The organism is Mesorhizobium sp. U510 (assembly GCF_059180695.1).
The window spans coordinates 6810993-6975000 of the sequence record NZ_CP180532.1 but is presented as its reverse complement, the minus strand read 5'-3'; the positions used below and the strand labels follow the sequence as shown (position 1 = coordinate 6975000).

General features: G+C 63.7%; 161 protein-coding genes, 1 tRNA gene, 2 rRNA genes and 1 pseudogene (2 of these 165 only partly in view). 80 read left to right on the top strand and 85 right to left on the bottom strand.

Translation table 11 applies throughout. The features are described 5' to 3' along the window. The 3 genes from ACLGL5_RS35850 to ACLGL5_RS35840 form a co-directional block, all read left to right on the top strand. Window positions 1-1012 (top strand): 23S ribosomal RNA (locus ACLGL5_RS35850) (it extends 1788 nt beyond the left edge of the window). Between the two features lie 203 nt (window positions 1013-1215). Then, window positions 1216-1330, top strand: a 5S ribosomal RNA gene (rrf, locus tag ACLGL5_RS35845). Window positions 1331-1486: 156 nt separating this feature from the next. Continuing rightward, window positions 1487-1563, top strand: a tRNA-Met gene (locus ACLGL5_RS35840). Between the two features lie 261 nt (window positions 1564-1824). Here ACLGL5_RS35840 and ACLGL5_RS35835 read toward each other — a convergent pair. Beyond that, window positions 1825-2742, bottom strand: a complete 918-nt coding sequence (locus tag ACLGL5_RS35835) for a LysR family transcriptional regulator (protein ID WP_019861331.1) — start codon at window positions 2740-2742, stop codon at window positions 1825-1827. Window positions 2743-2881: 139 nt separating this feature from the next. Between ACLGL5_RS35835 and ACLGL5_RS35830 the strand changes: the two genes are divergently transcribed. Genes ACLGL5_RS35830 through ACLGL5_RS35820 form a run of 3 tightly spaced genes read left to right on the top strand, consistent with a single transcriptional unit; the run spans window position 2882 to window position 4164 of the window. Continuing rightward, window positions 2882-3082: a hypothetical protein gene (locus ACLGL5_RS35830; protein ID WP_245307242.1), complete on the top strand. Its 201-nt coding sequence runs from the start codon at window positions 2882-2884 to the stop codon at window positions 3080-3082. 56 nt (window positions 3083-3138) lie between these two features. Beyond that, window positions 3139-3516, top strand: a complete 378-nt coding sequence (locus tag ACLGL5_RS35825) for a hypothetical protein (RefSeq protein ID WP_245307240.1) — start codon at window positions 3139-3141, stop codon at window positions 3514-3516. Window positions 3517-3552: 36 nt separating this feature from the next. Further along, window positions 3553-4164 (top strand): NAD(P)-dependent oxidoreductase, encoded by a 612-nt coding sequence (locus ACLGL5_RS35820; protein WP_069093190.1) that lies wholly within the window; start codon window positions 3553-3555, stop codon window positions 4162-4164. Here ACLGL5_RS35820 and ACLGL5_RS35815 read toward each other — a convergent pair whose 3' ends face one another. Beyond that, window positions 4165-4347 (bottom strand): hypothetical protein, encoded by a 183-nt coding sequence (locus ACLGL5_RS35815; protein WP_019861327.1) that lies wholly within the window; start codon window positions 4345-4347, stop codon window positions 4165-4167. A 45-nt stretch (window positions 4348-4392) separates the two neighbouring features. Between ACLGL5_RS35815 and ACLGL5_RS35810 the strand changes: the two genes are divergently transcribed. Further along, window positions 4393-5175 carry a DeoR/GlpR family DNA-binding transcription regulator gene (locus ACLGL5_RS35810; protein ID WP_069093189.1) on the top strand — a complete coding sequence of 261 codons (783 nt, stop codon included), beginning with the start codon at window positions 4393-4395 and terminating at the stop codon, window positions 5173-5175. Between the two features lie 17 nt (window positions 5176-5192). On the opposite strand, the gene ACLGL5_RS35805 is transcribed toward ACLGL5_RS35810, so the two are convergent. Next, window positions 5193-6629, bottom strand: a complete 1437-nt coding sequence (locus ACLGL5_RS35805; protein WP_245307238.1) for an ROK family protein — start codon at window positions 6627-6629, stop codon at window positions 5193-5195. 84 nt (window positions 6630-6713) lie between these two features. Continuing rightward, complete coding sequence (locus ACLGL5_RS35800; RefSeq protein ID WP_069093187.1) at window positions 6714-7622, bottom strand: tagatose-bisphosphate aldolase; 909 nt, start codon at window positions 7620-7622, stop codon at window positions 6714-6716. Between the two features lie 276 nt (window positions 7623-7898). Between ACLGL5_RS35800 and ACLGL5_RS35795 the strand changes: the two genes are divergently transcribed. The 4 genes from ACLGL5_RS35795 (at window position 7899) to ACLGL5_RS35780 (ending at window position 12093) form a co-directional block, all read left to right on the top strand. Then, window positions 7899-8798, top strand: a complete 900-nt coding sequence (locus ACLGL5_RS35795) for a sugar-binding transcriptional regulator (protein WP_019861322.1) — start codon at window positions 7899-7901, stop codon at window positions 8796-8798. Window positions 8799-9210: 412 nt separating this feature from the next. Beyond that, window positions 9211-10188 carry an ABC transporter substrate-binding protein gene (locus ACLGL5_RS35790; RefSeq protein WP_027047417.1) on the top strand — a complete coding sequence of 326 codons (978 nt, stop codon included), beginning with the start codon at window positions 9211-9213 and terminating at the stop codon, window positions 10186-10188. Window positions 10189-10283: 95 nt separating this feature from the next. Further along, complete coding sequence (locus tag ACLGL5_RS35785; protein WP_019861320.1) at window positions 10284-11345, top strand: ABC transporter permease subunit; 1062 nt, start codon at window positions 10284-10286, stop codon at window positions 11343-11345. Then, window positions 11338-12093 (top strand): ATP-binding cassette domain-containing protein, encoded by a 756-nt coding sequence (locus ACLGL5_RS35780; RefSeq protein ID WP_069093186.1) that lies wholly within the window; start codon window positions 11338-11340, stop codon window positions 12091-12093. The genes ACLGL5_RS35785 and ACLGL5_RS35780 overlap by 8 nt, the downstream gene beginning before the upstream one ends. A 270-nt stretch (window positions 12094-12363) precedes the next feature. On the opposite strand, the pseudogene ACLGL5_RS35775 reads toward ACLGL5_RS35780, so the two are convergent. The 6 genes and pseudogenes from ACLGL5_RS35775 to ACLGL5_RS35750 all read right to left on the bottom strand — a co-directional run. Next, window positions 12364-12561: pseudogene (locus tag ACLGL5_RS35775) on the bottom strand (L-2-amino-thiazoline-4-carboxylic acid hydrolase); the annotation flags it as partial. 103 nt (window positions 12562-12664) lie between these two features. After that, window positions 12665-13450, bottom strand: coding sequence for an ATP-binding cassette domain-containing protein (locus tag ACLGL5_RS35770; protein WP_069093185.1), 786 nt, complete (start codon window positions 13448-13450; stop codon window positions 12665-12667). Beyond that, the gene (locus tag ACLGL5_RS35765) at window positions 13447-14244 is read right to left on the bottom strand and encodes an ABC transporter ATP-binding protein (RefSeq protein WP_019861317.1); all 798 of its coding nucleotides are present in this window, start codon (window positions 14242-14244) and stop codon (window positions 13447-13449) included. Before ACLGL5_RS35765 ends, ACLGL5_RS35770 begins: the two co-directional genes overlap by 4 nt. Further along, window positions 14241-15071 (bottom strand): ABC transporter permease, encoded by an 831-nt coding sequence (locus tag ACLGL5_RS35760; RefSeq protein WP_019861316.1) that lies wholly within the window; start codon window positions 15069-15071, stop codon window positions 14241-14243. Before ACLGL5_RS35760 ends, ACLGL5_RS35765 begins: the two co-directional genes overlap by 4 nt. Next, the gene (locus ACLGL5_RS35755) at window positions 15068-16054 is read right to left on the bottom strand and encodes an ABC transporter permease (protein WP_019861315.1); all 987 of its coding nucleotides are present in this window, start codon (window positions 16052-16054) and stop codon (window positions 15068-15070) included. The genes ACLGL5_RS35760 and ACLGL5_RS35755 overlap by 4 nt, the downstream gene beginning before the upstream one ends. A gap of 258 nt (window positions 16055-16312) precedes the next feature. Then, window positions 16313-17923: an ABC transporter substrate-binding protein gene (locus tag ACLGL5_RS35750; RefSeq protein ID WP_038649847.1), complete on the bottom strand. Its 1611-nt coding sequence runs from the start codon at window positions 17921-17923 to the stop codon at window positions 16313-16315. A 366-nt stretch (window positions 17924-18289) separates the two neighbouring features. Here ACLGL5_RS35750 and ACLGL5_RS35745 point away from each other — a divergent pair, with 366 nt between their 5' ends. Next, entirely contained in the window at window positions 18290-19480 is a 1191-nt protein-coding gene (locus ACLGL5_RS35745; protein ID WP_038649844.1) for a M24 family metallopeptidase, read from the top strand. 82 nt (window positions 19481-19562) lie between these two features. Here ACLGL5_RS35745 and ACLGL5_RS35740 read toward each other — a convergent pair whose 3' ends face one another. From ACLGL5_RS35740 to ACLGL5_RS35730, 3 genes are read right to left on the bottom strand one after another with little or no spacing between them, the layout of a single operon-like run. Then, a complete protein-coding gene (locus ACLGL5_RS35740) occupies window positions 19563-19982 on the bottom strand; it encodes a cupin domain-containing protein (RefSeq protein WP_019861312.1) in 420 nt (139 codons plus the stop codon). A gap of 4 nt (window positions 19983-19986) precedes the next feature. Beyond that, window positions 19987-20853, bottom strand: coding sequence for a phosphoenolpyruvate hydrolase family protein (locus ACLGL5_RS35735; protein WP_038649841.1), 867 nt, complete (start codon window positions 20851-20853; stop codon window positions 19987-19989). Window positions 20854-20863: 10 nt separating this feature from the next. Further along, window positions 20864-22060 (bottom strand): Tm-1-like ATP-binding domain-containing protein, encoded by a 1197-nt coding sequence (locus ACLGL5_RS35730; protein WP_069093184.1) that lies wholly within the window; start codon window positions 22058-22060, stop codon window positions 20864-20866. A gap of 52 nt (window positions 22061-22112) precedes the next feature. On the opposite strand from ACLGL5_RS35730, the gene ACLGL5_RS35725 reads away from it, so the two are divergent. The 8 genes from ACLGL5_RS35725 (at window position 22113) to ACLGL5_RS35690 (ending at window position 30285) form a co-directional block, all read left to right on the top strand. Continuing rightward, entirely contained in the window at window positions 22113-22772 is a 660-nt protein-coding gene (locus tag ACLGL5_RS35725; protein WP_019861309.1) for a TetR/AcrR family transcriptional regulator, read from the top strand. Window positions 22773-23210: 438 nt separating this feature from the next. Then, window positions 23211-24323: an ABC transporter ATP-binding protein gene (locus tag ACLGL5_RS35720; protein ID WP_019861308.1), complete on the top strand. Its 1113-nt coding sequence runs from the start codon at window positions 23211-23213 to the stop codon at window positions 24321-24323. Between the two features lie 46 nt (window positions 24324-24369). Further along, a complete protein-coding gene (locus ACLGL5_RS35715; RefSeq protein ID WP_069093183.1) occupies window positions 24370-25803 on the top strand; it encodes an ABC transporter substrate-binding protein in 1434 nt (477 codons plus the stop codon). A gap of 185 nt (window positions 25804-25988) precedes the next feature. Further along, complete coding sequence (locus ACLGL5_RS35710; protein ID WP_240564549.1) at window positions 25989-26945, top strand: carbohydrate ABC transporter permease; 957 nt, start codon at window positions 25989-25991, stop codon at window positions 26943-26945. Window positions 26946-26948: 3 nt separating this feature from the next. After that, on the top strand, window positions 26949-27887 hold the full coding sequence (locus ACLGL5_RS35705; RefSeq protein ID WP_020629045.1) for a carbohydrate ABC transporter permease: 939 nt from the start codon (window positions 26949-26951) through the stop codon (window positions 27885-27887). A 1-nt stretch (window position 27888) separates the two neighbouring features. Then, entirely contained in the window at window positions 27889-28977 is a 1089-nt protein-coding gene (locus tag ACLGL5_RS35700; protein ID WP_019861303.1) for an ABC transporter ATP-binding protein, read from the top strand. Continuing rightward, window positions 28974-29414 carry a hypothetical protein gene (locus ACLGL5_RS35695; protein ID WP_019861302.1) on the top strand — a complete coding sequence of 147 codons (441 nt, stop codon included), beginning with the start codon at window positions 28974-28976 and terminating at the stop codon, window positions 29412-29414. Before ACLGL5_RS35700 ends, ACLGL5_RS35695 begins: the two co-directional genes overlap by 4 nt. Window positions 29415-29421: 7 nt before the next feature. Then, window positions 29422-30285 (top strand): ABC transporter ATP-binding protein, encoded by an 864-nt coding sequence (locus tag ACLGL5_RS35690; RefSeq protein WP_494372963.1) that lies wholly within the window; start codon window positions 29422-29424, stop codon window positions 30283-30285. A 9-nt stretch (window positions 30286-30294) separates the two neighbouring features. On the opposite strand, the gene ACLGL5_RS35685 is transcribed toward ACLGL5_RS35690, so the two are convergent. From ACLGL5_RS35685 to ACLGL5_RS35675, 3 genes are all read right to left on the bottom strand, one after another. After that, window positions 30295-30726 (bottom strand): DUF4437 domain-containing protein, encoded by a 432-nt coding sequence (locus ACLGL5_RS35685; RefSeq protein WP_069093182.1) that lies wholly within the window; start codon window positions 30724-30726, stop codon window positions 30295-30297. A 134-nt stretch (window positions 30727-30860) separates the two neighbouring features. Further along, on the bottom strand, window positions 30861-31832 hold the full coding sequence (locus ACLGL5_RS35680; protein ID WP_019861299.1) for an AraC family transcriptional regulator: 972 nt from the start codon (window positions 31830-31832) through the stop codon (window positions 30861-30863). Window positions 31833-31879: 47 nt separating this feature from the next. Beyond that, the gene (locus tag ACLGL5_RS35675) at window positions 31880-32866 is read right to left on the bottom strand and encodes an AraC family transcriptional regulator (protein WP_069093181.1); all 987 of its coding nucleotides are present in this window, start codon (window positions 32864-32866) and stop codon (window positions 31880-31882) included. 183 nt (window positions 32867-33049) lie between these two features. Here ACLGL5_RS35675 and ACLGL5_RS35670 point away from each other — a divergent pair, with 183 nt between their 5' ends. Next, window positions 33050-34264 (top strand): MFS transporter, encoded by a 1215-nt coding sequence (locus ACLGL5_RS35670; protein ID WP_069093180.1) that lies wholly within the window; start codon window positions 33050-33052, stop codon window positions 34262-34264. Between the two features lie 37 nt (window positions 34265-34301). Here ACLGL5_RS35670 and ACLGL5_RS35665 read toward each other — a convergent pair whose 3' ends face one another. Further along, complete coding sequence (locus ACLGL5_RS35665) at window positions 34302-34880, bottom strand: TetR/AcrR family transcriptional regulator (protein WP_223217855.1); 579 nt, start codon at window positions 34878-34880, stop codon at window positions 34302-34304. Between the two features lie 98 nt (window positions 34881-34978). Between ACLGL5_RS35665 and ACLGL5_RS35660 the strand changes: the two genes are divergently transcribed. Continuing rightward, window positions 34979-35887 (top strand): SDR family oxidoreductase, encoded by a 909-nt coding sequence (locus tag ACLGL5_RS35660; protein ID WP_038649816.1) that lies wholly within the window; start codon window positions 34979-34981, stop codon window positions 35885-35887. Between the two features lie 17 nt (window positions 35888-35904). Here the strand turns inward: ACLGL5_RS35660 and ACLGL5_RS35655 are convergent, their stop codons facing one another. Next, on the bottom strand, window positions 35905-36252 hold the full coding sequence (locus ACLGL5_RS35655; RefSeq protein ID WP_019861292.1) for a GFA family protein: 348 nt from the start codon (window positions 36250-36252) through the stop codon (window positions 35905-35907). A gap of 116 nt (window positions 36253-36368) precedes the next feature. Here ACLGL5_RS35655 and ACLGL5_RS35650 point away from each other — a divergent pair, with 116 nt between their 5' ends. Continuing rightward, on the top strand, window positions 36369-37664 hold the full coding sequence (locus tag ACLGL5_RS35650; protein ID WP_069093179.1) for an amidase: 1296 nt from the start codon (window positions 36369-36371) through the stop codon (window positions 37662-37664). Between the two features lie 15 nt (window positions 37665-37679). Here ACLGL5_RS35650 and ACLGL5_RS35645 read toward each other — a convergent pair whose 3' ends face one another. Genes ACLGL5_RS35645 through ACLGL5_RS35625 form a run of 5 tightly spaced genes read right to left on the bottom strand, consistent with a single transcriptional unit; the run spans window position 37680 to window position 41944 of the window. Beyond that, window positions 37680-38069 carry a hypothetical protein gene (locus tag ACLGL5_RS35645; protein ID WP_069093178.1) on the bottom strand — a complete coding sequence of 130 codons (390 nt, stop codon included), beginning with the start codon at window positions 38067-38069 and terminating at the stop codon, window positions 37680-37682. Between the two features lie 40 nt (window positions 38070-38109). Then, the gene (locus ACLGL5_RS35640; protein ID WP_019861289.1) at window positions 38110-39102 is read right to left on the bottom strand and encodes a hydroxyacid dehydrogenase; all 993 of its coding nucleotides are present in this window, start codon (window positions 39100-39102) and stop codon (window positions 38110-38112) included. Between the two features lie 2 nt (window positions 39103-39104). Further along, window positions 39105-39824, bottom strand: a complete 720-nt coding sequence (locus ACLGL5_RS35635) for a FadR/GntR family transcriptional regulator (RefSeq protein ID WP_069093177.1) — start codon at window positions 39822-39824, stop codon at window positions 39105-39107. 2 nt (window positions 39825-39826) lie between these two features. Then, window positions 39827-40996 carry a mandelate racemase/muconate lactonizing enzyme family protein gene (locus ACLGL5_RS35630; protein WP_064980927.1) on the bottom strand — a complete coding sequence of 390 codons (1170 nt, stop codon included), beginning with the start codon at window positions 40994-40996 and terminating at the stop codon, window positions 39827-39829. Between the two features lie 60 nt (window positions 40997-41056). Beyond that, a complete protein-coding gene (locus ACLGL5_RS35625; RefSeq protein ID WP_069093536.1) occupies window positions 41057-41944 on the bottom strand; it encodes a sugar phosphate isomerase/epimerase family protein in 888 nt (295 codons plus the stop codon). A 402-nt stretch (window positions 41945-42346) separates the two neighbouring features. Here ACLGL5_RS35625 and ACLGL5_RS35620 point away from each other — a divergent pair, with 402 nt between their 5' ends. The 3 genes from ACLGL5_RS35620 to ACLGL5_RS35610 are packed head-to-tail and all read left to right on the top strand — an operon-like array spanning window position 42347 to window position 45538. Beyond that, entirely contained in the window at window positions 42347-43402 is a 1056-nt protein-coding gene (locus ACLGL5_RS35620; RefSeq protein WP_064981681.1) for a sugar phosphate isomerase/epimerase family protein, read from the top strand. A 54-nt stretch (window positions 43403-43456) separates the two neighbouring features. After that, on the top strand, window positions 43457-44644 hold the full coding sequence (locus ACLGL5_RS35615) for a Gfo/Idh/MocA family protein (RefSeq protein ID WP_019861283.1): 1188 nt from the start codon (window positions 43457-43459) through the stop codon (window positions 44642-44644). Between the two features lie 42 nt (window positions 44645-44686). Then, a complete protein-coding gene (locus ACLGL5_RS35610) occupies window positions 44687-45538 on the top strand; it encodes a sugar phosphate isomerase/epimerase family protein (RefSeq protein WP_038649802.1) in 852 nt (283 codons plus the stop codon). Between the two features lie 48 nt (window positions 45539-45586). Here ACLGL5_RS35610 and phnE (ACLGL5_RS35605) read toward each other — a convergent pair whose 3' ends face one another. From phnE (ACLGL5_RS35605) to phnG, 13 genes are all read right to left on the bottom strand, one after another. Then, window positions 45587-46954 (bottom strand): phosphonate ABC transporter, permease protein PhnE, encoded by a 1368-nt coding sequence (phnE, locus tag ACLGL5_RS35605; RefSeq protein WP_069093176.1) that lies wholly within the window; start codon window positions 46952-46954, stop codon window positions 45587-45589. Between the two features lie 3 nt (window positions 46955-46957). Continuing rightward, window positions 46958-47929, bottom strand: a complete 972-nt coding sequence (gene phnE / locus ACLGL5_RS35600; RefSeq protein ID WP_069093175.1) for a phosphonate ABC transporter, permease protein PhnE — start codon at window positions 47927-47929, stop codon at window positions 46958-46960. A 56-nt stretch (window positions 47930-47985) separates the two neighbouring features. Further along, a complete protein-coding gene (phnD, locus tag ACLGL5_RS35595; RefSeq protein WP_019861278.1) occupies window positions 47986-48894 on the bottom strand; it encodes a phosphonate ABC transporter substrate-binding protein in 909 nt (302 codons plus the stop codon). Between the two features lie 148 nt (window positions 48895-49042). Beyond that, on the bottom strand, window positions 49043-49900 hold the full coding sequence (gene phnC / locus ACLGL5_RS35590) for a phosphonate ABC transporter ATP-binding protein (RefSeq protein ID WP_069093174.1): 858 nt from the start codon (window positions 49898-49900) through the stop codon (window positions 49043-49045). Window positions 49901-50134: 234 nt separating this feature from the next. After that, the gene (locus ACLGL5_RS35585) at window positions 50135-50845 is read right to left on the bottom strand and encodes a DUF1868 domain-containing protein (RefSeq protein WP_069093173.1); all 711 of its coding nucleotides are present in this window, start codon (window positions 50843-50845) and stop codon (window positions 50135-50137) included. Window positions 50846-50930: 85 nt separating this feature from the next. Further along, complete coding sequence (locus tag ACLGL5_RS35580) at window positions 50931-51548, bottom strand: DapH/DapD/GlmU-related protein (RefSeq protein ID WP_069093172.1); 618 nt, start codon at window positions 51546-51548, stop codon at window positions 50931-50933. After that, entirely contained in the window at window positions 51545-52252 is a 708-nt protein-coding gene (gene phnL / locus ACLGL5_RS35575; RefSeq protein WP_038649790.1) for a phosphonate C-P lyase system protein PhnL, read from the bottom strand. Before phnL ends, ACLGL5_RS35580 begins: the two co-directional genes overlap by 4 nt. Before the next feature lie 2 nt (window positions 52253-52254). Beyond that, complete coding sequence (gene phnK, locus ACLGL5_RS35570; protein WP_069093171.1) at window positions 52255-53031, bottom strand: phosphonate C-P lyase system protein PhnK; 777 nt, start codon at window positions 53029-53031, stop codon at window positions 52255-52257. Continuing rightward, complete coding sequence (locus tag ACLGL5_RS35565) at window positions 53028-53927, bottom strand: alpha-D-ribose 1-methylphosphonate 5-phosphate C-P-lyase PhnJ (RefSeq protein WP_027047410.1); 900 nt, start codon at window positions 53925-53927, stop codon at window positions 53028-53030. The genes phnK and ACLGL5_RS35565 overlap by 4 nt, the downstream gene beginning before the upstream one ends. A 274-nt stretch (window positions 53928-54201) precedes the next feature. Next, entirely contained in the window at window positions 54202-54621 is a 420-nt protein-coding gene (gene fosX / locus ACLGL5_RS35560; RefSeq protein WP_069093170.1) for a FosX/FosE/FosI family fosfomycin resistance hydrolase, read from the bottom strand. Beyond that, the gene (locus tag ACLGL5_RS35555; RefSeq protein ID WP_069093169.1) at window positions 54618-55730 is read right to left on the bottom strand and encodes a carbon-phosphorus lyase complex subunit; all 1113 of its coding nucleotides are present in this window, start codon (window positions 55728-55730) and stop codon (window positions 54618-54620) included. The genes fosX and ACLGL5_RS35555 overlap by 4 nt, the downstream gene beginning before the upstream one ends. Window position 55731: 1 nt before the next feature. Further along, a complete protein-coding gene (gene phnH / locus ACLGL5_RS35550) occupies window positions 55732-56343 on the bottom strand; it encodes a phosphonate C-P lyase system protein PhnH (RefSeq protein ID WP_064980921.1) in 612 nt (203 codons plus the stop codon). Beyond that, a complete protein-coding gene (gene phnG / locus ACLGL5_RS35545; protein WP_069093168.1) occupies window positions 56343-56804 on the bottom strand; it encodes a phosphonate C-P lyase system protein PhnG in 462 nt (153 codons plus the stop codon). Before phnG ends, phnH begins: the two co-directional genes overlap by 1 nt. A 121-nt stretch (window positions 56805-56925) precedes the next feature. On the opposite strand from phnG, the gene phnF reads away from it, so the two are divergent. After that, on the top strand, window positions 56926-57675 hold the full coding sequence (phnF, locus tag ACLGL5_RS35540) for a phosphonate metabolism transcriptional regulator PhnF (RefSeq protein WP_494372850.1): 750 nt from the start codon (window positions 56926-56928) through the stop codon (window positions 57673-57675). Between the two features lie 15 nt (window positions 57676-57690). Here phnF and ACLGL5_RS35535 read toward each other — a convergent pair whose 3' ends face one another. The 6 genes from ACLGL5_RS35535 to ACLGL5_RS35510 form a co-directional block, all read right to left on the bottom strand. Beyond that, window positions 57691-58707 (bottom strand): zinc-binding alcohol dehydrogenase family protein, encoded by a 1017-nt coding sequence (locus tag ACLGL5_RS35535; protein WP_069093167.1) that lies wholly within the window; start codon window positions 58705-58707, stop codon window positions 57691-57693. A 64-nt stretch (window positions 58708-58771) separates the two neighbouring features. Continuing rightward, complete coding sequence (locus tag ACLGL5_RS35530) at window positions 58772-59740, bottom strand: ABC transporter permease (protein WP_019861267.1); 969 nt, start codon at window positions 59738-59740, stop codon at window positions 58772-58774. Continuing rightward, the gene (locus ACLGL5_RS35525; RefSeq protein ID WP_069093166.1) at window positions 59737-61290 is read right to left on the bottom strand and encodes a sugar ABC transporter ATP-binding protein; all 1554 of its coding nucleotides are present in this window, start codon (window positions 61288-61290) and stop codon (window positions 59737-59739) included. The genes ACLGL5_RS35530 and ACLGL5_RS35525 overlap by 4 nt, the downstream gene beginning before the upstream one ends. 151 nt (window positions 61291-61441) lie before the next feature. Further along, window positions 61442-62437: an ABC transporter substrate-binding protein gene (locus ACLGL5_RS35520; RefSeq protein WP_019861265.1), complete on the bottom strand. Its 996-nt coding sequence runs from the start codon at window positions 62435-62437 to the stop codon at window positions 61442-61444. A 331-nt stretch (window positions 62438-62768) separates the two neighbouring features. Further along, a complete protein-coding gene (locus ACLGL5_RS35515; protein WP_069093165.1) occupies window positions 62769-63767 on the bottom strand; it encodes an aldo/keto reductase in 999 nt (332 codons plus the stop codon). A gap of 62 nt (window positions 63768-63829) precedes the next feature. After that, window positions 63830-65335, bottom strand: a complete 1506-nt coding sequence (locus ACLGL5_RS35510) for a UxaA family hydrolase (RefSeq protein WP_019861263.1) — start codon at window positions 65333-65335, stop codon at window positions 63830-63832. 253 nt (window positions 65336-65588) lie between these two features. Here ACLGL5_RS35510 and ACLGL5_RS35505 point away from each other — a divergent pair, with 253 nt between their 5' ends. The 6 genes from ACLGL5_RS35505 (at window position 65589) to gnd (ending at window position 71434) form a co-directional block, all read left to right on the top strand. Continuing rightward, window positions 65589-66491: a GntR family transcriptional regulator gene (locus tag ACLGL5_RS35505; RefSeq protein ID WP_019861262.1), complete on the top strand. Its 903-nt coding sequence runs from the start codon at window positions 65589-65591 to the stop codon at window positions 66489-66491. A 122-nt stretch (window positions 66492-66613) separates the two neighbouring features. Then, window positions 66614-66970, top strand: a complete 357-nt coding sequence (locus ACLGL5_RS35500) for a DUF2946 family protein (RefSeq protein ID WP_038653373.1) — start codon at window positions 66614-66616, stop codon at window positions 66968-66970. Between the two features lie 97 nt (window positions 66971-67067). Then, on the top strand, window positions 67068-67607 hold the full coding sequence (locus ACLGL5_RS35495) for a copper chaperone PCu(A)C (protein WP_069093164.1): 540 nt from the start codon (window positions 67068-67070) through the stop codon (window positions 67605-67607). A 25-nt stretch (window positions 67608-67632) separates the two neighbouring features. Continuing rightward, complete coding sequence (locus tag ACLGL5_RS35490; RefSeq protein WP_038649761.1) at window positions 67633-68151, top strand: YcnI family copper-binding membrane protein; 519 nt, start codon at window positions 67633-67635, stop codon at window positions 68149-68151. A 55-nt stretch (window positions 68152-68206) separates the two neighbouring features. After that, complete coding sequence (locus tag ACLGL5_RS35485) at window positions 68207-69841, top strand: copper resistance CopC/CopD family protein (protein WP_083246890.1); 1635 nt, start codon at window positions 68207-68209, stop codon at window positions 69839-69841. Between the two features lie 165 nt (window positions 69842-70006). Further along, window positions 70007-71434 (top strand): NADP-dependent phosphogluconate dehydrogenase, encoded by a 1428-nt coding sequence (gene gnd, locus ACLGL5_RS35480; protein WP_019861257.1) that lies wholly within the window; start codon window positions 70007-70009, stop codon window positions 71432-71434. Window positions 71435-71485: 51 nt separating this feature from the next. Here gnd and ACLGL5_RS35475 read toward each other — a convergent pair whose 3' ends face one another. Beyond that, window positions 71486-72538, bottom strand: coding sequence for a LacI family transcriptional regulator (locus ACLGL5_RS35475; protein WP_038649755.1), 1053 nt, complete (start codon window positions 72536-72538; stop codon window positions 71486-71488). 407 nt (window positions 72539-72945) lie between these two features. On the opposite strand from ACLGL5_RS35475, the gene ACLGL5_RS35470 reads away from it, so the two are divergent. The 7 genes from ACLGL5_RS35470 (at window position 72946) to mgrA (ending at window position 80330) form a co-directional block, all read left to right on the top strand. After that, window positions 72946-74184: an ABC transporter substrate-binding protein gene (locus ACLGL5_RS35470; protein ID WP_069093162.1), complete on the top strand. Its 1239-nt coding sequence runs from the start codon at window positions 72946-72948 to the stop codon at window positions 74182-74184. A gap of 87 nt (window positions 74185-74271) precedes the next feature. Further along, entirely contained in the window at window positions 74272-75165 is an 894-nt protein-coding gene (locus tag ACLGL5_RS35465) for a carbohydrate ABC transporter permease (RefSeq protein ID WP_027047408.1), read from the top strand. Next, window positions 75158-76093: a carbohydrate ABC transporter permease gene (locus ACLGL5_RS35460; protein WP_069093161.1), complete on the top strand. Its 936-nt coding sequence runs from the start codon at window positions 75158-75160 to the stop codon at window positions 76091-76093. The genes ACLGL5_RS35465 and ACLGL5_RS35460 overlap by 8 nt, the downstream gene beginning before the upstream one ends. A 2-nt stretch (window positions 76094-76095) precedes the next feature. Then, window positions 76096-77199, top strand: a complete 1104-nt coding sequence (locus tag ACLGL5_RS35455) for an ABC transporter ATP-binding protein (protein ID WP_027047407.1) — start codon at window positions 76096-76098, stop codon at window positions 77197-77199. 54 nt (window positions 77200-77253) lie between these two features. Further along, on the top strand, window positions 77254-78000 hold the full coding sequence (locus tag ACLGL5_RS35450) for a sugar phosphate isomerase/epimerase family protein (RefSeq protein WP_019861249.1): 747 nt from the start codon (window positions 77254-77256) through the stop codon (window positions 77998-78000). An 11-nt stretch (window positions 78001-78011) separates the two neighbouring features. Then, window positions 78012-79151 (top strand): Gfo/Idh/MocA family protein, encoded by a 1140-nt coding sequence (locus ACLGL5_RS35445; RefSeq protein WP_069093160.1) that lies wholly within the window; start codon window positions 78012-78014, stop codon window positions 79149-79151. 132 nt (window positions 79152-79283) lie between these two features. Further along, entirely contained in the window at window positions 79284-80330 is a 1047-nt protein-coding gene (gene mgrA, locus ACLGL5_RS35440) for an L-glyceraldehyde 3-phosphate reductase (protein WP_019861247.1), read from the top strand. A gap of 89 nt (window positions 80331-80419) precedes the next feature. Here the strand turns inward: mgrA and ACLGL5_RS35435 are convergent, their stop codons facing one another. Then, on the bottom strand, window positions 80420-81517 hold the full coding sequence (locus ACLGL5_RS35435) for a S1 family serine peptidase (RefSeq protein WP_069093159.1): 1098 nt from the start codon (window positions 81515-81517) through the stop codon (window positions 80420-80422). A gap of 401 nt (window positions 81518-81918) precedes the next feature. Here ACLGL5_RS35435 and ACLGL5_RS35430 point away from each other — a divergent pair, with 401 nt between their 5' ends. Both ACLGL5_RS35430 and ACLGL5_RS35425 read left to right on the top strand, forming a co-directional pair. Further along, window positions 81919-83013: a trypsin-like serine peptidase gene (locus ACLGL5_RS35430; protein WP_069093158.1), complete on the top strand. Its 1095-nt coding sequence runs from the start codon at window positions 81919-81921 to the stop codon at window positions 83011-83013. A gap of 170 nt (window positions 83014-83183) precedes the next feature. Beyond that, window positions 83184-84992: an MORN repeat-containing protein gene (locus ACLGL5_RS35425; protein ID WP_223217856.1), complete on the top strand. Its 1809-nt coding sequence runs from the start codon at window positions 83184-83186 to the stop codon at window positions 84990-84992. 197 nt (window positions 84993-85189) lie between these two features. Here the strand turns inward: ACLGL5_RS35425 and amrB are convergent, their stop codons facing one another. From amrB to ACLGL5_RS35400, 5 genes are all read right to left on the bottom strand, one after another. Then, window positions 85190-86875 carry an AmmeMemoRadiSam system protein B gene (amrB, locus tag ACLGL5_RS35420; protein ID WP_069093157.1) on the bottom strand — a complete coding sequence of 562 codons (1686 nt, stop codon included), beginning with the start codon at window positions 86873-86875 and terminating at the stop codon, window positions 85190-85192. Continuing rightward, window positions 86872-89904, bottom strand: a complete 3033-nt coding sequence (locus ACLGL5_RS35415) for a caspase family protein (RefSeq protein WP_245307236.1) — start codon at window positions 89902-89904, stop codon at window positions 86872-86874. The genes amrB and ACLGL5_RS35415 overlap by 4 nt, the downstream gene beginning before the upstream one ends. Before the next feature lie 2 nt (window positions 89905-89906). Next, complete coding sequence (locus ACLGL5_RS35410; protein ID WP_019861242.1) at window positions 89907-90614, bottom strand: DUF4760 domain-containing protein; 708 nt, start codon at window positions 90612-90614, stop codon at window positions 89907-89909. Beyond that, window positions 90611-90991 carry a hypothetical protein gene (locus ACLGL5_RS35405; RefSeq protein WP_069093156.1) on the bottom strand — a complete coding sequence of 127 codons (381 nt, stop codon included), beginning with the start codon at window positions 90989-90991 and terminating at the stop codon, window positions 90611-90613. The genes ACLGL5_RS35410 and ACLGL5_RS35405 overlap by 4 nt, the downstream gene beginning before the upstream one ends. A gap of 119 nt (window positions 90992-91110) precedes the next feature. Next, the gene (locus ACLGL5_RS35400) at window positions 91111-93312 is read right to left on the bottom strand and encodes a caspase family protein (RefSeq protein WP_171903314.1); all 2202 of its coding nucleotides are present in this window, start codon (window positions 93310-93312) and stop codon (window positions 91111-91113) included. A 245-nt stretch (window positions 93313-93557) separates the two neighbouring features. Here ACLGL5_RS35400 and ACLGL5_RS35395 point away from each other — a divergent pair, with 245 nt between their 5' ends. Continuing rightward, window positions 93558-93962: a Fur family transcriptional regulator gene (locus tag ACLGL5_RS35395; protein WP_027047405.1), complete on the top strand. Its 405-nt coding sequence runs from the start codon at window positions 93558-93560 to the stop codon at window positions 93960-93962. Window positions 93963-93995: 33 nt separating this feature from the next. On the opposite strand, the gene polA is transcribed toward ACLGL5_RS35395, so the two are convergent. Further along, complete coding sequence (gene polA / locus ACLGL5_RS35390) at window positions 93996-96959, bottom strand: DNA polymerase I (RefSeq protein WP_069093534.1); 2964 nt, start codon at window positions 96957-96959, stop codon at window positions 93996-93998. 445 nt (window positions 96960-97404) lie between these two features. On the opposite strand from polA, the gene ACLGL5_RS35385 reads away from it, so the two are divergent. The 8 genes from ACLGL5_RS35385 (at window position 97405) to ACLGL5_RS35350 (ending at window position 104489) form a co-directional block, all read left to right on the top strand. After that, window positions 97405-98790 (top strand): M20/M25/M40 family metallo-hydrolase, encoded by a 1386-nt coding sequence (locus tag ACLGL5_RS35385; protein ID WP_069093154.1) that lies wholly within the window; start codon window positions 97405-97407, stop codon window positions 98788-98790. Between the two features lie 77 nt (window positions 98791-98867). Then, the gene (locus ACLGL5_RS35380) at window positions 98868-99488 is read left to right on the top strand and encodes a ribonuclease D (RefSeq protein ID WP_019861235.1); all 621 of its coding nucleotides are present in this window, start codon (window positions 98868-98870) and stop codon (window positions 99486-99488) included. 93 nt (window positions 99489-99581) lie between these two features. Further along, window positions 99582-99785: a hypothetical protein gene (locus tag ACLGL5_RS35375; protein WP_027047403.1), complete on the top strand. Its 204-nt coding sequence runs from the start codon at window positions 99582-99584 to the stop codon at window positions 99783-99785. Window positions 99786-99893: 108 nt separating this feature from the next. Continuing rightward, the gene (locus ACLGL5_RS35370) at window positions 99894-100148 is read left to right on the top strand and encodes a GlsB/YeaQ/YmgE family stress response membrane protein (RefSeq protein WP_019861233.1); all 255 of its coding nucleotides are present in this window, start codon (window positions 99894-99896) and stop codon (window positions 100146-100148) included. Window positions 100149-100173: 25 nt separating this feature from the next. Continuing rightward, entirely contained in the window at window positions 100174-100320 is a 147-nt protein-coding gene (locus ACLGL5_RS35365) for a hypothetical protein (RefSeq protein ID WP_019861232.1), read from the top strand. A 320-nt stretch (window positions 100321-100640) separates the two neighbouring features. After that, entirely contained in the window at window positions 100641-101021 is a 381-nt protein-coding gene (locus ACLGL5_RS35360) for a hypothetical protein (protein ID WP_019861231.1), read from the top strand. 355 nt (window positions 101022-101376) lie between these two features. Continuing rightward, the gene (locus ACLGL5_RS35355; RefSeq protein ID WP_069093153.1) at window positions 101377-103647 is read left to right on the top strand and encodes a transglycosylase domain-containing protein; all 2271 of its coding nucleotides are present in this window, start codon (window positions 101377-101379) and stop codon (window positions 103645-103647) included. Between the two features lie 89 nt (window positions 103648-103736). After that, entirely contained in the window at window positions 103737-104489 is a 753-nt protein-coding gene (locus ACLGL5_RS35350) for an SDR family NAD(P)-dependent oxidoreductase (protein WP_019861229.1), read from the top strand. Window positions 104490-104512: 23 nt separating this feature from the next. On the opposite strand, the gene ACLGL5_RS35345 is transcribed toward ACLGL5_RS35350, so the two are convergent. Next, on the bottom strand, window positions 104513-105433 hold the full coding sequence (locus ACLGL5_RS35345; protein WP_069093152.1) for a zinc-binding dehydrogenase: 921 nt from the start codon (window positions 105431-105433) through the stop codon (window positions 104513-104515). Between the two features lie 101 nt (window positions 105434-105534). Between ACLGL5_RS35345 and ACLGL5_RS35340 the strand changes: the two genes are divergently transcribed. Continuing rightward, complete coding sequence (locus ACLGL5_RS35340; protein ID WP_494372849.1) at window positions 105535-106341, top strand: AraC family transcriptional regulator; 807 nt, start codon at window positions 105535-105537, stop codon at window positions 106339-106341. Here ACLGL5_RS35340 and ACLGL5_RS35335 read toward each other — a convergent pair whose 3' ends face one another. Together ACLGL5_RS35335 and ACLGL5_RS35330 are read right to left on the bottom strand one after the other, a co-directional pair. Beyond that, on the bottom strand, window positions 106342-108126 hold the full coding sequence (locus ACLGL5_RS35335; protein ID WP_069093150.1) for a cation:proton antiporter domain-containing protein: 1785 nt from the start codon (window positions 108124-108126) through the stop codon (window positions 106342-106344). A gap of 213 nt (window positions 108127-108339) precedes the next feature. Next, complete coding sequence (locus ACLGL5_RS35330; protein ID WP_069093149.1) at window positions 108340-108789, bottom strand: baeRF12 domain-containing protein; 450 nt, start codon at window positions 108787-108789, stop codon at window positions 108340-108342. A gap of 384 nt (window positions 108790-109173) precedes the next feature. Between ACLGL5_RS35330 and cysG the strand changes: the two genes are divergently transcribed. From cysG to ACLGL5_RS35295, 7 genes are all read left to right on the top strand, one after another. Next, window positions 109174-110625, top strand: a complete 1452-nt coding sequence (cysG, locus tag ACLGL5_RS35325) for a siroheme synthase CysG (RefSeq protein ID WP_069093148.1) — start codon at window positions 109174-109176, stop codon at window positions 110623-110625. Next, the gene (locus ACLGL5_RS35320; protein WP_069093147.1) at window positions 110622-110915 is read left to right on the top strand and encodes a DUF2849 domain-containing protein; all 294 of its coding nucleotides are present in this window, start codon (window positions 110622-110624) and stop codon (window positions 110913-110915) included. Before cysG ends, ACLGL5_RS35320 begins: the two co-directional genes overlap by 4 nt. 45 nt (window positions 110916-110960) lie before the next feature. Further along, window positions 110961-112631 carry a nitrite/sulfite reductase gene (locus ACLGL5_RS35315; RefSeq protein ID WP_019861220.1) on the top strand — a complete coding sequence of 557 codons (1671 nt, stop codon included), beginning with the start codon at window positions 110961-110963 and terminating at the stop codon, window positions 112629-112631. Beyond that, window positions 112606-113370: a phosphoadenylyl-sulfate reductase gene (locus ACLGL5_RS35310; protein WP_064980892.1), complete on the top strand. Its 765-nt coding sequence runs from the start codon at window positions 112606-112608 to the stop codon at window positions 113368-113370. The genes ACLGL5_RS35315 and ACLGL5_RS35310 overlap by 26 nt, the downstream gene beginning before the upstream one ends. Before the next feature lie 170 nt (window positions 113371-113540). Beyond that, complete coding sequence (locus tag ACLGL5_RS35305) at window positions 113541-114071, top strand: DUF934 domain-containing protein (RefSeq protein WP_069093146.1); 531 nt, start codon at window positions 113541-113543, stop codon at window positions 114069-114071. Between the two features lie 96 nt (window positions 114072-114167). Continuing rightward, window positions 114168-115775: a GMC family oxidoreductase gene (locus tag ACLGL5_RS35300; protein ID WP_019861215.1), complete on the top strand. Its 1608-nt coding sequence runs from the start codon at window positions 114168-114170 to the stop codon at window positions 115773-115775. Window positions 115776-115959: 184 nt separating this feature from the next. Further along, the gene (locus ACLGL5_RS35295; protein WP_010911510.1) at window positions 115960-116580 is read left to right on the top strand and encodes a DJ-1/PfpI family protein; all 621 of its coding nucleotides are present in this window, start codon (window positions 115960-115962) and stop codon (window positions 116578-116580) included. Window positions 116581-116750: 170 nt separating this feature from the next. On the opposite strand, the gene ACLGL5_RS35290 is transcribed toward ACLGL5_RS35295, so the two are convergent. Both ACLGL5_RS35290 and ACLGL5_RS35285 read right to left on the bottom strand, forming a co-directional pair. Beyond that, a complete protein-coding gene (locus tag ACLGL5_RS35290) occupies window positions 116751-117773 on the bottom strand; it encodes a fatty acid desaturase (protein WP_027047402.1) in 1023 nt (340 codons plus the stop codon). Window positions 117774-117862: 89 nt separating this feature from the next. Continuing rightward, window positions 117863-118063: a hypothetical protein gene (locus ACLGL5_RS35285; protein WP_019861213.1), complete on the bottom strand. Its 201-nt coding sequence runs from the start codon at window positions 118061-118063 to the stop codon at window positions 117863-117865. Window positions 118064-118301: 238 nt separating this feature from the next. Between ACLGL5_RS35285 and grpE the strand changes: the two genes are divergently transcribed. Both grpE and ACLGL5_RS35275 read left to right on the top strand, forming a co-directional pair. Next, window positions 118302-118934 carry a nucleotide exchange factor GrpE gene (grpE, locus tag ACLGL5_RS35280; RefSeq protein WP_019861212.1) on the top strand — a complete coding sequence of 211 codons (633 nt, stop codon included), beginning with the start codon at window positions 118302-118304 and terminating at the stop codon, window positions 118932-118934. 125 nt (window positions 118935-119059) lie between these two features. Further along, window positions 119060-119692 carry a trimeric intracellular cation channel family protein gene (locus tag ACLGL5_RS35275; RefSeq protein WP_019861210.1) on the top strand — a complete coding sequence of 211 codons (633 nt, stop codon included), beginning with the start codon at window positions 119060-119062 and terminating at the stop codon, window positions 119690-119692. 71 nt (window positions 119693-119763) lie between these two features. Here ACLGL5_RS35275 and olsB read toward each other — a convergent pair whose 3' ends face one another. The 6 genes from olsB to ACLGL5_RS35245 all read right to left on the bottom strand — a co-directional run bounded on the left by olsB (window position 119764) and on the right by ACLGL5_RS35245 (window position 126845). Next, window positions 119764-120639, bottom strand: coding sequence for a l-ornithine N(alpha)-acyltransferase (gene olsB, locus ACLGL5_RS35270; protein WP_010911504.1), 876 nt, complete (start codon window positions 120637-120639; stop codon window positions 119764-119766). Between the two features lie 285 nt (window positions 120640-120924). Continuing rightward, window positions 120925-123213, bottom strand: a complete 2289-nt coding sequence (locus ACLGL5_RS35265) for an ATP-binding protein (protein ID WP_019861209.1) — start codon at window positions 123211-123213, stop codon at window positions 120925-120927. Between the two features lie 142 nt (window positions 123214-123355). Next, the gene (gene acuI, locus ACLGL5_RS35260) at window positions 123356-124345 is read right to left on the bottom strand and encodes an acrylyl-CoA reductase (NADPH) (protein ID WP_069093145.1); all 990 of its coding nucleotides are present in this window, start codon (window positions 124343-124345) and stop codon (window positions 123356-123358) included. Between the two features lie 57 nt (window positions 124346-124402). After that, window positions 124403-124894, bottom strand: a complete 492-nt coding sequence (gene lspA / locus ACLGL5_RS35255; protein ID WP_038649700.1) for a signal peptidase II — start codon at window positions 124892-124894, stop codon at window positions 124403-124405. A 13-nt stretch (window positions 124895-124907) separates the two neighbouring features. After that, on the bottom strand, window positions 124908-125765 hold the full coding sequence (locus tag ACLGL5_RS35250) for a TrmH family RNA methyltransferase (RefSeq protein WP_038649697.1): 858 nt from the start codon (window positions 125763-125765) through the stop codon (window positions 124908-124910). After that, entirely contained in the window at window positions 125766-126845 is a 1080-nt protein-coding gene (locus ACLGL5_RS35245) for an RsmD family RNA methyltransferase (protein WP_069093144.1), read from the bottom strand. Between the two features lie 135 nt (window positions 126846-126980). Between ACLGL5_RS35245 and ACLGL5_RS35240 the strand changes: the two genes are divergently transcribed. The 3 genes from ACLGL5_RS35240 (at window position 126981) to ACLGL5_RS35230 (ending at window position 128577) form a co-directional block, all read left to right on the top strand. Beyond that, window positions 126981-127670, top strand: a complete 690-nt coding sequence (locus tag ACLGL5_RS35240; RefSeq protein ID WP_038649691.1) for a helix-turn-helix transcriptional regulator — start codon at window positions 126981-126983, stop codon at window positions 127668-127670. 77 nt (window positions 127671-127747) lie between these two features. Further along, complete coding sequence (locus ACLGL5_RS35235; RefSeq protein ID WP_032921384.1) at window positions 127748-128143, top strand: VOC family protein; 396 nt, start codon at window positions 127748-127750, stop codon at window positions 128141-128143. After that, window positions 128140-128577 (top strand): EVE domain-containing protein, encoded by a 438-nt coding sequence (locus tag ACLGL5_RS35230; protein WP_069093143.1) that lies wholly within the window; start codon window positions 128140-128142, stop codon window positions 128575-128577. The genes ACLGL5_RS35235 and ACLGL5_RS35230 overlap by 4 nt, the downstream gene beginning before the upstream one ends. Here ACLGL5_RS35230 and lhpI read toward each other — a convergent pair. From lhpI to sppA, 4 genes are all read right to left on the bottom strand, one after another. Continuing rightward, window positions 128574-129539: a bifunctional Delta(1)-pyrroline-2-carboxylate/Delta(1)-piperideine-2-carboxylate reductase gene (gene lhpI, locus ACLGL5_RS35225; protein ID WP_069093142.1), complete on the bottom strand. Its 966-nt coding sequence runs from the start codon at window positions 129537-129539 to the stop codon at window positions 128574-128576. The genes ACLGL5_RS35230 and lhpI overlap by 4 nt on opposite strands. 37 nt (window positions 129540-129576) lie before the next feature. Beyond that, window positions 129577-129933, bottom strand: a complete 357-nt coding sequence (locus tag ACLGL5_RS35220; RefSeq protein ID WP_019861201.1) for a DUF1049 domain-containing protein — start codon at window positions 129931-129933, stop codon at window positions 129577-129579. Window positions 129934-129969: 36 nt separating this feature from the next. Continuing rightward, the gene (locus ACLGL5_RS35215) at window positions 129970-130254 is read right to left on the bottom strand and encodes an integration host factor subunit beta (RefSeq protein ID WP_006200394.1); all 285 of its coding nucleotides are present in this window, start codon (window positions 130252-130254) and stop codon (window positions 129970-129972) included. 80 nt (window positions 130255-130334) lie between these two features. After that, window positions 130335-131291: a signal peptide peptidase SppA gene (sppA, locus tag ACLGL5_RS35210; RefSeq protein WP_038653367.1), complete on the bottom strand. Its 957-nt coding sequence runs from the start codon at window positions 131289-131291 to the stop codon at window positions 130335-130337. A 358-nt stretch (window positions 131292-131649) separates the two neighbouring features. Between sppA and lptC the strand changes: the two genes are divergently transcribed. From lptC to ptsN, 6 genes are all read left to right on the top strand, one after another. Continuing rightward, window positions 131650-132363: an LPS export ABC transporter periplasmic protein LptC gene (gene lptC, locus ACLGL5_RS35205; RefSeq protein ID WP_019861199.1), complete on the top strand. Its 714-nt coding sequence runs from the start codon at window positions 131650-131652 to the stop codon at window positions 132361-132363. Next, window positions 132350-132946, top strand: a complete 597-nt coding sequence (locus tag ACLGL5_RS35200; protein ID WP_019861198.1) for an LptA/OstA family protein — start codon at window positions 132350-132352, stop codon at window positions 132944-132946. Before lptC ends, ACLGL5_RS35200 begins: the two co-directional genes overlap by 14 nt. Next, on the top strand, window positions 132946-133764 hold the full coding sequence (gene lptB, locus ACLGL5_RS35195) for an LPS export ABC transporter ATP-binding protein (protein ID WP_019861197.1): 819 nt from the start codon (window positions 132946-132948) through the stop codon (window positions 133762-133764). Before ACLGL5_RS35200 ends, lptB begins: the two co-directional genes overlap by 1 nt. Before the next feature lie 252 nt (window positions 133765-134016). Further along, window positions 134017-135543: an RNA polymerase factor sigma-54 gene (gene rpoN / locus ACLGL5_RS35190; RefSeq protein WP_069093141.1), complete on the top strand. Its 1527-nt coding sequence runs from the start codon at window positions 134017-134019 to the stop codon at window positions 135541-135543. Window positions 135544-135809: 266 nt separating this feature from the next. Further along, window positions 135810-136394: a ribosome hibernation-promoting factor, HPF/YfiA family gene (gene hpf / locus ACLGL5_RS35185; RefSeq protein ID WP_019861195.1), complete on the top strand. Its 585-nt coding sequence runs from the start codon at window positions 135810-135812 to the stop codon at window positions 136392-136394. 59 nt (window positions 136395-136453) lie between these two features. Next, a complete protein-coding gene (gene ptsN, locus ACLGL5_RS35180) occupies window positions 136454-136918 on the top strand; it encodes a PTS IIA-like nitrogen regulatory protein PtsN (protein WP_019861194.1) in 465 nt (154 codons plus the stop codon). Between the two features lie 71 nt (window positions 136919-136989). Here the strand turns inward: ptsN and ACLGL5_RS35175 are convergent, their stop codons facing one another. After that, on the bottom strand, window positions 136990-137247 hold the full coding sequence (locus tag ACLGL5_RS35175; RefSeq protein WP_032920755.1) for a BQ00720 family protein: 258 nt from the start codon (window positions 137245-137247) through the stop codon (window positions 136990-136992). Between the two features lie 64 nt (window positions 137248-137311). After that, complete coding sequence (locus ACLGL5_RS35170; RefSeq protein ID WP_013893014.1) at window positions 137312-137737, bottom strand: Hsp20 family protein; 426 nt, start codon at window positions 137735-137737, stop codon at window positions 137312-137314. A gap of 256 nt (window positions 137738-137993) precedes the next feature. Between ACLGL5_RS35170 and ACLGL5_RS35165 the strand changes: the two genes are divergently transcribed. Further along, on the top strand, window positions 137994-138935 hold the full coding sequence (locus ACLGL5_RS35165) for a nucleoside hydrolase (protein WP_069093140.1): 942 nt from the start codon (window positions 137994-137996) through the stop codon (window positions 138933-138935). A gap of 183 nt (window positions 138936-139118) precedes the next feature. Here the strand turns inward: ACLGL5_RS35165 and ACLGL5_RS35160 are convergent, their stop codons facing one another. The 8 genes from ACLGL5_RS35160 to ACLGL5_RS35125 all read right to left on the bottom strand — a co-directional run bounded on the left by ACLGL5_RS35160 (window position 139119) and on the right by ACLGL5_RS35125 (window position 145320). After that, the gene (locus ACLGL5_RS35160) at window positions 139119-139733 is read right to left on the bottom strand and encodes a LysE family translocator (protein WP_019861191.1); all 615 of its coding nucleotides are present in this window, start codon (window positions 139731-139733) and stop codon (window positions 139119-139121) included. Between the two features lie 107 nt (window positions 139734-139840). Further along, window positions 139841-141286, bottom strand: a complete 1446-nt coding sequence (locus ACLGL5_RS35155; RefSeq protein ID WP_069093139.1) for an amidase — start codon at window positions 141284-141286, stop codon at window positions 139841-139843. Between the two features lies 1 nt (window position 141287). Then, window positions 141288-142193 carry a ribokinase gene (locus ACLGL5_RS35150; protein ID WP_069093533.1) on the bottom strand — a complete coding sequence of 302 codons (906 nt, stop codon included), beginning with the start codon at window positions 142191-142193 and terminating at the stop codon, window positions 141288-141290. Window positions 142194-142397: 204 nt separating this feature from the next. Continuing rightward, window positions 142398-142880: a hypothetical protein gene (locus tag ACLGL5_RS35145; protein ID WP_019861188.1), complete on the bottom strand. Its 483-nt coding sequence runs from the start codon at window positions 142878-142880 to the stop codon at window positions 142398-142400. Next, window positions 142855-143376, bottom strand: coding sequence for a hypothetical protein (locus tag ACLGL5_RS35140; protein ID WP_069093138.1), 522 nt, complete (start codon window positions 143374-143376; stop codon window positions 142855-142857). The genes ACLGL5_RS35145 and ACLGL5_RS35140 overlap by 26 nt, the downstream gene beginning before the upstream one ends. Next, complete coding sequence (locus tag ACLGL5_RS35135; RefSeq protein ID WP_244748423.1) at window positions 143343-143663, bottom strand: hypothetical protein; 321 nt, start codon at window positions 143661-143663, stop codon at window positions 143343-143345. Before ACLGL5_RS35135 ends, ACLGL5_RS35140 begins: the two co-directional genes overlap by 34 nt. A gap of 89 nt (window positions 143664-143752) precedes the next feature. Then, window positions 143753-144223, bottom strand: coding sequence for a hypothetical protein (locus ACLGL5_RS35130; RefSeq protein WP_038649659.1), 471 nt, complete (start codon window positions 144221-144223; stop codon window positions 143753-143755). Between the two features lie 218 nt (window positions 144224-144441). Beyond that, window positions 144442-145320: a methylated-DNA--[protein]-cysteine S-methyltransferase gene (locus ACLGL5_RS35125; protein ID WP_038649656.1), complete on the bottom strand. Its 879-nt coding sequence runs from the start codon at window positions 145318-145320 to the stop codon at window positions 144442-144444. A gap of 215 nt (window positions 145321-145535) precedes the next feature. Between ACLGL5_RS35125 and ACLGL5_RS35120 the strand changes: the two genes are divergently transcribed. Beyond that, complete coding sequence (locus tag ACLGL5_RS35120) at window positions 145536-146351, top strand: class I SAM-dependent methyltransferase (protein WP_069093136.1); 816 nt, start codon at window positions 145536-145538, stop codon at window positions 146349-146351. 87 nt (window positions 146352-146438) lie between these two features. Here the strand turns inward: ACLGL5_RS35120 and ACLGL5_RS35115 are convergent, their stop codons facing one another. After that, entirely contained in the window at window positions 146439-146933 is a 495-nt protein-coding gene (locus ACLGL5_RS35115) for a DUF2244 domain-containing protein (protein WP_069093135.1), read from the bottom strand. Between the two features lie 22 nt (window positions 146934-146955). Here ACLGL5_RS35115 and nth point away from each other — a divergent pair, with 22 nt between their 5' ends. Further along, window positions 146956-147768, top strand: a complete 813-nt coding sequence (gene nth / locus ACLGL5_RS35110) for an endonuclease III (RefSeq protein WP_069093134.1) — start codon at window positions 146956-146958, stop codon at window positions 147766-147768. Window positions 147769-147780: 12 nt separating this feature from the next. On the opposite strand, the gene ACLGL5_RS35105 is transcribed toward nth, so the two are convergent. The 4 genes from ACLGL5_RS35105 to ACLGL5_RS35090 form a co-directional block, all read right to left on the bottom strand. Further along, window positions 147781-149289, bottom strand: coding sequence for a tripartite tricarboxylate transporter permease (locus tag ACLGL5_RS35105; RefSeq protein WP_038649644.1), 1509 nt, complete (start codon window positions 149287-149289; stop codon window positions 147781-147783). Window positions 149290-149298: 9 nt separating this feature from the next. Continuing rightward, window positions 149299-149772: a tripartite tricarboxylate transporter TctB family protein gene (locus ACLGL5_RS35100; protein WP_019861180.1), complete on the bottom strand. Its 474-nt coding sequence runs from the start codon at window positions 149770-149772 to the stop codon at window positions 149299-149301. 90 nt (window positions 149773-149862) lie between these two features. After that, the gene (locus tag ACLGL5_RS35095; protein ID WP_069093133.1) at window positions 149863-150840 is read right to left on the bottom strand and encodes a tripartite tricarboxylate transporter substrate-binding protein; all 978 of its coding nucleotides are present in this window, start codon (window positions 150838-150840) and stop codon (window positions 149863-149865) included. Between the two features lie 251 nt (window positions 150841-151091). Next, window positions 151092-151550 carry a DUF2214 family protein gene (locus tag ACLGL5_RS35090; RefSeq protein WP_038649635.1) on the bottom strand — a complete coding sequence of 153 codons (459 nt, stop codon included), beginning with the start codon at window positions 151548-151550 and terminating at the stop codon, window positions 151092-151094. A gap of 316 nt (window positions 151551-151866) precedes the next feature. Between ACLGL5_RS35090 and ACLGL5_RS35085 the strand changes: the two genes are divergently transcribed. After that, window positions 151867-152406: a GNAT family N-acetyltransferase gene (locus ACLGL5_RS35085; RefSeq protein ID WP_019861178.1), complete on the top strand. Its 540-nt coding sequence runs from the start codon at window positions 151867-151869 to the stop codon at window positions 152404-152406. A 22-nt stretch (window positions 152407-152428) separates the two neighbouring features. Here ACLGL5_RS35085 and ACLGL5_RS35080 read toward each other — a convergent pair whose 3' ends face one another. Beyond that, the gene (locus tag ACLGL5_RS35080; protein ID WP_069093132.1) at window positions 152429-154903 is read right to left on the bottom strand and encodes an EAL domain-containing protein; all 2475 of its coding nucleotides are present in this window, start codon (window positions 154901-154903) and stop codon (window positions 152429-152431) included. A 281-nt stretch (window positions 154904-155184) separates the two neighbouring features. Then, window positions 155185-155955 carry an IclR family transcriptional regulator gene (locus ACLGL5_RS35075; protein ID WP_069093131.1) on the bottom strand — a complete coding sequence of 257 codons (771 nt, stop codon included), beginning with the start codon at window positions 155953-155955 and terminating at the stop codon, window positions 155185-155187. Window positions 155956-156136: 181 nt separating this feature from the next. Between ACLGL5_RS35075 and ACLGL5_RS35070 the strand changes: the two genes are divergently transcribed. From ACLGL5_RS35070 to ACLGL5_RS35050, 5 genes are all read left to right on the top strand, one after another. After that, window positions 156137-157114: a Bug family tripartite tricarboxylate transporter substrate binding protein gene (locus ACLGL5_RS35070; RefSeq protein ID WP_069093130.1), complete on the top strand. Its 978-nt coding sequence runs from the start codon at window positions 156137-156139 to the stop codon at window positions 157112-157114. A gap of 137 nt (window positions 157115-157251) precedes the next feature. Beyond that, a complete protein-coding gene (locus ACLGL5_RS35065) occupies window positions 157252-157788 on the top strand; it encodes a tripartite tricarboxylate transporter TctB family protein (RefSeq protein ID WP_069093129.1) in 537 nt (178 codons plus the stop codon). Between the two features lie 4 nt (window positions 157789-157792). Then, window positions 157793-159316: a tripartite tricarboxylate transporter permease gene (locus ACLGL5_RS35060; protein WP_019861173.1), complete on the top strand. Its 1524-nt coding sequence runs from the start codon at window positions 157793-157795 to the stop codon at window positions 159314-159316. A gap of 15 nt (window positions 159317-159331) precedes the next feature. Beyond that, window positions 159332-160516 carry a CaiB/BaiF CoA transferase family protein gene (locus ACLGL5_RS35055; RefSeq protein WP_069093128.1) on the top strand — a complete coding sequence of 395 codons (1185 nt, stop codon included), beginning with the start codon at window positions 159332-159334 and terminating at the stop codon, window positions 160514-160516. After that, a complete protein-coding gene (locus tag ACLGL5_RS35050) occupies window positions 160513-161364 on the top strand; it encodes a citryl-CoA lyase (RefSeq protein ID WP_069093127.1) in 852 nt (283 codons plus the stop codon). The genes ACLGL5_RS35055 and ACLGL5_RS35050 overlap by 4 nt, the downstream gene beginning before the upstream one ends. A 90-nt stretch (window positions 161365-161454) precedes the next feature. Here ACLGL5_RS35050 and ACLGL5_RS35045 read toward each other — a convergent pair whose 3' ends face one another. Beyond that, the gene (locus ACLGL5_RS35045) at window positions 161455-161931 is read right to left on the bottom strand and encodes an NUDIX hydrolase (RefSeq protein WP_069093126.1); all 477 of its coding nucleotides are present in this window, start codon (window positions 161929-161931) and stop codon (window positions 161455-161457) included. A gap of 125 nt (window positions 161932-162056) precedes the next feature. Continuing rightward, window positions 162057-162395 (bottom strand): hypothetical protein, encoded by a 339-nt coding sequence (locus ACLGL5_RS35040; protein ID WP_069093125.1) that lies wholly within the window; start codon window positions 162393-162395, stop codon window positions 162057-162059. A gap of 444 nt (window positions 162396-162839) precedes the next feature. Here ACLGL5_RS35040 and ACLGL5_RS35035 point away from each other — a divergent pair, with 444 nt between their 5' ends. Then, the gene (locus ACLGL5_RS35035) at window positions 162840-163418 is read left to right on the top strand and encodes an invasion associated locus B family protein (protein ID WP_069093124.1); all 579 of its coding nucleotides are present in this window, start codon (window positions 162840-162842) and stop codon (window positions 163416-163418) included. A 115-nt stretch (window positions 163419-163533) separates the two neighbouring features. Here the strand turns inward: ACLGL5_RS35035 and coaBC are convergent, their stop codons facing one another. Then, on the bottom strand, window positions 163534-164008 hold the end of the coding sequence (coaBC, locus tag ACLGL5_RS35030; protein WP_069093123.1) for a bifunctional phosphopantothenoylcysteine decarboxylase/phosphopantothenate--cysteine ligase CoaBC. The gene runs 995 nt beyond the window's last position; the window shows 475 of its 1470 coding nt (coding positions 996-1470); the start codon falls outside the window, past its right edge; its stop codon occupies window positions 163534-163536.

The window sequence follows — 164008 nt, the reverse complement described above, 5'->3', positions numbered from 1 at the left end:
CAAGCTCTGAATCGAAGCCCCAGTAAACGGCGGCCGTAACTATAACGGTCCTAAGGTAGCGAAATTCCTTGTCGGGTAAGTTCCGACCTGCACGAATGGCGTAACGACTTCCCCGCTGTCTCCAGCATAGACTCAGTGAAATTGAATTCCCCGTGAAGATGCGGGGTTCCTGCGGTTAGACGGAAAGACCCCGTGCACCTTTACTATAGCTTTACATTGGCATTCGTAGTGGCATGTGTAGGATAGGTGGTAGGCTTTGAAACCTGGGCGCCAGCTCAGGTGGAGCCACCCTTGAAATACCACCCTTATTACTATGGATGTCTAACCGCGGCCCGTTATCCGGGTCCGGGACAATGTATGGTGGGTAGTTTGACTGGGGCGGTCGCCTCCTAAAGAGTAACGGAGGCGCGCGATGGTGGGCTCAGAACGGTCGGAAATCGTTCGCTGAGTGCAATGGCATAAGCCTGCCTGACTGCGAGACTGACAAGTCGAGCAGAGACGAAAGTCGGTCATAGTGATCCGGTGGTCCCGCGTGGAAGGGCCATCGCTCAACGGATAAAAGGTACGCCGGGGATAACAGGCTGATGACCCCCAAGAGTCCATATCGACGGGGTTGTTTGGCACCTCGATGTCGACTCATCGCATCCTGGGGCTGGAGCAGGTCCCAAGGGTATGGCTGTTCGCCATTTAAAGCGGTACGTGAGTTGGGTTCAGAACGTCGTGAGACAGTTCGGTCCCTATCTGCCGTGGGTGTAGGAATATTGAAAGGATCTGTCCCTAGTACGAGAGGACCGGGATGGACGGATCTCTGGTGGACCTGTTGTGGCGCCAGCCGCATAGCAGGGTAGCTATATCCGGACGGGATAACCGCTGAAGGCATCTAAGCGGGAAACCCACCTTAAAACGAGTATTCCCTGAGAACCGTGGAAGACGACCACGTTGATAGGCCGGGTGTGGAAGAGCGGCAACGCTTGAAGCTTACCGGTACTAATAGTTCGATCGGCTTGATCGTTCTCATTCCTTATGCTCATCTGACAAGGTCAGATGGTTTGTTCTCACTCACGCTTGTTCCGCCCTGCGGGCGGCGCTACGTGGGTGCGGTGCATCAGCGCCGACGGTCGGTCGACCTTGCGAAGCTTCGCTTCGAAAGGCGCCAAGATCAAAGAACGTCCAAGGCACAAAAAACAGCTTCTCGAACAACGTGCGTTTTGCCGACCTGGTGGTTATGGCGGAGCGGCTGCACCCGATCCCATTCCGAACTCGGCCGTGAAACGCTCCAGCGCTGATGGTACTTCGTCTCAAGACGCGGGAGAGTAGGTCGCTGCCAGGTCTGCTAAACGCACGTTGAACTCACATCCAATCGGATGTCAGTGAAATCTTCTCTCTACGAACAAGGCCCGCCAAGGGACCACGGGCCGCGTAAGCGGCCCTTTCATTTGGTGAGCCATCTACCTATTTGTAGGCTTGCGCTTACATCCAATGGTGACGCGGGGTGGAGCAGCCCGGTAGCTCGTCAGGCTCATAACCTGAAGGTCACAGGTTCAAATCCTGTCCCCGCAACCAAATACAAAAGAGCCCGCCCTCGTGCGGGCTCTTTTGTATTCAGCCGTGGTGCCCGGCGAGTTAACGCTCATCAGCCGTCCGCAACGAGGCCTTGCCGACGCCGCCGGTCAGAAACGCAAAGCCTCTCCCCAAAACCAAATCATAAACGGCCCGCCTGGCTCAAACCAGCGGGCCGTTTTGCGTTTGGGCACGATCGAAACACGGCTAAGGCCAAAGCGTTCCGATGTAAGCCTCCACTGACATTGCGTGCTGTGTGTGGAGTCACCCCCTGGCGACGCCGCGTGCTCGCTTTCGCTCGGCCGCGGCGAGCAATTCGACGAAGGCGCGCACCTTGGCGGGCCGGAAGCGGGCCGGCGGGAACACCGCGTGGATGCCGCCGGTCGGCAAGGTCCACTGCGCGAATATCCGCACAAGCCGACCCCCGACGATATCCTCATCGACCGCATAGTCAGGAAATATGCCCAGACCGATGCCGGCGAGCACGCAAGCATAGGCCGCCGGGCTTTTGTCGCAGACGACGACGGGATTGAGTTCGGTCAGCACCGTGTCGCCGTCCTTAGAGAACAACCATTGGCCGACGCCGCGCAGCTGGGCATTGCCGACCCAGGCCAGCGATCGCGCCTGGTTCGGGTTCGCATCCGCGGGCAGGTCTGCCGCAAAGGCTGGGCTCGCAACGACGATCTGTTGAATCGTGCCCAGTCGCCGCGCCTGGTTAGAGGAATCAGCAAGCCAGCCGACGCGGATGCCGAGATCGATCTGCTCGTCGACCAGATTGCTCACCGCGTCGTCGAAGATCGCTTCGACGCGCATCTGCGGATAGGCTTTCAGATATGCCGCCATGACCGGCGCCACCACTCTGGTGCCGTAGTCGAGCGGCGCGGTCAGCCTCAGCGTTCCGCTCGGCTCGACCGCTGCCTGCGAAATCTCGCCATAGGCCGACTCCGCCTCACGCAGGATGATCATCGCGCGATCATAAAAGAGGCGACCGTCTTCCGTCGGGGTGACGCGCCGCGTCGTGCGCTGCAGCAGCGTCGCGCCCAGTTCCTCTTCGAGCCTGCCGACTTGATGGCTGACCACGGCCTTGGCGACGCCAAGCCGGTCCGCAGCTGATGTGAACGAGCCGGTTTCCATAACGGTGGTGAAGTAGACGAGCCGATTGAGGTTCAGAAGGTCGGCCAAGGTGACTGCTTTTGTCTGATCAAATCAGACAGTTTGTATTATTGAGCGCTGTTTATAGCAAGACCTCCGCCTGCCACATACGGCCAAGACTTTTTGGCGGCCCGTCAGCCGACAGTCCGTACCAAGGAAGGCAGCGCTCGTGAGTAATTCAGACGTGACTTACCTTTTCGATCCGCTCTGCGGCTGGTGCTACGGCGCCACGCCGATGCTGGACAGGCTGTCGGCCAGCGGCGTGCGCATCGAGCCGCTGGCGACCGGGCTGTTCTCCGGCGCCGGTGCGCTGCCGATGGATAAAGGCTTTGCCGCACATGGGCGAACGACCAGCGCATCGAGCGTCTGACCGGACAGGCATTCACGCAGGCCTATCAGCGCAATGTCCTCGGCATCCGTGGCACTTTGCTCGACTCGCATGCGGCAACCCTCGGCATCAGCGCCGCCGGACTGGAAGATCCCAGCCGACGGCTCACAGCACTGAAGGCGATCCAGCGTGCGCGCTATGTCGACGGCCGAGATATCGTGACTGCCGAAGGCGTAGCCGCCGTGCTCGCCGATACCGGCATGGCCGATGCCGCCGCCATGCTGAGGAAGCCGGCCGAAACCGTGCTGACGGTTCATGCCGAACTGGTCGGCCGTGGCCGAGCGCTGTTCCAGCGCCTGCATGCCAACGGCGTGCCTTCGCTGGCAGTCATCCGCAACGATGCACCGCGGCTCATCGGTTCGAATGCGCTGTTTGGCAGCTTCGACAATCTCGTCGCCCATATCGCGGCGGCGTGATCCACAACTGACCTCCAACAAGGACTGGAAAAGGACATGGCAAAAGTCGCTCTCATCGGCGCATCGGGCGCTGTCGGTTCGCGCCTGCTCAAGGAACTCTCGGACCGTGGCCATACGGTCACCGGCATTGCCCGCCACCCCGAAAAAATCGCCGCACTGCCCCGTGTGACGGCCAGGAAGGGCGATGTCTTCGACAAGGAAGGTCTCGCCAGGCTGATCCAGGGGCATGATGTGGTGATCAGCGCCGTGCATTTCGTTGACAGCGACCCCGACACGCTGATCGCCGCAGTGCGTGCTTCCGGCGTCAAGCGCTATCTCATTGTCGGCGGCGCCGGCAGCCTTGAGGTCGCGCCCGGTAAAAGGCTGGTCGACACGCCCGAATTCCCTGCGATCTACAAGGCCGAGGCACAGAAGGGCGCCGACTTCCTCGACAAGCTGAAAACCGTCGGCGACCTCGATTGGACGTTCCTGTCGCCCTCCGCCATGTTCGTACCGGGCGAGCGCACCGGCAAATACCGTCTTGGCAAGGACACGCTACTGGCCTCGGACAAGGGCAGCAGCATCTCCTTCGAGGACTACGCCATCGTCATGGTCGACGAGATCGAGAAGCCGGCCCACATCAGGCAGCGTTTTACGGTCGGCTATTAATCAGACGGCAGCGGCCGTGTCTCGATCGGGACCGGCCGACGCCAGCCGCATCAGGGCTTCGCGGACGCCGACGCGCCGATAGGTTTCGGTGACGAGGCCGTCCTGTCTCAGCTCCTGGCGGCGGCGTTCGACGAAGGCGCGTTCCTCGGCGCTCAAATCGTGCTCGCGGGACTCCTTCCCCATCAACGTCGGTGCCGCTAATGTTCCAGACTTCGCGGAGGACAGATCATGGAGCAGAGCCGGCTGTCGAAGAAGGAGCGGCATGAGCTCATCCTGTCGGAAGTGCGCCGCTCGGCCTCGATCCGTGTTTCCAGGCTCGCTTTGCGCCTGGGTGTCGCCGGCGAAACGATCCGGCGCGACCTTATCGAGCTTGGCGATGCGGGGTTGCTCAACCGAACCTACGGCGGTGCGACGATCTCGCTGGCGACATCCGAGCCGGTGATCGCCGAGCGCAGCCAGACCATGATCGAGGAGCGTGCGCGGATCGGGCGCGGTGCGGCCGGACTGGTTGAGAAGGGCCAGATCGTGATGATCGATGGCGGCTCGACGACCTATGAGGTGGCGCGCGGTCTCTCGCAGCTGAGGCGGGAGCTGACGATCATCACCAACTCCATCGGCGTGGCCTCGGTGACCGGCGCCAATCCGAGCTTTCGGGTCATCCTGTGCCCCGGCACCTATGACAGCCGAGAAGCCAGCGTGGTCGGTGAGGATACGGTGGAATTCGTCAGGCGCTACAATGCCGACATTGCCATCATCGGAGCATCGAGCCTGTCCGCGGACGGGCCCAGCGACATGATCTCGGGGGCGGCGGCGGTCAAGCGGGCTATGATCTCTCGCGCGCTGTCCACAGCGCTTGTGGTGACCAACGACAAGTTCGGCCGCAACAGCCTCGAACGGATCTGCGCTCTCAGAGCGCTTTCCGACATCGTCACGGATCGTGAGCCGCAACCGGCGCTGCGCGCGGTCATCGAAGCGGCCGGAACGGAACTTCACGTCTGTAGCGGCGACTGAACGGGTCTTCCGACTGTCTATGCGCCGCCGGCCATCGTCGCCCGCAACCAGGCCGTGATGGCATCGAAGTCGATCGGCTTCGTCGTGTCGACGTCGAAGAGCGGTCCGCGCCGCAGCGGCTCGGCGCGCTTGGCGAGCTCGATCAGTTCGGGAATATAGGCGGCACCGGGATGGCCAGCGGGGCGCTGGTCGAGGCGGGCGCCATAGCGCTCGGCGAGCACCTTGCTGGGCGCGTGGCACCAGATTTCGAAAGTCTGCTCGACGCCGGCATTTCGCAGATGATCCTCGAGAACCTCGCGCGGCTGGAAGCCGAACCAGGCATCGACGATGAAGGTGGTGCCGGCCGGCGCTTCGCCGACCACCGACCAGATCGCCTGGTAGCTGCCGCGGCCCAGCGTGCGGTTGAACAGGCGGTCGCCGCCGCCGAGCACTTCGAGAAAGGGGTTCTTGATCGTGTCGAGCGCCAGCAGCGGCCAGCCCATGCGATGGGCGATGCCGCGCGAGACGGTGCTCTTGCCGCTGGCGGGGATGCCGTTGACGAGCACGGCGCGCCGCAGGCGGCTGGACTGGGTCGAGGGCGACGTGTGCTGGTCCCCCGCCAGTGCCTGGAGGCCGGCGCCGATCACGCCGGCGTCGTCGCCGAGTTGTGCTGCTTCGACCTGGCATTGGTACCAGGGTGCCAGCGCCGGCGCGCGGCCGAGTGCTGCGTGAGCCGCCCGGCCAAGGCCGCCGCCAAGCAGCACCAGATCGGGAGCGAGCATGGCAACGGTGGTGTCGATGGCGGCACGCAATGGTTTCGCCCAGGCATCAAGAATGCCGCGCGCCTGGGTGTCTCCCGCCGCATCGCGGGCAAAGAGCTGATCGACAGAAATGTCGGCGCCGAGCCCGGCGCGCGCAATATGACGGCCGAGCGCGGTGCCCGAACTGGTGGTCTCGACGCAGCCGCGACGGCCGCAGGCGCAGACCTCGCCATTGACGTCGACGGTGATGTGGCCGAGCTGGCCCGCCGTTGCCGAACCACGCGTGATCCGCCGATCCTGGGCGACGGCGCCGCCAATGCCGGTGCCGATGGTGAACATGACGATGTTGCCATGGCCGCGCCCGGCGCCGAGCGCCATCTCGGCGGCCAGCGCCATGTTGCAGTCATTGTCGATGACGACAGGCTTGCCTGTCATGTCTTCCAGGCGCTGGGCCAGCGCAACCGAGGCGAGGTTGACATAGCCGCCCGACAGGACCGCGCCGCGCCGCGCATCGACGCGGCCCGGAACGCCGACGCCGATGGCCTTCACGTCCGGCGTGTCGAGAAGGCGCACCATGTCTGCGATGCGGCCGAGCACCAGCTCCGGGTCGGGCGCGCTTTTTTCGGAAACGCGCTTGAGGATTTCACCGGTGCCGGAAATGCGGGCGGCACGCAGATTGGTGCCGCCGATATCTATTCCTATGCTCTGAGGCATGGCGTCCTGCATCTGTGTTCACGCAATTCCGGACGCAAAGCCGCTGCACACTTTCGCTGGAACAGCTCTCGTCCAACGCAGCTGTCAGGCAGCGGCTTTCTGCCGGTAGTGCCCGATCACGGCCTGGATTTCACGCAATCGCGGCACTGCGATGGTCTTAAGCCTTTCGCGCTGGATGTCACGGTCAAGCGAGATGCAATCCTTCCACAGCGAGCGGCCGGCGATGACGCCCGAGGCGCCATTCTGCATGGCGATCTCGACCTGGCCGAGAAAGGTCGCGTGGTTGACGCCGGCCGAAAGCACCGCCCACGGCACCTCGCCGGCCATTTTGGTGATGTTGGCGCAGGCTTCCGCCGTTCCGGGGTAGGGAAGCTTCAGCACCTTGGCGCCACACTCCAGCGAAATCCTGGTGCCTTCCTCGACAAGCCATGGCGTCTTGGCCGCATAGTCCTCGGGGCTTTCCCCGTCGAGCTGGTAGGTCAGGAACTCGACGACCAGCAGCAGGTCTTCCTGGCCGAAATCGGCGATGCACTGGCGCAGGATGGCGATGTTGTGGTCGTTGGCTTCAGGCTTGTCGGCCCGCAGATACACCATGATCTTGCCGCCGGTGCCGCCGAGTGCGCGGACGCGGCGCGCGTCGATGCCGGGAACGAGGCGCGACAGGCGGTAACCTTCGGGAGAGATATCGAAACCGGAAGCGTCGAGGCCGATGAGCAGCGCCGTATCGCGGTTCAAGACGCCTTCGTCGACAATGCGCGGCACCGCGCAGAGCGGGTCGAGCAGCACGCAGGACGCCGCACTGGCGAGGTAGCGCGTGATGTCGGCCTTGGTGTCGCCGAGCATGTCATTGGTGATCTTGGCCTGTTCGTCCGGGTCCGACGCCAGCAAGGTCCGCATGCCGCCGCGCTGGTCGCAGGCGATGGCCACCATGGCCCCGTCCTTGCCACATATCTGCTGGTAGCCGCGCAGTTCCGCGGTGGTCATCTTGGTCATGGTCTCAATCCGATGTTGGCGCTCTCTAGACGAAGGGCGCGGATCCCGTGGAAACAACGATGTTCAGTTCTGCCCGCCTGCCGGCAGGAAGCCGCGACGCGCCATCGCCTTCGAAGAAAGCGCCTCGCCGGGCTCGCGGCCCGCGAGCCGCCGCACGTTGCGAGTTGGCTGGATTTGCGCGATAACTCCCGTCGGCCTATGTGTATGTAACACGTTGCTGAAAGGAATTGCAAGCTGTCTTCCCCTCCCATCCAGGATGCGACCGCATCGCGGACGATGCTGCACACGGTGGCCAAGCTGCATTATGTGGAGGAGATGTCGCAGGTCGATATTGCTCGCCGGCTCGGCGTCTCCACCGCGACGATTTCGCGCTTGCTGCAGCGGGCGCGGGCCGAGGGCATTGTCCGCATCGAGGTTCTCGACCTGGCAACGCCGGAGGACATCACCAGGCAGCTGATCGACGGCTTGAAATTGCGCGATGCCGCTGTGGTCGAGACGCCGGCGGCGGGCACGCTTGCGGCGCTCGCCGCACCCCTTGGCGGGTTGCTCAGGCAGGCGCAGCTGGTGGCGGGCTCCGTCGTCGCCATCGGCTGGGGGCGCGCCGTGCGCGAAGTCATCCGGGCCGGCCTGCCGCGGATGCCTGGCGTGCTGACCGTGGCCGCCACCGGCGGCATGCAGCAGCAGGCGGCGCATTTTCAGGTCAATGAATTCGTGCGGCTTGCCGCCGAGGAGTTCGGCGGCACGCCGCATTTCATCCATGCCCCCTATCTGCCGTCCAGCGAATTGCGCGAGGTCTTCCTGCGCGACACCGCCATCCGCGATGCCGTCGCTTTGTGGGAGAGGACCGATGTCGCGATCGTCGGTATCGGCCTGCCGCATGCCATCAATGCCCCAGAGGCGAGCGCCGCCACGCCGAGCGAGCAGGCGCTGGTTCATGCCGCCGGTGACGTGCTTCGCCACTACTTCGATGCCGAGGGCACGCTGATTGCCTGGGAAGGGGAGAGCCGGATGATCGCCATGTCGCCGGCGCAGTTGCGCGCGGTGCCACTGGTCATCGGCCTTGCCGCGTCGCCGGAAAAGGCGACGGCAATTATTGCAGCCGTTCGCGCCGGTCTCATCAACACGTTGGTGACGGATACCAAGACGGCGCAGGCCATCCTCGCAGCGCTCGCGTAACGAATAGTCCAGGCAGGACGCCGTCACGAAAACCAGTTGTGCCGCCGAAAGCCCCGGGTGATAGTTGACCGGGGCTCTGCGGAGCAATCGGATGTCGTACGGTGTGAAAAGCCCGGCGCTACCAACTCGGAAAAACCGAGTTGCAATTTATTTCTGCAAAGTGTTACAAGTTCGAACGCCCGCCGGCAAGGCGAGGCGTGGGACACAGTTTGCCGGACCTCGCGGAGGCTAGGAACGAGGCTGTGGCCAGGTGCGCCGGCGACTGACCGGCCGACATATCGACTGGAGGGCGCTTGGGAGGAGCTGCCCGCAAAAGGCAAACAGGCGTTCCCGGCCGTCGGCATCCGAACGGATGACGGCCATTCCAATGTCACTTGCAAACGGCAGATCTGCCAACAATGAGGAGGATGTCATGAAGAAGATCGTTGCCGCGCTCGCGGCGCTCGCCGTCAGTGCCACGGTGCTGATTGCGCCCGCGCAGGCGCAGGACAAGAAATACACCATTGCGCTCATTCCCGGCCTGACCACCGACGGCTTCTACATCACCATGCGCAAGGGCGCCCAAGCGGCGGCCGACGCGCTTGGCGTCAACCTGGTCTTCCAGGGTGCGCCGGACTTCAACCCGGTCACCCAGGTGCCGGTGCTCGACGCGGTCATCGCCAAGAAGCCGGATGCAATCCTGATCGCGCCGACCGACAAGGTTCAGCTGGTCGAGCCGCTGCGCAAGGCCAATGACGCCGGCATTCCGGTCATCACGGTCGACACTTTCATCGGCAGCGGCGTCTACCAGACCGGCGCCGGCGATGCCGATTTCCCGCTGTCTTACATCGCGTCGGACAATGTACTGGGTGGCGAGATCGCGGCGCGGGCTCTGGCCACGTCCATTGGCGACAAGGGCAAGGTCTACGTCTCGAACGTCAAGCCCGGCATCTCGACCACTGACCAGCGCGAAGAAGGCTTCAAGAAGGAGATGGCCAAGCATCCGGGCATCACCGTGCTGGAAACCCAGTTCAATGACGACGACGCCAACAAGGCGGCTTCGCAACTGCAGGCGGTGTTCGCGCGCAATCCCGATCTGGTCGGTGTCTTCGGTGCCAATCTGTTCTCGGCGCTGGGTGCCGCCAACGGCGTCAAGCAGGCGGGACAGACCGGTACGGTCAAGGTCGTCGCCTTCGATGCGCCGACCAGCATCGTCGACAACATCAACACCGGCCTGGTCGACGTGGCGATCGCCCAGCATCCGGCCGAGATCGGCTATTACGGCGTTGTCTCGGCCTATGCCCACCTGACCGGCCATTCGATCCCAGTCACGATCGGCACCGGCTTCACGATCATGGACAAGTCCAACATCGCGGACCCGAACATCTCGAAGTATCTCTACTCCGAGTAAGTCCAGCACAGTCTGGCTCCTCCCGGTCCGCCGGGGGGAGCCTGCACCGGGTCCCTCGCCAAACGAGACCTGTCTGAAGGCGCCGCGGAGTATCCATGACCTCGACATCACCAGCCCAGCCTGCCGAGAAGCATGTCGCCCCTCAGGCCGATCATGGCGATCCGGCCCGAAGCCTGGTCGCACGCATCGCCGAAGGGCGCGCTTGGCTGTTCCTGGCCGGACTGCTCATCTGTTTCGAGGTCTGGTCGCGGCTCGCCTTCGGCGCGACCTTCGTCCTCAATCCATTCAACCTGCAGTCCATCGCCATCTTCGCCGTGGCGCCGCTGCTGCTGGCGACCGGGCAGACCTTCGTCATCATTTCCGGCGGCATCGACCTGTCGCTCGGCTTCATCATGGGGCTGGCCGCCGTCATCGCCGCGCATGCCACCAACATGGCGGGCGCCGCCATTCCCCTGCCGCTGGCCATGCTGGCGGGCATCCTTGCCTCGGTGATCGTTGCCGGCGTGCCGGGTGTTATCAACGGCCTGCTGATCTCGCGGCTCAAGGTGCCGCCCTTCATCGGTACGCTCGGCATGTTCGGCGTCGCGCGCGGCGCCGCCTTCCTGCTTGCCGGCGGCACCACCGTGCCGGTGCAGAATTCCTGGTTCGCGCTGCTCGGCAACGGCAAGTTCTATGGCGTGCCCTATCTGGTGCTGATCACCGCGGTCTTCGTCATCGTCATGCACTACCTGCTCAGCCAGACCCGGTTCGGCCAGCACAATTATGCCATCGGCGCCAATGTGCAGGCAGCGCGGCGGGCCGGCATCGACATCAGGGGCCACATATTGCGGCTCTACGTGCTGTCGGCGATGTGCGCCGGCCTCGGCGGCGCGCTCTATGCCGCGCGCTTCACGGCGGGCGCGGCGCAGGCGGGCGAGCCACTGCTGCTCGACAGCGTCGCGGCGGTGGTCATCGGCGGCGCCAGCCTGTTCGGCGGCTCCGGCACCATTTTCGGCACGGTCGCCGGCGCGCTGGTGATCGCGGTCATCCAGTACGGGCTAGTCTTCGTCAATGTCGAGCCGTTCTGGCAGTTCATCGCCGTCGGCGTCGTCATCATCATTTCCGTCCTTATCGACCAGGCGCAGCGCCGGTTCAGTGGAGCCCGTCAGGATGAATAGCACCAACCAGAACGCACCCCTGCTGGAAGTCCGGAATCTCTCCAAGCATTTCGGCGCCGTGCGTGCGCTCAACGACTTCTCCATGGCCGTGCGGCCGGGCGAAGTGGTGGCGCTGGCCGGTGACAACGGCGCCGGCAAGACGACGCTGATCAAGGCGATATCGGGCGTGTTCCAGCCGACTGGTGGCGAGATCCTGTTGCGGGGTCAGCCGGTGACGTTCGCGACGCCACAGGAGGCGCGCGAGAAGGGCATCGAGACGATCTACCAGGATCTGGCGCTCGCCGACAATCTGTCGATCGGCGCCAACATCTTCCTTGGCCGCGAACCGATTCGCAAGGCGTTCGGCTTCCTGCCGGTGCTCGACCGCAAGGCGATGGCCGAAGCGGCCAAGGCAACGATGGGACGGCTCGACTTCCATGTCAGCCGGCTCGAGGCCCCGGTCAGTAATTTCTCCGGCGGCCAGCGCCAGGCCGTCGCCATCGGCCGCGCCGTCTACTGGGATGCGCAGATCCTGATCATGGACGAGCCGACGGCCGCGCTTGGCGTGCCGGAGCAGCGCAAGGTGATCTCGCTGATCCACCAGCTCAAGGCGCAAGGGCGCGGCGTGATCTTCATCTCGCACAATCTGCAGGACATCTTTGCTGTGTCGGACCGTATCGTCGTGCTGCGGCGCGGCATCCAGGCCGGCGAGCGCAAGATCTCCGAGACCAACCATGACGAGGTCGTCAAGCTGATGGTCGGGGGCTAAGCTGTGTTGATGTTCTGCCGGCCTGCAGACGCTCGGCCTGACCTGAATCTCAACACACCTTAGATCGTCAATGCTTAGCCGGCATCGCGATCGGTCAGCGCGATGTGGCAGCAGCCGGAGCCGTGGCCGGGCGTCCAGGTGACGTTCTGGAAGCGCACGCCGGTCGCCTCGAACAGACCGCGGTCGAAGGCGCCGGCGATGCGGCAAAGCGTGCTTTTCGTCGCCGACGCCAGCCTCGACCCAGGCATCCTTCAACGGGCAGCGCTTGACCCTGAAGGCGATGCGGTCATCGCCGCGTTCGACATCGGTCGGATACATCAGGCCGCCATCCGGGCTGACCGCCAGGAAGGCCTCGCCGATCGCAGGCGCATCATTGGCGCCGAAGCTGGCGAAGGCGGCCGCCGCCACTTCCTTGCCGCGCTGCTCGATGGCGCGGATCATGATCGCCTCGGCCTTGTCAGAACCCAGCTCTCCGGTCAGTTCTTCGAGGAAAGGGGATAGAGATCGGCGCGATTGCGGAAGGCGGAATCGAGTTCACGCGACAGCTTTTCGGCTCTGCCTTCAGGGTCGGTCATGATGCGTCCTGTGTGGTTCTTTTGAGCCTTGGTGCTGCCGCCACCAACGCCTTGCCGATGGCTGACTGCGGGGCGTCGATGACGGCGCGGGCATCGCCGCTCTCGGCGATCCGGCCGGCATCGAGAAGGATGACGCGGTGGGCGACGGCGCGCACGACGCCGAGATCATGGGAAATAAAGAGATAGGCGATCCGTTCCTGCCTTTGCAGGTCGAGCAAAAGGTCGAGGATCTGTCCACGCACCGAGACGTCGAGTGCCGAGACCGCTTCATCGAGCACGATCAGCGATGGTTTTGTGGCGATGGCGCGGGCAATGGCGACGCGCTGTCGCTGGCCGCCGGAGATTTCGTGGATGGCGCGGGGCGCGAGATCGGCCGCCAGCCCGACACGCTCGAGCAAGGCGGCGATGCGGTGTGGGCGCTCGGAGCGGGAGGCGATGCCGTGGATGCGCAAGGGATCGTCGAGGACATGCGCCACCGTGGCGCGCGGGTTGAAGGCGGCCAACGGATCCTGGAACACCATTTGCAGACGCGCGCGGCGTGCGCGCAACGCAGCACCACTCAAGGCGAGGAAATCATTGTCCTCGAATTCAATGGCGCCGGCGTCCGGCTCGACCAGGCGCAGCACCAGCCGCGCGATCGTCGACTTGCCGCTGCCGGAAGGGCCGGCCAGCGCCAGTGTTTCGCCGGGCTCGATGTGAAAAGACACGTCGTCGACTGCAATGACGGTCTTGCCGCCGCGCCGGTAGTGTTTGGTGAGGTTGGACACTGCGAGCAGGCTCATGCGGGGAGCCCGGCTCGGTTCAGCAATGGTGCGGCGTCGAGGCCGATATGGGCGTCGAGCAAGGTGCGGGTGTAGGCTTGAGTTGGGGCGTCGACAATTTGTGCCGTCGCGCCAAGTTCGACGAGTTGGCCATGGCGGAACACGGCGATACGCTCGGCGAGTTCGGCCGCCAGCGCGATGTCATGGCTGATGAACAGCAGCGTCATGCCGTCCTCGGCCACCAGCCGCCGGATCAAGGCGACGATCTCTGCCTGCACGATGGTGTCGAGCGCGCTGGTCGCCTCGTCGGCGATCAGCAGTTTCGGCCCGGCCGCAATGGCCGCGGCAATCGCCACGCGCTGCTTCTGACCGCCGGAGAGCTGGTGCGGGAAGGCGTGCAGGGCCGAGTCCGGGTCGGGCAGGCGGACGCGTTCGAGCAAGGTTTTGGCCTTGGCGTATGCCTGGGACCAGGTGAGGCCGAGATGGGTGCGGGCGACTTCGGCGATCTGTTTGCCGATGGTCATCACGGGATCGAGGCTGGCGGAAGGGTCCTGGAAGACGAAGCCGATGTCGCGGCCAAGGAGGGGCGGGCGACCAAGGCCGGACCATTCAATTCTTCCGCCAACCGCTGAAGAAGCCGGCAGCAATCCCGCAATCGCCAGCGCCAGCGTGCTCTTGCCGGAGCCGCTTTCGCCGATGATGGCCAGGCGCTCGCCAGCCACGATGTCGAGGCTGATGTTCCTCAGCGCCGCCACTGCGTTGCCGTCGCGGCGATAGGTCACCGTCAGGTCGCGGATCGAAGCGAGCGCGCTCACGACAGACTTCGCCTGACCGCCGTCGTCTCGACAATGCCTTCACCGGCGAGATAGACGCCGAGCACGGTCAGCACCAGCGCAATACCTGGCACGATCGACAGGAAGGGCGCGGTACGCAGCACGGCGCGGCCTTCGGCGATCATGCCGCCCCAGGTGACGCGGTTGGGGTCGCCGAGGCCGAGGAAGGACAGCGCCGCTTCGGTGAGGATGGCGGCGGCGACGATCACCGAGGACATTGCCAGCACCGGCGGCAAGGCGTTGGGCAGCACTTCGCGAAAGGCGATTTCGAGCGAAGGCATGCCGATGGCACGCGCGCTGGCGACATAATCGCGTTCGCGAATGGAGAGGACTTCCGCGCGGGCGACACGGGCAGGCCCGGTCCAGGTGCCGAGCGCTATTGCCGCAACGACGATGCCGAGCGACGGGCCGACGACGCTGACGAAGGCCAGCGCCAGCAGGAAGCTCGGCACGGTCTGGAAGGCATCGGTGATGCGCATCAGCACCTCGTCGACGAGGCCGCCGGCAAAGCCGGCAAGCGTCCCGACCACCGCGCCGATGGCAAGTGCCGCCGCAGCAGCAGCAAGGCCGACAGCGAGCGAGGTGCGGGCGCCGTGGAAGAGTTCGGCCAGCACGTCGCGGCCGAGCCGATCGGTGCCGAGCGGCAGCGACCAATCCTGGAAAGGCGGCAGCAGCGCCGGGCCGGCGATGGCTTGCGGATCGCCGGGAAACAGCAGCGGTGCGATGAGCGCCATCGCAATCAATGCGGCCAGCAGGATGGCGCCAGCGACCGCCTCGGGCGTGCGCAGGAAACGGCGGAGCGGGCTCATGCGCCGGCCTCGCCGGCGCCGACGCGCGGATCGAGGAAAGCATAGGCGATGTCGACCAGCAGGTTGATGACGACGACCAGGACGGCGCTGGTGAGGATGATGCCGAGCAGCAGAGGCGTGTCGCGCGAAGCCACCGCTTCCTGCGCCAGCCGCCCAAGGCCGGGCACGGAAAACACGCTCTCGATGACGACGCTGCCGCCCAGCATCTGCGCCGATTGCAGGCCGAGCATGGTGACCAGCGGCAGCAGCGCATTGCGGGCGACGTGGGCGAGCACGACGCGGCGGCGCGACAGCCCCCTGGCGCGGGCGGCGAGGACAAAATCCTGCCGCCAGGCTTCGGCCATGCCGGCGCGCATCATGCGCAGGTAGAGCGCGAGGTAGATGAAGCCGAGTGCGGCCACCGGCAGGATGAGATGGATGGCGATGTCGGCGGCGCGGTCGAGGCCGGTCTTGTCCGAGGCGAGCGTCTCGATGCCGCCGATCGGCAGCCAGCGCAGGTCGACGGCGAAGACGGCGATCAGCACCAGGCCGAGCCAGAAACCCGGTACGGCATAGAGGGCCAGCGAGCCGATCGACAGGAAGCGATCGCGGGCGCTGCCGGGCCTTGCGCCGGCGTAGATGCCGAGGGCGGAACCCAGCCCGAAGGACAGCGCGGTGGCGCTGACCATCAGCAGCAGTGTGTTGGGCAACCGTTCGAGAATCACGTCGCGGATCGGCCTGGAGAAGGTCACCGACTGGCCGAGATCGAGATGCAGCAGCGCCCAGAGATAATTGGCGAGCCGCGTCAGTTCCGATTGGTCGAGGCCCCAGCGATGGCGCAGCATTTCGATCATGCCGGCGTCGCCGCCGGTCGACACGATATAGGCGTCAACGGCATCGCCGGGGGCGGCTTCGAGCAGCAGGAACGTGCCGATGACAACGATCAGCAGCACGAAGACGCTGCCGACGAGACGGCGGCGGAGAAGGATGAGGGCGCGGGTCATGTTGGCTTACCCTCCCCCTTGTGGGGAGGATCGCTCCGCAAAGCGGAGCGGGGTGGGGGTCTCTTTCAGGCCTGCGCCACACCCCCCACCCCGCCGACCGGCTGCCGCTTCGCGGCATCCACTCGTCGACCCTCCCCACAAGGGGGAGGGTGAAGCCGGCAGCCTTACCCGGCAAGATAGAGGGATGCGCGAAGGGACTCTCATCGCCGATGATGAGCACTCGCCCAAACGATGCGCAAGCATCCCGTGACGATCTTGCTAGCCCGCCAGATACGTGTCCGCCCAGTTCGACACCGCCCAGCGCGGATTGTTGGCGATGTTGCCCACCGTGTCGCGCGCGACGCTGATGAAACTCCATTCGGCGACGTTGATCAGCGGCAGGTCGGCGGCCACCTCCTTCTGGAACTCCTTGTAGAGGTCGGTGCGGGCCGTCGTGTCGAGCGTCTCGGACGCCTTGGCGATCAGCGCGTCCAGCGCGGCGTTCTTGTAGCCGCCCTGGTTGGAGAACGGCACACCGTCGGGAATCCCGCTCTGCACCAGGATGGTGGTCGAAATCGCCGGGTCGCCGCGGAACACAGGCGGGCCGACGGCGAGGTCGAAGGCGTGGTCGGTGTAGACGGCCTTGATGTGCGCGGCGGAGTCGTTGTTGACCAGTTGCGCGTCGATGCCGATGGCCGCGAGCGCCTGGCGCAGATAGTCGCCGAACTGCTTGGTCTCGTTGAAATAGGGCGCCGGCAAAAGTTTGAGCGAGAAGCGCTTGCCGTCAGCGCCCTTCTTGTAGCCGGCCTCGTCGAGCAGCGCGTTGGCCTTGGCGACGTCGAAGGCATAGGTCGGGACATCGGCGGTGTAGAACTGCGGATCGTTCTTCGGCACCGGGCCGGTGGCGGTCGCGGCATAGCCGAGGAACACCGTCTTGACGACGAAGTCCTTGTCGATCGCATGCGCGATCGCCTGGCGCACTTTCAAATCGGCCAGTTCCTTGCGGCGATGGTTGATCTCGACGACGAGCTGGTAGGTCAGCCCCTCATAGCCCTTGGTGATCACCTTCAGGCCCGGCACCTTGGAGATGCGGTCGAGGTCGGCCAGCGGCACGGCGGAGAAGGCGGCAAGCTGGATCTCCTCGGCTTCCAGCGCGCTTGCCGCGGACGTGCGGTCGGGCAGCACCTGGTAGATGATCTCGTCGAGATAGGGTTCGTCCTTGCCCCAATAATCGGTGTTCTTCGTCAGTCGGTAATACTGGCCGGCCTTGTACTCGCCGAACTTGAACGGGCCGGTGCCGATCGGCGCGGTGTTGGCCGGGTTGTCCTCGATCTTGCCGACCTCGTAGATGTGCTTGGGCACGACGCTCGACAGCGCCGGCAGCGCGTTGCGGATCAGCTGGAACGGCGTCGGCTTGGCGAATTTGAACACGGCGGTGAGATCGTCGGGCGTCTCGACGCTGGCCAGATCCTTGAACACGGTGCGGCCGAGATTCTGCAGCGGTTTCCAGATCTGCAGCGCCGAGAAGGCGACATCGGCCGAGGTGAACGGCTTGCCGTCATGCCATTTGACGCCGTCGCGCAGCTTGAACGTCGCCGACAACCCGTCGGCGGCACCTTCCCAGCTCAGCGCCAGGCGTGGCGCGAGCCCGTCCTTACCGTCGAAGGAGGCTTCGGCCAGCGTCTCGACGATCTTGCTGGAGATGAAGAAGACGCCGTTGGAGGCGACGATCGCCGGGTTGAGGTTGCGCGGCTCGGAATCGGCGGCGAGCACCAGCCGGCCGCCCTTCTTCGGCGTCTGCGCCAAGGCCAATTTCGGCATGGCCGTGGAGGCCAGCAGCATCGCCGAGCCGGCAAGCATCTTGCGTCTCGAGATCGTGAAACCTGACATGATCGAACTCCGTCCTCTGCGCGACCCGATCGGCGCGACAACACCCCTCGGATGCCGGCGCGTGCATCCTTGCGACAGTGATTATGAGCCTTGTCATGGGTTTCGCCAGAGACGGAATTGGCGCATCCTGGCTTGGCTTTGAAATTTTCGTCCGCTGGACCAGTTTAAGAGAACGGCTCAATTCGATCTATCTGGTAAGACCAGATTTGGCGAATACGCGACAGATGACGAGTTGGTGACCGTTTGGCTGCGCCGTTGGTAGATTTCTGGCTAGACCAGAGCGGGCAAAATGGTGCAGATTTGATCCACAGCCAAGGGATTGGGAGCGAAACAGCGCCGATCACAGGCAAATTCAGGGAGAGAGAGATGAACATTGCGCCGGGCAAGAATGCCGTCAGCAATATTCCGTTCGACCAGGCCAGGGTCGACCGGCTGATGGAGGAGGCCGGCATCGATGTGCTGCTCGCGACCTCCAAGCACAACACGCAGTATCTGCTGGGCGGTTACAAATTCATCTTCTTTGCCGCCATGGATGCGATCGGCCATAGCCGCTACCTGCCGATCGTCGTCTACGAAAAAGGTGGACCGGAGCACGCGGCTTATATCGGCAACCGCATGGAAGGCGGTGAGCATCAGAACAACCCGTTCTGGACGCCGACGCTGCATGCCGCCTGCTGGGGCACGCTCGATGCCGCCAACCTCGCCGTCGAACATCTGCAAAAGATCGGCAAAGCGGGTGCGCGCATCGGCATCGAACCAGGCTTCCTGCCGTCGGACGCCTACACGCTGATCCGCAAGGCATTGCCGGAAGCGAAGCTGATCGACGCGACCGACATGCTGGAGCGCATGCGCGCCATCAAGACCGACGCGGAGCTGGAGAAGCTTCGCACCGCCTCCGAGCTGATCACCGATTCCATGCTGGCGACCATCGCCTGGGCGCGCGAAGGCACGACCAAGGCCCAGATGATCGAGCAGATCAGGCGCGAGGAGACCAATCGCGGCGCGCATTTCGAATATTGCCTGCTGACGCTGGGCTCCAGCCACAACCGCGCCGCCTCGCCGCAGGCGTGGAAGAAGGGCGAGGTGCTGTCGATCGATTCCGGCGGCAATTATCACGGCTATATCGGCGACCTCTGCCGCATGGGCATTCTGGGCGAGCCTGATGCCGAGCTTGAGGATCTGTTGGCCGAGGTCGAAACCGTGCAGCAGGCGGCGTTCTCCAAGGTGAAAGCCGGCACGCTGGGTGGAGACATGATTTCGCACGCCGAGGGCGTGCTGAAGAAATCCAAGGTCGCGCCCTATACGGATTTCTTCGCCCACGGCATGGGCCTGATCACGCATGAGGCGCCGTTCCTGATGACGAACCACCCGGTGGCCTATGAAGGTACTTATGCGGACAAGCCGCTGGAGAAGAACATGGTGCTGTCGGTCGAGACGACCATGCTTCACCCGACGCGCGGGTTCATCAAGCTGGAGGATACGCTGGCGGTCACGGAGACTGGTTATGTGATGTTCGGTGATCGCGGGCGCGGGTGGAACAGGGGCGGGACCCTATAAAGGAAGGCCGGCGCCGCCCCTCATCCGCCTGCCGGCACCTTCTCCCTGTAGAACGGGGAGAACACCCCGTTGTCCAGGAAAGTTACTTCCCGCCCGCCGGAATCAGCCTGAAATCCGGCAACTCCCGCAACACTAGTTCCGGTCCAGCCGGCGAATAAACAACGAACAGCTGCATTGGCCCGTCGCCCGTATTCAGCGTCGAATGGAAGCGGCTCTCCGGCACATAGATGGTGCAGCCGGGGCCGACCTTCGCGACCACCGGATTGCCCTTCTCGTCCTCGACCATCTGCTCGCCATGGCCGGAGATAACGAAGATGATTTCCTCGGCGCCCGGATGGTTGTGGCGGGTGTGGCCCTTGCCGGAGGGCAGGTCGACGACACCGCCGGAAAAGCGGGTCGCGCCGTTAACTTCCGGAGCGACCGTCAGCGCCAGTCGGCCCCAATCGAAGCCGAAGGCGCTGACGTCCTTCGGATAGACAAACACCTTGCTCTTGTCGGTCATGGTCTCATCCCTTCTTTTTCTTTGGTTTGGTCTTCTCACCACCGAGCGTCACCGCTTTGAAATCGGCTGTCTGCCTGGCGATCGCCGCCTCCGCCGGCAGCCGTTCCATCGAGCTTGCACCATAGAAACCATGCAGGCCTTTGCAGCGGTCGAGGATGTAGCGGGCATCGTCCGGCATCGAGATCGGGCCGCCATGGCAGAGCAGGATGACGTCCTTGCGCACCGAGCGGGCGGCATCAGCGATGGCGTCGATCGCGACGACGCAATCGTCGAGCGATTTGGCCGAGGTGGCGCCGATCGAGCCACCGGTCGTCACACCCATATGGGCGACCACGATGTCGGCGCCGGCCTTGGTCATGGCGCGCGCCTCGTCGGGATTGAAGACATAGGGGGTGGTGAGCAGATCGAGCTTGTGCGCCTCGGCGATCATGTCGACCTCGAGCCCGAAGCCCATGCCCGTCTCCTCGAAACTCTGCCGCATGCTGCCGTCGAACAGGCCGATGGTCGGAAAATTCTGCACGCCGGAAAAGCCCATCGTCTTCAGCTCGGCCAGAAGCAGCGGCATGATGACGAACGGGTCGGTGCCGTTGACGCCGGCCAGCACCGGCGTGTGCCTGACCACCGGCAGCACTTCATAGGCCATTTCCTTGACGATCTCGTTGGCATTGCCATAGGCGAGCAGGCCGGCGGCCGAGCCGCGCCCGGCCATGCGGTAGCGGCCGGAGTTGTAGATGATGATCAGGTCGATGCCGCCGGCCTCCTCGGCCTTGGCCGACAGGCCGGTGCCGGCGCCACCGCCGACGATCGGCACGCCCTTGTCGATCATTCCCCTGAATTTCTTCAGTATGTCCTTGCGCGGTATTGCGGGCATGTCTGGGCTCTCATTGTCTGGCGATGTCGAGAAAAGCCGCGACCGCGGCCTTGGCGAATTCGGGATCGTTGATATGCAGCGGCAGGCGCGTGACGCGACGATTGGCATTCGGCCTGATCGTGCGCTCGATGGCGTCAAACAGCACGGCGTCGGCCTGCGGATCGAAGAAGGTGCCGCCCTCGATGTCGAGCGCCGAGACGCCTTTCTCCGGGATCAGGAAATGCAACGGCCCCTCGCAGAGGGCGAGCCTGGCGCCGATCCACTCGCCGATCTGATGGCATTCGTCGGCGGTGGTGCGCATCAGCGTAACGTTGGGATTGTGCTCGTAGAACAGCCGTCCGCTGTAGCGTTCCGGAATGGTCGAAGGCGCCCAGAAATTGACCATGTCGAGCGCGCCGACCGAGCCGACATAGGGCAGCTTGCGGCGAGCGATCGCGCCGAAGCGATCCTCCGTTGCCGGCAGGACGCCGCCGAATAGGAGGTCGCAGACCTCTGTCGTGGTGATGTCGATGACGCCGGACAGCAGGCCGCTGTCGGCCAGCTTTTCCATGCTGCGGCCGCCGGTGCCGGTGGCGTGGAAGACCATGCAATCATACGCGGTGCGAAGCTGGTCGGTGACGGCGGTGACGCAAGGCGTGGTGACGCCGAACATGGTCAGCCCGATCGACGGCTTGCCGTCGGGCGGCGGCGCCGGCCTTGCCGCCATGCCCGCTATCGCCTGGGCGGCATTGTGCAGCACGACGCGGGAGAGCCGGTTCAGCCCGGCCATGTCGGTCACCGACGGCATCATGATGATGTCGGAGACATCGACATAGGGAGCCGTGTCGCCGGAGGCGAGCGTCGAGACCATGATTTTCGGCAGGCCGAGCGGCAAAGCGCGCATGCCCGCCGTGATGATCGAAGTGCCGCCGCCGCCGCCAATGCCGATCACTGCGGCGATGTCGTTCCGCGACTGGACGAAGCGGGTGAAAGCGACGCCCATGGCGGCTACCGCGGCGCCACGGTCATCGCCGCCGAGCACGGCCGCGTGGCCGCGCGGATGGTGGCCGGCGATTTCCTTCGCCGCAATATCGACCGGGATCGTTGCGTCGCGTGTTCCGACATCGACGCGGCAAACATGAGCGCCCGTCGCGGCAATCGCATCGGCCAGGAAGGCGAGCTCCTCACCTTTGGTGTCCGCGGTGCCGACCACATAGATGCGCTTCATTGGCGCCTTCCAAGGTTATTGCAAATTTTTGAGACGCGCGTATCATATTGATATGGATGTCTCACGTCAACGATCCACAGCAACAGGCGACACCGAGCGGGGAAGCGGCCCGGCTGCAGAGCGTGGACCTCGGGCGCGCACGAAACGGCTGATGCTGGAGACGGCGACACGGCTGATGCAGGCGGGCGTCACGCCGTCGGTCAGCGAGGTGGCGGAAGCGGCGGAAGTTTCCCGCGCCACCGCCTATCGCTATTTCCCCAGCCAGGCGGCACTGGTGCAGGCTGTCGTCGACGAGGGGCTTGGTCCGATCCTGACCTGGCAATCGACCTCGGCGGATGCCGAGCGCCGGGTCGCGGAGCTGTTCGATACGGCCATGCCGCGCATCGAGGCTTTTGAAGCAACGTTCAAGGCGGCGCTGAAGCTGTCGCTCGATCAATGGGCGCAACGCCAGGCCGGCACGCTGGGCGGTGAGCCGGCCTTTACGCGCGGTCATCGCGTCGATTTGCTGCAGCAGGCGATCGCGCCGCTCAAGGGCCAATTGCCGCCGCGTGAGTTCAAACGCCTTGCGCAGGCGCTGTCGCTGGTCTTCGGCGTCGAAGTGCTGATCGTGCTCAAGGACATCTGGGGCCTGGACAGCGGCAAGACCCTGGCCGTCGCCCAGTGGGCGGCCTCAGCGCTGGTGCGGCAGGCGCGACTCCGGACGCCATCCTGACCAGCGGCGGTGGCGGCGTGAGTTGGGCATGGAGGAGGGCTGGACGAAGGCGGATGCAGGATATGAGACTTCTCCCGATGCGGACCGATTGGGGGGTCGTCGAGGGCAATCCGGGGCGGTAGCCGCGGTAGCTCGGAGCGAATCTGGTTCGACCAGATTTGAAGGTCGGCGATTTCAATAATTTTGGGGATTGGCGTTTTGCGAACGGGATGAAGGTGGAGAACTGCCAAAAATGAAGGAAATACGAACATATAGCGGACGTATTCAGCTTATTTTGGTGACGGCGAATTTCAAGAAAGCGCTTGACGGGCATCTTAGATTGGTAATACCAGATTAGGAAAGAAAAGGCGGATCGGGAATGACAGCCGCAGTCCATTTCGGTAGGGCGATGAGGATCATACGGATGTCACGTGTTCCGTCCGCACGAGGTGGCGCATCGTGACGCAGACGTCGCCTCGCGCCAGTGCCGGCAAGGGGATTGCGCTGCGCCTCGATGGGCTCAGCAAGGCCTATGGATCCGTGCGCGCCATCAACGACCTGAGCTTCTCCGTCGACGAAGGCCGCTTCTTCGTACTCTTCGGGCCGAGCTCGGTTGGCAAGACGACGACGCTGCGCACTATCGCCGGCCTCGTCCAGGCCGACTCCGGCACGCTTGAGATAGGCGGCCGCGACATGACCCATGCGCCGATCGCCGGCCGCGGCATCTCGATGGTCTTCCAGTCTTTCGCGCTTTACCCCCACCTCACGGTCTATGACAATCTCGCCTATCCGCTGCGCGAGGAGAAAGCCGCGCGCGCCGAGATCGACAAGCGGGTGAAAGAGACCGCCGAGATCCTGAGACTGACACACCGCCTGAAGGCCAAGCCGGCAACGCTGTCCGGCGGAGAGCAGCAGCGCGTCGCGCTCGGCCGCTCCCTGATCCGCCGGCCAAAGATTCTTCTCCTCGATGAGCCGCTCACCAATCTCGACGCCAAGCTTCGGCACGAGACGCGCGCCGAGCTGAAGCGGCTGCACCGCCAGTTCGGCATGACCGTGATCTATGCCACGCCCGACGAGCTCGAGGCTCTCTCGATGGGCGAGGCGATCGCCGTCATGCGCGATGGCGGCATCGTCCAGATCGGCACGCCGGACGAGCTTTACGAGCAGCCGACCCATACCTATGTCGCCAGCAAGATCGGCTCGCCGCACATGAATCTGTTCACGGCCTCGGTGCGCGCCGACACCAGGTCTTTCGACACGCCGCTCGGGACTCTGGTTCCGGCGACGGCGCCAAAGACTGCCGATGCCGGCGAGGCCGCGCTGATCGGCATTCGTCCGAGCGACATTCGGCTCGCCGCCAAGGGCGAAGCCGGGGTTGCCTCGAAGGTGCATCTGGTCGAACCGCTCGGCGACATCACGATCGTCTCGGTCGTGGCCGGCGGCGAGATGTTGCGCATGGTGCTGCCGGAAGCGATCGCCGCCAGCATCAGGACCGGCGATTCGGCATCGATCGCCATCGATAACAGGAAAATCCACGTCTTCCGCGCCGCGAGCGGCCAGGCAATGACCTGACGCGAACGGCGAGAAGCAATCGGGTTAACCAAGGGAGGAAACGTGAATGACGGCGATGACCAAAGTGAAAGGGCTAGCGACAGCCGCAAGCTTCGCTGCCACGCTATTTGTGGGAGGCGTGACCTATGCCTCTGCCGAAGAAGTGACGTTGACGATGGCGGTGCCGGATTGGCCCCCGACCCGCATTATGAAGAAGTTCTTCGACGAGCAGTACAAGCCCAAGTCTGGCAATACCGTGAAGCTCGATGTCGATTTCATTCCGTGGCCGGATTTCTACACCCGCGTCAACGCCTCGTTGACCTCGGGCGAAAAGAAGTACAACTTCATCGTGTCGGACTCGCAATGGCTGGGCGCCTTCGTCGAAGGCGGCTACTTCCGCAAGATCAACGATCTCATCGATGCCGACCCGGAACTCAAGGCGACGATGGAGTCGATGCATCCCGCCGTGCTCAACGCCTATTCGACCTATCCCAACAGCACGCCGAACTACTACGGCTTCCCGCAGTTCCCGGACGTGCTGGTCACCTACGGCCGCAAGGACGTGCTCTGCAACGCCGACGAGCAGGCCGCCTTCAAGGCGAAGTACAATGAGAAGCTGCCCTGCACCGGCGAAGAAATCGACGCCATGGACTGGAACACGTTCGAGCATGTTGGCGAATTCTTCCAGCGCAAGAAGGGCGACAAGCTCGCCGGCCAGGTGCTGGATGACGATTTCTACGGCATCGCCTATCAGGCAGGCAAAGGCTACGACTTCTCGACGAGCTCGGTCCACTCGTTCGTCTGGCAGCATGGCGGCGGCATCTGGGATGAAACCAAGGCCCCGACCGGACATGCCGAAGGCGTTGTAAACTCCCCGAAGTCCATCGAGGGCATGGAGCATTTCCTCAAATTGCTGAAGTTCATGCCGCCGGTGGTCAAGACCGGCACCATGGACATCTTCGTCTCGGACCAGTTGTTCCGTGAAGGCAAGGTGGCCATGAACATCGACTGGATCGGTCTCGCCGAAGCCTCGCTCGATCCCAAGACGTCGAAGGTTGCCGACAAGCTGGTGTTCGGATTGGCGCCAGGCCTGCGCGGTCCCGACGGCAAGGTGAATCGTACGTCACAGATCGGCGGACAGCCTTTCGTTCTCACCACCTGGACGACGCCTGAGCAAATCAAGGAAGCGGTGGGCTTCGTGAAGTGGTGGCTCTCGCCTGATATCCAGAACCAGTTCGCCGCCGGCGGCGGCCAGTCCGCGATCAAGTCGGTCTACAGCGATCCGAAGTATGTGACCTATCGTCCGTGGGACCGCGCCTGGGCGAACTCGCTCGACTGGCAGAAGGACATGTGGCACGTGCCGCAGTTCTTCGAACTGCTCACCCAGCAGCAGGACCAGTACGACCTGGCCATCACTGGCAAGCAGGACGCCAAGACCACCCTGGATAACATCGCCAAGTTCCAGGAGGACCTTCTGAAGAACGCTGGCCTTATCCAGTAACCTTCCGACATAGCTGCGGGGAGCGGGCAAAAGCCGCTTCCCGTCATTGCCACGTCAGGCGCTCCATATTTCGGACTCCCATGACCGCTGTTTCAAGCACGCTACTGACACCACGCCTTACCACGGTTGTTGCCCACAACTGGAAACTCGCCATCGCTGTCGCTGTCGTCGTGTCGGCCATATCAATGGCGGGCTTGCCGGCGGCTGTCTCCTTCTGGGTGGTGGGCGCCACGGCGGCGTTGGTCGCGGCCGCATTTACCGTCAACGCGTATCGCCGCCACTACTTCGGCGCCTTGCTGGTCGCTCCGGCAATCGCCGTTCTGTTTGTAATGAATATCTTCCCCCTGCTGTGGTCGCTGGGCCTTTCGTTCTTCGCCTACCAGGCAAACCAGCAGACGATCCGCTTCGTCGGACTCGGGAACTACACCCGGATCCTTACCAACGATCTGGCTGCTCACGCGACTTGGGGCGCGCTGATCAATACCGCCATGTTCGTCGTGTTCACCGTCTCCGCGCAGATGATCGTCGGCTTTCTGCTGGCCATCCTGTTCGCCAAGCAATTTCCGCTGCGCAAGTATTTGTTGATCCTGGTGCTGACACCGATGATGCTTTCGGTTGTCGCCTCTGGCGTGTTCTTCACCTACTACTATGACCCGACATTCGGGATTCTCAGCTACGTCATCAATTCCATCTCCGGCAACCAGTTCATCCTGATGAGCAACAAAGTCGGTGCCGTGGCGGGAATCGTTTTCGCCGACGCATGGATGTGGTCGCCCTTCGTCATGCTCCTTGTGCTGGCGGGCCTCGTCTCGGTGCCGAAATACCTTTACGAGGCCGCTGCCATCGACCGTATTTCCAGCTGGCGGCAATTCTGGATGATCACCTTCCCCTACATCCGCGGCCTTCTGATGTTGGCCCTTCTCTTCCGCACTATCGAGGCATTCAAGCTGGCGGATCTCGTCATCCTCCTCACCAAGGGCGGCAACGACACACTGACGATCTCCTATCACTTGATCCGCATCGCCAACGAGCAGAACAAGACGAGTGAGGGCGCGGCGATCTCCTATCTGATGCTGTTCATGGTGATCGTTCTCACCAACCTCTACCTGTACCTCGCAAACCGCCGTACGCAGGGAGCATAACCCGTGGCCGAATCGATATTGGGAAAGCTCGGCTTCCGCAGGGCCAGCGGAGTAGACGAGGCCGGCTGGGGGCGGACGCTCGCCGTGGCCGTCGTCGCTTTTATCTATTTTCTGCCGGTGCTGTTCATCATATTCACCGCCTTCAAACCGCAGGGCGACGCGCTCCTGGTGCCTCCGACGCTGTCGCCCACGTCGCTGTTCGGCTTGATTCCGGACCATTTTGTGTTCAAGCCAACCCTCGAAAATTTTGGGTCCGTCTTTTCCCGCTCGATGACGCCGGACGGTGCCCCGGAAGCGACAGGATTCGACCGTTATTTCTTCAACTCGATCTTCATCGCCTCGGCGTCGGTGCTGCTGGCGCTGGTCATCGGCACCCTGGCGGCCTTCGGCTTCTCGCGCTATCCGCTGAAAGGCAATGACACCTACCTGTTCATCATCCTGACCACGCGCATGCTGCCGGCGATTGTGGTGATCATTCCGGTGATCCTGATGTTCCGCGTGGTGGGCCTGTCGGGCTCGTATCTCGGCATCATCATGCTCTACACCGCCTTCAACCTGGCCTTCACCATCTGGATGATGAAGAGCTTCTTCGATGAATTGTCGCCAGACGTCGAGGATGCCGCCCGCATCGACGGATCGTCCGGAATGCGGGTGTTCTTCAAGATTTGCCTGCCCCAGGTCATTGCCGGGCTCGCCGCCACGTTCGTGTTCGGCCTGATCCTCACCTGGAACGAGTTCCTCTTCGCCCTGTTGCTCTCGGGGCCCGACACGAGGACGGTCCCGGTCGCCATGAACCAGGCCGTGTCGTCGGGTGGACGCGGCACCGACTGGACTTTGCTTGCCGCCATCGAAACCCTGTTCCTTGTCCCAGTCTTCCTGGTCACCTTCTTCTTGCAAAACCATCTGTTGCGCGGCGTTACCTTCGGCACGGTGAAGCGCTGAGATGTCAACCATCGAACTCCGCAAAGTCACCAAACGCTTCGGCTCCTTCACCGCGGTCAAGGACGTTGACCTGTCGGTAGCCGCCGGTGAGGTCGTCTGCCTTCTCGGCCCGTCCGGTTGTGGCAAGACGACGACCTTGCGCGTCATCGCCGGGCTGGAACGCGTCACTGACGGCGAGATCGTCGTCGCCGGCAAGGTGATGAACAACCTGCCGCCCGAAAAGCGCGACATCGCCATGGTGTTCCAGTTCTACGCGCTCTACCCGTCGGCATCGATCGCCGAGAACATCGCCTTCCCGCTCTATCACGACGGCATTTCCGGGGCTGAGCGGACTGCCCGCGTCAACCGCGTCGCCGCGATCCTCCACTTGGAGCACGTTCTCGACCGGCTGCCGAACCAGATATCCGAGGGCGAAAAGCAGCGCGCCGCCATGGCCCGCGCCATCGTCCGCGACCCCAATTGCTTCCTCTTCGACGAGCCCTTGTCGCGTCTCGATGTCGAACTGCGCCAGACCATGCGTGGCCAGATCAAGGAAGTGCTGCAGGGCCTCTCCAAAGCGACCGTGATCGTGACCCATGACCAGCTCGAAGCGCTCACCATGGCCAACCGAATCGCCATCATGAAGGACGGCCTGATCGAGCAAGTCGGCTCACCCCACGAGGTATTTGCCAAGCCCGCCAATGCTTTCGTGGCGAGCTTCATCGGCACGCCGCAGATGAATCTTCTCGAGGCCGACCTCAAGACCTTCGCCGATGGCACGGCGGACATGACCGTGGCCGGCACTAGTCTGGCGATCCGCACGGACGCGGCGGTCGCGCGCCTGCAGCCCGGCAAGGTGACGATCGGTGTCCGCCCCCGCGCCTTCACCCCGACCGATACGGGGGACCGTGGCACCATCTCCGCCCGGGCCGAGCTCATCGAGCCCATGGGCGCCGAAACCCTTATTCATGCCCGCACGGCGGCAGGCGCCGACATCCGCGTCGTGGTGACGAGAAGCCAGCGGGTCAAGGTCGGCGAGGCGCTGAATCTACGCCCCGATCCCAGGCAAACGCATGTCTTCGATGGCGCCGGAAAGGCGGTGCGGTCATGAGCGACAGTTCTTCCGGCATGAGCCGGGCCGGCGCGTTCTGCCTCGAGGTCTTCATCATTGGCCTCGGCGTCGTGGCGCTGGTGCTGATCTTCCAACCCTTTTCCATCGGCCTGTACGCGGTCGGCAGCGGTCTCGTGGTGCTTGCCGGACTCATCAACAACCTGCTGCCGTTGGCCCAGCCGGGCGTCAAGGTGCGCAGTGTAGTGACAGTAGCGCTGGTCGTGGCGCTGGTCTTCTGCATTGTGCTGCTGGTTTCGATCACGGCGGCGCATCTCTACGGCGTCTTCTTCCTCAATCCACCGGACCCCAACACTCTCGCCGGCAAGGCGCAGCTCGCCACGCCGCCTTTCTACAAGCAGGCTTTCGTGTGGGAAATCGCCGCCGCGGCGGTGATTCTCGCGCTGGCCGTCACCGCTCTCAACAAGACAGCGCGATGATCAGCAGCTGACGCTATCCGGCAGGTCGCGCTCGCGCCGGTCCACGACGGTCGGTGTGCGTCGCCTCTCAACTCTCACGCCGTCATCCTCCGGCTTGACCGGAGGACCCGATGCCGAGATCAAGGATCGTGTCGATCGCGCGGCCCGTACGCTGCGGATCGAGCATCTGCTCGACCGCAAGACCGATCGCCTGTCAGGCGGCGAGATGCAGCGCGTCTCGATCGGCCGCGCCATCGTGCGCAAGCCGCGCGTGTTCCTGATGGACGAGCCGCTGTCGGCGCTCGACGCCAAGCTGCGCGAGGCGCTGCGCACGGAACTGAAGAACCTGCAGATACAGCTCGGCGCCACCTTCCTGTTCGTTACCCACGACCAGATCGAGGCGATGTCGATGGGCGACAAGGTCGGCGTCTTGAACCACGGCCGCATCGTGCAGACCGGCACGCCGCACGAGATCTACAACAATCCGCGCGACACCTATGTGGCGAGCTTCGTCGGCTCGCCGCCGATGAACCTCATCGACGGCAGACTGGTGAACGGCCGCGCGGTGATGGCGCCGCTGAATTTCGAACTGCCTTTTTCGGGGGGAGCCAAGGCGAGCTCGGCGACCGACGGTCGCCCGCTCGTCTTCGGCATCCGTCCGGAAGACGTCTATCTCGAGAGCGGCGCGCCGGTCGAGGCGCGCGTCCATGATGTCGAGAACCATGGCGTCGAAAAGATCCTGACGCTGCGCGTCGGCGACACGACGCTGCGCGCCACGGTGCCGGCTAGGACCGATGTCGCCATCGAGCAGCCCGTGCGCTTTGCCTGGAACCCGGACAAGGTGGTGCTGTTCGACAAGGGCAGTGGCGTCAGCTTGCGTCACGCCGGATAGAGCGTCCGGTTATTTCGCCAAGTAGGTCTCGTAGGGCGTGTCGTTGATCAGCAAGATCACGCACTCCGTGTCGGACAGGCAAGCGTCGTCATGCATCTCGTTGGCCTTCTGGGTCCAGTAGGATCCCGGAGGCAGTTCGACCTTGGTCGCTTCGCCGCCTTGCATCTGCCAATGCGCCCACAGCCCCTTTATGACCACCGCACGGTAGTCGGCGGTGTGCGCGTGAACCGGAGCGCGCCAGTTGCCTGGGACTTTCAGCAGCGTTCCCGCGGGGTCCTTGGCCCTTTCGCCCCACAGCGGTCCGAGGCGCTGCGGCTGGTCTGGCGCCTCGGCGACATAGGGGATCTTGTTGGCCGGAAGATAGCTGTCCTCAAGGGCGAAAGCCTGGCCGGAGACCACGAGCATGGTGGCGAGCGTCAGGACCCTCAGATGATTTGGCATGGCTTTCTCCTTGAATCGGCCCGCTCACGGCTGGCAACGGCAAGCTATTGCATACAGCCGGCCCGGCAATGACACAGCGTCCGGAAGACTTGGCAATTCATCCAGCCATCCAACACGGCAAGGTCCGTGCGGCGTTAGCGTTCCTCGGAGGTGCCGTTGACGGTGCGCAGATGGCTGGGCGCCGTGCCGACGATGCGCTTGAACGCCCGGCTGAACGAAGCTTCGGACTCGTAGCCCAGTCGGGCGGCCACCACCGACACCCGCATCCGGTCTTCGATCAGCCACTGCCGCGCCTGGTGCATGCGCAGCCGGGCGACATATCGCGCCGGTGTTTCGCCGACGATTGCCGTGAACCGTTCGGCGAAGGCCGAACGTGAGGCGCCCATTTCGCGTGCGAGGGCTTCGACGGTCCAGTTCCGGTCGGGCTGGCGATGAATGGCCACCAGCACGCGGCCGATGTCGCGATCCCTTATCGCCGCGGTCCAGCCGGTGGTGCTGTCGCCACCGTTCTCCACCCATGAACGGATGATGCTTGCCGCCAATACGTCGGCCAGCCGCGCCAGCATGCTGCCCGAGCCGGCGCGATTGCCGGTCACTTCGCTGGCCATGGCTTCCAGAAGGTGCGGAATGCCCGGTTCGTCCGCCATCAAGTCGCGGGCGCGCATCATGTCCGGCATCATGGCGAGCACAGGATGCGATCCTCCCAGATTGAAGTGCATGCTGCCGCAAAACAGCAGGGTTTTGGCGCCATGGCCGCCGTTCGAGACGGCGTAGACATTGTCCTGCAAAGGCTCGATGCTGTAGCTTTCGATCGGCACGGCACGGACGTCCGGTGCGCTGGCAAGGATGTGTTCGGCGCCGCGCGGCAACAGCAGCGCATCGCCGGCTTTCAGCTCCGACCATTGCCGGGACGGCGAAAACAGCCAGCATCGGTGCCGGCCGATGAAGTGAAAACGCGCCGCCTCCTGGGCTGGAAAGAGCACGGCCCACGGCTCGCCAAGTTCGCAGCGGCCGTAATCGACGCCATCAAGCCGCAATCCTCGCAGCATGTCGGTCAGCGGACCGCCTGAAGCCGGCGAGACACCCTCGGATGATGTGAAATCCATGCCCGGGTTCTAGCGTGGAATTGTCAGTCCGTCACGGCCGAGATGCGTTACCCGGCCTGGCGGATGTCGGCCTGCTCCTCTGCGCGCAGATGGCTGGGCGCCGAACCGATGACGCGCTTGAAGGCACGGCTGAAGGCCGCGTCCGATTCATAGCCGAGGCGTGCGGCAACGACCGAGATCTTCATCCGGTCGCGGACCAGCCACTGCCGCGCCTGATGCATCCTGACCTGGGTGACATATTTTGCCGGCGTTTCGCCGACGATGGTGGCGAAGCGCTCGGCAAAGCCCGAACGCGAAGCACCCATCATCCTGGCCAGCGACTCGACCGTCCAGTCATGGTCGGGTTCGAGATGGATGGCGGCCAACACGCGGCCGATGTCGCGGTCCCGGACAGCGGCGATCCAGCCGGAGGAATCGCCGCAGCCACGCTCGACCCATGAGCGGATGACGGTGGCGGCGACCACATCGGCCAGCCGCGCCAGGATGCCGCCGGAGCCGACGCGCTCCATCGTCACTTCGCGCGCCATGGATTCCAACAGATGCGGAATGCCCGGCTCATAGGCTTCCAGCTCATGCGAGCGCACCACGTCCGGCATCATGCCGAGCAGCGGATGCAGGCCGTCGATGTTGAAATACATAGCGGCGCAGAACAGCAGCGTTCCCGGCTGGCAATTCTTGTCGCACATCTCCGCGTTCGACGTGCAATAGACGTCCTTGCAGACTTCCTCGAGCTTGTAGCCATGGATCGGCCAGGCCTTCGCCCCGGGTTCGCTGGCTAGTACATGGGCCTCGCCGCGCGGCAGCAGCACCGCATCGCCGGCATTAAGCTCCATCCATTCGCCGGAGGGCTGCTTCAGCCAGCAGCCCTTGCGGCCGATGAAGTGAAATCGCGCCCCTGGCTGAGCCGGAAACTGGATGCCCCAAGGCTCTTTCATCTCGCAGCGGCCATACTCGACGCCATCGAGGCGCAGGCCGCGCAATATGTCCGTCAGCGGGTCGCCCGTGATTGGAATTTTGGACGAATGGTCAAGCATAATGGGGTTTTTAGCATGGAAACTCCAGGGCGTCACTTCCTATGTTGCACTGCAGCCAAATGTTGCGCCGCAAACAAATCGCAGACCGACCCCATGGCCAAGCCGTGACGGCAAGGCATGGAACGGGTGGAAGCCCCGGGCGGTCGTTTCTTATGTGGCGCTGCAACAGATCGGAGACTGACCATGGCCGAACCCGCAACTGATGTCATCGACGCCACACTTCTGAACCCCGCAGACACCGATGAACGAACCGAGCCGGCCTGGGGCGCCGTGGTTTCGCTGGCACTTGGCGTTTTCGGTCTCGTGACCGCCGAATTCCTGCCCGCCAGCCTGCTGACGCCGATGGCGCGCGATCTCGGCGTCACCGAGGGCGTGGCAGGACAAGCGGTGACGGCAACCGCCATCGTCGGCGCCATTGCCGCGCCCACCATGGCGATCATCACAAGGCGTATGGACCGCAGGCTGGTGATGTGGATGCTGACCTCGTTCCTCATCCTGTCCAACCTTCTCGCCACCTTTGCCGCGTCGCTGCCCATGCTTCTGTTGGCCCGCGTCGTGCTCGGGGTGGCGCTGGGCGGCTTCTGGGCAATGTCGGCGGCCATGGCGCTGCGGCTGGTGCCGATGCGGCTGATGCCGCGCGCCATGTCGATCATCCTGACCGGTGTTTCGCTGGCCACCGTCACCGCCGCTCCTGTCGGCGCCTATGTCGGCGACATCTGGGGCTGGCGCACGGCGTTCATGGTCGCGACCATCGTCGGTGCCCTGGCGCTGCTGGTGCAGTTGGCCACCATTCCGAAGCTGCCGCCGGTGGGTGTCGCGAGCTTCCGCACCTTGCTCTATGTGCTGGAGCGGCCGTCGATCCGGGTGGCCCTCCTGGTGGTGCTGCTGGTCGCGTCGGGGCATTTCGCCGGCTTCACCTATGTGCGCCCCTTCCTCGAAAAGGTGCCGATGCTCCACATCGAGACGATCTCATTGGTGCTTCTGGCCTATGGCATTGGCGGTTTCTTCGGCAATATCGCCGGTGGCTTCCTGGCCGAACGCAACCTCAAGATAGCCGTGGCGCTGGCGCCCCTGCTGATCGCCCTGGCAGCCGCCTCGATGCTGATCTTCGGCACCTCGCCGACGATCGCTGCGGTTGCCGTCGCCGCCTGGGGCTTTGCCTTCGGCGCGGTTCCGGTCGGACTGCAGAGCTGGCTGGTGCGGGCGGCACCCGACCAGGCCGAAAGCGCCGGCGGCTTGATGGTGGCGACTTTCCAGGTGGCGATTGCGCTGGGGGCCGTCCTCGGCGGCCTGCTGGTCGATCATGCCGGCGTGGCCAGCGCCTTCGCCTATTGCGGCATCGCAACGCTGCTGGCGGCCATCGTGGTGTTGCTGCGCGGCCCGAAGCAGGCCGAATAAGCTCTCATCTCCGCCTCATCCAGCGGCCCGAGAACCATCATGGTTTTCGGGCCGCTGCCGTCGTGATGGCGGCAACGAAACGGTTGAGGCTGTCCTCGACGTAGACGGCGACTTCAATCGTCGGATCGAAACTCCACCACAGCAACGATCCCTGCCAATGCGATGCCATCAGCAGGCCGATGTCCTGCGGTGAGCCGGGCGTTCCGGCAAAGCAAGGCGCGAGGGCATTGCACAGGGTTGTTTTCCAGGCGGCACCGCGCGTCCTGAGCATGGGGTCACGCAGATCCTCGCGCAGGACAAGCAAGCCCTCGGCATAGGATTCGATGCCGCCATAGCCCTGCGACAGCGCGACCAGCAATTCGACCGCGCCGGCAGGCGTTCTGGGAACGGCGGCCGCCAACGTCCTGGTCTTGTCGTCAAGACCGTCCCAGGCGTGCAGCAAGGTGCGCTGCTTCAACCGAGCCTTGTTCCCGAAGCGCTGCACCAGGGTTGCACCGGAGAGGCCACAGGCTTTTGCCAGGCGCTCGAAGGTGAGCGCTTCCGGGCCGTGCTCGTGGATCAATCGCAATGCGGCTTCCAGCACCTGCTCGTCGGACTGGGTTTTGGGCCGGGTCATCTTGACATCCTGATATAACCGAATGATCATTTATATATGATGCGAGCGGCGCGAGCCAGCCCGGTTTTCATCGATGGTGCCGTTTTTGGGAGAGTTCAATGATGTTGCAAGGAAAAGTTGCCCTGGTCGCCGGCGGCACACGAGGCGCCGGACGCGGCATAGCGGTCGAACTCGGCGCCGCCGGCGCAACGGTCTATGTCACGGGGCGGAGCACGCGTGCCCAGCAATCCGAATATGCCCGGCCCGAAACAATCGAGGAGACGGCGGAACTGGTCACGGCCAACGGCGGCAACGGCATCGCCGTCCAGGTCGATCACCTCGTGGCCGATGATGTGCGCGGGCTGGTCGAGCGCATCCGCAAGGAACAGGGCCGCCTCGATATACTGGTCAACGACATCTGGGGCGGTGAAAAGCTGTTCGAATGGGACAAGTCGGTATGGGAGCACAATCTGGACAATGGCTTGCGTATGCTGCGTCTGGCCATCGACACCCATCTGATCACCGCCCACCACGCGCTGCCGCTCATGATCGAGCAGCCGGGCGGACTGCTGGTGGAAGTCACCGACGGCACGGCCGAGTACAATGCCGAGCACTACCGGCTGTCACCCTTCTACGATCTTGCCAAGGTCGCGGTGAATCGCATGGCGTGGGCTCATGCCAAGGATCTTTCGAAACACGGCGCCACCTCGGTCTCTTTGACGCCAGGCTGGCTGCGGTCGGAGATGATGCTGGAGGCCTTTGGCGTGCGCGAGGTGAATTGGCGCGATGCCACGGCAAAGGTGCCGCATTTCATTATTTCGGAGACACCGCGCTTCATCGGCCGTGCCGTTGCCGCTTTGGCGGCGGACACGGACCGCTCGCGCTGGAACGGGCAGTCGCTGTCCAGCGGCGGACTGGCGCAGGTCTACGGCTTTACCGATCTCGATGGTTCGCGGCCCGATGCCTGGCGTTATCTACCGGAGGTTCAGGACGCCGGCAAACCCGCCGATGCAACGGGTTACCGGTAAGGCAATCCGGAATCGCTTCACAGCGAGCGTCCGTCGAAGTCGAAGATCGGCAAGGTGGACGGCTCGATATCGGCGACGCAGTTGAGGTTGACATAGGCGCTGCGCTCATCGCCTTCCCGGACGTCCTCGGCGAAAGGATGGATGCCGCAGGTGCGGCAGAAGCGGTGCGCCATGGCGTGGTTGCCGAACGTATAGGTGCCCAGATCGTCGCCCCAGGCCAGGACCGTCAGGCTCCCATGCGGGATGGCACATAGGAGCGCGCCCTTGCGCGAGCAGATCGAACAATTGCACCGCACGGCGCCGGTCAGTTCCGCCTTGAATTGGAAGGCGATCTTGCCGCAATGACAGCTGCCTTTGTAGAGCATCAGTATCTTCCTATCGCTGACAGGTGCAAAGGCACGCTGGCCGGGTTATCCCTTTCGCAGGCCCAACCGGCTGCCTGCCTTAAAGACGTTGCATCCTGGCGGAGTCCGACATCGACATGCAATCCATCCGCGACCGTCTCGAAATCATCCTGTCACGCCTTGCCAATCGTGCGGCCGACGAAAAGGTCTTTACCAAGCTCTATATCGAGGCCGCGCGGGCGGCGGCTGATGCCAGCGACGCCCGCGGCCGAGCCGGCGTGACGCTCGGACCGCTCGACGGCGTCATCGTCTCGATCAAGGATCTGTTCGACGTTGCCGGTGAACCAACCACGGCCGGCTCGCTGATGCGAAAGACCGCTACGCCCGCCGCGTGCGACGCCGCCATCGTCAGCCGGCTTCGGCAAGCCGGTGCGGTCCTCATCGGCAAGACCAACATGACCGAATTCGCCTTCACGGCGATCGGCGACAACATGCACTACGGCACGCCAGGCAATGCCGTCGATGCCAGCCTAATTCCTGGTGGTTCGTCCTCCGGCGCCGGCGTTTCCATCGGCGAGGGGACGAGCGATATCTCCATCGGATCCGATACCGGCGGCTCCATCCGCATTCCGGCGGCGCTCAATGATGTCGTTGGTTTCAAGCCGACAGCGCGGCGGGTGCCGCTGACCGGCGCCTTTCCGCTGTCTGGCACCTTGGACTCGATCGGGCCGCTTGCCCGAACCGTTGCGCAATGTGCCGCCACAGACGCGGTGATGGCCGGCGAGGTGCCGACCGAACTGGCGGCCATATCGCTCGCGGGACTTCGCGTCGGTGTGCCGCGCGGTGTTCTTTTTGGCGACACGGAAGGTGAAGTTGCCGGGGCGTTCGAGCATTGTCTCGGCAAGATAGAAAAGGCGGGCGCGCGCATGGCCGATCTGGTGATCGACGACATGATCGCGGAGTTCAGGACCGCCACCAAGCGTGGCTCGATCGCTGCCATGGAAGGGGCCGAAGTGCATGCCGACTGGCTGGCGACAGGTGCATCGGTACCGGTCGACCCGCATGTCAGCGGACCTTTGTCGCGGGCGGCGATGCTGCCGGCGCCCGTCTATATCAGGGTCCTGCGCCGCCGCAGCGCTCTCATTGCCGCCATGGACGAGCGGCTGGCATCGGTCGATGTGCTGGCCCTGCCGACCACGCCGGTGATGGCGCCGACCATCGTTTCCATGGCCGAGGATGCCGAACTGCGGGACCGCGTCGAAGGCCTGCTGCTGCGCAACACGCAGGTGGCCAACCAGTTCGACCTCTGTGCGATCTCGCTGCCGATGCCCGACATGGCGCTACCGGCCGGACTGATGCTGGTCGCGCGCAACGGCCACGACCGGCATCTGCTGCGGATAGCCGCCGAAACGGAGCGGCTGCTGGGCGGCTGACCGGCAATTGGCCGATCAGCGCGAGGAACAGTGCTTGCGTTCGCTGTCCTGGGCGGTGCGCACGATGCGTGTCGCGACCAGCCAGGGCAGACTGTAATCCTTGCCGGTGATGGTCTGGGTACGCTGCTCGATCGAGCCCCTGACGACGATCCTCCCCGAGTAGAGCACGTCGGACTGATCCGTTATCGCCTTGTCGGCCTGCGGTAATCCGCTGGCGTCGATCGATACACCCTTGATGATCTTGCCTGTGGCAAGGTCGAGAGCGCTGTTCGACGGGCAGGGCGCCTTGAGGCAGCGCAGCCCATTGTCGCAATAGACATAGCTGCTTTCGGCTGCCGCGAATGCCGGCAGGGCGAAGATGGACGAGGCTGCGGCAATCAGAAATGCGAGGCGAAGACCGGACATGGCTGCAACGTCGCGGAAAATTGGGGCGAAACAGCGATTGCTATAGGTCGAGCGGAAAGCGCCGCCGGTAGTGATCGACCGCTTCCGGATTGCGCAGATTGACCGGCAGCTTGCCGTCCAGCACCAGCAAGGCTTCGCCCGCCGCGCCGATGCCCATGCGCATCATCGATTCCTCGGTAATGCCTGCCATATGCGGGGTGATGATGACGTTGTCGAAGCCGAAATAGGGATGATTGGACGGCAGCGGCTGCGTCGAAAACACATCGAGTGCCGCACCGCCGATGCGGCGTTCCCGCAAGGCCTCGATCAGGGCGTCGTCATCGACGACCGGCCCACGCGAAACGTTGATCAAGAGCGCATTGGGTTTCATGCGGGCGATGCGCTCGCGGCTGATCAGGCCGCGCGTCTCCGGCGTCAGCGGACAGCAGAGCACGATGATGTCGCTCTGTTCGACCAGCGCGTCGATCGACAGGAAGCCGACTTTCTCGGGCGCCGGCTGCATGCTGCGCGTCGTTGCCACCACCTTCAGGTCGAAACCGTGCGCGGCGATATGGCCGACGGCTTGCCCGACGGCGCCGAGGCCGACAATGCCGATGGTCTTGCCGGCAAGCTCGATGTTGGAATTGGCGTGCTCGCGCCCGGCGAGCCAGCCTTTGGCGCGCAGGTCGCGGTCGACCCTGCGGAATTGCCGCAGCAGCGCAAGTGCGGTGAACATGACGTGTTCCGCCACCGAACGGGCATTGACCGCCGGCACATTGGCCACCAGCACGCCGGCCGCCGTCGCCGCCTCCATCGGGATCATGTCGAGCCCGGCGCCATGGCGGATGGCAGCCCTCAGCTTCCAGGCGCCCTCGAACAGCGCCGGCGGCAGCGGTGCACGCACGATGACGATGTCGGCGTCCTTGGCCTCCCGGGTCAAGGTGGCGGGATCGAGCGCCGATGCGATGACGAGCTGGCCGGCGCCCGCGAGCTTGGCCGAAGCGCGCGGATGCAGCGGATGGGTCGACAGGATCTTTGGCACGGTCTGGGCCACGCTCAGGCCTTTTCGAGCGCCGGGCTCGCGGGCGCAGCCGCATTGCCGCCCTCGATCAGGCCCTTCCAGTAGCTCTCCGCCCCTTGCAGATGGGCGCTCATCAGTGCCTGGGCGAGATTGCCGTCACGGCGCAGCAGCGCCTCGTAGATCTGCACATGCTCGGCATGCGAACGCACGCTGCGTTCGGGATCGTTGAAATAGATCGGCAGGCGCTGCTCGCCCATCAGATAGTAGACGCTGCAGATGTTGTGGAAGACGCTGTTCTTGGTGGCGCGCACAATCTCCAGGTGGAACTCGCGGTCCTCTTTGGCCAGACCTTCGCCGGCAGCGATGCGTTCCTCGGAAGCCTTGAGGATCTCGCGCAGTCGCTCGAAATTCTCCTCGGTGGCGCGCGAGCAGGCAAGTTCGGCGGCCTTGATCTCGTGGATCTTGCGCAACTCGACCGTCTCGTAGATCTGCAAGGGATCGAGCGGCAGGCCGGCGCGCGCGAACAGCGCCAGCGCCTCGACGCTCGCCTGCTTGGTGTCGATGTAGATGCCGGATTTGGCGCGCCGCTCGACGATGCGCATGGCTTCGAGGATGGCCAGCGCCTCGCGGATCTGGCCGCGGCTGACGGCGAAATGCTCCGCCAGCTCACGTTCGGATGGGGTGCGGCCGCTCTCCTTGTCCGAGTGGGAGAACAGATAGGCTGCGAGTTCCGCGAGAAGGTTCTTTTCTTTCATCGTCAATTGCGTTGCGCGTGCGCCTCCAGGAATCGCTCAGAAACGGTGAATCCCAATCCGGGCTTTTCCGGGATCGCTATCATACCGTCCTGTGCTTCGACAGTCTCTTCGATCAGATCGTGGATCATCGGGTTGGCGCCGAGTGAATATTCGACGGTGAAACTCGACGGCGAGGCGGCGCAGACATGCAGCCCGGCGAAGAAGCAGGGCGCGCCGGCCCACAGATGCGGCGCAAAGCGCAGATTGAAGGCGCTGGCGATGGTGCCGATCTTCATCGCTTCGCTGATGCCGCCGCAAAAGGCGGGATCGGGCTGGAAGATGTCGGCGGCCTTGAGCACGGCGAGGTCGCGGAAGGCATAGCGCGTCGCCTCGCTTTCGCCAGTGGCGATCGGCACGGCGCCGGAGGCGCGCACTTCCGCCATGCCCGGCTTGTCGTCGGCGATTACCGGTTCCTCGAACCAGGCAAGATCGAGGTCGTTGACGAGGTGGATGAAGCGTTTGGCCTCCGCCACCGTATAGGTGCCGTGGGCGTCGACCATCAGCTCGACATCGGGGCCGAGCGCCTGGCGCGCGGCGCGGACGCGGGCCGCCGAGATGTGCGCGGCGCCATCCATGGCGCCGACCCGCATCTTCAGCGCCTTGAAGCCGCCCCGGGCGATGTAGGATTTCAACTGCTCGCCGATGGCGTCGGCGGACGCCCAGCCGCCCGAGGCATAGGCCTGCATGCGGTCGATCTTGCGGCCGCCGAGCAGCCGCCAGACCGGCTGGCCGAGTGACTTGCCCAGGATGTCCCAAAGCGCGATGTCGACGGCGCTGATGGCAGCGATGCTCATGCCGCGCCGCGCCAGTTGCGGCATGGCGTGGCCGGCGCGGGCGGCACTGTCGTGGCGCACGCCGTTGTAGAGCATTTCCCAGATGATGCCGATGTCGGCCGGATCGCGGCCGATCAGCTGCGGCCCGACCTCCTGGTTCAGCATGTGGACGAGGGCGCCGTAGCTGCCGGCGCTGCCGGCAGCGTTCTTGCCTTCGCCCCAGCCGACCAGTCCGTCATCGGTTTCGATGCGCAGGATGGCGGCGTCGAAGGTCGTCACCTGGCCGAAGTCGCTGCGGTGCTGCCGAGCGGCTTCGATCGGGATGCGGACCCACCAGGCTTGGACGGTCTTGATGCGCATGTCTTTCCCCAGCCCCGCCGCCGGTCAGGGCGAAAGGGCGAATTTCCCAACAGTCGTCGACTACTTGATCAGCGGCAGCAGCGTTTCGGCGGTGATGCGCATCTGGTCGGTGTAGAATTTCTCGGTCAGCACGCTGGAGCCGTGGTCCTGGATGAACTTCAGCTGCTCAGGCGAGATATCGACCGGGTAGCGCTCGACCATTTCGGGATAGGGTGCCGCCGGCGTGCGGTCGACCGGGGCGACGAATTCGTTGGTCAGCGCGCCGTCGTAGCCGACCTCCTTCAAGGTGGCGACGATCTTCGGCCAGTCGATCTGGCCGAGGCCGGCTGCGAAGCGGTTGTTGTCGGCGACGTGGAAGTCGAACAGGCGCTTTCCGACCTGACGGATGGCGTCGTAGACGTTAAATTCCTCCATATGGATGTGGTAGGCGTCGAGGCAGACGCCGCATTCGGGGCTGACCGCGTCGGCCAGCGCCAGCGCCTGGGCGCCGCGATTGAACAGGTAGGTCTCGAAGCGGTTGAGCGGCTCGACGGCGATCTTGACGCCGACCTTCTTGGCATGGGTGAAGCATTCGCGGGTCGCGTCGACCACCCATTTCCATTCCTCTTCCTCGGTGCCGTCCGGCACGACCTTGCCGACCGTCGCGGGGACGAGCGTGATGATCTCGCCATCGAGCTCGCTGACCATGGTCAGCACGTCCTTGACGTACTGCACCGAGCGCTCGCGCTGACCCTGGTTCTTGGCGGCAAGGTTGCGTTCGCCCAGCATCAGGGTCACCGCGCCCCAGCAGCGAATGCCATGCTCCTTCAACAGCGCCCGCGTCTCCTTGGTCTTGTACTGCTCGGGCTCGCCGGAAATCTCGATCGACTCATAGCCGAACTTCTTGATGCGCTTGAGCGTCGTCTCCAATGGTTCCGCCCGCATCCAGTTGTGCGTCGAAAGATGCATGGTCTGTCCTTCCCAAATTCGTCCGTATCGTTTGCCTTCGACATGCACCGCCGAAAGACGGCGCAAGGGTTCCTCCCCAAGGCATCCCCAGCCTTTTTCCTGCAAACTGGTTCGACCAATTGGGCCTGAAGTGAGGTCTACAGCAAATTGCCTGGAACGGCAAGAAGCGCGGATGCGCAACTTGCTGTGCGAATTATTCCGTTGATTATATTGTGATATATGCCGATGCCTTGGACATTCGCAGATCTCGATCGATGCATTGCCAGGCTTGACCAAATTCCCCTATTTGGTAATACCAGAATGGCAGTGCCTGCAAAGCGCCTGATGCAAAAAGACCAAAATGGCTGGCCCTGCTTCCAATCGGCGCTATGCTTGGTCGCGACACAATGAGGGAGGATGCCGATGCCGACGACAATGAAGGGCCCTGGACTGTTTCTGGCGCAGTTCGCGGGTGACGCAGCGCCATTCAATTCGCTGGCCGCGATCACCAAATGGGCCGCCGGTCTCGGCTATAAGGGCGTGCAGATCCCGACCTGGGACGCGCGCCTGTTCGATCTCGAGAAAGCGGCGTCTTCCAAGACCTATTGCGACGAGGTGAAGGGCATTTGCGCCGATGCCGGCGTCGAGATCACCGAACTGTCGACGCATCTGCAGGGTCAGTTGGTGGCGGTGCATCCGGCCTATGACGCGCAGTTCGACGGCTTCGCGCCGGCCTCGGTCCACAACAATCCCAAGGCGCGGCAGAAATGGGCGGTCGAACAGATGAAGTTCGGCGCCAAGGCCTCGAAGAATCTCGGCCTCAAGGCTTCGGTGTCCTTCTCCGGTGCGCTGGCCTTCCCCTACCTCTACCCCTGGCCGCAGCGGCCGGCCGGCCTGATCGAGGAGGCCTTCGCCGAACTCGGCAAGCGCTGGAAGCCGATCCTCGACGTCTATGAGGACAATGGTGTCGATGTCGGCTACGAAATCCATCCCGGCGAGGACGTGTTCGACGGCGCCACCTTCGAGATGTTCCTCGAGGCGGTCGGTGGCCACAAGCGCTGCAACATCAACTACGACCCGTCGCACTTCCTGCTGCAGCAACTCGACTATCTCGAATTCATCGACATCTACCACGAGCGCATCAAGGCCTTCCACGTCAAGGATGCCGAGTTCAACCCGACCGGCCGGCAAGGCGTCTATTCCGGCTATCAGAGCTGGACCAACCGCGCAGGACGCTTCCGCTCGCTCGGCGACGGGCAGGTGGATTTCGGCGGCATCTTCTCCAAGTTGACGCAGTACAATTATGATTCCTGGGCGGTGCTGGAATGGGAGTGCTGCCTGAAGCACCCCGAGGATGGAGCTGCCGAAGGGGCGCCTTTCATCCAGCACCACATCATCCGCGTGACGGAGAAGGCATTCGACGACTTCGCCGGTGGCGCGACGGACAAGAAAGTGCTGCGCGCGATGATGGGAATCTGACACGGCTTTCCCTTCCCCGGAGGGGAGAAGTATCCAAGACACGAGGGACAAAACATGGTCGGCGCATCGAAATCGGAAACGGGAGGCGGCCCGATCCGCTATGGCATGGTCGGCGGCGGGCAAGGCGCCTTCATCGGCGCGGTGCACCGCATAGCGGCGCGCCTGGACAATGAATTCGTGCTGGTGGCTGGTGCGCTGTCGGCGAACCCCGAGCGCGCCAAGGCTTCGGCCGCCGAACTCGGGCTCGATCCGGATCGCAGCTACGCTTCCTATGCCGAGATGGCCAAGGCCGAGGCCAAGCGCCCCGACGGCATCGAGGCGGTGGCCATCGTGACGCCCAACAATGTCCATGTGCCGGCAGCCAAGGCGTTTCTCGAGGCCGGCATCCACGTGATCTGCGACAAGCCGCTGGCGACGACACTGGCCGAGGCAAAAAAGCTCGCGGCGATCGTCGAGAAGACCGGCAAGGTGTTCGTGCTCACCCATAACTACACCGCCTATCCGATGGTGCGGCAGGCGCGCGAAATGGTAGCCAAGGGCGTGCTCGGCGACATCCGCATCGTGCAGTCGGAATATCCGCAGGACTGGCTGACCGAGGACCTCGCCGCCACCGGCCAGAAGCAGGCATCATGGCGCGGCGATCCCAAGCAGGCGGGCGCCGGCGGTGCGCTGGGCGACATCGGCACCCATGCCTACAATCTTGCCCGCTTCGTCTCCGGGCTAGAGCTGGATTCGCTGTCGGCCGATCTCGATGCCTTCGTGCCGGGGCGGCTGCTCGACGACAATGTCAACGTCATGCTGCGCTTCAAGCCCACCGGCAAGACGCATCCTGCCAAGGGCATGATCTGGGCGAGCCAGGTGGCGCCCGGCCATGAGAACGGGCTGAAGCTGCGCATCTATGGCTCGAAGGGTGGGCTGGAATGGGTGCAGGCCGATCCCAACTATCTCTGGTACACCCCATTCGGCCAGCCCAAGCAGTTGATCACCCGCAACGGCGCCGGCGCGCTGCCGGTGGCGGGCCGTGTCAGCCGCGTGCCGTCAGGCCATCCCGAGGGCTATCTCGAAGGCTTCGCCAACATCTATCAGGAGGCTGCACGCGCCATTCGTGCGGCGCGCAAGAAGGGTGGCAAGCCGGCCAAGGATGTCGTCTTCCCGACCATCCAGGACGGCGTCGAAGGCATGGCCTTCATCGAAGCCTGCGTGAAATCGTCGAAGAAGAATGGCGCGTGGACGAAGCTCTAAAACAAAAATGATCCGGGGGGATTAAACGGGGGGAGGGCGTCGATGAAAATCGGCATGTGCATGTTCTTGTGGACGACGGCGGTGTCGAAGAAGCATGAGCCTCTGCTTCGCGACATCAAGGCGACGGGCTTCGACGGTGTCGAGATACCGATCTTTGCCGGCATGCCGGACGATTATAAAAAGCTCGGCGACCTGCTCGATCGCATCGGGCTGGAGCGGACCGCGGTCTCTGCGATGGGCGATCCCTCGATGAACCTGATCTCGGCCGATGCGGCAACGCGCAAGGCTGGTATCGCTTACATGAAATGGGCTGTTGATTGCGCCGATGCGCTTGGCGCCAGGACGCTCAGCGGGCCGCTGCATTCGACGCTCGGCGCCTTTTCCGGCAGCGGGCCGACCCCCGCCGAGAAGAACCGTTCCATCGCCTCGCAGCGCGCCATCGGCGACCATGCCGGCACGCGCAACGTCACCATCGGGCTGGAGGCGCTGAACCGCTTCGAATGTTATCTTTTCAACACGATGGCGGACCTCTCGGAGCACATCGATGCCGTCGGCCGTCCGCACATCAAGGCGATGTACGACACCTTTCATGCCAATATCGAGGAGGCCGACCCGATTGGCGCCTATACGAAGCATCGCCGGAATGTCGTGCATATCCACATATCGGAAAACGATCGCGGCGTGCCGGGGCGCGGCAACATTCCGTGGAAAGAGACGTTCGCGGCGATCCGCAAGAGCGGCTATGACGACTGGCTGACAATCGAGGCGTTCGGGCGGTCGCTGAAGGACCTGGCTGCGGCGACCAAGGTTTGGCGCGATTTTTCCGAGAGCCCGGAAGCTGTCTATCGCGACGGGTATAAGCATATCAGGAATGGGTGGAAGAAGGCGGCTTAGGCTCCTCTCTTCGCGAGATGCCGCCGCCAACCATGGCATCCAGGCCTATCACCCCTGCTCGACCTGGATCCTGTTGTAGTCGTGGATGGTGCGGCTCAGCCGGCGGCGCAGGAAGTTCGAGATGTTGTCGAAGATGAAGACGACCAGCAGGATCAGCAGCACCATGTAGAAGACGTTGGCCCAGTTGGAATTGGTGCGCATTGCTTCCCACAGTTTCAGGCCGATGCCGCCGGCGCCGACGGCGCCGATGATGGTAGCGCCGCGGGTGTTGGATTCCCACTGGTAGAGCGTCTGGCTGATGAAGACCGGAATGACTTCCGGCATGACGCCGTAGCGCTGCACCAGGAGACCGTTGGCGCCGGTCGACAGCACACCTTCGCGCGGCTTGTCGTCGATGTTCTCCAGCGCCTCGGAATAGGTTTTGCCGAGCGTGCCGATCTCGGTGAAGAAGATCGCGGCACTGCCCGCAAGCGGACCAGGGCCGAAGGCGCGGGTGAAGAACAGCGCCCAGATCAGCATGTCGACCGAGCGCATGAAGTCGAAGAAGCGTTTCAGGACCTGGCTGAGCACACCGCTCGGCGTGATGTTGCGGGCGGCGAAGAAGGCAAGCGGGAAGGCGACGATACCGCCAAGCAGGGTGCCCAGGAACGCCATGACGATGGTCTGCAGCAGCTTCGTCCAGACGTCACCGTGCTGCCACTGGGCGTTGTTCCAGATGTTGTCGCCGGCCAGCGCCAGGTTCGAGGTGCCCGGCTTCAAATCAGGCCCGGACACGATCAGCGAGATCACCTCTCCCGCCGATTTGCCGAAGAAGGGCGAGCGTGTGTCGAAGACGAAATTCGCCCAGCCGAGGAAGCGCTTGCGCACCTTGACGCGATCGACGGTGACGCGCACTTCGCCGACGAAGCCCATCTTGGCAACCACCTCGTCGTCATGCGCGGCAATCCAGTCCGGCACCGGGCCTGATATCACCGGCTTGCCGCTGGTCAGCGAAACCGGCACGGTCTGGCCGTTGGCCACGATCGTTGCCTGCGCCTTGCCGAAAGTCACGGATTTCGCCGGGCCGTCGATCAGCACGGTGAAGGTGCCGTCCGGATTCTTGATCACCCAGTCGGGGTTCGGGTTCTCGCCAAGCGCGGAAAAGCGCGGGTATTTTGGCGTGATCTCAGGCTGGTCGAGGCGGAATTCCGGTTGCAGGTCGTAGCTGATCCATTGTGTCAGGAACAGCGGCAGACGCTCCCAGTGCGATTCCCGCAGCACTTGCGGCAGGCTGAAGAACCACAGGACATAGATGAGATAGGTCAGGATGCCGATGAACAGGAACAGCGGAGCGAAGCGCTTGTACAGCGGCCGCCGGAACACTTGCGGATAGCGCTCCTCGATCGACAGTATCTCCTCGGCGGTCATGGTCGCCATGATTTACGCCCCCATCATGAAAGCTTGCTCGCCGACCAGCTTGCGGCGCAGCCAGGCGGAGAACTGGTCGATGATGAAGATGGTCGTGAACAAGAGCAGCACCAGCGCCAGCGTCTTGGCGCCGAAGCCGCGCGAGATGGAGAGCTTCAACTCCTCGCCGATGCCGCCGCCGCCGACGGCGCCGATGATGGTCGAGGCGCGGACATTGATCTCGACGCGCAGCAGTGTGTAGGACATGAAATTGGGCAGGACCTGCGGCAGGTCGGCGAAGCGCACGCGCTCGAACCAGTTGGCTCCGACCGCGCGCAGGCCTTCCTCGGCACGCATGTCGATGTTCTCGTTGATCTCGTAGAACAGCTTGCCGAGCGCGCCGATCGAATGCAGGCCGATGGCGATGATGGCGGCGATCGGGCCGATGGAGACGATGGCCGCGAACAGGCCGGCAATGACGATCTCAGGGAAGGCGCGCAGCAGCTCCATAAAGCGCTTGACGATCAGCCGCAGCGCCGGATGGGGCGTCAGGTTGCGGGCGGCGATGAAGGAAAACGGCACGGCGAAGATGAAACCGACGAAGGTCGAGACCAGGGCTACATTGACCGTCGTGATCATCAGCTCGAAATATTCGGGGATGTAGAACCCGCCCCAGACATAGATCCGGCCGAGCGGGAAATTGTATTCCTGGGTGCCGGTGTCATGCGGCGAGGCGATGTCGAACAGTGCCCGCCAGACGTCGTTCCAATCCTTTGGGACCAGCCAGCTCAGAAAATCCAGAATATGCGGCAGCCGGTCGAAAAAGTGCCCGGCATTGGCTTCGTCGGCGAACCACATGCTCGCGAGCATCGCGGCGAGCAGCAGGCCGACGCCGAGCACTGTATAGAACCGACGCAGCGACGTCTGGCGTCGCCAGGCATCGGCCATCTGCTGGGGGGCGCCAGAAGAGGCTGTCAATGAGGGGGCTGTCACGGAAAGGGTCATGATCGGAGATGCAAAAAGGGGCGGTGCTTTCGGCACCGCCCTTTCCGATTTCGCCGTTAGCCGCCGATGGCTGCCTTACGGGCTTCGACGATGACGTTGTAGAAGTCTGGCTTGACCGGAACGTAGCCGGTGAAATCGCCACCTTCGACGCCCTCGAAGCAAGCCTTGTCCTTCGTCGGCAGCTCGGTGAAGAAGGCGGCGAGCTTGGCGGTCATCTCGTCACCGAGCGCGGTGCGCACGACCAGCGGGCCGTTCGGGATCAGGCCCGAGCGCCAGACTTCGACGAAGTCGTTCGGGTCGACGGCGCCCTTGGCGACGACCTTGTGGAAGGTGCCGGAGGTGAAGCCGTTCTTGAAGTCGCCGATGCCGGAGGAATCATCGACCGCGACATCGACCTTGCCGTCGCGCACGGCCAGGATGTTGTTCTCATGGCCGCCGTTGAACTGGGTCGAGGCGAAGAAGGTTTCGTTCGAGGCGCCGGTGTCCTTCGGAATCTGGGTCAGCGGGATCAGGTAGCCCGAGGTGGAGTCCGGATCGGCGTAGCCGAGCTTCTTGCCCTTGGCCGACTTGATGTCGGTGATGCCCGAGGTCTTCAGAGCCAGGCCGATCGAATAATAGCCGGTGGAACCGTCGGTCTGCTTGGTGGTGAGGATCGGGGTCACCGCCTTCGGGTCCTTGAGATAGACGCTGGCGTAGCCGGAGGCGCCGAGTTCTGCGAAGTCGAGCGTGCCGCCGAGCAGGCCCTGGATGACGCCGTCATAGTCGGCGGCAGGAAACAGCGAGACCTTCTCGAAGCCGAATTCGGCCTTCAGATGATCGGCCAGGCATTGGTAGTTGCGCAGCCGGTCGGTCTCGTTTTCACCGCCCAGAATGCCGACGCGGAATTCCTTCATGTCGGCGGCGTGGGCCATGCTGGTTGCCATGGCAAGCACCGAAACGGCGCTGAAAACCATCTTCCTGAACATTTGATGTCTCTCCTGTAAGTTCCGGCCCCGCGCCGGCAGCGTTCTTGATCTTGACAAGTGCCCTTGACGCGGGCGGACGATCCCAACCGCCCTTTCTTGGCCCATGATCTTTCCCGAAAACCGGATTCCACTTTTCGGGATCATGGGCTCAGTAACCCGGGAATGCGGGTTCGAGCGGTCCGGCGGATGCTGCGATCTTCTGCTTGAAGGCAACGCTGGTGGAGGTGATGGCCTCCGATATTTCGGCACCATTGCTGTCGGCGCCATAGACGAGGCGCACGGCCTCACGGTTGAGCTCTTCGGGCGGGCCGTCGAATACGACCTTGCCGGCGGCCATGCCGATGATGCGGTTGCAATAGGCGCGGGCGGTGTCGAGCGTGTGCAGATTGGTGACGACGGTGATGCCCTCGCGCAGATTGATGTCCCGCAGCGAATCCATCACCACCTTGGCGTTGAGCGGGTCGAGCGAGGCGATCGGCTCGTCGGCGAGGATCACTTTGGGCTGCTGCATCATGGCGCGGGCGATGGCGACACGCTGCTGCTGTCCGCCAGACAAGGTGCCGGCGGGCTGAAGCGCGGTGCGGGCGATGTCGAGCCGCTCGAGCGCGGCGACCGCCTCGGCGCATTCGGCGCGAGAGAACATGCCGAGAAGGTTGGACAGGGTCGAGCGATGGTTCAATTTGCCGAGCAGGACATTGGTCAGCACGTCGAGGCGCGGCACCAGGTTGAACTGCTGGAAGATCATGGCGCAGTCGCGCTGCCAGCGCCTCAGCGGCGAGCCGCGCAACCGGGAGACCTCAGCGCCGTCAAAAAAAATCGACCCCTGGCTGGGGTCGACAAGTCGGTTGATCATGCGAAGAAGGGTCGACTTGCCAGCGCCCGAACGGCCGATGACGCCAACCATCTGACCCTGCGGGATCGAGATGTTGACGTCGCTGACGGCGGTGTTCTTGCCAAATCGTCGGCTGACACCACGGATTTCGAGTGTGGCAGAGCTTGCTGACATGAGCAGGTTCCAGTCCGGACCTTGTTGATCGTCAGGCTCTCGCCTAGCGCAGCCACATGAACCTGCCGTGTCGCCAGCATGTCAGTTTTGTTACGCTCCACAGGCGCGACGGCTGAAGCGCGCCGGGCTGAAACGAATTCATGCGACGCGCTTCAGGTCTTTAGTTTTTATGCATGTCGTTCTCCCAAAACCGGGGCCACTTTCGGGCGACATGCATTGGCGCGTGACCGGCGATCAGCCAAGCACCAGCAATTCCTCGAAGTGCTTCATGTCGCGAAAGGCGCAGAAGGCGGGCGCCTTGATCTCGATCACCGGAGCCTGCCTTGCGAAAAGCGCCAGGCAGTCGTCGAACAGAGCCTGCCACGCGGCGGCGCGGTCGTCGGCAAGACGCCGGATCTGATACGCGAAGGTGATGTGGAAGACGTAGGCGTCATGATCGGGGTGCCGGTAGCCGAACGGCACCGCCAACGCATCGCGCCATTGACGCATGATGCGCACGTCCTCGTCGGTCGCGCCGGCAACGGTGAGACCGGTCGGCACGACCTCGATCACCTTGATGTTGAAAGGACCGAAGCCCTCGAAGCCCTTCAGGTGCTCCAGATAGAGGCGGGTCATGGCGTCGATGCTGGTGTCGAGCGGTACGTCCTGCGGCCAGTAAGGCAAGCGGCGGCGGTATTCGATGATGCCCTGGAACAGCGTCATATGCAGGCTGGAAACGGGCGTGAAGGCGAGCCGGTCGGCGTCGGGCATCGCCAGCATCTTCTCGCGCACCGCAAGCACGGCGGCTTCGGAAGGCGATCCGCTGACGAGATGGCTGACGACGGTGTTGCCGGGCTCGGTCAGGAAATTGCCCGAGGTGTCGTAGCGCGTGCCGAGATGCGCCGGCGGGGTCGGGTTGGTGCCGGCAAAGAATCCGAAAAGCGAGGGTCTGACGGTGTCGAGCATGGCAATCTCCTTGGGGAGATGGCGTCCTGTCCGAGTCCTGTGTCAGAGATATGAACAGGCCCCCTTATGACGGCAATGTGAGGAACTATCCCTCGTATTTCTCCAGGAATGCCTCCGCCGACAGCTCGCGAAAATCATCGAGCGAAATGCGCAGCCGCGCGTGGTCCCAGTCCCACCAGGCAAGCGCCTGATAGCGTTCGGCGGTGCGGCGGTCGAAGCGCTCGCGGATCGGCTTGGCCGGCACGCCGGCGACTATGGTGTAGGGCGCGACATCCTTCGAGACGACCGCGCCGGCGCCGACCGCCGCGCCATCGCCGACAGTGACGCCGGGCAGGACGGTCGAGCCGTGGCCGAGCCAGGTATCGTGGCCGATGGTGACGCGTTTGGCGCGGCGCTGGGCGAAGAATTCGCTCTCGTGCTCGGCGTCGTCCCAATAGTCCGAGGCGCGGTAGGTGAAATGATGCAGCGTCGGCCGCCAGGTCGGGTGGTTGGTGGCGTTGAGGCGCACGCTTGCCGCGATGTTGGCGAACTTGCCGATCGTCGCGCACCAGACAGAGCAATCCTGCATCATGTAGGAATAGTCGCCGAGTTCGCTCTCCGAAACCCGGCTGCGGTCGGCGATCTCGGTCCAGCGGCCAAGCGTCGAATTGTGTACCTCCGCCGTCGGGTGAACCAGCGGCGTCTCCGACAATTTCCTGGTCATGCGGCGAGTTTTCCTGGAGCAAAAGCGGTGACGTCGATGATGCGGTCGGCAACCGCCTCGCGAACATCATGATCGTGGAAGATGCCAAGCAGGGCGACGCCCGCCGCCTTTTTGGCGGCGATGAGTTCGATCACCACGTTGCGGTTGGTAGCATCGAGCGAGGCGGTCGGCTCGTCGAGCAGCAGGATAGGGTGCTCGGTGATGAAGCCGCGCGCGATGTTGACGCGCTGCTGCTCGCCGCCGGAGAAGGTCGCCGGCGGCAGCGCCCAGAGTTTTTCCGGCAAATTGAGCTGCGCCAGCAGGGCGCGTGCCTTGCCGCGTGCAACCTCGCGTTCCTCGCCGCGCTCGACCAGCGGTTCGGCGACGACGTCGAGCGCCGAGACGCGCGGCACGGTGCGCAGGAACTGACTGACATAGCCGATCGTTTGCCGGCGAACGGCAAGCACGGTGCGCGGGCTGGCGTTGGCGAGATCGATCAGTCCATCCTCGTGCCTGACGATGATCTGGCCCTCGTCGACGGCATAGTTGCCGTAGAGCATCTTCAGGATCGAGCTCTTGCCGGCGCCCGACGGGCCGCCGAGCACGGTGCATTCGCCCGCCCTGATCGAGAACGAGACACCGGCGACGACAGGCAGTTTGATGCCATCGCGCAGATGCATGGTGAAGCTCTTGGCGACGTCGGAAACAACGAGCGGGGTTGGCATCGTTACACCTGCAAAATGGAAGAAACGAGAAGCTGCGTGTAGGGCGCGCGCGGATCGTCGAGCACGCGGTCAGTGAGGCCGCTTTCGACGACGCGGCCGTCCTTCATCACCATCATGCGCTGCGACAGCAGGCGCGCCACCGCGAGATCATGAGTGACGACGATGGCCGCGAGACCGAGGTCGGTGACCAGTCCACGCAACAGGTCGAGCAGGCGTGCCTGCACCGAGACGTCGAGGCCGCCGGTCGGCTCGTCCATGAACACCAGCCGTGGGCCGGTGACGAGGTTGCGGGCGATCTGCAGGCGCTGGCGCATGCCGCCGGAAAAGGCACGTGGCTCGTCGTCGATACGGTCTTGCTCGATCTCGACGCGCGACAGCCAGTCGATGGCCGTGGCGCGGATCTTGCCGTAGTGGCGGTCGCCCACCGCCATCAGCCGTTCGCCGACATTGGCGCCTGCTGACACCGTCATGCGCAGGCCGTCGGCCGGGTTCTGGTGGACAAAGCCCCAGTCGGTGCGCATCAGAAAGCGGCGCTCGGCCTCGCTCATGCGGTAGAGCTCGCGGAACTGGCCGTCGCGCATGCGGTAGCTGGCGGTGCCCGACGACGGTAAGAGCCGCGTCGACAGGCAATTGAGCAGCGTCGTCTTGCCGGAACCGGATTCGCCAACGACTGCCAGGACTTCGCCCGGCCACAGGTCGAAGGAGACGTTGTCGCAGCCGACGCGCGAACCGTAGAATTTGGAGAGCGCCGAGACGCGTAGCAGCGGTTCGTCGGTCATTGTGCCGGCTCCATTTTTTCGGAAGCAAGATGGATCTCCGGAGCAAGATGGCCGCGATGGCCCTCTTGGCGCCGCTTCTCGCAATGGTCGGTGTCGGAGCAGACGAACATGTGGCCGCCATGGTCGTCGAGGATGACCTCGTCGAGATAGACATTTTCGGCCGCGCACAGTGCGCAGGGCTGGTCGAAGGTCTGCACCTCGAACGGATGGTCCTCGAAGTCGAGGCTGACGACATCGGTGAAGGGGGGCACCGCATAGATGCGCTTCTCGCGTCCGGCGCCGAACAGCTGCAGCGCCGGCGAGCGGTGCATCTTGGGATTGTCGAATTTCGGCGTCGGTGAGGGGTCCATCACATAGCGGCCCTCGACCTTGACCGGATAGGCATAGGTGGTGGCGATGCGGCCGTGCTTGGCGATGTCCTCATAGAGCTTCACATGCATGAGGCCATACTCCTCAAGCGCATGCATCTTGCGCGTCTCGGTCTCGCGCGGTTCGAGGAAGCGCAGCGGCTCGGGGATCGGCACCTGGTAGACCAGCACCTGGCCCGCGGTCAGCGGATGTTCGGGGATGCGGTGGCGGGTCTGGATGATGGTGGCGCCGGCGGTATCGGTGGTGACAGCGACATTGGCGACCTTCTTGAAGAAGGCGCGGATCGATACCGCGTTGGTGGTGTCGTCGGCGCCCTGGTCGATGACCTTCAGCACGTCATCGGGGCCGATGATCGAGGCGGTGACCTGGACGCCGCCAGTGCCCCAGCCATAGGGCATCGGCATTTCGCGCGAGGCGAACGGCACCTGATAGCCGGGAATGGCGATGCCCTTGAGGATCGCGCGACGGATCATCCGCTTGGTCTGTTCGTCGAGATAGGCGAAGTTGTAGGTGGCGATGTCGGTCATGGTGATCACATCCGCTTTGTGCTATCGAATTGGCGTCCAGGACGCGGAAACAGGGGCGAATTCAGATGAACTCGACCGGATGGATGCATCTCGGAATTGTGCTGGCGGTGTTCGCCGGCGTCGTTCTCTTTTTCCTTCGGCGCATGGTTTTTCCCGCTCCCAAAGAGGGCTCTCAAGGTGAATCCATGGGCGTCGGAGGTGGCGGCTACTCCGGGTATGATAGCTATGGCGGTCATTCCCACGACGGTGGCGGCCACGGGGGCGGGCACTAAGTTCATTGCGCAGCCTCCAACCCCTTGGCATAGCGCGCCAGCCGCTCGGTGAGGGTGCCGGTGTGCACTTCGAACATGTGGTTGTCGTCGTCGTAGAAATAGATCGAGCGGCCTTCGCCCTCGACGCGTGGGCGCGGCGGGCGCATGTCGAGGCCTAGTCTGCCGACGCGCTCGGCGTAGCGGTCGAAATCGTCGTCATCGATCTTGAAGGCGATGTGGTTGTAGCTGCGCTCGGCCAGCTTCTCGCCTTGCATGATGGCGATCCAGATGTCGCCGATCAGGAAGAATTTTTCGCGCGACAGCGAAAACTGCGCGGCGTCGCTGGCAAAGACCTCGCGGGCGTCGAAGACGCCCTCGAGTATCCTTGTCATCCGCTCGAGGTCGCGGACGATGAAGGTCATGTGGGACAGGCCTTCGATCATTCCGCGGCCTCCCGCTTTTCGTCGACCTTGGCGGGGTTCTCACGGGCCTCATGTTCGGCGCGCATGCGGCGCACGAGGTCCAGCTCGGCCTGGAAGTCGACATAGTGCGGCAGCTTCAGATGCTCGACGAAGCCGGTCGCCTGGACATTGTCGGAATGCGAGATGACGAATTCCTCGTCCTGGGCGGCGGCGATGATGTCCTCGCCAAGCTCGGAGGCGCGCAGCGCGCGGTCGCAGAGCGCCATGGCCATCGCCTTGCGCTCGCTCTGGCCAAAGACCAGGCCGTAGCCGCGGGTGAACTGCGGCGGCGCCTTGGCCGAGCCCTTGAACTGGTTGACCATCTGGCATTCGGTGACCCGCACCGTGCCGAGCGGGGCTGCGAAGGGCAGTTCGGGAACATCCAGTTCCAGCTCAACCTCGCCGATGCGGATTTCTCCGACGAAGGGATGGTTGCGGGCATAGCCGCGCTGGGTGGAATAGCCGAGCGCAAGCAGGAAACCCTCGTCGCCGCGCGACAGCGCCTGCAGGCGGATGTCGCGCGCCATCGGGAATTCCAGCGGCTCGCGGGTGATGTCGCCGGACACATGGTCCTGCGGCATCTCGCCATCCGGTTCGATCAAGCCTTCGCGGGCAAGAATCGCCGATACGCGCGGCATGGCTTGGGCTTCCGTCTCGCGCTGCAAGGGTTCCGCGACATCGGCGCCGGCGGCAAGTTCGGGATCGAGCAGCCGGTGCGTGTAGTCGAAGGTCGGGCCGAGCAACTGGCCGCCAGGCAGGTCCTTGTAGGTTGCCGAGACGCGCCGCTCGACCAGCATGGCGCCGGTGTCGATCGGCCTGCTGTAGCCGAAGCGCGGCAGCGTCGTGCGATAGGCGCGCACCAGGAAGATCGCCTCGATCATGTCGCCGCGCGCCTGGACGATGGCGAGTGCGGCGAGCTCCCGGTCGTAGAGCGAGCCTTCGCTCATCACCCGGTCGACGCCGAGCGCCAGTTGCTCGACGATCTGGTCGAGGCGCAGGGCCGGCACCGAACGGTCGCCGCGCCGGCGATCGGCGAGCAGGCTGTGGGCGTTACGAATAGCGGCTTCGCCGCCTTTTACCGCGACATACATCCTATGCCTCCATCGTCTTGATGCGCGTGGTGCGCGGCAGGCAGGCTATGCCTTCAGCGGTGGCGAGGATGATGTCGACGCCGCGCGGAAAGCGCTGGATATTCTGCTTCCACTGCTCGATGAAATGACGCGGCATCTGCGCCGGCGCGATCGTGGCGCTGGTTTCGATGCCAGGCCCTTCCAGCAGCAACGGAGTGCCTGAGGTGAGGTCGCTGACCTGCAGGATCAGGGTGGTCGACCGGTCGGGATAGTCCTGCGTTCCCTGCGCAAAGCCGTCGAGCGCCATCATCTCGGCCGGCGTGGCGACAAAGGCGAAATGCGCGTCGGCAGGCGTGTTGGCCAGCGGCGCGCCGGTGTGGAAACCAAGCCAGGAACCGATCGCGGCGGAGACGTGCAAGGCGGGGTCGAGCCAGAGCGGCGTGTCGTTGTCGCATAGCGCCAGTGCCACGGCGCCGGCGGTTGCCGAGAGCGGCGCCGGCGGGCGGGCCAGGGCCGGCAAAGGCTGCACGCTGCCCGGCCGTGCCATCGCGTCCATGACCGCGCGAAACACCGTCTGGGCGTTGAACACCGGATCGGCAAAGCCGCCCTCGATCGATTGCGCTGCGATATCCATCAGTCTTCTCCGCGAACCATGGTGAAGAAATCCACCTTCGTTGCCGCCGTCTCGGCACGGCGTTTTTCCTGGGCAGTGGCGAGCGCCGACCTCAAAGGCCCGATCAGCCTGGTCTCGACCTCGGTCCGGCGGGCAGGGTCCTGCCAGAGCGCGTCGGCGATCGCCGCGAGCTTCGCCTTCTGCTTGTCGCGGCCAAGCGCGTAGCAATGGCCGACCTGTCCGGACGGTAGCCTGACGGTGGCGCGGGTGACGGTCGCCTCGCCGACATTAAACGGCGCGCCGCCGCCGCCGATGCGGCCGCGCAGCGTCACCAGCCCGGTCTCGGGGCCGCGCAGCAGCTCGGCCTGCGAAGGCAGGCCAGCTTTGTTCCAGAACCGGACGATGTCGTCGCCACTCGATTGCGCCAGCGTCGCCATGGCGGCCTTGCGCTCGGCCTGGTCGCGGGCTTCCTGTCCTCGCATCGGCAGTATTCCTCTTTGCTAAATTTGTCTATTGATATAGACAACTATACAAATTATACATATTACCTAACGCGAGTCCATGACGGGTGGATGACAGGGGATAGATGGCCGGGGGCAATTCATGATCGGGCGACAGGAAGCCGACAGTATCGAGCGGCGCAGCGGAGTCTCGCTGTGGCGGCAGATCGCCGACAGGATCCTGCAGGCGATCGCCACCGGCGATTTCGCCGAGAATGCCGCGCTGCCGCCGGAGGTGACGCTCGCCGAGCGTTATGGCGTCAACCGTCACACGGTGCGCAGCGCCATATCCGCACTTGTGCAGGAAGGAGTGCTGCGGGCAGAGCAGGGGCGTGGCACCTTCGTGCTGTCGCGCAAGCGGCTGTCCTATCCGATCGGCGCGCGCACACGCTTTTCAACAGGCCTGCAGGGGCAGACCTCGGAACGCCACATCGTGCTGCTTTCCTCATCGGTCGAGCCGGCCAGTCAGCGTGTCGCCGAGGGTCTTGGACTGGCCAGGGCGACCGAGGTGATCAGATTGGAGACACGCGGTGAAGCCGATGGACGGCCTGTGTCGCGCGCTGCCGGCTGGTTCGATGCCAGGCGCTTTGCCGGCATCGACAAGGCGATGGCAGAGACTGGCTCGATCACCGCATCGCTGGCCCGCTTCGGCATAGACGATTATCTCAGGCAGTCGACCGTGCTGTCGGCGCGCCATGCCGATGCGGCCGATCTCGCCGACCTCGACCTTCAGCCAGGCGCCATCGTGCTGGTCACGGTGGCCGTCAACATCACGCCGGACGGCCGACCGATCCAGTTTTCGGAGTTGCGCTTTCCGGCGGAACGGGTGGAACTGAAGCTGTCGGCGCTGTGAGCCGGATTCTGCCGACTATGCGACCTCGATCACCGCTTTGATCAGGCCGGATTTCTCGTGCGCCCAGCGGGCGAGATCGCCCGGCGTATCGGCAAGCGTGGTGCGGTGGGTGACGAGCTTGGCCAGGGGCACGGCGCCGTTGCGGATCGAGGCCGCGACATGATCGAAATCGGCACGCAAGGCATTGCGGCTGCCGACCAGCGTCATTTCGCGTTTGTGGAATTCCGGATCGGAGAAGACGATGTCGTCCTTGACGACGCTGACGAGCACCAGTGTGCCGCCATGCGCGACATGGGCGAAGGCCGACTGCACCGACCGGGTGTTGCCGGTGGCGTCGAAGACCACGTCGAAGCCTTCGCCTGATGTCGCTTCCTTGACCAGGTCCGGCACCGCTCCGCGCGAGCCGTCGAGGATACTGAAACCAAGTTCGTTTTCGGCGAAAGCGAGGCGTTCACTGCTCATGTCGAGCAGTGTCACGTCGAGCCCGGCGATGCGGGCGAAGATGGCGTTGCCGAGCCCGATCGGGCCGGCGCCGATGACCAGCGCGCGGGCGCCGGGATCGGCGCGGGCGCGACGTACGGCGTGCGCGCCGATGGCCAGGAATTCGACGGCGGCTGCGTCGGCCAGCGACAGGCCATTGGCCGGATAGAGATTCTGCGCCGGGACAAGAATGCGTTCGCACATCGCGCCGTCGCGATGGACGCCGAGCACCTCGATCTTGACGCAGCAATTCGGCTTGCCATGCCGGCAGGCGATGCACTTGCCGCAGGAGAGGTAGGGGTTGATGACGACCGGTTCGCCAATGGCAAGGTCGACGCCCTCGCCAGTCTCGATGACGGTGCCGGAGACTTCATGGCCCATGATGCGGGGGTAGGCGAGGAACGGGTGCTTGCCCTCGAAAATGTGGTAGTCAGTGCCGCAGATGCCGACATGGCTGACCGCGACCAGTGCCCAGCCGGCAGGGGGGGCACCGGGCGCGGGGCGATCTTCCAGGACGAGCTCCCCGGGCGAGCGGCAGATAACGGCTTTCATGTTTCAGTCCAGTTGGGTTTCCGACCCGTCTTCATGCCGGGCCGGAGATCGATTTCAGCAGTGGTCACTTGCCGCCGCGGCGGCGCAGACCGTCGAAATAGACGATGACGATGATCAGCACGCCGGTGATGATGCGCTGCCAGAAGGCGTTGACGTTGAGCAAGTTGGCGCCGTTGTTGATGGTGGCGAGAATGAAGGCGCCGAGCAGCGGGCCGTGCACCGAGCCGACCGCGCCGAACAGCGAAGTGCCGCCGATGACCGAGGACGCGATCGCCTGCAGTTCCCAGCCCTCGGCCTGGGTCGGGTTGCCGATGCCGATGCGCGAGGCCAGGAGCACGCCGACAAAGGCCGCGCACAGGCCCGACAGCGTGTAGGCCATGTAGATGGTGCGCTGGACATTGACGCCGGAGAGGCGCGACGCCTCGGCGTTGGAGCCGACCGAGAAGAGATAGCGGCCCCAGCGGCTGTGATGCAGGAAGATGTAGGCCGGGATGCCGACCAGGATCACCATCCAGAACAGATTGGGCACGCCGAGGAAGGAGTTGCGCGAGAATTCCTGGAAGGCATCATTGTTGATGGAGATCGAGTTGCCGTTGGTCATCAGAAGGCCGATGCCGCGCAGCGAGGTCAGCGTCGCCAGCGTGATGATGAAGGGCGGCAGGCCCATCTTGACGATGCCGAAGCCGTGGAACAGGCCGATGGCAACGCCGACCAGCAGCGTGATCAGGATGGCAAGGAAGACGGGTATGCCGGCATTGATCAGCATCGCCGCAATGACGGTGGCGAAGCCGACCACCGCACCGACGGACAGATCGATGCCGCCGGTGATGATGACGAAGGTCTGGCCGACCGCCAGGATGGCGATCATCGAACCCTGACGCAGAAGGTTCGAAATGTTGTTGGCCGAGGCGAAGCTCGATGTCGACAGCGACAGGATGACCCAGAGCAGCACCAGCAGCGCCAGCAGCGTCAGCCCGAACAGGGCGTTGTAATTGCGCTTGGGTTTTTCGGCAGGAATCGCCTCGGTGCTCATATCTTTCCTCCCAGCTTTTCTTGTTTCTCGGCGAGCGCCTGTGTGAGAATTTCCTCGTGATCGGCGGTGCGGAATCCGTGTGTCGCCACCAGCTTGCCGCGGCGGAACACATGCAGCGTGTCGGCCAGCTCATAGACTTCCGGCAGATAGGACGAGATCAGGATGATGCCGGCGCCCTTCGACAAGAGCGCGCCGAACAGCCGGTAGATCTCGGCCTTGGTGCCGACATCGACGCCGACTGTCGGCTCGTCGAAGATGAACAGCTTGGCGCCATGCGCCAGCCATTTGCCGATGACGATCTTCTGCTGATTGCCGCCCGACAGGCTGGAGGCCAGCGCGTGGCGTGTCGGCGTCTTGATGCGGAGATCGGCGATCTGGCGGTCGGCCTGGGTCTTCTCCTGCGCGCCGGAGATCAACATGTTTTTGGAGATGCGCTTGTAGATCGGCAGGTTGAGATTGAGGCCGACCGGCAAATTGAGGCAAAGGCCCTGGTCGCGGCGGCTTTCCGGCGCCAGCGCCATGCCGAGCTTGATCGCGTCATGCTCCGAATTGACCTGGACCGGCTTGCCTTCCCACAGGATCTGGCCGGCCGATTTGCGATGGCGGCCGTAGAGCGTGGTGACGAATTCGCTGCGCCCGGCGCCGATCAGCCCGTAGAGCCCGACGATCTCGCCGGCGCGGACCGTCATCGAGACATTTTCGAAGCCCTTGCCCGACAGGTTCCTGGTTTCCACGATCGCGACACCCGGCGTGAAGTGCTCCTTGTGATAGACCTGCTCGATCGAGCGGTTGATCATCAGCTTGACCAGTTCGGCATCGTTGGTCTCGGCGATGTTTCTGGTGCCGACCAGCGTGCCGTCGCGCAGCACGGAGACGCGATCGGCGAGCTCGAAGACTTCCTCCATGCGGTGGCTGATGTAGATGATGGTCACGCCCTCGGACTTCAGGCGGCGGATCAGGGTGAAGAGCTGGTCGGCCTCCTTGCGGGTGAGGTAGGCGGTCGGCTCGTCGAAGATCAGGAATTTGGTACCACGCACGGTGGCGCGGGCGGCGGCGATCAGCTGCTGCTGGCCGATGGTGAGGTCGCCGAGCACGACATGCGCCGGCAGATCGAAGCCAAGATCGTCGATGATCTTCTGCGCTTCCTTGACCATGGCGCGCTGCTGCAGGATGCCGAAGCGCGAATTCTCCTCGCCGAGGAACATGTTGGCGGCAACCGTCAAATGCCGGCAAAGCACGACTTCCTGGTGCACGGCGTTGATGCCGAGCGCCATCGCCTCATGCGGGGTCGCCAGCGGCGCGGGCTTGCCTTCCCAGATGACATCGCCGGAGGTACGCGGCATGACGCCGGTCAGAAGCTTGATCAGAGTGGATTTGCCGGCACCGTTCTCGCCGACGATGGCGTGGATTTCGCCCGACTTGAAGGCCAGCGTCACCGGCTTCAGCGCATGGGTGCCCGGATATTTCTTCTCGAGGCCACGCAGTTCGAGGATCGTCCTGCCGGGCTCGAGCACAGGGGCGGGGTGCAGCTCTTGCGCCGTCGATGTCATGACAATCCTCCTCCCAGATTGGCCTCACGATTTGGCATGCGGCGAGGCTTTGAAATGCCATCCAGAGCAACCTAGCCCAGGCTGGCGGATTTCCAAGCGATATGACTGTCGTTTCCGGGGCGCGAGGCCCCGGAAACTGTGCGGTTGCGCCTCAGTTGAGCTTCGGGTTGAGCAGCGCGTCGATCTTGGGTTCTTTCATATTCGCCTTGGTGACGAGGTTGGCGCCGGTGTCGACATTGGCCTCGACCTTCTCGCCCTTCGAGGCGGCGAGCGCGGTCTTGATGCCGTCATAGCCCATCCGGTAGGGGTCCTGGACGACGAGGCCGGAAATGACGCCGTCATTCAGGAACTTGATCAGCTTCTCGTCGCTGTCGAAGCCGATCAGGCCGACCTTGCCGGCAAGCTTGTTCTCGGCGATCGCCTGGCCGACGCCCTGCGCCATGATCAGGTTGGAGGCGAAGATGCCCTTCAGATCCGGATTGGCGGTGATCAGGTCGGTCGCGATGTTGAGGCCGGTGGTGGCCTGACCGTCGGCATATTTGTCGGCGATCAGTTCGAGGCCGGGATACTTGGCCTTGAGCTGTTCCTTGAAGCCCTGGGCGCGCTGCTCGAGCGAGCCGGCGCCAGGCAGTGCGGTGATCAGGGCAACCTTGCCTTCGACCTTGCCGCCATTGGCCGCACCGATGGCTGCTGCAAGACCGTCCGCGGCGACGCGGCCGCCCTGGACGTTGTCGGTGGTCAGGAACGAGGTGAAGGCCTTGGAGTCGGCGCCGGAGTCGATGCCGATGACCTTGACCTTGGCCGCTGCCTCGTCGATCGGCTTGCCGAGCGCCTTGGCTTCGGTCGGCGCGATGACGACGGCGGCCGGGTTGCCGGCGACGGCGTTCTCGAGGATAGAGATCTGGCCGTTCACGTCGGTTTCAGCCTGGGCGCCGAGTTCCGGCACGTTGACGCCGAGATCCTTGCCGGCCTTGCGGGCGCCGGCGAGCACGATCTGCCAGTAGAAGGACGTGGTGTCCTTGACGATGATCGGAATAGTCACATCCGCCGCCGAAACCGGCGCCGAGTGCATGACGCCGGCGAGCATCGACGCTGCTGCCAGGGCCATGACGGCGCGGCGGTTGAGAATGCTGGTCACGAATTTCATAGGATTCCTCCCTAAGTCGCCCGGTGAACGTTACGGAAGCTCCGTTCGGATAGGCGTGGCCCAAACAGAACTTTATCAATAAAAAACATTTACGCTGTTTTGATAGTGCATCGATCTGGACGATGCAAGCGGTGTTTCGCACCTGATTCCCATGTCAGGCACGGACACATTCACGCGCTGCTCCTCCCTGGACGCAGCCGAACGCTCCCGTTTAGTGAAACCATGGAATATTAATTCCATGTATTAGTCAATATGGAACATTCATTCTTTCCGCGGAGTCGCGCATTTGTGAAGTCGAGCCTCTCCCGTCAAGGGCTGGTGGACGCCGGCTTCACGCCAGGCTCTGCACCACCGTGTAGGGACGATATCTGGCGTATTCCGTCCCCGCCACGTTGGTGTCGAGCAGTTCGAGGTTACGTGTCAGGTTTGCCAGTTTGGCGGTGCCGGTCAGCACGGTGGCGACCGTCGGCTCGTGCAGGGGAAACTGAAAGGCGGCGGCCGCCAGCGGGTAACCGCCTTCGCCGGCGATCTTCTCCATGGCGTCGACCCGATCGAGCATATCGCGGCTGGCGGGCTGGTAGTCGAAATGCGCGCCTTGCACCGGCCCGGTCGCCAGTATGCCGGAGTTGAAGACGCCGCCGATCACCAGCGATGTCTGCTGCTCCCGGCACAGCGGCAGCAGTTCGGCTTCGGCGCTGCGGTCGAGCAAGGAATAGCGGCTGGCGAGCAGGATGCAGTCGAGCGGCGCCCGACGCATCACGTCGAGGCAGATCTGGACTTCGTTGACGCCGAGGCCGTAGGCGGAAATCGTGCCGGCCCGCTTCAACTCCTCGAGCGCCTTAAGCCCGCCATCCATCAACTGGCGAAAGTGCAGCTTGTTCTTCTCGACGCCATGCGTGTAGGCGCCAATGTCGTGCACATACAGGATATCGATCTTGTTCAGCCCAAGCCGCGCATAGCTGAAGTCGACCGACCGCATGATGCCGTCATAGGAATAATCGTAATCGAGCGCGAAGGGCAGCGGATCGACATAAGAGTGATCGGGCACCTGGTCTTCAGGCACCGGGCGGAACAGGCGTCCGACCTTGGTGGACAGCACGTAGGAATCGCGCGGCTTATAGCGCAGGAAGTCGCCGAAGCGGCGTTCCGACAGGCCGAAACCATAGAAGGGCGCGGTGTCGAAATAGCGCAGGCCCGCGTCCCAGGCGCCTTGCAGCGTTTCCATCGCCGCCTCGCGTGGACAGGCGCGGTACAGGCCGCCGATCGCGGCGCCGCCGAAGCTGACTTCGGTGACCTCGAGCGCCGTCTTGCCGATGCGGCGTTTTTCCATGCAAACCCTCCCCGTCGCCGGCCGCTGTCCAGCCTGGCAGATCTACCACATTTCAGTTGAATTCAGAGCGTCGCGCCGAGATGCCAGGGCACGAACTCGTTGTCGCCATAGCCAAAATCCTCGCTCTTGGTCTTGCGGCCGGAAGCCGTCTCAACGATGAGTTCGAAGATCTCGCGGCCCATGCCGGCGATGGTCTTTTCGCCCGAGGCGATGACGCCGCAATTGACGTCCATGTCCTCTTCCATCTGGTGATACATGGTCGAGTTGGTGGCGACCTTGATCGACGGTGTCGGCCGGCAGCCGAAGCAAGAGCCTCGGCCGGTGGTGAAGACAATGACGTTGGCGCCGCCCGCGACCTGGCCGGTGGCCGAAACCGGGTCGTAGCCGGGCGTGTCCATGAACACCAGTCCGCTGCCGGTGACTTTCTCGGCATAGCCGAACACGCCATTGAGCGGCGTCTGGCCGCCCTTGGCGACCGCGCCGAGCGACTTTTCCAGGATGGTGGTGAGGCCGCCGCGCTTGTTGCCGGGCGAGGGGTTGTTGTCGATCGAGGCGCCATGCTTGGCGACGTGATCTTCCCACCACTTCACATAGCCGTCGAGCTTCTTGGCGATCTCGGGCGTCGCCGCGCGGTAGGCGAGCAGATGCTCGGCGCCGTAGATTTCCGTGGTCTCGGAGAGGATGCCGATGCCGCCGACGCCGGCCAGAATGTCGACGGCCGCCCCCAGCGCCGGATTGGCGGTGATGCCCGACATGCCGTCGGAGCCGCCGCACTGCAGGCCGACGACGATCTCGCTGACCGGAATCGGCTCGCGCTTCAACTGACCGACTTCCTCGGCGATTTCGGCCAGCACGCCCATCGCCTTTTCCACCGATTTGCGCGACCCGCCGGCGTCCTGGATGTTGAAATGGCGTTTGCCGGCGGCGGCACCCTTCTGGCCATAGAGGGTGAGCTGGTTGACCTCGCACCCCAGGCCGACCATCAGCACGCCGCCGAAATTCGGGTGGCGGGCATAGCCGGCAAGCGTGCGATGCAGCACCATCATGCCGTCGCCAGTGCCGCTCATGCCGCAGCCCTGACCGTGGACGATCGGCACGAAACCGTCGATGCCGGGATATTTCGGCAGCAAGGTCCGGTTGGCGGTGTCGGCGATGGAATGGCAGACCGTGGCCGAGCAATTGACGCTGGCGATGATGCCGATGAAGTTGCGCGTGCCGGCGCGGCCATCGGCGCGGCGATACCCCATGAAGGTGCGGGCGCGGTCGGCCGTTGTCGCGTGCTCGGCCTCGCTCGGCGGCACCACCGGCAGGCGGCCGGCCTCGAACACCAGATTGTGCGAATGGACATGCTCGCCCGGTGCGATGTCCTGTGTGGCGCGGCCGATCGCCTGGGCGTATTTGACCACGGCTTCACCGGCGGCAATCGGCTTGATCGCCACCTTGTGGCCGGGCTCGATAACGGCGGTGGCAAGCGCGCCGCCCGGCAGGGCCGTGCCGATCTCGATGCGGCCATTGGCAACGGCGACATTGTCGGCGGAGGACAGAAGAATGGTGTTCGAGACGTTCACGGGCGGTTTCCTGGGTGATCCTGGGATGCGCGGATTGACACGCGCTTGTTAAGAGTTAATGTCTTTTATCGTGAAAAAACAGTTTTGCGTCAATTGTTTTTTCGCAGGCGCTCCGCACGCCTCTGGCTAGCGGCGGTGCTGCAAACAATGGACCGTGCCCTGGTGAAAGCAATTCCTGCTTTCCAGGGTCATGGGAACGTCATATTGCGCTTCAAGCCGGCCGTCGCAAGCGCTGGCATGAATGGGTCAGGGGATGTCCAAGAGCAACAACGTCTACAAGGACGCCTATAACAGGTGCCTCCGGCTGCTCGACGAAACGCGCAGCCTGCCGTCGGAACCGGAACTGGGCACGCTGCTCGGCGTCAGCCGCACGACCGTGCGCAGCATCCTGGCGCGCATGGAGGAAACCGGCCTGATCGCCTGGAACAAGCGTGCCAAGACGGTGCTGCGCGATCCGCGACCCGACGATTTTTTCCCTGAGGAAGAGACAGACACACTGGCCGAGATCATCGAGCGGTCGTTCATGCGGCGCCTGCTCGCCGGCGGCGCCGAGGCCGGCATGCAGATCAACGAGCTTGAACTGGCGCGCGAGATTGGTGTCGGCACCACCAGCGTGCGCGAGTTCCTGATCCGCTTCTCGCGCTTCGGCCTGATCGAGAAGCGCCGCAACAGCCATTGGGTGCTGAAGGGTTTTACGCGGGCTTTCGCGCTCGAACTGACCGAGATCCGCGAGATGTTCGAACTGCGTTCGGCGGCTGCCTTCGCCGCCCTGCCGCAGGACAGCCCGGTCTGGGCCGATCTCGACCGCCTGGAGGACGAACATCGCCTGCTGGCACAAGAGATCGCCACGCGCTTCAACGCGTTTTCCGAGCTGGACGAGCGCTTCCACCGGCTCATCCACCGGGCCTCGCACAACCGTTTCATCGTCGATTTCTACGACGTCATCGCCATGATCTTCCATTACCACTACCAGTGGAACAAGGCGCAGGAGCGCGAGCGCAACGAAGTCGCGGTCGGCGAGCACCTTGCCTATATCGAGGCGCTCAAATCGCGCGACCTCGGCAAGGTCGACGCCGCCTGCCGCAAGCACCTGAAGTCGGCGCGCCAGACGCTTTTGACCTCCATCCCCGAAAGCCGGTCCTTGCAGAAATCCTGATCGCGCCGCGTTGCCGCAGCATCGAATTGGCGATTTTCGACCTGCCGCTGCCATGATAGGTATCCTTCCAGGAGTTGCTTGAAGAGGCAGATGGCTTGAACCGCCGGGGCAAACGCTGGAGCTTGCCGACCGCGCTTGTCGCGGCCTGCCTGCTGCTGCTCCAGTCGACGCTCGGCGCCTTCGCTTTCGCTACCGGGCCGAATGCCGCGCAACTCGACGCCTTCGGCAATGTCATCTGTACCCGCGACGGTGCCACCCAGCTTCCCGGCGGTGACCAGCACCCATCGCATCTGCCGGCCTGCTGCACGCTTGGCTGCAGCATGTTTTCATCCGCGTTTGCGCCGCCGCCCGACGCCGGGCTGGCCGTGGCCAGCCTTTCGTTTGAAGCGGTCGCCTTCGTTTTTCCGGCGAGCATTTACCTCGGCTTCGCGCGTGAACGCTCGCCGTCGAACCCGCGCGCGCCGCCGCTGGCGGCCTGAGCTTGCTCGCCCAGCGGAACCTTTCGTGGGCGCACCCATCCAACGACCAAACAGCTCGCGACCGGTGACGGCGCGATCATCACTTCATGGAGCAACCATGTCCCATTTTTCCGATATAGCGGCGGGCACTCTGTTCAGCCGCATTCTGTCCCACGTCCAGGAGCGTCTCGGCACTGCCGTGCTTGCTTTGGCGATCATGCTCGCCGGCGCTCAATCCGTCCTGGCGCATGAGTTCAAGGTCGGCGATATCGAGATCGGCCACCCCTGGTCACGCGCCACGCCGGCCAGCGCCAAGGTGGCCGGCGGCTATTTTACCATTACAAACAACGGCAGCGCGCCGGACCGGCTGCTGTCGATTTCCTCCGATATCTCCGAAAAGGCCGAGCTGCATGAGATGGGCGTCAAGGACGGCGTCATGACCATGCGGCCCGTTGTCGGCGGCCTGGAGATTCCAGCCGGCGGCAAGGTCGTTTTGGGTCCCGGCAGCTATCACGTGATGTTCATGGATTTGAAGCAGCCACCCAAGCAAGGCGAGATGTTCGCCGCCACGCTGACCTTCGAAAAGGCCGGGACGGTGACGATCAAATTCGCCGTGCAGGCCATGGGCAGCGCGGCGCCTCAAGAAGACAACGATTGAACTGGCCATAGTACCGAGGGGCATCATGAACAAGTATCTTTTGTCGGCGGCAGCACTTCTGGTGCTGGGGACAAATGCCGCCTTCGCGCACATCACGCTCGAAACCCAGGAGGCGGCGGTCGGCTCGACTTACAAGGCAGTGCTGCGGGTGCCGCATGGTTGCGACGGCAAAGCGACGACCGCCGTGCGGGTGCAGATTCCGGAAGGGGTGATCGCAGTGAAGCCGATGCCGAAACCCGGCTGGACGCTGCAGACCAAGAAGGGCAAATATGAAAAATCCTATCAGCTCTATGGCCAGGCGGTGACCGACGGCGTCAAGGAAGTCGACTGGAGCGGCGGCAATCTGCCGGATGAATTCTACGACGAGTTCGTCTTTCGGGCCATGCTGACGGCGGACCTGCCCGTCGGCCAAAAGCTCTATTTCCCGGTGGTCCAGGAATGCGGCGATGCCGTCGACCGCTGGATCGAGATCCCGGCGGCGGGGCAAGATGAAGACACGCTGGAGACCCCGGCGCCCGGCATCAAGCTCACACCGAAGAAATAGGTTCTCCCTTGGCGCGCTCTGCTTGCCGGAGCGCGCCGCATCCTCGTGGCATGGCATGACCGCAATACCCTCTCGGATGGTCGATACCAACAGCAAGCGCGTCGGCCGGATTGCCGGCGGGCTGTTGGGCTTGCTCATGGCGCTTGTCGTCATGGCCTCGACCAGTCAGGCTTTTGCCCATGCCGCGCTGATCAAGACCGACCCGGCCGACGGTGCCGTGCTGGCCCAGACGCCAACCCAGTTCTCGCTGACCTTCAGCGAACCGGTTTCGCCCTTGGTGCTGACGCTGGTGAAGCCGGACGGCACTCCGGTTGCGCTGACATCCTTCCGCCTCACCGACCAGACGCTCGAGATCGACAATCCGCAAGCGCTCAAATCCGGCACGCATGTGCTGAGCTGGCGCGTCATTTCCGCCGACGGCCATCCGGTCGGCGGCTCGCTGCTGTTTTCCATCGGTGCGCCGACCGAGCCGCCCGTCGTGTCCGAAGCCGTCGACTGGCCGTCGCGGTCGGCGATCTGGATCGGCAAGGTCTTTCTTTACATCGGTCTTTTCCTCGGTGTCGGCGGCGCCTTCGCCCTTGCCTGGCTGGCCGGTGAGGGACGTGCCGGTCAGCGTTTTGTCACGGCCGCGATCCTGTGCGGCCTGGTGGCGGCACCCCTGTCGCTCGGCTTTCAGGGGCTCGACGCGCTCGGAGCGCCGCTCTCCCATCTGGCACAGCCGGTGATCTGGCGGACCGGGCTGGGCACCTCCTTCGGCTGGACGGTGCTGGCCGCCCTGACCGCGCTGGGGCTCGGTTTGCTGTCGCTGGCCGGACCGCGTGTGCTCGCCAGGCCATTGGCGCTCGCCGGCCTGGCTGGCGTCGGCGTCGCGCTTGCCGCCAGCGGCCACGCCAGCGCGGCCGAACCGCAATGGCTGACGCGGCCGCTGGTGTTCGTGCACGGTATCGGCATTGCCTTCTGGGCCGGCGCGCTGATGCCGCTAGGTCTCGCGCTGAAGCGCCAGACGGCTGGCGCCGTCGCCTTCCTGCGCCGCTTCTCCTGCGCGATCCTGCCTGTGGTGGCCGTGCTTGCCGCGGCCGGCATCGTGCTTGCCGTCATCCAGGTGCAGACGCCCTCGGCGCTGGCCGGCACCGCCTATGGCCGGCTGCTGCTGGTCAAGCTGGCGCTGCTGGTCTTCCTGTTCACGTTGGCCGCGGTCAATCGCTGGAAACTCACTGCTTCCGCCGAGGCGGGCGCCACGGAGGTGCAGCGCAGGCTCACCCGCTCGATCGGTGTTGAAATGCTGATCGTGCTGGCGATCTTCGGCGTTGCCGCGGGCTGGCGCTTCACGCCGCCGCCACGGGTCCTGGCGATCGCGGCGGCGCAGCCGGTCTCGGTCCACATCCACGCGTTGGAGGCGATGGCCGATCTCAGCATCACGCCAGGTCATGCCGGGCCTGTCGCCGCCTCGATGATCATCATGACCGGTGATTTCGGGCCACTCGACGCCAAGGAGGTGACGCTGGTGCTGTCGAAGCCCGATTCAGGCATCGAGCCGCTGAAGCGCGCGGCGACCAAGCCCGGCGACGGCAGCTGGCGTGTCGACAACCTCGTCATTCCGGTTCCCGGGCGCTGGACGGTGCGCATCGACATCCTGGTCTCGGATTTCAAGATGGTGAAGATCGAAGCGCCTGTGGACGTCCGGCCGTAACCGACAGATGGGATCGTTGTCGAACGGCTTGCATTGTGCAACTGCAACACAATTCGGCGAGGCGGTTGACGCGGCCCGAAAGGCCCGTCAATCATCCCGGGAAGAACGGGCATCCGGCAAAATTGCGGGCTCCAACCAACAAGATCCGAAAGCAGGGAAGAAACGATGGAAAAAGCCGAAATCGGCCTGATCGGCCTTGGTACGATGGGCTCCAACCTGGCGCTGAACATCGCCGAGCACGGGCACCGCATCGCCGTCTTCAACCGCACAAGGGCACGCACCGACGCCTTCGTCGAGAATGCCGGCGCGCTGAAGGACATGGTTGTGCCCTGCTACAGTCTGGAAGAACTTGCCGCCGCGATCCGGCCGCCGCGCCCGATCATCATCATGGTGCTGGCCGGCAAGCCGGTGGATGAACAGATCGAAGCCTTGCGCGGCGTGCTGTCCAACAACGACATCGTCATCGATGCCGGCAACGCCAATTTTCGCGATACGATGCGGCGCTTCTCCGAACTGTCCGGCTCGGGCCTGACCTTCATCGGCATGGGCGTGTCCGGCGGCGAGGAGGGCGCGCGCCACGGCCCGTCGATCATGGTCGGCGGCACGGAAGATAGCTGGAAGCGTGTCGAGAAGGTGCTGACCGCCATCTCCGCAAAGTTCAAGGACGAGCCCTGTGCCGCCTGGCTCGGCACCGATGGCGCCGGCCACTTCGTCAAGACCATCCACAACGGCATCGAATATGCCGACATGCAGATGATCGCCGAGATCTACGGCATCTTGCGTGATGGCCTCGGCATGGGGCCGAAGGACATCGGCACGGTGTTCTCCAACTGGAACAAGGGCCGGCTCAACTCCTACCTGATCGAGATCACCGCCAAGGTGCTTGCCGCCGACGATCCCAAGACCGGCAAGCCGGTTGTCGACATCATCCTCGACCGGGCAGGCCAGAAGGGCACCGGCAAATGGTCGGTCATCGAGGCGCAGCAACTCGGCATTCCGGCGACCGCGATCGAGGCGGCCGTGGCGGCCCGTGTTCTGTCGTCGATCAAGGACGAGCGGCTGGCGGCGGAACAGGCCTATGGCGCTATCGGCGTGTCGAAGATTTCCGGCGACAAGGATGCGCTGCTGAAAGATCTCGAACTGGCGCTTTTCGCCGGCAAGATCGCGGCTTACGCTCAGGGTTTCGCGGTGATGAGCGGCGCCTCGAAGGAGTTCAACTGGAACCTGCCGATGCCGACCATCGCCAGGATCTGGCGCGCCGGCTGTATCATCCGCTCGCAGATGCTGGATACGATGGCCGAGGCCTTCAGCAGCGGCGGCGCTTCGACCAATCTTTTGATGGCGCCGGCTTTCATCAGCTTGATGCAGGAAGCGCATCCGTCGCTGCGGCGCATCGTGGCGAGGGCTTCCGAGGCCGGCGCGCCGGTGCCGGCGCTGTCTTCGGCACTTGCCTATTTCGACAGCTATCGCCAGGGCCGCGGCACCTCGAACCTGATCCAGGCGCAGCGTGACTTCTTCGGCGCGCATGGCTTCGAACGCATCGGCGAGCAGGGTGCCTTCCACGGTCCGTGGGGCAGCGGCGCGGCGGGTTAGAGCAATTCCAGGAAAAGTGTGAGCGGTTTTCCGTCTGGAATTGCGTCTAGCTCAGTCGTCAGCGCGCTGGTAGGCCAGAACCTCGCCCGGCACGCTGAGACTTTGCAGCGAGCCGGGTGCGGCGCCGCCGATCCAGCCGAGCACGGAGCGGGCGAGCTCCGAGCCCGCCAGCCGGAAGTTCTCGTTGACGATCAGCAGTTCGGGCCTGAACAGATGCAAAAGGTCCGATGATTGCTTGGAGACGATGTCGACGTCGCGGCCAAGCTTGAGGCCGGCATCCTCGATGCCGGCGACGAGCGCAAGCGTGGCGGCGGCGGCGCTGCTGACAAAGCCGTCCGGCCTGATGTCGCGGCGCATCAGTTGCGCGGTCCTCGTCCGGATCTGCTCGATCGAATGGTCGATCGATACGGTACTGAACGGGATCTCGCTGGCGCCGACCTCGCTCAGCGCATCGGCAAAGCCGTTGACCGTATGGCCGTAATAGGTCAGGCCGACGGGTGGCGTCAGCAAGGCGAGCTTGCGGCGTCCCATGCTCGCAAGGCGCCGTACGGCTTCGACCGCGAAGGCATGATTGTCGAAATCATGATAGGGGTGGACCAGCCCCATATCGGTGCGGCCATGCGTGGCAAAGGGAATGCCATGCTCCAGCATATAGCGGGCCCTGGCATCGTTCGGCTGCGTGCGTGAAATGATGACGCCGTCGGCGGAACCGGTCTCGACCAGGTAGCGTATCGGGTCGAGTGGATCCTGCGAGCGCGAATAGGGCGTGACGATCAGGTGGTAGGGCGTGTCGGCAATGACTTCCGAGACGCCATAGATGATGTCTGAGACGAAGCTCATGATCTCGCGGTCGGTGTTGAGCACGAGGCTGATGACATTGGTCTTGCCGGTTCTGAGCCTGACGCCGGCGCGGTTCGGGCGGTAGCCGATCTGCTTGGCGACGAGCTGGACGCGGCGCCTGGTTTCGGCGCCGATCTCAGGGGCATCCTTCAAGGCGCGCGACACGGTGGTGACGCCGAGCCCGGTCATGAAGGCAAGCGTCTTCAGCGTTGGCCGCTCTTGCGCCGACGCTTCCTCGTTCTTTTCCGTATGCCGTCTGTCCATTCGTCCCGCCCGTCAGGCGCATAGCAGCCGCAGGCCGGGTCGGCAATCGCCGTGATTGGCGGCGTCGCATGATTTCAAGCCCGGCAATCCGTCAATATACTGAAACGTTACAGATTGCCAATCGCACTGCGCTGGCGGGCGAATTCGCAGGACGACATGGAGTCGCGAATTCCCTTGAGAATCCAGAGCGAAACGCCGTCCCGGCGACGCTCTATGCCGGCTTTCATGGACCTTTTCTTATTTTGCACTGCAATTGCTCATATTGCGGCGCACAACGGCAAGGCCGGTCGATAGATTTTATTCGCGACTCGAAAAAATATCGAACGGTCTCCACGCCTGGGGTTGCGCCATCCACGCAATTGCCGTATCGAAAATCTGTAACGTTTCAGATTCTGGGAGGAACCGAAATGCGATACAAACTTTTGACCGCTGCCCTTGCGGCCACGGCCGCGCTGCAGTTCGCCGGCCCGGCCACCGCGACGGACCTGGAAGTCACTCATTGGTGGACTTCCGGCGGCGAGGCGGCGGCGGTCGCGGAACTCGCCAAGGCATTCGACGCCACCGGCAATCACTGGGTCGACGGCGCCATTGCCGGCTCCGGCGGCACGGCACGGCCGATCATGATCAGCCGGATCACCGGCGGCGACCCGATGGGCGCCACCCAGTTCAATCACGGCCGGCAAGCGGAAGAGCTGGTGCAGGCCGGCCTGATGCGCGACCTGACCGATGTCGCCACCAAGGGCAAGTGGACAGAGGTCGTGCGGCCCAAGAGCCTGCTCGACAGCTGCACCATCGGCGGCAAGATTTATTGCGTGCCAGTCAACATCCACTCCTGGCAGTGGCTGTGGCTCTCGAACGACGCCTTCCAGAAGGCTGGCGTGCCGGTGCCAAAGGACTGGAATGAGTATGTGGCCGCCGCCCCGGCGCTCGAGAAGGCAGGCATCGTCCCGCTGGCGGTGGGCGGGCAAGCCTGGCAGTCGTCCGGCGCCTTCGACGTGCTGCTTGCAGCGGTTGGCGGCACCGACACCTTCCTCAAGGTCTACAAGGACAAGGACGCCAAGTTCGCGGCCGGTCCTGAAGTCGCCAAGGTGTTCAAGGCGGCCGACGATGCGCGCAAGATGGCCAAGAGCACCAATGTGCAGGACTGGAACCAGGCCACCAACATGGTCATCACCGGCAAGGCCGGCGGCCAGATCATGGGTGACTGGGCGCAGGGCGAGTTCCAGGTTGCCGGCAAGACCGCCGGCAAGGACTATACCTGTCTTCCCGGCCTTGGCCTGAACGAGGTCATCGCCACGGGTGGTGATGCCTTCTATTTCCCGGTGCTCAAGGATGCCGACAAGTCCAAGGCGCAGGAAGTCCTGGCCGAAACCTTGCTCGATCCCAAGACCCAGGTCGCCTTCAATCTCAAGAAGGGCTCGCTGCCGGTGCGTGGCGACGTCGACCTTAACGCTGCCAATGACTGCATGAAGAAGGGGCTCGCCATCCTGGCCAAGGGCGCCGTCATCCCATGGACCGATCAGCTGCTTTCGCAAGACAGCCAAAAGCAGAAGGAGGACCTGTTCTCCGAGTTCTTCGCCAAGCCCGAGATGACCGTGGAAGAGGCGCAGAAGCGCTTCGCCGACATCATCGCCACGGCGGATTGATACCGCCGGCAAAGTCCCATTCCTCCCGGTCCGGTGAACTCCAGGCCGGGAGGGCGCGCCCTTACCCGATCCAGCATGGCTGCACCGATGAGCAAGAGCGAACGCCCCAGCCGACTGTTTCGCAATCTCAATGCGAAGGTCGCGTCGATCCCCATGATCCTCACCGCGCTGGTGGTTTTCGTCGGCGGCACGGCGTGGACGGTGCTCTATTCCTTCACCAATTCGAAGCTGTTGCCGCGGCTGAATTTCGTCGGCCTCGACCAGTATTACCGGTTGTGGGCGACCCCGCGCTGGCTGATCTCGATCGAGAACCTGCTGATCTATGGCGTGATCTCGCTGGTTTTCTCGCTGGTGATCGGTTTCATCCTCGCTGCCCTGCTCGACCAGAAGATCCGTTTCGAGGATACGTTCCGCACGATCTTTCTCTATCCCTTCGCGCTCTCCTTCATCGTCACCGGCCTTGTCTGGCAATGGCTGCTCAATCCTGACTTCGGCATCCAGGGCGTGATACGAAACCTTGGCTGGACGAGCTTCGCTTTCGATCCGCTCTACAATTCCAGCATCGTCATCTACGGCATATCGATCGCCGCGCTCTGGCAGGGCACCGGGCTGATCATGTGCCTGATGCTAGCCGGCCTGCGCGGCATAGACGAGGATATCTGGAAGGCAGCGCGGGTGGACGGGATCCCGATGTGGAAGACCTATCTGTTCATCATCATCCCGATGATGCGGCCGGTCTTCATCACCACGCTCGTCATCATCGCGTCCGGCATCGTCAAGGTCTACGACCTCGTCGTCGCCCAGACCAGCGGCGGGCCGGGCATCGCCTCCGAAGTGCCGGCAAAATATGTCTACGACTACATGTTCTTCGCCCAGAATCTCGGCCAGGGTTTCGCGGCCTCGACCATGATGCTGCTCTCGGTGATGATTGTCATCGTGCCGTGGGCTTATCTCGAATTCGGAGGCAGGAAGCGTGTCTGACCAAGCCGTCTCCTTGTCCGCGCCGTCCGGCGCCGGCCATGCCGATGCCTCGGGGCCGAGCGGACCGAAGCCGCGTCACATTTTCTCGCGCCGCAACATCTTCCTCTATGGCACGCTCATCGTGGCGGCGCTCTACTACCTCCTGCCGCTCTATGTGATGATCGTCACCTCGCTCAAGGGCATGCCGGAAATCCGCCTCGGCAACATCTTCTCGCCACCGCTCGAGATCACGTTCGAGCCCTGGGTCAAGGCGTGGTCGACGGCCTGCACCGGCCTCAATTGCGACGGACTCTCGCGCGGCTTCTGGAACTCCGTTCGTATCACCGTACCTTCGGTGATCTTGTCGATCGCGATCGCCTCCGTAAACGGCTATGCGCTGGCCAACTGGCGCTTCAAGGGCGCCGACACGTTCTTCATCATCCTGATCGTCGGTGCCTTCATCCCCTATCAGGTGATGATCTATCCGATCGTAATCATCCTGCGCGAGATCGGCCTCTATGGCAGCCTGAGCGGCCTGGTGATCGTCCATTCCATTTTCGGCATGCCGATCCTGACACTTTTGTTCCGCAACTATTTCACCTCCATGCCGGAGGAATTGTTCCGGGCGGCGCGTGTCGACGGCGCCGGTTTCTGGGGCATCTATCTGCGCATCATGCTGCCGATGTCGCTGCCGATCTTCGTCGTCGCCGTCATCCTGCAGGTGACAGGCATTTGGAACGACTTCCTGTTCGGCGTCGTCTACACGCGCCCCGACACCTATCCGATGACGGTGCAGCTCAACAACATTGTCAACTCTGTGCAGGGTGTGAAGGAATACAACGTCAATATGGCGGCGACCATCCTGACCGGGCTGGTGCCGCTCGTTATCTATTTCATTTCCGGCAGGCTTTTTGTGCGTGGCATCGCTGCCGGCGCGGTGAAAGGATGATGATGGCAGAAATCGCGAACCCCAGCGTATCGATCCAGAACCTGTCGCTGAACTATGGCGCGGTGTCGGTTCTGCAGACACTCAACCTCGATATCGCCGAGGGCGAGTTCATCGTGCTCCTGGGGCCCTCCGGCTGTGGCAAGTCGACCTTGCTCAACTGCATTGCCGGGCTGCTCGACATTTCGAAGGGCCGCATCTTCATCAAGGGCAAGAACGTCACCTGGGAGGAGCCCAAGGATCGCGGCATCGGCATGGTATTCCAGTCCTATGCGCTCTATCCGCAAATGACGGTGGAGAAAAACCTGTCCTTCGGCTTGCGCGTCGCGGGCCTGCCCAAGGACGAAATCGCCAAGCGTATCGCGCGCGCCGCGGAGATCCTGCAGATCGAACCGCTGCTGCAGCGAAAGCCCTCCGCACTGTCCGGCGGCCAGCGCCAGCGCGTGGCGATCGGGCGGGCGCTGGTGCGCGATGTCGACGTTTTCCTGTTCGACGAACCGCTGTCCAATCTTGACGCCAAGCTGCGATCCGAATTGCGCGTCGAGATCAAGCTGCTGCATCGCAGATTGCAGAACACCATGATCTACGTCACCCACGACCAGATCGAGGCGATGACGCTCGCCGACCGGATCGCGGTGATGAAGGGCGGCGTCATCCAACAGCTCGACGCCCCGCAAACCATCTACAACCGTCCGGTCAATCGCTTTGTCGCCGGATTCCTCGGTTCGCCGGCGATGAATTTCATCGAGGGTCAACTGGAAGCCGGCGATGCGGCGGCGTTCACCGCCGACGGGGTTTCGATACCGCTCGACCGCTATGAGTTCGACAAGGATCGCGGCAGCGCGGGCAAGCCCTGTGTGTTCGGCATCAGGCCCGAGCACGTCGCCTTTGGAGATGCGGCCAAGGCCATGCCGTTCACCGCCGAGTCAGCCGTCGAGATCGTCGAGCCGATGGGCTCCGACACGCTGGTGTGGACCAAGCTCGGCGGCCGCAATTTTTCCTTCCGCGTCGAGGCGGAAAAGACGCTGCGCACCGGCGATCCAATCCGGATCGGCTTTGACCCAGCCCGCGCCTCGCTTTTCGACACCCCATCCGGCAACCGCCTATAGCCCCCAAGCCTTCCTCCCAAGAACCCACCCTACCAAGCAGAACGGACAGAGACGATGAACTGGTCATTCCAACTTTACAGCGCCCGCAATTTTCAACCTTGGGAGGGCGTGCTCGCCTCGCTCGGCAAGCTCGGCTACGCGCAAGTCGAAGGTTTCGGTGGCGTCTATGAAAATCCCAAGGCCTTCCGCGCGGAACTCGACAAGAACGGGCTTTCGATGCCGACCGGGCATTTCTCCATCGATGCGTTGGAGAAGGATTTCGACGGCGTGCGCAAAACGGCCGAAGCGCTCGGCATCAAGCTTCTGATCTGTCCCTATCTGATGGCCGAGGACAGGCCGTCAGACGCCGCCGGCTGGCGCGGCTTTGGCGAGCGACTGGCCAAGGTTGGCGAGGTCGCCTCGAAGGCCGGCTACGGCTTTGCCTGGCACAACCATGATTTCGAGTTCAAGGCACTCGCCGACGGTTCGGTGCCGCAGGATCACATCCTGTCGTCCGCTCCCGATATCGGCTGGGAGATGGACCTTGCCTGGGTGGTGCGCGGCGGCGCCGATCCGCTGCCCTGGATCGAAAAGCACGGCAAGCGCATCGTCGCCGTGCATGTCAAAGACATCGCCAAGCCGGGCGAGGGACTGGACGAGGATGGCTGGTCGGATGTCGGCCACGGCACGATCGACTGGGCCAACCTGATCAAGGTGTTGCGGGCCAAGAGCGCGGCAAAATACTTTGTCATGGAGCAGGACAACCCCAACGACATCGAGCGCTTCGCTCGTCGCTCGATCGCATCCGTCAAGGCTTACTAGGAACAATCATCATGGCAAAGAAACTGGGTATTGGCGTCATCGGCTGCGGCAACATCTCGAAGGCGTATTTCTCGCTGGCACCGCTGTTTCGCGGCATCGAGATGCGCGCCTGCGCCGACATCAACATGGACGCGGCCAGGGCGCGGGCGAAGGAGTTCAAGCTGCGCGCCGAGACCGTCGAGGACCTGCTCAAGGCCGATGACATCGACATCATCGTCAACCTGACGATACCGGCGGTGCATTACGAGGTGTCCAAACGCGTGCTCGATGCCGGCAAGCACGTCTATTCGGAAAAGCCGTTCGTGCTCTCGCTCCAAGAGGGCCAGGACCTCAAGGCCCGGGCTGAAAAGAAGGGGTTGCGCGTCGGCTCGGCGCCCGACACGTTCCTCGGCGGCGCGCACCAGCTGGTGCGTGAACTGATCGACGAGGGGAAGCTCGGCAAGATCACCAGCGGCACCTGCCATGTCATGGGTCACGGCATGGAGCACTGGCACCCGAATCCGGATTTCTTCTTCCAGCCGGGCGCCGGACCGGTGCTCGATATCGGGCCGTATTACATCACCAATCTGATCCAGCTGATCGGGCCGGTAAAACAGGTGGCGGCCTTTGCGACGACCCCGGCCAAGGAGCGGACGATTTCGTCGAAACCGCGTGCGGGCGAAAAAATCCCGGTCAACACGCCAACCACCATCCATGGCCTGCTGGAATTCGAGAACGGCGCCGTGGTGACGTTGAACACGAGCTGGGATGTCTGGGCTCACGGCCACGCGCCGATGGAACTCTATGGCGAAGCGGGCACGGTGTTCGTGCCGGATCCGAACTTCTTCGGCGGCGACGTGCGCTTCACCGAAGAGGGCAAGCCGGTCAAGAAGCTGCCGAAATGGAAGCACCCGCTTGGCGTGCCCAATGAAATGCACGGCCAGGGCATGATGGCCAACTACCGCACGGCAGGTCTCGCCGACATGGCGTTGGCGATAGTCGAGGGGCGGCCGCATCGTTGCTCGATGGAGTTGGCGCTGCATGCCGTCGATGTCATGACCGGCATCCTGCGCTCCGGCGAAACCGGCAAGTTCGTCGCCATGCAGACCACTTGCGAGCGGCCGGCGGCACTTGGCGTCAAGGCGGCCAAGGAACTGCTGGCGAAGAAGTAGGCGCAAAGATTATCGATAATGTTGACTTGCCCCTCTCCCCGTTCGGCCGGGGAGAGGGTAAAAGGGCGCCGGGCCGGCTCACCGCTTTGCGATGAAGCTGCCCGGTCTGTTCACATTCGAGGATCTTTCCCAATGCCCTATGTCGCCGCCGAAAATCGCTACGAAAAAATGATCTACAATCGCTGTGGGCGCTCCGGCCTCAAGCTGCCGGCGATCTCGCTCGGCCTGTGGCACAATTTCGGTAACGACACGCCGCACAAGACCAAGCAGGCGATCGTGCGCAAGGCGTTCGACCTCGGCATCACCCATTTCGACCTCGCCAACAATTACGGGCCGCCGCCCGGCTCGGCCGAAACCGCTTTCGGCGAAATCCTGCGCACCGATTTTTCCGCCTATCGCGACGAGCTGATCATCTCGACGAAGGCCGGCTATGAAATGTGGGCTGGCCCTTACGGTGAATGGGGCGGGCGCAAATACATGCTGGCCAGCCTCGATCAGAGCCTGAAGCGGATGGGGCTCGATTATGTCGACATCTTCTACTCACACCGCTTCGACCCGGACACGCCGCTGGAAGAAACCATGGGCGCGCTCGACCATGCGGTGCGCTCGGGCAAGGCGCTCTATGCCGGCATTTCGTCCTACAACTCGCAGCGCACCCGCGAGGCCGCCGACATATTGCGGCAGCTCGGCACGCCCTGCATCATCCACCAGCCGAGCTATTCGATGCTGAACCGCTGGGTCGAGGAAGACGGCCTGCTCGACACGCTGGAAGGGCTCGGCGTCGGCTCGATCGTGTTCTCGCCGCTGGCCCAGGGCATGCTGACCGACAAATATCTTGGCGGCATCCCCGAAGGCAGCCGCGCCTCGCAGGGCAAGTCGCTGAAGTCGGCCTTCATCAACGACCGCACCATCGCCAACATCAAGGCGCTCAACGCCATCGCCGGCAAGCGCGGCCAGACGCTGGCGCAGATGGCGCTGGCCTGGGTGCTGCGCAAGGGCAAGGTGACGTCGGCGCTGATCGGCGCCAGCCGGCCGGAGCAGGTCGAGGACTGCGTCGGCGCCCTGAAGGTGCTCGACTTCAGCGATGCCGAATTGGCCGAGATCGATAGCTACGCGCGCGAATCCGACATCAATCTGTGGGCGGCCTCAGCCGAGCGCAAAGGCCCGCCGAGGAAATAAAGCTGTCGGACAAGCCGGCAAATGACAACGGCTGGAACCCTTCCCGCCGTCTTCATGGCAAGCAAAATGTCGGGCAAGATGGCTGGGCCTCAGGGCGTCTTCGGCTTCTGGGCCGTGCCCAGCCCGGCTTTCGGCTTTTCCGGCGCAGGAGCAGGACCCTTCATCTTCGCCTCGATCCAGCCGCCGTAGTTGGCCAGCCGCGTGTAGATGCCATAGGCGTCCTTGTGGCCGCAGGCCGCGCTGCCGTCGGCGGGGCCTTCGCCCCAGCTGACGACGCCGACCTGAACCGGGCCGTCGGCGCCGGTCATGAACAGCGGGCCGCCGCTGTCGCCATTGCAGGCATCGCGTACGCCGCTGGCGGTGCCGGCGCAGATCATGTTGCTGGTCAGCGGATCGGTCATGTCGGCGGCAATCGCATTGGCGGCGGCATCGATGCCCTTTTCCGAATAGCGCATGCGGTGGGACAGATCGCCGAGTGCCGCCTTGAGGTCATGCGCATAGATGGCCTTGATGCCGCTGTTGCAGGCGCTGTTCGGCTGTAGATCAAGGTCGGCGACCATCAGCGTGGTCGGGAACGTTCCGTCCTGCATCTTGCCCCAGCCGGTGACGGTGGTCTTGCCGGTGTCAGGGGTCGCCTGGCGGGTAAGCTTGATGGTCGGCGCATCGGCCGGCTCGGCAAGCCGGAGCAGGCCGAGGTCGTTGTCGAGCGTCTGCTCGCTGTAGCCTTCGTTGACGATGACCTCCACCACCTTGTGGCGCTTGCCTTCGCCGAGATCGGTGGCGCCGGTCAGCACGGTAACCGAATCCGGTGAGATCGGCTTGCCCTTGTCGTTGAGGCAGTGTGCCGCCGTCAGCACCCATTGCGGGGCGATCAGGCTGCCGCCGCAGAATTGTGCATTGGCCTGCGAGGCCGGGTTCTCGTCCAGCCTGGCGGTGGTGAGCAGCGCGACCTGGAACGGATAGGCGCCCTTTTCGGCCTGGTTGCCGCCATAGACCCGGTCGGCGCCGTCAGGGTTCTCAGCGGCTGCCTTGGCCCTGGCCTCGGTCACCCGCTGCATCGGCGAGACCGCCGCTTCGGGCCTTGCGGCGCTTTCATCCGCCCGGCCGAGGTTGATCGATACAAAGGCGGCGGCAATGCCAAGCAGCGATGCGGCAACGATTGGTCCGAACCGATTTGTGATGTGCACCTGAACCTCCTCAGACAATTTTCCCGCGCGGATCGACGCCGGGCATTGTGCAAGGAGGTGTCGCCGGTCCGGCGATCCGCACGCGTGCCGTATCGAAAACGGCGCGCGATCGGTCACAAAACCGAATCCCACTTTTGCTAACCGTGCCCGCGAGCAGAACCCGCACAAAATCCTATAGCCCCCCACGGGCTAGGTGGAAGCGATTTATCATTGCCAATCTTGGATTATTTTAGGCAGTATACCGTTGCAGAGTTTTTTTGGCGGGGGCCTTGAAAATGACAGCCTAGAACAACGCTCGCGGGGAATGCCGGCGAGCAGACTCATTTTTCGGCGTCACCACGATCTCGACAATATTTCTCTATTTTGATCCAGTCCTTGCTGACTTTTGGGAGAGTCTCACCATGACAAAACTGACAAACGCACTTATTGCGTCCGCTTTGCTTTCCACCGCAATGTGGACGGTCCCGGTTTTCGCCGCCGACCCTGGGTCCGCCAGTGCCGGCAATGGCGAAAGCATGCGGGACGTTACTTCAGGCGACTTCAAGGCCGGCCGGGCAAAGCCGATCACGACACCAAAGCTTACTGATGAAGACAGCCGTGCCGCGCCGCTCACCGACGAGAAGGCGGCAGTCAAATCCTATGGCATCGTCGGGCGTTCCGCCGATGGCAAGGAGATCAAGATCGAGCCGAGCGAAGCACTGCGCGAGCTCATCATCAAGGAACTGAATGCGCCGGCCAATGGCGCGGATGGGGCTGAGCGCAAGACCGAGGACCCTGGGCTCGGCGAAGGCGAAGCCGGGCGTCAGGTTTTCGGTCCCGACGATCGTGAGCAGGTCAGGAACACCAAGACCTATCCGTTCTCGGCCATCGGCTATCTGGAAGCCAAATCGGCGAAGACGGGCAGCTATGGCAGCTGCTCGGCAACGCTGATCGGCCCGCGCACCGTGCTCACCGCGGCACATTGCCTCTACAGCCATGAGGACAAGGACTGGCTCTCGGAATATCTCTTCGTGCCAGGCCTCAACGGCAGCACTGCCGACGACGCACCGTTCGGCGCCTTCGCCTATGAAAGCGCCTATGTGCTGCAGGGCTTCATCGACAACTACCAGGGTTACTACGGCTCGGTGATCCCGTGGGATCTCGGCATCATCACGCTGAAGCAGGATGTCGGCACCAACCTCGGCTGGCTGGGCTACGCAAATTATGACGATCTCGGCGACTTCACCGCCAACCTTGTCGGCTATCCCGGCGACAAGCCGATGGGCACGATGTGGAAGGCGAGCTGCGAAGTGCATGCCGAGAACATCGCGCCGGAATATTTCCAGTATGATTGCGATACGTTCCCGGGGTCGAGCGGCAGCTCGGTCTATGCCTATGACACCAAGTCCAAGCAGCGCATCATCACCGGCGTCAACGTGGCGGAAAGCCCCGAGGCGAACACCGCCGTGCGCCTGAACGCCGCCAACGTCCAGTGGATCAACAGCCTGTACAAATAGTCGCTGCGCGTTCGCGGTGAAGGCAAAGGCGGCGGGTCAATCCTGCCGCCTTTTTCGTGCCGATCCTTCCCTCATGGCTTCCCTTGCACGAGGCCGGCGCCCCGACTACGCTTGCCTTGCCAAAGGGGCGAGGCGTCCAGGGGGCTTGAGGGATGGGGCGGACAAGGGCAGTGTTCGGGGTCGCGGCCGCATCGATGCTGGGCGCGATGATGCTTTCACCGGCTTTTGCCGATCCCGCCCGTGTCGGCGGCGCCTGGGCGGAGCGCGTGCAGATCCTCTATCAGGCCGACACACGCTCGGTGCTGCGCAGGACCGTGCGTGTCTGGGATTTCCATCCCGAGAAGAACCTCGACTTCGTCTGGGAGCCGGCCGCGGGCCGCTCGCCTGATAAGACGATCGCCGAGGACGGCACCGTCAACGGTAAGGGCAGGCTGGTGTGGCGGGTGCGCGGCTCGGCGAGCTATGACCCGAAGACCGTCTACTCCAGCTATTTCGGTGATGTCAGGAACGGCCGGCCCGACGGGCAAGGCCGGCTCGAATTGCGCTCAGGCGAGGTTTTCGACGGGCATTGGCTTGGCGGAGAACTCAACGGCGAAGGTATCCATGTCGATGCCGAAGGCAACCGCTATGAGGGGCAGTTCGTAGACGGCATTCCGAATGGCGAGGGCCGGTTGCTGTCGAAGACAGGCGAGATCTTTGCCGGCTCTTTTGTCGGCGGGTTGAAGAACGGCAAAGGCACCACGCGGCTCCCCGGCGGCACGGTCTATGAATCGCAGTGGGTGATGGGCAAGGAGGTCGGCGGCACGCGTCCAGACGTTCTGGCCGATGCCAAGGTCGGAGGCCTCCTCAAGGCGCAGGCCAGCGGCGGCGATGCAGGCAAAGTCGAGATCGGCGTCATCGTCGACCAGCGCATGACCCAGCAGGCCGACATGAAATACCAGCACCTGGTGCGCGACGAGGACATCGCGATCTATCCGGAAGACACCCTCTACAACGACGCCTGGAACGGCACCGGAACGGTCAATACCACCAATGTCTATGAAGGTGCGACCTGGGAGGACACGCCGGCCTTTGCCGAGGTCGACCTGACGACGACGGACGAGTTCAGGGTCAAGCTCGACAGCCTGGAAATGAAGGTCGCTGCCAGCGACGCCTACCGCAAACCGATGTTGTCGATCTCGGAGCATTTCGGCTGCATCGGCTTCCGGCCCGATTTCTCCATCGTCAACAATGGCTGGGGCGACGCCAAGGACATGAAGATGTCGGTCCAGTTCACCACGGTGGACGAAGAAGGCAATCCGACCGGGCAGCCAAGCCGCATGTTCACCAAAGACATCGGCGGTTTCAGCGATGGCGTCGACGTGTCGATCAAGAGCGTGCTCGACGAGGCCGGCGTCGACACGGCAAGCCTTGAGACCGGGCGTTTCCCCTGTCCCTCGGTCGATAGCCTCAATGTCTGCCGCAGCCAGCTCACCAACAAGATCAAGTTCGGTGAGGTCGGCGACTATCTTGGCAATTTCAACCAGGCGATGACGCTGAACGCGATCGGCAAGTTGGACTATTCCTGGGCGGACGATCAGGGCAATGTCTACCAGCAGAGCGAGCCCTTCCGCGCCCAGATGACCATGGCGGTCTTCGAGACTCCCGAATCGATGGCCGAATGCGGCGATGGCGGTGGCGGCAGCCCGGAAGCGATGCGCTACCAGAACATCGAATTCCCGATCGGCAAGCACGACTACACGATCGCCATGCCGGTGCGCGGCAACAAGACTGTCAGCGCCTATACGGCGCGGCTGAAGATGTGGTCGGCGATGTCGTCGATCCACAGTTTCAGCATCGCCGCGCATTTCGCCGACGGCAGCGTGCGCGAGAGCAAGCCGGTGACCTTCTTCTATTTCCGGCCGAAGCAATCGCTGTTCGAGACCAGGACCGAACCGGCGGCGTGCTATCTACCCCGCCAGATGATGGGCTGCGGCTAAGGTATGTCGATATTCAGGTGAGGCCGGTCTGCAAACGGCTGATACCTGCGCTTCCCCGTTATACTGCGTCGCAGTAGAACTGTGCTCACGTACGAAAAGTACGCTCCGCTCCGGTTCTCGGTGTCAGCCGTTTTCGACTCGGCCTGACCTGAATCTCAACACACATTCAGGTTCTTCACGTCGAAAACGGCAGTCGCCTATTTGCGACCCATCTCGAAATAGTTGGGCAGTGGGATGAGCCTGGCAAAGATCGTGCCTTGGGAAAAGACACGCAATTCCAGCATCGAACCTGAGGAGCGTTGCGCACTCTGGTCGAACAGGAAATTGCCGAGCGAATAGACCTCTGCCACATCGCCGCCGGCAACCGGGACGATCGCCTCACTCGAGACATGCGGATGGCCGCCGACAATGGCCGAGACGCCGCGCAGCCGCATCCCATCGGCAAGCATCTCTTCGCGCGCCGACGGTTCGGTCTTGTACTCGCGGCCCCAATGGACGAAGGCGACGACCGGGCGCTGCGCATTTTCGTGCAGCAGCCGGTCGAGCAAGGCGGAGGTGAGCAGGTCGGTGTTCTTCGAACCGTTGGTGTCGATGTCGGTCAGGCCGACAAGGTCGACATCGGCCAGCGCCAGCGTCTCGCCCTGGCCGAAATGCGGGATGCCGGCTTCGTCCAGCGCGCGCAGCGTCTCGGCATAGCCGGACGGGCCGAGATCATAGGCGTGATTGTTGGCGAGACTGACGCCGGCGACATGCAACCGCTTCAGCATGCTGACGGCGAGGTCTTCCGGCATGGCCAGCGTCATGTCGTCAATCGCTTCCGGCACGTTGGGCAGGATGACGCCTTCGAGATTGACGATCAGCGGCCGCGCTCCGGTCAGCGAAAGGATGCTGTCGACGATCTTGTCGGCAACGCCGTCGCGGACCAGGATCTTCTTCATGGCACGACCGAAATTCACGTCACCAGCGAGATAATAAATCCTGTCCTTTGGCCGCGCCGGGTTGTTGAAGCCGGGACCGAAGGCGCCGAACAGCGCCACGACATAGCTGGTGGTGCGCTCGACATAGTCGGACGTGTGTTCCTGCGAGTTCTCGTTGGCGACCACCAGCGGCTGGGCGCCGAACAATTCGCGCTGCAGCCGGGTCTGGATGTAGAGCGCGCCGACGGAATCGGCATGATCGGGCTGACGCAGGGCCGCTATGCCGTCGAGCGATCCGGCGGCCAGCATGTTCAGCGTCTGCTGGTCGAAACGCCTGGAATCATGCTGGGGCAGATAGTGCGAGAAGTCGGTGGATTCGACGATCAGCGTGTCCTGGTCGACGAGCGGTTTCAGCGCCTCGGCCAGCCGGTCCCAGTCGCCGCGCTTCGCCTTCACCGACATCGCCACCGGCACGATCTTCGCCTCGGGGAAGTAGTGATGCAGGAAGGGCAGCATGGCGCGTACGCCATGTTCCTTGTCGAACAGGCAGGATTCCTCGAGCATGTCGCCGTGGGCTTCCAGAAGGCGCACGGCATCGGTGTCGGCGGCCACCGGACCAAGCACGGTGTCGAAGCCGCGCGCCGTGGTGGCGTAGAGCTTGTGCGTCTTGTGGAAATGGTCCGGCGACAGGATGACGATGCGCTTGTAGCGAAAGCCGGACGCTGCATGAAAACCCAGTGCCACGAGGTCGGCGGCCAGCAGGTGATGCGGCACGGTGATGCCGGTCAGCCGCTGGTTGGAGGGCCGGACAGTAGCGACGCTGGCGATGGCGTCCTTGAACAGCGTGGCGTCGTCGTAGAACGTCGGGAAGTTTTCGGTTCCGGGCGGGCAGGCGATCGGGGCGGCCTGTGCCGTGCCGCCGAGAACCAGGGCGAACATGATGACCGTCAGCAGGCGGGCTATCACGGCTCGGCCAACACGATGTTCTCCACGCCGCCGACATAGTAGAACGGCTTCTGCTTCGACGCCGTCAGCCGCACCACTTCGTGCGAAATGAAATCGGCGAGCCCGAACAGCGTGACGCCGCCATCCGAGGTCTTCGCCTTGCCGCGCAGGCCTTCGAGTATCGAATAGGTGAAGACGCCGTGCCCGAGCTCCGGCAATTCGGCGGCGGTGTTGTTGGCCGCGGTCGCCGAAAACACGACGATGCGCGCGTCCTGCGCGTCCTTTTCCAGGCGCGGATTGAAGGCGTTGGCGGCATGGCAGGTGTCGAGCAGCATGAAGCGCATGCCCTTGGCCCGCTCGACCGATTTCTGGACGTCACCCCAGTCGACAAGCGAAGAGCGCTTCCAGCGGTCGGCATCCTGTTTGCGGCCATCGGTCGGGATGAAATAGTAATCCTCGTCGATGTTGATGCCATGGCCGGCGACGAAAACAATGGTGGTGTCGTGTTCGCCAGGCCTGTCGAGGAAATCGGCAAGCTGGTCGTCGATCGTGTGCGAGTCCGGCTCCATGATGTTGTCGGCGCTGGCGACGGTGTAGGTCTGTTGCGCCTTGTCGGGGCTTTCGTCGAGCGCCTCGCGGTTGACCAGAACCAGCGTCTCCATCGACGAGAACAAAGGTGCCGATTTCTGCGCAACCACCTTGAGGAACTCGGTGGCGTCGTCGACGGGGTAGCGCAAATCGCAGGCATGGCCGGAACAGGCGTCGGTCAGGAACGGATATTTGTCGACGCCGATCACCGCGACATAGAGCTTGCCCTTGGCCTCGGCCTTTTCAGTCTTCCTTGCCAGCGCCGTCACGCTGCGCTCGGTCAGATAGCCATAATCGTTGATGCCGGTGATGCGGATAGTGTTTTGACCATCCTCGACCGGCACCTCGACTGTTGTCTTGTTGCCGTCGACCGAGCGCGTCGCGATGTCGCCGACATTGCGGCTGTTCGACAGGATCGAGAAGCCGGCGGCATCGGCTCCGGCTTCCTTGGTGCCTGTGATTTCGACGGCGACATAACCGTCGCGGACCTTGCTCTGGTCGTCGGCGAGGCGAATGCCGAATTCCGGCGGCTTGCGCTGCAAGAGCTTCTGCAACTCGTTGTCGACGCCCGGCCGCATCTCCTGGACTGCCTGTTTGGCGCTGCGCAGGATGATGGCGCGGCGCACCATTTCCGGGCTCCAGAGGTATTTCTTCAACTGGCCGGCGCGGATGAAGCGGCCTTCATGGTCACGGTCCTGGTTGACGTGCCAGCCGATCAGCTTGTCTCCCTCGTCGGAGGAATAATAGTAGCCTTGCGGCATCCAGGCGATCCATTGTGAGCCGGCAAAGAACATCGACACGATCAGCTCGTGCGTCTTCAGGTTCCACAGCCTCACGGTCTGGTCGGCGCTGCCGGTGACCAGCAGGCCGGCTTTCTCCGAGGCGACCATGGCGTTGATTTCGCCGGTGTGGCCGGTGAATTCGCCGGAGACCCTAGCGGTCGCGGCCTTGTATTCCAGCAGCGTGCCGTCATTGCCGCCGGTGACCAGGCCAAGCCCGTTGTCGATCAGCGTGAAGGCGGAATGGGCAAAGCCGTTGGTGGCGTCGTTCTCGATCGAGCGCACCACCTTGCCGCCATTGGCGATCTCCAGCACCGCGTTCTCCAGCGCGTCCTTGCCGCCCACCGTGGCGTGCAGGGACCACTCGCCATCGCTCAGCGCGGCGCGGGCAAACGAGGCCGGCTCGGTCAGCGGCTGCGGGTCATCGAAGAACCGCTCGGTTGTGGGCAACTCCAGCCTCTTGTCCAATGCGCCCAATTGTTCCGGGCAAGCCACGCGCTCGGGGCAGGGGTTGGCGTTGCCCCAGGCGATGATGCCGTTTGCCGGATCGATGCCGATAGCGGTCACCGGTTCGCCCACTCCTTGGAGCAAGGCCTTGAGTTCGCCGGTCGCCGGGTCCCAGACTTGGATGGCGTTGCGGGTGCCGCCGGCCGTCGCCACCAGCGAGCCGCCGGCATTGGCGGCGCTGGCATAGACCGTGCCGTCATGGCCGCTGTAGTCGAGCAGCTTCTCGCCGCTGTCGGTGTTCCAGACGACGGAGCGGTGCTTGTCGGCGCAGCGATAGCCGCAGGAGGCGACCAGCCGCGATCCCTTGGCGAAGGTCAGCGAGCCGATGAGGAAATCCTGCTTGGGCATGGCGCGCACCAGCGTCCCGTCGGCCGCGCGCCAGAGCTGGACCTGGCCGCCCCTGCTGCCGGTGGCAAACAGGCTGCCGTCCTGCGAGATCGCCAGCGCCAGCACACTGACGTCCCGCAACGGCTCTGTGTCAGCGGGCAAGGCGATCTCGTCGCCCTTGGCGACATCCCACAACCGGATGCCATTGTCGGTCGTGGTCGCCGCCAGCCGGGTTCCCGCGGCGGCGAAAGCCAGCTTATCGATGTGCCAGGAATCGGCGTCGAGCTTCTTGTCCAGCGTCCAGCCCGTCGCTGATTTGTCGTCGAGCCGCCAGAGATAGACTATGCCGTCGCCGCCGCCGGCAGCCAGTATCTTGCCATCTGGAGAGAAGGCGAGGTCGTAGGTCGCGTAGTCGGCGGCCTTGAGAACGGCCTTCATCTTGCCGGTGGCGAAGTCGAACAGCCTGATGTCGCCATAGGGCGGCTTGTCGCCGAGACCGGCGCCGAAATAGCCGCCGGCGGCGATCGTCTTGCCGTCCGGCGAGACCGTGACCGCGAAGATCTTGCCGTCGCTGCCATTGCCGAGATAGCCGCGAATGGTGCGTAGCGTCACGCCGCTCTGCCAGTCCCAGATGCGGATGGTCTTGTCGTCGGATGCCGAGACAACGTCCTCGCCATCGGGGGTGAAGGCGAGGTCGGCAATCCGTGCGGTATGGCCTCCGGTGTCGAGGTCGAGATGGAAATCCGGGGCGTCCTCGGCGCGGGCGGCAGAGGACGTGATCAAGGCTCCAGCCATGGCCAGCCAGCGGCAGGCACGCATGAGGCGCAAGGTGATTCCGGGTTTCCCCATGGCTATTTGGCTTCGCCCGCTGGTTGCCCGTTGCCAACATAGGCCTCGATCGCCGTGGCAAAAGTCGGCGAACCCGCCTTGCGCTGCTTGTCGACATAGCCGGCAAAATAGCTCCAGAAGGAGACGGCGTAGTCGCGGAAATAGGCATCGGTCACCTTGCGTGAGCACAGGTCGCCGTCGACGCAGAAGGACAGCCGGTTGAGGAAATAGACAATGCGGTCGAAATTCTCGCTGAAGTCGGCGAGCGGCATGTCGCCGCCGGAGGCGCTCATCGCCTCGATGCCGATGCGCTGGCGGAACACCTGTTCCTCGGTCGGCGAAGGATTGGCGCTGAGCAGATTGTCGTATTTGGCGTTGAGGGCGGCAAGGCGATCCTTCAACGCCCGTTGTGCCTGCTGATAGTCCTTGGTTTCCCAGAGCTCGACCAGGGACATGGTCTGCTCGACGCGCTTCTGCTCCTGGTTCGCCAGGAATTGATAGACCGAGAATGCCAGGGTGAAGATGATGGCGAAACGCACCAGCATGCCCGACCAGGCATAGACCAGCATGCGCCAGTCGCGATCGGTGAAGGGATTGCTCTCCTTCTTGATCTCATGGCTGCTCGGCCAAGGAAAACCTTCGGTGGTTTCCGGCAGCGTCTCCTTCGCCGCCGGCGCCTTTGCGGGCGCGGCCACCGGTGTCTGCTTTGTCGTGCCCCCCGGCTTCTTCATTTGCAGCTGTCCAGTTCGATGGTGGCGGAGGGATCAAGCACCACGCCCGGCGCTTCAAGCTGCTTTTTCAGACATGCCAGCTGCGGGCGCGAAACAATGAACTGCATGTCCGGCTCCGCCAGCGCCTTGTTCGGCGACGGCAAGGCCTCGACCACGCCGCGCGAGGCGCAGCTCGAGAGGTCGACCACCACCGCGTCACTGCTGGTCTTGGCGAACTGGTCGTACTGATCGAGGAAGCACGTCGCCAGTTCCGAATTGATGACTACCTGCTTGGCGCAAAGGCCGCATGTGTCCTGCGCAGACGCGTTGACGATCAGCAACAGGCCGCCGGCAAGTCCGGCAACCGTCGTGCGCCAGGAGAAAAAAGACTTCTTCACAATCGATCCTATCTGCTTCGTCAGTCGCTGAACCCTTGGCCGCGGCTGGGGATGTTCTCATATCGCGCCGATCGCGCAAGAGCCTGATATACCAGGCCGTGCGGCCTTGGAGCCGGAGTTCAGGCGCGCGGCACCGTCTCCATCGGGAAGATCATCACCGCCCCCTTCGGGCCGCTCTTGTCGGCAAGCCGCATCACCGAGCGGGTCGGCGGCGCCATGCCGATATCGGCGAGCATGTCGGAGAAGCTGGCGGGGCCGAGGCCGCGCGTCATCGCCGCGACGCCGTCCTGCGCCAGGAAGCTCAAATCCTCCTTCTCGCTTTCCGGCGGCGCCTCGGTCAGCACCGCGATCATCCGTTCCATGCCGAAGCTGGTGTCGGTGAAGGCGAGCAGCCCTTCCTCCAGCGTGGCCTGCGGTGCCAGGCGTTCGGCGACGATGTGGGTGATCGAATAGTCGCTGCCGACATAGAGCACGTTGATGTCGACCAGCTGGTCCGAGCTGTTCTTGGCCAGCACATGCACCTCGTCGCCCGGCGAGACACGCGGCACCGCGGAAGCCTGCAGGGGCTCGAGACCATCCTTGTCGCGGCGCTTGACCTGGAACTGGACGTCGACATCCTCGGGCTTGTAGTCGGAGGCCGCCGCCAGACGCGACAGCCCGGTGGCGCGGAAGATGGTGCGCAAATTCCTGGTCGTGGCGTCGACCAGCTTCTGGCGGTCATCTGGATGGATAATGATCAGCGGCGGCTTGCTGCCGTCCTTCAGCGTCACGTCACCCGACGCCGGCAGGAACCACAGCGCCGGCTTGTCTGACGCGTCCTTGCCGGCGCCGGCAATGGCATTCTCGCGCATCACGGCAAAGCGCAGCTCGGCGCTCTTGCCCGGGTCGACCAGTTCGATGTTGAAGCCGGTTTCCTTGGCCGTGGCCAGTTCGTCGAGAACCGAATTGACGAGCTCGGCTTCTTTCTCCAGCCCCTTCGTCGCGGCCGGCCGAGCGACCGTGAGCCTGTAGTCGACGGCGATCTCCGCCACCCGCGCATAGGCGTTGGCAGGAATGTCGGCGAGTTTGAGTGCCGGCTTTTTCTCGAACTCGACCGACTTGACGCGGCTTTCCAGGTTCTTGGCCGACTGCACCTCGACGTAGCCGACCGCGTCGGATAGCGACGACAGCGCCGACGGCAGGATGGCAAGCTTGCTGCCAGGCGTGAGGCGATGCAGCAGGCCCGCGCCGATCGTCGCCTCGCCGTCCTTGACGACGATGGGCCACTGCATGACGGCGTCGGTCTTGTCGGTGCCGAAGACGCGGGCGTCGAGTTCGCCCTCGAACAGCGGCGTTGGCCGGGTGCGGCTGTCGGCTGAATATTGCTGCAGCACGGCCTGGCCGAGCTGGCGATAGGTAACGTTGGGGTTTTCGGCGAGCTTCGACAGGATGGTGAAGGTGAACAGGCCGAAGCGCGGCGCATCCGCCGTGCCCTTGGGCAGCGGCATCTCCGGCGTCGTCTCCACCGTCTGGGCCGCATAGAAGGCGACCAGCTTGCCCTTGGTGATGGGTTCGCCGCCGGTCGGCGTCAGGTTGAAGGCGGGCTTGCGCGCGCCATTCTCGTCGAGGCCGCGCGAGGCGCTTGCGACCGTGTCCTCATAGGCCTTGAGGGTCGCCGCCCTTGCAGCCTCGTCGCCGCCCACCAGGTCGGCGAATTCGACCTTGCGCTCCAGTTCGTCGTCGACTTCGACGGCGCGCGTCGCGGTGCCGGAATGGCAGCAGTCGAAGACCGCCCAGACAAAGGCGCCTTTGTTGCGGATCGCGTCGAGCGCGTCGCCGATCTCATTGTCGACCAGCGCGTTCGGCACGCCGGCATCGCGATTGATCCATTTCTCGATGTCGACGGGCAGGAAGATCTCGTCTAGCCCGTCGGTCTCGTCGCCCTTGACCCTTTCGGGCTGCTGGGCGCCGTGGCCGGACAGATGCAGATAGACGAAATCGTCGCGCTGAACCTTGGTGGCAAGGTCGGCGAGTGCCGCCTTGATCGCCGCATGGGTCGGCAAGCCTTTGGCACCGGGCACGTCCTTGGCGAGCAGCGTGACGTTTTCGGGCGCGAAGCGTACCGGGTCGGGTACGTTCTTCAGCAGGTATTCGTGCACCAGGCCGGCATCGTTCTTCGGCCCGATCAGCCAGTTCCTTTGCGGCAGGGCAGGATATTCGGTGCAGGCGACCAGCAGCGCGTGATAGGTGCGCGATGCCGCCAGCGCCCGGAACGAGAGCGTACCGGCCGCCACGAGCGCGGACGTGCCGACAAGCAGCGTCCGGCGTGTCAATTTGATCATATTGCTTCCCCAAGCCCGATCGAATTTCCCAAGCGAAACCACCCTCGTCGAGGATTTTGTCAGTATTTTGAACGTCGCTGCGCCATCAAGCCTGCCGTCGTCAAATGCGCCGGCACGTTATCGATCGGTCAGGGACAACAACAGAAGAGTAGCAAAGACGACGGTTCGTCGCTATCTGAATGGGATCAGGCGGTTTGCGCGGGCAAACAGCCTGGAGATGGCGCAGGACAAGTTGGAACCGGACCATGGCGGCAAGGGATGTGCTGACGAAGAACCAGTTGTGCGTGCTCGAGAAGCTCGAGACCGCCAGCGGACCGCTCAGCGCCTACACCTTGCTCGACCAGTTGCGCGAACGCGGTTTTCGCGCGCCGCTGCAGGTGTATCGCGCGCTCGACACGCTGGTGAAGTCCGGCTTCGTGCACCGGCTGGAAAGCATCAACTCCTTCGTTGCCTGCGCCGAGCCGCATGATCACAGCCATTCGATGACCGCCTTCGCCATCTGCGACACATGTGGGCAGGTGACCGAGATGTCGGACCATGATGTCGACCACCGGCTGAACGAATGGGTCCATTCGACCGGCTTCGCCGCCAAGAAGGCGGTCATAGAATTTCGCGGGACGTGCGCGAAGTGCCGGGCTGTGGCCGCTTAGGTCTTCTCTTCGTAGGATGACGAAGCGTTGGCGCTAATGCGCCTCATCCCAGTTGTTCGCGGCTCGCGCGTCGACATGGAGCGGCACCGACATTGAGACCGCCGGCATCGCCGCGTTTTCCATGACGTGGCGCACGACTGGGATCGTCGCTTCGACTTCGGCCTCGACCGTCTCGAAGATCAGCTCGTCGTGCACCTGCAGCAGCATGCGGGCCGACAGTTTCGCCTTGTCCAGCGCTTCCTCCATGCGCACCATGGCGCGGCGGATGATGTCGGCGGCGGTGCCTTGCAGGCGGGCGTTGATCGAGGCGCGCTCGTTGAACGCGCGCAGCGACGGGTTCGAGGACCGGATATCCGGGTAGTGGATGCGGCGGCCGAAGATGGTTTCGACAAAGCCATTCTCGCGGGCATAGGCCTTGGTCTCTTCGATGTAGTCGCGGATGCCGGGGAACCGCTCGAAGTATTTCTTGATGTAATTGCTCGCTTCCTCGCGCGGAATCGACAGCTGGTTGGCAAGGCCGAAGGCGGAAATGCCATAGATGATGCCGAAATTGATCGCCTTGGCGCGACGGCGGACTTCCGAAGGCATGCCCTGCACGGGGACATTGAACATTTCCGACGCGGTGATGGCGTGGATGTCGGCGCCGTCGGCGAAAGCCTGCCGCAGTTGCGGAATCTCGGCGACATGGGCGAGCACGCGCAGTTCGATCTGGCTGTAGTCGGCCGAGACCAGCCGGTTGCCCTTGTCGGCGATGAAGGCGGTCCTGATCTTGCGGCCTTCGGCGGTGCGCACCGGAATGTTCTGCAGGTTCGGGTCGGAGGACGACAGCCGGCCTGTCGTCGTCGCGGCCAGCGCGTAGGAGGTGTGCACGCGCCTGGTGTCGGGATGGATGAAGCCGGGCAGCGCATCGGTGTAGGTCGATTTCAGCTTGGTCAACTGGCGCCAGTCGACGATCTTGCGCGGCAGTTCGTGGCCTTCGGCGGCGAGGTCTTCCAAAAGCTGTGCCGAGGTCGACCATTGGCCGGTCTTGGTCTTGGAGCCGCCGGGCAGGCCCATACGGCCGAACAGGATATCGCCGAGTTGCTTGGGCGAGCCGATGTTGATGCGCTCGCCGATGAGCTGGTAGATCTCCTCTTCCAGCCGGGCGGCACCCTGCGCGAGTTCGCCGGAAAGCCTGGACAGGATCTGCCGGTCGACCGAAATGCCGCGCTGTTCCATGCGCGCCAGAACCGGCACCAGCGGCCGTTCCAGCCGCTCATAGACCGAGACCAGGCCCTTGGCGGCAAGCCGTGGCTTCAGCACCAGCCACAGACGCAACGTGATATCGGCGTCTTCGGCGGCGTGCGCCGTCGCCTTGTCGATGTCGACCTGGTCGAAACCGACCGAGCTCTTGCCGGAGCCGGTTATGTCCTTGAGCTGGAGCGGGGTATGGCCGAGCCATTTCTCGGCAAGCTGGTCCATGCCGTGACCGTGCGGGGTACCGGCATCGAGCACGTAGGAGATCAGCATGGTGTCGTCGAAGGGCGCGACATCGATGCCGTAACGGCTCATGATGACGAGATCGTATTTCAGGTTCTGCGCGATCTTGAGGACGGATTTGTCCTCGAGCAGCGGTTTCAGCACCGCCAGCGCCTCGCGGAGAGGTATCTGGTTTTCGAGCGCGCCGCCGCCGAGCAGGTCGCCATTGCCGCTCTTGTGGGCAAAGGGAATATAGCCGGCGCGGCCGGGCGCCGTGGCTATCGCCATGCCGATCAGTTCGGCCTGCATCGGATCGCCGGATGTCGCCCTGACGTCGAAGGCGGTGACGCCAGCCTCCCGCGCCTCGGCGACCCAGGCTTTCAAGGTCGCGATATCGCGAATGCAGAGATAGGCCGCCGTGTCGATCCTGCCGGTCACCGCGCGCTCCAGCCGCATGGCCGAGAGCAGGGAAGGGGTATCGCCTTGCTTGGCGGCGTCCGCCGTCGGTGTAGCGGTCGCCTCACCGTTGGCCTGGCCTGCCTCGGCACCGCTGCGGGCCACAACCGGCGCTCCGGCGCCGACATCGGGGCCGTGGGCATGGTCGGCGCGCTCGACGATCACCGCGACGGCCTGGACGTCGCTGGCCTCGGTGCTCGTGGCTTCCGCCACGCGGCGGGTCAGCGAGGTGAATTCCATGGTCTTCAAGAAGCCGATCAGCTTCGGCCCGTCCGGGGCATGCAGGACGAAGTCGTCCAGCCCCTCGGCCACCGGCACGTCGTTCTTCAGCGTCACCAGCTGGCGCGAGATCAGCGCCTTGTCGGTGTTGGCGATGATCGATTCGCGCCTCTTGTCCTGCTTGATCTCGCCGGCGCGGGCGAGCAGCCCGTCAAGGTCGCCAAATTGCTCCAGCAGTTGCGCCGCCGTCTTCGGGCCGATGCCGGGCACGCCGGGCACATTGTCGACGGAATCGCCGGTCAGCGCCTGCAGATCGACCATCTTCTCCGGCGGCACGCCCCATTTCTCGATGACCTCGGGAATGCCGATCTGGCGGTCCTTCATCGGGTCGTACATTCCGACCGTATCGCCGACCAGCTGCATCAGATCCTTGTCGGAGGAGATGATGGTGGTGTCGCCGCCGGCTTCGCGGGCCAGCCGGCAATAGGTGGCGATGAGATCGTCGGCCTCGAAGCCTTCCATCTCGATGCAAGGCAGGTTGAAGGCCTTGGTCGCCTGTCGGATCAGGCCGAATTGCGGGATCAGGTCTTCAGGCGGCGCCGAACGGTTGGCCTTGTATTCGGGGTAGAGGTCGTTGCGGAAAGTTTTCGAGGAATAGTCGAAGATGACCGCGAAATGCGTCGGCACAATGCCTACATCGGTGTTGCGGGCATCCTGCATCAGCTTCCACAGCATGTTGCAGAAACCGGAAACAGCACCGACAGGCAGGCCGTCGGATTTGCGCGTCAGCGGCGGCAGTGCGTGATAGGCCCGGAAGATGTAGCCCGAGCCGTCGATGAGGAAGAGATGATCGCCTTTTTTCATGCCGGCAGGGATAGCGCGGCGCGGTGGCTTGGTCCATGCCAAACACATCGCCAGATATCGGTTCCGTCAACACCCTGACAGATCGGGGGCGTGCAAGTCCGATCACGGGCACGTTACAAAAGTGTAACGTTGGTGCCCTTGAATCGCCACGTTCAGAGACCCAAATACATGTCATCGGCAGTTTTCGCCGAAGTCCGGAGCAAGGCCCGTCCCCCGCCTATCCCGGACAACTGCGGCAGCCTATCCCCCCTCTCCGGGCTGCCGCATCGTTTCGAGTATGAGGCCGCCGTGGTTCCCCCTCCACCACGGCGGTCTTTTTTTGGCCCGCGGCAGCGGACTTTTTTGGCCTGCGGCGGCCGACTGGCGCAGTGGTCCAACACTCCCGGGCTTTTCGTTTCGCCGCTCTGCCTTTACGGTTCCGGCACTGAATCGAAAGGCTTCACAAATGTCCGCAGTTTCCTCCGTCCTCGACCGTCTCGACCAGAATCTCGACCAGAGCCTGGAGCGCCTGTTCGGCCTGCTCAGGATCAAGTCGATCTCCACCGATCCGGCCTATGCCGCCGACTGCCGCAAGGCGGCGGAATGGCTGGTGGCGGAGCTGAAGCTGATCGGCTTCGATGCCAGCGTGCGCGACACGCCGGGCCACCCGATGGTGGTTGCGCATCATGAGGGGCCGGCAGGCGCCCCACATGTGCTGTTCTATGGCCATTACGACGTGCAGCCGGTCGACCCGATCGAATTGTGGGAAAACGATCCGTTCGCACCAGCGGTGAAGGAGGTTGGGCCTGACCACAAGGTGATCACCGGGCGTGGCTCTGCCGACGACAAGGGCCAGCTGATGACCTTCGTCGAGGCTTGCCGCGCCTGGAAGCAGGTGCATGGCAATTTGCCATGCCGCGTCACCATCCTGTTCGAAGGCGAGGAGGAGTCCGGCTCGCCTTCGCTGAAGCCGTTCCTCGAGGCCAATGCCGACGAGCTCAGTACAGATTTCGCGCTTGTCTGCGATACCGGCATGTGGGACCGCGAGACGCCGTCCATCTGCGTTTCGCTGCGCGGGATGGTTGGCGAAGAGGTGACGGTCAAGGCGGCTGACCGCGACCTGCATTCGGGGCTTTATGGAGGTGCCGCCGCCAATCCGATCCGTATTCTGGCCAAGGTGCTGGCTGACATCCACGACAAGGATGGCCACATCACCATTCCCGGCTTTTATGACGGTGTCGAGGAAACACCAACACAGGTGCTGAAGTCTTGGGAAAGTCTCGGCGAGACGGCCGAGACTTTTCTCGGCCCTGTCGGCTTGTCGATCCCTTCGGGCGAAAAAGGCCGCTCGGTGCTGGAACTGACCTGGGCACGGCCGACCGCCGAGTTCAACGGCATCATCGGCGGCTACACTGGAAAAGGCTTCAAGACGGTGATCGCGGCGGAAGCCTCGGCCAAGGTGTCGTTCCGCCTCGTTCACAAGCAGGATCCAAAGAAAATCCGCGCTGCCTTCCAGAAATTCGTCAAGGAGCGCATTCCGGCCGACTGTTCCGTCGAATTTCACCCGCATGGCGGCTCGCCGGCAATCCAGCTTTCCTATGACTCGCCGTTCCTGGCCAAGGCCAAGGACGCGCTGTCGGACGAATGGGAGAAACAGGCGGTCACGACCGGCAGTGGCGGATCAATCCCGGTTGTCGGCGATTTCCAGACCTATCTCGGTATCGAGTCCCTGCTGGTCGGCTTCGGCCTCGACGACGACCGCATCCACTCTCCCAACGAGAAATACGAGCTGTCGTCCTTCCACAAGGGCCAGCGCTCCTGGGCGCGCATTCTCGATGCGCTGACGCGCTGAGCGGCGGAAAGTCGTTTTCCTGTTGATTTTTCACCGGATCGCGGCGAGGACGGGGAACGCCGCGACCGGAGAAGACCATGGCCGACATCCGTTTCCACAAGCATGATTTGCCCGACCTTTCGCATTACAACGTCGGGGCGGTAGCCATCGACACCGAGACGCTGGGTCTGAACCCGCATCGCGACCGGTTGTGCGTGGTGCAGATATCGCCTGGCGACGGCAGCGCCGACGTCATCCAGATCGCACCGGGCCAGAAGAAGGCGCCGAACCTCGTCAGCCTGCTGAAGAACCGCAACGTGACGAAGCTGTTCCATTTCGGACGCTTCGACATTGCCGTGCTCTACAACGCCTTCGGGGTGATGCCCGAGCCGGTGTTCTGCACCAAGATCGCTTCGCGGCTGACCCGCACCTATACCGACAGGCACGGGTTGAAGGACATCTGCTTCGAGCTTCTCGGCGTCGGCCTGTCCAAGGCGCAGCAATCATCGGACTGGGCGGCCGAAACGCTGTCGCCCGAGCAGCTCGAATATGCCGCCTCCGACGTGCTCTATCTGCACCGGCTGCGGGATGTGCTGGCCGGGCGGCTGGCGCGCGAGGGGCGGACCAAGGAGGCCGATGCCTGCTTCCGCTTCCTGCCGACGAGGGCCAAGCTTGACCTGATGGGCTGGGACGAAGAGGATATCTTCGCGCACAGCTGACGACTTGAGAGCCTGCTGGCCGGTGGCCGACTGGAACCAGACGCTGACCGCCGCGTTTTGTCGGCGCAGTTCAACGGCTAAATGGGGGATAGGATGGCCGACCGAAAGCCGATATCGACAGCTCCGACCGATGGCTCCAAGGTCTCCATCATGTGGCAGGACGGCGACGGCGTCATCAACGAATCCATCGGGCAATACCGTGATGATGGCTGGTGGGTCTACACCGACAGCCACACGCAAAAGAAGGTCGAGCCGACCAGCTGGCGGCCCGCTTCCGGCGACGACGACGATCAATGAGCGCCGCTGGCGGGGCCAGCTGCTTTCGAATAGCCTGAAGCCGTTGATATCGGGGCCGATTCGGAGCCTTCCGCTCCGCGCTCGCCCCCTTGCTCGGAGGAAATCGGCATGGGCGTAGAAAGCCTTCTCGTCTTCATCATCATCGGTGCCATCGCCGGCTGGCTTGCCGGTCTCATCGTTTCCGGTTTCGGCTTCGGCCTGATCGGCAACATCATCGTCGGCATCGTCGGCGCGTTCATCGCCGGCTGGCTGTTGCCGCGGATCGGCTTCTCCATCGGCGGCGGCATCATTGCTTCCATCATCCACGCCACGATCGGCGCCATCATCCTTCTGGTGCTGGTCAAGGTACTGAAACGAGCCTGAGGCTCGAAACGACAAAGGGCGCGCCATGAAGCAGAATACGCTCTATCTCATCATTGGCGCGCTCGTCGTCGTGGTCATCGCGCTCGGCGTCTATGTCTACCGCGAGCAGACCAAGCCGAAGGGTGTCGAGCTCAAGATTGACGACAAGGGCATTTCGATCCAGCAGAATTGAGCCTGCCGTCGACCGGCGGCGCGGCGCCGGCCGTCCTGTGCGGCAGGCCAGTCCTGCGGAAGTCGGCCCGAAGGCCTTGATATCGACCGGTCGAACAGCATCGTGGCGGTGACCTGCGAGGACCAGACGCTGGCCCTTTTGGCGCTGTCGTCGATACTCGGAGGAGTTGAAAATTGCCGGCAGGACGGGGCCATTGCATCGGCGTAGTGCCGGACGAGCGATTGTCCCGGCATGGAATTAGAATGACGGATCGGCGCTCCGGCGCTATAATGTCGACACAGGGCGTTTGGGATCAACCAACCTATTGCTAGGAGGTTGTCATGAAACACCAAACACTAGACCAACTGCATGCAGTGGCCGAGGTCAACATACAGCCGGTGATGAGCCGAACCCAACGTCTGATGCGTTGGGCCGAGCTTCTTGAACGTGAGCCCAGCCGGCTCCTGACCGCGCTTGCCGGGACTGAATACCGTGCGCCGGCGGAACGCGATGTCATGCGAGGCGATGGCTCGCCGATAGCGGTTGCCTTCACAGACCCCATATTGCACGACGAGGGTCTGAAAGACGACAGCTATGGCGAAGCCAAGCGCTTCTTCGAGCTGACCGACCATCAACTGCACGAGATCGTCTGCTACTGCCATGTCGGCGAGGTCATGCAATCGTCGAGGGCAGCGCTCTCGGTTCGTGCGGCGATCGGCTGACGCGTGCCCACCAGGTGATCGCCTGGTGACGAGTGATTTGGGACGCGGTCGAACGCGAGGCTGCGACCATTTGCGATCGCGCCCCAACACGGAACATGTCCGCGACCGCCTGGGTCGCGGCGAGGAATGGCTGGGCCTTGGCGCCCGGACAAAATGCTAGGCGAGGATTGTTCCATCGCGGCGGGCGCGACCGTTTGCTGGCGCCAAAATCAGGGCTCGAATAGCGCGATCACTGCCGGACCCCAGGCATTTGATTATCAATCGCTTTGAATTTTTCCGACTTAACCCGCCCTTAAATCGCCGCATCTACTCTGCAACCGGAGCGCCATAGGCACCGGGGACAGCAAGCGCAGGCATGGCGAACCGCAAAGATAGCCGCATCGAGCCCAGTTTCGAGGGACCGCCACAGGCGCGATCCCAGCCGGGTCTTTCGGTGAGCGAGGAGGACCGCGTCGTGCCGAGCAACCGCAAAGCCTCCGCAAGGCGCAAATCGTCGAAGGGGAAATCGTCGCGCGGCGGGCGTGGCAGGAGCCGGCGCGGCCTGTTCGGCGTGCTCGGTCGCCTGTTCTACTGGTGCTTCGTGCTTGCCATCTGGGGCGGCATCGCGGTGGCGGGCGTCGTCGTCTATTACGGTGCCAAGATGCCGGCGGCCACCACCTGGTCGATCCCCGACCGCGCCCCCAACATCAAGATCGTCTCGGCCGATGGCCAGTTGCTCGCCAATCGCGGCATGAGTGGCGGCGAAGCCGTCGGCCTGCACGAAATGTCGCCTTACATTCCCGAAGCCGTCATCGCCATCGAGGACCGCCGGTTCTATTCGCATTTCGGCGTCGATCCGATCGGCCTGTCACGCGCCATGGTGACCAACCTCATCGGCGGGCATTTCTCGCAGGGCGGTTCGACGCTGACGCAGCAATTGGCCAAGAATCTGTTCCTGAAGCCTGACCGCACGCTGGAGCGCAAGGTGCAGGAGGTGCTGCTGGCGCTGTGGCTGGAGCACAAGCACACCAAGGACCAGATTCTCGAAATGTACCTCAACCGGGTCTATTTCGGCTCCGGCGCCTTTGGTGTCGAGGCGGCTTCGCGGCGTTATTTCGGCAAGAGCGCGCGTGACGTCACGCTCTCGGAAGCAGCGCTGCTTGCGGGCTTGCTGAAAGCGCCGTCGCGGCTGTCGCCGGCGCGCGACCCAAAGGCCGCGGAGGAGCGTTCGCAGCTCGTGCTCGCGGCCATGCGTGAAGAAGGCAAGATCAGCGACAAAGAGCTGAAGACAGCGCTCAGCGCGCCGGCGACGCGCGCGCCGTCCTACTGGACCGGCTCGGAAAACTATGTCGCCGACACGATCATGGAAGAACTGCCCGACCTGATCGGCGACGTGCGCGGCGACATCGTCATCGACTCCACCGTCGACCTGAACTTGCAGAAGCTCGCCGAGCAGTCGATCCGCCGGCTGATCGACGAAAGCGGCAAGAAGCTCAACGTCACCCAGGGCGCGCTGGTGTCGATCGACGATTCCGGCGCGGTGCGCGCCATGGTCGGCGGCTACGACTATTCGACCAGCCAGTTCGACCGCGCTTCGGAAGCGCGCCGGCAGCCGGGCTCGGCGTTCAAGCCGTTCGTTTATATGGCGGCACTGGAAGCCGGCCGCACGCCAGACAGCATCCGCAACGACGCGCCGATCAAGATCGGCAACTGGACGCCCGACAACTACGGCGGCAAGTATTTTGGCAAGGTCACGCTGGCGACGGCGCTGGCCAAGTCGCTGAACTCGGTCGCCGCGCAGCTGACCATGGAGGTCGGGCCGAACGCGGTGGTGGAAGCAGCGCACCGCATGGGCATCCAGTCCGAACTGCAGGCCAACACCTCGATCGCGCTCGGCACCTCGGAAGTGACGCCGCTGGAGCTGACCTCGGCCTATGTGCCGTTCGCCAATGGCGGCTACAAGCCCGATATCCACTTCATCCGCCGCATCACGACAACCGAGGGCAAAGTGCTCTACGACAGCAGTGGCGGCAGCGCGCCGCGTGTGGTGAAACCCGAGATCGTCGGCATGATGAATTCGATGATGACCGGAACCGTCGAGGTCGGCACGGCCAAGAAGGCGGCCTTCGCTTGGCCGTCGGCCGGCAAGACCGGCACCAGCCAGAATTCGCGCGATGCCTGGTTCGTCGGCTACACCGCCAATCTCACCACCGGTGTGTGGTTCGGCAATGATGACGGCACGGGGATGAAGAAGGTCACCGGTGGAGCGCTGCCGGCGCAGGCCTGGCACGAATTCATGGTCGCCGCACACGAGGGCGTGCCGGTGCGGCCGCTGCCCGGCACCTGGAAGTCGACGCCGGCCGACACGATCGTGCCCGACGACATACCTTCGGCCGACAACAACCAGCCAGCGCCGGTCCCGTCCGCGTCAGTTGGCCAGCAGGCGCCGTCGGCACAGCCGACCCAGGCGGCAGCGCCGGCCCGCGTGGCGCGGCCTGCCCAGACCGTCGATGCCGATGGCTTCAACATGCCGGCGGACGACGGCACCACCGCTTCGGTCGGCCATCCGGTGCCGCCGGGCAATGTTGGCGGTCCGCTGAAGAAGAGGAAGCAGACCTCGATCCTGGATATTCTGGGCGGCGGCTGAGGCGGACGCTCCGGCAGTTCGCAGCGGCGTCAATCCGCCTCTCGCCAGCGCCACGGTGTTCGGCTACACCTCCGGCCGGAGACCGCGACATGGCTGAACTCGACACCCGAAAAACCATCGTGCTGACCGGCGCCAGCCGCGGCATCGGCCATGCCACGGTCAAGCGCTTTTCACGCGAGGGCTGGCGCGTCATCACCTGTTCGCGCCAGGCTTTCGCCGAGGATTGCCCGTGGCCGGCCGGCCCGGAAGACCATATCAAGGTCGATCTTGCCGATCAGGAAGATGTCGGCATCGCCGTCTCGGAAATCCGCCATCGGCTCGAAGCACATGGCGGCCAGCTCAATGCGCTGGTCAACAATGCCGGCATTTCGCCCAAGCTCAAGGACGGCAACAGCCGCATGAACTCGATCGACACGCCGATGCATGTCTGGCGCGACGTGTTCCAGGTCAATTTCTTCGCGCCAATCATGCTGGCGCGCGGCCTGTTCAAGGAGCTGGCGACGGCCAAGGGCTCGATCGTCAACGTCACCTCGATCGCCGGCACCCGCGTGCATCCCTTCGCCGGCACCGCCTATGCGACATCGAAGGCGGCTCTCGGCTCGCTGACGCGCGAGATGGCGCATGACTTTGGTCCGCATGGCATCCGGGTCAACGCCATCGCGCCAGGCGAAATCGACACGGCGATCCTGTCGCCGGGCACGGAAAAGATCGTCGAGACGATCCCGCTCAGGCGCCTCGGTACCACCGCCGAGGTCGCCGACATCATCTTCTTCCTGTGCTCGCAGCAGGCCTCCTATGTGACCGGCTCGGAAATCCACATCAACGGCGGCCAGCACGTGTGAGTGAGGACTTCGGCGGGGGTTGCTCATCCGGCGACCGTGAGAACAGCCTTGCCGCTGAAGCTGCGCTGCCGCAGGGCGTCCAGGGCCTGGGCGATGTCCGTCCATGGCACGGTCAAGGCGACGCGGGTTTCCAGCCGGCCGGCCGCGACCAGGGCGAGCAGCGCGGCAATGTCGGCGCCAATGCCTGAGCCGGACGTGTAGTAGGCGAAGGTCTGAAGCCTCGCTCCCTCATGGCCCGGAACGAACTGGCGGAAGCCAATGGGCGTGAGCTCGCCACTGCTTGAACCGAACATGACGATGGTCCCGCCGGGCGCGACGCGTTCGATCGCGCGGGCGAGGCTTTCGCCGCCGACCGACTCGGTGATCAGCGAAAATGGTCCCTCGGCCAGCTCGATCGCCTCGACCACCTGCTCGGCTCCGAGATCGCGGAGATCCCCGGCATGCCGGGCGGCGGCGACCGCGGTCACCAAGGCACCTTGTTCGCGGGCGATCTGGATCTGGAAACGGCCGACTGCGCCGCTCGCGCCGGTGATCAGCACCTTTTGGCCGGCCAGGTCACCGCCATGGCGCAACGTCCTCATCGCCGTCGTGCCCGCCACGGGGAGCGTGGCGGCGGAAACGAAGCCGACCTCATCCGGCAGGACGGCGAGACGGGCGGTCGGAACGGCGACGCGTTCGGCCCAGCCGGCCTCGTCGACCAAAGCCACGACCCGCGCGCCCTGGGCTGGCCCGGAGCCATCCGCTGCCGCCCGCTCGACGATCCCGACAATGTCCTGGCCGGGTATCCAGCCGTCCGCACGTATGGTGAGCAGGCGCAGTTCGCCGCGGTTCAACGAGGTTGCGCGGACGGCGACCAGAGCCTCGTTCGCGCAAGGCTGTGGCTCGTCCACCTCGGCGAGTTTCAGTCTGACGGCATTGTCGGAAGAGATGGTGAGCGCGAGCATGGAGTACACCTTGGCAATTGGCGAGAACGGCTCGAGCCTACCGATTTATGCTGACGAATAATCTAGATATAAAGGCAATTCATCGCTAAAATCTGTCAATCATGAGACAGCCGCTCCGTTACCCATGGCTCGATTTCGACGTCGATGACATCGTTGCTCCGGCGATTGCCGTGCGCGTCGACGTCACCGAGACCAAGGCCGAGGTGTCGCAGCATTGGCACCGCAAAGGGCAACTCGTCTTCGCTCTCAGCGGCGGCGTCACCTGCCGCGTTCCCAGCGGCCTCTGGATGGTGCCGCCGCATTGCGGCGTGTGGGTGCCGAGCCGCATGCAGCACAGCAACATCGCGACGGCCAATGCGCGGATTTTCTTCGTCTACATCGAGCCGGGCGCGGCTGCGCTGCCGGATCGGTGCTGCACGCTTTCGATCTCGCCGCTGCTGCGCGAGCTTATCATCGAACTGTCGAACTGCGCGCCTGATGACGCGCGGTGCGCTTTCCTGGGAAGCGTCCTGCTTGCCGAACTGCCTGATATGCCTCTCCAGCAATTGCATCTGCCGTTCTCCTCCGAGCCGCGCCTGAAGCGGATCGCCGAATTGCTGGCGAACGATCCTGCCGACCGCAGCACGTTGGCCGAATGGGGAAAACGCGTGGCGCTCAGCGAGAGCAGTCTTGCTCGTCTCGTCGTCAAGGAAACCGGCTTGAGCTTCGGCCGCTGGCGCCAGCAATTGCACTTGATCGTTGCGATAAGGGAACTGGCTTCGGGTGCCACCGTTCAGCGGGTTTCGGGTGATCTCGGCTATGAGTCCGTCACGGCCTTCATCACCATGTTCAAGAAGGCGCTCGGCAAGCCTCCCGCGCAATATCTCAGCAGCATCGCACGCAATGGCGGTTCTGCCTTCGTGGCGTGATCACGCGGCGGACGGTTCGGTCGCAGATGGCTTGTGACCGAGCACCTCCTCGACGATGCCGCGCGCGATTTCGCGCTCGCCCATGATCACCGTGTCGGCGCCGAGCCCCTTGAGATGCTCGACCTCGGCATCGGAATGGGCGCGGGCGACGACGTTGATGCCGGGATTGGCGGTGCGCGCCCTGAGCACGATCTGGCCGGCTTCGAACGCATTGGGGATGGCGAGGATCAGCCGGCTGGCGCCTTCGGGATTGGCGGCGGCGAACACTTCGGCGTTGGCGGCATTGCCGGCGACGCTCTCGACGCCATCGGCCTTCAGCTTGGCCAGTGTCTTGTCTGCGTCCTCGATGACGAGGAAGGGCAGCGCTGCTTCTTTCAGCGCCGCGCCGACAAGGCCGCCGACACGGCCATAACCGATCAGGATGGCATGGCCTGTAAGCGCCGTCTTCGGCGGCGGGCCGTCTTCCTTTCTGGCTGTTGCGGCGACCGAGGCGACCTGGCCCGGTTCGGTCGCCGGACCGACCGGCTTGGCGTCGGCCGGCGGCGCCGTCCTGGCGGCACGGGCCTCCAGCCATGGCTTCATCCAGTCGATGACCAGGAACATCAGTGGGTTGAGCACGATCGACAAGATGGCGCCGGCCAGGATCAGGTCGCGGCCCTGTTCTGGCAGAAGTTTCAGCCCGACGCCGAGTTCGGCCAGGATGAAGGAGAATTCGCCGATCTGGGCAAGGCTGGCCGAAATCATGAGGGCGGTCGCCAGGGGATAGCCGAAGGCGACGACGATGACGAACGCCGCCAGCGACTTGCCGATGACGATGATGGCCAGTGTCGCCAGGATCGGCAGGCCGTTGCTGAGCAGGCTGAACGGGTCGAACAGCATGCCGACCGAGACGAAGAACAGCACCGAGAAGGCGTCGCGCAGCGGCAGCGATTCTTCGGCCGCGCGATGGCTAAGCTCGGATTCGCTCATGATCATGCCGGCGAAGAAGGCGCCGAGCGCCAGCGAGACGCCGAACAGTTTCGCCGCGCCGAAGGCGACGCCGAGCGCAATGGCGAGCACTGAGAGACGAAACAGTTCGCGTGACCCGGTATGGGCGACGTAGTGCAGAATCCACGGAATGACCCGGCGGCCGACCACCAGCATGACGACGACGAAGGCGGCGACCTTGGCGAGCGTGATGCCGACGACGCCCCAGATGCCGTAGCTGGCCGGCAGCGACAGCAGGCCGCTCGAATGCACATCCGCCTGTTCCTGGCCACCCAGCACGCCGGCAAGGGCTGGCAGCAGCACCAGCGCCAGCACCATGGCCAGATCCTCGACGATCAGCCAGCCGACGGCGATGCGGCCGCGTTCGGTCTCGATCAGCCGGCGTTCCTGAAGCGCGCGCAGCAGCACCACGGTCGAGGCGACCGACAGTGCCAGGCCGAACACCAGCCCGGCGCCCATCGACCAGCCGAGCATCCAGGACAGTCCGGCGCCGAGTGCCGTGGCAAAGCCGATCTGGACGATGGCGCCGGGCACGGCGATGGCGCGGACCGACAGCAGGTCCTTCAGCGAGAAATGCAGGCCGACGCCGAACATCAAGAGGATGACGCCGATTTCGGCCAGTTCGTTGGCCAGGCCGGCATCGGCGACGAAACCGGGCGTATTCGGCCCGACCAGGACGCCGGCTACGAGATAGCCGACCAGCGGCGGAATGCGGAAACGGTTGGCGAGAGCCCCGAAGACGAAAGCCAGCCCCAGACCGGCGACGATGGTGGCGATAAGGGGCGTGTCATGCGGCATTGTCTATGGAGCGCCTTTCAAGTTTGCGATGTCGGATGTGCGCCGCCCTGAGCCGCCGCCTGTTTTGCAATATGGTGGAAGGGGTGACGGTGATGCAACCCGCAGGGTGCGAAAATCGACGGTGCGGCGGCAAAATGCTCGACCGGCGGCAGAGAGGCCGCCGGTCCGTTTCGCGCTCACTGTGGCATTGGCTTTGGGATCCATCGCCTGCGGTCAGGCTGCCTGCAGCATGGCCTCGATCTCGGAGATGGCGTGGTTGGTCATGGTTTTTGGAATTTCAGCCGTCACCTTGTCACCGACCGCCTTGTGCAGCTTCTTGCGCATGGCGCCGAGCATCACCGGCGGGGCGACAAGCACGATGCTGTCGAACTCACCACCATGGGCGAGTTTGTACAGGCGGGCCGCGATCTCTTCCGCGAAGCGTTCCTTGCCGATACGGTGCCAGTCGGTATCCTCGACAGCGCTGCGGTGCACGGACGGGCCGTCATTATAACGGCCGGGGCTGTCGCTTCCCTGTTCACGGGTGGGCGGGTTCTCCTGTTCCATCACCTGCACGACTTCGAGATTTGGAAACTTGTTGTCGCCGGCATTCTTGAGCAAGAGCACTTTTTCACCGTCGGCCACCAGGACCCAGATGCCGTGCCTCAGTTTGATTGTGTCCATGAAAGCGCTCCTTTTTGATGAATGGCTACGCTGCGGAACGCGTATCAACCCGGCAACGTTCCAACCCCTCTCCCGCAAAGCGACGGCGGCGCCGCCGGCGGTTGAACGGGCGATCGGTAAGCGGGCGACATTAATCTACTGAATTGGTAGAAATTAGAAAAAACTGTTTTGCCAGATAGGGGGCAGGTGGCTAAAAAGACCTGAAATCAAGGCTCGCTTCAGCGGCTTGAATCCGCCCAAACCCCGGATGTGGAATATTTTTCTCCTGCCTTTCGCAGTTGCGAAAAAGCGATTGCCTGCCATCACAGGATGCGCGAGTGCTTTGCTTCTGGTTTTTCGCGCCCGGGCGTAAAACTGCGACACTGTTCCCGGATTGCTTTTCCCATGCCGCAGGCCAATGCCAAGCTCAATGCCTTCCCCGTCTTCGTGCGGGTCGAGGGCGAAGCCGTGGCCATTGTCGGCGGTGGCGACGAAGCCCTGGCCAAGGCGCGGTTGATCGGACAGTCGAGCGCGGTGCTGCGCATCATCGCTCAAAATGCCGAGCCGGAGCTGCTTGCCTTCATCGCTCAGTCCGGCGCCAGCCATGTCGCGGCAGCTTATGACGCCTCGCGGCTGGAAGGCGCGGTCATGGTGTTTGCCGCCAGCGGCGATGAGACGCTCGACCGCCGCGTCGCGGCGGACGCGCGCGAGCTGGGCATTCCGGTCAATGCCGTCGACCGGCCGGAACTCTGCGACTTCTTCACCCCGGCGCTGGTCAACCGCGCGCCGGTCGCCATTGCCATCGGAACCGAAGGTGCCGGCCCGGTGCTGGCCCAGATGCTGCGGGGCCGCATCGATCAGATGCTGTCGCCATCGCTCGGTTCGCTGGCGACGCTCGCCGCTTCGCTGCGTGGGGCAGCCGAGAAATTGCTGCCGAAAGGCAATGCCCGCCGCCGCTTCTGGAACAGTTTTTTCCAAGGTGCACCTGCCCATGCCGTGGAAGCCGGCCAGCTGTCGCAGGCGCATGACGCTGCCGTCGATCTGCTGTTGTCGAACGCACCCGCTTCGGGCCACATCGCGTTGGTTGGCGCTGGTCCGGGCGCCGAGGATCTGCTGACGTTGCGTGCGCATCGCCTGCTGATGGAAGCCGACGTCATCGTCCATGACGCGCTGGTGCCGGAGGCGGTCGTCGCCATGGGCCGCCGCGATGCCGAGCGTCTGCCGGTTGGCAAACGCAAGGGCTGCCACAGCAAGAGCCAGGCCGAAATCAACGCGCTGCTGGTGGAGCTTGGTCAGCAGGGCAAGCGCGTGGTGCGGCTGAAGTCGGGCGATCCGCTGGTGTTCGGCCGCGCCGGCGAGGAAATGGCGGCACTGCGTGATGCCGGTATCGCCTATGAGGTGGTTCCGGGCGTCACCGCGGCCTTTGCCGCGGCGGCCGATTTCGAACTGCCGCTGACCTTGCGCGGCGTCTCCTCATCCATGGTGTTCACCACCGGCCACGACCTCAAGGGCAATTCATTGCCCGACTGGGCCAAGCTCGCGATTTCCGGCGCCACCGTCGCCGTCTATATGGGCCGCTCGGTGGCGGCCGAAGTCGCCGGCCGACTGATCGAAGCAGGCCTGTCGCCGGACACGGCGGTGGCCGTGGTCGAGAATGCCAGCCTGGCCAACCGGCGCCGTTTCCACGGCACGCTGGCTGACCTGCCGTCGCTGGAAGCGCGTGGCGATCTTTCCGGGCCGGTCATGACCATTATCGGCGATGCTGTCGCCGGCGCCAATTTTGAACGGTCCGAGCCGCTTGCGGCACATAGGAATGAAGGCGCGGCCAAAGCCGCCGCAGAGAGAGTTCAGCCATGAAGATACTGACCGCCAACCGCCTGACGGATGGCATCGCCGTCTGGTACACCGATGGCGGCTGGGTTGAGACGGTGGGCCAGGCCGATCTTGCCCATGACAAGGCGGCCGAGGATCGCCTTGAGGCGATCGGCGCCAAGGCCTATGCCGACAATGAAGTGGTCGACGTCAATCTGATCGACGCGGAAGTCGTCGACGGTGTCGTCGAGCCGGTGCGGCTGCGTGAAAAGATCCGCGCCGCCGGCCCGACCATCCGCGGCGATCTCGGCAAGCAGGCCGAGCGGGCGGCGTAGCCAGGTTTTGAGTGAAACGGGCGGACGCGCCCTGAAAGACGAAGCATGTACCGTTACGATGAGTTCGACCACGATTTTGTCCAGGCCCGCGTCGCCGAGTTCAGCGACCAGGTCCAGCGCCGGCTGTCCGGCGAGATATCGGAGGACCAGTTCCGGCCGCTGAGGCTGATGAACGGCGTCTATTTGCAGCTGCACGCCTATATGCTGCGCATCGCGGTGCCCTACGGCACGCTGAACGGCAAGCAGCTGCGCATGCTCGGCCATATCGCCCGCAAATACGACAAGGGCTACGGCCATTTCACCACGCGCCAGAACATCCAGTTCAACTGGCCGGCGCTGTCGGACATTCCGGCGATCCTGGCCGATCTGGCAAGTGTGGAGATGCACGCCATCCAGACCAGCGGCAACTGCATCCGCAACGTCACCGCCGACCACTTTGCCGGTGCCGCCGCCGACGAGGTCGCCGATCCGCGTCCCTATGCGGAGATCCTGCGGCAATGGTCCTCGGTGCATCCGGAATTCTCGTTCCTGCCCAGGAAATTCAAGATCGCGGTGACCGGGGCAGAGCGCGACCGCGCTGCTATCCAGACGCACGATATCGGCCTGCACCTGAAGAAGAACGCCGCGGGCGAGCTTGGCTTTGCCGTCTATGTCGGCGGCGGCCAGGGCCGTACGCCGATGGTGGCACGAAAGATCCGCGATTTCCTGCCGGAAGCCGATCTTCTGTCCTACTGCACGGCGATCCTGCGCGTTTACAACCTCTATGGCCGCCGCGACAACAAGTACAAGGCGCGCATCAAGATCCTGGTGCACGAGACCGGCGTCGAGGAAATCACCCGCCAGGTCGAGGCCGAGTGGCAGGAATTGAAGGACGCCGAGCTGAGGCTGCCGGATGCCGATATCCGGGCCATCCAAGCCTATTTCGCGCCGCCGGCGCTCACTGATCGGCCGGAAGGCGACCAGGCGGTCAAGCTGGCGCGTCTCGATTCCAAAGGCTTCTCGGAGTGGCTCGACCAGAATGTGGTGACGCATCGCCATCCCGACTACGCGGCGGTGACGATTTCGCTCAAGGGCATCGGCGAGGTGCCGGGCGATGCTTCCGACAGCCAGATGGAGGCGGTCGCCGACATCGCCGAGACATACGCTTTCGACGAGCTGCGTGTCAGCCATGAGCAGAACTTGATCCTGCCGCATGTGGCGCGCGCCGACCTCAAGGCGGTCTATGACGCGCTGGTCGATATCGGGCTGGCGACGGCCAACTCCAATTTGATATCGGACATCATCTCGTGCCCCGGCCTCGACTATTGCGCGCTGGCCACCGCACGCTCGATCCCGATCGCGCAGGAAATCTCGCAACGCTTCGCCTCGCTGGAGCGGCAGCGCGAGATCGGCGAACTGAAGCTGAAGATCTCCGGCTGCATCAATGCCTGCGGCCATCACCATGTCGGCCATATCGGCATCCTCGGCGTCGAGAAAAAGGGCTCCGAGCTCTATCAGGTGACGCTGGGCGGTTCGGCCGACGAGAACACCTCGGTCGGCGAAATCATCGGCCGCGGCTTCTCGTCGGAAGAGATCACCGACGCCATCGAGCAGATCGTCGAGACCTATCTCGGCCTTCGACTCAACCCTCAAGAAAAATTCATCGACGCCTACCGCCGTGTCGGTCCCGCGCCGTTCAAGGAGGCGCTCTATGCTGGCGAAACCAAGGCCGCTTGACCACATCGCCGATGCCGATGACGGCGTCGCCGCCAAGGCGGCGGGATTTGACGCGCTCTATGGCCATCTGAAGCCGATCGAGATCATCGAGCGCTCGGCCCGCGAACTGTTTCACGACGAGATCGCTGCCGTGTCGTCCTTCGGTGCGGATTCGGCGGTGCTGCTGCACATGATCGCGGAGATCGACCGCACGCTGCCGGTCATCTTCCTCGACACCGGCAAGCATTTCGAGGAGACGCTCGGCTATCGCGACGCGCTTGTCGCCGATTTCGGCCTGACCAACATCCAGGTCATCAAACCCGAGGAAGCGGCGCTCGCGCGGATCGATCCGACGGGCAATTTGCACCAAAGCAACACCGATGCCTGCTGCGACGTGCGCAAGGTAGAGCCGCTGGCGCGTGGCGTGGCGCCGTTTCGTGCCTGGTTCACCGGCCGCAAGCGCTTCCAGGCCTCGACACGGGCAGCGCTGCCGGTGTTCGAGGCGGTCGGCGCGCGCATCCGCATCAATCCGCTGGCGCACTGGACGACATCGGACCAGGCCGACTACATGCGGGCGCACGCGCTGCGCGAGAATCCGCTGGTCGCCTATGGCTATCTGTCGATCGGCTGTTTCCCCTGCACGCAACCGGTGCAGCCGGGCGAGGATGCGCGCAGCGGCCGCTGGGCCGGTCATGCCAAGACCGAGTGCGGCATTCACCTGTCGGGGCTGGAAGTGTCGCTGACCGACGCATCACTATAGGATGTGCTGATATTCAGGTGAGGCTGGCCTGCAAACGGCAGCTTCCTGCGCTTCCGGTGCTCACGTACTTCAAGTACGCTCCGCTCCGGTTCTCGGAAGCCGCCATTTTAGGCGCAGCCTGACCTGAATCTCAACACATCCTTGGCTCGTTTGAATATTTAGGAATTTTGATGACCGAAACGACGACACCGGAGACCCGGCTCTGGACCCCGCAGGGTTTTCGCGAGGACGAGTGGGCTCATGCCGAAAGTGCCGACGCGCTGTCCGGCAATGGCCGCTTCATCCTGCCGCTGCAGGCGTTCCTCGACCTTGATCCGGAGGTGCGCCGGTCCGCCAAAGAGCGGCTCGGCGTGGTGCTGCAGCCCGGAGATCAACTCGAGAAGATAGCCGACCTTCTCGACCAGCTGTCGCTGGTGGCGCTGGTCTTCCCGGCCTTCAGCGATGGGCGCTCCTTCTCCAAGGCCGGACTGCTGCGCAGCCGCTACCACTTCGAGGGTGCCGTTCGCGCCACCGGCCAGGTGCTGGTCGATCCGTTACCGCACATGCTGCGTCTCGGCTTCGACGAGTTCGAGATTTCCAACCCGGTGCTGCTGAAGCGCCTGGAAGAGGACCGCACCGGCGGCTTGGGGCTTTACTATCAGCCAGCCGCCGTGCCGGAGCCTAAGGGCCCGAAGTATTCCTGGCGGCGCGTTCGCAGCTGACGTTGGGGTAATTCCACCCATCTTTACATAGGCCGAAATCGAGCCTTCTCTTGGTCATCCGGACGGAAACATCCGCCGGGTACGAGGGAGGAAGTCATGGATTTCGACTATGTCATCGCCGGTGGCGGGTCCGCCGGCTGCACGCTTGCCGCGCGGCTGTCCGAAGATCCATCGAAAACGGTCTGCCTGATCGAAGCCGGCGGCGCGGGCAGCAACCTGCTTATCCGCGCGCCGGCAGGCATCATCGCACTGTTGCCGGGTCGGCCGAAGATCAACAACTGGGCGTTCGAGACTGTGCCGCAGCAGGGTCTTGGCGGCCGCAAGGGCTACCAGCCGCGCGGCAAGGCGCTGGGCGGATCCAGCGCCATCAACGCCATGCTCTACACGCGCGGGCACCGCGGCGACTATGACGAATGGGCCGATCTCGGCTGCGACGGCTGGTCATGGGACGAGGTGCTGCCCTATTTCCGGCGGGCGGAAGGCAATCAACGCGGCGCCGATGCCCTGCATGGCGGTGACGGGCCGCTGCGGGTTGCCGAGCAGCAAGAGCCACGTCCGCTCTCCCGGGCCTTTGTCGAGGCCTGCGGCGAAAACCAGATCCGCCGCAACGATGATTTCAACGGCGTCGAACAGGAGGGTGCCGGGCTTTATCAGGTGACGCAATTCTGGGGCGAACGCCGCAATGGCGAGCGCTGCTCGGCGGCCGCTGCCTATCTGCAACCGGCCATGAACAGGTCGAACCTTACCGTCATCACCGGAGCGCATGCCACGGCGGTCATCCTCGATGGCAAGCGCGCCACCGGCGTGCGGTATCGCGCGGGGAAGGGCGAAGCCGTCGCGAAAGCCAGGCGCGAGGTGATCGTCTGTGGTGGCGCCTTCGGTTCGCCTCAGCTCCTGTTGCTGTCAGGCATTGGCCCGGCTGCCGAGCTCGCCGTGCATGGCATTCCGGTCAGGCATGAACTGCCCGGTGTTGGCAAGAACCTGCAAGATCACCTCGATTTCATCATGGGCTGGACGTCTAGGGATGCCGACATGATGGGCATCGGCCTGCGCGGCCTACCTGGCCTGCTGCGGCACATGCTGCGCTGGCGGAAAGATGGCGGCGGCATGATCGCCACGCCCTATGCCGAAGGCGGTGCCTTCCTCAAATCCGATCCGGCGATCGAACGGCCCGACCTGCAACTGCATTTCTGCATCGCGATCGTGGATGATCATGGCCGGAAGCTGCATATGGGATATGGCTTTTCCTGCCATGTATGCGTGCTGCGGCCGCATTCGCGCGGCGAGGTCGGGTTGTCGACTCATGATCCCATGGCACCGCCGCGCATCGATCCGCGCTTTCTTTCGGACGAACGCGATGCCGGGCTTTTGCTCAAGGGGGTCAGGATGATGCGCGGTATCCTGGAGGCGCCGGCGCTGGCCAGATATCGCCACAAGGAGATCTACACCGCCGGTGTTTCGAGCGACGCGGAACTGATGTCCCACATCCGTGCCCGCGCCGACACTATCTATCACCCGGCCGGCACCTGCAAAATGGGCGTCGACGAGCTGGCGGTGGTCGATCCGCAACTGCGGGTGCACGGGCTCAAGGCCTTGCGGGTCGTCGACGCCTCGGTGATGCCTACGCTGATCGGCGGCAACACCAACGCTCCGACCATCATGATTGCCGAGAAGGCGGCGGACATGATCAAGGCGGCGGCCTGACTGCGGCTCTGGTCGAACCAGCGAAGCTATTTTCGTCTGCCGAGAAGCGCCTTCTGTCGAGAAGGCGGAAAACTGGTCATACCAATTTGGCGATTTGCGCTTTCCCTTTGACCCTGCTGTCCTTAGGATAGGCAATATTATTTCACGACCCGAAATAAATATGGCCGCAAGGGAGGAACCGAGAATGGCTGGCAAGAAGATATTGATGCTCGTTGGCGAGTTCAGCGAGGAGTATGAGATTTTCGTCTTTGAACAGGCCATGCATGCCGTCGGCCACACCGTGCATGTCGTCTGCCCGGACAAGAAGGCCGGCGATGTCCTCAAGACATCTCTGCACGACTTTGAAGGCCACCAGACCTACACGGAAAAGCTCGGCCACGACTACATCCTCAACAAGACGTTTTCCGAGGTGGACCCGGCCAAGTATGACGCCGTCTACGCGGCGGGCGGGCGCGGTCCCGAATACATCCGCATCGACAAGCGGGTGCAGGCGCTGGTGCGGCATTTCCACGAGGCCGGCAAGCCGATCTTCACCATCTGCCATGGCGTGCAGATCCTGATCGCGGTCGATGGTGTCGTGCGGGGCAGGGAAGTGGCGGCACTCCACTATTGCGAGCCGGAAGTGACGTTGGCCGGCGGCATCTACATCGACGTCGCGCCGACCGGCGCCCATGTCGATGGCAATCTGGTGTCAGCCAAGGGCTGGCCGGGCCTGTCCAACTTCATCCGTGAGTGCCTGAAGGTGCTTGGCACCGAAATCCGGCATGGCGAGATCCTGATGCGCGAAGAGCGCCAAGCCGCCTGAACAGGGTTTGCTTCCGCCGCCGCGCCACGGCGCGGCGGTCGTCTTTCTAGGGCGTTTCCCCGTTTCACGGAAACGGCGAACCGCTCTAACTCTATGTTTTGACGCAGTTCCCAAGGGAAAGCGCCATGCGCTTCTCCCGGGAAACCGCTCACACTTTTCCTGGAATTGCTCTACATCGTCGCCCGTGCCTCGCGGAACGACACCAGCTTGCGGCGGTTCTCGTCCCACAATGCCAGTTTGACGCAGCGCAGGCTGTCGAGCAGCGTGACGCGACCGATGCCGCGCAGTTCCGGATAATCGCGCAGCACTTCCTGCAGCCGGTAGCCCGGCACCTTGGCGGAGAGGTGGTGGACATGATGGACGCCGATATTGCCGGTGAACCAGTTCAGCACCGGCGGCAGGTCGTAATAGGACGAGCCGTGCAAGGCGGCATGCTGGAACTCCCAGTCGTCATCCTTTGCCCACTCCGTCTCCTCGAACTGGTGCTGGACGTAGAACAGCCAGATGCCTGCCGAGCCGGCGAGAATGACGATCGGCAGATGGACGACCAGGAACGCACCGGGACCGACGGTCCAGATAAGCAGGGCCGCCGCAAGCGCGATGGCGAGATTGGTGGTCATCGACGACACCCACGGCGTCAGGCCGCCGCGCATCATGCCGATGGGCAGCCTTTGCGAGAAGATGAACAGCCAGATCGGCCCAAGCCCAAACATCACCAGCGGATGGCGATAGAGCCGATAGGCGAGGCGCCCGCGCCAGGACAATTGCCGGTATTCGGCAACGGTCAGCGTCGTGATGTCGCCCATGCCGCGCTCGTCGAGATTGCCGGCGCTGGCATGATGTGTCGCGTGGGCGCGCCGCCAGCAATCGTAGGGCGTCAGCGTCAGGACGCCGAGCGCGCGGCCGATCCAGTCGTCGGCATAGCGGTTGGCGAAGAAGGAGCCATGGCCGCAATCATGCTGGATCATGAAGATGCGCACCAGGAACCCGGCGGCCGGGAGGATCAGGATCAGCCCCCACCAATGGCCATAGGCATAGGCGGCCGAGGAGAGCGCCCACAGCGTGGCAAAGGGAATGAGGGTGATGGCGAGTTCGACGGCGCTGCGTCGCCGGTCCGGCTTCTTGTAGCGCGCCAAGATCTTCAACCAGGCACGCTTGCTATTGGCGGCCGCATCGGGGGAAATCATGTTCATCAGGAAGCATAGGCGCGGCATGTGGCTACCGCAAGGCAGCCATCACGCAAAATTACTGTGCGTAATTGTCGCGTAAAGAGCGACGAGAGCTATTGCCGCCGCAATCTTGTACCGCCATCCTCTACCCGATCGAGGCGGTCGAGCAATTGCCTGAAGCGGTCGTGAGTATCGGTTTCGATGCGGAAAGCCGGCAAGGTACGCAGAAAACGCGTCATCGCCTCGGCACCGAACTGGCGCCGGACTTCTGCGGCGAGCCTTTCTCCCTTTTCAGCCTTGTTGCGGGTCATCATTTCAAATCCTGTGTCGGCTCCGAAACTCCTGCAGTAGGGGAATGGTTCCCGCATCACGCTTCCGTGGCAAGCCAAGCCGGCAAGTACAGTAAACTTTGAATTAAAATATAATCATCGCCATTGATCACCGCCCAGGTCCGGCCAAAGGCTCAATGGTCGCTTACCCCTTGATTTTTGGCTGCCAAACCTCGATATCGGGCACAAAATCCATACCATTCGAGATTGACGGGAAACGGCGATGAGCGACCAGGCAAAAGACGAACGCGCGCCCAGTGAAGCCGAGGCGGTCGAGGCCAATGCCGAGCGCACGGAAGGCAGCATTGACGGCGACTACGAAGCGCTTGTGCGACTGCTGAAGGAAAATGAAGAGCTGAAGGACCGCGCGCTGCGCGTCGCGGCCGAGATGGAGAACCTGCGCCGCCGCACCGCGCGCGACGTGCATGACGCGCGTACCTATGCGGTTGCGAATTTCGCCCGCGACATGCTGTCGGTGTCGGACAATCTGCGCCGCGCGCTGGACGCCATTCCGGCGGAGGCCAAGGCCTCGGGCGACGCCGGCTTCAAGGCGCTGATCGAAGGCGTCGACCTGACCGAGCGCGCCATGCTGTCGGCGCTGGAACGGCATGGGGTCAAGAAGCTCGCGCCGGAAGGCGAGAAGTTCGATCCCAATTTCCATCAGGCCATGTTCGAAGTGCCCAATCCCGATGTCCCGGCCAACACCGTGGTCCAGGTCGTCCAGCCGGGCTATTCGATCGGCGAGCGCGTGCTGCGTCCGGCCATGGTCGGCGTCGCCAAGGGCGGCCCGAAGATTGCCGCCGAGGCGCCGGTCGAGCCGGGGCCGGTGAATGAGCAGGCGGAGAAGGATGCGTAGCTAGGGGTTAGGCAGTAGGGCAGTAGGGCAGTAGGGCAGTAGGGAATAAGGCAGCCGTATCAATCGTGCGGCTTCGTGCTATTCATGCGCAGTCCCTAATCCCTACTGCCTACTCCCTTACCGCCATGAATCCCATCGCCCTTCTCGATTATGCCGGCGTCGCCGTCTTTGCGGCGACCGGGGCGTTGGCTGCTTCGCGAAAGCAACTCGACATTATCGGTTTCCTGTTCCTGGCCAGCGTCACCGGCATCGGCGGCGGCACGTTTCGCGACCTCATCCTCAATGTGCCGGTCTTCTGGGTGGGAAACCGCGACTATGTGCTGATCTGCGCCGTGGTGGCGGTCCTGGTCTTCTTCACCGCGCATCGCGTCGAATCCCGCTACAAGCTGTTGCTGTGGCTCGACGCCATCGGGCTGGCCGCCTTTTCGGTGATGGGCGCGGCCAAGGGGCTGGCCATCACCGGTTCGCCGGTGGTTTCGATCATCACCGGCATGCTGACCGCGACCTTCGGCGGCATATTGCGCGATCTGCTTGCCGGCGAACCATCGGTGCTGCTGAGGCCGGAGATCTACGTCACGGCCGCTCTGGCGGGCGCCGCCATCTTCACATTGGGTGACGTCGCCGGATTGCCGCAGATCGTCTCGGGGTTGGCCGGCTTCGTCGTGGCGCTCGCCGTACGCGGCGGCGCGCTGCGTTTCGGCTGGTCGTTTCCGTCGTACAGGAGCCGGCCGGGAAGGCGGCCGGAGGATATTCCGTAAGGAGGGGGATAGGGAATAGTCAGTAGTGAGTGGTCAGCGAAGCGTGTATCGTAGCGTCTTGCCTACTGCCCTTACGCCGCAAAGCGTTGCGCTTCCCCGCCATAGTAGTTGACGTAGCGGGCGCCGATCTCCTTGACCGGCATCACCACGAAGACGTCGACGGTCGAGAATTCGCGGTCGATGACGCAGCCGTCGCCGATGCGGGCGCCGACCCTCAGATAGCCCTTCACCAGAGGCGGCATCGCCGCGATCGCCGCCTTGGTGTTGACCGCCTCGATCGGCATCAGGTCCATGGAGCAATAGCGCCCGGACACCGCGCGCACATCCCAGGCCGAATTCGTGCGGCAGTGATGGGCGAGATAGGTGAGCGCCTCGGCATGCGCCGCCGGCACAGTGCCGTGGAAGGAAGCGCAGCCGGTCATCACGCCGATTTCGTAGTGATTGATGTAGGCCCAGATGCCTTGCCACAGCGCCTCGATGGTGCGCTTCGAGCGGTATTCCGGCAGAACGCAGGATCGGCCGAGCTCGAGGAAACGCTGGCCGGGATGGCGGGCGATGAGCTTGGTCAGCTCGAATTCGCCTTCGGAATAGAAGCCCCCGGCGGCGGCCGCGATTTCTTGCCGCAGCAGCCGGTAAGTGCCGACGATGCGGCGGTGTTCGGGGCCGGAAATCGAATTGTCGAAGACGAGCAGATGATCGCAGAGCGGATCGAACCGGTCGGCGTCGCGGCGGTCCTGCACCTGGAACAGGTCCTTGCGGGCGCCAAGCTCGTCGTAGAATACGCGGTAGCGCACTTCCTGCGCGGCCGCGATCTCGGCCTCGTTGCGGGCGAGCCGCACTTCGAGATTGCCGATACGGCCGAGTGCCGCGCCCTTTATGACGGAATCGACATTACGCCCGGCGAGCAAGGCGCTGCTGGCGTTCGGCCGAGTGTCACATTCCGGCATAACTGTATGCACGAGTGATTCTCCTTCGAGCCATCCCTCTTGGCACGGGGATACGGTGTAGGTGCAACAGGATTGTGACAGTACCGTGATAAGGCGTCGCGGGCAATACTTCGTCGGCTGGCGAAAACGGTCAACCGGCTACGTTAGGGGAGGAGAGGCGAGGTGCGTCTCGCGTGCACGGATCAAGTCGCCGCGCCTCAAACCCTTGTTTTCATGCATGTCGCCCTCGGGAAATCGGGGCCACTTTGGGTTGGCATGCATCAGCCGCGGCTGGAAAAAAGCAGATCAAGCAGCAACCTGGCCCTCGACGGCGTTGACAAGCGCATCCGGGTCGAGCGGCTTGGTGACGAAGCCGCTGGCGCCGTGGGCAAGCACCGCATGGCGGGTCTTTTCCTGGCTGTCGGCCGACAGCACCATAATCGGCACGGGCGGCGCCGATGTCTCTTCCTCATGGCGGCGGATCGCGGCAATGGCGTCCAGCCCGTCCATGACCGGCATATGCAGGTCCATCAGCACCACGTCGAAGCGGTGCTTGTGTCCGGCGCTGGTGACGGCCTCGACCGCGGCCTTGCCATTGCCGACTACCTTGACGCGGTGTCCCGCCTTCAACAGCGTGGCGCGGGCCAGCATGGCATTGATGTCGTTGTCCTCGGCGATCAGCACGGACAAGCCCAACTGGCGGTCGCTTGAAGCGCGCAGCGCCGGGGTGCGGCGCTTTTCCGGCTGCGGCTGGGCAAGAGCCGGCGCATGGCTGGTCAAAAGAACACGCAAAAGTGTTCCACCGCGCACCGGCCGGGCCAGGAAGGTCGCGTAGCCGCTGGCGCGGAACTCGCCAAGCATGCCTCGGTCGGTCGGCGCGATCAGCGTGATGGCTTCGCAATCGGAAAAGCCGCCTTGGCGCAACCGCTTGAGCACTCTCCCATCGCTCTCCTCCATGGCCGCGTCGACGAGAAGCACGTCGCAGCCCTCGGCCAGGGGCACGGCCTGAGCCACGGTCGTGGCGATACCGGCCGTGCCGCCATTGGCGCGGATGGTGCGGGCGATGGCGTCGGCCTCGACGGCGTTTCTGGACAGGATCACCGCGCGCCTGCCGGCAAGCACGTTCTGCCGGCCCTGAGGCGCCTCGGTGGCCTCCGTCGCCGGGATTTCGAAGACGAAGTCCGACCCTTGGCCAAGCCGGCTGGAGACCGAAATCGTGCCGCCCATGGCAGTCACCAGCCGCTTGGAGATAGCAAGTCCGAGCCCCGCTCCGCCATGTGCGCGTGTCGAGGTGCCGTCGGCCTGTTCGAACTCCTCGAAGATACGCTCCATGTCCTCTTCGCGCAGGCCGGGACCGGTGTCGGTGATGGTGAAGCAGATGCGGTCGCTGGTCTCGGTGCGGGCGCGCGCGATGCTGACCAGCACGCCGCCGCCGTCGGTGAACTTGATGGCGTTGCCGATCAGATTGAGCAGCACCTGCCTGACCCGGCCTGGATCGGCTGTGATCAATTGCGGTACATCCGGTTCGACGTGGCAGCCGAGCCCAATACCCTTCGCGAAGGCGCGCGCGGCGAGCAATTCGATAATGTTGTCGGCGATCTCGCGCACCGACATGGGCTGCGGTTCCGGATCGAAGCGACCGGCCTCGATCTTGGAATAGTCGAGCAGGTCCTCGATTAGGGCGAGCAGGGCGCTGGCCGAGGTCGAGATGGCGCCGACATAGGTCTGCTGTTCCGGCGACAGGCTGGTATCGGCGAGCAGCCTGGCCATGCCCATGATGCCGTTCATCGGCGTGCGGATTTCATGGCTGACCGTGGCGAGGAAGCGCGATTTGGCCTGGCTTGCGTATTCGGCGCGCTCGCGCGCGGTGATGAGCGAGGATTCGGCGCGCTTGCGGGCAGTGATGTCGCGGGCGATGGCGCGATGCGATGCCGTGCCGCTGTCCTTGTCGCGCACCGACAGTTCGATCCAGGAGAACCAGCGCGGGCCGCTTGGCGTGCGGATGGCGACGTCGGTGGAACTGAGGCACTCATGGTCGGAAAAGGCGGCATCGGGGACGATGCCGACCTCGATGCCAAGTTCGGCCAGGGTCTTGCCGGCAAGATCGCGCTGATCGGCTTCGACCAGATCGGCGAACACCTTGTTGGCATAGACAATGTGGCCGTCGCGATCGCGATGGATGACGAGGTCGCCCAGCGCATCGATGAGACCGCGAAAGCGCTCCTCGCTTTCCTGCATTTCCCACATGCGGTCGGCCAGCGTCTCGATCTCGGCGCGGCTTCGGGCGGTGGTCTCGTCCAGCAGTACCACGGTACGGTGGACGCTGCGTCTGGCATGGAAATGCATGGCCAGGCCGGCGAGGCCGGTTGCCAGCAAGGCGAGGCTGATGAAGATCGGCGCCCCCGTCAGATGCGCAAGGCCCGCCAGGACCAGGATGGCAACGAAGGTGAGCAGCGGCAGGCCTTCCCGCCTGACCAATTGCTGCTCGGGCACCAGCGGCGGCGCGGCGATGAACCGCCGCGCCGCCGCTGGCGCCGCAACCGCATCGACATCGTCGCCCTTGTTCGCCTGTTGGCTGTCGGATTCCGCGATCATGCGAAACCCTTGCCAGACAGAGATTATGGAAAATTGCGGCGGATCGTTCGAATTTTAGTGGATAGGCGTTTTTGTCCCGACAGCAGCGGATTCGCCACCGGATTGGGCGATCCGTCCGCTGGCTGGAGCCCGCGAGGCGGGCTTACATGTCGACGACGACGCGACCGCGGATCTTGCCGTCGACGATGTCGCGCGCGGCATCCATGATGTTGTCGAAGCCGATGGTCGTGGACAGGCTGGCGAGCTTTTGCAGGTCGAGATCGGCGCCGATGCGCCGCCAGGCCTCGAGGCGCACGGCCTTCGGCGCCATCACCGAATCGATGCCGAGCAGCGAGACGCCGCGCAGGATGAAGGGGGCGACGCTCGACGGCAGGTCCATGCCGCCGGCCAGGCCGCAAGCCGCGACGGCTCCGCCATAGGAAGTCATCGACAGCACATTGGCCAGCGTGTGGCTGCCGACCGAATCGATGCCGCCGGCCCAGCGTTCCTTGGCCAGCGGCTTGGCGGGCTGGCTGAGTTCGTCGCGCGAGATCACCTCGGCGGCGCCGAGATCGATCAGATAGGGGCTTTCGGCATTGCGTCCGGTCGACGCAATGACGTGGTAACCCAGGCTGGACAGGATGGAGACCGCGACCGAACCGACGCCGCCGGCGGCACCTGTCACCACCACCGGGCCGCGATCGGGCAGGATGCCGTGCCGCTCCAGCGCCATGACGCAGAGCATGGCGGTATAGCCGGCGGTGCCGACCGCCATCGCGTCATGGGCGCTGATGCCTTCCGGCAGCGGCACCAGCCAATCGCCCTTGACGCGGGCGCGCCCGGCATAGGCGCCGAAATGCGTTTCACCGACACCCCAGCCATTCAGGATGACCTTGTCTCCCTTGCGCCAGTCGGGATTGGAGGACGAGATGACGGTGCCGGCGAAGTCGATGCCCGGAACCAGCGGCCAGCGGCGGATCACCGGCGCCTTGCCGGTAATGGCCAGCCCATCCTTGTAGTTCACCGTCGTCGCCTCGACCGCGACGGTGACGTCGCCCTCCATCAGGTCGGCTTCGGTGAGGTCCGTCACGGCGACCGACTGTTTCTTGTCGGCGTCGCGCGAGACGAGGATGGCTTTGAAGGTTTCGGACATCTTTTTCTCCGCGCGCTTGCTTGGTGTCCTGGACTGTGCGGCGACGGCCGCGTCGGGTCAATCTTTGGAAGGCTTGGCGTTCGAAGGCTCGCGACGCCAGCCGATGAGTTCGTCGAAGACGACCAGTGCCGCGCCCACGGAAATGAAGGCGTCGGCGAGGTTGAAGACGGCAAAGGACCAGACCGGCGTGTGGAACAGGATGTAGTCGATGACGTGGCCGTAGACGGCGCGATCGATCAGATTGCCCAGCGCGCCGCCGATGATCAGGGCAAATCCGGTGCGGGCGACGACATGGCCCGATGGCGTGCGGGTGGCGAGGTAGAGCACGAAAGCCACGACCAGGACGGCGATGACCACCAGGCCGGTATCGCCGAAGGAGGAGAACATCGAGAAGGCGATGCCGGTGTTGTAGGTGCGAAACAGCGCCAGGAACGGCACCAGATCGAGCTTTTCCTGGAATGGCAGGCCGGTCTCGACCAGATGCTTGATCCACTGATCGAGCGCGATGGCCGCGACGACGAGCAGCGCGTAGGGGGACCATGATCTCACGGGCGGGCAACCTTCATTGCTGGTCGGCGATTGGTTCGAGCTTCAGCGCGCCGCGCCGGATCTCGAACAGCATGATGCCGGTGGCGACGGCGAGATTGAGCGAATCGGCGCGGCCCGCTTGCGGGATCCTGAGCAGACGGTCGCAACTCGCCGCGAGGCTTTCGGGCAGTCCCTGTTGCTCATTGCCCATCATCAGCAGCACGGGCCCACGGGAAAAATCGACCGAGCGATAGTCGACCGCACCTTTCAGATGCGTGCCGGCGACAAGGCCCGAAAAGCCGCCGCGCCAGGCAAGGAAGGCCTCGGTCGTTGCCTTCGCCACCGGAACAGCGAAGATCGAACCCATGGTGGCGCGCACCGTCTCCACGGAAAATGGATCCGTGGTGTCGCCGACCAGGATGACACCCTTGGCGCCGACGGCATCGACGGTGCGGATGACGGTGCCGAGATTGCCGGGATCGCGCACCCGATCGAGCGCCACCCAGACATCGCCATTGTCGGCGCGGATGTCCTTCAGGGCGAGGAATCTCTGCGAAAAAACGCCGACCACCATTTGCGGATTGTCGCGGCGGGTGATGGCGACAAGCACCTTTTCCGACACTTCGAGCACCGTGCCGCCGGCGGCAACCGTGCGCGCCGCGACCTTTTCCACCGCAGGGTTGCCGCGCCCGGCCTTGGCGAACACAAGCGTCCTGATCTGCCAGCCCAGGTCGAGCGCATCGATGACCAGCTTCAGCCCCTCCGCCATGAAGGCGTTCTGCTGGTCGCGGAATTTCTTCAGAGCGAGTGCCTTGATGTCCTTGATCAGCGGATTGGCGAGGCTGGTGACTTCCTTCACCTGGCCGGGTGCGCCCACATGCCGTTCGTTCATTCAGGCCACCCAACGCGAAAACAATGAGGTCGAAAGCGCCCTGCCGGCGGACTTTTCGCGGATGATCAGCTCACCCGATTCAACCCTGCCGCCCATGCCGGCGAAGGTGTCGCGCATCAACGCGTGGATGGCGAAGAAGGAGGCGCGGATCGAATAGGCGGTCAACACCACGGCAAGCGGCTTCGGCGTCAGGATCGCGCGGCAGAGATCGGTCAGGGCAGGCAAATCCTCGAACAATTGCCAGACCTCGCCCTTGGGGCCGCGGCCATAGGCCGGCGGGTCGAACAGGATGATGTCGTAGCGGCTGCCGCGGCGTTCCTCGCGCTCGGCGAATTTCACCGCATCGTCGACGATCCAGCGGATCGGCTTGCTGCCCAGCCCGGCCATCTCCTGGTTCTCGCGAGCCCAACCGATCGCCTTCTTCGAGGCGTCGACATGGGTGACCTCGGCGCCGGCGCGGGCCGCCACCAGCGAGGCGAGACCGGTATAGCCGAACAGATTCAATACTTTGACCGGCCGTTTGGCGGCTGCGATCAGCCCGGCCATGTGGTCCCAGTGCGAGGCCTGCTCGGGAAAGACGCCGACATGGCGAAACGAGGTGAAACGGCCGAGATAATCGATGCCGTCATGCTTCATCGGCCAGGTCTCGCCGAGCGGCATCTTCGGGAAACGCCAGCGGCCGATGCCCTCTTCGTCGGTGTCGCCGGTGAAGATGGCGTCGGCACGCTCCCAGTCCCTCGCCGGCAAGGCCTTCTGCCAGATCGCCTGGCCCTCGGGCCGCACGATGCGATAGGGGCCGTATTGTTCGAGTTTCTGGCCGGCGCCGCTGTCGAGCAGCGCATAATCGGCATTCGGCGCCACTTCGAGAATCAGCGGAAGCTGCTCGGCGGGCAGGGCGCCGTCACGGCGGGCAAGGATGCGCGGGGCTGAATTCGGTGCGGACTGGCTGTCCGGTTTCGCGTCACGCGGTTCGCGCGGCCTGGCGTCCGGCCGCCCACGCGTCTCGTGCGGACGCACCTCTCCGGTTCCGCTTTTCGCGGTCGGGCGGTTGTCGCGGCGTTTGTCGCGAAAAGACTTCAAGCGGGAGCATCTCCGAGCGGCGTGCCGCTTTTGGCATGAGGACAGCGGCGGTGCAACCAAGTCTGCCACAGCCACCGCTGCTGTTCATGTCGGCCAGCGATGGACCAATGTCAAAGAAACAGGCAAATCTGCCGCATGTCCCGCTCCGAACGCCTGCTCGACCTCATACAGTGCCTGCGCCGGCACCGCCGGCCGGTGAGCGGGCAGGTGCTGGCCGATGAGCTCGGGGTTTCGATCCGCACGCTCTACCGCGACATTGCCACGCTGCAGGGGCAGGGCGCGCCGATCGACGGCGAGGCAGGGTTGGGCTATGTGCTAAAACCCGGCTTCATGCTGCCGCCGCTGATGTTCACCGACGAGGAGATCGAAGCCATTGTGCTCGGTTCGCGCTGGGTTGCCAAGCAGCCGGACCAGCGTCTCTCAGCCGCTGCCGCCAATGCGCTTGCCAAGATCGCGGCCGTGCTGCCGGACGATCTGCGCGAGGATCTCGATGCCTCGACCCTGTTGGTCGGGCCGCCGATGACGGCGATTGAAGGCATAGACCTCGGCGTCGTGCGGCAAGCCATCCGCAACGAGCGCAAACTCGGCTTTCTTTATCGCGATGCCGGGGGTGCTGCTTCGCAACGTGTGGTCTGGCCGTTCGCGCTCGGCTTCTTCGACAAGGTGCGGGTGGTGGTGGCGTGGTGCGAGATGCGGCAGGATTTCCGGCATTTTCGCACCGATCGCATATCCGGCCTCGACGCCATCGATGCGCGCTATCCGCGTCGCCGCCAGGCGCTGCTCAAGGAGTGGCGGGCGACGCTCGACAAGCCACGCGGCCCATGAAGGCTACTGCCAAAATCTGACAGTAGCCTATTCTATATCAGCCAAGTCGAAACGTTGAAACAGCTTGGAGAACAGATATGGCCACCCCGAATTTCGTCATCCTCTATGTCGACCAGCCGCTCAAGAGCGGCGCCTTCTACAGCGCGCTGCTGGGTCGCGAGCCGGTCGAAAGCGCGCCGACCTTCGTGCTGTTCGTGCTCGACAACGGCTTCAAGCTCGGCCTCTGGTCGCGCCATACGGTCGAGCCGGCGGCGGCTGCGTCCGGTGGCTGCGGCGAGATCGTGTTTGCGCTGGAGACGCCGGACGCGGTCGACGCTACCCATGCCGACTGGTCAAGGCGCGGCTTGAAGATCCTGCAGACGCCGACCGACCTGGATTTCGGCCGCACTTTCGTTGCGCTCGATCCCGACAACCACCGCCTGCGCGTCTACTGGCTGTCCGACGGACAACAGGCCGATGGAGAACAAAAATGAGCGCCTATTGGATCGCCGTGGCGTCGGCCGAACATGTCCGGCGCGGCCGCAAGGACGGTTTCATGCAAGTCAACCACAGCAAGGCGGCGCCGCTGCGTCGCGTCAAACCCGGCGACGGCATCGTCTACTATTCGCCGACCACAATTTTGCGCGAAAAAGACGGCCTGCAGGCTTTCACGGCAATCGGCACGGTGCGGGAGGGCGAACCCTATCAAGGCGAAATGGGCGGCGGCTTCACGCCGTTCCGGCGCGATGTCGAATGGGCGACGGCTGAAGAAGCGCCGATCAAGCCGTTGCTCGAACGGCTGGACTTCACCGCCGGCAAGTCGAATTGGGGATATCAGATGCGCTTCGGCCTGTTCGAAATCACCGATCACGATTTTCGTCTGATCGCGGAGGCAATGGGTGCCGAAACGCAGGGAGCAGTGAGCTAGGCCTTCAGCGCGTTATAAACGGCAATGCCGGCGGCGAGGTCCTCGAGTGCCGCGCCAACCGACTTGAACAGCGTGATCTCGTCAGCGCTCTGGCGGCCCTTCCTCTGGCCGCGCGCCAGTTCGTGCAAATCGGCGACGATCGCGCCCGGCTTCAGCACGCCGGAGGCCAGCGGCTGGACGATGTCGCCGGCTTCCTTGGTGGCGCCGGCGCGGGTGTCGACATAGACGCGGGCGCGGGCGATGGCGTCGTCATCACTTTCACGCATCGTCGGGGTGAAGCCGCCGACCAGGTCGACATGGGTGCCTGGCCGCAGCAGAGCGCCCTTGATCAGCGGCGTGGTGGTGATCGTCGCCGAGGAAACGATATCGGCCTCGCCAAGTTCGGCATCGAAGTCGGTCGCGGCACTGGCCGCAAAGCCGTCGGCGCGCAAATCGGCCGCGACCTTTTCGGCGTTTGCCGGGGTGCGGTTCCAGATGCGGATGGTTTTGATCGGCCGCACGGCCGAATGCGCCTTGGCCAGGAACGGCGACAGGGCGCCCGCGCCGACCACAAGCAGCCGCGAGGCGTCATCGCGGGCAAGGTAGGACGCCGCCAGTGCCGAGGCGCAGGCGGTGCGCCACTGCGTCAGCCGCTGGCCGTCGATCAGGGCTTCCGGTTCGCCGGTTGCGCCATCGAGCAGCAGATAGAGCCCCATTACGGCGGGCTTGCCGATGGCGTTGTTGTCGGGCGAGACGGTGACGATCTTGACGCCGATATGGCCACCGGAAGACGTGCCGGCGGCGTTGAAATCGGTCCATGCCGGCATCAGCAGCAAGGTCGAGGCCGCACCATCGGGTCGTTCGACCGCGTGATGATGCCTGACCGGCTGCACCGCACCCTCGCGGAATGCCGTGCGCAACGTCTCGACCAGTCCAGGAAAGGTCAGTGCATGATCGACCTCGGCGGCCGAAATGGTCAGCATGAAAGGCTCCGTGGAACGAAAGGCACCGGGGGACGGCTTAATTGGTCGGCTTTGGCAATGCCGATCCTTGGGCCGATCCCTGGGTTGATCCTTGCGGCACTGATGGCGCGCGGCTGACCGCCTGGCGCAGGTTTTCCGCCTCGACGCCGCGCTGGCGCGCCAGTTTGCGGTAGCGGCCCTGCTTGACCCAGGTCGCCAGGCTGCCGACGATCATGCCGATGGCAAGCGCCAGGAACAGGAAAATGAACAGCGGCAAGGTGAGCGTCAGCTTCGGATTGCCGGGATTGAACGGGTCCAGCGTGAAGGCGACGAGTTCGCGGTTGGCGACGGCCAGCGCGATCAGGATGATCGCCAGGGGCACGAAGACCACGATGAGCATGAAACGATTGAGCATTGTGTTTTCCGTCGGCAGCTGGCGCTGTAGCCGCGCCTACTTGCCGCCGTTCAGCCTTTCGCGCAGTTCCTTGCCGGTCTTGAAGAACGGCACCCACTTCTCCTCGACCTCGACGGATTCGCCTGTGCGCGGGTTGCGGCCGGTGCGGGCGGGGCGGTTTTTCACCGAAAAGGCACCGAATCCGCGCAACTCGACCCGGTTGCCTTCAGCGAGAGCGTCGGTGATCTCGTCGAAGATCGCGCCGACGATGTTTTCGACGTCGCGCAGGAAAAGATGCGGATTGCGCGTGGCAATAATCTGCACAAGTTCGGACTTGATCATCAGACGGGTCCCCGTGAAAGCAGTTCGGTCAAAATTATGAGGATGATTTTATTGGCTTTTTCAGCTGTTCCAAACGGCGCTCAAGGGTGCCAGACAGAAACGAGGCCGTCAAGAAACAAGCGGTCGGCGCCAAGTTCGTGGATGACATCACTGCTGTAGTCCGGCAGGCCGAGTGCGCTGCCGAGCGTTTTCACCATGGCTTTTGACCACAGGAAGCTGCCGCGCCGCTCCGTGTCCTTCCATTCGACCACCTTGAGCTTGGCGTCAACGCCCTTGGTCGCCAGCCAGTCGATCGCCTCGGTTTCGCCGCCGACGGCGTCGATCAGCCCGTTGGCGACACCCTGGCGGCCGGTGAAGATCGATCCGTCGGCAAGCGCAAGCGCCTGTTCGTGGGTCATCTTGCGGCGTTCGGCGACGATGCCGACAAACCAGTCGTAGCTGTCGAGGATGAGCTTGCGGACCATGGCGCGCTCGTCGTCATTGGTCGGCTTGAAAGGAGAGGGCGAAGCCTTGAGCGGCGAGGATTTCACTTCCTCCAGCTTGATGCCGAGCTTGTCCATCAGGCCGCTGACGTCGGGATACTGGATCAGCACGCCGATCGAACCGACGATCGAGGTCTTGCGGGCGACAATGTGGTCGGCCGCGCTTGCGATCATATAGCCCGCCGATGCGGCGAGCGTGCCGACTTCGGCCACAACCGGCTTGTCGGCTGCCACCTTGCGCACTTCCTCGTAGATCGATTCACCGCCGACGGTGGTGCCGCCGGGTGAATCGATCGCCAGGATCACGCCCTTCACCTTCGACGACTTGCGGATGTCTTCCAGACGCTTGATCAGTTCCTCGTCCTCGGTGATCGTGCCTTCGATCCTGACCTTGGCGATATGGTCGACAGCCGAGCCGCCGAGATCGTCGCGATAGAACCAGGCCGACAGCGCGATCACTCCGAGGGCGACGATGCCAATGGCCGCAACACGCCAGAATGTCAGCTTGCGCCGCAAACGGCGGCGGTCGATCAGGTCGTCGGCTCTCAATGCCATGGTCAGCCTCACAGTCGGCGGGAAGAGACGCTTTTAGACCATGATGTCTTCATCGGGAAGCAGTTCCGTCTTGCCTATGGCGCGGCAATCCGCCCGCGGTGACCCCAACACTGTCCTTTTTGTGACTGGCCTGTGCAAGGGGCGCGAGGTAAAGGGGAGGAGCAGCGGTGATGAAAAAAGGCGCAGGCGCGCCCATTTCTGCTATGAAGTACCGGCTGTTGTGCCGACCTCGTTTTCGTTTGTACAACTACAGTTGTCACATTTTTGCGGTTTTCGTGGGCTTGTGCTTGCTTGAGAGTGCCGGCCCCCCACCTATAGGCGGTGTTCCTTGGCGGGCAGGGTCTAGAAGAAAGCAGTCATGTTAGCGCGATCGAATGAATCGACCAGCCCCGAGACGGCGTTGGCTCCCCCGGCGGATGGCTGGACGCGGGGCGACGCGTTCGACCGCGCCCAGCGTCATTCGCGCCGCGTGCGCGTGCTCAAATTTGCCGTGCCCCTGGCCGCGGCGCTGATCGCCGTCGCCTTCCCGATCTATTCCTATCTGGCCGCCCCCGTCTCGGTCGCGGTGCAGTCGGAAGGTGCGGCCTTTTCCAATGGCAAGCTGGTGATGGCCAATCCCAAGCTCAACGGTTTCACCAAGCAGAAGCAGCCCTATTCGATGACAGCCCTGCGGGCGATCCAGGATGTCAATACGCAAGGCATCATCGAGCTCGAAGGCATAGACGCCAAGGTGCCGGTCGGGCCGGACAATGTCGCTGCCATCAAAGCCTCGCACGGTATCTACGATCGCGACGGCAATACGATGAAAATGACCAGCGACGTCATGATCACCACGACAGACGGCATGCAAGCCAAGTTCAAATCGGTCTTCCTCGACATGGGCAAAGGCACTATGAAGACGGACGACCCCGTCGACGTCAGCAGTGGCGGGTCGCAGATCACAGCGGATTCCCTGTCGGTCCAGGACAATGGCAAGATCCTGGTGTTCGAGAAGAGGGTGCGCGTCAACATCGACCCCGCCAGCGTGAAGGCGGCTGAGGCAAAGGGCGAAGAATCGAATGTGGCACAATAGTTCGACACGGCTTGCGGCCGCAACTTCGGCGCTGCTTCTGCTGGGCCTTGTGCCGTCGCTGGCGCAGTCGGGTGCCAGCAGCCAGTCCGGGCTCAAATTGTCCGGCGACAAGCCAATCCAGATCGAAAGCGACAAGCTGGAGGTGCGGCAGGCCGAGAACGTCGCCGTGTTCACCGGCAACGTCACCGTCGTCCAGGGGCCAACCCTGCTCAAGGCCGGCAAGATGACGGTCTATTATGTCAAGGATCCCAACGCGGCCGCCAAGGGCACCGAAGCGGCGGGTGCCGCAATGACCGGCTCCGCCAACATCGATCACCTCGAAGTCAGCAGCAAGGTCTACATCAAGTCGGATGATCAGGTTGCGACGGGCGACAATGGCACCTTCGACATGAAGACGCAGGTGCTGGTCCTGTCCGGCAAGGAAGTGGTGCTGTCGCAAGGCCCCAACGTGCTCAAGGGCTGCAAGCTGACCGTGCAAATGAAGACTGGCCTAGCCAACGTCGACGGTTGCGGGGGACGTGTCATCATGTCGATGACGCCGCCGAAATCGGATGCGCCAAAGGCGGGAGCGACGAACCCCTGATGGCCAGCCTGTCATCGCTGACGGCGCGTCTTCCGGGACGCGCCGCAGCCAAGGTTTCGGCTCCGGCCACGATCACCGTCGACAAGGCGAAGTTCAAGGGAACCTTGATCGCCAAGGGCCTGACCAAGAGCTACAAGGGCCGCAAGGTGGTCAGCGGGGTCACGCTCGGCGTGCGCGCCGGCGAGGCCGTCGGGCTGCTCGGCCCCAACGGCGCGGGCAAGACGACCTGTTTCTACATGGTCACCGGCCTCGTGCCGGTGGATGAAGGCACGATCGAGATCGACGGCTTCGACGTCACCTCGATGCCGATGTATCGTCGCGCCCGCCTCGGCATCGGCTATCTGCCGCAGGAGGCGTCGATCTTCCGAGGCCTCAACGTCGAGCAGAATATCCGCGCGGTGCTCGAAGTGGTCGAAAAGGACCGCAAGGTGCGCGAGCGCAATCTCGACGAACTGCTCGAGGAATTCCACATCAGCCATCTGCGCAAGGCGCCATCCATGTCGCTCTCCGGCGGCGAGCGGCGGCGCCTGGAAATCGCACGCGCGCTGGCGACACGCCCGGCCTACATGCTGCTCGACGAGCCCTTTGCCGGCATCGATCCGATCGCCGTCGCCGATATCCAGCAGCTGGTGCGCCATTTGACGGCGCGCGGCATCGGCGTCCTCATCACCGACCACAATGTGCGCGAGACGCTCGGGTTGATCGACCGTGCCTACATCATCCATGCCGGCCAGGTGCTGACCCATGGCCGTGCCGACGAGGTGGTGGCGAACCCGGATGTGCGGCGGCTTTACCTCGGCGAGGGCTTTACGCTCTGACCTTTTGCTCATGCAATTCCGGGCGGACCATCGTTTCCGGAAATTTGCCTTAGGCGTGAAATTTGTTTCCTGACACGATTTTTTGCGTGCCGCGGGCTGATTTTTCGCGATTTTGCTCCGAGATAACGCTCCGGTAAGCGGCTTTTGCTAGGCTTTGCCTTGACAGGCAAAAGCCGGGCCAGTTTCTATGGCCGGCTGCCGAATTCATTTCGGGAGGCGCGGACGCGTAGAGGAGGCGTTTGAAACCGAACCATGGCGTTGGCGGCGAAACTACAGCTCAGACAGTCCCAGTCGCTGGTGATGACGCCGCAGCTGATGCAGTCGATTCGGCTGCTGCAGTTCACCCATGTCGAGCTTGAGCACTTCATCGACGAGGAGATCGAGCGCAACCCGCTTCTGGAGCGCGCCGAGCCGCAGGATGACGCCGCGAGCGACCAGATGCAGAAGATCGAGGCCGAGCCGCAAGCGGCCGCCGAGGGCGACTGGTTCGAGAACGAGGCTGGGTGGAGCGCCGAGGCGATCTCGGAAAAACTCGATACGTCGCTGGAGAACCTGTTTCCTGACGATCCCGGCACCAGCGAGCGGCTCGGACCCGACCTGACGGCGCAATGGAAATCGGCTTCCGGCAATGGCGGCGGCTCTTCGTCCGAGGGGCTCGACGCCGGCGATATGGCGGCGAGCGCCATCACCTTGCGCGACCATGTCGGCGAGCAGATCGCCCTCGCCTTCGTCGATCCCGCGGCGCGGCTGATCGCAGGCGAACTCGCCGATGGCCTCGACGAGACTGGCTATGTCAGGGCCGATCTCGAGGAGATCGCCATGCGTCTGGGCACCGATGCAGCGAGCGTGGCCAAGGTGCTGGCGGTGTGCCAGACTTTCGAACCGACCGGCCTGTTCGCCCGCGACCTTGCCGAATGTGTTTCGCTACAGCTTGCGGCGCGCGACCGTCTCGACCCGGCGATGAAGGCCCTGGTCGCCAATCTCGAGCTTTTGGCGCGGCGTGATTTCCAGACGCTGAAGCGGATCTGCGGCGTCGACGAGGAGGATCTGCTCGACATGCTGGCCGAAATCCGGGCACTCGATCCGCGCCCGGGCATGGCGTTTTCGGGTGGCGCCAGCGACGCCATCGTCGCCGATGTCGAGGTGCGCGCCGCCAATGACGGCAGCTGGACCGTCGAACTCAACGCCGAAACGCTGCCGCGCGTGCTGGTCGACCATATCTATTTCGCCCAGGTGTCGCCGCATGCGAAGAACCAGGCGGAAAAGGATTTCCTGGCCGAATGCCTGCAGAACGCCAACTGGCTGACGCGCAGCCTCGACCAGCGGGCAAAGACGATCCTCAAAGTGGCCTCGGAAATCGTGCGCCAGCAGGATGCGTTCCTGGTCCACGGCGTGCGCCAGCTGAAACCGCTCAATTTGCGCACGGTGGCCGACGCCATCGGCATGCACGAATCGACCGTCAGCCGCGTCACCGCCAACAAATACATGCTGACCCCGCGTGGCGTGTTCGAACTGCGCTATTTCTTCACCGCCTCGATCGCCGCATCGGGTGGCGGCGACGCGCATTCCTCGGAAGCGGTGCGTGACCGCATCAAGCAGATGATCGACGAGGAGAAACCCGTCGATGTCCTTTCGGATGACGCGATCGTCGACATGCTCAAGGAGAGCGGCGTCGATATTGCCCGGCGCACGGTCGCCAAGTATCGGGAAGGCATGAATATTCCGTCGTCGGTGCAGCGCCGGCGCGAGAAGCGGGCGCTCGCGAGCGCCGGGCGTTAGGCGCCTACGATTTTCCACAGCTTTCGAGCTTCATTGACAAGCCGCGGGGAAGTGGCTAGAAGCCCGCCCGCATGAGACGGGCCCGATGCCCGCTAGCGGATGGTCCGTCACGACAATGGCCTCGGGACGGTCAAAAAGGCGGCTTGTGATCAACCGGAAAGTTCGGATTTAAATCGGCGCGAGTGACGCCGCAAAGCTTGTGCGCACGGATCACGAGTATAAACTCGGGCCAGTTTGAAGCCTGAGCAAGGAAGGTCAGTTTTCAGATGAATCTGCGCATATCGGGAAAACACATGGATATCGGCGATGCGTTCCGCACACGCATCAACGATCGTGTCGGCGAAGCGATCGGCAAATATTTCGATCGCGGCTTTGCGGGGCACGTCACCGTCATCAAATCGGGCTCGCGCTATTCGGCGGATTGCATGATCCGGCTGGATTCCGGCGCCTCGCTGCAGGCCACGGGCGATGCCCAGGATCCGACGCTGGCCTTCGAGGCCGCGGCCGATCGGCTGGAGACCCGGCTTCGGCGCTACAAGCGCCGTCTCAAATCGCACAATTCGGGCAACGCCAATGGCGAACTGACCGACATCGCCTATACGGTGATGGCGCCGCTCGCCGATGACGACGAGGAGATCCCGGAGGATTTCGCGCCGGCCATCGTCGCCGAATCAACCATGACGCTGAAGACCATGTCTGTGGCCTCCGCGGTCATCGAGCTCGATACCAAGGACAGTCCGGTGTTCGTTTTCCGCAACGCCGGAACCGATCATCTCAATATCGTCTATCGCCGGCCCGACGGAAACATTGGCTGGATCGACCCGTCCACGACCAAGGTCGCACAGGGATAAAAGCCAGCCGCACGAGGGGTGGGGACTGGCCACGGCAGGCGAACAAGGGATTTTCAAGCATGGATCTGAGCGATCTTATCAGCGTTCCGGCGATTTTGCCGGCGTTGAAGGCGAACTCCAAGAAGCAGCTTCTGCAATTGCTTTCCGAACGGGCGGCGGCGATTTCGGGTATTCCGGAGAGGGAAGTGTTCGACACCATCCTGCAGCGTGAGCGGCTGGGCTCGACGGGCGTCGGCAATGGCATCGCCATTCCGCACGGCAAGCTCGCCGGCGTGAAGCGCATCGCCGGTGTTTTCGCCCGGCTGGAAACGCCGGTCGATTTTGAGTCGCTGGACGACCAGCCTGTCGATCTGGTGTTTCTGCTGCTGGCGCCGGAAGGGGCGGGCGCCGATCATCTGAAGGCCTTGTCGCGCATCGCACGCGTGCTGCGCGACGCCGACACGGTGGCCAAGATCAGGGGGACGCGCGATGCCGCGGCGATCCACGCGCTGTTGTCGGACACGCAGGCCTCGCACGCCGCCTGAATCTGGATTTTGAAAAAGGCTGCCAAGGGCCGCCGCGAGCGGCCCTTTTCGTTTCCGCCAACCGGTCGCTCTTAGTGGATGGCGACGGTGGTCAGGTCGTTTTCCATGGCGCCGGCCAGTGCGCGGTCACGCGCGTCGGAAAGCAGGATCGGCTGGCCATTGGCGGCAAACAGCGCCCATAGTTCCAGGCCGGGCGCAATTTCGCCGATGTTGGGGAAGCGGCCGAGCAATTCATCGCTCGAGACCTTGCGCAGATAAGCGACCGAGCCTTCGCCGAGATGGGCGAATTCACCGCTGGTCATGGTGATATTCTCGTCAGTTCTGGTCATTTCAAGCCTCCTTGGCGCGAGGACGCCGCTCAAGGCCATCCCGCATGAGAGCCATCGGTGAAGATCAGTCTTTCACCGATATATTTATTTTCCGTACCAGCCGTTCGGATTCCGGCCGATCGAGGTCGATCGACAAAAGGCCGTTCTTCAGCTCCGCCGCGATCACGCGCATGCCGTCGGCCAGCACGAAACAGCGCTGGAACTGGCGCGCGGCTATGCCGCGATGAAGGAATTCGCGCTCGGTGTCGTCGGTCTGACGGCCGCGCACGACCAGCTGGTTTTCCTCCGTTGTCACATCGAGATCGCTTTCGGCGAAACCGGCGACGGCGAGCGTTATGCGCAGCCTTTCGGCCTTGCCGTCGGCACCGCTGAGGCGCTCGATGTTGTAGGGAGGGTAGCTGTCACCGGACTTCGCCAGACGCTCCAAGGTCTTTTCCATGGCGTCGAAACCAAGGAGAAGCGGGCTGGAGAAAGGCGTCATTCGGCTCATGTTACACTGTCCTCTCAAGAGCGACATAAACTGGAAAAACCCGGATGGCATTTTTCCCGATGGCCTTGATATGGTCCGCCCCGCGACCAAGTTCAAGCCATCACAAGACCCGCCCAAAAAGACCAAGCCTTGGACTCACAGGAATAATCGACATGGCGCTTGAAACGACGCGCGGATGCAAAGAGAAGCGCTGCGGTCGTCCTTCAGGCGTGCGATCGATCCGGTGAGCTCACGGCCCCCCAAACAAGGAATTGAAATGCCCCAACCCTGCAAGATCATCATCGACACCGATCCCGGCCAGGACGATGCCGTCGCCATTCTCTTGGCGCTCGGCAGCAGCGAACTGGAGATTGTCGGCATCACCGCCGTTGCCGGCAACGTGCCGCTGAAGCTTACCGAGAAAAATGCCCGCAAGATCTGCGAACTGGCCGGCCGCCCGGAGGTCAAGGTCTATGCCGGCGCCATCCGTCCCCTGGCGCGCACACTGGTCACCGCCGAGGAAGTGCATGGCAAGACCGGCCTCAACGGGCCACAACTGCCCGAGCCGACGATGAAATTGCAGGAGCAGTATGCCGTCGATTTCATCGTCGAGACGCTGATGAAGGAAGAGAGCGGCACCATCACGCTCTGCCCGCTCGGGCCGTTGACCAACATCGCGCTGGCGCTGATCCGCGAACCGCGGATCGCGCCGCGCATCAAGGAAATCGTGCTGATGGGCGGCGGCTTCTTCGAGGGCGGCAACGTCACGCCCGCGGCCGAATTCAACATCTATGTCGATCCGCAGGCCGCCGATCTGGTGTTCAAGTCCGGCATCCCGATCGTGATGATGCCGCTCGACGTCACCCATAAGGCGCTGACCACCACCAAGCGCACGCAGGCTTTCCGCGCGCTCGGCACCAAGGTCGGCATCGCGACCGCCGAGATGCTGGAATTCTTCGAGCGCTATGACGAGGGCAAATACGGCACCGACGGCGGCCCGCTGCACGACCCGTGTGTCATCGCCTATCTTTTGAAGCCGGAGCTGTTCAAGGGCCGCAACTGTAACGTCAGCGTGGAGACCGCCTCGGAACTGACCATGGGCATGACGGTGATCGACTGGTGGGGCGTCACCAAGCGGGAAAAGAACGCCATGGTGATGCGCGACATAGACCATGACGGCTTCTTCGCGCTGCTGGTCGAGCGGCTGGGGCGGCTTTAAAAAAGCTCCCTTCTCCCCGTTCACGGGGAGAAGGTCCCGGCAGGGGGGTCAGGGGCGGCGCAGACGTTGATATTTTACCCGCAGCCTCGGCGCTGCCCTCACCCGATCAGTACGCGACCACCATACCGGGGCGAGCCGCCTGTCTCGCCCGTCCCCCGTGATCGGGGCGAGGGAAGGGAGTTTCTACTTCGACCTCGAAAAAGCCAGCCACAGGCCGCCGCCGACCAGAAAACTGCCGCTGATCCTAGACATGAGCTTGATGCGGCTGGCCGACAGCAGGCGCCCGGCGCGGCCGGCGGCGAGTGCGTAGGTCGAATCCGACATGGCGGCGAAGATCATGGCGGTCAGGCCCATGACGATGATCTGCAGCGAGTAGTTGCCTTGCGGCGCGATGAACTGCGGAAAGAAGGCGCCGAAGAACACCAGCGTCTTGGGATTGCTCAGCGCCACCAGCAGGCCTTGCAGGAAGAAGCCGCCGCGCGGCTTTCTCGCCGTTCCGTCGGCGTTCAGCGTGCCCTTGGAGCGGAACATCTGCACGCCCATCCAGATCAGGTAGGCGGCGCCGATCAGCCTGACCCATTCGAACCAGTGGCCCATGCCCGCGATCAGCGTGTTGAGGCCGATGCCGACAATGGCGATCATGATGGCAAGCCCGGCCTGCGTGCCGGCGACGTTGGCCAGACCGGCGCGGGTTCCATGGCGGATGCTGTTGGCGATGATCAGCGTGACCGTCGGTCCCGGCACCAGGATGATGACGATGCAGGCGAGAACATAGGCGGCGTAGAGTTCCAGCGACATGGATTTTTCCCTCGGAGTGCCGCCGACGCGGCGCGACTGGGACAATCAATGCATGGCCGCAGCCTCCACGCAAGACGTCCGAGAAGCACCTCGCCGTCGTATGCGCGTCAGGCGCCGGCAGGCCAAGGCAGTGTCGCCTCATAGGCGGCCGCCGCCCTCAGCACAGCGAGATCGCCACGCGGCCGGCCTATCAGCTGCATGCCCATTGGCCGACCCTTGTCGTCGAAGCCGACCGGCACGTTGACCGCCGGGCAGCCGCCAAGCGTGGCGAAGGCTGAAACCTGCATCCAGCGGTGATAGCTGTCCATCGGCCGTCCCGCGACCTCACAGGGCCAGTGCATGCCGACGTCGAAGGGGAAGACCTGCGCGGTGGGCAGGGCGATGAGGTCGAATCGGTCGAAGATCGACAGCAGCATCCGATGCCAGGAGGTGCGCACGACCGAGGCCGCGCGGATCTGCGGCGCCGTCAGCCGCATGGCGTTCTCGATTTCCCATATGGCTTCCGGCTTCAGCAAGCCTCGTCTGGATGGATCGTCATAGTGGACCTTGAGGGCGCAACCGCTGCTGGCCTGGCGCAGCGTCACGAAGGCCTGCCAGAGCGCCTCGAAGTCGAAATCCGGCAGCAAGGGCTCCGCTGGGAAGGATGCATCCGCGAACCGGCCGAGAGCCGCCTCGCACAGATCGAGAATGCCCGCTTCGATCGGCAGATGGCGGCCGAGGTCGCCGAACCAGGCGACGCGGCCGCCGGTCGAGGGCGGTGCAAGCCCTTCGAGGAACGAACCCGGTTTCTCATAAGACAGGGGCGCTTGCGGATGGTAGCCCGCCTGCACGTCGAGCAGTAGCGCCATGTCGGCGACGTTGCGGCCCATCGGACCCTCGACACCCATCTGCGCATGGAAGACCTCAAGATCGGGTCCGGCGGGAACAAGCCCTTGCGACGGCCGGAAACCGTAGACATTGTTCCAGCCTGCCGGATTGCGCAGCGAGCCGCCGAAGTCGCTGCCATCGGCGACGGGCACCATGTCGAGCGCCAGCGCCACCGCCGCGCCGCCGCTCGAGCCGCCGGCGGTGAGCGCGGGATCGAAGGCGTTCAGCGTCGGCCCGAAGACATTGTTGTAGGTGTTGGAGCCGAGCCCGAATTCGGGGACATTGGTCTTGCCGATGATGATGGCGCCGGCGTTGCGGATGCGCTCGACGAAGAAATCGTCTTCCTGCGGCACGAAATCGGCGAAGATCGGCGAGCCGAAGGAGGTTCTGAGGCCAGTCGTCGAGGCGAGGTCCTTGATGGCGATCGGCAGGCCGAAGAGTGTCCCGGTTTCGCTCGCCTGCCTGGCATCGGCTGCATCGGCCTCGCGCAGGATATCGCCGCGATCGCGCAACGAGACGATGGCGTTGACCTGCGGGTTAACCGCTTCGATGCGGTCGAGGAAGGCCGTCACCACCTCGCGTACGGACAGTTTCTTGCGACGGATGGCGCCGGCAAGCTCGATAGCGGACAGGCGGCAGATATCGCCGGCCGGCGGCACAGCGTATTTCGTCTCAGGGCGCATCATTTCAGCTGCCGTCCTGCAAGGCTTGATCGACATCCCTGGCCAGCGGGATCGACGGCTGGGCGCCGGGCTTGAGACATGCGAGCGAGCCCGCCGCACCGGCTCGCGCCAGCGCCTTGTCGAGCGCAAGGCCGGACGACAGGCCGGCAGCGAAGTAGCCGCAGAAGGTGTCGCCGGCGGCGACTGTGTCGACAGGCGTGATCTTCATGGCCGCAACGGTGAGGAAATCGCTCGGCGTCGCCGCCATGACGCCATCGCCGCCGAGGGTGACGACGATGGTGCGGCCGGTTTTCGCGGCAAAGTCGCGCATGCGTGCCGCACGGTCGCGGCCGTTCAGCGCCAGCGCCTCGCCATAGAGGTCGAACTCGGTCTCGTTGGCGACGGCATAATCGGCCTTGCCGAGGAAAGCCGCCGCGTCGCCCTGGAAAGGAGCGGTGTTGAGCACGGTGATGGCGCCGGCGGCCCGTGCCTGTTCGAGTGCCGCATCGACGGTCGCCAGCGGGATCTCGTGCTGGAGCAGCACGACATCGCCCTTTTTCAGGAAGGCCTTGGAGAGGTCGCCGGGCACCACGGAAGCATTGGCGCCGGGAACCACGGCGATGATGTTCTCGCCATCGGCACCGACCATGATCAGTGCCGTTCCGGTCGAGGCAAAGGTTTCGCCCACGCCCGACAGGTCGACCATGGCCTCGCGCAGCAATGCCAGCGCCTCGCCGGCGAAACTGTCCTTGCCGACGGCGCCGACCATGCGCACCGGGACACCGGCGCGCGCGGCGGCAAGCGCCTGGTTGGCGCCCTTGCCGCCGGGCGTCGTGGCGAAACCGGAACCGCTCACCGTTTCGCCGGGGCTCGGCAAGCGGTCGACTTTGGCGATAAGGTCGAGATTGATCGAGCCGATGACGACTATCAAGAAAGTGCCTCCCTGCCAGCGCTGGCCGGAAATCAGGATCGACTTTCGGAAAGCACGATGTGGATCGAGATCCACAATGTGGATCGAGATGGCGAGGTGCGTGGTGCATCCGTATCTATGCGCCGTCACCCCGGTGCGGGGGAAGCTAGCGCGTCATGCGATGAGTTGCCAGACCATGTGGATGTCAAAAAGCGATTTGTCGCCTCACTCGCAGCGCACGGTGACGGTGCCCTGATAGCTGCCGGCGGGAAAGATGCCGCTCGACTTGGTGGCGGTGAGATCGACCTGCAGGGCGTGGGTGCCGTTGGTGACCCTTTGCGGCACGCTTCCGTTGATGTCGACCCCCGAGCCATCGAGCCGGAAGACAGAGGCGAAAGTGACGTTGGTGCCGCCGCCGCTCGGCGCGGACGAGAATGCGGCAGGCGCCGGCGCCGAAACCGAATAGCAGTCGAGCAAGTTGAGGATGGAGCACAATAGGGAGCTCGCCACCACGGTGGCGCTGGCGCTCGATCCGCCTGCCTGTTTGGAGCCCAGTATGCTGATGGCCGGATTTGCGGTCATCGTCCCCGATGCCCCGACCATGATTGTGCAGGTGCCGATGATCACAGCTTGCGCGGGAAGGCAGAAGCCGGCAAGGGCTGCCATCGTAAGCAGCGCGCGACTATTTCTTTTTCTTTTTCTTGCCATCGCTGTTTCCGGTCCTGATGGTCCAGCCTTCGTTGGCCCATCCAGGTGACGCGGCCGCGGTGGCGGGAGCGCTGGTGGCCACGCTTCCCGTCGGGCCGTCGCCGCCGAGGCCCATTTTGAGCAGTTTCAGCTCCAGCTGCAGGCGCTGGACTTCCAGTTCGTAGAGGCGGCTGCAATCGAGGCGTTTCGGTGTGCGCCCGATCGGGATCACCACCCGGCCATAGGTCGCGACGCCATTGTCCGTCTGGTTGTTGCCTCTGATCACGCCGAGATCGACATAGGCACCGGAACCGGAAACGGCGGAACGGCAAGTGGTGCCGTCCGCGGCATGGACCTCGTCCTGGCCCTGGGGCAAGGTGACGCCGGGCAAATTGAAGCCGTTCTCGTTCTGGTTGAGATTGTAGATCTGGTCCTGGGCCTGGGTTGGAGCGGTGCTTGCCACAGCAGCCGCGAGTGCCAGCGTCAGGACTTGCGGTGCCCAAAAAACTTTCCGCATATCTGCGCCCTTATCTGCGTCTGCTGGTTGGGGAAGGGGATGCTTTCGGTACAGATACGCACTTTACGCTCGGCAGCGCCGCCGAAGGGCACGACCACAAGGACCGGACGGGAAGCCTGGGCACCGAGCTGGAAGGCAGCCGGTGATATCCTGGCGTCCACCGGCTGAAAATCCTGATCGTAGACGTGGATTTCGATCTTGATCTTCTGGTCGTATGGATTGGCCGGGAAGACGCGGACCGCGAAGACGTCGGTGAAACTGTTGACCTCGCCGCGCATCGGCGACATCGACTGGGCCGCCGCGGCAGCGGGGATCAGGCCGACGGCCAGCGCCGCCAGGGTTCCAAAAAATCTCAAGGATGCCTCCTTCCCGGGCGCTACTCGCAGCGCAGCGTTACCGTTGCCTGATAGTTGCCGTTGGCGAAGCGGTTGCTGCCGCCCTTCGTGCCGGCGAGATGGACCGAAACGAGGTCGGCGCCGGGTGTGCTGATGGCGGTCGCGGAACCGGTCTCGACGATGGAGTGCGCACCGGCGGAAGAGTAGGTTGGTGTCCAGGTGGTCGATGTCGTGTCGGCCGACGGCACCGTGGTGGCGGTAACCGGATCGACGCTCACCGACACGCCGCCTGTCGTCGTCAGCGTGACGGTTCCGGCAGAGCCGCCGCTGTTGTGGGAACTGAGTGTCTGGAGGTCGGGACTGACCGTCATCGTGCCGTTGGTGGCAATGACAAGCGTGCAGGTCGGGGTGATCGTGCCATTGAAAATGACATTTTGCGTCGCAGCCAATGCAGGCTGGCCCAGACACGCGACCAGCAAGGTTGCACCGAAGGCGGTGCGAAACAACTTCATCGAGACCTCCTATTAAGTCGGATCGCCCGAATTAACAGGAGTCATGATCGCTTTATCGTGGTTAATTTAGCGTAAACTAAAATAATTCGCGGAAATAACATCTTATAAAAACCGAAGGTTGTCCCCGGTTGTATCGTTAATTTCCGATAGAGCCCAAGTAATACTTTCCGCTTTCCAAGATCTGTAAATTTCTTCGCCGAAAACTGGAAAAACGATATTTATGATGACACTTGACCTGCCTCCCAGCCAAGGATGGCGCGCTTGCGGGTCAGGCCCCAGTGGTAGCCGGTGAGGTCGCCGGACTTGCCGATGGCGCGATGGCAAGGCACCACGAAGGAGAGCGGGTTGGCGCCATTGGCGGCGCCGACCGCGCGGCTGGCGCTTGGCGCGCCGATGCTGGCGGCGATCGAGGAATAGGTGCGGGCCTTGCCCATCGGGATCTGCAGCAGCGCCTCCCAGACGCGAACCTGGAAGTCGGTGCCGATCATGACGACATGCAGCGGCTGGTCGGGACGCCACAGCGTCGGGTCGAAGATGCGCGCGGCGTAAGGACCGGTCGCGGCCAGGTCCTCGACATAGATGGCGTTCGGCCAGCGGCTGGACATGTCGGCGAAGGCGGCGCGCTCCTCGCCGGGGTCGCTGAAGGCGAGGCCGGCAAGCCCGCGGTCGGTGGCCATGATCAGGGCGGTGCCGAAGGGCGAGGGATGGTAGCCGTAGCGGATGGTGAGGCCGGCGCCGCGCGTCTTGTAGTCGCCCGGCGACATTGCCTCATGGGTGACGAACAGGTCATGCAGCCGGCCGGGGCCGGACATGCCCAGTTCGAAGGAGGTTTCGAGCAGCGGCATGCCGGAATCGAGCAACCGGCGGGCGTGGTCGAGCGTCACCGCCTGCAGGAAGGCTTTGGGCGACAGGCCGGCCCAGCGGGTGAAGAGTTTTTGCAGGCCGGTTGGCGTCTCGCCGACTTCCTCGGCAAGCTCCTCGAGCGAAGGCTGGTCGCGATAGTCGAGGCTGATCTTCTCGATGGCGCGGCGCACGATCTCGTAGTCGCTGCCTTGCGGCGTGATGTCCTTTTTGAGGACGGCTGTCTGTGTGCTCATCGAACTGTCTCCTTGGCCAGGAATATCGCCCCTTGGGGCGGCGATCGCCACCCGAAACTTGCCTTCTTGCCGCGCATACCCAGATAGACTCGGGGTTTCGAGAGCCTGTTCCATCCCGATGGGTCGGGATGGGGCTCTCTCTTTGTGTTCGAGCATGATCTTTTCCGAAAACCGGTATCCACTTTTCGGGATCATGCTCCTGCCAGGAGTCGCTCATGGCTGGCGAGAAAGTGCATCTGACCGGGGCTAAGGAAACCTTGCTGATGACGCTATACGGCAAGGCGCTGGAGAGCCGGTTGCCCCATTCGCTGCTTGGGGATCATTTCGCCGACGAGGCGGTGCGCAAGATCGACTATGACTTCTCCAGGCTCAAGGTCGACGAGAATCTCGGCATCGGCCTGGCGATCCGGGCCAAGACATTGGACGTTCGTGTAGAGGATTTTCTGGCCAGAAATCCCGGCGCCATCGTGCTGCATCTGGGCTGCGGGCTCGATACGCGCATCTTCCGTGTCGATCCGCCGCCAGGCGTGGACTGGTTCGATGTCGACTATCCCCAGGTCATCGAACTCAGGCGAAAACTTTACCCGTCACGCGACCGTTATCATCTCATCGCTTCGTCGGTGACCGAGCCCGGCTGGCTGGCCGAAGTGCCCCACAACCGCCCGGCCATCGTGGTGGCGGAAGGGCTGACGCCCTATCTTCCCGCCGATGAGGGGCTGCGCCTGGTTTCGCGGCTTGTCTCGCATCTTGCCGGCGGCGAGCTGATGTTCGACGCCTACAGCCGTTTCGGCCTGACGCTGCTTCGTCTCAATCCCACCATCAAGGCGACTGGCGCCGAGGTTCACTGGGCGATCGATGATCCGCACGAGCTGGAGCTGGCGGTTCCGAAACTGCGGTTCGTCGAGGATATTTCCGCCTACATGCCCGAACACGCCGCCCGCATGGGCTGGCCCGCCAAACTCTTCGTTCGCCTTTGGAAACACATTCCGGCGCTGCGCAAGGTCGGCAGGCTTCTGCGCTATCGGTTCTAGAGCAATTCCAGGAAAAGTGTGAACGGTTTTCCCGGGAAAAAGCGCGTAGCGCTTTCCCTAGGGAATTGCGTCAAAACAAAGAGCCGTTTAGCGCGCCTTGGCGGTCGCCAGCGCGCGCGAAAAGGCTGTCGCAAAGCTCTCGCGGGACTCGGGGTCGAGAAAGCCGCCGATCGGCACGTTCTGGCCTTGGCCTTCAACCGTCATTTTGGTGATGCCGATCTCGGCGTGACGGGCGACCGAAAACCGGGCCCAGAACGGGTTGAAGCGGTGGGCTTCCGATTTTCCCGAAGGGGCCGTCTTGCGGATGTCGAGGGTGGTACGCGAGACCGATACCTCCTCGCGGGCGCGGGCGGCGCGGTAGTTGACGCGGAAGGCGATGTAGAGGGCGACCACGTCGAGACCGAAGAAGCCGAATACCGGCCAGGCGCCGCGCGGCAGGAAGAACGCGCCGGTCGCCAGCCAGCCGAACGACAAAGCGGCCATCAGGACCAGGAAGCCTGTCCTGCCCAGCGACCGGTGCGGGGTCAGCAATGCGTGAAAGAAGGGCTCGTCGGCCTGGAACGAGGCGTTTGTGTCGCTCATGACAGGATATTATAGGAGGGAAATGGCGAGCCCCAAGTCCAAAGATTCTTCCACGCCCGAAAACGAATTGCCGCCAGGACGGCGCGATGGTTCCAATGCCAAGCCGCGCCCACGGCCGGTGCGGCGGACGTCGCGCTACGGTCCGGCCGAAGTGCATGAGATCTTCCGCCGGTTTTCCGTCCAGCGGCCGGAGCCGAAGGGTGAGCTCGAACATGTCAACGCGTTTACGCTCTTGGTGGCGGTGGTGCTTTCGGCGCAGGCGACCGATGCCGGCGTCAACAAAGCGACAAGGGCCTTGTTCAAAGCCGCCGACACGCCGCGGAAGATGCTGGCGCTGGGCGAGGCCAAGGTCGGCGACTATATCAGGACCATCGGTCTGTGGCGCAACAAGGCCAAGAACGTTATCGCGCTGTCGGAAGCGCTGATCCGCGACCATGGCGGGGAAGTGCCCGACAACCGCGACGAGCTGGTCAAGCTGCCAGGCGTCGGGCGCAAGACCGCCAATGTCGTGCTCAACATGGCCTTCGGCCAGCATACGATGGCGGTCGACACGCATATTTTCCGGATTGGCAACCGGCTTGGCCTGGCGCCCGGCAAGACGCCCGAACAGGTCGAGCAAGGGCTGCTGAAAATCATCCCGGACGAATATATGCGCCATGCGCATCACTGGCTGATCCTGCATGGGCGCTATGTCTGCAAGGCGCGCAAGCCGGATTGCCCGGCCTGCGTCATCGCCGATATCTGCAAGGCTGAGGAGAAGACGACCAGCATTCCGGCGCCCCTGGTGCCGATCGCTCCGCTCGATCCGGTGGACGAGGTTCAGAGCCAAGGCTGACTGGCCCGGGCTTCAACTCTCCTCCACGAACACCTCTTCGCGCTTCTTCTTGACCGAGGGCAGGAAGACGATGACGAGCACGGCCAGCGCCACCAGCAGCAGGCCGGCGCTGATCGGCCGCGTCAGGAAGGTTGAGGCGTCGCCGCGCGACAGGATCATGGCGCGGCGCAGGTTTTCCTCGAGCAGCGGGCCGAGCACGAAGCCGAGCAGCAGGGGTGCCGGTTCGCAGCGCAGCTTGGTGAGGACATAGCCGAGCAGGCCGAAGAAGGCGACGGCATAGAGATCGAAAGCATTGGTGTTGACGCTGTAAACGCCGATCGAGCAGAACGCCATGATGATCGGGAAGAGCACGTAATAGGGGATCGTCAGCAGCTTCACCCAAAGGCCGATCAGCGGCAGGTTGAGGATGATCAGCATCAGATTGCCGATCCACATCGATGCGATGATGCCCCAGAACAGCGCCGGCTGCTCGGTGGCGACATTGGGGCCGGGCACGATGCCCTGGATGATCATGGCGCCGATCATCAGCGCCATGACAGGATTGGCCGGAATGCCCAGCGTCAGCATCGGGATGAAGGAGGTCTGGGCGCCGGCATTGTTGGCCGATTCCGGTCCGGCGACGCCGGCGATGGCGCCCTTGCCGAATTCCTGCGGTGTTTTCGACACGCGTTTCTCGACCGAATAGGAGGCAAAGGCCGCAAGCACCGCACCACCGCCGGGCAGAATGCCGAGCGCCGAACCGATGATGGTTCCGCGCACGATGGGTGCTGCCATACGCTTGAAGTCGTCGCGGGTCGGCATCAGGCCGGAGACCTTGCTGATCAGCACCGAGCGCTCATGCTCGTTTTCAAGGTTGCGCAGGATCTCGGCGACGCCGAAGACGCCGACCGCCACCGCGACGAAATTCAGCCCGTCGGCATATTCGCGGATGCCAAGGGTGAAGCGCGGCGCGCCGGTGTAGATGTCGGTGCCGACGATGCCAAGCAGCAGGCCGAGCACGACCATCGCCAGCGCCTTGACGATCGAGCCATGGGCGAGCGCGATGGACGAGACGAGGCCGACGATCATCAACGAAAAATACTCCGCCGCGCCGAACTGCAGGGCTATCGCCGTCAACGGCGGGGCAAAGACGGCGACGAGGAAGGTCGACACCGTGCCGGCGAAGAACGAGCCGATCGCGGCGATCGCCAATGCCGCCCCGGCGCGGCCCTGGCGGGCCATCTGATAGCCGTCGATGGCGGTGACGGCCGACGAGGATTCACCGGGCATGTTGATGAGAATGGCGGTGGTCGAGCCGCCATACTGGGCGCCGTAGTAGATGCCGGCAAGCATGATGAGGGAAGAAACCGGGTCGCCGATCTGGAAGGTGATCGGCAACAGCATGGCGATGGTTGCGGTGGCGCCGATGCCGGGCAGGACGCCGATCAGCGTGCCGAGCAGGACGCCGATCAGGCAGAAGCCGAGATTGGCCGGCGTCGAGGCGGTCGAAAAGCCGAGCGCGAGATTGTTGAGCAAGTCCATGTCAGCGTCTCACAATGCCAGCCATGAGGGCAGCCAGGGGCCGAAGCGCTGGAACGGCAGGCCGAGCGCGTAGCTGAAGACGAGGACCGAGAACAGCGTCAGGCCAGCCGACAACACGAGCGCGGTGAGCGGCTTCATGCGGCCGCTGGCGAAGGCGGCGATCAGCGCCGTCAGGAAGATCGACGGCACGAAGCCGAGGCCGCGCACCGTCAGGCCGAAGAAGATCGGCGCCGGCAGGATGAACAACATGCCGCGCCACGCCACTGGGCCGATCGGCTCGCCCTCGACGCGTATCGCCTGGACGAGGATGATGGCGCCTAGCAGGATCAGCACGATCGCCAGGACCAGCGGGAAATAGCCCGGCCCCATGCGCAACGCCGTGCCGATTTCGAGGCTGAGCGACTGCAGCGCGAAGAACGCACCGAAAAAGATGAACAGCGCGGCGCACAGGCCGTTGGTCCTGTCGATTGCGAAAGGTTTCATGACGGTCCTCCCAGGCGCTGGGGCCTGCCGTTGCAAATGGGAAATCGGATCGAAGCGAACGGGGCGCCGCGGGCGCCCCGTTTCAAGCCATCAGTCGGCGTACTGGCCGGCGGCTTCGATGATCGGCTTCCAGCGCGCGATCTCGCTTTCCAGCTTGGCCTTCAGCGCCGCCGGCGTCGCGTCGGCCTCCGATGACGGCCTGGTGCCGAGTTCGGCGAAGCGGGCGATGACGTTCGGGTCCTTCAGGGCAACCTGGAGCGATTTCGACAGGCGGTCGGTGATCTCGGCCGGCGTGCCCTTCGGCGCATAGAGGCCGTGCCAGATGCCGACCTGCACCGCGGGGAGGCCGGCTTCGATCGTCGTCGGCACATCCTTCAGCACGTCGAGGCGCTCCGGCGAGGTGACGGCATAGGCCTTGATCGTGCCGCCCTGGATCTGCTTGGTGGTGTTGGTCGTCTGGTCGCACATAATGTCGACCTGGCCGCCGAGAAGATCGGTCATGGCCGGGCCGGTGCCCTTGTAGGGCACGGTGACCAGCGGCGTGCCGATGGCGCTCATGAACAGCATGCCGCACAGATGCGAGGCCGCACCGATGCCGGCATTGGCGACGGTGATGCTGTCCTTGTTGGCGTTGGCGTAGTCGACAAGCCCTTTCAGATCGGTCGGCGGAAGATCCTTGCGGCCGATGATGGTCATCGGCACTTCGGTCACCAGGCCGACATATTCAAAGGCGTTCAGCGTGTCGTAGGCCAGCTTTCTGTAGAGCGTCGCACTCGTCGCCATGCCGATGTGATGGAGGAGCAGCGTGTAGCCATCGGGATCGGCATTGGCGACGCGGCCCGCGCCGAGCGTGCCGCCGGCGCCGCCGACATTCTCGACGATGACCTGCTGGCCGAGATCCTTCGACATGGCTTCCGCGAGGAGCCGGGTGACGGTGTCGGTCGGACCGCCTGCCGCAAACGGCACGACAACGGTGATGGTGCGTTCGGGATAGGATTGTGCGTTGGCGGCGAACGAATAAAGCGTGACGGCCGCGGCGGCGGCCAGAGCGGCAACAAATTTTCGCATCGTAATTCTCCTCCGGGATATGAATAAACCGCTGCGCGGAACTCCTCTCAATGCCGGCCGCGGATGAAACAACAACCAGCGCAGGCCAATAGATTGCAATCGGACTCAAATGGCAAACTGGGATATCCGCGGCAGCCGGCACGCAACGAATAGATGTTCGAACCACAAGGCGGGATCCGAAACGGTCGATAGTCGACCGGCTTCGGCAAATGCCGATTGCAGACCCTACTCGCTCACGTTCTATTCCAGATCTATTGGTAGCCGTAACCGCGCGCCATCGCCGCCGCGAAGACCGGGATCAGCAGGAAGACGAAGGCCTCGGCGCGGATATAGGTCTTCACCGAGGCCAGTTCGCCCGCCGGCACGGCGAAGGCGGGATTGGCGCTGGCCTGCCGGTTCCAGGAAATGAAGCGCACGGTCGGGATGATCGACAGCAGGCCGACAATGCCGAATGCCGCCATCTTGGCCCAGAACATCCAGTTGTAGACGTAGAACTCCCAACCCTTGAGGCCCCAGAAGACACGGCCGATGCCGACGATGATGATGAGTGAGGCGATGATGCCATAGTGGCGGTCGATGCCGGCGAGTCGCTTGAGGGTTACGGCGGGCAGGTCGCCGCGGATCAGCACGAATTCGGCGCCGATGATCCCTGCCAGGGAAAACACCAGCAGATGATGGATAATGGCAAGCACAAGGTCGGTCGTGTCCATGTTTCTTCCCTTGGGTTGAGCACGCGTCTGAAAAGGTCGCGCCGCAGATGTGCTGAATCAGCCTGCCGGGAAATTAACACCGTCGGGCAGAATTCCCATAGAAGCTGAATCCCTGGTCTTAGGCGGCGTTGACGCTCGGTCCAGGCACGTTAGGTTCGCAGGCATGACCGGTCTGGAACGCCCCCTGTATCCGATGGCCTGGCGCGGCTGAAGATCTGCTTCGGGCTGCTATTCTGGATGATGGCGAGTCGTCCGCTGGCCCTTGCACCGCAGGGGCAATTTGCTAAGCGCGGACAAGATCAGCGAGGCAAATCCCATGAACAACCGCAAAGTGACCGTCGCTCCCGTCATCGAGACGCAGCGAACCATTCTGCGGGCGCACCGGCTGGAGGATTTCGACGCCTATGCAACAATGTGGGCCGACCCGGCCGTTACCCGCTTCATCGGCGGCAAGCCGCGCACGCGCGAGGAAAGCTGGATGCGCTTCCTGCGTCATGCCGGCCTGTGGTCGCTGCTCGGCTACGGCTTCTGGGCGATCGAGGAGAAGGCGACGGGCCGCTTCGTCGGCGAGGCCGGGTTTCACGACCTGAAGCGCGACATGGAGCCGTCGATCGAAGGCATTCCCGAGGCCGGATGGGCGCTGGCGCCGGAAGTGCACGGGGCAGGCCTCGCCACAGAGGTCGTCGGCCGTGTCCTGGCCTGGGGCGAAGAAACCTTCGGACGGGTGAAAACCGTCTGCATCATCGATCCGGAGAATACCGCCTCGTTGAATGTCGCTGACAAGGTCGGCTATCGCGAGGTGTTGCGGACCACCTATCATGACGCGCCGACCGTGCTGCTGGAGCGGCTGTCCTGAACGGCATTGGAGCTCCGGTAGACTAGCCCGCCTTGCGGCGCAGCTTCCGCGCCAGATCGGCCCATGGATCGACGCTTTCGACGGCCGGCGTGACGCCTCGGCCTAGCAGCACCGTCGAGGCATCGAACGGCGTCGGTCTGGCGATCCCATAGCCCTGGGCATAGTCGACGCCGATGGTCTTCAGCGCGGCGGCGATACCGTCGCTCTCGACGAACTCGGCGATGGTGCGCTTGCCCATGACCTTGCCGATGTGGTGGATCATCTCGACCATGGCGCGGTCGATGCGGTCGTCCAGCATGTCCTTGACGAAGCTGCCGTCGATCTTGAGGTAGTCGACCGGCAGGTGCTTCAGATACGCGAAAGACGACATGCCGGAGCCGAAATCGTCGAGCGCGAAGCGGCAGCCCAGGCCGCGCAGATCGGCAATGAAGCGCATGGCGTTGGTGAGATTGGCGATAGCGCTGGTTTCGGTGATCTCCAGGCAGATCATGGCAGGCGAAATGCCATGGATGAGGAATTGCTCGCGCAGGAAGCCGAGAAAGCTTTCGTCGCCGAAAGTCGCGCCGGAAAGATTGATGGCGCATGTTGCGATGGGCGGCGTGCGCGGATCGGCCTGCCGGGCGGCCAGGATGCGGAAGGTGTTGCGCACCACCCAGCGGTCGATCGACGGCATCAGGCCGTAGCGCTCGGCCGCGGGAATGAAACTCTGCGGGGTGACGAAGCTGCCATCTTCGTCGGTCAGCCGCAACAGGATCTCTATATGCGCTCCAGCCTCGACGACGTCGTCGTTGAGCGGCCAGATTTCCTGAGCATGAAGCCGGAAACGGTCTTGCTCCAGCGCGGCGTGCAGGCGCTGCACCCAGGCCATCTCGCCAAAACGCTCGCGCAAGTCGACGTCGCCATCGCTGTGGATCTGGACGCGGTTGCGGCCCTTTTCCTTGGCCATGTAGCAGGCGACGTCGGCGGCCCGTAGCGTTTCCTCGATCGTCACCTGCGCATTGGCGATCTCCACCATGCCGACACTGACGCTGGTGTTGAACGGCCTGCCATCCCAGACGAAATGCAGGTTCTGCACCGCCGCGCGCAGCCGTTCGGCGATGTCGCACGCTTCGTTGGCTCCACAATCGACGAGCAGCACGCCGAACTCATCGCCGCCCAACCGTGCCAGCACGTCGCCCGGCCGCAAATCGCAGGTCAGCAGCGCCGAGATCTGGCGCAGCAACTGGTCGCCCGCCGCATGGCCGCACGTATCGTTGACCAGCTTGAACTGATCGAGATCGAGATACATCAAGGCGTGTTGCCGGGGCTGGCCCTGCAATTCGACGATGGTCCTTTCCAGCCGACTTTCGAAATCGCGCCGGTTGGCGAGCCCGGTCAACGCATCATGCGAAGCCTGCCACGAAAGCCGCTCGATATAATCCTCTTCGCGCGTCATGTCGTGGAAGGCGAGCACGGCACCGACGACCTCACCGGAAACGAGCAGCGGTGCGCCGGTCAATGCGACGGGAACAACAGAGCCGTCCGGCCGCTGCAGCAATTGTGGACGGGCGCTGGACCGGCGCGCTTCGCCGGCCAGGAGACGCTCGACCAACTGCGTTTCTTCAACGCCGGTGTCCTTGTCGACGAGGCGAAAGAACGCTGCGATGGGTTTGCCCCTGGCAGTGCCGAGCGGGCATGCCAGCAGCTTCTCGGCAACCGCATTCATGTAGTCGACCCGCCCGTCGCGGCCGGTGCAGACGACGGCCTGGCCGATCGAAGCCAGCGTGATCTGGGCGCGCTCGCGCTCGGCATTGAGCGCCAACTGGAAGGCCTGGCGCTGCGCCAGGAGCTTGCGCGTGCGCCACACGGCAAGCAGGATCAACGATGCGGCCGTGACGAGATTGGCGAAGGTAAGCAGCATCCGGATGAAGCGCGATCCTTCGCCGAGACTGTCCGAGAAAGCCTTGGACAACGGGGTGACCTGATGATCGAGCCGATGGATTTCCGCTTTCCAGGCGCCGATCTCGGCTGCCGACGCCGGCCCCTTGCCCAGCGTCGCATGCATCGTATCGCCGAGCCGCTGGATGGCGAGGATCATCGTGTCGGCCGCTGCCCAGTCCCGAATGGCGGTGTCGAGATAGCTGAAGTTCCGGAAATTCTGGAAAAGCCAGATCATCCCGGCGACGTCGTCCGGGTGGTTTCTGCCTTGCAGGAAGCCTGCCCGCGCGGCCTCTGTATCGGGCTCGGGCTGCTCCAGCGCCAGGCGGGCCGAACGGTCGGCCAGCGGAACGGCGATCGCTTCGCGATACTCGCCGAAGAACTCCTCTTTGCCGGTGTCCGCATAGAGGCTGAGGAAATAGATGGCGTGCTTTTGCCCCTTGGACCACTGGCTTTCGCCGCCGACATAGGCGCGAACCGCCGAAAGGGTGTGTAGGCTGAGGCTGGCGACCAGCGCCTGGATGAGGACGACGGCGATGAACGGCCAAACGAGCCCGAGAAGACGGGGGCTGGCGTCCATCGATGACGGCTTAGAATCCACGGACGTGCCATGATCCTGTCAGCGCGTCTGTCCGACTGTTTCACCCGTCGGTTGAGACGATTTTCTTCTCTCATGTCGCTCAAATGGCGACAACAACCGGGTATCACGCGGGACTTAACAGCAAATAAATAGTTCCGTCCTCTATGAAGCCTTTTCTTGATTTGGGTAGCCGAATATTACGCCACGTCAAGTGACTGCTTCGAATTGAATCGGGTTGTATTCGAAGCTTATCGGTCCTTTTCCGGGCCGCAACCGCGCGGCTAGCGCACAGTCTCCGTTGCGAGACTTGCCTGTTCGAGCATCGAGGCATCCTCGCCAAAGGCACGGGTGGCACGGGCTGCCGCCTCGAGCAGAGGCCGTTTCATGCGCTCGAGGAAGGCGGCATCGACGCGCGTGCTGGGACCAGCCAGCGTCAGCGCGCCGAGCAGCACACGCCCCGGTCCGAATACCGGTGCCGAGATGCCCGCCGTTTCGGGATCCCGATCGCCGACGGCGAGGCAGTTGCAGGTCCGGCGTATGGTCTCATAGGGTTCGCCCGGCTGGCCGGAAAACGCCGCAAGCACGCGGCCGCCGGAGCCGAGAAGCAAAGGCAATACGTCACCCTCGCGGATCGTGTAGCGGATCGGATGCTTGGATTCGACGCGGTAAAGACAGGTGCGGACGTCGCCCGAGCGGACATAGAAGGCAACGCTCTCCCAGCTGCGCTCGGAAAGGTCGCGCATGATCGGCAGCAGGATGTCGACCGCCACGACCGAACGCTGATAGAGCGTGCCCAGCCGGAAGGTTGCGGGCCCGACACGATAGCGCCCGTCGTCCAGCCGCTCGAGCAGTTGCCCACGCAGCAGCGAATTGGCCAGCCGCAGGATCGTGCTCTTGTAAAGACCGGTGCGCGCCGCGATTTCAGCCAGGCTGAGCGAGCGGTCGGCCGTGGTGAAGGCATCGAGGATGGCGATCGCCCGATCAAGGGCCGCAACACCTTCGGCGGACGCATGCCGGCTTACAGCATCAGTTGATCTGCTTGGTGAGTCCATTGTGGTTCCAACCCCGAGATGCCCGAGGGCCAGTCTGTCGCGCTGCCGGGGCGTTCTGTCTAGCAGAATATCGTTCCCGTTGACAGAACTCGGTAACATCTGCTTGAACTCGATCACGGGTCTGTGAATGCAGGCGCGTTTGGCAGGCACCGGAGGAGGTGTCGTGATCTGGAGGAATCCCATGCTGAACAGACGCAGATTTTTGATGAGCACGGCGGCTGCAGGCGCTGCCGGCCTTGCAGGACTTCATCTCACGCCCGCTTTCGCCGAAGGGGCACCGCAGATCCAGATATTCGTTCCGGCGGCGCCCGGCGGCGGCTGGGACCAGACGGGGCGCACGATGGATCAGGTGATGCGCGCAGAGAAGCTGATCTCCGGCTCGCAGATCACCAATGTCGGCGGCGCCGGCGGCACGGTCGGGCTGCCGCAATTCATCAGCCAGTGGAACGGCAAGGGCAATTCGCTGATGGTGGCCGGCATGGTCATGGTCGGCGCCATCATCGCCAACAAGGCCGCCAACAATCTGACGCAAGTCACGCCGATCGCCCGTCTCACCGGCGAATTCGAGGCCCTGGTGGTGCCGGCGGAGTCGCCCTTCAAGACGGCCGCTGATTTCGTCGCCGCGCTGAAGGCCGATCCGACGAAGGTTCCCGTCGCCGGTGGTTCGGCCGGTGGCTCCGACCACATCCTGTTCGGCCTGATCGCCAAGACGGTAGGCGTTCCGGCGACCAATCTTTCCTATGTGCCGTTCGCCGGCGGCGGCGAGGCCTTGTCGGCGCTGCTCGGCAATCAGGTGGCGGCCGGCATTTCCGGCTTTGGCGAATTCTCCGAACAGGTCAAGGCCGGCGCGCTCAGGCTGCTCGCCATCTCGGCCGACAAGCGCCAGGACGGCATCGACGCGCCGACGCTGAAGGAAGCCGGCATCGATGTCGAACTGTTCAACTGGCGCGGCGTCTTCGCGCCCCCTGGCGTGTCCGACGCCGACAAAGCGGCGATGATCACGCTGGTGGAGACCATGGCCAAGAGCGATGCCTGGGCGACCGAATGTAAGAACCGCAACTGGACGCCCATCCTGCTCACCGGCGACGACTATGCGAAATTCGTTGCCGAGGATTCGGCGCGTATCGAAGCCATCCTCAAGGATCTCGGCCTCGCCTGATTTCCCCAGGGGACGGCGCGAGCCGTCCCTTATTTTCTCAAGTCCGCCGATCGCATCGCAGATGAGATCGGTCATGGACTGACAGCATGAAGGCCGATGACAGCCGTCTTGGCCCGTAATACTGGGGAGGATATTCCATGAGCACCATCAACCAGCCGACGGCGCCCTCGCGCCTTGCCGTGCCGGAATTGTTTGTTGGCATCGGGCTTCTCGCCTGTGCCGGCGCGGTCGCCTGGCAGACGCTGGCGATCCCGGTGTCGCCGCTCTACTCCAAGGTCGGCCCGACCGTCTTTCCCTACCTCACCATGGTCGGCCTGATGGTGCTTGCGCTGCTGCTCATCCTCGCCGCGTTTCGCGGCGGATGGCAGCCGGCGGAGGAAAAGGAAACGCCGACCGATTGGAGGGCGATGGGCTTTGTCGTCATCGGCCTTCTGGCCAACCTGCTGCTCATCCGGCCGCTCGGCTTCACGGCGGCATCGGTGATCATGTTCGTTCTCGTCTGCTACGGCTTCGGCAGCAGGCATACGCTGCGCGACGCGCTCACCGGCCTTGTCCTGGCGCTGGCCGCCTATTTCGGCTTCGCCAGGGCGCTCGGCGTCAACATCGGTGCCGGCTTCATCGAGAACCAGCTGAACACGGTGATCGACGCGATTGCCGGCGCGTTTGGGGCGTGAGACCATGAACACGCTCGAACAACTCGCCCACGGCTTCTCGGTCGCCTTCACCCCGGTCAATCTTCTGTGGTGCCTGCTCGGCACCACGCTCGGCACCGCCATCGGCGTGCTGCCTGGCCTCGGGCCGGCGCTGACCATCGCGCTGCTTCTGCCAATCACCTATCAGGTGGCGCCGGAAGCGTCCTTCATCCTGTTCGCCGGCATCTATTACGGCGCCATGTATGGCGGCTCGACGACGTCGATCCTGCTCAACACGCCAGGTGAAAGCGCCACCATCGTCACCGCGCTGGAGGGCAACAAGATGGCGCGGTCCGGCCGTGGGGGTGCTGCCCTTGCCACCTCGGCTATCGGTTCGTTCGTTGCCGGCACGCTCGGCACGCTGGGTGTCGCCTTCCTGGCGCCGGTGGTGGTCAAGTTCGCGCTGGCCTTCGGGCCGGCCGAATATTTCTCGCTGATGGTGCTGGCCTTCATCACGGTTTCGGCCGTGCTCGGCTCGTCCTCTGTGCGCGGGCTCACCAGCCTGTTTGCCGGCTTCGTTATCGGCATGATCGGCGTCGACCTGCAGACTGGCCAGCCGCGCTTCACCTTCGGCACGACCGAACTGCTCGACGGCGTCGACGTCATCATCGCCGCCGTCGGCCTGTTCGCGGTCGGCGAGACGCTCTACATGGCCTCGCGCCGCTATGCCGGCAAGGACGAGATCGTGCCGCTGAAAGGCTCGCTCTACATGACCGCGGCCGAATGGGGCCGCTCGTGGAAGGCCTGGCTGCGCGGTGCGGCGATCGGCTTCCCGATCGGCGCCATGCCGGCCGGTGGCGCCGAAATCCCGACCTTCCTGTCCTATGCCATCGAGAAGAAGCTGTCGAAGCACAAGGAGGAGTTCGGCACGGTCGGCGCCATCGAGGGCGTTGCCGGTCCGGAGGCCGCCAACAATGCATCGGCCGCCGGCGTGCTGGTGCCGATGCTGACGCTCGGCCTGCCGACATCGGCGACGGCGGCGATCATGCTGTCGGCGTTCCAGAGCTACGGCATCAATCCCGGGCCGCTGCTCCTGACGACGCAGGCCAATTTGGTCTGGGGCCTGATCGCCAGCCTGTTCATCGCCAACGTCATCCTCGTCATCCTCAATTTGCCGCTGATCGGACTGTGGGTGCGGCTGCTGAAGATCCCGGCTCCGCAGCTCTATGCCGGCATCCTGGTGTTCGCGACCGTCGGCACCTACGGCATCTCTCAATCGCCCATCGATCTCGTGATCCTCTATCTCCTGGGGGCGGCGGGCTTCCTGATGCGGCGCTTCGATTTCCCGACCGCGCCTGTGATCATCGGCATGATCCTGGGACCGCTCGCCGAAACCCAGTTCCGCCGGGCGATGACCATCTCGAATGGCGATTGGTCGGTGTTCTACAAGCATCCGCTGTCGCTGACGCTGCTGACGCTCGCCTTCATCGGCCTGGTCGGGCCGCATATCTGGGCCTTCATCGAGCACCGCCGGCGGCGCGGGCCGGAGCATGTGCCGGGCGATGCCTGATCGATTTGAGACGATATGACAGACCTGCTTTCCGGTATCCGCGTCCTTGACCTGACCAATGTTCTGGCCGGGCCCTATTGTGCCTATCAGCTGGCGCTGCTGGGGGCCGACGTGATCAAAGTCGAGGGACCGCAAGGCGGCGACCTGGCGCGTCAGCTCGGCGGTTCGCCAAGGCTCAACCAAGCCGGTATGGGCGCCTCGTTCCTGGCGCAGAACGCCGGCAAACGATCTGTCATGCTCGATCTGAAGACAGAAGCCGATCGCGAGCGTTTCCTCGATCTGGTCGCCAGTGCCGACGCGCTGGTGGAGAATTTCCGCCCCGGCGTGATGGATCGGCTTGGCCTCGGCCATGAGGCGCTGAAGGCTGTCCGCCCCGGTCTCGTCTATTGCGCGATATCGGGTTTCGGCCAGACCGGGCCGATGCGCGACAATCCCGCCTACGACCAGATCATCCAGGGCCTGTCGGGCATCATGAGCATCACCGGCACGCCGGAAACGGCGCCGCTGCGCGTCGGCTATCCGGTCGCCGATACGCTGGGCGGTCTGGTCGGCGCGTTCGCGATCGCATCGGCGTTGGTCAGGCAGAAGACAACGGGCGAGGGCGCCTTCCTCGACGTCTCGATGCTCGAATGCACGCTTTCCGCGCTTGGCTGGCCGGTGTCGAACTATCTGACGGCAGGGGTCGATCCCAGGCCGATGGGCAATGAGAACATGACGGCGGCACCTTCCGGCGCCTTTCGTACCGGCGATGGATTGCTCAACATCGCCGCCAACAAGCAGGAGCAGTTCGTGACGCTTTGCCGGCTGATTGGACGGCCGGAACTGGCGTCCGATCCTCGCTTCGCGGAGCGCGAGACGCGCAAGAAGAACCGTGCTGCGCTGAAAACTGAGATCGAGGACGCCCTGACAGATGCTCCGGCGGCCGCCTGGGAGGAAAGGTTGAACCGGGCAGGCGTGCCGGCGGGCCGGGTGCTGACGATCCCGCAAGTGCTGGCCGAGCCGCAAGTGCTCGAACGCCAGGTGACCGCCAATTTTGACGATGTCGCCAGGATGGACAGGCCGCTGACCGTTCTGCGCGGCGGCTTCATGGTCGATGGCGCGGCGCCGTTGCCGACGAAGCCGCCACCGGCGCTCGGCGAGCATATGGATGAGATTTTCGCCGGCCTGTCGCCGCGCGCCAAGGCAAAGGCACGGGCATGAGCGACGCGGAGAAGAAGTCAGGCCGTGAGCGCGGCGAGGAATGGTGGCAGACCGGCATCATCGAGATGAGCCCCGGCGTCATCCGGCTGCGCGGCTATGAAATCCAGGACCTGATCGGCCGTGTCTCCTTCCCGGCGATGATCTGGCTGATGTTGCGTGGTGAATTGCCCAGCGAAGACCAGGCGGCACTGCTCGGCATCGCGCTGGGCGCGGCGGTCGACCATGGGCCGCAGGCGCCGTCGATCGCCATCGCCCGCATGGCGGCAACCTGTGGTGTCGGCATCAACAGCGCCATGGCCTCGGCCATCAATGTGCTCGGCGACGTGCATGGCGGCGCCGGCGAACAGGCGCTGTCCTTCTACGGGGATATCGCTGTGGCGATCGATGGCGGGACGGCGCTGGGGGAGGCGGTCTCGGTACGGCTCGACCGGTTCTTCGTCGAGGAAAAGGGTTATGTGCCGGGGCTCGGCCACCGCTTTCACCCGGTCGATCCGCGCGCGCCGCGCCTGTTGGAACTGACCCGCGAATTTGCCGCGCGTGGCGCCATCAATGGGCGGTTCGCCGACATCGCCGAGGCGATCGAGGCGGAGGTCGCACGCCGCAAAGGCAAGAGGATACCGCTCAACATCGATGGCGCCACGGCCGTCATCTATGGCGAACTCGGCTTCCCGCCGCCGCTGACGCGCGGGCTCTTCGTGCTGTCACGCTCCGTCGGCATCCTGGCGCACGCCTGGGAGCAGTCGCAGCAGAGCGAGCGCAACAAGGGGCCGCTGCCGCGCGAATGGTTGTGGGCCTATACCGGCATGCCGGTACGCCCTCTTCCCGAAGAGGGCGGTACGAGCGGCTGAGGAATTGTCCTTGTTGTTTTGACGCAATTCCCAAGGGAAAGCGCTATGCGCTTTCCCTTGAAAACCGTTCACACTCTTTCTGGAATTGCTTTAGGCCGCGTCGGTCGGCGTGGGCTGGGGAAGTGTCAGGGTCTTCACCAGCGTCGAAAGATCCGGTTCGTCGATCAATATCGCCGCGTCGGCCGGCGTCAGCCATGCCCGCTGTCGCCGCTTGGCCTCCTGCCAGTTGGCCAGTTCCTCGGTCACTTCAAGCAGGTAGACGATGACGTCGACATGGACAAAGCGGTTGGCCAGCCGCTTCCAGTAGGAATAGGTGCCGGCCGGCTGCTTCAGGGTCTTGCCAAGCACGCCGGCTTCTTCCATCGCTTCGATGGTCGCGGCCTTGCGTCCGTTCTTGCCTTTCATCGGCCATCCCTTGGGGACGATGAAGCGTTTCGTCGTTCTCGACGTGACCAGCATCACCTCGAAACTCCCATCCGCGGTCAACCGAAAGGGGATCGCCGCCACCTGGCGGATTCTTTCCCCTTTCTTGGCCCGGCGTACGGCCTTTTTCTTCGTGGTTGTCATCTGCAATAGTCCAGTCGGTCAGTGCCCCATAGCGTGACGCGGCGCCCTTGCAAACCCAAACTGCCGCAGGGGCACCCTCAAGGTCCCCTACCATGTAAGTCGGCTAAATAAAAGAAGCCCGCCTGTCAGCGGCAGGTGCTCACGGCCGTGTTGCCGATGATCTGCGTCTGGCAGCCCGGCCTGACCCGCGGCACGACCGGCGGTGGCTGCTGGACGATTACGCGGTCCTGGTCGCGGTACTGCTGTTGCTGCTGCTGGAATTGCTGCCGCTGAATGCGGCTCTGCAAGGCCTGCAGATCGTTCTGCTGGATCAGCGCGTTGCTGTTGATCGCGGGATTGGCCACCTGCGCGGAAGCGGGCAGCGCAAAGCCGGCCACAAAAGTCGCGGCCAGCACCGCCGATGCAAATCTCATCGATAGTCGACGCGCCGACGTCGGCATATTCCCGCGAAAAATCCTGTTCATTCCCGCAATATAGGGTGTTTGTCCGGCGATGCCATGGCTGGTCCATCTGTTACCTTGAAATCAATCGCGACCCCGCCGTCCGGCCTGCGGCCACGGATTGCAGGCAACGCCAGCGCTGGAGACCGGAACGGACATCGCATTTAGTGAGATTGCCAGCGTTGCCTCTATGGAAGGCCGGGAGTGGAGTTCTCCAACACAAGAAGCGGGAGATCGAAGGTCGCTTCGCGGCGGCGCAGATTCTGCCCGGCAACCTCGCATTGCACTTGACGGAAGCGATCAATTCGCCGCTCTATCGGATCGGCGCCGGCCTCGGGCTAAATGGCGCCCGCATGTCCGTCAGGTACAATGGCGCCTTCGGGGAAACGGTCAACAGAATGCAGTCAGCCGTCTCTCAAAGTCAGTTTCCAGGCTGGCTCGAGGCGGAGCCGGGCGGGAGAGGTCTTGATGAGGAAATACGCGTATTTGGTTGCGATGCTGGGTGCGGCCTGCATCGCCGGTGTGCCGGCAGTGGCCGCGCAGACCAAAGGCGACAAGGTGGCGGCTCCGCCCGCCGCAGCCGATGCGCCACAACTGCCGGGCGGGGCATCGGCCTTGTCCGAAACCCATGGCGACTGGACGGTCAATTGCCAGATATCGGGTACGAACAAGGGCTGCAGCCTGTCGCACCAACAGTTCAACAAGCAAAGCAACCAACGGCTGCTGGCGATCGAACTGTCGAGCAAGACCGGCGATGACGCGACAGGCACTCTTGCCCTGCCGTTTGGGCTGGCGCTCGCCAAGGGCGTCACCCTGACCATCGATGACCAGAAGCTGGACGGCAGCCTGGCATTCAACACTTGCCAGGCCGTCGGCTGCCTGGTGCCGGTGGCGTTTGACGCCAATGTCACGCCGCTGCTCAAGAACGGCACGACGCTGAAGATCGACGCCTTCGCGGCGGATACGGGACAAGCGGTGAGCTTTTCCATTCCGCTCAACGGTTTCGGCGGCGCGCTCGCCCGCACGGCGGAGCTCTTGTCAAACTGACGGCTCAGACCGGAATCGGATGCGCGGCATCCAACTGGCGCCGCATGTAGTCTTTGCTGTTCGCAATTCCCTAGGGAAAGCGCTGCGCGCTTTCCCGGAATTGCTTCAATACACGTCAAACGACTGTTGTTTTCAGCCGCTCGGCAATGAGGGTGGCGAGCCGCGCCGCCACCTCGTCCTTGGTCATTTCGGGCCATTCCTCGACGCCGGCCTTCGACACGATCCGCACCCGGTTGCGATCGCCACCCATGACGCCTGAAGGGCCGATGCCGCTTTCGTGCGACACATCGTTGGCGACGATCAAATCGGCGCCTTTCTTCGCGAGCTTTGCCTCTGCGTTGCGCAAAAGATCCTGCGTCTCGGCGGCGAAGCCGACGACCAAACCGGGTCGCTGGCTGTGGTGGCCGACGCCGGCAAGGATGTCGGGGTTCTCGACCATGCGCAGCACCGGCGGTCCTTCGCCCGCCACCTTCTTGATCTTTTCGCCGGCCGAATTCTCGCTGCGCCAGTCGGCGACGGCGGCCACGAACACCGCGGCATCGGCGGGCAAAAGCTGTTCGACCGCATCGCGCATCTCTTGCGCGCGTTCG

Excerpts from the sequence above, each read along its gene's own strand:
- ACLGL5_RS35820 (WP_069093190.1), top strand. The coding sequence starts at position 3,553 with ATGGCAAAAGTCGCTCTCATCGGCGCATCGGGCGCTGTCGGTTCGCGC.
- ACLGL5_RS35815 (WP_019861327.1), bottom strand. The coding sequence starts at position 4,347 with ATGGGGAAGGAGTCCCGCGAGCACGATTTGAGCGCCGAGGAACGCGCC.
- ACLGL5_RS35810 (WP_069093189.1), top strand. The coding sequence starts at position 4,393 with ATGGAGCAGAGCCGGCTGTCGAAGAAGGAGCGGCATGAGCTCATCCTG.
- ACLGL5_RS35805 (WP_245307238.1), bottom strand. The coding sequence starts at position 6,629 with ATGCCTCAGAGCATAGGAATAGATATCGGCGGCACCAATCTGCGTGCC.
- ACLGL5_RS35800 (WP_069093187.1), bottom strand. The coding sequence starts at position 7,622 with ATGACCAAGATGACCACCGCGGAACTGCGCGGCTACCAGCAGATATGT.
- ACLGL5_RS35795 (WP_019861322.1), top strand. The coding sequence starts at position 7,899 with ATGCTGCACACGGTGGCCAAGCTGCATTATGTGGAGGAGATGTCGCAG.
- ACLGL5_RS35790 (WP_027047417.1), top strand. The coding sequence starts at position 9,211 with ATGAAGAAGATCGTTGCCGCGCTCGCGGCGCTCGCCGTCAGTGCCACG.
- ACLGL5_RS35785 (WP_019861320.1), top strand. The coding sequence starts at position 10,284 with ATGACCTCGACATCACCAGCCCAGCCTGCCGAGAAGCATGTCGCCCCT.
- ACLGL5_RS35780 (WP_069093186.1), top strand. The coding sequence starts at position 11,338 with ATGAATAGCACCAACCAGAACGCACCCCTGCTGGAAGTCCGGAATCTC.
- ACLGL5_RS35770 (WP_069093185.1), bottom strand. The coding sequence starts at position 13,450 with ATGAGCCTGCTCGCAGTGTCCAACCTCACCAAACACTACCGGCGCGGC.
- ACLGL5_RS35760 (WP_019861316.1), bottom strand. The coding sequence starts at position 15,071 with ATGAGCCCGCTCCGCCGTTTCCTGCGCACGCCCGAGGCGGTCGCTGGC.
- ACLGL5_RS35755 (WP_019861315.1), bottom strand. The coding sequence starts at position 16,054 with ATGACCCGCGCCCTCATCCTTCTCCGCCGCCGTCTCGTCGGCAGCGTC.
- ACLGL5_RS35750 (WP_038649847.1), bottom strand. The coding sequence starts at position 17,923 with ATGTCAGGTTTCACGATCTCGAGACGCAAGATGCTTGCCGGCTCGGCG.
- ACLGL5_RS35745 (WP_038649844.1), top strand. The coding sequence starts at position 18,290 with ATGAACATTGCGCCGGGCAAGAATGCCGTCAGCAATATTCCGTTCGAC.
- ACLGL5_RS35740 (WP_019861312.1), bottom strand. The coding sequence starts at position 19,982 with ATGACCGACAAGAGCAAGGTGTTTGTCTATCCGAAGGACGTCAGCGCC.
- ACLGL5_RS35735 (WP_038649841.1), bottom strand. The coding sequence starts at position 20,853 with ATGCCCGCAATACCGCGCAAGGACATACTGAAGAAATTCAGGGGAATG.
- ACLGL5_RS35730 (WP_069093184.1), bottom strand. The coding sequence starts at position 22,060 with ATGAAGCGCATCTATGTGGTCGGCACCGCGGACACCAAAGGTGAGGAG.
- ACLGL5_RS35725 (WP_019861309.1), top strand. The coding sequence starts at position 22,113 with ATGGATGTCTCACGTCAACGATCCACAGCAACAGGCGACACCGAGCGG.
- ACLGL5_RS35715 (WP_069093183.1), top strand. The coding sequence starts at position 24,370 with ATGACGGCGATGACCAAAGTGAAAGGGCTAGCGACAGCCGCAAGCTTC.
- ACLGL5_RS35710 (WP_240564549.1), top strand. The coding sequence starts at position 25,989 with ATGGCGGGCTTGCCGGCGGCTGTCTCCTTCTGGGTGGTGGGCGCCACG.
- ACLGL5_RS35700 (WP_019861303.1), top strand. The coding sequence starts at position 27,889 with ATGTCAACCATCGAACTCCGCAAAGTCACCAAACGCTTCGGCTCCTTC.
- ACLGL5_RS35695 (WP_019861302.1), top strand. The coding sequence starts at position 28,974 with ATGAGCGACAGTTCTTCCGGCATGAGCCGGGCCGGCGCGTTCTGCCTC.
- ACLGL5_RS35685 (WP_069093182.1), bottom strand. The coding sequence starts at position 30,726 with ATGCCAAATCATCTGAGGGTCCTGACGCTCGCCACCATGCTCGTGGTC.
- ACLGL5_RS35680 (WP_019861299.1), bottom strand. The coding sequence starts at position 31,832 with ATGGATTTCACATCATCCGAGGGTGTCTCGCCGGCTTCAGGCGGTCCG.
- ACLGL5_RS35675 (WP_069093181.1), bottom strand. The coding sequence starts at position 32,866 with ATGCTTGACCATTCGTCCAAAATTCCAATCACGGGCGACCCGCTGACG.
- ACLGL5_RS35670 (WP_069093180.1), top strand. The coding sequence starts at position 33,050 with ATGGCCGAACCCGCAACTGATGTCATCGACGCCACACTTCTGAACCCC.
- ACLGL5_RS35665 (WP_223217855.1), bottom strand. The coding sequence starts at position 34,880 with ATGACCCGGCCCAAAACCCAGTCCGACGAGCAGGTGCTGGAAGCCGCA.
- ACLGL5_RS35660 (WP_038649816.1), top strand. The coding sequence starts at position 34,979 with ATGATGTTGCAAGGAAAAGTTGCCCTGGTCGCCGGCGGCACACGAGGC.
- ACLGL5_RS35655 (WP_019861292.1), bottom strand. The coding sequence starts at position 36,252 with ATGCTCTACAAAGGCAGCTGTCATTGCGGCAAGATCGCCTTCCAATTC.
- ACLGL5_RS35650 (WP_069093179.1), top strand. The coding sequence starts at position 36,369 with ATGCAATCCATCCGCGACCGTCTCGAAATCATCCTGTCACGCCTTGCC.
- ACLGL5_RS35645 (WP_069093178.1), bottom strand. The coding sequence starts at position 38,069 with ATGTCCGGTCTTCGCCTCGCATTTCTGATTGCCGCAGCCTCGTCCATC.
- ACLGL5_RS35635 (WP_069093177.1), bottom strand. The coding sequence starts at position 39,824 with ATGAAAGAAAAGAACCTTCTCGCGGAACTCGCAGCCTATCTGTTCTCC.
- ACLGL5_RS35630 (WP_064980927.1), bottom strand. The coding sequence starts at position 40,996 with ATGCGCATCAAGACCGTCCAAGCCTGGTGGGTCCGCATCCCGATCGAA.
- ACLGL5_RS35625 (WP_069093536.1), bottom strand. The coding sequence starts at position 41,944 with ATGCATCTTTCGACGCACAACTGGATGCGGGCGGAACCATTGGAGACG.
- ACLGL5_RS35620 (WP_064981681.1), top strand. The coding sequence starts at position 42,347 with ATGCCGACGACAATGAAGGGCCCTGGACTGTTTCTGGCGCAGTTCGCG.
- ACLGL5_RS35615 (WP_019861283.1), top strand. The coding sequence starts at position 43,457 with ATGGTCGGCGCATCGAAATCGGAAACGGGAGGCGGCCCGATCCGCTAT.
- ACLGL5_RS35610 (WP_038649802.1), top strand. The coding sequence starts at position 44,687 with ATGAAAATCGGCATGTGCATGTTCTTGTGGACGACGGCGGTGTCGAAG.
- phnE (WP_069093176.1), bottom strand. The coding sequence starts at position 46,954 with ATGGCGACCATGACCGCCGAGGAGATACTGTCGATCGAGGAGCGCTAT.
- phnE (WP_069093175.1), bottom strand. The coding sequence starts at position 47,929 with ATGACCCTTTCCGTGACAGCCCCCTCATTGACAGCCTCTTCTGGCGCC.
- phnD (WP_019861278.1), bottom strand. The coding sequence starts at position 48,894 with ATGTTCAGGAAGATGGTTTTCAGCGCCGTTTCGGTGCTTGCCATGGCA.
- phnC (WP_069093174.1), bottom strand. The coding sequence starts at position 49,900 with ATGTCAGCAAGCTCTGCCACACTCGAAATCCGTGGTGTCAGCCGACGA.
- ACLGL5_RS35585 (WP_069093173.1), bottom strand. The coding sequence starts at position 50,845 with ATGCTCGACACCGTCAGACCCTCGCTTTTCGGATTCTTTGCCGGCACC.
- ACLGL5_RS35580 (WP_069093172.1), bottom strand. The coding sequence starts at position 51,548 with ATGACCAGGAAATTGTCGGAGACGCCGCTGGTTCACCCGACGGCGGAG.
- phnL (WP_038649790.1), bottom strand. The coding sequence starts at position 52,252 with ATGCCAACCCCGCTCGTTGTTTCCGACGTCGCCAAGAGCTTCACCATG.
- phnK (WP_069093171.1), bottom strand. The coding sequence starts at position 53,031 with ATGACCGACGAACCGCTGCTACGCGTCTCGGCGCTCTCCAAATTCTAC.
- ACLGL5_RS35565 (WP_027047410.1), bottom strand. The coding sequence starts at position 53,927 with ATGACCGACATCGCCACCTACAACTTCGCCTATCTCGACGAACAGACC.
- fosX (WP_069093170.1), bottom strand. The coding sequence starts at position 54,621 with ATGATCGAAGGCCTGTCCCACATGACCTTCATCGTCCGCGACCTCGAG.
- ACLGL5_RS35555 (WP_069093169.1), bottom strand. The coding sequence starts at position 55,730 with ATGTATGTCGCGGTAAAAGGCGGCGAAGCCGCTATTCGTAACGCCCAC.
- phnH (WP_064980921.1), bottom strand. The coding sequence starts at position 56,343 with ATGGATATCGCAGCGCAATCGATCGAGGGCGGCTTTGCCGATCCGGTG.
- phnG (WP_069093168.1), bottom strand. The coding sequence starts at position 56,804 with ATGCGAGGACAGGAAGCCCGCGACCAGGCCGAGCGCAAGGCCGCCATG.
- phnF (WP_494372850.1), top strand. The coding sequence starts at position 56,926 with ATGATCGGGCGACAGGAAGCCGACAGTATCGAGCGGCGCAGCGGAGTC.
- ACLGL5_RS35535 (WP_069093167.1), bottom strand. The coding sequence starts at position 58,707 with ATGAAAGCCGTTATCTGCCGCTCGCCCGGGGAGCTCGTCCTGGAAGAT.
- ACLGL5_RS35530 (WP_019861267.1), bottom strand. The coding sequence starts at position 59,740 with ATGAGCACCGAGGCGATTCCTGCCGAAAAACCCAAGCGCAATTACAAC.
- ACLGL5_RS35525 (WP_069093166.1), bottom strand. The coding sequence starts at position 61,290 with ATGACATCGACGGCGCAAGAGCTGCACCCCGCCCCTGTGCTCGAGCCC.
- ACLGL5_RS35520 (WP_019861265.1), bottom strand. The coding sequence starts at position 62,437 with ATGAAATTCGTGACCAGCATTCTCAACCGCCGCGCCGTCATGGCCCTG.
- ACLGL5_RS35515 (WP_069093165.1), bottom strand. The coding sequence starts at position 63,767 with ATGGAAAAACGCCGCATCGGCAAGACGGCGCTCGAGGTCACCGAAGTC.
- ACLGL5_RS35505 (WP_019861262.1), top strand. The coding sequence starts at position 65,589 with ATGTCCAAGAGCAACAACGTCTACAAGGACGCCTATAACAGGTGCCTC.
- ACLGL5_RS35495 (WP_069093164.1), top strand. The coding sequence starts at position 67,068 with ATGTCCCATTTTTCCGATATAGCGGCGGGCACTCTGTTCAGCCGCATT.
- ACLGL5_RS35490 (WP_038649761.1), top strand. The coding sequence starts at position 67,633 with ATGAACAAGTATCTTTTGTCGGCGGCAGCACTTCTGGTGCTGGGGACA.
- ACLGL5_RS35485 (WP_083246890.1), top strand. The coding sequence starts at position 68,207 with ATGACCGCAATACCCTCTCGGATGGTCGATACCAACAGCAAGCGCGTC.
- gnd (WP_019861257.1), top strand. The coding sequence starts at position 70,007 with ATGGAAAAAGCCGAAATCGGCCTGATCGGCCTTGGTACGATGGGCTCC.
- ACLGL5_RS35475 (WP_038649755.1), bottom strand. The coding sequence starts at position 72,538 with ATGGACAGACGGCATACGGAAAAGAACGAGGAAGCGTCGGCGCAAGAG.
- ACLGL5_RS35470 (WP_069093162.1), top strand. The coding sequence starts at position 72,946 with ATGCGATACAAACTTTTGACCGCTGCCCTTGCGGCCACGGCCGCGCTG.
- ACLGL5_RS35465 (WP_027047408.1), top strand. The coding sequence starts at position 74,272 with ATGAGCAAGAGCGAACGCCCCAGCCGACTGTTTCGCAATCTCAATGCG.
- ACLGL5_RS35455 (WP_027047407.1), top strand. The coding sequence starts at position 76,096 with ATGGCAGAAATCGCGAACCCCAGCGTATCGATCCAGAACCTGTCGCTG.
- ACLGL5_RS35450 (WP_019861249.1), top strand. The coding sequence starts at position 77,254 with ATGAACTGGTCATTCCAACTTTACAGCGCCCGCAATTTTCAACCTTGG.
- ACLGL5_RS35445 (WP_069093160.1), top strand. The coding sequence starts at position 78,012 with ATGGCAAAGAAACTGGGTATTGGCGTCATCGGCTGCGGCAACATCTCG.
- mgrA (WP_019861247.1), top strand. The coding sequence starts at position 79,284 with ATGCCCTATGTCGCCGCCGAAAATCGCTACGAAAAAATGATCTACAAT.
- ACLGL5_RS35430 (WP_069093158.1), top strand. The coding sequence starts at position 81,919 with ATGACAAAACTGACAAACGCACTTATTGCGTCCGCTTTGCTTTCCACC.
- ACLGL5_RS35415 (WP_245307236.1), bottom strand. The coding sequence starts at position 89,904 with ATGGGGAAACCCGGAATCACCTTGCGCCTCATGCGTGCCTGCCGCTGG.
- ACLGL5_RS35410 (WP_019861242.1), bottom strand. The coding sequence starts at position 90,614 with ATGAAGAAGCCGGGGGGCACGACAAAGCAGACACCGGTGGCCGCGCCC.
- ACLGL5_RS35400 (WP_171903314.1), bottom strand. The coding sequence starts at position 93,312 with ATGATCAAATTGACACGCCGGACGCTGCTTGTCGGCACGTCCGCGCTC.
- ACLGL5_RS35395 (WP_027047405.1), top strand. The coding sequence starts at position 93,558 with ATGGCGGCAAGGGATGTGCTGACGAAGAACCAGTTGTGCGTGCTCGAG.
- polA (WP_069093534.1), bottom strand. The coding sequence starts at position 96,959 with ATGAAAAAAGGCGATCATCTCTTCCTCATCGACGGCTCGGGCTACATC.
- ACLGL5_RS35385 (WP_069093154.1), top strand. The coding sequence starts at position 97,405 with ATGTCCGCAGTTTCCTCCGTCCTCGACCGTCTCGACCAGAATCTCGAC.
- ACLGL5_RS35380 (WP_019861235.1), top strand. The coding sequence starts at position 98,868 with ATGGCCGACATCCGTTTCCACAAGCATGATTTGCCCGACCTTTCGCAT.
- ACLGL5_RS35375 (WP_027047403.1), top strand. The coding sequence starts at position 99,582 with ATGGCCGACCGAAAGCCGATATCGACAGCTCCGACCGATGGCTCCAAG.
- ACLGL5_RS35370 (WP_019861233.1), top strand. The coding sequence starts at position 99,894 with ATGGGCGTAGAAAGCCTTCTCGTCTTCATCATCATCGGTGCCATCGCC.
- ACLGL5_RS35365 (WP_019861232.1), top strand. The coding sequence starts at position 100,174 with ATGAAGCAGAATACGCTCTATCTCATCATTGGCGCGCTCGTCGTCGTG.
- ACLGL5_RS35360 (WP_019861231.1), top strand. The coding sequence starts at position 100,641 with ATGAAACACCAAACACTAGACCAACTGCATGCAGTGGCCGAGGTCAAC.
- ACLGL5_RS35355 (WP_069093153.1), top strand. The coding sequence starts at position 101,377 with ATGGCGAACCGCAAAGATAGCCGCATCGAGCCCAGTTTCGAGGGACCG.
- ACLGL5_RS35350 (WP_019861229.1), top strand. The coding sequence starts at position 103,737 with ATGGCTGAACTCGACACCCGAAAAACCATCGTGCTGACCGGCGCCAGC.
- ACLGL5_RS35345 (WP_069093152.1), bottom strand. The coding sequence starts at position 105,433 with ATGCTCGCGCTCACCATCTCTTCCGACAATGCCGTCAGACTGAAACTC.
- ACLGL5_RS35340 (WP_494372849.1), top strand. The coding sequence starts at position 105,535 with ATGAGACAGCCGCTCCGTTACCCATGGCTCGATTTCGACGTCGATGAC.
- ACLGL5_RS35335 (WP_069093150.1), bottom strand. The coding sequence starts at position 108,126 with ATGCCGCATGACACGCCCCTTATCGCCACCATCGTCGCCGGTCTGGGG.
- ACLGL5_RS35330 (WP_069093149.1), bottom strand. The coding sequence starts at position 108,789 with ATGGACACAATCAAACTGAGGCACGGCATCTGGGTCCTGGTGGCCGAC.
- cysG (WP_069093148.1), top strand. The coding sequence starts at position 109,174 with ATGCCGCAGGCCAATGCCAAGCTCAATGCCTTCCCCGTCTTCGTGCGG.
- ACLGL5_RS35320 (WP_069093147.1), top strand. The coding sequence starts at position 110,622 with ATGAAGATACTGACCGCCAACCGCCTGACGGATGGCATCGCCGTCTGG.
- ACLGL5_RS35315 (WP_019861220.1), top strand. The coding sequence starts at position 110,961 with ATGTACCGTTACGATGAGTTCGACCACGATTTTGTCCAGGCCCGCGTC.
- ACLGL5_RS35310 (WP_064980892.1), top strand. The coding sequence starts at position 112,606 with ATGCTGGCGAAACCAAGGCCGCTTGACCACATCGCCGATGCCGATGAC.
- ACLGL5_RS35305 (WP_069093146.1), top strand. The coding sequence starts at position 113,541 with ATGACCGAAACGACGACACCGGAGACCCGGCTCTGGACCCCGCAGGGT.
- ACLGL5_RS35300 (WP_019861215.1), top strand. The coding sequence starts at position 114,168 with ATGGATTTCGACTATGTCATCGCCGGTGGCGGGTCCGCCGGCTGCACG.
- ACLGL5_RS35295 (WP_010911510.1), top strand. The coding sequence starts at position 115,960 with ATGGCTGGCAAGAAGATATTGATGCTCGTTGGCGAGTTCAGCGAGGAG.
- ACLGL5_RS35290 (WP_027047402.1), bottom strand. The coding sequence starts at position 117,773 with ATGAACATGATTTCCCCCGATGCGGCCGCCAATAGCAAGCGTGCCTGG.
- ACLGL5_RS35285 (WP_019861213.1), bottom strand. The coding sequence starts at position 118,063 with ATGATGACCCGCAACAAGGCTGAAAAGGGAGAAAGGCTCGCCGCAGAA.
- grpE (WP_019861212.1), top strand. The coding sequence starts at position 118,302 with ATGAGCGACCAGGCAAAAGACGAACGCGCGCCCAGTGAAGCCGAGGCG.
- ACLGL5_RS35275 (WP_019861210.1), top strand. The coding sequence starts at position 119,060 with ATGAATCCCATCGCCCTTCTCGATTATGCCGGCGTCGCCGTCTTTGCG.
- olsB (WP_010911504.1), bottom strand. The coding sequence starts at position 120,639 with ATGCCGGAATGTGACACTCGGCCGAACGCCAGCAGCGCCTTGCTCGCC.
- ACLGL5_RS35265 (WP_019861209.1), bottom strand. The coding sequence starts at position 123,213 with ATGATCGCGGAATCCGACAGCCAACAGGCGAACAAGGGCGACGATGTC.
- acuI (WP_069093145.1), bottom strand. The coding sequence starts at position 124,345 with ATGTCCGAAACCTTCAAAGCCATCCTCGTCTCGCGCGACGCCGACAAG.
- ACLGL5_RS35250 (WP_038649697.1), bottom strand. The coding sequence starts at position 125,765 with ATGAACGAACGGCATGTGGGCGCACCCGGCCAGGTGAAGGAAGTCACC.
- ACLGL5_RS35240 (WP_038649691.1), top strand. The coding sequence starts at position 126,981 with ATGTCCCGCTCCGAACGCCTGCTCGACCTCATACAGTGCCTGCGCCGG.
- ACLGL5_RS35235 (WP_032921384.1), top strand. The coding sequence starts at position 127,748 with ATGGCCACCCCGAATTTCGTCATCCTCTATGTCGACCAGCCGCTCAAG.
- ACLGL5_RS35230 (WP_069093143.1), top strand. The coding sequence starts at position 128,140 with ATGAGCGCCTATTGGATCGCCGTGGCGTCGGCCGAACATGTCCGGCGC.
- lhpI (WP_069093142.1), bottom strand. The coding sequence starts at position 129,539 with ATGCTGACCATTTCGGCCGCCGAGGTCGATCATGCACTGACCTTTCCT.
- ACLGL5_RS35220 (WP_019861201.1), bottom strand. The coding sequence starts at position 129,933 with ATGCTCAATCGTTTCATGCTCATCGTGGTCTTCGTGCCCCTGGCGATC.
- ACLGL5_RS35215 (WP_006200394.1), bottom strand. The coding sequence starts at position 130,254 with ATGATCAAGTCCGAACTTGTGCAGATTATTGCCACGCGCAATCCGCAT.
- sppA (WP_038653367.1), bottom strand. The coding sequence starts at position 131,291 with ATGGCATTGAGAGCCGACGACCTGATCGACCGCCGCCGTTTGCGGCGC.
- lptC (WP_019861199.1), top strand. The coding sequence starts at position 131,650 with ATGTTAGCGCGATCGAATGAATCGACCAGCCCCGAGACGGCGTTGGCT.
- ACLGL5_RS35200 (WP_019861198.1), top strand. The coding sequence starts at position 132,350 with ATGTGGCACAATAGTTCGACACGGCTTGCGGCCGCAACTTCGGCGCTG.
- lptB (WP_019861197.1), top strand. The coding sequence starts at position 132,946 with ATGGCCAGCCTGTCATCGCTGACGGCGCGTCTTCCGGGACGCGCCGCA.
- rpoN (WP_069093141.1), top strand. The coding sequence starts at position 134,017 with ATGGCGTTGGCGGCGAAACTACAGCTCAGACAGTCCCAGTCGCTGGTG.
- hpf (WP_019861195.1), top strand. The coding sequence starts at position 135,810 with ATGAATCTGCGCATATCGGGAAAACACATGGATATCGGCGATGCGTTC.
- ptsN (WP_019861194.1), top strand. The coding sequence starts at position 136,454 with ATGGATCTGAGCGATCTTATCAGCGTTCCGGCGATTTTGCCGGCGTTG.
- ACLGL5_RS35175 (WP_032920755.1), bottom strand. The coding sequence starts at position 137,247 with ATGACCAGAACTGACGAGAATATCACCATGACCAGCGGTGAATTCGCC.
- ACLGL5_RS35170 (WP_013893014.1), bottom strand. The coding sequence starts at position 137,737 with ATGAGCCGAATGACGCCTTTCTCCAGCCCGCTTCTCCTTGGTTTCGAC.
- ACLGL5_RS35165 (WP_069093140.1), top strand. The coding sequence starts at position 137,994 with ATGCCCCAACCCTGCAAGATCATCATCGACACCGATCCCGGCCAGGAC.
- ACLGL5_RS35160 (WP_019861191.1), bottom strand. The coding sequence starts at position 139,733 with ATGTCGCTGGAACTCTACGCCGCCTATGTTCTCGCCTGCATCGTCATC.
- ACLGL5_RS35155 (WP_069093139.1), bottom strand. The coding sequence starts at position 141,286 with ATGATGCGCCCTGAGACGAAATACGCTGTGCCGCCGGCCGGCGATATC.
- ACLGL5_RS35145 (WP_019861188.1), bottom strand. The coding sequence starts at position 142,880 with ATGGCAAGAAAAAGAAAAAGAAATAGTCGCGCGCTGCTTACGATGGCA.
- ACLGL5_RS35140 (WP_069093138.1), bottom strand. The coding sequence starts at position 143,376 with ATGCGGAAAGTTTTTTGGGCACCGCAAGTCCTGACGCTGGCACTCGCG.
- ACLGL5_RS35135 (WP_244748423.1), bottom strand. The coding sequence starts at position 143,663 with ATGTCGCCGATGCGCGGCGAGGTCAACAGTTTCACCGACGTCTTCGCG.
- ACLGL5_RS35130 (WP_038649659.1), bottom strand. The coding sequence starts at position 144,223 with ATGAAGTTGTTTCGCACCGCCTTCGGTGCAACCTTGCTGGTCGCGTGT.
- ACLGL5_RS35125 (WP_038649656.1), bottom strand. The coding sequence starts at position 145,320 with ATGAGCACACAGACAGCCGTCCTCAAAAAGGACATCACGCCGCAAGGC.
- ACLGL5_RS35120 (WP_069093136.1), top strand. The coding sequence starts at position 145,536 with ATGGCTGGCGAGAAAGTGCATCTGACCGGGGCTAAGGAAACCTTGCTG.
- ACLGL5_RS35115 (WP_069093135.1), bottom strand. The coding sequence starts at position 146,933 with ATGAGCGACACAAACGCCTCGTTCCAGGCCGACGAGCCCTTCTTTCAC.
- nth (WP_069093134.1), top strand. The coding sequence starts at position 146,956 with ATGGCGAGCCCCAAGTCCAAAGATTCTTCCACGCCCGAAAACGAATTG.
- ACLGL5_RS35105 (WP_038649644.1), bottom strand. The coding sequence starts at position 149,289 with ATGGACTTGCTCAACAATCTCGCGCTCGGCTTTTCGACCGCCTCGACG.
- ACLGL5_RS35100 (WP_019861180.1), bottom strand. The coding sequence starts at position 149,772 with ATGAAACCTTTCGCAATCGACAGGACCAACGGCCTGTGCGCCGCGCTG.
- ACLGL5_RS35095 (WP_069093133.1), bottom strand. The coding sequence starts at position 150,840 with ATGCGAAAATTTGTTGCCGCTCTGGCCGCCGCCGCGGCCGTCACGCTT.
- ACLGL5_RS35090 (WP_038649635.1), bottom strand. The coding sequence starts at position 151,550 with ATGGACACGACCGACCTTGTGCTTGCCATTATCCATCATCTGCTGGTG.
- ACLGL5_RS35085 (WP_019861178.1), top strand. The coding sequence starts at position 151,867 with ATGAACAACCGCAAAGTGACCGTCGCTCCCGTCATCGAGACGCAGCGA.
- ACLGL5_RS35080 (WP_069093132.1), bottom strand. The coding sequence starts at position 154,903 with ATGGACGCCAGCCCCCGTCTTCTCGGGCTCGTTTGGCCGTTCATCGCC.
- ACLGL5_RS35075 (WP_069093131.1), bottom strand. The coding sequence starts at position 155,955 with ATGGACTCACCAAGCAGATCAACTGATGCTGTAAGCCGGCATGCGTCC.
- ACLGL5_RS35070 (WP_069093130.1), top strand. The coding sequence starts at position 156,137 with ATGCTGAACAGACGCAGATTTTTGATGAGCACGGCGGCTGCAGGCGCT.
- ACLGL5_RS35065 (WP_069093129.1), top strand. The coding sequence starts at position 157,252 with ATGAGCACCATCAACCAGCCGACGGCGCCCTCGCGCCTTGCCGTGCCG.
- ACLGL5_RS35060 (WP_019861173.1), top strand. The coding sequence starts at position 157,793 with ATGAACACGCTCGAACAACTCGCCCACGGCTTCTCGGTCGCCTTCACC.
- ACLGL5_RS35055 (WP_069093128.1), top strand. The coding sequence starts at position 159,332 with ATGACAGACCTGCTTTCCGGTATCCGCGTCCTTGACCTGACCAATGTT.
- ACLGL5_RS35050 (WP_069093127.1), top strand. The coding sequence starts at position 160,513 with ATGAGCGACGCGGAGAAGAAGTCAGGCCGTGAGCGCGGCGAGGAATGG.
- ACLGL5_RS35045 (WP_069093126.1), bottom strand. The coding sequence starts at position 161,931 with ATGACAACCACGAAGAAAAAGGCCGTACGCCGGGCCAAGAAAGGGGAA.
- ACLGL5_RS35040 (WP_069093125.1), bottom strand. The coding sequence starts at position 162,395 with ATGAACAGGATTTTTCGCGGGAATATGCCGACGTCGGCGCGTCGACTA.
- ACLGL5_RS35035 (WP_069093124.1), top strand. The coding sequence starts at position 162,840 with ATGAGGAAATACGCGTATTTGGTTGCGATGCTGGGTGCGGCCTGCATC.